The organism is Bacillus cereus group sp. Bce019 (genome assembly GCF_051781745.1).
GTDB classification, from domain to species: Bacteria; Bacillota; Bacilli; order Bacillales; family Bacillaceae_G; genus Bacillus_A; species Bacillus_A cereus.
In genome coordinates, this window is sequence record NZ_JBPWJX010000004.1 from 1 (window position 1) to 230,686 (window position 230,686).

Sequence of the window (230,686 nt, forward strand, 5' to 3'; positions counted from 1 at the left end):
CACCTTGAGCACCCGTAGCGCCAGTAGCACCCGCTGGTCCTTGAATACCTTGAGGCCCTTGAGGTCCAGTAGCACCTTGAACACCCGCTGGTCCTTGAGCACCTTGAGCACCCGTAGCGCCAGTAGCACCCGCTGGTCCTTGAATACCTTGAGGCCCTTGAGATCCAGTAGCACCTGCTGGTCCTTGAACACCTTGAGCACCCGTAGCACCTGCTGGTCCTTGAGCACCTTGCGCACCAGTAGCACCAGTAGCACCCGCTGGTCCTTGAGCACCTTGAGGTCCTTGAGGTCCAGTAGCACCTTGCGCACCCGCCGGTCCTTGAGGCCCGGTAGCACCAGTAGCACCCGCCGGTCCTTGAGGCCCAGTAGCGCCAGTAGCGCCTGTTGCTCCTGTTGCTCCTCCACCTCCAAGACAACCTGATCCGTATTGAACTAGGATAGTTTGGATCTCTGTTATGAGTCTAACTAGTTTGTCGATCGTACAACAATCTACTTTGAATAACTTAGCGATATACAATAAATAATTAAGCAAGCTTTGTAGCTCAACGTACAATGCTCCGCACGAGAAAGGTGTTGTTCTTAAAATAGTTAATAGATTAGCAATAATAGAATTTCCAATTTGTTTTTGTGCTGGAGATAAATCTAAGCAATTGAGGAATTTTTGTAAGTTATTTAGGGCAGCGATCAAGTTATCTATATTATTTTGAGAAGGGTTTTGAAAGACAGCTTGAATAGCTTGGCCAAGAGCTTGAAGAAGTCTAACGAATTCTGTAAGTTCGGACTTAGAGATGTTAATGTGACTGTAATTTCTGACTTCACAACAATCATTACCATAAAATACTTTTCCTTTATTTTTATTGTTCATCTTTTCATTCCTTTCTTTCATAGAATCAATAGTCATTACTATATATTAAAATGAAATTTCTACTAAATCCGTGCTGGACAAACTACCATTTCTAAAAAAATAAGAAATCGGCCCAGCTAGCAAAAAATAAGTAAAATATAGAGAAGGTTTTATATAATGTAAAGAAGAAAAGTTCAACATAAAAACTGCATGTCAATTGTTGAAGGGTGTAACAATTGACATGCAGTTCGTGGATTGGATTTTATTTGTATTGATTTAATCTTTCAAGGGCTGTTTTAGGTAAGATTGGAATTGAAATAGTAAAAGTAGTACCATTTTCATTACTAGTCATTTTTAATGTACCGTTATGATTTTGAATAATTTTTTTCGTTACTGACAAGCCCAAACCTGTGCCGGAATCTTTTGTTGAGAAGAATGGATCAAAGATATAGTCTTGAATCGCTGGTGGAATACCAGTCCCATTATCAGTGAAAGTAATACGAACAAAATTATCTAGGCGGTAACTAGTGATTTGGATAGAAAGTTTTTTTTCTCCTTGAGCATCGACAGCGTTCTGGAATAAGTTTAAAAAAACTTGCACAAGTTCATGACGATCAATATGAACTAATATATCATCTAATTCGGTAGAAAAATTATAATCAATTGAAATGTTATGTAAAAAGACTTCGCTAGCTAGTAACTGTTGAATATACTCACGTAAAAATGTATTAATGGGAAAGGGTTCTCTTTTAAATTCACGTGTTTTTGAAAGAGATAAAAATTTTGTAATGATACTATTTGCTCGATCTAATTCAGGAATAAGTAAATTTTTAAATAGTTCTTTATTAGATGGAGAAACACTTTCTTGTAAAAATTGTAAGTATCCTCGTACTGTTGTAAGAGGATTTCGTACTTCGTGTGCAATTCCAGCTGCGATTCGCCCTGCTAACGAAAACTTCTCTGCATCACGTTCTGTATTTAAATAATGAAAGACACTAATAACTCTAAAAATCTCCCCGTTATAATCACGAATAATTCGGTTATTTATAATGCCATAGTTTTTGTCTAAAACTTCTTCATTATATATTTCTGTTCCCGTTTTTAATGTTTCAATCGCTTTAATTTTTTCTTCCGGCAAGTTTAGTAATTGTTGAATCGGTTTTCCGATAATATCATTTCGTATTACACCGAAATCATCTGCAGCAACTTGATTACATAAAGTAATATTCCCTTTATTATCGACAAAGGTTACATGATGTGAAAAGGCATCAAAAATATGTACAAAGTGTTTTTCGAGTTGTTCAAATAAAAATAATGAATCACAAGTAAGTTGAAAATGAGCCTCTTTATTCTCTTTTGGTATTTCTTGAATGGAATGGGTTGTTCTAGTTTTCTTTATTCGTAAACCAATATGTGGATTTTTGTATGTGAAATGATGTGGTAATTGATTCACAAGTTCTTCATAAAAACGTACTTTATTTTCTAGTTCTTCAATTCGTTTTTCATGAGATACAGTAGCATCGTTTGGAAGCATAAATAAATAACCCCTCATTTTAAAAATTCTTCCATATAGTATATCATATTTTTATAAGGATACTCTTAAAGAAAAGGCTACATGATGCAAAGTGTTTGGAAAGTGAATAGAAGATGAAGTTAAAAAGGGAGGGGTATATGTGCTGTTTATTGGAGTGACAGGATGGGGAGATCATGATTCTTTATACATAAATCCCTATGAAAATAGAAATAAATTACGAACATACAGCGAGTATTTTCCTATAGTAGAAGTGGATAGCTCATTTTATGCGATGCAACCTGCACGAAACTATACAAAATGGGCAATGGAAACACCGAAAGATTTTTCTTTTATCGTAAAAGCATATCAAGGAATGACAGGACATATGAAAGGTGAAATTCCTTTTTCTACGTTCGATGAGATGTTTGATGTATATAAACAATCTATTCTTCCTTTAATTGAAGCTGGTAAATTAAAAACGATTTTATTTCAATATCCACCATGGTTTGATTGTAAAAAGAAAAATGTAGATTTTCTTCGATATACGAAAGAAAAAATGGAAGGTTTACCATGTGCAATAGAATTTCGAAATCAAACATGGTTTTATCCAGAAATGAGAGATAGGACGTTACAGTTTCTAGAACAAGAGAAATGGATTCATACAATTTGTGATGAACCACAGGCTGGGATAGGTTCTGTGCCAATCGTGTTAGAGGTTACGAATTCAGACATGGCATTAATACGTTTTCACGGTCGAAATGTTCATGGTTGGCTTGATAAAGGAGAAAACTGGAGAGCGGTTCGCTGTTTATATCGCTACAACAATAAAGAACTGGAAGAATGGGTTGAACGATTAGAGCAATTAAAAAAGAAAACAAAGGATATATACGTACTGTTTAACAACAATTCAGGTGGGGATGCAGCAGATAATGCGAAACAGCTTATGAAAATGATGAACATTACATATGGTGAGCCGAAGCCGGAGCAATTAAATTTTTTTGAATGATAATAAACAAGAAAGGCACTGTACAAACAGGGGGAATGTACAGTGCCTTTCTATATGAAAAAGAGGGGTAACAATGTTACTGAGCGTTTGGTTGATTCATCAATTGTTGGCTTCATAATAAATGATAATGGTTATCATTATCATTGTCAATGGTTTTTCTAAAAATATATAAAAAACTTTGTATATTTTAAATAGAGATAAAAAAAGAACAGCATTAATGCTGTTCTTTTCCGTTGACGAATTGTTGTAAATCAAAAGGAGTTATCGCCTGGATAAATTCTTTTGAGATAAGTGTTTGAACGAGAGTGCTCTCAGAGATAGAAGCACCTGTTTTCTTTTCATAAGCTTGTTTTAATAAATCAAGTTTTTCAGCCGTTTCTTTTGGTAATTCAATTGTAAGTGTGTTCATAATTTCTCCCCCTTATTATTAGAGTACCACTACAGTATAGGAGAGACAAGAAAAGAGAATATGAAATATAAAAAAGGTTACCAAATTTTCAAATGGTAACCTTTTTTATGTATAAGAGTTATTAAGCAATACCGATATACTTTAAAGTTTTTGATGGAGTACTGTGATCAAAGAAGTGTTGTAAAAATGCAATATCAACACCTGATTTGTATGCACAATAACCCCAAGTTTTTCGAAGTGTATGTGAGCTAATCCCTTCTAATCCAACTTCTTTTGCAGCTTTGTTTAAAATGTACCATGCATGTTGTCTCGTAATAGATTTTGTTCCTTTTTGAGATTTTAACAATGGTTCATTACGTTTCCAAGTTTTACGTTCTTTCATGTAGTCTTCGATTGCGTGCTGTAAGTCTTCATTTACAGCAAACCATTTATGTTTCTTCACTTTTTCATTGTAAAATAAAATGGAATGGCGAACATTTTCATTTTCATCGATTACATCACTAACTTTTAATTGTAAGATTTCACTTACTTTTAAGCCAGAATTTACAGCTAATACGAATAATAAGCCATCACGTTTCGAAGATTGTAAAAGCATATTTTTGATAGTTTCTAATTGTTTTTCATTTTGAATAGGTTGTCCTGCTTGTTTCATTTCACGCACTCTCCTCTTTTATATGTGTAAAGGAAAGGATTAACTTGTTTCTTACTATAAAGGGAGAGTGTGAATTTCATGTGAACTCCTAGTGAAATTAAGACAAATTATTTGACTTCTTTTACTTTTTGTAAATTGAAATAGAATACAACACTGTTAGTCGTATTATACACACCATATTCGGCATGATGGAGGTCTAAAATGTTTTTTACAATAGATAATCCGAGACCGGTACCTCCAGTGTGACGGCTACGTGATGCATCTAGACGATAGAAGCGATCCCAAATTTTTTCAAGACTTTCTTCAGGGATAGGGTTTCCTGTATTCTCGATTTCGACTTTTACGGTATCTTCTGCTTCTATAATGGAGACTTGTATTTTTTCTCCCTCTGGCGTATAACGGATTGCATTACTTAGTAAGTTCACAACTACTTGCTCAATGCGACTGCGATTTGCTTTAACAAGTATAGAAGGGTCTGCATCGATGTTCACTTGTAAATGTTTTTCTTCCATGCTAAATAATAATTTTGTGTAGACTTGTTGCGTTAATTCACCGATTGAGAACGTCGTCATATCTAGTTTGTAAGTACCAGATTCCAACTTTGCTAATTCTAACATTTCAACAATCAGCCTGTTCATATTTTCTGTTTCTTCTAAAATAACATCAGTATAATACGAAGTATCCTTACTAACACCATCCTTAATTCCTTCTGCAAAACTTCTAATTACACTTAGCGGTGTTTTTAATTCGTGTGATACGCCAGAAATGAATTCTTTTCTTGTTTTTTCTAATTGACGTTCACGTTCAATATCTTGTTGTAACTTTGTATTAGCAACATTTAATCGATCGATTCGATCTTTTAAATTTACAGATAATGTATTGATACTGCCAGAAAGCCCGCCAATTTCATCGTCAGCTGTAACAGGTAATTTCTCGCTGAAATCAAAATTAGCCATTTTTTTTGTAACACGATTTATTTTAATTAATGGCTTAACAATGATTTTTGAGTAGTAGAAGGATAACAAAATAATTACGAGAAACACGATGATTAAGGCATAGACATAATAATCTTTTAAAACGAGCATCGCTTCATTAACAGGCTGCAAAGATGCTATCGCAAAAGCGTATTCTGTAATCCTTCCATTTTCTATAATAGGTTTTACAAAGATACTATTTTTTATATTTTCTCCGCCATCTAATATGAAAGTACTTAATTGGTTCGAGTTAGAAGTGCCCTCTCTAATCATATCTGCAAAATATTGAACGGCTTGTAATGTTTCAATATCATTTGCAAGACGAACCTCCGCTTTGGATGGGAGCTGTAACTTAGTTATAACACCTGTAAAGACGATTCGAGTTGTAGATTTGTATCGGCTTGCAAGTCTGTTCTTAGAAGGGTTACCATTAATTGACTGAAAATCCGAATAGAAATGTTCGTTCTGCCATTGATTATAATTCGTTCCTAATTTTTGTGGTGTGATTATATTATTCTCTTGTACGACTCCATCAACATTGATTATTACATCTTTTTTTAAACCTAAATTTTCGAATTTATTATATTCTTCTGGTGTTAAAAGATTGTTGAGTGGAATGGAATACTGTTTATTATTGTTGGGATTAAATACATCGATATAGTAATTGTTATCACTTTTAATAATACCGTTAGAATCCAAAAACTGCATATCGGCATTTGTTTTATCATGAAATTCTTGTTTTAGTTTTCTAACCTGCTCATAACTTTTATCACTTTTATCATAATTATCTACGAATTTTTCAAAAGCAGTTTGGACTGTTTTTACTTTTTTATTAATATAAAATTTCTCTAAAAATAGAGATTGTCCTAGGAAAAAAAGTAGGAATATGATTGTAAATAAAGTGGATGTTAATAAAAATAGTTTAAAGACGATACTTCTGTTTTTCACTGCGTCACCTCTTATGAGAAATACTGTAAATGATTTCTTTATCCCGCTTTAACGGGCAATAAGACTCCCACTTCAAAATTCGGCGAATACAAGGGAGTCTTATTGCCCGTAAAATCCGATTGGTTCAACTAATAATCAGTGGGGGATGGAAAAAACCTCCACTGATTAAAGTTTCACTTCATTATAACAAACGTTACAAGAAAGTAGAGGGGAGAAATCTGTCTCTTTATAAAGTAGTTATTTATAAAAAGTCACATAAAAAGAACTCGCCAGACGTATGACAAGTTCTTTAGTGTATTATTGTTGAATTGCTGCATCTAAAGCGATTTCAATCATTTCGTTAAATGTAGTTTGACGCTCTTCAGATGTTGTTTCTTCGCCAGTGAAGATGTGATCGCTAACTGTTAATACAGATAATGCATTTACACCGTATTTCGCTGCTAATGTGTAAAGAGCAGTTGTTTCCATTTCTACTGCTAATACACCGTAATCTCCAAGTTTTTTAACCATGTCCATGCTTTCACGATAAAACACATCTGCTGTTAAAACGTTACCGACACGAACGTGTAATCCTTTTTCAGTTCCAGCATCATAAGCTTTCTTTAAAAGGTCAAAGTTTGCAGCTGGTGCAAAATCAAATCCTGGGAATGTTAAACGGTTCATATTAGAATCAGTACAAGCCGTCATTGCGATAATAACATCACGAACTTTTACATCTTTTTGAATTGCACCGCAAGTTCCAACGCGAATTAAATTTTTAACTCCGTAGCTTTGGATTAATTCGTTTACATAAATAGAAATAGAAGGAACACCCATACCTGTACCTTGAACAGATACACGTTTTCCTTTATAAGTTCCAGTGAAACCTAACATACCACGCACATTATTATAGCAAGTAACGTCCTCTAGAAATGTTTCAGCGATATATTTTGCACGTAATGGATCACCAGGTAATAGAATAGATTCAGCGATTTCGCCTTGTTTTGCTTCGATATGTACACTCATAAAAAAGTCCTCCTTATAATGTATTGATAGAAATCAATATCATTTGCATTATACACTACGAATCCTTTCAATTAAAATCTTTTTATTATTTGTAATATGTGCAAAATAGGAGGATTTCATAAATCATAATCTAGAATATATATCTTAAGAAGTTTTGTATGAATAGAGACAATAAAAATGGTAGGTGATGTTTTGAAAAATCTTGTCATTGGGCTTATTGCGTTAGTACTTATTGTGGCAGGAGGATTTTACATAAAAAAATATCAAGAAAACGAAGAGACTGTAGGAGATGTTCAGGAAGTAAAGTGGGATGTTTCAAATGGAAAGGGAAATGAGAAAGTAGATATTGTATTTCAGTTGTTAAACAACAAGAATAATGAAATTCGTGGTGTAAATGATCAAATGCGGGCAGTGATTGTAGATGGACAGTTAAAAAACATACAACAAATTAAACCCACATTTGCAGGGAACGGGTCATATAAGTTATCTTCCAAAATAGCGAAAGACGAAGAATATACAATATTTTTATACGAAGACAAAAATAAGTCCGTAGAGTCATTCGCTAGGAAGAATTTTGGTAGAACGAAAGAGGAGAACAATAAGAAAAAAGTGAAATTTCCAATCGACAGTGTACTTACAAAAAAAATAGGAGAGTATGAAGTTTCTCTTTTATTTGGCGCATTACATCCGAATGAACCAGTTACGTTAACATTTCAGTTTCAAGCGAAAAAGGGTGAAAAATTGAAATTGCATTCAGAGAGAGGAGAAGTAGAGTCACTCTATATAGTGGATGAAACGAAGGAGAATTTTTTATACGCTATGCCTGTAGATACGGATGAGCAATTACAATACCGAATTACATTTCCTGCCGAGGGCACGTATAAAATGTGGGGGAATTTCTATATAAATGGTAAGAAGTATGAAAAAGAATTTATTGTACAAGTTCAAAAAAGAAAAAACAGCTAAGAATTTAGCTGTTTTTTCTTTTTCCTATTAATTTTGTTACAGAGAGCATTGTAATTGGTAAAGAATGATTCTTCCTAAATGCTAAATATTTACCGCTCCATGCTGGTTTATATTTTTCTTTAAAATGTCGTAATCCGCTGAAACTATACGTATAACGAACGTTATTAAAGATTGCAGCAGCCACTCGTTCAGACCAGAAAGACTGTGTGGATAAACCAACATTTGAAAGTGGTGCCATACCGATATTAAAGGAGTGGTATTCATTTTCTTTTGCCCACTGGAATAAGTGGATGAAAATTGCGTCCATAATGCCGCTAGGCGCATCTGGATAATATCGCATTAAATCGACAGATAATGATCCGTTTTGATATACAGGCATGAATGTTGTGAATGCAATAATTTTTCCATCCGCATCAGATAATGTTGCGATAGGAGCACGACTAATATATTCACGATCGAAGTATCCGAGTGAAAAACCTTTCTCTTTTTTTCCACCAAGCCATGCATCTGAAACTTTTCTTAACTCTTCATATAATTCGTCGGAGAAAGGTGGCTCATGAATAGAGAATGTATAGCCTTCTCTTTCAAAACGGTTGAAAGTAGCTCGCATGCCAGCGCGTTTCTTTCCTGTTATTGTAAAGGTATTTAAATCAACAACAGCTTCTTCACCAAGCTTAAAGAAGTTATAACCAAAATCGTGGTATAAACTCATCCATTTACTTTCAATTTGATAGAATACACAAATGTATCCAAATCGATCAGCCTCAGCTAAAAACTCTTGCAATACAGTACGATAGGAGGAAGGGGCCCCAATTGGATCACCAAGTACAATAAGTCGTTTTCCAGTTATTGAGAAGAGAATGAGTGCTTTTCCATCACTACTGAAAAAGAACTGTTTATCTCCTAAAAAACCTAAATGACTAAGTACATTTCCACCATGTTCATCTAAGAAGTTTTGTAATCGTTTATCATTAGCTGGTTGCCCGGGAAATTCATTTCGATAACGATTTGCAATGAGTGAACCAATTAGTAAAAAAGTAGGAACAAAAAAGGCAGCTGCTAATGCACTTCGTTTTACTTGTGTAATATTACGAACGACAAAATCAGGTTTGAAAGCTTCTTTTGCACCTGCAAATAAAATACCTAAGTTTTTATATAAATATAACGTTACAAGTAGGAATATAAAAACTTTTACGATATCGGAAAGTGAGACTTCCATTTTCTCACGTACAAACCTTTTACGAAGCATATACAATACAGCGAGTACGATTAATAAAATAAAAGTTTCTTCAACATCAATTCCTTTTAGTGTGTTAAAAATAGCCGCTCCAATTAAAGAAACAATCGTCATATAATAAGAACGTTTTGTTCCGTAATATATCCCCCGCGAAAGAATGAGGAGGAGAATACCGAATGTTAGCGATAAGCTAAAAGAAAATTGAATAAGATGTTTTGGAGCTAGAATATGTAAGGCGTGTGCCCGATTTATACTTGTCGGTAGAATGGTTGATAAAATAACCATTAAGCCAGCAAATACTGTTAAAGCAGCAGATGCCCAAGAACCTAACTTTCCTAGAAAGTCACGCTGCAAAGTCCATATAACACCAGTTGTCTCTAATGCAGGCGCAATAAAAGGTTTATCTTCAAACTTTTTAATGGCTACTCCTGTCATTTCAAAAGCTGCAAAAATGAGACCAAGGCAGAAGGGCAAGATGTAATAGACGAGACGATATAATAACATAGCAGGGAGTAAAACACCTGTATCGATGCCGTATTGCCCAAGCCCGGTTAAGAAGACAAGATCAAATGATCCAAGGCCACCAGGAACAAGACTAACGACACCAGCTAAAGCAGCAATAACATATACGCCTAAAAACTTTTGGAATTCGATTTCAATGCCAAATAATAGTAATATGACGTACATAACAATACCAGCAGATACCCATTCGACTAATGAAACTAATGAGTATAAAACAGTTGGGTTTTTCTCCTCTTCTTCTTGTTCCTCTGTTTGCGTCGCTTTTCTATTTTTTAATTTAGAAAATCCGATATATATAGGGACGAAAAGAGCGAAGAAGATAAGAACAGGCCATAGCCATGGTTTTTCATGCAAAATAAATCTCGTGTCTAATATTCCGATAAGACCAAGAAATGAAAGAATGGCTAATCCATTAATAAAGGCAGTTGTCATCCAAGCGATACTTTTAATAAGTTTTCCATTTTCTTTTATATATGGACGATAAAGCATTGTGCGTACGCCGGCTCCAACAAGACCACCAAACCCGATAAATCCATTTAAAGTATTAGCAATCCACGAGATACGGAAAATCTTTTGGACAGGAATGTCAGCTTTTAAGTAACGAAGCATAACATAGTCATAAAAGAACATTGTTGATACAGCGAATGCACCAAGTGTAATTGCTAAAAAGACTCCTCCAGTTGGAATGTTTTTAATTGTATCAATCGCTTCTAAAAAAGAAATGCCAGCTAATTCTTTTTTTGCTTGAAAGAATACAATTGTTAATACAACAAATGGGAAGATAATTTTCCCGATTTGTAAGAAACGTTTCCATGAAAACGACATAAATACAACTCTCCTTGTATAAGAAAACTGAGACAATAATATTATTATGACAAACTTCAAGAAAAATAAAAAGGTAATTTCCTGTATAGGGGAGCTATTTTTTATATAGGTATATTTAAAAGAATATTTTGTTTATCAGAAAATTAAGTTAGAATAAGGTGAAAGAAGGGTGAGGGGGGAGTATATGATTATAAAAGGTTACGTAGGATATGAGTTAGAAAAAGAGAAACCTAATACATCAGAAGATTTTTTTAACAGATCTGAAGTGACATATATATTAAATGGTAAAGAGAAAACTTTTTCGGTTTTATACGTTCGATATTTTGAAGAAGTTTTACAAGAAATTACTCCTTTTGAAGGAAATCCAGTGTATAAAGTAGAAGAACAAAACATATATTTGCGCGATATTGTAGCGATATGTTGTTTAATGAAAGATAAGGAGCTTCGTGCGCAAAAACGTTTGTATTTAAATAATATGGAAGAATTTCAACAATATTTTGATGAGGGAACGGTGTCGAAAGTACAAGAAATATTGGCTGAATTACATAAAAATAAAAGAGTAGAAATAGCGTGAAATGGCAAAGGAGAGAGAAAAAATGTCTAATTTGATGGTTGAAAATCAAACAGAACAAGTTTCTATATTTTTAGAAGATGCTATTAATTTGATAACCAATTATGTAAATTATCATACGTTACCTTCTTTATTAGAGGAAACACCAGCAGGGAATGAGCGATATTATAAAGGGTTATTAGCATCAATGAGACGACTTCTCGTTTTTTGCGAAGAAGGACAGGATGCATGTTTTGTTTTGTTGAATAGCCAGCCATTTCGAAAAACAGCAGCTGAAAAAATTTTATATAAGATTTACCATCAAGTAATTGCAGAGTTTTTTTCACCGAAGAGTGATCATTGGTATGAAAATAGTCGGTCTGCATATACAGGGAAAAATTCTATCGTTTTTCAACAAACACCACCTGCATCTTTAGAGCAAGTGATGAAGAGTTTAGAAGGTAAATTTCAATTGATGCGTGAAGAACTAGAATATTATGAGACGGATTATCAGACAAAGATGTTACACAAATATTGATTGAGGAAAAGAAGCTAAGGTGACTTAGCTTCTTTTCCTTTTGTACAGTTATATAAGGGATTTTCATTGAATATAGTTAAGTGGATAGCATTAGGGAGGTGCAACATGAATCAGCAAGGTGTATTTACAGATTACTTTCATGAAGTAGAAAATTGGTGTGAAAGTGTTCTTCACGTATTAGATAGTCGTGCAATGGAAGTGTATGATGTCCATATGCTTGCTTATAAAATTCAGACGTTATTAGAGCGTATGAAAGAGCATGAGTATGAAACAGATGCAGAGTTTATGTATGAAATAAGCGATGATGTAGAACATATTCAGCATCACTTGCAGGAAGTATTTATGCAAGAAGAAGAGGAATATGAATTATATGAAAGAGGGGATAGTGAACGAGCTGTCCCAATTGGAGGACATACACTCCCGCCATTACCTTATCCATATAATGCGTTAGAACCGTATATTTCTAAAGAAATTATGATGTTACATCATGATAAACATCATCGGAGTTACGTGGAAGGATTAAATAAAGCAGAGAAGATGATGGAAGAAGCGAGAAAAACAAATAAATTTGATTTAATTAAGCATTGGGAAAGGGAAGCGGCTTTTCATGGGTCAGGTCATTACTTACACACGATATTTTGGAATAACATGAAAAAAGACGGTGGTGGAAGTCCAAGAGGAACTTTTTCACAACAAATTGAACAAGATTTTGGGAGCTTTTTACGTTTCCAAAAACATTTTACAGAAGCAGCCTCTAAAGTAGAAGGTTCAGGCTGGGCAATTCTCGTTTGGGTACCCCGGTCTGGAAGGTTAGAAATTTTGCAAAGTACACTTCATCAATTATTTACACAATGGGATACGATACCGCTCCTTGTACTAGATGTCTGGGAACATGCGTATTATTTACAATACCAAAATCGAAAAGATGAATATATTAAAAACTGGTGGAATGTTGTAAATTGGCCTGATGTAGAAAAAAGGTTTGAAACTGCGAAACAAATTGAATGGACACCATATTAGACGCAAATTCTCTGCGTCTTTTTTTATGGAAGTAGAAGGAAGATTTCGTTCATATTTTAAAAGGCCAAGCATACACTTGTACAAAAAGTGCCAAAAGGACGTGGGGGGAAATATGAGACGAATTTGTGTAATCATTACGCTTCTTATGATGTATGCAAGCGTTATGCCGATTCCTACATATGCAAAGATGAACAGCAATGTTAGTGCTCGAAATGCTGTATTAATGGAGCAACAGTCTGGTCGTGTATTATACGGAAAGGCAGAACATGAGCCTCAAAAAATTGCCAGTATAACAAAAATTATGACCGCCTTATTAGCTGCTGAATCAGGGAAGATGAAAAAAATGGTATCAGTTAGTAATGAAGCGGTGAGGGTGGAAGGATCGGCAATCTATTTAAAGCCTGGACAAAAAGTGAAGTTAGAAGATTTAGTATACGGACTCATGCTTAGATCTGGTAATGACGCAGCGCAAGTAATTGCTGAAAGTGTGGGCGGGAGTATAGATGGATTCGTATATTTAATGAATCAAAAAGCGAAAGAAATTGGAATGAAAGATACGCACTTCTCAAACCCTCATGGCTTAGATGGAGATGGATCACATTATTCGTCGGCTTACGATATGGCATTATTAACGAAATATGCAATGGGAAACGAGACATTTAAGAAAATCTTTGGAACCAAAACATATAAATCAGATTCTTGGGATTACCCGTGGAAAAATAAACATAAGCTGGTAACGTCTTATTATGAATTTGCAACAGGGGGAAAAACAGGCTTTACGAAGAAAGCTGGGCGAACGCTTGTTACAACGGCATCAAAAGGTGGACTAGATTTAATTGTCGTAACTTTGAGTGCCTCTAGTGATTGGGATGATCATATGAATTTGTTTGATAAAGGTTTTGACCGTTTCAAACAAACGAAAGTTTTAGGACAAGGAGCAATTGCTGAAATAAATGAAAAGAAGTATGCCAACCATGTTTATACGAAAAATAGTTTTTCCGTGCCGTTAACTGAAGAGGAAAGAAAGAACGTGTTATTAAAAGTTGAACTCGATAAAAGTATAAAGCTTGAGGATGGAGTAAAGGTTGGAAAGACAGATGTTTATGTTGGCAATGAGAAAGTTGGGGAACGGAATTTATTTTATAGTAAACGGAAGTTAGTAGCTACAACGGGACTTTACTGGAATAATGTGAAAGAAATTTTTTCTTACATGATAGGTGTTGGGAACGATGGTTAATCTCGTATGGGTAGCGATGGCTGTCATTGGGATTGTATACGCCATGATAAATGGAACGATGGAAGAAGTGAATAAAGCTGTATTTGACGGAGCGAAAGATGCGGTAACGATTTGTATAGGACTTATTAGTGTTTTAGTATTTTGGCTCGGTTTAATGAAAATTGCAGAGGAAGCCGGATTGTTAAAAAAATTAGTTACACTTTTTATGCCGATAGTAAAAAGGTTGTTTCCAGAAATACCAAAGGATCATCCGTCCATGGGATTTATTCTATCAAATATGATGGCAAACTTTTTTGGTCTAGGTAATGCAGCAACCCCTCTTGGCATTAAAGCGATGGAACAACTGAAAGAGTTAAATGGAGGAAAGGATTCGGCGAGCCGTTCTATGGTGACGTTTCTAGCATTAAATACATCAGCTATTACATTAATTCCTACGACAGTCATTTCGATTCGAATGACGTATGAATCAGCGAATCCTACTGAAATTGTTGGGGTAACATTTATTGCACAAGTACTTTCTATGATTGGAGCAATTTGGATTGACCGCTATTTTTACCGAAGAAGGAGTAGAAAGGGGCGGAAAAAATGAGCATTGTAAATACAATTTCCTTATGGGTAATCCCTTGTGTAATTGGTTTTATCCTTTTATATGGCACGATAAAGAAAGTGCCGACGTATGAATCGTTCGTTGAAGGAGGAAAAGAAGGGATTCAAATTGCAATTTCTATCTTACCGTTTATGGTTGGAATGCTTGTGTCTATTTCTATATTCCGGTCTTCAGGTGCGTTAGACGCAATGATATCGGTAATGAAGCCAATGTTAGATTTAATCCATGTTCCAGCAGAAATTGTACCCTTAGCACTTATACGCCCTATTTCAGGCTCTGCTGGTTTAAGTATTACGACCGATTTAATTGCAACATATGGGCCAGATTCGTTTATTGGGAGATTGGCTTCTACGATGCAAGGGAGCACAGATACGACTTTCTATATTTTAACTGTATATTTTGGAGCGGTTGGGATTAGAAAAATGGGGGATGCACTAAAAGTAGGACTTTTTGCAGATTTAATCGGGATTATATGCTCAATTGTGTTCGTTTCTTTATTGTTTCAGTAATACTATTCATTTTTTACGCTATTTCGCTTATAATACGTATACGACCACTATTAAGGTGTAGCTTAATAGTGGTTTTTTTATGTGGTATTTTTGACAAAATGATGAACTTTTATTGTGAGAAATATGAAAAATATGGACAATAATAAAGGGTAAAAACATGATTTGACCTTTATATGTTTATTATCATCGCTATGTTGTTTAAGTAAGATGAAGCGAATAGCCGTAAAGCGTATGCGGTTGCCAAGTCTTTCTAATGTAAGGTAAGATAAATTCGAGGTGAAAAAAAGAAATGGAACGATTACAAAAAGTGATTGCGCAAGCAGGTATTGCATCGAGAAGAAAGGCTGAGGAATTAATTCAGCAAGGAAAAGTGAAAGTTAATGGAAAAATAGTGAAAGAGTTAGGGACAAAAGTAACTCCTCAAGATAAAGTAGAAGTAAATAATATCCCTCTTGAAAAAGAAGAACCTGTTTATTTTTTACTATATAAACCAACTGGCGTAATTTCAAGTGTATCAGACGATAAAGGAAGAAGTGTTGTAACGGACTTTTTCCCGGAAATTACACAACGTTTATTCCCAATCGGACGCTTAGATTATGATACGTCTGGCGTATTATTAATGACAAACGATGGGGACTTCGCAAACGTATTAATGCATCCTAGATATAAAGTTGAAAAAACATATGTTGCAAAAATAAAAGGGCCATTAACAGGTGAGAAAATTCGCATGTTAGAACGCGGTGTTACGTTAGAAGACGGTAAAACAGCACCAGCACGTGTGAAAATTATTTCTTGGGACAAGCGTAAAGAGATGGCTATTGTACAATTAACAATTCATGAAGGACGTAATCGTCAAGTACGTCGTATGTTTGAAGCGTTAGACTGTAAAGTAGTGAAATTAAAACGTGAACGTTATGCTTTCTTAGAAGTAGGAAGCCTGCGACCTGGTGATGCGAGAGAATTGACACCACATGAGGTGAAACAATTACGCGCGCTTGCTTCTACAAAGCCAAGATAAGCTATAGAGTTAAAAATTCACCAGTGGAGTGCTCTGCTGGTGATTTATTCAATACAACATTTACAGAAGATAATACATAACATTTACCGAGGAGAGGAGAGGTAATATGAAGAAAAATCGCTTATTATTTCGCGTTATTATTCTACTCATTTTATGTGGTGCTGTAGGATTTACCCTTTATCAAGGATTCTTTGCTAATAAAGAGAAAATGCAAATCGGAAAAGAAGCACCTAACTTTATTGTGACGGATTTAGAAGGAAAGAAAATTGAACTAAAAGATTTAAAGGGAAAAGGTGTATTTTTAAACTTTTGGGGCACGTGGTGTAAACCTTGTGAAAAAGAAATGCCTTATATGAATGAATTATATCCAAAGTATAAAGAAAAAGGCGTTGAAATCATAGCGTTAGATGCAGATGAAACGGATATTGCAGTAAAGAACTTTGTGAACCAATATGGTTTGAAATTCCCAGTTGCCATTGATAAAGGACAAAAGATTATAGGAACATATGGAGTAGGTCCTTTACCGACAAGCTTTTTGATTGATAAAGATGGAAAAGTAGTGGAGCAAATTATAGGGGAACAAACGAAAGAACAGTTAGAAGGGTATTTAAAGAAAATTACTCCGTAATAAAGAAAGCCTTTACATAAGGGGTACGTGTTTATAGTGCCTCTGGTTTAAAAATTCTGAGTATTGCGGTAACTTGAGGTTAGAATATACAATAGTACATATAGATACAGGGGCGGTGAGAGTGTTGAAAGAAATTAAATGTGAATGTGGACATGTTAATCCGATAGGAACCGTTTTTTGTGAAGCTTGCGGGAAACCATTTGAAAGCAATGAAAATGCAAAACTATTGGATATGCGCTATGAGGGGAGTGCACGGAGATCTCTCACGCAGACAAAAACGATAGTCGATAAAATTTGGAGCTTTTTCTCTTCTGTAAAAGTAGGTGTATGGCTAATCGTAATAACTTTAGCTGCATCAGCGATAGGAACTATATTTCCGCAAGAAATGTACATAACTCCAGGTATTGCACCAGCTGAATATTATAAACAAGAATACGGATTTTTAGGACAATTATACTATCAATTAGGGTTTAATAATTTATACGGTTCATGGTGGTATATGATTTTGATTGCTTCTATCGGTATTTCACTTGTGATATGTAGTTTAGACCGCGTTATTCCACTTTATAAAGCTTTAAAAAAGCAAGGCGTAAAAAGACATCCTAGTTTTTTAAAGAGACAGAGATTATATGGGACTGGTACACCGCAAGAAGGTGACCTGGAAAGAGTGCAAGAGAATTTAAAGAAAAGAAACTATAACGTGAAAGTGGAAGACGGAAACGTTTTAGCAGAAAAGGGACGCTTCTCGCGTTGGGGTCCATATGTAAATCATATCGGTCTTATTATCTTTTTATTCGGTGCGATGCTTCGTTTTTTACCGAGTATGTACGTAGACGAAGCACTTTGGTTACGTGACGGTGAAACGAAAGAAATACCAGGGACGGATGGACAATACTACTTAAAAAACGAGAAATTTATAAAAGAAGTTTATGATAAAAGTAAGGACAAGGAAGTTTTTGATGAAGCGATTGATCGTGTAGGCGATAAAATGATTGCGAAAAACTTCCAAACGAATGCCGTATTATATAAAGCAGTAGGAGAAAATATAGCAGGACAAAAACCGAAATTAGAAAAAGTAAAAGAAGCGGAAATTCGAGTGAATGAACCACTGAAATTTAATCAATTTGCAGTGTATCAAGTGGATTATAAAGAAAGTGAATTTAAAAGTATGTCCTTTAACTTGCAAAATAAAGAAAATAATCAAAAGTGGGGACCAATTAAAGTAGATTTAACGAATCCTAAGGAAAAATATGATTTAGGAAATGGTTATTCTCTAGAACTATTAAGCTATTTTCCTGATTTTTATTTTGATGAGAATGGAAAACCAAATACAAAAACGAAATTACCAAACAATCCTGCATTTGTATTTAAAATGTTTACACCTGAAACACCAGATGGTGAAGTGAGTTTTGTTGGTATTCAGCAAAATATAGAACCAGATGGAAACAACAAATATAAAATGTCGTTTGCAGGTGTTGAAATGCAAAATGCAACAGCACTTACTGTAAGAAAAGATTTAACGCTTTGGATTCTCGGCATTGGAGGATTTATATTTATGGTTGGTGTCATTCAAGGTATGTATTGGAATCATCGCCGTATTTGGATACAACGTGTTAATGATGAATGGTGGATTGCAGGGCATACAAATAAAAATTGGTTCGGTTTAAAGAAAGATATTGAAAGAGTACTAGAAGGTACAGCAATTCCACAGCCAAATGATAAAGTAATTGATAAAAAAATTAGTTAAGGTGGGGAAACGATATGGTGCAAATAAGTAGTAACTTTCTCTTTACCGCATTTATTTTATATTTAATTGCCACTCTATTTTTCGGGGGAGCAATTAAAGAAAAGGGTCATAAATGGGCAAATGTAGGAATAACGATTACAATGTTAGGGTTTATTGCACAAACAGTATATTTTGTTACAAGGTGGATTGCATCAGGACATGCGCCAGTTAGTAACTTTTTTGAATTCGGTACATTTTTCGGCATGATGCTTGTAGGAGCATTTATTGTCATGTATTTTATGTACCGTGTAAGCATAATCGGACTATTTGCATTACCAGTTGCGCTTTTATTAATTGCCTATGCAAGTATGTTTCCGAGGGAAATATCTCCGCTTATTCCATCTTTAAAAAGTAATTGGTTACATATTCACGTGACGACGGCAGCAGCAGGACAAGCCATTTTAGCGATTAGTTTTATTACAGGTGTTATGTATTTATTGAAAAATGTAGATCAATCGACGAGAAGTAAACGTACATTTTGGCTAGAGACGGTAGTATTTACACTTGTTTGTACAGTTGGATTTATTGGAGTAACAACGGTATTTTCTAGTATGAAATATGAAGCGAAGTTTCAATGGATTGATAAAAATGAACAACAAGTGGAAATGAAATACAATCTTCCGGCTTTAGTTGGACCGCACGAAGGGAAGTTACTGACAGAAAATAAATTAGAACCGGCAGTTGAAGTTCCAGCGATTGTAAATGCGAAAAAATTAAATACTGTTATTTGGTCAGTGTTAGTTGGAACATTACTGTATATTGTATTAAGACTTGTTTTACGGAAGCGAGTATCGGCGGCACTTCAGCCGTTAGTAAAGAATACGAATAGTGATTTACTAGATGAAATCGGATATCGATCTATTGCAATTGGATTCCCAGTGTTCACATTAGGTGCATTAATTTTTGCGATGATTTGGGCACAAATAGCGTGGACACGTTTTTGGGGCTGGGATCCAAAAGAGGTTTGGGCACTTATCACTTGGCTCTTTTATGCGGCAGTATTACATTTACGCCTATCAAAAGGATGGCATGGAGAGAAGTCAGCTTGGCTTGCAGTAATTGGTTTTGCAATCATTATGTTTAACTTTATTGTAGTAAACTTAATTATTGCCGGTTTACATTCATATGCATAGAGAAATAAAATAGGGGAGTGCATGTCACTTTCCTATTTTATTTTTGTCAACTTTTCTTCTTTTTTGAGAAAAACATGACAAAGTAGCGGTTGATTTTGTAAAATGATGTCGAGGACATTATATGCTGTTCAAAAAAAATACATAGTTTTGGAAAAAAATTGAACAAAATTTATTATTCTTGTGAAGCATAATATGGGAAGTGAAACATTTAGAAGATTGCTTAAATAAACGAGAATAGCGCAACATAATAGTTAAAGAAGGGTAGGTGTGAACCGCTGAGGTGAGAGTGCGCAGCGGGTAGAGATGGAAAATGAATCAAGAATTTTAATTGTAGATGATGAGGATCGTATTCGTCGTTTATTGAAAATGTACTTAGAAAGAGAACAATATACGATTGAAGAAGCAGATAATGGTGATACAGCTTTAGAAATGGCGTTGCAAAATGATTACGATTTAATCTTATTAGATCTTATGATGCCTGGTAAAGATGGCATTGAAGTATGTAAAGGGGTTCGTGAGAAGAAAGCGACACCAATTATTATGCTGACAGCAAAAGGTGAAGAAGTAAATAGAGTACAAGGATTTGAAGTTGGAACAGATGATTATATTGTAAAGCCATTTAGTCCACGTGAGGTCGTACTACGTGTGAAAGCGGTATTACGTCGTGCTGTACCAACAACATTCTTTACACAAGATACAACGACAAAAGATGTTACTGTATTCCCGCACTTAACAATTGATAACGATGCACACCGTGTTACTGCAGATGGTAATGAAGTAAACTTAACGCCGAAAGAATATGAGTTACTATTATTTTTAGCGAAAGCTCCTGATAAAGTATTCGATCGTGAGCAACTGTTAAAAGAAGTATGGCAATATGAATTCTTCGGAGATTTACGTACAGTTGATACACATGTAAAGCGTTTACGTGAGAAGTTAAGCAAAAAATCACCAGATGCAGCGAAAATGATCGTTACTGTTTGGGGTGTAGGTTACAAATTTGAGGTTGTGAACGACTGATGCTTTGGAGAAGTGTAGTAGGGAAGTTATGGATGACCATATTACTTCTCGTTTCGTTTGTTCTTGGATTTGTTGCGATTTTACTTTCACAGTTTTTTAGAACGTATTATGTTGATATGAGTGAAGCTAGGCTTCAAAAAGTTGCAACAAGTGTTTCAGAGTTAATTGAAGAAGGTGCCGATGTAAAAACGATTGAGAATATCGCTTACAAATTCTCTGACCCACTTTCAAGGATTATTATTGTAGAAGATGGTAAAGAAATCTCTTCTTCACCGAAACAAGAAGGGTTAGTCACTCTTACAATGGATGACTTAAAAGAAGATAAAGAATTAGCGGCTGTGTTTACAGACAAAAAAGAAATTAAGAATAATATTAGAAAAGCGTCTAATAGTAGGAAGAATAAAAACACCGAAAATGATATTATGATCGTCGGAAAACCAGTGCAATCAAAAAATCAAAGTGCAGTGTTCGTATATGAATCTTTACAAGTACCGATACAAGGTATGGAAAGAACAACTGATTTTATTTTCTTATCGGCTGGAATTGCGATTATATTAACAACTTTCTTTGCGTTCTTCTTATCTACTCGGATTACAGCACCGCTTCGTAAAATGCGTGAGGTTGCTTTTGAAGTGTCACGTGGGAAGTTTGATGCAAAGGCTCCTATGGTATCTCAGGATGAGATTGGTGAGCTTGCAACGGCCTTAAATCAAATGGGAAAACAGTTGAAGTTTAATATGAACGCCTTGCAACAAGAAAAAGAGCAGTTAGCAAGTATTTTGAGTAGTATGGCAGATGGGGTTATTACGTTAAATCAAGAAGGTGAAGTCGTTGTAATCAATCCGCCGGCCGAACATTTCTTACAAGTTTGGCAAGAAGAAAAAGAGATAGAGCTCAGTAAAAAACTACCTTCTGAACTTGTGGAATTATTCCATCTCGTTGTAGAAAGCGAACAACAACAAGTTGTTGAAATTAATTTACAAAAAGGAAACTATGTAGTTCTTATGACGCCGCTTTACAATCAAACGAAAATTCGTGGAGCTGTAGCAGTACTGCGAGATATGACGGAAGAACGTCGTCTTGAAAAGATGCGTCAAGATTTTATTGCGAATGTATCACATGAACTTCGTACACCAATGGTCATGCTGCAAGGGTATAGTGAAGCGATTTTAGATGATATTGTGCAAACGAAAGAGGAAATAGATGAGTTTGTTCAAATTATTTATGATGAATCTGTTCGTTTAGGTAAACTTGTAAATGAATTGTTAGATTTAGCTCGTATGGAAAGCGGTCATGTAGAGTTACATATTGGTGAAGTGGATATACATCCGTTTGTTGAAAAAATTGGTCGTAAATTCCAAGGAATTGCAAAGGATAAAGAGGTCGCGTTAACGGTTGATTTCAAAGATCCAATTGAACAATACCCGTTTGATGCAGATCGTATGGAACAAGTATTGACGAATTTAATTGATAACGCAATACGTCATACGAATGCAGGCGGACATGTAACGCTTGTAATTGATACGAAAAATAACGGTCTTATTTTTGAAGTACAAGATTCGGGTGCAGGCATTCCAGAAGAAGATATTCCATTTTTATTTGATCGTTTCTATAAAGCTGATAAAGCAAGAACACGTGGGAAAAAGGGTGGAACAGGACTCGGGCTTGCGATTGCGAAAAATATTGTTCAAGGCCATGATGGTAAAATTTCTGTATCAAGTGTTGTTGGAGAAGGAACTACATTCTCTGTATATTTACCGAATCGTATAATTTAGATATGCGTTTTTAAAGTTGATAATGAATAAAGTTCTGCTGTTTTTTATTTTTTTGTAAACTCAATTAAATAAAGAATGGTAGAACTTTTTTCTATGTTGCTCGAATAAAGAATAACAAGAGAGGTGCTGTGAAGAAATGAAATTATATACAAAAACAGGAGATAAAGGAACGACAAGTGTAATAGGTGGCAGGGTTGATAAAGATGATATCCGTGTGGAAGCGTATGGAACAATAGACGAGGCAAATTCTCATATTGGATATGCAATGACTAAGCTTCAAGGCGGGGCTTTTATAGATATTTACAATGAGCTCGAAAATATTCAACATGAACTATTTGATTGCGGAGGAGACTTGGCAATAGTGGAACAAAAAATTCCTTATAAAGTGACAATTGTGATGGTTGAAAGTTTAGAAAGAAAGATTGATTTATATATAGAAGAAGCCCCGCCACTAGAACGCTTTATTTTGCCAGGTGGTAGCGAGGCAGCGGCTACTATTCATATTGCACGTACTGTTGTAAGGAGAGCAGAACGCTCTATAGTATCATTGCAAAAAGAAGTGAAAATAAATGAAGTTGTATTAAAGTATGTAAATAGATTATCTGATTATTTGTTTGCGATAGCTCGAGTAATAAATGCCCGATTACAAGTGAAAGATGTGGAGTATAACCGTAGTGCATTAGTTTTTCGTGATAAGAAAGAGAAGGAAGTGGAGTAATTCACTTTCTTTTTTTGTATACTTTTTTCTGTAATATACCAAAATAGAGAAGGTATGGTGGTAATTAGAAAACGGAGGATGTATATGAAAGTTTTAAAATGCGGTGTCATGTTATTGAGTATACTGTTTGTATCTCAATTACATGTTTATGCAGAAGAAAATCGATGGACATGGCCTGTTGAAGGTCAGATAAGTGATTATTTTGGGACAAGGCATGGAAAACATTATGGTATTGATGTAGCTGCGCCGATTGGAACGCCTGTGGCAGCTATCCAAGATGGTAAGGTAACGAGGTCTTATTATTCAAGTAGTTATGGAAATGTTGTATTTATTAAACACGGAGAATATGAGGCTGTATATGCACATTTAAATAAGAGATATGTGGATCAAGGAGATTATATTTCCAAAGGAGAAAAAATTGGAGAAGTAGGGAACACGGGAGAATCGCGAGGTGCGCACTTACATCTAGAACTTCATCAAGGAAGATGGACGATGGCGAAAAAGAATGCGATGAACCCATTGCTTGTTTTAAGTGAACAAAGAAATGAAGTCGTTTCTTCGTCATTATATGTCGTACAAAAAGGGGATACTTTAGTTAGTATTGCACGGAAATTTAGTATGACACTTAAGGAAATTAAAGAAAAAAATGGATTGCAGCAAGAGCTAATTTATCCTAATCAACAATTATATGTTAAGTAAAGGAAACGCTTCAAAAATTAAACTTTGAACAAATTTATGTTCTTCTTAAATAAGATTCAATGTAAATGAAATTATATGGGCGCTTTTGCTAGAACTATTGAGTGAATCAGAGCATCTATATCTAAAAGAAAACCGTCCCAAAATTTATTTTGGGACGGCTTCTTTTACCAAAAAATAAAGACACATATAAATCCAGAAATAGCTAAATAGCTATATAAGTAAAAAACTTTTGTTCTTGTTTTCTCTTTTGTTCGAAACAGTACGATAGTCGGTTCAATTAAACCGATTGTCAAACAAAGTAGGCCAAGAAGCATACAACCAATCGAGATAGAATACAGGGCGATTTGTGGTGCTTGAAATGGAATCATCCATTTTAATAAAAATGCAATAAGTGCAGTGTAACAAATACTACCGATGTATTTATTCAGTGGTGTATTAGAACGAAAACCAGGAAGTTTTTTTAAGAAAGAGCGGGAAACAACTTCTGTTTGTAAAGATGTATGCTCTTCAATAATTTTTTGAGCTTCTTTTCCTTTTTGAAAAAGAGATAAGATCCAATTTCGCTCACCCTGAAAAATAAATTGAGAAGTTGTCAAATAGTGATCAATCTTCACTTTATTCCAACTCTTCCACGGATGACGCTCACACAATTTTAATTTACTTTCTGTTTTTTTATCATACTGATAAATACTGATGCCATCTTCATCGAAAGTAGCATAGTATGTCTCGTTTGAGAATGTGCCTAAATCAATTGGGCAGTAGAAAAGTAATTCTTTTTTTAAGTAAAAGTATTCTTTTCTTAAGTTTTTTTTCATTGCTTCTCGAATAGAATGTCTCTTGTCTTTTTTCATGACATTTCCTCCATAACTCAGAAAATGTTCTTATCTTAACAATTCAATATCTTATCACTTTTAATTATATATGACTAGGTAATTCAAAAGAGAAATGCCGAATAATAAAAAATATGGATTGTATTGTAAAATATCTCGCAATTTATTTGTTGTTACGAAAAATAAATGACTAATTTTAAATAAGTTACAATTTTTTAGTTCACAATGTTATGAGGTTGTTGTATAATGAAGGGGAAAATAGAATATCGGTCTATCTTCGGGGCAGGGTGAAAATCCCGACCGGCGGTGATGAACTATTTATGATTTTGTTCTAAGCCCGCGAGCCGTTAAGGCAGGATTTGGTGTGATTCCAAAGCCGACAGTATAGTCTGGATGGGAGAAGATGGAGGTTCAAGCGTTCAAAAAAGATATGGATTTGAACGTCTGTTTGATGTGCCTTAAATTCTCCCTTTGTGTAAAACACAAAGGGTTTTTTCGTTCTATGAAAAAATAGGCATAGCAGAACCTTTCCACTTTCCATGAGATGATCGATGGAAAAGGAGAGAGAAAGATGAAACAAAAAAACAGTGTAGTGCAGATGGTGAGTGTAGCGATGCTAAGTAGTATTGCATATTTACTAATGATGTTGGATTTCCCGTTTCCAGGGCTTCCGCCATTTTTGAAAATTGATTTTAGTGATGTACCAGCTCTAATTGCGGCAATTATCTTTGGACCAGTAGCAGGAGTGATTGTAGAGGCGATAAAGAACATTTTACATTACGGGATTCAAGGAAGTTTAACGGGAGTACCAGTTGGAGAAATTGCAAACTTTATTGCAGGATGTTTATTTATTGGACCAGCAGCTTTCTTATTTAGAAAGTATCGTACTGTGAAGAGTTTAACTACAGGATTAATGCTAGGGACAATTACAATGGCACTTATTATGAGTGTATTAAACTACATCATCATATTCCCGGCTTACACTTGGTTTTTAAATTCACCAGCTATGTCTAGCGAAGCTATAAAAACAACGGTTGTAACGGCAATCTTACCATTTAATTTAATTAAAGGGATTGTTGTAACAATTGTATTTGTAGCATTATTCTCACGCCTGAAAGTATGGGTGTTTGCAAAAATGAAAAATGCATAATATATACTAAAACCATTAGTAGTGTGAAACTACTAATGGTTTTTTATTAAGGAAAATAAAATTTAGATACAAAAAACGCCCCTCATCAATAGGAGGGGCGTTTTTTGAAGTTAATAAAAGACTATTCGAATTTTAAAGCGTCTCCGTCGAATGATTCGTCAGCAACTTTAATTGAGTCAGTTGGACAGCCTTCGAATGCATCCATCATATCTTCAATTAATACATCTGGAATTTCAACGATACCTTGGTTATCGTCTAATGTTACAAATGCAATACCTTCATCATCATAGTCGTAAATGTCTGGTGCAGCAGCGCCACAAGCACCACATGCAATACAAGTATCTTTATCAACGATTGTATATTTTGCCATCTTTTTTCCCTCCTGATAATATGTATGTGAAAAGCTCGCCATAAAAATTATAACCTTATTGTAAAACGGTTTGTAAAACTTTTCAACATAAAATTATAATGATAATGCTTATCAATTAGAGTGTCAACTTATTTTTGAATTATGTCATAAGATTTTCAAAATACGTAAATATGATTTCGTTTGATACAATAGAATATATACAAGTATATAGTTCTTATATGATAAGTTTAATGAGCGACAGTAGATAGTGTAATTGTACTGAAAAGAATGAAGTTAAGATTGGAAGGTGGAAGCGGTCATGCAAATACAATATACTTTGTTGCATTGTTTAAAACAATTGAATGGTGAAAGAACCGTTTCTTCTATTTATTATTTACTAAAGGGCAAACGTTCTTCGCAAACTTTACAAGATGGAAATATGTTCCGAATTTCTTTTTTGTTCGGAATATATAAATCATTAAATAGAAATGACTATGATGGTGAAGTTGCAAAGTTGTTGCAAGCGGATTTTATTCAAGAAATACATGAAAATACATATGTGTTAACACCTACGGGTAAAATGCAGTTACATAAATGGGAGGAAGTTTATGCTTTTCCGGCGCATTTGCATGGTTTACATTATGGTGAATTAGGTGAAACATTTTGGAAAAGATTATCATTAATTATTCAAACCATATCAAATTTACAACAGAATAATACGAGGTTTATTCCAATTCAGCAAGATACAGAAATAATGATGTGGGTGAAACGTTTTCTAACAGGAAGGCCATATAAGAGAAGTGAGTTGGCGAGAAAACTATGGACGGAAGTACATAATCTTTTAGAAAAGAGTAATGCGATAGAAGCGACGATTGTAACATATCGATTAACGGGTTATGAACGCATTGGTTGTACATTGCAACAATTAGCAGAAATTACGAAACAAGATATATTCAGGGTGTATTTTTTATTTTGGGGTACAATACATTTCTTTATACAAGAAGTTCGTGATAAAGAAAATGAATTTCCACTATTAGCTGAAATTATATCTTATCCAAATGAGAGAGCTGAATTATTTAGTTTATCCACGAAAAAAACATATAATTTTTGGAGACAAGGACGTTCTTTAGAAGAAATAGCGACGATTCGGAATTTAAAGGTTGCAACGATAGAAGATCATTTTGTTGAAATTGCTTTGCGAGAAAAAGATTTTTCTATTGAAATGTTTATGGAAAAAGAAAAGATAGACAAAGTAATAAAAGTAATTGAAGCATTGCAAACGCGGAAGTTACGTGTTTTGAAACAAGCGGTTGGAGAAGATATCTCTTATTTTGAAGTTCGTCTTGTATTAGCGCGGATGGAGGGTGTAAATGAAACTTGAAGAATATTTATATAAGTGGTTTGGATATTCTGAATTTCGTCCAGGTCAAAAAGGAGTAATTACAGATTTATTAGAAGGAAAAGATGTGATAGCAATGCTTCCGACTGGAAGAGGGAAATCTATGTGCTATCAGTTTCCGGGGCTTATGCGAGAAGGAACAGTGCTTGTTGTATCACCGTTATTATCTTTAATGGAAGATCAAGTGACACAATTAAAGTATGTTGTGAAAAACCGAGTGATAGCATTTAATAGTTTTCGGACATTAAATGAAAAAAGAGAAGCGATGAAAAAATTATCTTCATATAAATTTATTTTTGTTTCACCAGAGATGTTGCAGTCGGAGTTATTAATTAGGGAATTGAAGAAAATTCATATTTCATTATTTGTTGTTGATGAGGCTCATTGTATTTCTCAATGGGGTTATGATTTTAGACCGGACTATAAAAAACTAAATGTAGTTATTGAAAATATTGGTTCTCCTACAGTATTAGCATTGACAGCCACAGCGACAAAAGGGGTACTGCAGGATATCGCAGATAGTTTAAATTTAAAGGGTGCCGCGGAACATGTATACTCTATTGATCGTCCTAATATTGCAATGGATGTGCAATTTGTAGAGACGATAGAAGAAAAGAAAGAGGCGCTTTTAGAGCAGGTGATGTATTTACAAGGGCCGGGGATTGTATATTGCTCAAGTAGAGCGTGGACAGAAAGGTTAACGGAATACTTGAGAGGGAAAGGTGTTACTGGTGTAGCTTTTTATCATGGTGGTATGGAACATGAAGAGCGTATGTTAATTCAACAGCAGTTTATGAACGATCAATTGCAACTTGTAATATGCACAAGTGCATTTGGTATGGGGGTAAATAAGGCGAATACGCGATATATTATTCATTTTCATTATCCAACTAATATAGCCTCTTACTTACAAGAAATCGGAAGAGCTGGAAGAGATGGCGAACCGAGTATAGCTATTTTATTATGTAGTCCGTTGGATCATGATTTACCAATTTCAATCATTGAGGATGAATTGCCAAGTAAGTCACAAATAAAATTTTTATTTTCTTTACTACAAGAAAGAATGTTTCAAACGAAGGAATTACCAATAGAAGATGTAGAAGAAATTTGTTATAATGCAGCAAGATTTAATGAGCAATATTGGCGTTTCGTTCGTTATCATCTCGAACAGGTTGGAATTATACAACAACGAAGATTATTATTAGAAGGTTTGTCAGATGAAATCATGAACCGATTAATAGCTGAAGTAGAAATAAGGTTGCGTAATAAATATAGTGAGCTAGAAAATATGAAGTCATGGATACAAGTTAAAGGGTGTAGACGTGAATATGTGCTGCAACAGTTCGGTTATAGGAAAGAGCAAGAGTTAATTAATTGCTGCGATTATTGCGGTATTACCAAAGAAGATTATAAAAAAAGACGAGCGCAACAATCGGATTTCGACTATAATTGGGAAACAGAGTTACAAAAGCTTTTCGGCCTAGAAAAGATGGAGGAATGATGAACATTCAAAGGCATAATGTTGAAGATATGAGTCCGCAGGAAATAAGGCTGAATCTATATATAACACAGTTAATTATTATCGGTATTGGCTGTTTACTGGCATATATATTATTTCAAGATGTAAAAGAAGTCTTTAATTTATGGAAATGGGAACCAGTATCTATACTTATTATAGGTGGTTTGTTAGCGATTGGTATTGTGTTATTAGATTATGTTGCAATGCGAGTGTTTCCGGAGTCATGGTTTGATGATGGTGGTATTAACGATAAGATGTTTCGAGGAATGTCCGTTCTACACTTACTCGTTATTACGTTCTTGATTGGTTTTGCAGAAGAATTTTTATTTAGAGGTGTAGTACAGACTCATTTTGGAATTGTAATTGCGAGCTTCGTATTTGCAGTGTTACATATTCGTTATATAACAAAGCCATTTTTATTTTGTTTCGTCTGTTTCATTAGTTTTGTCTTTGGTTATGTATTTGAATGGACAGGAAATTTGTTTATAACAATCTTTGCACACTTTCTTGTTGATTTTATAATGGGACTCCAATTAAGAAAATAAATGGAAGGTGGTGGTGAACAACATGAGGAAACGAATTCCTGATTTTGAAGAGGAATTAGAAGTTGAGCGAGTGGAAGAAAAAGAAAGTTTACCGCCGCGTAGTGAAATTCATAGAAATAAAGAGAAAAAACAAAAGTTTAAAATAAATCACATTTTCGTCCGGGTTTTAACATTTCTATTCATTCTTCTGCCGATTAGTATTTTGTGGTACACGGATAAATATATTCAGGTGAAGGGTGATAGTAATAATGCTGGAAAAAGTGCGTTTGAAGTAATCTTCTTTGATTCAGCTAAATCTGAGTCGCAGAAACATTCTGAAAAATTAATAACGCATACTGTGAAAGAGGGAGAAACTTTAGAAAGTATAGCGAAGCAATATTTTTCAGATGGAAATGGAATTGAAGTAATTAAAAAGTATAATAACTTGCAGGAAGATGAAGTGAGTGCAGGTCAAGAATTAAAAATTCCGATAAAAGATAAGTCCACAAAGCAAGAAAGCTAGCGAGTTAAGCGATCACAGTTTGTTATAAAAGCCTAGGATTATCTTTATGAGGAGGGAGTCAAAAATATGATATGGATTATATTATTCAGTACTCTCATAGGCATGGGGATTTTATTACTTTTTGTGATGTATAAAGAAGCGATGCGTAATACGGTGTTGGAACATACTTTAGTATTTAAAGAATTTCCGAAAAGTTTTCAAAAAGTAAATGTGTTTTTTATTTCTGATATTCATAGAAGGGTCATTTCGAATTTGTTAATTGAACAAGTAAAAGGAAAAGTAGATCTCGTAATTATCGGAGGAGATTTAGCAGAGAAAGGTGTCTCTTTATCAAAAATCTCTGCGAATATTCAAAAGTTAAGAGAGATAGGTCCTGTATATTTTGTGTGGGGAAACAATGATTATGAGATAGAATATCATGAATTAGATGCGTTATTATTAGAAAATAACGTAAAAGTTTTAGATAATACAAGAGTGGTATTTGAGTCTGAATTAGGAGAGAAAATTTGTTTGCTCGGTATAGATGATGTTGGATTGCACCGTGATCGTCTAGATTTGGCATTGGCGGATTGTAAAGAAGATGGTTTTCGTATCCTAGTTAGTCACAACCCTGATATAATAAAAAAAATGTCTGGAAATGAACAGATTTCACTTGTGTTAAGTGGACATACGCATGGAGGACAAATCCGATTATTCCCATCTAAAAAATATTTAAAAGGTGGCGTATATAACCATTTAAATACGATTCTCTTTGTTAGTAATGGGTATGGAACAACATTGATACCACTTCGTTTCCGAGCACCTGCTCAAACACATATCATTACATTGTGCGGAGGGAAATGATGCCAACTCTTAGTGGGAAATATAATATAAAAGCCGTTTCGAATATAATTGGAGTTCAGCCGAGTACGCTTCGTGCATGGGAAAGACGATATCAAATTATTGCCCCAAAGCGGAATCAAGCTGGGCATCGCTTATATACAGAAGAGCATATTCAAATTTTAAAATGGTTAATGGAAAAAGTTTCTTCCGGTATGATGATTGGACAAGCAGTTCAGTTATTAGAAGAGAATCGTTTGCAGAGTACAGTTCAAAAAGAGATACATTTCGATAAAGAAGTTGTTTTAGTGGACGATTTGCTACAAGCTTTGTTAAAATTTGATGAAATTACAATTGCTGCATTATTAAACGAAGCTTTTAGTATATATTCAACAGAAAAGGTTGTTGCCAGTATCGTTCTTCGAGTGACAGACAAATTATTAACGTCAAAAAATAATAATGAGATTTCAATGGTGCAATTTCAATATGCACTATCATTTTTACAAACGCGTCTAGGGATGGTGTATCACAATGCCTCAATGTTTTCCTCTTTACACAAAGTTATTGTGTTAGAAAAGGATGCATTGAAAGGATTTATTTTTTCAACTTATTTACGCTTAAAAGGATATGAGGCGATATATATTAGGACAAGCTTAGCTGAAGATGGTATGTTATCAGCGGTAGAGGAAATACAGCCGAAATATGTATTTATATCTTTTGCTGACGAACAAGAAATGAAAAAGACGATGAACTTTATAAATTTATTACAAGAAAAAAGGGAATCTCTTTCTGTTGGATTTATCGGAAAGCTAGGCGTTCTAAACCAGTTGGACATTGAAACAATCTTAATTGGTGATACGAAAGAAGAATGGGATGGATGGTTAAAAATGTCGGAATAGTTGTTCGAAAAGAACCATCTATTTTCTATTTCATATAATAAAAATTAGATGCATTGGTTACGTAGGGAGGGTATGAGATGAGGCTGGAACGATTAAATTACAATAAGATAAAAATTTTTCTAACATTTGATGATTTATCTGAACGAGGATTAACGAAAGAAGATTTATGGAGAAATGCACCGAAAGTACAGCAATTATTTCGTGATATGATGCAAGAAGCAAATAAGGAATTAGGGTTTGAAGCAGATGGTCCGATTGCAGTTGAAGTGTTTTCTCTACAAGCACAAGGGATGGTTGTAATTGTAACGAAAGAAAATCAAGAAATGGATACAGATGATGAGTTCCGTGACGAGTTTATTGAAATGCAAGTGACTCTAGATGAAAGTGAGCATATATTATATGAGTTTGCTACGCTAGATGACGTAATTAACCTGTCGAATCGCTTATATAACCTTGGTGTAACTGGCGGAAAGCTATATACGTGGGATGAGCGCTTCTATCTTTGGGTGGAAGAAGAGGAACAAATTCAATTGTTAAAGGCGGATTTTATAGCTATTTTAGCGGAATACGGTAATCCGTCTACAGCAACCATTTATCGCATCATGGAGTACGGTAAAGAATTAATGGATGTTAACGCGATAGAACAAATACACAATTACTTTGTGAAAAAACAAAACCTCAGCTAATACAACATAGCTGAGGTTTTGTTTTTATTTGGAGAAGGGAAGGGATGATTGTAAATACTCGAACATAATTTTTGAAAATAAAATATGCAGTTTTATGGGAGTGTGGTTGATGAAAATAAAAAATATTTAAATATTTAAGTATTTTACTTTTCTAAAAGTAATAAAAGGACTATAATAATAGTGAAAACGCTTGCAACAGAAAATAGTTTGTATATATTTGTTAGCGTTTTCTATTGCATTCCAAATTTAAGGGTGTATACTAGGCAATGAAGGTTTACTAAACAAGTGAAATTACAGGGGGTTTACTTACTATGGTAGCCGAAAAGGGAACTCAAACAAAAACACAACAACAAAGGGAACAACATTTTGAACTATTGAATTCAACACAAATTGTTATTAGTGAAGCGTTAGAAAAATTGGGTTATCCAAACGAAGTATATGAATTATTAAAAGAACCAATTCGTATGATGACAGTGAAAATACCAGTTCGTATGGATGACGGGACTGTTAAAATATTTACAGGATATCGTGCGCAACATAATGATGCTGTTGGTCCAACGAAAGGTGGAATTCGCTTCCATCCGAATGTAACAGAAAATGAAGTGAAAGCACTTTCAATCTGGATGAGTTTAAAATGTGGTATTGTTGATTTACCATATGGTGGAGGTAAGGGTGGAATTATCTGTGATCCACGTGAAATGTCATTCCGTGAGTTAGAAAGATTAAGCCGCGGTTATGTACGAGCAATTAGCCAAATCGTAGGTCCGACGAAAGATATTCCAGCTCCAGATGTATTCACAAACTCTCAAATTATGGCGTGGATGATGGATGAGTATAGCCGTATTGATGAATTTAATTCACCAGGATTTATTACAGGTAAACCGCTTGTATTAGGTGGATCACATGGACGTGAAACAGCAACAGCGAAAGGTGTAACAATTTGTATTCGCGAAGCTGCTAAAAAACGTGGCATTGATATTAAGGGTGCACGCGTTGTTGTTCAAGGATTCGGTAATGCTGGTAGCTTCTTAGCTAAATTTATGCATGATGCAGGTGCGAAAGTTATTGCAATCTCAGATGCTTACGGCGCGTTACATGATCCAAACGGATTAGATATTGATTATTTATTAGACCGTCGTGATAGCTTCGGTACAGTAACAAAGCTATTTAACAATACAATTTCAAACAAAGAATTGTTAGAACTTGATTGCGATATTTTAGTACCAGCTGCAATTGAGAACCAAATTACAGAAGAAAATGCTAATGATATTAAAGCAAAAATCGTTGTTGAAGCTGCAAATGGTCCAACAACATTAGAAGCGACTAAAATTTTAACAGATCGCGGAATTTTGCTTGTTCCAGACGTGTTAGCAAGTGCTGGTGGTGTAACAGTATCTTACTTTGAGTGGGTACAAAACAACCAAGGTTACTACTGGACTGAAGAAGAAGTAGAACAACGTTTAGAAAAAGTAATGGTAAGATCATTTGATTCTATTTATGAAACAGCACAAGTTCGTAAAGTGAACATGCGCTTAGCGGCGTACATGGTTGGTGTTCGTAAAATGGCTGAAGCAAGCCGCTTCAGAGGTTGGGTATAAAATATTATATCTTGAGAAAACGTGATTTCCTTTCGAGGGAATCACGTTTTTTTGTTGAAGTATTAAATGAGGTGTTGTATATGGAGAATGAAATGCTGGAACGAGTAGAACAATTAGAAGAGAAGGTTAAGAGGTTAGAGGGAGAACTTGCAAGAACGATGAAAGCTCGAAAAATAAGTACCGTTCGGATGTTCGGGGAAGGGCTACTGTTTTTGGTATTTGGCGTGGTTGTAGTAGGGCCGATTATTGCCGTTGTAATCTCGATTTTTACTTGGCTTGCTGAAAAATAAAATAAAAATAAAAAGAACGCTTGTTCTATACGAACAAACGTGCTATACTCTCCTTAGATAAACAAAACGGAAATGATTTTAAGGAGAGATAAATGATGAAAATGACAGTAGACCAAAGATTTATGATGCCAGCAGATGTTGTAGAGCGAGTGGAAGTATTACGAAACAAACAAAGCAAGCGTGGCACATTATTACAATCGGTAAATAAATTTTTCGGTTTAGATACGAAAGAAGATTGTGTTTGGTTTTACGGTTTTTATGGAGTGGCTGTAAGTATCTTGTTGTTTATGGTGTTCACTTCAAATATTTTCGATTTTCTCTTCGCGTAAGAAATATGCGATAAGGACATTGCTACCGAATACATATATAAGGAAGTAAGGTAATCTTCTAGAGCGGGAGTTGGTAGCAATGGCGATGTTTCCTATAGAGCGCAACTATATTGGATATGGAAGTTCACGACCGGGGATTCCTCTGACTAAAGTGAGATTTATTGTAAGCCATGATACGGGGAATCCTGGAAGCAATGCGATAGGGAATCGAGATTACTTTAATGAATTACAACCGAAAGCTTCGGCGCATACATTTATAGATGATAAAACAATATTGGAGATTATTCCTATAAATGAAGTTGCGTATCATGTTCGATATGGTGTGCCGACGGATAATGACTTATATGGCTATGACGCGAATAAGGCGGCCATTGGAGTGGAACTTTGTTATGGTGGTGATGTTAACTTTTGGGAAGCATATAATCGTTTTACATGGTATCATGCGTATTTATGCCAAAACTTTGGCTTAAATCCGAAAAAAGATATCGTGTCACATAAAACGCTTGATCCAGCTAGAAAGATTGATCCTGAGAATGTATTAGGGAAACAAGGTATTAAATTTCAGCAGTTTTTAGCAGATGTCTATCGGATGTACGTTTCGTTTAGATGACAAATATATGAAAAATGAATACAATAAAGATAGGTGCCTACTGCTGTAAGTAGGTTTTTTCTTGTTTTTATAAATAGTGTATTGGTAGAAGACTAGGAGTGGACGAGTATGCAGAAAGAAACAGTTATTATAATCGGAGGCGGTCCGTGCGGATTAGCGGCTGCAATTTCGTTGCAAAAGGTAGGGATAAATCCGTTAGTAATTGAAAAAGGAAACATTGTAAATGCCATTTATAATTATCCAACTCATCAAACATTTTTCTCTTCTAGTGAAAAATTAGAAATTGGTGATGTAGCTTTTATTACAGAAAATCGTAAGCCAGTTCGAAATCAAGCGCTTGCGTATTATCGTGAAGTAGTAAGACGTAAATCTGTACGTGTAAATGCTTTTGAGCGAGTGGAGAAAGTTCAAAAAGATGGAGAAGTTTTTCAGGTTGAGACGACAAAGCGTGACGGAAGTAAGGAAATATATATAGCGAAATATATTGTTGTAGCAACTGGATATTATGATAATCCAAATTATATGAATGTTCCAGGTGAGGAATTGAAGAAAGTAGCTCACTATTTTAAAGAGGGGCATCCTTATTTTGATCGAGATGTAGTAGTTATAGGTGGGAAAAACTCGAGTGTAGATGCCGCGTTAGAACTTGTTAAATCTGGTGCACGTGTAACGGTACTGTATCGTGGAAGTGAGTATTCACCAAGCATAAAGCCTTGGATTTTGCCGGAATTTGAGGCGTTAGTACGAAATGGTACAATTCAAATGCATTTTGGGGCTCATGTGAAAGAAATTACTGAGCATACATTAACGTTTACAGTTGATGGTGAAGCTCTTACAATCAAAAACGATTTTGTATTTGCGATGACTGGTTATCATCCTGATCATAGCTTCTTGACGAAGATGGGTGTTCAGATTGATGAAGAAACAGGACGTCCAATTTATACAGAGGATAGAATGGAAACGAATGCTGAAAATATTTTCATTGCAGGTGTCATTGCTGCTGGAAATAATGCAAATGAAATATTTATCGAGAACGGAAGATTTCATGGAGATGCGATTGCGCAAACCATTGCATCAAGAGAAAAATAAAAAGGAGCTGTCGGGAAAACCTCGACAGCTCCTTTTTATTCGTGCATAAACATATTTTGAATGGATTCATGAGAATTTGTATTCTCTAATGCAACAAGTAATTTAATGCGTGCTTTTTGTGCATTTAAGCCGTATGTGAATACAATGCCCATATCTTTTAAGTGTTTACCGCCACCTTCATACGAATATACGTCTTGAACGATACCGTTGAAACAGCGAGAAACTAATACGACAGGAATACCTCTATTTAATAATCTTTCTAGACTAGGTAGTGTTCTTGGAGGGAGATTACCTTGTCCAAGAGCTTCGATAACAATGCCGTCTACAGGAAGATTTTCGATTGCTGCTAATAATGTATCATCCATGCCAGCATATGCTTTTAGAACAACTACATTTTTAGACACTTTGTTTATCGTATATGTTTCGTGATGTACTAAAGCGTGATGGAAGACAACGCCGCGTTTTGTTACCATTCCAATTGGTCCGTATTGTGGGCTTTGGAATGTTGCAACATTACTTGTATGTGTTTTCGTTACATTTGTAGCGCAATGAATTTCATCGTTTAATACGACTAAAACACCTTTTTCTGCAGCTTCATCACAACTAGCAACTTTTACAGCTGATAAGAAGTTATATAGACCATCAGCACCTAACTCATTGCTAGAGCGCATTGCACCTGTCACTACGATCGGAATAGTTGCTTGTACTGTTAAATCTAAGAAATAAGCTGTTTCTTCTAATGTATCCGTGCCATGCGTAATGACTACGCCATGAATGTGGTCTTGTTTTACTCTTTCATCAATGATGACTTGTAATTGTAACATTTCGCTCGGTGTCATATGAGGAGATGGTAGGTGGAACACATCTTCAACGATTAAATCAACATCGCCTTCTAAATCAGGAATGAATTTTAAAAGAGGATTTTTTTCACCTGGTTGTACGACCCCAGTTTCTTTATCTTCCTCCATTGCAATTGTTCCACCTGTGTGTAAAACTAGGATTCTTTTCAATGCTTATACCCCTTTCAAGTAAAAAAATACATTTAGAACATAACATGTTTTGAGTAAATTCGACAATGGAAATGTATAAAAGTATGCCTCGAAAATGACAATAAAATTAACTGCTATATGTACGATGTATAAAATCATGAAACAAAATGTGCAAATATAGTATAGGAGGGAAGAATTCCGGTGAAAAAGATGGAGAGAATTTTTATTCGTATATTAATAATACAATTCATTTGTCTTTCTGTTGTGCAATTGTTATTTATACATAAGTCATCAGTGAAATATTTATCTAAAATTGTTTATTATGAGGGTGTCATGGTAAAAAACAAAGTGGAAATCTTGCAGGTGAATAGGTAGTTTTCATTTTCTTCTATGAAGGATTATGCTACAATAATTGAGGATTTAATGACGTGAAGCAAATGAGAAGAAGCAGGGTGAACACCTGCTTTTCGTTTTGTTTTATAAGTGAAAAAATGAGGTGTTACAATGGATAAACGAATTTCAATTGCTATAGATGGTCCAGCAGCTGCTGGGAAAAGTACAGTGGCAAAAGTTGTTGCGAAGGAACTTTCTTACGTTTATATTGATACAGGCGCAATGTACCGTACGCTTACATATGCAGCCCTTGAACAAAAAGTAGACATTGAAAATGAAGAGCAGTTAATGGAAGTTGTAAAGAATGTAAATATTGAGTTTCAGCAAGGAGAAAATACACAGCTTGTATTTTTAAATGGACAAGATGTTTCTGAAGTAATTCGTACACCTGATGTGACGAATCGAGTATCTATTGTAGCGAAACATCGCCTTGTTCGTGAAGAAATGGTACGTCGTCAGCAAGAGTTAGCGAAAAAAGGCGGCGTTGTAATGGACGGCCGTGATATTGGTACACATGTATTACCGGATGCTGAAGTGAAAATCTTTATGCTTGCTTCTGTTGAAGAAAGAGCGGAAAGAAGACATTTAGAAAATTTAAATAAAGGTTTCGAATCTAATTTAGAGCAGCTAAAAGAAGAAATTGCTCAGCGTGATAAATTAGATTCAGAACGCGAAGTTTCTCCACTAAAAAAGGCTGATGATGCATTGGAATTAGATACGACTTCTTTATCAATTGAAGAAGTTGTCCAAAAAATTATGAGCATTGTTTCTGGAGTGTTTGCGAAATAAAGAAAGGGGATAGTCCTCTTTCTTTTTTTGTTTAAATAGAAATGTAAAGGATACGTGAATTGTGAGTCTCTTTCCTTGACAAATGAGCTGATTTGTAAGAAGTTAGTTAAAGAGGAATAAAACTGTCAGAATATATTCGCTATTATATTTCAAAACATACTTTTTTCAAGCTGGTTTTGCTGTATACTATTTATATAGGTTTAATATATTTTCTTGTGAATGTTATTGAAAAAGAGTATGTGATGAGAAATTCTTAAACATGCAAATGAAAACTTTGTTTTCATTTCGTATATACATAAAAAATGCTTTGTCAATTCTGTAGGGAGGTATTTCCATGGTAGAGAAAATGAATGAAGAAGTTATGGATTCAAAAGAATTACAAGTTGGTGACGTTGTTACAGGTTCTGTAACGAAGGTTGAAGAGAAACAAGTGCTTGTAAATGTTGGATACAAAACAGATGGCGTAATTCCAATTAGTGAATTAGCTAACGTTCATATTGAAAAAGCAAGCGATGTTGTAGAATTAGATCAAACACTAGAGTTGAAAATTATTAAATTAGAAGAAGATGATCTTGTCTTATCTAAACGTGCTGTTGATGCAGAAAAAGCATGGGTAGAACTACAAGAGAAATTTACTTCTGGTCATGTATTTGATGTTACTGTAAAAGATATTGTGAATGGCGGATTAGTTGTGGACCTTGGTGTTCGCGGTTTTATTCCAGCTTCACTTGTAGAAGTACATTATGTAGAAGACTTTACTGACTATAAAGGTAAAACATTAGCGGTGAAAATTGTTGAATTAGACCGTGAAAAAAATCGTGTAATCCTTTCGCATAAAGCGGTAGTAGAATTAGAACTAGATTCTAAGAAAAAAGAAGCAATTTCTTCATTAAAAGAAGGGGACGTTGTTGAAGGAACAGTACAACGATTAACTGACTTTGGCGCATTCGTTAACGTTGGTGGAGTGGACGGTTTAGTTCACATTTCACAAATTTCACACGAACGTGTAGAGCAACCTTCTGAAGTGTTAGAGCAAGGTCAAAAGGTTAAGGTAAAGGTGTTATCTGTTGATGCTGATACACAACGTATTTCTTTATCAATTAAAGCAGCTCAACCAGGACCTTGGGAAAACGTTGCTGGCGAAATAAAAGCTGGAGATATTCGTGAGGGAGTAGTAAAACGCCTTGTTACATTTGGTGCATTCGTTGAGATTTTACCGGGCGTTGAAGGGCTTGTACACGTATCTCAAATTGCAAATCGTCACGTGAAAAATCCGAATGAAGTATTGGAAATGGGACAAGAAGTAAAAGTGAAAGTACTTGAAGTTCACGTAGCAGAGAAACGTATTTCTTTAAGTATAAAAGAAGCGCTTGAGGAAAATAATGTAACTGAAGATTATAGTCAGTATGAGCCAAATGCTGATTCTGCTACTTTCCAATTAAGTGATATTATTGGTGAACAACTGAAAAAATTAAAGAAATAATGAGGGGTACAAGTGGTAAGGGCAAAACGTAAATTAGATCATATTGAATACGCTCTTTCTACTGGTCAGTCTCGTACGCATGGCTTTCATGATATTGATTTTGTGCATCAAAGCTTGCCAAATTCAAATTATGACACAATAACATGTGAAACAAAAATCGGCGAACTTTCACTAAGTTCGCCGATTTTTATCAATGCGATGACTGGTGGTGGAGGAGAGAAAACGTTACATATTAATGAGCAATTAGCATATGTAGCGAAACATCATAACCTTGCTATGGCTGTAGGTTCGCAAATGGCGGCGTTAAAAGATGAAAGTGAAGCTGCTTCTTATAAGGTGATTAGAAAGGTAAACCCAAATGGTATTTTCTTTGCTAATTTAGGTAGTGAGGCAACTATCGAGCAGGCAGAGCGCGCCGTTGATATGATTGAAGCGAATGCATTACAAATTCATTTAAATGTCATACAAGAGTTAACGATGCCAGAAGGAGACCGTGATTTTACTGGAGTACTTCAGCGCATTGAGAAAATTGTTTTAAATAGTAAAGTTCCTATCATTGTAAAAGAAGTTGGATTTGGGATGAGTAAGGAAACAATGCAACAGTTAGTGAACGTAGGTGTAACAGCAATTGATATTGGTGGGCAAGGTGGTACGAATTTTGCTGCTGTTGAAAACGAAAGAAGACAGCGAATGCTTTCTTATTTTAATAACTGGGGCATACAAACAGCAACCTCGATTATTGAAGCAACCTCTACAAATAATAACCTCTCTTTTATTGCATCTGGGGGTATACAAACAGCGCTTGACGTAGCGAAAGCAATCGCATTAGGGGCGAATACAACTGCGTTTGCTGGTTATTTTTTACGTATTTTAATGCAAGATGGTATCGAGAAGTTAGTAGATGAAATTGAGCTTCTACATACAGATTTGAAATTTATAATGACAGCTCTTGGTGCGAAGACGATAGAAGAGTTGCAATCTGTACCTCTTGTTGTAAAGGGTGAAACATATCATTGGTTAATGCAGCGTGGTATTGATACTGCGCATTATAGTAGGAGATAAAAAATCAACCATTCGGTTGATTTTTTTTTGTTCTATTCTTTTTCGTAATATAAAGTGGAGAATGGAATTAGCATTATATAAAAATATCATTTCGTAAAAATTGTAATTGAAAAAGGGTTGAAAAATGTAGATGGTGTGTTGTCGAATTACTGGAGAGAACTTAATTTTTAATGGGAATAGGTGAAGGTAAAAAGAAGTAATGGGAGGATATAGTGCGCGAAATATTATTTCAATATAAATAGAAATCATTAAACTGATTATGTAAAAGACGGTTTCGTACAATATAGAAACCGTCTTTTTGTATTAATTAGTGCTGGTTTTGTTTTCGAGCCTGTTCTGGTGTATCAAGTCCAGTTGCACCTGGATATTGTAGTGATTGATCACGATTGGATTCAACGCGGCGTGATTCTCGTAGTTTTCGTTCTTGGCGATCTTTACCCATAATGAATAACACCTCCTTGTTAAAAGTGTTGCTGTTATAAGAAAAAACTATGCGTAAATAAAGTGGATTAACTTTCATAAAAAGTTCCCATAATGGAAAACATAGGAGGTGAAGTTGATGGATGGAAGTACTTTTTATTTTGTAGCTTGGATAGGGTGGATTATTGTAACCTTTTTTATGAAAAAGGACCCTATCCGGTGGAAGTTAGGCGCTTGTATACTGATTTTTATAATTTGCTCTCCGTTACATGTAACGATTGCCTCATTCGTGGTATCAGTAAATGCTCTTTTACTTTGTATTATTTCTTTTATAGGGATCACGCTATATTCCGTCTGGAAAAAATTGTATAGCTTACTTTCGGCACTTATTATTGCAATGTTATATACAAGTTTTCATCTGTTAGAAATATATGATCCGATTTGGATTGTGGTGGATAGAGTGTTTCTGCTAAGTAGTGCTCTTGTGTATGCATCGGTATTATTGCATGGGGATCGCATATTACGATTATGTTCTCTATATGTAGGGATGTTACAAGGAGAGCTGCTAGTGACATTTATTTTTAGGAAATTGAATTTTCCATATGATTACGGTAGTTTAGCATTTTTTGATATCGTCGCCATTTCTACATTATTCATGGCAATATTGTTTTGGATTGCAAAAGCATCAGTATACATGGAACGGTTTAAGAGAAAAACACGTAAAAGAAAGGCGAGGGTAATACATGACTGAATATACACCAGCCATTTTATGCGGCGTAATAGCGGGGACAGTTACAAGGGTGCTAATGCTTCGGACGGATACGCGGCAATATCCGACGAGGCTACATGGGAAAATTATTCATATTGCAATGGGGTTAATTGCAGCTGCTTTAGGAGCGATTGCAATCCCGTCTATTTTGAAAAAAGATTTTTCTGCCATTACATTTCTTACATTAGCAGCGACACAATTTCGTGATGTACGTAATATGGAAAGAAATACGCTTCAACAATTAGATGGGTATGAGCTCGTACCGCGTGGAAATACATACATTGAAGGAATTGCATTGGTTTTTGAAAGTCGCAACTATTTGGCAATGTTAACGTCGTTTGCAACGACGTTTGCGTATATAGGATTCCGTTCATGGATTGCAGGAGTAATTATGGCTATAATCGCATTTTTTATCGCGAAAAAATTAATGTCTGGTAAAAGGCTACATGATCTTGTTGAAATTGAGCACGTTCCGCTTCGTTTTGAAGGAGCAGGGCTTTATATTGATAATATTTACATTATGAATATTGGATTGCCAGCAAGACAAGAAGAAATTATGAAATATGGTATGGGTTTTATTTTAAAGCCGAAATCAATTGATGCGATGGTTACAATCTCAAATTTAGGGCAACGACAAGCTATTTTACACGATGTTTCAGTAGCGTTAGGGATTTATAGAGATTCTGGTACACCAGCGCTTGTACCGTTAGCAAAGCGTGATTTAGAGGATGGCAGGGTTGGGATTTTTGTCCTGCCGCAAGATCAAGATGCAGAGAAAGCGATAGGTGTCATAGGAAATGTACCAACGTTAGAAAGTGCTGTCCATATGTCATCGGAAGCCCCAAAAGGAAGGGGAGATAAGAGATGATGTTAGAAAGTGTTATTCTGGCAGTTATAACAACGACTCCAGAAAAATTTGCAGGTGGTGCTCCTTTATTCGTTTGCGAATCGACGGAGGAACTAGAATTTGTTGCAAATAATTTAGAAGCAATTTTAGATGGTATTGCACATCGCTTACAAGAGAATGTATATATTATTGTGAAACATTAGCAACGTGTGTTATAATGTGAGGTGTTTTGATACGTTGAGAAATATTCTGGAATGCAAATCCCTTCTTGCACAAAGAAGGGTTTTTTACATAATAAACAGAAGCAAGTTGAAAGGATGAAAGTATATGCCGAAACCAGTAATAGCGATAGTAGGTCGCCCGAACGTAGGGAAATCTACTATTTTCAATAGAATTGTTGGAGAAAGAGTTTCAATCGTAGAAGATATTCCAGGTGTAACGCGCGATCGTATTTATAGCGCTGGAGAATGGTTAAATCATGAATTTAACATTATTGATACGGGCGGAATTGATATTGGAGACGAGCCATTTTTGACACAAATTCGTCAACAAGCTGAAGTAGCAATTGATGAAGCGGATGTTATCATTTTTATGACAAACGGTCGTGACGGTGTAACAGCAGCTGATGAAGAAGTTGCAAAAATTTTATATCGTTCAAATAAACCGGTTGTACTTGCAGTAAATAAAGTGGACAATCCGGAAATGCGCAGTGACATTTATGACTTTTATGCATTAGGATTTGGCGAACCATTCCCAATTTCAGGTACACACGGATTAGGGTTAGGTGACTTACTAGACGAAGCTGCACAACATTTTCCAAAGATTGAAGAAGACGGATATGATGAAGACACAATTCGTTTCTCTTTAATTGGACGTCCAAACGTAGGGAAATCATCACTTGTAAATGCTCTTCTTGGTCAAGAGCGTGTAATTGTTAGTAATGTAGCAGGAACAACTCGTGATGCTGTTGATACACCATATAGTAAAGATGGAAAAGATTATGTAATTATTGATACAGCTGGTATGCGTAAAAAAGGAAAAGTGTATGAAAGTACAGAAAAATATAGTGTACTTCGTGCGCTAAGAGCGATTGAACGTTCTGACGTTGTTTTAGTCGTTTTAGATGGTGAAGAAGGAATTATTGAGCAAGATAAAAAAATCGCTGGATATGCTCATGATTCAGGGCGAGCTGTTGTTATCGTTGTAAATAAATGGGATGCAGTGAAAAAAGACGAAAAAACAATGAAAGCATTTGAAGAAAATATCCGTGCTCATTTCCAATTCTTAGAATACGCACCAATTGTTTTCTTATCTGCAAAAACGAGAAAACGTACACAAACATTAATACCGGTTATCGATGAGGTAAATGAAAGTCATAGTATCCGTATTCAAACGAACGTATTAAACGATGTAATTATGGATGCGGTAGCGATGAATCCGACGCCAACTCATAATGGTAGCCGTCTGAAAATTTTCTATGCAACACAAGTTGCGGTAAAACCACCGACATTTGTTGTGTTTGTAAACGATCCAGAATTATTGCACTTCTCATATGAGCGTTTCTTAAAGAATCGCTTACGTGAATCATTTGGCTTCGTAGGAACGCCGATTCACATTATCGCTAGAGCAAGAGACTAATGGAGAGGATGTGATTTTATGACAAAAATCACAGTAGTAGGAGCAGGTAGCTGGGGAACAGCGTTAGCGATGGTATTAGCTGACAATGGACATGATGTACGTATTTGGGGAAATCGCCCAGAACTTATGGATGAAATTAATACGAAACATGAGAATAGTCGATATCTCCCAGGCATTACATTGCCAAGCACAATCGTAGCCTACTCTTCTTTAGAAGAAGCATTAGTAGATGTAAATACAGTACTGCTAGTAGTACCAACGAAAGCGTACAGAGATGTATTACAAGAGATGAAAGAAATTGTTACTGAACCAATTACTTGGATTCATGCGAGCAAAGGAATTGAACCTGGTACGTCAAAACGTATTTCGGAAGTGATTGAGGAAGAAATTCCAGAGCACTTAATTAAAGATGTTGTTGTACTGTCTGGACCGAGTCATGCTGAAGAAGTCGGTTTACGACAAGCGACAACAGTTACGTCTGCAGCAAAGCGTATGGAAGCGGCTGAGGAAGTACAAGATTTATTTATGAATAGTTATTTCCGTGTATACACAAATCCAGATATCGTTGGAGTTGAACTTGGTGGTGCGTTAAAAAATATTATTGCATTAGCTGCTGGTATAACTGATGGTCTTGGATTAGGTGATAATGCAAAGGCGGCATTGATGACACGTGGTTTAACAGAGATTGCTCGTTTAGGAAGAAAAATGGGCGGGAATCCGTTAACGTTTGCTGGTCTAACTGGTATGGGAGACTTAATTGTAACTTGTACAAGTGTTCATAGCCGAAATTGGCGCGCTGGAAATATGCTTGGAAAAGGACACTCTTTAGAAGAAGTGTTAGAAAGCATGGGTATGGTTGTGGAAGGTGTAAGAACAACGAAAGCTGCTCATGAATTGGCAGAGAAAATGGAAGTTGAAATGCCGATTACAGCTGCTTTATATGACGTGCTGTTCAATGGGAATAACGTAAAAGATGCAGTAGGCTCATTGATGGGACGTGTTCGAAAACATGAAGTGGAAGCTATACCTGATTTACTGTAAAGAAAAGCGACAGAAGTACATTTGTACTTCTGTCGCTTTTTTATTTTTTGGGTCTTTTCACCATTTTTTCATTTTTGCATAGGATGAAGAGTAACTTGAGGAGAGGGTGAAAAGAATGGATAATAATATTTTTAATAATATTGAGAAGGAAGCGAAAGTAAATAAAGAGGATATTTTTAAATTAGCATCATCCGTGCAAAATGCGAATTTACGTGATGAAACTGTACTTCGTCAATTAATTCATCAAGTGGCTCTTATGGCGGGACGTGAAGTGCCGAAAGAGCAAGAGGATCAAATTGTAAAAGCGATTATTAATAATAATATGCCAACAGATTTTGGCTCGTTAAGCAAAATGTTTAAAAAATAAATTATGAGAAACAAAGAGTTTGGAGATTGCATATGATAGCCATGAAAGAATGGGAATAGAGCTGTTTTTGGGCATATTTGGTCAACCGAAGCGAGAGATACAATCGCTTCGGTTTTATTTTTGCCTAGATTGGTGAGAAATGCTGGAAAACCTATTGATTAAAGTTATATACTTGCGATTTGTAGTAAAATGTTCTTTTTGTATTTGTTTAAAGATTTTAATTTGTTAAAATAGTATAAAAATAGATTAATAAAAAGGGGTGTGTATATGTCGGAAGGGCTTATGAAAATGTGGTTGGCTTTAGGGGCAATTGGATTTATGTTTTTTGCAGTAAGTTTTATTTTATTAAGTAGACATAGAATAAAGAATAAATTTTTGAAAGGGATTACAGCGTTAGTAGCGTACACCCTTATGATTGTGTCAGGAATTGTTATTTTTCTTGTTGTATTTAGTGGACCTGTACAGCAGTAAATGGAATGGTCTCGAAAATACTACATACGGAGCAAATTAGATTAGTATGAAAAGGTGATGCTAGTGAAAAAATTCCATATTATTTTAATATTTTGTTGTATGAGCCTTTTAACGGGGTGTCTGTATCCGAAAGAAAATATGAAGCAAAATGCGGTTCCTTATGAAGATCAGCTACAGGTTGTTCAAAAGGCTGTTGTGACATTTAAGGAGCAAAATGATGGGATATTGCCAATTAAGACGAGGGATATGAGTACACCTATTTATCAAAAGTATCCAATCGATTTTCAACAGATTGCCCCGCGTTACATACAAGAAGCGCCAGGGAATGCGTATGAAAGTGGAGGAGTATATCAATACGTATTAATAGACGTTGAAACAAATCCGACAGTAAAGTTAATTGATGTTAGGATGGCTGAACAAATTCAGGAACTATCTTTAAAGCTTAGGATGTATCGTGATGAACATCAATATCCACCTTTTAAAAAAGTAATTTCAGATGGTGTATATGAATTGGATTTCAAAAAACTAGGATATAAAGATGTGCCACAAGTGACAAGTCCATATTCTGGTAAAGGACTTCCTTTTGTAATTAATGAAAAAGGAGAAGTTTTTGTTGATTATAGAATCGACTTATATGACGCTTTGAAAAAAAATGAAGGGCAGTTTACAGAGGGAGAAGATATTCGAAATATACTTTCGAAAGGTTCCCCGTTTGTACCAGCTTATTCTTTACCGTACACAGTAAAGGACGGAGAACCAATTTTTTTAAAATGATAAGTCATGAACCTTTCTTTTAGTGAATAAGTTCTAGAAGAAAGGTTTTTTATGTTATACAACTTACGATGCAAACAAAAGATATTTTTTAATAGTCATATGAAATTGGACAAAATTATATGATATATTGTCCGAACTTCTAGAATACCATTATATTATATCAGATATTATAGGCAACGTTAGAGAAGGTATTAGTTGACTATAAACGCGGAATTATTCCCAAAAATTTTGAGGGAGGGAATCACTTGGAAAAGGTAGATATTTTTAAAGATATTGCAGAACGAACAGGCGGTGATATTTATTTTGGAGTTGTAGGAGCTGTTCGAACAGGGAAATCAACATTCATTAAAAAATTTATGGAACTTGTAGTTATTCCAAATATTGAGAATGAGTCTGACCGTCAAAGAGCGCAGGATGAATTGCCTCAAAGTGCTGCTGGTCGTACAATTATGACGACGGAACCGAAGTTTGTTCCAAACCAAGCGGTTTCTATCGAAGTAGATGAAGGACTTGAAGTGAATATTCGATTAGTAGATTGTGTTGGATATACGGTTCCTGGAGCGAAGGGCTATGAAGATGAGAATGGCCCGCGTATGATTAATACCCCTTGGTATGAAGAACCTATTCCATTCCATGAAGCTGCAGAAATTGGCACGCGTAAAGTAATTCAAGAACATTCAACAATTGGTGTTGTAATTACAACAGATGGAACAATTGGTGAAATTCCAAGAAGAGATTATATAGAGGCAGAAGAACGCGTTGTAAATGAGTTGAAAGAAGTAGGAAAACCTTTCATTATGATAATTAATACGGTACAGCCGTATCATCCAGATACAGAGCAATTACGCCAAAGTTTATCAGAAGAATATGATATCCCGGTTATTGCAATGAGTGTGGAGAGTTTAAGAGAAACAGATGTATATAATGTACTTCGTGAAGCGCTATTTGAATTCCCTGTATTAGAAGTGAATGTGAACCTTCCGAGTTGGGTAATGGTGCTAAATGAAGGGCATTGGTTGCGTCAAAGTTATCAAGAAGCAGTTCAAGAAACTGTGAAGGATATAAAACGTCTTCGTGATGTGGATCGCGTTGTTTGGCAGTTTAGTCAATATGAATTTATTGATCGAGCGAGCCTAGCTGGCATTGATATGGGGCAAGGTGTGGCGGAGATTGATTTATATGCGCCAGATGAATTATATGATCAGATTTTAAAAGAAGTAGTAGGAGTAGAAATTCGAGGGAAAGATCATTTGTTAAAGCTTATGCTCGATTTATCTCATGCGAAAATAGAGTACGATCAAGTGGCGGATGCACTGCGTATGGTTAAGCAAACAGGATATGGTGTAGCAGCACCTGCATTAGCGGATATGAGCTTAGATGAGCCAGAAATTATTCGTCACGGTTCAAGGTTTGGTGTGAAGTTAAAAGCGGTAGCGCCATCTATTCATATGATTAAAGTAGATGTAGAGTCAACGTTTGAGCCGATTATTGGTACTGAAAAGCAAAGTGAAGAATTAGTTCGTTATTTAATGCAAGATTTTGAAGATGACCCGTTATCAATTTGGAATTCTGATATATTTGGACGTTCACTTAGCTCGATTGTTCGAGAAGGAATTCAGGCGAAATTATCTTTAATGCCAGAAAATGCTAGATATAAATTAAAAGAAACGCTAGAAAGAATTATTAATGAAGGATCTGGCGGATTAATTGCGATTATACTATAAGAAAAAATCCCTCTCATTGTAGAGGGATTTTTTGTTTTTTTTGATTATAAAATAGAAAAATAAACAGTCATTATCTAATACATTGTTGTAAATTGTCAAGTTTCATCAGATTTTCACATTTTAAGAGTAACAATTTCCTTAAAAATATTGAATTATAAAGGAGAATCGTATAATATAGGCGTTGATAATGATTTATCTACATCTTTGTAGTATAGAATTTGCAAAAATTGCCTACAAATGAAAGTAAGACTCATTTTATGATCATTATACAGTCTTATCTTTGGGAGGAGGTGAATGGCATGAACAAGACAGATTTAATCAATGCTGTTGCAGAAGCAAGTTCCCTTTCTAAAAAGGACGCAACAAAAGCAGTAGACGCTGTTTTTGATTCTATCTTAGAAGCTTTAAAACAAGGTGATAAAGTACAACTGATCGGATTCGGTAACTTCGAAGTTCGTGAGCGTGCGGCTCGTAAAGGTCGTAACCCACAAACAGGTGAGGAGATTGAAATCGCTGCAAGTAAAGTACCTGCATTCAAACCTGGTAAAGCGTTAAAAGATGCGGTTAAATAATCCTTACATATTAACAGGGAAGAAGAGTTTCCTTTTTGGGAACTCTTCTTTTTGCTTTTAAAAACATAAATATGCTAGAATGTGTTCGTATCACTTTTAGGTTTTCGGGAGGGCTAGCGGATGGCAAAAGTTAATTTAGAACAAATTGAACATGCAGTACGCCTTATTTTAGAGGCGATTGGGGATGACCCAAATCGTGAGGGAGTACTTGATACACCAAAGCGTGTTGCAAAAATGTACGCAGAAGTGTTCTCAGGTATGCATGAAGATCCGAAAGAGCATTTGCATAAAGTATTCGGAGAAGATCACGAAGAGCTTGTACTAGTAAAAGATATACCATTTTATTCGATGTGTGAGCATCATTTAGTACCATTCTATGGAGTTGCTCACGTTGCATATATTCCGCAAGGTGGAAAGGTAACAGGGTTAAGTAAATTAGCTCGTACCGTAGATACAATTGCACGTCGCCCACAACTGCAAGAACGTATTACATCAACAGTAGCGAACTCTATTATGGAAGTACTAGAGCCTCATGGTGTAATGGTAGTAGTAGAAGCAGAACATATGTGTATGACGATGCGTGGTGTGAAAAAACCAGGTGCGAAAACAGTAACGACAGCAGTGCGTGGTGTGCTTGAAAATGATGCTGCAGCGCGCAGTGAAATTTTATCGTTTATTAAAACGAAGTAAAGAAAAGCGGGAAACTGCTTTTCTTTTTTTTTTTAGTAAATAAATGATATAGTTTTAACTAGACAGAGTGAGATTAGAAAGATTGCTTACATGAATGGTAGGTGTAGCCAAGTTTTGGTTATAGAAAATAGAGTGTATGTGTTATAATAAGTTTTATGAATTAGAAAACAAGGGTGATTTTTTGTGTGTGACATCTACGGAGGGTATGCGGGTATAAAAGAAAAATTGATGGAGAAATTACGCCATCCTTATTTTATAAACTATATTGAAGAACCATTTATTGATGAAGAAAAGATAGCATTGTTATATGGTGCTTTAAAGAGTGCAAACTTACATATAGAACAAATTGAGCATTACGTAGTAACAATTATGCTTGTACAAATTGCGCTTGATACGCATGAAAGGGTATCAAATAAAGCAGGCGAGGAAGAGATTGAATTCCATAAATGTCGTCAATTAACAGTACTTGCAGGCGATTACTATAGTGGACTATATTATTATTTATTGTCTATGAATCGTGATATTGTTTTAATTCGTGCACTTGCTGAAGGAATTAAAGAGATAAATGAACACAAAATTATGTTATACCAAAAAGCGCATGAAACGACGGATGACATAATGAAAAGCATAGTAACGATTGAGTCTGCGCTCCTTCAAAAAACATGTGATCATTTTCAGTTATCACATTGGAAGCCATTTATCACATACGTATTAGGTGGAAATCGCCTTCAAAAAGAAATTCAATTGTATGCTGATAAGCAACATTCACCTGTTTTTCAAGCTATGCAAGATGCTTTAGGGGATAAAGCAGAAGTAGTGATTAATGGTTGGATGAAGGAATTGAGAAAGAAAGAAAAACAATTTTTAGAAAATCACACAGACATAAATGAAATAAATTCTGTGTTAAGGAATAAATAGAAGACATAAGCAATTTTACATTGGAAGAAGGTACGAGCATGCAACAATCAAAAGAAGAAAGAGTACATGACGTATTTGAAAAGATTTCTGATAAATACGATGTGATGAATTCTGTAATTAGTTTTCAAAGACATAAAGCGTGGCGGAAAGAAACGATGCGAATTATGGATGTACAACCAGGCAGTCAAGCGCTTGATGTATGCTGTGGAACCGCAGATTGGACAATTGCGCTAGCTGGAGCCGTAGGTGAGCAAGGAAAGGTTGTTGGCTTAGACTTCAGTGAAAATATGTTATCTGTCGGTAAGCAAAAGGTAGAGGCGTTACAATTAAAACAAGTAGAACTTCTACATGGGAATGCAATGGAACTTCCGTTTGAAGATAATACGTTTGATTATGTGACGATTGGGTTTGGTTTACGTAACGTACCGGATTATATGCACGTATTAAAAGAAATGACGCGTGTAGTAAAACCAGGTGGAAAAGTAATCTGTTTAGAAACATCTCAACCAACAATGATTGGTTTTCGACAAGGGTATATTTTATACTTTAAATATATCATGCCGTTATTTGGAAAGATGTTTGCGAAAAGTTATAAAGAATATTCATGGCTTCAAGAATCTGCTAGTACGTTCCCAGGGATGAAAGAATTGGCTCAAATGTTTGAGCAAGCTGGACTTGAACGTGTGCAAGTGAAACCATTTACTTTTGGGGTAGCAGCAATGCATTTAGGAATTAAACCAGAATCAAAATAGAAAAAAGAAGTTTTAGGTTAAGGTGAACAATATGAAGTTACAACTTATGTACTCTTTTTTACGATCGGATATTAATGTGATAGAAAAAGAATTAAAAAAGACAGTCGCTTCTGAACAGCCATTAGTAGAAGAGGCAGCATTACAGCTTATTGAAGCTGGTGGGAAACGAATTCGTCCTGTATTTGTGTTGCTTGCAGGGAAATTTGGAGATTATAAGTTAGATGCGATTAAGCATGTTGCTGTTGCGTTAGAACTTATTCATATGGCTTCTCTTGTTCACGATGATGTTATTGATGCTGCATTTTTACGACGCGGCAGTGCGACTGTGAATGCGAAATGGGGAGATCGTATTGCGATGTATACAGGGGACTATCTGTTCGCTAAGTCTCTTGAATGTATAACCAATATCGAAATTCCAGAGGCACATCAAGCGTTATCACATACTATTTTAGAAGTCTGTAAAGGTGAAATTGAACAAATTAAAGATAAATACAATTATGACCAAAATTTAAGAACGTATTTAAGAAGAATAAAGCGAAAAACAGCATTATTAATTGCCGCGAGTTGTCAATTGGGAGCGATTGCTGCTGGTGCTAATCGTGATACGGTAAATCGTCTATTTTGGTATGGGTATTTTGTAGGAATGTCTTATCAAATTATTGATGACATTTTAGACTTCGTTTCTACAGAAGAGAAACTTGGAAAACCTGCTGGTGGAGATTTACTACAAGGGAATATTACACTTCCTGCTTTATATGCGATGGAAGATCCCGTACTTCGTCAGAAAATCACATCTGTACATGAAAATTCAACAGCAAGTGAAATGCAAGAAATTATTGATGCTGTAAAAAATAGTACAGCAATTGATCAAGCATTTGCGTTTAGTGAACGTTATTTACATAAAGCTTTAGAAATAATAAAACCACTCCCACGTGGAAAAGCAAAGTACGCATTACAAAATGTTGCAAAGTATATTGGAAAACGAAAATTTTAAGGTTTATTCTAAAAAATAAAATAATCTCTCTATTTCAAAACTATTGCACAATTGTGATAAGGGTGATAATATGTGTGTGGGGATATACAATTACATACATAATTCAGAAGTGGAGAGATTTTTTATGGAAAAAACATTTCTAATGGTAAAACCAGACGGTGTACAACGTGCCTTCATTGGGGAAATTGTAGCTCGTTTTGAGAAAAAAGGCTTTCAATTAGTTGGTGCAAAATTAATGCAAGTCACTCCAGAAATTGCTGGACAACACTACGCTGAGCATAAGGAAAAACCTTTCTTTGGTGAGTTAGTAGACTTTATTACATCTGGACCTGTATTCGCAATGGTATGGCAAGGTGAAGGTGTAGTAGATACAGCTCGTAACATGATGGGGAAAACAAGACCACATGAAGCAGCTCCTGGAACAATTCGTGGAGATTTCGGTGTAACTGTTGCGAAAAACATTATCCATGGTTCTGATTCTTTAGAAAGCGCAGAGCGCGAGATTGCTATTTTCTTTAAAGAAGAAGAATTAGTTGACTACTCAAAATTAATGAATGAATGGATTTACAAATTATTTTGAAATAATTTGTAAACGCTTTAATCACTGTGATAATAGTAAAAAGTGCAAGGAGAATAGGGGTATTCTTCTTGCACTTTTTTTATTTTCAGTTAGTTACGAAGTTTGAACTGTTATGATATCTTGATATTTAAATTAGGACTATCGGAAATATAGAATAAGAAAATGGTCGATTTATGATATAATTTCTTTAATATTTTTAGAATGATAAAAGTTAATATAGTGAGATAAATACATATACGAAAAGAGGAATAACGTATGCGATATATTACAGCTGGTGAATCTCATGGTCCACAACTTACAACGATTATAGAAGGTGTTCCGGCAGGATTGTCTTTAGTAGCAGATGATATAAACGAAGAGTTAGCTAGAAGGCAAAAGGGATATGGGCGCGGTAGACGCATGCAAATTGAAACGGATCAAGTGCAAATTTTAAGTGGTGTTAGACATGGAGAAACATTAGGTTCCCCTATTGCACTTGTTGTTGAAAATCGTGATTTTGCACACTGGACAAAAATTATGGGGGCGGAGCCTTTAACTGAGCAAGAAGAAAAAGAGATGAAAAGGAAAGTGACAAAACCAAGGCCTGGGCATGCTGATTTAAATGGTGCGATTAAATATGGTCATAGAGATATGAGGAATGTACTGGAACGTTCGTCAGCGCGCGAAACGACGGTGCGTGTTGCTGCTGGTGCGGTTGCTAAAAAGGTGTTAGCAGAACTTGGTATTAAAGTAGCGGGCCATGTAATTGAAATTGGCGGTGTACAAGCTAAGGAGATTACGTATAGTTCAATTGAAGAATTAAAGAGTATTACCGAAGCATCTCCTGTACGTTGCTTAGATGACGAAGCTGGTAACCAAATGATGAAAGCGATTGATGATGCGAAAGCAAATGGTGATTCAATTGGTGGAATCGTTGAAGTAATTGTGGAAGGGATGCCAATTGGAGTAGGTAGCTACGTGCATTATGATCGAAAACTGGATGCGAAATTAGCAGCTGCAATTATGAGTATTAATGCTTTTAAAGGTGTCGAGATTGGAATTGGTTTTGAAGCAGCGCATAGACCAGGAAGTGAAGTTCATGATGAAATTCTGTGGAATGAGGAGCATGGATATACACGAAGAACAAATAATGCAGGTGGATTAGAAGGCGGTATGACGACTGGAATGCCAATTGTTGTGCGCGGTGTGATGAAACCGATACCTACACTTTATAAACCTCTTCAAAGTGTAGATATTGATACGAAAGAGCCTTTTACAGCGAGCATTGAACGTTCAGATAGTTGTGCAGTGCCAGCAGCTAGTGTCGTTGCAGAAGCGGTTGTGGCTTGGGAATTAGCGACAGCTTTAATAGAACAATTCGGATTAGATCGTATGGAACTAATTCGTGAAAATATTGAGAAACATAATGAATATGCGAGGGGATTTTAATGGGAAACATACATATTCAAACGAAATCAAAAGAATATGATGTACATGTTGGTAAAGAAGTGTTGTCAAACTTAACAACGATCGTTCAAAATATGCAGCCAGCGGTATCTAACGTAATGATTATTTCAGATGAAGCTGTTGCATCACTACATTTACAGACAGTTATCGATGCATTACAAGTAGAGCAGCACGTGTTTTCGTTTGTTGTACCAAGTGGCGAAAAAGAGAAGTCTTTCGAAAATTTCTATGCGGCTCATACGTCAGCTCTTGAAAATAAATTAGATAGAAATTCTTTAATTCTTGCACTTGGAGGCGGAATGATTGGAGATTTAGCTGGTTTTGTTGCTGCATCGTTTATGCGTGGTATTCGCTTTGTGCAGGTTCCGACAACTTTATTAGCGCACGATAGCGCAGTGGGTGGGAAAGTAGCGATTAACCATCCGTTAGGTAAAAATATGATTGGTGCATTCCATCAGCCAGAAGCAGTTGTATATCATACACCGTTTTTACAGTCTCTTCCTGAAAAAGAGTGGCGTTCAGGTTATGCAGAGGTGATAAAGCATGCTCTTATCGGTGATGTGGAGCTATACCATTGGTTAAAAGAAGAAGTGCAAACATTAGCGGATCTTCATGATGAGAAGTTAATCCATATATTAACGAAGGCGATTCCTGTAAAGGCAAATGTTGTGTCACAAGATGAAACAGAGAAGGGTGTACGTGCTCATTTGAATTTTGGACATACGTTAGGACATGCTCTTGAAAAAGAGCTAGGGTATGGAAATATTACTCACGGTGACGGTGTAGCGGTTGGAATGTTATTCGCCATATTTTTAAGTGAGCAAGTGTACAAGGTTGATCTTGCTTATGAAGATATGAAGCAGTGGTTCTTGAAATACGGCTATCCAAAAATGCCAGGAGATTTGAATGTAGAGCGCCTCGTTCAATTGATGAAACAAGATAAGAAAGCAAATGCAGGAGCAATTCATATGGTGCTTATGCAGGAATATGGGGTAGTGAATGTCGTATCTATTTCAGATGAGACTGTTCATATTGCGTTAGAGGCATTTCAAAAAGATATGGTTTAAAATGATAGCGAAGTGCTGTGAAGTGCTCATTTAGAGGTATTCTCGTAATAGTGACGGTTATGACAAAAGATTACAGTAAGGGGCTATAACCGTATTGTAATCAAATTGAATGAAATGACTGGGGGAAGAAAAATGAGAGTGAAAGAGCAATTGTTAACTTTGAGAGCGTATGTGCCTGGGAAAAACATTGAAGAAGTAAAAAGAGAATATGGTTTATCAAAAATTGTGAAATTAGCATCCAACGAAAATCCATTCGGTTGCTCAGCACGTGTGACAGAAGCATTAACTTCTTTAGCGAGCCAATATGCCCTTTATCCAGATGGATATGCCTTTGAACTTCGGACAAAAGTAGCGGAACATTTAGGTGTAAAAGCAGAACAACTACTATTTGGTAGTGGATTAGATGAAGTCATTCAAATGATTAGCCGAGCGTTACTACATGAAGGAACAAACGTTGTAATGGCGAATCCTACGTTTTCACAATATCATCACCATGCTGTTATTGAAGGAGCAGAAGTTCGTGAAGTATCACTTAAAGATGGTATTCACGATTTAGATGCAATGCTAGAGCAAGTAGATGAGAAAACGAAAATTGTATGGATTTGTAATCCGAATAATCCAACAGGTACATATGTTGAGAAACAAAAATTACTTTCATTTTTAGAATCAGTTCCTAAGTCGGCTCTCGTTATTATGGACGAAGCATATTATGAATACGCGGAAGCAGAAGACTATCCGCAAACATTACCACTTCTTGAAAAGTATGAAAATCTTATGGTTTTACGCACGTTTTCAAAAGCATATGGTTTAGCTGCTTTTCGTATCGGATATGCGATTGGGGATGCGAAGTTAATCGGACAGCTAGAAGTAGCTAGGTTACCATTCAATACATCAACTGTAGCCCAATCTGTAGCACTCGCTGCATTAGAAGATCAAGCTTTTTTACAAGATTGTGTGCAAAAGAATGCTGAAGGTTTAAATCAGTATTATGCATTTTGTAAAGAATATAACGTATTCTATTATCCATCTCAAACAAATTTCATTTTCTTAAAACTCGGTATACCAGGTAATGAAGCTTTCGAACGATTAATGAAAAAAGGATATATCGTTCGTTCTGGTGCTGCATTTGGTATCGATGATGGTATTCGTATTACTGTCGGTTTGAAGGAAGAAAATGATGAAATTATAGAGTTACTGAAAGAGCTTGTAAATGAGCAAGTACAGAAAGAAGAAACATATTCTTAAGAGATTGTGAAGGCTCCTATTATAGGAGCCTTTTTTATCGCATTCAAAATAAAGGTTGAAGACTGCTAATTAAGTTATTCTGTAAACCACGGTTTGTATGGCTTGATAATTAGTGAGAGAAGTTATTTGCACGGTCATAAAAGAAAGCGGTACAATAGAAGATGATGATAAGGTATCGGTGTCATATCCGAACCTTTTGAACAATTAACTACTCTGTAGGAAGAAGTATAAGAAGAAGCATGCTCATTCTAAAGGTTGCGTTCTAACAGTGAGTTGCTTATGATAAATGAACAGAAGAGAATATTTTTTAGAATTAAAGGAGACGTTTATGCAAAAGTTTGAACAAGCTGTTTCATATATTGAAAATGGTGAAGCAGAAAAAGGATTACAATTATTAAAAGAACAATTAAAAATTGCGAATGATGAAGAGAAGTATGATATCGCTCGTTACTATCATACACTTGGATTTACAGATGAGGCATTAGCAATTACTGAAGACTTACGTTTACTGTATCCAGAAGAAAGTGAATTCACTGTATTTTTAGCAGAATTATATATTGATCTAGATAAAGAAGATGAAGCGATTGAAGTGCTTCATGATATTCCAGAAAATGACGATTTATATGTTCAATCGTTATTACTTGTTGCAGATTTATTCCAAATGCAAGGTTTTGATGATGTAGCAGAGCAAAAACTATTAAAGGCGAAAGAAATGATGCCTGATGAACCTGTTATTACGTTTGGGTTAGCAGAATTATATAGTAGTAAAGGTGAAGAACAAAAGGCAATTACTTATTATGAATCGCTATTAGCGGAACATAAAGTAATGGGTGGTGTTGTGATCGCACTTCGCCTCGCAGAAACGTTAAGCGCGATCGGAAACTGGGAAGAAGCGATTTCTTATTATGAAGCAGGCCTAGAGGAACAAAAAGATATTCACTCATTATTTGGATATGCCTTCACATTATACCAAGGTGAAGAATATCAGAGAGCAATTGGTGCTTGGCAAGAACTAAAAGAATTAGACCCTGAGTACGCATCACTGTACATGTATTTAGCGAAAAGCTATGAAAAAGAAGGAATGCTTCAAGAAAGCTATGAAACGCTTCATGAAGGAATTAAAGTAGATGAGCTTTCAGTTCCATTTTATGTAGAGTTAGCGAACATTGCGGCGAAATTAGGAAAAATAGTAGAAGCAGAGGAAGTTCTTCAAAAAGCGCTTGAGTTAGATCCAGGGCATTTAGGTGCAACATTAAAATATGCATATATCTTAAAAGAACAAGAAAAGTACGAAGAGTTAATTGCAATTGTAGAGCGTGCTATTGATAGTGGAGAACCAGATACACAACTACTTTGGGATCTTGCGTATGCAAAAAAACAATTAGAAATGTATTCGGATGCATTAAAACACTATGAAAGTGCATATACTTCTTTTAAGAATCATCCAGACTTCTTAGAAGAGTACGGTTATTTCTTATTGGAAGAAGGAAAACGAAAAGAGGCGAAAGAAGTATTTACCCAGTTATTACAACTAGACCCGACACAAATTCATATTGAAGAGTTGTTATATAATTTAGAGGATTTTTCATAAGTTGGAAGGAAACTGAATGCCGCTTCTTGAATCTAAAAAGAAAAGAGAAAGACAGAGGAGGGACTTAATTGCTATGAATACCCCTGTTTCTGTAAACGAGAAGAAGGATTTTGTAAAATGGTTTTTGAATAATTACCAACTGAAACAGCGTGAATGTGTATGGATTCTGAATTATTTAATGAGTCACGACCAATTGATGCATAAAGTCCACTTCGTAGAGCATGCAAAATATTGTCCGCGTGGCTTAGTGATGTCAGCGAATTGTGTGAAAGACACACCGTTTCACTTTTTTAAACAAAATGTTATGACAACAGATGCTGAAAAATCGTTTCATGATATTCGTTTAAATCGAGATGAGGATATTTATATTCAACTCAACTTTAAATCATCGTTTCAAAATGCGAATTATGTAGCTGTATTAGAAGAAAACCCATATCTACCAAAGCATATTGAAGTAAATGAAAAAGATCGTTTACTTGCAGAAAGGTTTTTGGAAGAAAGTGTATTTTCGTTTAGGAGAGAACGCCTTTTGAAACAAATTGATGAAGCGTTAGATAAGCAAGATAAGGAAGCGTTTCATAGATTAACGGCAGAGTTAAAAACTTTATAGAATTTATTTGGATTAATAAATTTTTACAAATTTCAGACTTTCATCAAGAAAAACTACCTATATTGGGTAGTTTTTCTTTTTTTACCTCTTTTAGTATGGTTTAATATATATAAAGTGAAAGTTCTGTCATTTGTAAGTGAAGGAGGGAAGGAATTTGAAGTGGATTGTAAAAGATGTGGAACAGTTTGAGCAAGCAAGAGAGTATGTTGATACAGGAGTAATACCGCTGTTATCAATTTCGGCAGCAAAAGAAATGAAAATGGTTGTAGAACAAGGTGAATTTATCGAATTGTTGAGCACGGAATTGGAAAGAGAGTATAAGGGAAGAGTGCTTTTACTGCCTGCGTTTACGTATTTGGTAGAAAGTCAAAAGAATGAAAAAGGTCGTTTGCAAGAATGGACAAATCATTTACGAAGTGAAGGTTTTAAGCATATTGCTTATGTTACAAGTGATTTTTCATGGAAAGAGGATATGCAAGAGTTACAGGGAGATTTGTTTTGGTTTCCTTCATTAGCATTAGAACAATTTAGTGATCAAGCAAAAAGAGAAGTTATTCATGCACATATAAAAAATATAATGGTGATGTTGGAAGAGAAATGGGGAAACTCATAATAAACAGAAAGTTCTTATTATTATGAGTAGTATGATATTGACCTGTGCATGAGCGTATTATATCATGATAGTGTCCTAGTTTTTATTTTTTATATAATTTATCACGAGGGGACAATTTCTGATAGAGGGGGGAAATTTTCGTGAGCGAGAAAGAACATCGCGTGTCAAGAAGACAATTTTTAAATTACACACTCACAGGGGTAGGAGGCTTTATGGCTGCCGGTATTTTAATGCCGATGACGCGATTTGCGCTTGATCCGGTGTTAAGAAAAGAAGCGGGAACGGATATGGTTGCTGTTGCGCAAGTAAAGGATATTACAACAGAGCCGAAGCGTTTCGATTTTAAAGTGAAGCAGGTTGATGGTTGGTACAAGTCTGAAGAACCAAAATCAGCTTGGGTTCATAAAGATGAAAGCGGAGACATTGTTGCGTTCTCTCCAGTATGTAAACATTTAGGATGTACAGTTAACTGGAATTCGGACAAAGCACATCCGAATCAATTCTTTTGCCCATGTCACGGGGGTCGTTATACAAAAGATGGGATTAACATTAAAGGTACGCCACCCCTTGCTCCGCTTGATGTGTACGAGTCTAAAGTGAAAGATGGAACGCTGTATCTAGGAAAAGCGAAGCCAAGAGGGGGTGCAAAGTAGATGTTAAATAAAATTTATGATTGGGTGGATGAAAGATTAGATATTACACCAATATGGCGTGATATCGCTGATCATGAAGTACCTGAACATGTAAACCCGGCACATCACTTTTCTGCATTCGTCTATTGCTTTGGAGGACTTACCTTTTTCGTTACTGTAATTCAAATTTTATCTGGAATGTTTTTGACGATGTATTATGTGCCTGATATTAAAAATGCTTGGGAATCAGTTTACTATTTACAAAATGAAGTTGCTTATGGGCAAATTGTTCGTGGTATGCACCACTGGGGTGCTAGTCTCGTAATTGTAATGATGTTTTTACATACACTCAGAGTTTTCTTCCAAGGTGCGTATAAAAAGCCCCGTGAGTTAAACTGGATTGTTGGTGTTCTTATTTTCTTTGTTATGTTAGGTCTTGGTTTTACCGGATATTTATTACCGTGGGATATGAAAGCTTTATTTGCTACAAAAGTAGGGATTCAAATTGCAGAGCAAACACCGCTCATTGGTCCTTATATTAAAACATTACTCGCTGGTCATTCCGAAATTGTTGGCGCTCAAACATTAACTCGCTTCTTTGCTATTCACGTCTTCTTCTTACCAGCAGCACTTCTAGGTTTAATGGCCTTCCACTTCATCATGATTCGCAAACAAGGTATTTCCGGTCCACTATAAGAGATTGCTAAATTAAAGGGGAAAGAACTAAAGGAGGGAGATTATGCACCGCGGCAAAGGGATGAAGTTTGTAGGAGATTCTCGGGTACCAGTAGCTCGGAAACCAAATATTCCAAAAGACTATTCTGAATACCCAGGGAAAACAGAAGCATTTTGGCCGAACTTCTTGTTAAAAGAATGGATGGTTGGTGCAGTTTTTTTAATCGGTTATTTATGTTTAACAGTGGCGCATCCGTCGCCGCTTGAGAGAATGGCGGACCCAACAGATGCTGGATATATACCACTTCCAGATTGGTATTTCTTATTCTTGTATCAGTTATTAAAGTATTCGTATGCTTCCGGTTCATTTACTGTAATTGGAGCATTTATTATGCCAGGGATTGCGTTTGGAGCATTACTGTTAGCTCCATTTCTTGATCGAGGTCCAGAAAGACGTCCATTGAAGCGTCCTGTGGCAACTGGATTTATGCTTTTAGCAATTGCATCGATTATCTTTTTAACTTGGGAATCTGTAGCACACCACGACTGGGAAGCTGCAAAAAAACAAGGAGCAATTGTAAAAACAGCGCCAGTTGATAAAAATGATGATGGCTATAAATTAATGCAAAAAAATACTTGTTTAACATGTCATGGTGACAATTTACAAGGCGGGGCAGCAGCACCGGCACTGCAAAACTTAACTTTAAAGCCAGAAGAAATTGCTAAAATTGCGAAAGAGGGAAAAGGTTCAATGCCTAAAGGTGTATTTAAAGGTACGGATGAGGAACTGAAGAAGCTTTCGGAATTCGTTGCAAAGTATAATAAAAAATAATAAAAAAGCTGACTACAAAATTTGTAGTCAGCTTTTCTATTTAGTTGGATGAAGTTTGTTATAATAGAGTAGGATTTAGTGAATGAATTACTTTGCTTGAAAGGTGTTGGACATACGGATTGGTGTACTTGTATGCAATGTTAAGACAACGCTCGGTATTATTATTTTTATTAATTGTTAACTTATTAGGTACAATTTATGGATTTATATGGTACGGAAATCAATTGAAAGAAACGTCACCTATATTTTGGCCGTTTGTACCAGATAGTCCTATGGCGACTCTCTTTTTTGTCTTTGTTTTAATTGCTTTTTTGGCAAAGAGAAACTGGGGATTAATAGAAGCGTTAGCGATTGTAACTTTAATAAAATATGGTATTTGGGCTGTTGTTGTAAACGCGATTATGATTTACGTAAAAGGGCCTATAGGCCTTATGGGCTACATGTTAATGCTTTCGCACTTCGCGATGGCAATACAAGGATTTTTATATGCTCCATTCTATCGTATAAAAAAATGGCATTTTATAGTAGCAGCTGTGTGGACGTTGCATAACGATGCAATTGATTATTTATTTTGGCAAATGCCGCGATATGGAATTATGCATTTGTTTGTAGAGGGAATTGGTTATTTTACGTTTTGGTTAAGTATTGCTGTACTATGTATTACATATTATTGTTGCTTACGTGAGCAAAGAAAACAATTTTCTTTATGATGGTTAGAACATTTAGGGGGAGAACATGGAGAAAAATAAGAGTGGTACAAAAATATTGGATCGATTGATTACTTTAGTTGTTTCATATAGCATAGCATTTTCTATTTTTGCACTCGCAACAACGGCAGTTGTATATGGAAAATGGTTGTATTATTTTGAAATTGATTTTTTAAATATTCCTGATTTAGCGGATATGACGAAGGATGAAATTAAAAGAAATTACGATGTGCTTATTACATATTTATCCCCGTTTTATGACGGAGCATTACATTTGCCCACATTAGATATGTCCACAAATGGCCGTATTCATTTTGTAGATGTTAAAAATATTTTAGTAAAGATTCAATATGTGATGTATGCGACAATTATGATTGCAGTGATAGGCGGAATTTATTTATTAAAAAAGAAAAATGAAAAGTTTTTACTGCACGGATCGATTTTAACAATCATTTTTCCGATAGCGCTTATGTTACCAATTGCTATTAATTTTGAAAAGAGTTTTGTATTATTCCATAAACTTTTATTTAGTAATGATTATTGGGTTTTTGATCCTGAAAAGGATCCAATTATATTAATGTTACCAGAAGAGTTCTTTATGCATGCTGCGTGTGCTATTTTATTATTCATTTTAGGTGGGAGTATACTTTGTTACAGCTTATATAGATATCTCGTAAAAAAGAAAAGGATGTCACAGAAAAAATTCTCTGCTTAAAGAGAATTTTTTTCTTTGTAAAACGATAATATATTTTTCGGTCTAGTTCTGTTCTATTCTTGTCCAAATTAACATATTTTGTACTAGTAGTTAAGGGGGGACCGGGATGAAGAGAACATTAATTGGATTGATAGCATTTCTAATTATAATGTTTCCGTTACGTATATATGCTGAAGAGTGGAATGAGCTAACAGGGTTGTTAGACGACTCGTTACAGTTAGTGAAGCGTAATGAAGATGAAAAAGCGGTACAAGTATTACAACATTTCTCGGAGCAGTTTTTAATAAAGGGGAATGAAAAGAAGCAGGAAGTAACACCAGATCAAGTTAGAGTTATTTCTTTAGCTTACGATAAGGCGCAACAATCGCTCTCTGAAGAAGGTTTAGGTAAGCAAGCTAAAATTGATAATGTGCTGGCATTACAACTTGCTGTTGATGCACAAGTATCGAAATATCAACCACTTTGGATGGAAAGAGAAAGGAAAGTAATGGATGCCTTTTCTCAAATGGAAAAAGCGATGGAAAAAGAAGATGCTGGGCAGTTTCAACAAACGTTAAATACGTTTTTAAATGAATTCAATATTATTTATCCAAGCTTAATGATTGCTTTGCCAGAAAACGAGGTCCAGCGTGTAAATGTTCATTTATCTTATTTAGATGAATTTCGTAACGTTATGTTAAAAACGAAAGGCGGCCAAATGCAATTAGGGATTATTAAAGGGGATTTGCAAAAGATATTTCACACAGTAAAAAAAGATGAAATTGCACCCTCTCTCATTTGGTTTATGACAATTACTGGGGGACTTATTTTATTCACATTAACTTATGTTGGATGGAGAAAGTATAAAGGAGAGAGAGAAAAAAGAAAAAGTAATGTACATTCTAAAAATAGATAATGCAATAAATAAAGATATGGATTGTAAGGTTTATTCATTGACAATAGTGGCAGAAGAAAATAGAATGAGAAGTACTATAATTAAAACTTCAATGGAGGTTCATGATGTTTTATTTAATTTACTTCGCGATCATAATGATCATACCGTTGTATGCACAGTCAAGAGTACGTAGTGCCTATAGCAAGTATTCACAAGTTTATTCAACATCAGGTATGACAGGAGCGGAAGTGGCTCGAAAAATTTTAGATGAAAATGGATTATACAACGTAGCTGTAGAAGAAACACCAGGTCATTTATCAGACCATTATGATCCAACCGCTAAGACGGTTCGATTATCAACAGATAACTATTATGGACATTCAGTTGCTGGTACAGCAGTTGCAGCACACGAAGTAGGACACGCAATTCAAGATGCACAAGATTATAACTTTATGCGTATTCGTCATTCGTTAGTTCCTGTGGCTAATTTTGGATCGAATATATCATGGGTATTTATTATGATTGGTATATTTGCGACAATGTCAAAACTATTGTTATTAGGTATCATTTTAATGGCAGCAGGTGTTGTGTTCCAGCTCGTTACATTGCCAGTTGAGTTTGATGCGTCAAAGCGCGCAATGCAACAAATTGAAGCGTTAGGTATTGTATCAACAGATGAATATGGGCAAGCTCGTAAAGTATTAAATGCGGCAGCATTAACATATGTAGCAGCTGCAGCTGTAGCGGTATTTGAATTATTACGTCTCGTATTAATGTATACTGGTATGCAGCGTAGCGACGACTAAAGACTATCAATTTTGATAGTCTTTTTTTGTTGTGTGGATTGAATTATATAATGTATTGCAAATAGAAATAATAGAAGTAATGCGGAAAGGTGGTGGGGGAAATGAAATATCCAGACCATTTAGTAAAACAAGTACAAGAGCGTAGTGCTCCTTATCAACTAGAAGGTTTTTTAAGTGGACAAGGTCCTGAAAATCCCAAATTTATGTTGTTAGGAGAAGCACCTGGTGAAACAGAAATTCATAATGGGATTCCGTTTAGCGGGAGGGCGGGAAAACAATTAATGGTTTTTTTAGAGCGTATCCACGTTACAAGGGAAGAAGTATATATTACGAGCGCTGTTCGGAGTAGACCTTATAAATGGCGAGAGAAAAAAGAACGAAATGGTGAAATCATACAAAAAAAGTATAATAGAACGCCAAATCAGGGAGAAATAGTTGCCCATGCGCCTTTGTTAGATTATGAATTAGAGAAAATACATCCGAAGCTTATCGTCACGCTTGGAAATATCGGTCTTCAACGTTTAACAGGAAAAAATAAAAAAATCACAGATGTACACGGGCAATTATTAAAACAGCCCATTCAAAAATTAAAGGATATGCAAAGTGCAGAGTTTACATGGTCAGAGAAAGAATATCATGTTTTTCCGACTTTTCATCCAGCTTCCATTTTTTATAATCGGAGTTTATTGGAGCTTATTCATGAGGATTTTGAGAAGCTTAAAAGACTTGTAATAAAAAACTAGAAAAGCTAAGGCGCTTTTCTAGTTATATTTAATTATGTAAAGGGTTTTTATTTTCATCTAACGTAAACCCTTCACCAACTACATCATGTACATCACTTACAGCGACAAAAGCATGAGGATCTACAGAAGTAATGATATTCTTTAATTTCACGATTTCATTTTTAGCAACAACGCAATACAATACATTACGTTCCACTTTTGTATACGATCCAACAGCTTTTAAAAAGGTTGCTCCGCGCTCCATTTCAGATAAAATTTTGGCAGCAATTTCATCGTTTTTCTCTGAGATAATAGTCGCTCCTTTGGCAGCATAAGCTCCTTCTTGCATAAAATCAATGACTTTAGCACCGATAAAAACAGCAACTAGCGTATACATGCCCTCACGGTATGATAAATAGGTAAGAATAGAGACGACGATAACGACAGCATCAAACATAAACATTGTTTTCCCCATACTCCAGCCAACATATTTGTGCGCTAGTCGTGCGATAATATCTACACCGCCAGTAGTCCCGCCATATTTAAATATTATTCCAAGGCCGATACCGATAAATGCCCCGGCGAATAAAGCTGCGAGTGTCATATCATTTTGCAAGTTTAAATGTAAGTTGAGTACTTCGTAACGCTGGAAAATCCATAGAAATAAAGATACGCTAAAGGTTCCAATTAATGTATATAAAAATGTCGTTCTGCCAAGTAACCTCCAGCCAATAAAAAATATAGGAATATTTAAAATTAAGTTTGAGTAGGAAGGATCAAACTTAAATAAAAAATACAATAATAGTGTAATACCAGTAAACCCACCCTCTGCAAGGTGGTTTTCAATATTGATATTGACAATACCGAAAGAAAATATAGCGGAACCAATTAAAATAAAAATAATATTTCGCATCTTCAATTTTGATGTCATATAGAAATCCCCCTAATTATGTAATGATTGCATTGCTCCGCTGAAACGGTAAAACATAATAATAAGTAATTTCTAGTTGCTAGTAAAAATAGTAAGAACCTGATTGATGTGGGCTGATTTTTTGTGAAAAGTGCAAAAGAAAGTTTCACTTTATCCCGCTCTAAAGGCTGATAGGAGATGAAGCAAAGAAGAGGGGCAAACCAGCCGTAGGAACCCGATTGGTGTGGGCTGATCTTTTGCAAAAATCGCAAAAGAAGTTTCACTTTACCCCGTACCAACGGCTGGTAGGAGATAAACCTCTGAAGAAAGGCAAACCAGCCGTAGGAACCCGATTAGTTCAACTAATCTTTTGCAAAAAAATCACAAAAGAAGTTTCACTTTATTATAGTCTATCCAAAAATGGGTCGCAAATAGGTGTTTGGCGGGGAATAATATTTGTCAAATCGCGATGAATTGGCTAACATGAAAGAGGAAGGATTAGAGGTGAATAGTATGGAAGCAAAAACGATGAAAGATATGCAGAAAGAAGTAGATGCATATATTGGTCAGTTTAAAGAAGGTTATTTCAGTCCGCTTGCAATGATGGCTCGTTTAACGGAAGAAATGGGAGAGCTTGCAAGAGAGGTAAATCATTATTATGGTGAGAAACCGAAGAAAACAACTGAAAAAGAAAGAAGTATTGAAGAAGAGCTTGGAGATGTATTATTTGTTATGATTTGTATGGCAAATAGTTTAAATATTGATTTAGAGACAGCACATAACATTGTAATGAATAAATTTAATACACGTGATAAAGATCGCTGGACACGTATTGATGAGGGAGAGAAAGAATAATGAAAGAAATTAAAGTAATTATCGCCGGACCAAGAGGACGTATGGGACATGAAGCAGTCCTTCTTATGGAAAGAACGGAACATTTTAATTTAGTAGCAGCAGTGGATTATAAGCATGGTGGTGAGAAGATTTCTAATTTACCTGGCATGCCAGCATTACATGCGCCGATTTACGCTGATTTACATACTTGTTTAGATGAAGTAGAAGCAGATGTGTTGTTAGATTTAACAACACCAGAAGTGGGGAAACAACACGTTACACTTGCAGTTGAGCGTGGACTTCGTTCGGTTATTGGTACAACTGGATTTACAGAAGAAGAATTGACACGTTTAACAGAGAATGCAAAAGAAAAAGCAGTAGGAACAATTATTGCTCCAAACTTTGCAATTGGTGCAGTTCTTATGATGAAATTCTCACAAATGGCAGCGAAATATTTCCAAGATGTTGAGGTAATTGAATTACATCATGATCAAAAATTAGACGCACCATCTGGTACAGCTGTAAAAACGGTAGAGTTAATTCGCCAAAATCGTGAATCAAAGCAGCAAGGTCATCCAAATGAAGTAGAGCAACTAGCAGGTGCACGAGGTGCAAATGTAGACGGTATTCACATTCATAGTGTACGTTTGCCAGGGCTTATTGCACACCAAGAAGTAATGTTTGGTGGAGATGGACAAATGTTAACAGTTCGTCATGATTCATTCAATCGTGCATCATTTATGTCAGGTGTAAAACTATCAATTGAGACAGTAATGAACCTTGATCATCTTGTGTACGGTTTAGAAAATATTATCGACTAAAGGGGAGACAACGGATGAAAATTGCCTTAATCGCACATGACAAAAAGAAAAATGATATGGTTTCGTTTGCATACGCATATAAACCAATTTTTGAACAACATGAATTATTTGCAACAGGAACGACAGGGCTTCGCATTATGGAAGCGACTGGATTAGTTGTAACAAGATATCAATCTGGCCCTCTTGGTGGAGATCAAGAAATTGGTGCAATGATTGCAAAGAACGATTTAGATATGGTGATTTTCTTCCGCGATCCATTAACAGCACAGCCGCATGAACCGGATGTGAATGCATTACTTCGTTTATGTGATGTATATGCGATTCCACTTGCAACGAATATGGCAAGTGCTGAAATGTTAATGCACGCATTAGAGCGAGGAGATTTAGATTATCGTAAGTTAAGAAAATGAGGGGAACAATTATGAGTGGATTACATATATTAGCGTTTGGTGCTCATGCCGATGATGTTGAAATCGGCATGGCTGGTACCATCGCTAAATATACAAAGCAAGGGTATGAAGTAGGTATTTGTGATTTAACAGAAGCTGATCTTTCTTCAAATGGAACGATAGAGTTGAGAAAAGAAGAAGCGAAGGTCGCAGCTCGTATAATGGGAGTAAAAACGAGGCTGAATTTAGCGATGCCAGACCGAGGTTTGTATATGAAAGAAGAGTATATACGTGAAATTGTCAAGGTGATCCGTACATATAAACCAAAACTAGTTTTTGCGCCGTACTATGAAGATCGCCATCCAGATCATGCAAATTGTGCAAAGCTTGTGGAAGAGGCTATTTTTTCAGCAGGAATCCGTAAATATATGCCGGAACTTTCACCACATCGTGTGGAGTCTTTTTATAATTATATGATTAATGGTTTTCACAAACCGAATTTTTGTATAGATATAAGTGAGTACCTCTCTATAAAGGTGGAAGCATTAGAAGCGTATGAAAGTCAGTTTTCAACAGGGAGTGATGGTGTTAAGACACCGTTAACAGAAGGTTACGTTGAAACTGTGATTGCTCGTGAGAAGATGTTTGGAAAAGAAGTTGGAGTCTTGTATGCCGAGGGATTTATGAGTAAGAAACCGGTTTTATTACATGCTGATTTATTAGGGGGATGTAAATGAAATTAAAAATAGGTATTACATGTTATCCTTCTGTAGGTGGTTCTGGAGTTGTTGGAACAGAATTAGGAAAGCAATTGGCGGAACGTGGGCATGAAATTCACTTTATTACATCGGGTTTACCATTCCGGTTAAATAAAGTATATCCAAACATTTATTTTCATGAAGTGACGGTAAATCAATACTCTGTATTTCAATATCCACCATACGATTTAGCGTTAGCAAGTAAAATGGCCGAGGTTGCACAAAGAGAAAACTTAGACATTTTACATGTGCATTACGCAATACCACATGCAATTTGTGCATATTTAGCAAAACAAATGATCGGAGAGCGTATTAAAATTGTTACAACCTTACATGGAACAGATATTACTGTGTTAGGTTCCGACCCTTCGTTAAATAATTTAATTCGTTTTGGTATTGAGCAATCGGATGTTGTTACTGCTGTCTCGCATTCATTAATTAACGAAACACATGAGCTTGTAAAACCAAGTAAAGAAATTCAAACGGTATATAACTTTATAGACGAACGTGTATATTTCAAGCGTAATATGTCTCAATTAAAGAAAGAATATGGTATAAGTGAGAGTGAAAAAGTACTTATTCATATTTCGAATTTCCGTAAAGTGAAACGTGTGCAGGATGTTGTTCAGGCATTTGCTAAAATTGTTAAAGAAGTAGATGCGAAGTTGCTTCTTGTTGGAGACGGACCAGAATTCTGTACGATTTTACAGATAGTGAAGAATTTACATATTGAAGATCGCGTTTTATTCCTAGGGAAGCAAGATAATGTTGCAGAACTACTTGCGATGAGTGATTTAATGTTGCTTCTATCAGAGAAGGAAAGTTTTGGTCTTGTTTTATTAGAAGCAATGGCGTGTGGTGTACCTTGTATCGGAACGCGGGTTGGAGGTATTCCAGAGGTTATTCAACACGGGGAAACAGGATATTTATGTGAAGTTGGCGATACAACAGGAGTGGCAAATCAAGCTATTCAGCTATTAAAGGACGAGGAACTTCACCGTAATATGGGAGAACGAGCAAGAGAAAGTGTTTATGAGCAATTTCGCTCAGAAAAAATTGTTTCACAATATGAAACGATTTACTATGACGTACTAAGGGATGACAAAAATGGAAAGATTTAAAAAAGCTAGTTCTATTATTGAGACATTAAAGCAACAAGGACATGAGGCTTACTTTGTTGGTGGGAGCGTACGAGATCTTATTATCGATAGGCCGATTGGAGATATTGATATTGCGACATCTGCTCTACCAGAAGAAGTGATGGCTATATTCCCAAGAAATGTTCCTGTTGGTCTTGAGCATGGAACTGTAATTGTTGTAGAAAATGGTGAGCCCTATGAGGTAACTACTTTTCGAACAGAAAGCGAATATGAAGATTTTCGAAGACCTAGTAGTGTTCAATTTGTTCGTTCATTAGAAGAGGATTTAAAACGTCGTGATTTCACGATGAATGCAATTGCTATGACAGAAGAAGGCAAAATGGTCGATTTATTTGCTGGACAGGAAGCCATTCAACAGAGAGAAATTGTGACAGTTGGAAATGCTGCGGATCGTTTTCAAGAAGATGCCCTGCGAATGATGCGTGGTATTCGGTTTGTAAGCACGTTAGGTTTTTCATTAGAAATGAAAACGAAGCAAGCGATTGAAACGTATGGGCATTTGCTAGAACATATAGCAATTGAGCGTATTACAGTAGAGTTTGAGAAACTGTTAACTGGTACATATTGTGTGAAAGGTCTCAAAGAATTAGTAGAGACGAAGCTATTTTCTCATTTGCCATATTTACAAATGTCAGAAGAGAGACTGTTAAAAGCTACGCAGTATAAATGGGATTCTTTCGAAACGGATATTGAGGCGTGGGCATTTTTCTTATATTGTATCGGAGAAGAACATCCATCTGTCTTTTTACGTCAATGGAAGTTTTCGAATAAAAAAATAAAAGATATTGTTGCAGTTTTATTGACAATCCGTACTAGAAAGGAGAAGGATTGGGATACAGTCCTTCTTTATAAAACGGGAATTCATATCGCTGAAATGGCAGAGAGAGTATATGAAGCGATGATTGAACGCTATGGCCCTACATCTGTTGAACGAGTACAATCAATGTTTCATGCATTGCCAATCCAGGAGCGTCAAGAAATGAATGTGACTGGTAATGATTTATTAAACTGGGCAAACAAAAAGCCTGGTCCGTGGGTTGCTGAGATGCTTCAGAAAATCGAAGAAGCAATCGTACAAGGAAACGTAGTTAATGAGAAAGAGCGTATAAGGGAGTGGCTACAAGGATGCAATCTACTATAAGAAAGCAGTTATTGCAAGTTTTTTCTGAAGCGGATGGCGAGTTTGTATCCGGCCAAACAATTAGTGATAAACTTGGTTGTTCAAGAACTGCTGTGTGGAAACATATGGAGGATCTGCGGAGTGAGGGATATGAACTTGAAGCTGTGCGTCGATTAGGTTACCGAATTGCAAGTAAGCCAAACAAAGTGACCGCTAATGAAATTCAGTTAGGGCTACAAACGAAGCGGATTGGTAGAACAGTGTATTTTGAAGAAACTGTTGAATCAACGCAGCACATTGCAGCAAAACTTGCTTATGAAGGTGCAGAAGAAGGAACTGTCGTTGTAGCAGAAGAACAAACAGCGGGAAGAGGTCGTTTAAGCAGAAAATGGCATTCACCAAAAGGAACAGGGATTTGGATGAGTATTATTTTACGCCCATCAATCCCAGTTCATCATGCACCGCAACTTACTTTGTTAGCGGCCGTTAGTGTTGCACAGGCAATTGAAAAATGCACGGGTGTAAACGTAGGAATAAAATGGCCAAATGATATTTTAATTCAAGGTAAAAAGGCTGTAGGTATATTAACAGAAATGCAAGCGGATCCTGATAAAATTAATGCTGTCATTATGGGCATCGGTATTAATGCGAATCAAAAGCAAGAACATTTTGATGAAGAAATTCAGCACATTGCTACTTCATTAGCGATTGAATCAGGTAAGCCGATTGTTCGTGCAGAACTTATGCAACAAATCTATTTACAACTAGAAAAATTATATGAAGAGTATTTACAAAATGGTTTCTCTGTCATTAAAATTCTTTGGGAAAGTTACGCTGTGAGCATCGGGAAAGAAATTACCGCTCGAACGATGAGAGAGACAATTACGGGGTTAGCAAAAGGAATCACAGAGGATGGTGTATTACTTCTGGAGGATCATGAGGGGAAAGTACATCATATTCATTCTGCAGATATTGAAATTAAGTAAAAGAAGTTCCTCTTTTGGAACTTCTTTTTATTTCAATAGTTTTGAGTTGAATTTGTAACATGATAATAAATTTTTTTCATATGCAATTCTCCTTTGTTAAGTACTTTCCTCAATTAATCTGCATCATTAGTTTAAGAGTTATACTATACAGTTAAATGGATTACAGAAAAAATTAACTTGGACTTTTTTAGCATGCGTTGAAAAAACATGTATCTTTTCAGGATAGAATTCTCCATAAAAACTGTATAGCATATATACTCTCGTGTTAAATTTCATATACCGTAATAAGAATAAAAAATTATTTTTTCAAAAAAATGTAGTAATTCCTTTTTGTAGTTTGCTATAATTAGTTCGAATGTGGGCAGTATCAGAGCGAACTGCACCATGATTCGAAGTCATACGAAAAATAATAACTTGGATTCTGCCTTGATCCAATAACGGACTGGGACAGAGGGATGAATAATGCCGACTAACACACAACCCTTCTGCCCTTTTATGGTCAGAGGGGTTTTTTATATGATTTCGGCCATCTCCTCTCTCCTGCATAAAGGAGGAGTAGTTTTTGAAAACAAAAACAGATTTTTTGAAGATGAAAGAGCAAGGTGAGCCGATTACAATGCTAACGGCGTATGATTATCCATCTGCTAAATTAGCAGAAGAAGCTGAAGTTGATATGATTCTAGTTGGAGATTCTCTTGGAATGGTTGTACTCGGATACGATTCAACAGTACCTGTAACAGTAGAGGATATGATTCATCATACGAAAGCTGTACGCCGTGGAGCGAAAGAGACGTTTATTGTAACTGATATGCCATTTATGTCGTATCACGTATCATTACAAGAAACGATGGTGAATGCACGTCGCATCGTTCAAGAGAGCGGGGCACACGCACTGAAGGTAGAAGGTGCTGGAGAAGTTATATCGACGATTCAATATTTGACGAACGCAGGAATTCCTGTTGTAGCGCATTTAGGTTTAACCCCTCAATCGGTAGGAGTGTTGGGTGGATATAAAGTGCAAGGAAAAGATGCGGAGAGTGCAAAAAAATTAATAGAAGATGCAAAGAAATGTGAAGAAGCTGGTGCAATAGCGCTTGTGTTAGAATGTGTACCAATGCAGTTAGCAGAACTTATTTCAGAGCAACTAACAATACCAACAATTGGGATTGGTGCAGGACAAAAAGTAGATGGACAAGTGCTTGTTTATCATGATCTTATCTCATACGGCGTAAATCGTGTTCCGAAATTTGTGAAGCAATATACGTCTGTTCAAGAGGAGATTGTGCGTGGGATTTCACAATATGTTACTGAAGTAAAGACAAGGCAATTTCCTGAAGAAAAACATTCGTTCACAATGAAAGAGGAAGAATGCTTAGCGTTATACGGAGGAAAACAATAATGAAAATCGTAACTACAGTGCAAGAGATGCAGCAAATTACAAGCGAACTTCGTGCAAGTGGAAAGAGTATTGGTTTTGTTCCAACAATGGGTTATTTACATGAAGGCCATGCTACTTTATTACGTAAGGCAAGAGAAGAAAATAAAATTGTAGTTTTAAGTGTATTTGTAAACCCGCTACAATTCGGCCCAAATGAAGATTTAGATCGATACCCTCGTGATATTGATAGAGATGAAAATGTAGCAAAAGAAAACGGTGTAGATTATTTATTTTATCCGAGTGTAGAAGAAATGTATCCAGCAGAACAAACAACAACAGTAGAAGTTGTGAAGCGCACGGACGTATTATGCGGTCAACAAAGACCTGGTCATTTCGCTGGTGTTGCAACTGTACTGATGAAACTATTTAATATTACGGTGCCAACGCGTGCTTATTTCGGTATGAAAGATGCTCAACAAGTTGCAGTAATTGAAGGATTTGTAACTGATTTCAATATTCCAGTTACAATCGTACCAGTTGATATTGTAAGGGAAGAAGATGGTTTAGCGAAAAGTTCTCGTAACGTGTACCTATCACAAGATGAACGTGAAGAAGCTCTTCATTTATACCGCAGCCTATGTATAGCGAAAGAAAGAATTGAGGCAGGTGAACGTAATCCGGAAATCATTACAAATCTTGTGAAAGATTATATTGAGACGCATACGAAAGGCACTGTAGATTATGCGGATTTATATGCATATCCGTCATTAACAATGGTAGAGAAAGTCGAAGGAAGAATCATTTTAGCTATTGCAGTTAAGTTTGAAAATGTAAGATTAATTGACAATATAACATTAACGGTTAAATAAGGGGGAGCATCTATGTTTCGCACAATGATGAGAGCAAAGTTACATCGTGCAACTGTAACGGAGGCAAATTTAAATTATGTAGGTAGTATTACAATTGATGAAGACTTAATGGATGCAGTAAATATTGTAGAAAACGAAAAAGTCCAAATTGTAAATAATAATAATGGTGCTCGCTTAGAGACATACGTTATTAAAGGGGAACGCGGTAGTGGTGTTGTTTGTTTAAACGGTGCTGCGGCAAGACTTGTACAACCAGGGGACAAAGTAATTATTATTTGTTATGGGCTAGTTACGGAAGAAGAGATTCATACACAAGAACCAAAAATTGCAGTACTAGACGATAATAATCAAATTATTGAAATGTTAGGTGCTGAAAAAGCGGGTACGATATTATAAGTAGAAAGGCTATCTCCATTGCGGAGATAGCTTTTTTGTGCATCTTTTCATTAAGATGAGATAAAACGTGGTATAGTAACATTATATAAATTATTGTTGTTTGAAAGGTAAGAAATTGAGGTGTTACATATATGAGTAAGCGTTATGTCGTTGTTGATTTAGAGACGACAGGGAACTCCTGGAAAGATGGGAAGGATAAAATTACCCAAATTGCAGCTGTTGTAGTAGAAGATGGAGAGATATTGGAGATTTTTTCGTCTTTTGTTAATCCAAAGAGAGAGATCCCACCATTTATTACAGAATTAACAGGGATTGATGAAAGTCTTGTAAAACAAGCCCCGTTATTTCAAGATGTAGCCCCGATGATTGTTGAGCTATTACAAGGTGCGGCTTTCGTTGCGCATAATGTTCACTTTGATTGGAATTTTTTAAATGAAGAATTAAGGCAAGCTGGATATACAGAAATACATTGTCCGAAAATCGACACGGTTGAATTGGCTCAAATTCTTTTGCCGACAGCCGATAGTTATAAATTACGTGATTTAGCTAAGAAGCATGAACTAGAGCACGATCAACCACATCGTGCGGATAGTGATGCTCTTGCAACAGCGGAATTATTTTTACAATTTTTAAATGAAATTGAAAAGTTACCACTTGTCACGTTGCAATCGCTTTATGAATTAAGTGATGTGTTCCAAAGCGATATAGCTGATGTGCTTTCTGAAAATATTTTAAAGAAAGTAATGCACGGTAAAGAAGATATAGCGGAGTATGAAATACATCGAAATATTGCGCTGAAAAAGCGGAACTATTCCTTAAACCTTGGAGAAACGTGTTCATCAAAGTTTGATGCTTTCTTGAATAAAACGATGGATAAATTGGAATCACATATGCCAAAGTTTGAAAGAAGAGAAAGTCAACAACTGATGATGAAAGAGATATATACGGCGTTAAGAGATTCTCGTTTTTCACTAATTGAAGCCGGTACAGGAACAGGAAAGACTCTCGCTTATTTGCTTCCTAGTCTTTATTTTGCAAAGAGAAAAGAAGAACCTGTCATTATAAGTACACAAACGGTACAACTCCAACAACAAATATTAGAAAAAGAAATTCCGTTATTACAAAAAATAATGCCATTTTCATTTGAGGTAGCTCTTCTAAAAGGAAGAAAGCATTATTTATGCTTACATAAATTTGAGTATGCTTTGCAAGAGGAAGAAAAAAATTATGATATGGCACTTACAAAGGCGAAGATTTTAGTTTGGCTATTGCAAACTGAAACAGGTGATCGAGACGAATTAAATATTCCTGAGGGCGGAAAGTTACTTTGGAATCGTATTTGTAGCGATGCGTATAGTCCAGGCGGTATGCAAAGTAATTGGTTTAGTCGTTGTTTTTACCAGCGAGCGAAGAATAAAGCTTTATTTGCAGATATCGTTATTACAAATCATGCGTTATTATTTCAAGATTTTTCAAGTGAAGAACCGTTGTTTGCTTCATGCGAACATATTATTTTTGATGAAGCTCACCATATTGAAGAAGCCGCGAGTAGAACATTGGGTGAACAGTTCTCTTGTATGTATTTTCAATTGGTTATATCTCGTCTTGGGACACTAGAAACAGAAGATGTACTCTCCAAAGTATATAAAATGATGAAAAAATCAGAGCAAGCATCTCGTTCAACTTTCCGTATGATAAGTTATAGTTTGAAGGAACTTAAGTTTGATGCGGATGAACTCTTCCAAATGTTACGTACTTTTATATTTAAACAAACAAAGCAAGAGCAAGGAACGAATAATATGCCGCTCATCTATAGGTATAACGCAGAACTAGAAAAAGGTAAGTTGTGGGATAGTATCGTCGAATTAACAAATCGTTTTATATATGAATTAAGAAGGGTAGTAACTGCTCTTGAGAAGCAAGTGGATATATTGCAAAGTAAGTTAGAATGGGAGATGCATGTTGTAACAGGTGAATTTATGCATTTAATTGAGTTGCTGAGAAAGATGGCAGAATCATTACAGTTACTCGTATTAGAAAAGAATTCGTATGTAACTTGGATGGAGACTGAAACGAAAGGGACGATTCATTCAACAGTTCTATATGCACAGCCTGTTCATATTGGTGAAAGATTTGCTGATGAATTTTTAACAGAAAAAAAGAGTGTTATTTTTACATCCGCAACACTAACAGTTAACGATACGTTTGATTATATAAAAGAGGAACTTGGTTTACATGATTTCGCTCCAAATACTTTAAAGGTTCCGTCGCCATTTCGTTATGATGAACAGATGAAATTAATGGTGTCAACGGATGTACCTTTTATTAAGCAAGTAAGTAATGAGCGATATATTGAATCTATATCGGAACATATTGCAAAGATAGCGAAAGCCACAAAAGGCAGAATGCTCGTTTTATTCACTTCGTATGAAATGTTAAAAGAAGCGTATGCGAATTTAAAAAATAATGATGAATTAGAGGGTTATTTATTACTCACCCAAAGTGTGAATAATAGAAGTCGAAGCCGCTTAATTCGAAAGTTTCAAGAGTTCGACAAATCAATTTTATTAGGGACGAGCAGTTTCTGGGAAGGAATAGATATTCCTGGAGATGCCTTAAGTTGTCTTGTTATAGTCCGTCTACCATTTACACCTCCTCATCAGCCGATGATGGAAGCGAAAGGTGAGTGGCTAAAAAATCAAGGTGAAGATGTATTCGGTAAATTAGCGCTCCCACAAGCAATATTACGTTTCAAACAAGGATTCGGCCGCTTAATTCGAACGAATACAGATACAGGAACGGTAGTAGTGTTAGATCGTCGTTTGACGAGTTCTTCCTATGGAAAACGATTTCTACAATCGATTCCTAACGTACCTCTTTATGAAGGACCATTAGAAGAATTGTTAGTACAATTAGAAGAACCATCAAATGAATAAAAATGGAAGAAAAATACGCCTGAAGTACTTATAAACTTCAGGCGTAAAAAATGTGGGTAGGAGGAATTTTATTTTTCTTACTTCTTGTATACAAAATGTGTTGGTTTTCGACTTGAAACCTTTTTTTGCTGTACATGTCCTGCTATAATAGATGGGTGATGAAGCAGGGGTTGTAAAGAATGTACTCTTATTGTAACCGCATTGCGTTCTTCTATAATTAGAAATTTTTGTGTAACGGAGGAGTTTTTTCATGGATAAGAAAATCGAAGTACTATCAACGACGCGTATTAAATATTCGTCGGATTTGTATAAAATTGTTGATAGTTTAAATCGTACGTTAAAAGAGCAGGACCTCATGTTCGGACTAGCATTAGACGAAAAAGATAAAGAAACAGCTGTATTTACGATTTACAGAACGTAGTGATACAATGAAAAAGTGGATCTTTGCAATCATTATTGTTATCGTTGCTAGCGGAATATATGGGGCGTATGTTTATAATAAAGCGATGGGAAAGAAAATTCCAAAAGAGTCGAAATTTGTAGAAATTGCTAAAGAAAAAGCAAAGCTTACAAAGGTGAAATCTGTTGATTATTACAACGGAAAATCTGCATATATAGTCGTGCAAGGTACAGATGAAAAGGGAGAACAACTTATCGTTTGGGTGCCTGAGAAAAAAGGGGATACTGTAGTAAGGAAAAAGAGCGAAGGTATTTCTGAAAAAGAGGCTATACAAAGAACAATAGAGCAAGTCGGCAATGAAAGTAAGGAATCAAAAAGTAAGCCGAAAGAGATTATGAAAGTGAAATTAGGCTTTGAAAATGATGTACCACTATGGGAAGTTACATATATTGATGATGACAATCGTTATAGTTATTACTATCTTGAATTTAAAGATGGAAAATTTTTAAGACGATATAGCATTGAAAAATAGATGTAGGGGGAACTACAAATGAAATTAGCAAAGCGAGTAGCTGCTTTAACACCGTCTTCAACTTTAGAAATTACAGCAAAGGCACAAGCATTAAAAGCAGAGGGTCATGATGTAATTGGATTAGGGGCAGGGGAACCTGACTTTAATACACCAGAGCATATTATGGATGCTGCACATAAAGCGATGTTAGAAGGGCATACGAAGTATACACCAACAGGTGGATTACAATCGTTAAAACAAGAAATTGTGAAGAAATTTACTCGCGATCAAGGTATTGCGTATGATCCATCTGAAATTATTGTATGTAATGGTGCAAAGCATGCATTATATACATTATTCCAAGTATTACTTGATGAGGGAGATGAAGTTATCATCCCAACTCCTTACTGGGTAAGCTATCCAGAGCAAGTAAAGCTTGCTGGCGGTAAGCCGGTTTATGTAGAAGGTTTAGAAGACAATGAGTACAAAATTACAGCAAAGCAGCTGCGTGAGGCAATTACAGAGAAAACGAAAGCAGTTATTATTAATTCACCGAGCAATCCAACAGGAATGATTTATAGCAAAGAAGAATTACAACAGCTTGGAGAAGTATGTTTAGAACATGATATTTTAATCGTTTCTGATGAAATTTATGAAAAATTAATTTATGGTGGCGTAGAATATACTTCAATTGCCCAGCTTTCTAATGCATTAAAAGAACAAACACTTATTATTAATGGTGTATCTAAATCTCATTCTATGACAGGATGGCGTATTGGATATGCTGCAGGAAATAAGCAGCTTATTAAAGCAATGACGAATTTAGCGAGTCATAGTACGTCAAACCCTACTTCAATCGCTCAATACGGCGCAATTGCGGCATATGCAGGCTCACAAGAACCTGTGGAAACAATGCGTCAAGCCTTTGAAGAGAGATTAAACATCATTTATGATAAATTAATTCAAATCCCTGGCTTTACTTGTATTAAACCGCAAGGGGCATTTTACTTATTCCCTAACGTAAAAGAAGCTGTAGCTTTATCAGGATATGCAACAGTTGATGATTGGGCAAAAGCTCTATTAGAAGAGGAAAAAGTGGCTCTTGTACCAGGTACAGGATTTGGTGCTCCAAATAATGTTCGTTTATCATATGCGACATCTCTTGAACAAGTAGAGAAAGCATTAGAGCGCATCCATACATTTATGAAAAGTAAAGTGCAAGCTTAATTTTATATTTCATTCATGTAATATAAAAAACCTCCCTATTAATGGGGAGGTTTTTTTGACGGATTGTGGCAAAAAGAAATAGCTAAAGGTGTGTTATACTAGAGAGCGAGGTGTTTGGTGATGAAAAAGAAAATGATGTTACAGTGGTTTGAGCAGGGAAGCATTGCAATTCCAAAATTACTTATGATGCATTATAAAAAATTAGGTTTAAATGAGACGGAATTTATGGTTGTACTTCATGTACACACATTTTTAGAATCAGGTAATTCGTTTCCGACTCCTTCAGAGATTTCTGAACGGATGACGATAACGGAAATGAAATGTATGGAAGTAATTCAGACGTTGATTCAAAAAGGTTTTTTATCACTAGAAGGTGGACAAAGATCAGAAGCGATGATGTGCGAAAGTTATTCTTTACAACCGTTATGGGAAAAAATATTACATTTCTTAATGGATGAATCAATAGAGGAAGAGCAAAAAGAAAAAAAACAGCTACAAGTAAATTTATATACAGTATTTGAAAAAGAATTTGGAAGACCACTTTCGCCGTTCGAATGTGAAACGTTAGGGATGTGGGAGGACCAAGATCAACATCATCCAAATTTAATTCAAGCGGCTCTTAGAGAAGCTGTAATGAGTGGAAAACTAAATTTCCGATATATTGATCGTATTTTATTTGAGTGGAAAAAGAATGGAATTAAAACGGTAGATCAGGCTCAAAATCAAGGTCAAAAATTTAGAGCGAATCAACAAAGGGCACAACAAATGACAAAACAAGAGACGAAATTTACTGGAAAAGTGCCTTTTTATAATTGGTTGGAGCAGTAATATAGGAGGAAAAATATGCTTAACAAAACGCAAATCCGTTATTGTTTAGACACAATGGCGGATATGTATCCAGAAGCACATTGTGAATTGGTTCATGATAATCCATTTGAACTTGTAATCGCGGTGGCGTTATCTGCACAATGTACGGATGTACTTGTAAATAAAGTGACAAGAAATTTATTTCAAAAATATAAAACACCAGAAGATTATTTAAGTGTTTCTCTAGAAGAATTACAACAAGATATACGCTCTATCGGATTGTATAGAAATAAAGCAAAAAACATTCAAAAATTATGCCGAATGTTATTAGATGACTATAATGGAGAAGTACCGAACGATCGAGATGAACTTACGAAATTACCAGGTGTAGGAAGGAAAACAGCGAATGTTGTAGTTTCCGTAGCGTTTGGAATTCCGGCAATTGCTGTTGATACACATGTGGAGCGAGTGAGTAAACGATTAGCTATGTGTAGATGGAAAGACTCTGTGTTAGAAGTAGAAAAAACATTAATGAAGAAAGTACCAATGGATGAGTGGGGAGTTACACATCATCGTATGATTTTCTTTGGACGTTATCATTGTAAAGCACAACGACCGCAATGTGAGGAATGCAGACTGTTAGAAGTATGTCGTGAAGGAAAGAAGCGAATGAAGGTGAAATAAAGGATGGAACGAGTTATAGAAATACCGAAAGAATTTCACTGTTTACCATTTTTTAAAGAAAGTGTAAATTTAATTAAGTATCATACAGACAATTCTTTTGAAGAGATAATACAAAATACTTACTTTATATTTGATATTGAAAGACAGTATGAGCCATGGAAGGAAATTGAAAACAGCATTCCAGTGATGTTGAATGTATGGAAAAATAAGCATGAAGACATTGCTATACTGTTTCGAAATAGAAATAAGCAAGAGGCTGAGGGGCCAATGATTCTTTTTGCAGCTCACTTGTTATCGGTTGTCTATTGGCTAAATGAACAACCTGTTCATAGTTTGAATGAAATGCAAATAAATACGAATAAATTAAAAGTGCAACCTGTTAATTTTATGGAAAGATATTCATTCATTATAAAGAAACCGAGTAATTATCATTCTTATATTCAATTAGCGCAGTTGTATATCGAAATAGAAAAGCTGTATGTAAAGAAAATGATAACAAAAAAGAAGTCCGCTTCTCGTTAAGAGAAACGGACTTCTTTTTTTGTATATTAGGACTCTGTTGTAACAACAGCACCGTCTGCGTGAGGTGTATCTCCTCCGGGATTTTGGTGTTGCTGTTCTTGTTGTTTCTTAGCCTCTTCTTCAGCTTTTTTCTTGGCCTCTTCTTCAGCTTTCTTCTTAGCTTCTTCTTCAGCTTTTTTCTTAGCTTCTTCTTCAGCTTTCCTTCTAGCTTCCTCATCAGCTTTCTTTTGAGCTTCTTCTTGCTGTTTACGTTGTTGTTCTTGCTGTTGTTCTTGTTGTTTCTTAGCCTCTTCTTCAGCCTTTTTCTTAGCTTCGTCTTGTTTTACTTTATCTTCATTAGCCTTTTTCTGGGCTTCCTCATCAGCTTTTTTCTTAGCTTCTTCATCGGCCTTTTTCTTAGCCTCTTCTTCAGCTTTTTTTGCATCTGGAGTTCCGCCAGGCGCAGTGAAGGATGCACCAACTGCTGGGCTTGTGCCAGTACCTTTTTTCGCTACTACAGAGAAGCTGTAAGTAACACCTGGTTTAATACCACCAAGAGTAGCTGTCGTACCACTTATTGATAGGCTACCACTTGAACCGTCAGTTGCTTTATAGCTGGCTGCATATGCATCAACTTCTGCTGGTCCAGACCAGTTTAGTGTAACTGTGCTAGCGCCATCAAAAGTGACATTCAGACCACTAGGGGCATCTACTTTAATTTGTTTAATTGCATCTTTTTTCGCACCTTTTACGTATAATTCTCCGTTTATTTCTTGTACAGAAGAAGGACGTTCAAAGCGTGATTTATCTGTAGCGAATTTGCTCATCATTACTTGGAACATTTGCTGTGCAATTTTAGTATAACGATCACTAATGTAGTTTTCTGGACCATTCTTTACGTAACCAGTCCATACAGCCATCGTATATTGTGGTGTATATCCAGCGAACCAGCTATCCCTGTTTGCATCAGCTGGAATGCCGTATTTCTTTAAATCTTTTGCATCAAAGTTTTGCGTTCCAGTTTTACCCGCTACGTCAACACCTGAAACATATGCTGTTGGTCCTGTACCACCAGAACCAGGTTTTACTACGTCACGAAGAACGTCAGTTACCATGTAAGCTGTATAGTCTTGCATAGCGCGTTGTTCTTTCGGTTTAAAGCTTTTCTTTTTCCCGTCCGGGAAGGTTACTTCTTTTACGAAGTGTGGTTTATTATAGTTACCACTATTACCGAAGGTTGCATATGCACCTGCTACTGCTAATGGAGAACTATCGTTACTACCAATTGCAGTAGATTCATGTACTCCATTTTCAAATGTCATGCCTAAACCTTCAGCAAACTCTTTTGATTTATTAAGTCCAACTGTTTGAGCTGTCTTTAAAGCCGGGATGTTTAATGACTTCTTCAATGCTTCACGAAGTGAAACGTCACCTTTAAAACTCCCTGTAGCATTTTTAATCTTTGTGCCATCCGAATAAGTATATTCAGAGTCATTTAATTGATGGTAAGTAGACCATTGAAGATTCTCAATCGCTGGACCGTAGTCGAAAATTGGTTTCATTGTTGAACCAACTTGGCGTTTTAAATCAGTTGCCATATTATGACCTTTGAAAGTGGACTTATTTTCTTTACGTCCAGCACCAATTGCTCGAACTTCTCCAGATTGTGTATCCATAAATACGAATGATCCTTGGAATTGATCGTTTGGATACTTAATAAGATTACCATCCATAATTTTTTCAGCGTAATCTTGAGCATCTTGATCAAGTGTTGTATGAATCGTTAAACCATCTGAACCGATATTTACATCAGGATATTCTTTTTCAACTTCTTTTACAACCGCATCTAAAAATGCTTGATACTTCATCTCAGTTACTTCTGAAGACGGTTGAAGGCCCTCAGTTACTGGGATCTTAACGGCGTTATTCATTTCTTCTTTTGTTATATAACCATGTCGATTCATTAATGATAATACGACATTACGACGATTTGTTGCTCGTTCAACATTTTCCTTTTTTGTTGGATCATAAATGTTTGGACCTTGGGGTAAACCAGCGAGCATAGCAGCTTCATGTAATTGCAAGTCTTTTAAATCTTTACCATAATATTTTTGCGCTGCTGTCGCAATACCGTATGAACGGTTACCTAAATTAATCTTATTTAAGTACATTTCTAAAATCTCATGTTTAGAGTATTGTTGCTCTAATTTGTAAGATAAGTACCATTCTTGTACTTTTCTTTTAGCAGTTTTGTCCATCGTTAGAAAGTAGTTTTTAACGACTTGCTGTGTAATCGTACTACCACCTTGGGAACCGAAACCACCAGTGACATTTTCCATAACTGCTTTTGTAGTTCGTTTAAAATCAATTCCATTATGATCATAGAAACGCGAATCCTCAGTTGCAAGGAATGCATTTTCAACTACTTTTGGAATTTGATCATAAGTAACGTGTGTTCGTTTTTCAGCACCGTATTCATAGAAGAAATTCCCGTTTTTATCAAGAAACTTTGTTGATAAAGGATTAACAAGTTTGGCTTTGTCTAATTTTGGAGCATCCTTTACCATAACAAAGAAAGCGGAAACGCCGGCTACAAGACCAACGATACCAAGAAGTAGACAACCTATAAGAAATTTCTTGAAAAAGGAGCCTTTTTTCTTTGGTTTTTCTTCTTTATGTGTTTTTTTCTCTTGATTTTTCACATGATTTCGTTCTGTACGAGAACGATAATTATCTGACATTATACTTTCTCCTACCTTTCATTCTCTCCCCCAAAAGTCGAAAAAAGAGCCTTAGTGATGACTCTATCACGAAAAATAAACCATGTCTAGTACACGGATATAGTCAATCCGAGGGTGATAACCGCATGATAATAAGGATCCATGCTCTTCTATTTCTTCTTTCGTAATTGACTTGCGTCCACCAGTATTTTGACGATTCCAAAATGCAATAATATGTTTTGCATCTAGTAAATAAAATTCATCAAAAAGTGTAAATTTAATAATAACAAATGCAATTCCATTATGAGCAACCACTTGCTTCATATGTTCAATTTGATGAAGGTGGAAGTTTTGAAGTGGGAAACTAGTTTTATTTTTTGTTTCCTTTGCTTCAAAATCGATGTATTTCCCTTTGTATACACCGTTGTAATCTGTTGTAGAAGGTTGTTTAAAATACGCTTCTTTTACCACTGCAGCACTTCGAGCGGGGTAATCTACTTTTACAATTTGAAGAGGTGTAGGCTTTTTATGTACACATGCAATATTATGGGTTAAGTAATATTGATTTGTTTCATTCAATTCCTCTTCAAGGGACATACCTCTATTACTATAAGTATGTGTTTTTATAGGTGTTTTTTGAGGTTGTGAAGCTTGATTATACCTTTTTCCATTTGGGTAACGAATGGTCATAGTGTGTCCACCCCCAACTTGCTAAGAATTACTTACAAAGGTGATTATATCAAAAAATGAAAAAAGATGTGACCTTTTTGATGAAAGGTATGATGACTTATTTATGTTTACATGGAATGATTATATGAAAATGAAACAAAATCGAGAAAAAAATTTTTGTACAGAGGAAGAAAAAGCAATCATTCACAATATTAAAAAGAAAACAGAAATAGCTAATGTGGACAATATTTCTCGGACACAATCTTATCAAGAATATTATTTAAGAAATAGTGAAATCAGGTGGGCCTTTTTAGCGAGTATGGTTTCGAGAAATGCGGGCTGGAATATGACTGATTTAGAAGGGAGATATTATGCTACTGTTTTACCTAGAACGGTAAAAAAACATTTATTTATTCTGTACGAACAGGCTAATTGGATTATTTTTTTAGATGCATTTCCTCAGCTATTATTGTATGAGGAAAGTAAGAAGAGACGTGCACCTCTCTTTCATTTGTTACAATATTTCAACGTATCAATTTTTATGGAAAAAGAATGGTTACTTTTCTGGGAAAGAAGAGATATGAATAGGCTTATGACAGCGCTTATTATAAATGAACAAAATAAAATTCAAAAACCAGTCATTGAGAACACATATTTTAAAAAACATGTATTCCATACTGCACTTTTTAAAGTACAAGAAAGACTTCATATTAGTGCAGTTATCTTCCCAACAATTGAAGGGAGAATGTATGGATTTTCGGTTTATCAATTTGAAACGTTACAACAGCGTATAGAACTAGGAAAAAAATTAGCATGGTTATTGTTTCATCCAATTTATAATGGTTCGTTTTATAAGTTTGCATTGCAAACTACACATACTGGGTCTAGAGAAGATTATGAAGTTTACGCAAAGGAAACTCGAAAGTCTTATACGCCAACACTTAGAGATATTTATCCTGTTATTTTACATGAAGAAATAAAAATGAGAGATTGGTTTTGTGCAAATATGAAAATGAATGTGCTATTTGTACCTGAAGAACCTAAAGGGGAAGTTAATATAACAGAATGGTATAGAAGAAAGAGAGAACAAATCTATAGGCTATCTATCGCAAATCGTTTTGCTAAAAGGATGGATGAGTTCATGATATAATAAAAAAGAAGTCCCGTCTTCCATTTTGAAGACGGGACTTCTTAATTTGAAACAATCCTGCTATGTGTGCTACAACTTTAATCTCAAAACGTAATGCTAGTAGGAGATTAAGGGTGACTTGAAATTTAACTGTTCGTAATAAAGTCTCGCTTTATGTAGCAGGGAAGTTTGGACCATCTAGCTTTGGATTGCCAGTCTCGGGTTTATTTTGTTGTTTGTTTTGGTTTTTCTTTTTTTCATTTTTGTTCTTTGCCATTGTAATACACCTCCTTTTTGTATTGTTACCATTTCTATAAATGACATACGAAATGATTTCTTTGACGAATAACAACTAGTTTTGTCATGTGGGCAGGAGTGGTGAATCATTCGGCGAAATTACATGACAAAGGAAAAGCAAAGAAGGAGGCGTTTTGTATATGGCGATGGTTCAGAAGGAAGATGTAATGAAAAAAATGGATCAAATGTTAAGTTCTCTCGATTTGCTGGAAATGAATATAGGGATTAGAATGAATCATGCATTAAAGGATGCGAGTGAAAAAATATGCAATAAGATAGAAATAACAGAAATGCATATTGAACATATGGAAAATAAATTAGTGCATCACGAAGAGAAAGGGAATTGGGTAAAGACATTTCAAAACGTCGTAGTGAGTGCATAATAAGGTGGGAAAGAAATGAAGAATGAAGCATTAATACAGTCTTCAGAAAAACTCATGCAGTATAATAATGAAGCGAATGTAAAAAAGAGAGAACTAACCGAATACGACTTTTATAAGGATATGAAACCGTTTGTAGATAGGGTAGATGAGGAATTAAAGAAGTGGAAAGAATTAGCTTATAAGTGGATTAAAGAAGAAAAGCCAAAATATATACATGTACAGCAAATTGATCAAGTATATGATAATTTACAAACGAATGTGTTGCAATGCTTTGTAAATAAAGGTAAAGGTAAACGATTCTTTGAAACACACCAAGCCATTTCGTATACTTTGCAAAATATAGTTGAGCAATGTAAATAACAAGAGGGAGAGCCCTCTTGTTATTTTTATGCTTCTGTCATTGTTGTAGGTTTTGTTGCGCCGTTTATTTCTAATTCTTTTATTAATGTTCGATAATCTGAAATGCATATTTTTCCTTCGAGATACCAATGTCTCGCAAAGTCTAATAATTCATTTGCATTCTCTGTGCAATACCCCTTTTTTTGAGAAAACGCTTGTTTTAAATCCCCTAATACCATGTTGATTCCTCCCCCATGAGAATCTTCTTCTTCATTATCATAGCATGGAAGGGTTTTCTTTTTTAATTTTTTAAAAATTTAAACTTCCGACAAAAATAGACAGATACTCCATCACACATATTATTTTATAGGTACATATTATATATGTAGAAACTTATGTGAAGGAGGAGAGAATGCATGTTTCAACAACCTAACTTATATCAGCAAACGAATCCATATGCACAGCAAAATATGTACCAATATAATACGGATACATATTTACGGTATAATATGTATCCTTTCGAGCCTTATTATGGAAATCAAAATTATTATCAACCGTTTGAAGTGTCCTTTATGAATCAAGCTCAACAACCACAACAGCAGCAACCTTATGTGAATCAAGCTCAACAACCACAACAGCAGCAGCAACCTTATGTGAATCAAGCTCAACAATCACAAGCTCAGCAACCATACATGAATCAACCACAGCAGCAGCCTTATATGAATTCGCAATATTATATGCCACCACCATCGCCGTATGCTAATCAACAAGCGATGTTTTATCCACCAAAACAACCGTACCCGACGCAGGGTAAGCAAAAGCAACAACAGCCAAGTCAGTTTTCTAGTTTTGTTTCTCAATTTAAAACATCAGATGGTAACTATGATGTAAATAAAATGATGAATACAGCTGGACAAATGATGAATGCGATGAATCAAGTGACAGGTATTGTAAAGCAAGTTGGAGGCTTTTTTGGTAAGTGATGTTGAAGGATTGTCTATAAAAACAATGTAAATGAAATAAAGGACTAGACAAATTTCCTTGTAATAAATGGGTATATATAACAAACGGCTTTCTCTTTTTTCTCATACTGTAAAGTGTAATCAGATTTTTTTAACGAGAGAGGAGAGAAAAAACTATGCATCATTGTCATCCTTGCTTTGGAGGGCATAAGCCTACAGGACCTATTTGTACGACTGCTCCTGTCATTCATCCGACGAAACAATGCGTAACACACTCTTTTTCAACAACGGTGGTGCCACACATTTTCCCAACACATACAACACATGTACATCATCAACAAATTAAAAACCAAAACTTCTTCCCGCAAACAAATTCAAATGTAAATGTTGTGGACCCAATCGACCCAGGATTCGGTGGCGGATGTGGACCGTGTGGCCATGGTCATCATCATCATCACCACGGTCATCAAATATCTCCATTTGGGCCAGGACCGAATGTATCACCGTTTGGACCAGGACCAAATGTATCACCAGTAGGTCCAAATATCGGACCAAACGTTGGTGGAATATTTAAAAAGTAAATGATATGTTAGAACTAGCGAAATGCTAGTTCTTTTTTTGTAATTGGAGTGTTGATATGAAAGTTATTGCAGTAACAGGATATAAGCCATTTGAACTTGGAATATTTAAAAATGATCATCCAGGAGTGGAGTGTATAAAGAAAGCATTACACCGTAAATTAATCACTTTTGTAGAAGATGGTTTAGAATGGGTTATAATAAGCGGCCAATTAGGTGTAGAATTATGGGCTGCTGAAGTTGTTTTTGAAATGCAAGTAGAATATCCTGATTTAAAATTAGCGGTATTCACTCCGTTTTTAGAACAAGAAGAAAATTGGAAAGAAGATAATCGTGAATATTACGAATTTATTCTTTCTCAAGCAGACCATGTTGATAGTATCACGAAACGGAAGTATGAAAGCCCAGAGCAATTTAAATTAAAAAATCAATTTTTTATTGAAAAAAGTGATGCGCTTTTAGCGGTATACGATGAAGAAAAACCAGGAAGTCCCAAATATATTGTAGAATCAGCAAAGAAAAAAGGGGAAATAGAAAATTATCACAGTTATTTCATTCTTTTTTCTGATTTACAAGATATAATAGAAGAGGAACAGTGGAATAATGCAGAGTAATATGTAATATAGTACTCGTATATATGATTGACAAAAAGCATTGTTTCTGAAAAAATTTAGTTAATGAAAGTTTTGGTAAAAATTTGAGGTGAAGAAAATGATTTCGGATAAAATTAAATTAACAGCGAAAGATATTTTAGAAAAAGAATTTAAAACAGGTATGAGAGGTTATCAGCAAGAAGAAGTAGACAAGTTTCTTGATATGATCATTAAAGACTATGAAGCTTTCCACAAAGAGTTTGAGCAATTAAAGCAACAAAATGCTCGTTTAAAGCGTGAATTAGAGGAACAAAAACTAGCAGTAACGCAAGTTCCACAACAACCTGTACAAACACCAGTTGCACAATCGGTTTATAACAACACGAATACGGATATTTTAAAACGCTTATCTAACTTAGAAAAAGCTGTATTTGGAAGTAAGTTATACGAATGATGTAAGGTGGGAAAAGGTTTAAGCATTTTACATAGAAAAAAACGTTGCAAAATCTTTTTGTTTCCACTATACTAATGGATGTCATAACGTTTGGGTAATCGCTGCAACGCCAACGTTGTAGAGGAAAGTCCATGCTCGCACGGCCTGAGATGGCTGTAGTGTTCGTGCCTAGCCAATTCATAAGCTAGGGTATTCTGGCTGTAAGGCTGGTTTAACGGCAGGGAAAAAACCTAAGTCCTTTCGGATATGGTTTGACTACCTTTAAAGTGCCACAGTGACGAAGTCCTTGAAGAAATGATAGGAGTGGAACGAGGTAAACCCCACGAGCGAGAAACCCAAATAATGGTAGGGGAATCTTTTCCAAGGAAATGAACGACGGGAAAGGACAGGTTTTATAACCTGTAGATAGATGATTGCCACCGGAGTACGAGGCGTGGGCCGTTTGTAGTACAAAGGAACAGAACATGGCTTACAGAACGTTATGAACCAACTATGAAATAACTCAGCTCTCCTTTGTTAGAGGAGGGCTTTTTATTTGTATGAAGTTATAAAGTATGAGTTAAAATGGTTAATGAGAAAATTTTTAGTAAAATGTAATAATTAATAGGACCAATTGCTATTAATTATTGTTTGAATATACATAAGAGGTGAATGCAAATGGGAAAAGTTACTTTAATTGCAACAGCGGCAATGGGTATTGAAGCGTTAGTTGCCCGAGAAGTTCGCGATCTTGGTTATGAATGTCAAGTAGAAAACAGCAAAGTAACATTTGAAGCAGATGAAAAGGCGATTTGTCGTACGAACTTATGGTTACGTACTGCGGACCGTGTAAAAATTAAAGTTGGCGAATTTAAAGCAACGACATTTGATGAGCTATTTGAAAAAACAAAAGCATTAAACTGGGGAGATTATATTCCAGAGAATGGTGAATTCCCTGTTATCGGTAAATCTTTAAAATCTGAATTATTCAGTGTTTCGGATTGCCAACGTATCGTTAAAAAAGCTGTCGTTGAAAAATTAAAAACAACATATAAACGTACAACTTGGTTTGAAGAAGATGGTCCGTTATTCCGTATCGAGATTGCAATGCTCAAGGATATTGCAACATTAACAATTGATGCGAGCGGTGTTGGGCTTCATAAACGTGGATACCGTATGGATCAAGGGGAAGCTCCGTTAAAAGAAACATTAGCTGCGTCTTTAATTAAATTAACAAACTGGAAGCCAGATCGTCCATTTGTTGATCCATTCTGTGGATCAGGTACAATTCCGATTGAAGCAGCATTAATTGGACAAAACATTGCACCAGGATTTAACCGTGGTTTCGCATCTGACGAGTGGGGCTGGGTAGGTAAACAAAACTGGCGTGAAGCTCGTCAAGAAGCTGAAGATTTAGCGAACTATGATCAACGATTACAAATCATTGGATCAGATATTGATCATCGTATGATTCGAGTTGCTCAAGATAACGCAGAAGAAGTAGGTTTAGGCGATTTAATTACATTTAAACAAATGCAAGTAAAAGATTTCACAACAAAAGAGGATTATGGCTACGTTGTAACGAATCCTCCATACGGAGAACGTTTAAGTGAAAAAGCACTCGTTGAACAACTGTATAAAGAAATGGGACAAGTATTCCGCCCATTAGATACATGGTCAGCGTATGTATTAACAAGCTACGAAGCATTTGAGAAGTGTTACGGAAAAGATGCGTCGAAGAAGCGTAAGCTGTTTAACGGATTTATCCGTACAGATTACTACCAATACTTCGGAAAACGTCCACCGCGTAATTCATAGTATAAAACTCCTCTAGCGCGCATATACTGGCTATTATGTAATGCGTAAAGGAGGAAGTCATATGGATAATTTTCAATTATCAATGATTCAAAAAGCTATTCACCGTACGTATGATGAGCTCGGAAAAGAAGTGGATAGTCAAGGTGCGATTGTAGATGAAATACAAAAAGCACAAGAAGAATATTTGTCAGCTCTTTCACATGAAACAGCGATTGATAAACGGTATTTAAAGTCATTAATATAGAAGAAAATTTTCCTTTTTCGAAAGGAAAATTTTTTTTCGTGAATTTCTATGTATTGCAACAGGGGAAAGTGGCTGCACACATATGCGTAGCAGTTGCTATTATCTTTTTATAGAAAAACTTTTTGGTTGGAGGCTAAGGATGTTTACTGAGAAGAGATTACCATTTGAAGTAGGAAAACAAGATAATTTTTATGATAAGTTGAATGAGTGGATTGGAGATGTGTTTTACGACATCCTTCCGGAAAAAGGCTTTGAAGAGCGTGATGAACAAATTTTTATGGCGTTTCAGTTAGAACGCGCTTTCCAAGAAAAGAAAGTTATGTTCGCAGAAGCTGGTGTAGGAACAGGGAAAACAATTGTATATCTTCTATATGCAATTTGTTACGCGCGTTATACTGGGAAACCAGCTATTATTGCTTGTGCAGATGAAACGTTAATTGAGCAGCTTGTGAAAGAAGAAGGGGACATCGCTAAGTTATCTGAAGCATTAGGGCTATCTGTTGATGTAAGGCTTGCAAAATCAATGGATAATTATTTATGCTTACGTAAACTTGAAGATGTTATGAGTGGACGAGCTCCAGAAGTAATTGAAGACGTATATTACGAGTTACCACAGTTTGTATTCGATCATGGTACGATGCAAAACTTTACTCACTATGGTGACAGAAAAGAATTTCCACTTTTAAATGACGAAGAATGGTCAAAAGTAAATTGGGATTACTTCCAAGATTGCTTTACTTGTGATTCTCGTCATCGTTGTGGACAAACTCTTTCTCGTGAACATTATCGTAAAGCAGCAGATTTAATTATTTGTTCTCAAGATTTCTATATGGATCATATTTGGACGTACGATGCTCGTAAGCGTGAAGGGCAAATTCCATTATTACCAGAAAGTAGCTGCGTTGTATTCGATGAAGGACATCTTGTAGAATATGCAGCTCAAAAAGCTTTAACATACCGTTTAAAGCAAACGATGATGGAGCAACTATTAACGAGATTGCTACAAAACGATATTCGTGAGGAGTTTGCACATTTAGTAGAAGAAACAATTTGGCAAACTGAACGATTCTTTGATGTGTTACAAGAGAATAAAAAGGAAATTGCCGGTTCTGATCGTCTAGAAATTACTGTGACAGAAAAAGTAACAGCTGAAGCGAAACGACTTTATGCAAAAATCGGTGAAGTTGGAGATGCATTAGTATTCGAAAGTGAAATGCATACAGTAAACACGTATGATTTAAATATTGTTGATGAGCATTTAGATGTATTAGAACATTCACTTCGTCTGTTCATGCACGAGAAAAATGTAATTACTTGGGGTGAAGAAGGTGATGGTGCCTTCACGTTAGTTATTATGCCGCGTGCAGTTGAAGAAGTGTTACAAGAGAAAGTATTCTCGAAGAAAATACCGTATATTTTCTCTTCTGCGACATTATCGAACAACGATTCATTCGCTTTCACAGCTAATAGCCTAGGGGTAAAAGATTACTTGTCATTCTCAGTTGCTTCACCGTTTGATTACGAAGAGCAAATGACAGTAAACTTACTATCACATACGAAAGAAAATGAATGGGAAAGAAAGTGTCAATATACACTTGAAAATATACAAAAAACAAATGGACGTACGCTTGTATTATTCCGTACAACGCAAGAGCTTGCAGCGTTCAAAGAGTATGTAAGTAAAGAGCAAATGTCGGTTCCGTTCTTATATGAAGGAGATCAGGAAATTAGCCAGCTCGTTTCTCGTTTCCAAAATGAAGAAGAGACTGTACTTTGTGCGGTTCATTTATGGGAAGGTTTAGATATTCCTGGTTCATCATTATCGCACGTTATTATTTGGTCTTTACCATTCCCTCCAAACGATCCTGTGTTTGAAGCGAAACGTAAGCACGTAAATGATCCATTCTGGGATGTAGATGTACCATATATGATTTTACGACTTCGTCAAGGAATTGGGCGTTTAATTCGTACAAGTGAAGATAAAGGTGCTATATCAATTTTCTTATCTGATTCAGAAGATGAGAAAGTAGTTGCAGCTGTGAAAAATGTACTGCCAGTAGAAGGTAAAGAATTATAAGGAGAAAGCTTGGCGCTTGCCAAGCTTTTTTTCTATTATAAAAGGAATTTATGTTTCTGTGTCGAATTAAATTTGAGGTAGAAAAAGGAGGCTTTTATACGATGACAGTTGCTACATATGAAGTAGAAAAACAATTTTTAACATACGTGAAGAAGATACAAAATTACGGAGAAGCATTAAGTTTAATGTTTTGGGATTTAAGAACAGGTGCACCCAAAAAAGGTGTAGATCAGCGTTCAGAAGTAATTGGTATGCTTTCGTCAGAAGTGTTTGCTATGTCGACTTCAGATGAGATGGGAAACTATTTAACAGAGCTTGAAGCTTTAATACGTGAAGATAAACTTTCTGAAACAACGAAGAAAATGGTTGAAGAGTGTCGGAAAGAATATGATAGAAATAAAAAAATTCCACAAGCTGAATATGAGGCTTATGTGAAATTAGAAGCGAAAGCAGAGAGTGTGTGGGAAGAAGCTCGTGAAAAATCTGATTTCGAAATGTTCCGCCCATACTTAGAAAAAATTGTTGAATTTAAAAAGAAATTTATTACATATTGGGGTTATGAAACATATAAATATAATACATTATTAGACATGTATGAGCCAGGTATTACAGTAGAAGTTTTAGATCACGTATTTGGTCAACTTCGTGAGCGCATCGTGCCGCTTGTAAAAGAAATCTCTGAGTCTAAAAAAGGATTAAAAACAAGTGCTTTATCGGAACAATTTTCAAAAGAAAAACAAAAGAACTTTACATTAGAACTATTAAAGCAATTGAATTATGACTTTGAAGCAGGTCGTCTTGATGAAACAGTGCATCCTTTCGAAATTACATTAAATAGAGGGGATGTTCGTATTACGACACGCTATGATGAAAAAGATTTTCGTATGGCTGTTTTTGGAACGATTCATGAATGTGGTCATGCAGTATATGAACAAAATATTGCAGAACAATTTGAAGGTACACCACTTTGCAGTGGTACATCTATGGGTATTCACGAATCACAATCATTATTCTTTGAGAACTTTATCGGCCGTAATAAATCATTCTGGAAGAAAAATTATGATTTATTAAAAGAGTATAGCAATGGTCAATTTGATGATATGTCAGTCGATGAATTTTATGATGCAATTAACGAATCGAAGCCGTCATTCATTCGTATAGAAGCAGATGAGCTTACATACCCGCTTCATGTTATGGTGCGTTATGAATTAGAGAAAGAATTATTTGATGGTACATTACAAGTGAAGGACTTACCAGCAGCTTGGAATGATAAGATGGAAGCATATTTAGGAATTCGTCCGGAAAATGATGCGCAAGGTGTATTGCAAGATGTTCACTGGGCTGGTGGCTCATTTGGATACTTCCCATCTTATGCACTTGGTTACATGTATGCAGCGCAATTTAAGCAAAGAATGTTAAAAGACATTCCGAACTTTGATGCATTATTAGAAGAAGGAAACGTAACACCAATTCGTGAATGGTTAACAGAAAACATTCACCAATACGGTAAAACGAAAAAGCCACTTGAAATTTTAGAAGATGTAACAGGTGAAGGCTTAAATGCAAACTACTTAGCCGATTATTTAGAAGCGAAATATAAAGAGATTTATGAGTTGTAAAAAAAGAGCTGCTTAATTGCAGCTCTTTTTTAAAGGGGGATGGGAGAATGGACTATACATATACAGTAATGACGCAAGAAGAGGCAGAAGAAATTGCATACAACTGGCATTATGAAGGGAAATATTCCTTTTACGATATAGAGGCAGATGAAGAAGATTTAGCTGAATTTTTACATGATGAAAGTAGAGGGAATCATACATTTTCTGTGAAGGAAAATGGCACTCTCATTGGTTATTTTACTGTTTGTAAAATAAATGACGGAACGGTTGATATTGGTCTTGGAATGAGACCTAATATAACTGGGAACGGATTTGGTTTACAGTTCTTAAACGCTATACTAGCTTTTAGTAAAGAAAAATATGGATGCAAGTATATAACACTATCAGTAGCTATATTTAATGAGAGAGCGATTAAAATGTATAAAAGGGCAGGGTTTGAAGTAGTTGGAACGTTTATACAGAAAACAAATGGTAGTTGTTTTGAGTTTTTGAAAATGAATTATATATGTAAAAATGATTAAAAAACAGAAGAATCTCCTTCTGTTTTTTTATGCAGAAATAAATCATACTTTTTGTAATTGGAAGTTTTGAAATTTTGGAAGAGGATGTGTATGATTGAAGTTTAATAGTAAATAGCAAGTTTAGTAAGGAGAGACAGCATGAGTATAATTAAAACGAAAAATGAAATAGAGTTAATGCATGAATCTGGAAAATTACTTGCTTCATGTCATAGAGAAATTGCGAAGATGATGAAACCAGGTATTACTACAAAAGAAATTAATACGTTTGTTGAAGCATATTTAGAACAGCATGGTGCAACGTCTGAGCAGAAAGGGTACAACGGATATCCATATGCGATATGTGCATCTGTAAACGATGAAATGTGTCATGCGTTTCCGGCCGATGTTCCTTTAACTGAGGGTGATATTGTAACAATTGACACGGTAGTAAACTTAAATGGGGGTCTTTCAGATTCTGCTTGGACGTATAGAGTTGGAAAAGTTTCTGATGAAGCAGAAAAGTTGTTGTTAGTAGCTGAGAATGCTTTGTATAAAGGAATTGACCAGGCGATAATCGATAACCATGTAGGAGATATTGGCTATGCAATTGAAAGTTATGTAACAAATGAAGGTTTTTCTGTTGCAAGAGACTTTACGGGACATGGAATCGGTAAAGAGATTCATGAAGAACCAGCAATTTTTCATTTTGGGAAACAAGGACAAGGACCTCAGTTACAAGAAGGAATGGTAATTACAATTGAACCGATTGTAAATATAGGTATGCGATATTCTAAAGTAGATTTAAATGGGTGGACTGCACGAACGATGGACGGGAAATTATCAGCTCAATATGAGCATACAATTGCGATTACAAAAGATGGGCCAATCATTTTAACGAAGTTGTAATTGGAAATGAAAGAGTTTGCAAAACTCGAACAAAAATAGTGGTTTTTAAAAATTTGTACGTGTTTTTTCGATAAATGCTTTTCAAAGCATAAAAAGTACGTTATAATCCTTCTATAAAATAAATAGTTAGCTACACTCATATAATCGCGGGGATATGGCCTGCAAGTTTCTACCGAAGTACCGTAAATACTTTGACTATGAGTGAGGACGAATATAATTGCTTGTTTAGCATTCTTTTTTTGCGAAACTCCAAAAGCGCGTCTCTCACTTGTAACGAGTGGTGGCGGCTTTTGGAGTTTTTTTATTGCATAAGAGGGGGAACAAACATGAAAGTATTACAAGAAAAGATTTTGAACGAAGGAAAGGTTTTATCTGGTGACGTATTAAAGGTAGATGCTTTTTTAAATCATCAAATTGATCCAGTACTTATGCAAGAAATCGGAAAAGAATTTGCTAAACGTTTTAAAGAAGAGAACATTACAAAAATCGTGACGATTGAATCTTCAGGCATTGCACCAGCAGTTATGGCTGCATTAGAGCTTGGTGTAAAAGTAATTTTTGCACGAAAACGTAAATCGTTAACGTTACAAGATAATATGTACGTTGCAAACGTATATTCATTTACAAAACAAGAAACAAATGAAATTTCATTATCTCGAAATCATATCGATGAAAATGATCGTGTATTAATCATCGATGACTTTTTAGCAAACGGTCAGGCTGCTTTAGGTTTAATGAGTTTAGTAGAGCAAGCTGGAGCGAGTATTGCAGGAATTGGAATTGTTATTGAAAAAGCATTTCAAGATGGAGGAAAGAAGCTTCGTGAACAAGGCGTTCGTGTTGAATCACTAGCAGAAATTGCATCACTTGATAACGGCACAGTTACATTTGTACAGCAAGAAACTGCGGAGGTGAAATAAACGATGAAGCAGCATCCATTTAAAATTGCATCGCTTGGTATGCAGCATATGCTTGCAATGTATGCTGGAGCAATTATCGTTCCGCTTATTGTGGGCGGTGGACTTGGTTTAAATCAAAAAGAGTTAACATATTTAGTCTCAATTGATTTATTAATGTGCGGCGTTGCGACAATTTTACAAGCATTATCAAATCGCTTTTTCGGTATAGGACTTCCCGTTGTACTTGGTTGTACATTTACAGCCGTTGGACCGATGATTGCGATTGGAAAACAATATGGTGTGTCTTCAATTTATGGAGCAATTATTGCTGCTGGGTTATTCGTTGTTATTTTTGCGAAATTATTTGGAAAACTTGTAAAACTGTTTCCACCTGTTGTAACAGGATCTGTTGTTACTGTAATTGGAGTTACACTTGTTCCAGCAGCAATTAATGATATGGCTGGAGGAGTAGGAAGTAAGGATTTCGGTAGTCTTGAAAATTTAGCATTAGCCTTTGGTGTGTTATTATTTATCATCATTATGTATCGTTTCTTTGATGGATTTATTCGTTCAATCTCTATTTTACTAGGTCTATTGTTCGGTACTATCGTTGCAGCGTTTATGGGGAAAGTAAGTTTGCAAGCGGTTGGAGAGGCGGATTGGTTCCACGGTATTCAACCATTTTACTTTGGTACACCAACATTTGAATTAACACCAATTATTACGATGATTCTCGTTGCTTGTGTAGGGATTGTAGAAGCAACGGGTGTATACTTTGCATTATCTGATATTTGCAATAAAAAAATCGGTGAAAAAGAATTAACAAAAGGCTATCGCGCAGAAGGATTAGCGATGGTGTTAGGTGGCATTTTCAACGCGTTCCCATATACAACATACTCTCAAAACGTAGGACTTGTTCAATTAACTGGAGTAAGAAATCGCGTTATTATTTATACTTGCGGTGGTATGTTAATCGCACTTGGTTTCATTCCTAAAATCGCAGCTATTACAACAATTATTCCGAAATCAGTACTGGGCGGTGCGATGTTAGCGATGTTCGGTATGGTTATGGCATATGGTATTAAAATGTTAAGTAGCGTTGACTTCGGAAGACAGGAAAACTTATTAATCGTTGCATGTTCTGTCGGAATTGGGCTTGGCGTAACAGTCGTTCCTACATTATTTTCACAACTCCCAGAAAGCATTCGTATTTTAACAGATAACGGAATTGTACTTGGAAGTGCGTCAGCAGTACTTTTAAATATCGTATTTAATATGGTGCCGCAGCGCAAAGTGAAAGTAGAAGAAGAGCCAGTATCTATGCAAAGTGCAGTAAGAGAAGCGTAAAAAAGCAAGGTCTCGTTATGAGACCTTGCTTTTCTTTTTAAGTGGCATCATTTTCCCGTAAGTACCAAGACGCCAAATGTACTCAAGTGGTCCGTATTGGTAATGTGAAAGCCACCAGCGGCTAATAAAGATTTGTAACGTGTAGAAACTAATGCAGAATAGTGGTCCAACCCATAGTGGAGCCAGATAATCATTTTTAAACAATAGCCCGAATACAAGTAATGTAACAATTGTATGCGAGATGTAATTTGTTAATGCCATTCGTCCAACGTATTGGAATGGACGTAATAACGTTTGCCATTTTTCTTTTTGTAATAAACGCATTAGTGTGAAAATGTAGAATATGAATAATGTTTTTCCGCTAAACATTGTAAAGACCTGCATATAAATTGGTTCATAAAATGGTTTTGATAAGAAGTAACGAACCATGAAGAACCACATTGGTAATGTAAAAAGGAACATAATAATTTGCCATTTTTTAAGCTTTGGATCTAACTCTTTCGCGCGGCGGAAAATATCCTTTTTGCCGGCGTATAAACCAAGTAAAAACAGCCCAACTGTTTCTGGGAGCATAAGTAAATTTAATCCAATTCCATCAGCGTAAAATGCATGGAAACGATTTTGTATTTGTGACAGCCAGTCTTCTAATGGCATGATAGGTAAGGAAAAACCTAGCTCTTCCTTTGGTACCAATGCAACCGTAATACCAGCCATTAGCATAATGAATTGAAAAATACTCAATAAAACGATAGCCCATATTAAAATAGTACGAGGTTCTCTCTTATAAAATAAAAATAAGAAAAATCCAGCAATCGCATAAGTATGTAAAATGTCTCCGTCCCATAAAAGAACGTAATGTAAGAAACCGAATAGTAATAAAATAAGTAAGCGGCGAACAAATAAAATTTTCGGATGATCTATTTTCGCTTCAGCACGACTCATAAAAATATAAAAACCTAATCCGAATAAAAACGAAAAAATTGTATAAAATTTCGTTTGAATAAACATATCGTAAAATAGGCGAATGTAGCTGTCTATCCCTTCGTAAATTCCTGAAAGATCACGTGAGTCAACCCCGGCGATAACAGGCCAATTTACAAGAAAAATACCTAGTACAGCTATTCCTCTAATAATATCAATGGAGTGTATCCTCTCGCCTTGTGTGAGATTTTGTGTCATTTTTTTCCTCCTTGTTAAGTAATTCCCTTTTATTATACAAAATGTAAGGTGGAGGGGGATAGGGGATATTTCCATTTTTTTAAACTGTTAAGTTATGTAGGATGAGATATAATAAGAGTGCACAACAAGTTTTAACCTTTTTCAAAACAGGCAGTAAAGCTCCTTCTTATAAGGAGCTTTCTTTATGAAAAGTGTTGATAATGATTCTCTTTAATGATAAACTGTATTCAAAAGTGATAATCATTATCAAAAAAAGGTTGGTGCGTAAGTATGGTATATGCATTAGTAGCAGGTACAGTCGCTGTATATGCAGTTATTGCGAAGTATGTTTTAAATGGAGTAGGAACAGCAAAATGAGTGATATGACATAAAATCCCTTTCATTTGTAAAAAGAATGAAAGGGATTTTTTATTTTTAATGAGAATATGCTGAAAATTTAGTATGATAGTAAAGTGAAACTGTAATCAATGGGTAGGTGTAACTCTCACTGGTTATGAGCTCGCAAATAGCGGGGAAAAGTATATACATCTTGGATAAAGGGGAACAAGGGGATGACAAACATAGTACAGACAAACGGTATGAAAAAACTTGTTTGTTTTTATGAAGAGTGGCAAAAACACGGCGATGCAGAGAATAGTTTAAAGTTGTTTGAGGTAATTCAAAAATATAAACAAGAACAGCTTATGATAGCGTTCTGCGGTCACTTCTCTGCAGGGAAATCAACGATGATGAATCATCTATATAAAGCGCAGTTGTTACCGACAAGTCCAATTCCGACAAGCGCTAACGTTGTCAAAATTGAAAAAGGAATGGATCGTGTTGTTGTAACGGTTAAATCTGGAGAGCAGTACGAATATGACGGTGCATATTCAGCAGAAGAATTAAAACAAATTTGTAAAGACGGCGATGAAGTAATTGGTGTTCATATTTATCGAAACGACGCGCCGATTCCTGAAGGGGTTATGTTAGTTGATACACCAGGGATCGATTCAACAGATGATGCCCATCAATTAGCGACAGAGTCGACACTTCATCTGGCAGATGTCATTTTTTATATGATGGATTATAATCACGTCCAATCGGAAGTGAATTTACAATTTGTTAAAGAATTGAAACAACGTAATAAAACGGTTTATCTCGTTGTAAATCAAATAGATAAACATAAAGAAAATGAATTATCGTTTGAGAATTATAAAGATAGTGTAAAACAATCATTCTCTAACTGGGATATTGAAGTAGATGGTGTTTATTATACGTCATTACGAATGATGAACCATCCACATAATGAAATTAGAAGCTTAGAAGCGTTAATTACTTCTATTATGAAAGAAAAAGAGCAGTATGTAAGGACTGGAATGGAGCGAGAAACAGAATATTTAATGGGGGAACATTTCTCGTTTATTGTTTCTGAAAATGAAAAAGCTCTCTTGAAATATGAGGAAGAGTTAGCATCACCACTTTCTATTTCAGAGGTAGTTGAAAAGAAGGAAGAGTTAACGGAAGCGAAAAATCGTGAGGCAAGTAAAGAATCTTATGTGAGAAACGAATTTATAAAAGGTTTACAAGCTATATTAGATAACGCATATTTAATGCCGTTTGAAATGAGAGAATTGGCAAATGCATATTTAGAAACGAAATTAACAAAATTTAAGGTCGGTTTGCTATTTTCGAAAGGAAAGACGGAGCAAGAAAAACAAAGACGTGTAGAGGCGTTTTATTCTGCCCTTCAAAAGACTGTTGAAACGCAGCTTGATTTTCATGTGAAGGAATTTATTGTAGCCTTCTTAAAAGAAGAAGGATTGTTCACGGAGGAAATTGGGAAAGACATATATGGGTTAGAAATTGCTTTCGGACCAGAAATGTTGGCCGAAGTAATTAAACAAGGTGCAGGTTTCACAGGTGATTACTTACTTCTTTATACAGCGGATGTAGCGAATGAACTGAAGAAACGTTATTTTATAAAAGCACAGCAAATTTTTGATAAAAGTGCGGTCGTTTTAAAGCAAAAGGTGAGGGAAGCAGTTGCTCGTATTGAAGAAGAGATTGAAACATATACGATGTTGCAAACGGCGAAAGAAACACAATTACAATACAGTAACAATTTGGAGGCATATGAAGACTATTTACGAAATGTTTGGCACGATCATGTTGCTACGCCTGAAGGGTTGCAAATAGATGAGATATTGCAAAGGGAGGCACAAATTGTTAGTGAGAAATTTACACTACAAGAGCAGGAAATCGTAAACAATAACGTAGCGGTTCATGAAGAAGAGCTGAAAGGAACGGTGGCTTTAAATATTCAGCGGATATTAGAGAAAGTGAAAAAAGCTGAAACGATATTAGAGCCATTGCCTGCGCTGAAACATGTACAGCAAGAGGTAATAGAGAAAAGAAGACGTGTGGAAACAAAACAATTTACAGTAGCGTTATTCGGGGCATTTAGTGCTGGAAAATCATCATTTGCCAATGCCTTACTCGGTGAGAAAGTACTTCCTGTATCACCAAACCCGACGACGGCAACGATTAATCAAATTTTGCCGGTTACAGAGGAAAAACCACACGGAACAGTAATTGTTCAGTTTAAATCAAAGCAAGCGTTATTAGAAGATATGAAAGCTGTTTATAAGCTGTTTCATTATGAGATTGCTACGTTAGATGAAGCGTTAGCACAAATTGATAAAGTTATGAAATATCCTTCACCAACTGGGAAGCAAAAAACAACATTTAGCTTTTTACGAGCGGTACAAAAAGGGTATGATGCAGTTTCTACTTATTTAGGAGAACAAGTACAAGTTACATTAGAAGAGTTCTCTGATTATGTAGCGAATGAAGAGAAATCATGCTTCGTTGAGTATATGGAACTTTATTATGATTGTGCTTTAACAAGGCAGGGAGTAGCGCTTGTAGACACACCTGGAGCGGATTCTATTAATGCTCGCCATACGGATGTTGCATTCCAGTATATTAAAAACGCAGATGCTATTTTATTTGTAACATATTATAATCATGTATTCTCTCGTGCTGACCGTGAATTTTTAATTCAGCTTGGTCGTGTAAAGGATACTTTTGCCCTTGATAAAATGTTCTTCTTAATTAATGCGGCGGATTTAGCAGAGTCTGAAGAAGAACTTGAAATGGTAAAAGGTTATATCGCAGATCAGCTGCTGCAATACGGTATTAGAAATCCGCGTTTATTTGCAATTTCAAGTTTATGTGCGCTTGAAGAGAAACAAGGAAAGAATGTTGAAAAAGAGAAGTATGGTATTTTACAAAACTCTGGGATTACGAAGTTTGAGGAATCATTTACGTCCTTTATGATGAGAGATTTAATGCTTGTTTCTGTGCATGCTCTATATGGTGCTTTGCAAGGGGCAGATCAGCTTTTAGTAAACATGATAAAGGGTGCAAAACAGGGGAATGAAGAGAAAGAGAAGCAAACGAAAAAATATGAAGCAGAGCGTGATCAACTACTTCATATCATTTCATCATATAGTGTACTTGCTGAAGAACAGGCGATGCAAAATGAAGTGAAAGAGTTGCTTTATTACGTGCAACAGCGTCTATTCCTACGCTATAACGATGTGTTTACTGAATTTATTAATCCGGCGTCACTTCGAACGGATGGAAATGTGAAAACACAATTGCAACAGTGTGTTATGGAATTAGTAGCATTTATTCAGCATGATTTATTGCAAGAAATGCGTGCGACATCATTACGCCTTGAAAAATGGATAGACGAAGCGATGAAGCGTGCAAAGGACGAAATTATAGTGAACTGTAAAGTAGAAAATGAATCAATTTCTATGAATGGAACAGTGGAGTATGAATATAAAGATATTACACATAAAGAACCGTTCCCTTCAGTTGAAATAAAAGATTTCAAAAAAGCACTGGCACATTTTAAAAATGAGAAAAGCTTTTTTGAAAAGAATGACAAAGCTTTTATGCAAGAAGACGCTAAATCTGTATTAGAACCGTTCGTATCAAACTATGTAGCTGATGAAAAAGATTTATTTGTTCATCATTATAAGCAAGAGTGGGATATGAAGTGGAACTTATTCCAAAAAGTGATGCAGCAAGATGTGATGAACTATTATGAAAGTATATTGTTTGCATTGGCTGAAACGATCGATGTATCTCTATATGAACAAAGTCAAGAACAATTGCAAAAGCAGTTAGTAGAGATTGAAAAAGAAATTTATGTTATATAGTCGTTATGAGAAAAAGATTCGTTCAATTTTCTTTTGCAGTACAGTATCTAAAGATTTTACAAATCCAGCAAATTCATCGGTAGAAATCATATGAGTAAGAACGAGTCGTCTGCCATCTGGTGTTTCACCGCATAAGACGAATGAAGAAAATTCATATGTTTTGTTTTCAACTACTAATTTTGGATAGGAATACGTGTCGCTTTTCTTCTTCTTTCCATCAATAGAGATGACGTTGCATTTTTTCTCATTGTTGTCCATGGTGAATCCCTCCTTTCTATTACTTATGGTAGACAAGGAGGGTTTAGAACAATAGAGAAGGGGGAATTTTTTATGTCTGTTGTAATAGAACGTATTCCAAAAGAGGCTATACCGAAGTCTTTATTGCTACTTGCTGATCCAAGTGAACGGCAAATAGCTACATATGTACAAAGAGGATTAACATACGTAGCTAAGCAGGGGGGGAGCGTTATCGGTGTATATGTTCTTTTGGAAACAAGGCCAAAGACGATGGAAATCATGAATATTGCGGTTGCAGAGCATTTACAAGGAAAAGGGATTGGGAAGAAGCTATTAAGGCATGCTGTAGAAACTGCTAAAAGATACGGTATGTCAAAACTTGAAGTTGGTACAGGCAATTCTAGTGTTTCACAACTTGCTTTATATCAAAAATGTGGATTTCGTATTTTTTCTATTGATTTTGATTACTTTTCGAAGCATTATGAAGAAGAGATTATTGAAAATGGGATTGTATGTCGTGATATGATCCGGCTTGCAATGGAATTGAATAAAAACGTATAACTATTTAGGGGGAAGAGAAGATGGAAGTACATAAAGCAATTACAGCACATTCTCGTAAACAAAATGAAAGTGTAAAAGCATGTTTACAATTAGATGCACAGCGTGAAGCAGCTATTGAAGCTGCCGTATCTCTTGCGTCAAATGGGAAAGAATTTTCGGTTGATGTCATTAATGTTGTAACGAAGCAAATTAATGATCTTGCAAAAAATGGTGTTACCTTGCAGCGTAAATATGTTACAGAAGAAATGGTTATGGAGTATGTAAGTCGTTTGAAAGAGAAAGAAGGTCTTTAAAGATGATAGTTACAGTCGAATGGTTACGTGAGCATATAGAAGATGAGAATGTCCGTATAATCGATTGTCGTTTTGATTTAGCGAATCCTAATTGGGGTAGAGAAAAGTATGAAGAAGGACATATTCCTCATGCGTTATATTTTGATTTGAATTTAGATTTATCAAGTCCTATAGCAGAACATGGTGGCCGCCATCCTTTACCAAATATTGAGGAGTTTGCAGACAAGCTTTCGGAGGCTGGTATTGATGAGCATACGACAGTAATTGCGTATGACAGTCAAGCCGGTGCAAATGCTGCTCGTTTATGGTGGTTATGTAACTATGTAGGACATGAGAAAGTATATATATTAGATGGTGGTTTCCCGGCTTGGAAAGAGAATGGACTACCGACAACAACGGAAATTCCTGTTGTTATACGAAAAACATTCAAAACAAACATACAAGATCATATGCTTGTAACGATGGAAACGGTCAGAGAGAATATCCGTGCAGGTGCGGATGTTACATTAATTGATTCTAGAGAGCCAAAGCGTTATGCTGGTGTCGAGGAACTTGTCGATCATAAAGCAGGACATATTCCAACAGCGGTAAACCATTTCTGGAAGGATGGAATGTTGCAATCAGGACAATTTAAGAATGAAGCTGGGCAACAAGAACGATTCGAAAATCTGTCGAAAGATAAGGAAACAATTGTATATTGTGGTTCTGGTGTTACGGCATGTCCAAATATCGTTGCATTAAAATTGGCTGGATTCCAAAATGTAAAATTGTATGCAGGTAGCTGGAGTGATTGGATTTCTTATCCAGAAAATCAAATTGCAAAAGAAGAAGATTAATCACTTGCATGCAAAAATAATTTGTATTAAAATAAGGTCACAAGCAAGAGATTGCTCGAAAAACTTTGTATTTTACACATTGGAAACAATGTGATAATATAACGACAAGTAAATAATACATCCTGCGGTGTGCGTAACTTATTTATGTCTAAAACCGATGTTAGTTATACGGAAGCTCAATATTTAGCGACCATCATCAAGCCTTCCTTGTGGAGGAAGATGTACGGTAACTGTGAGGGCATCCACCTGCGAGTAGCGGGTTTTTGGACATTTACGAGGAGCGGCACGTGCGGGGGTCTTATTTCAACTAACCTTATATAAAATTCCTACGGTGTACGTAGCTTATGCATGTCTTAAACCAATAAGTTTAATATGGAAGTTCAATATTTAAATGTAGCTAACATGCCATCTTTTTAAGAAGGAAGTTACAAACATTTGTGAGAGCATCCACCTGTGAGAGCAGGTTTATGGACATCTAGAGAGAACGGCATATGTGGGGCTATATAAAAACCTTACGTTTTATACGTAAGGTTTTTTTGTTGCATAGATATATCAATATTATCTTGATTCACCTGTGAAGTTTCCGTAATAAATGTAGCACTTTCTGTCTTCATCAATCTCTCTTGAATCTAAGGAGAATTCCATAGACATGCCGTCTCGCTGAATATATATAATATCTGAATGAAGAGATGGTAAAATTTCTTCATAGTTCCATACATCTTGACTATCTACTATGCTTGAACTCGTTTCACTTAGTTCTCTAATTTCAAAACCGATGTAGGAGTATGTAGGGTCTGAAGGGTCATTTGCGAAAACTTCTTTTTGAATATAAATAACTGCTGTTCCGTCTGGATCAACCGAAGTTGCAGTAACAACATAAGTATTTTTCTCTTTAATAAAATATTCACAAGTCATGCGTGCGATAATTTCAGAATTAGAAATATTGGCGTAGTTCCATAAAGCAGGATACCCTTTCGTTTCATCATTAAGTCGATATTCTAAGCGCATTTAATCCCTCTTCTTCCTTTTTCTTCTACTTTATCATGCTATCCTATATAATAGGAATAGAATTTAAAAAGGGGAGTGCGAAGGTGACAAAAACGAAATGGCTAGTAGGTGGTGTCGTAACGTCTTTAATGACTGGCACTTTATTTGGTTGCGCACAAGATCTTCCCCCAAAACCGAATGATAATAGTTGTTCTGATTGGGATTGGGATGATGAACTTGGGGTATGGCAGTGTGATGATAGTAGTTCAGGTTATCGTGGGCATTATTTCTATGGTGGGCGATACTATCAAAATAAATCCACTTTTAAAAATTCATCGGCGTTTAAATCGTATCAATCGTCTGCTGAATTTAAAGGTGGAATTGGAAGCGGTTCAAAGGGAGGATTTGGGGGCTAAAATATGTCGCAATACATAAGGGATCGAAAAGAATTTTATTTAAAATATCCGGATTTTTGGTCGGATTTATATGAATGTGAGTATAGTTTGTTTCATGTTTTTTCTATAACAAATCAGACTTTGGATCAATTACACTTAGCGACTGAACGAATGGGGAAAATATTTTTTAAGACTGCTAGACTGCTGCGTAATTTAAGTGACGAACAGCTTCTAGATCTTGGCTTTCCATCCGCGAGTTTATCTTTCATTAGAATGAAAGGGCTCTATCCTGAATCTGTAATTTCGCGATTTGATTTTGCTGTAACAGAGGATAACAAAATCAAAATGCTTGAGTTTAATAGTGATACACCAACTTTTATTGTGGAATGTTTTCAAATGAATGGGAAAGTATGTGGAAATCTAGGCTATGATGATCCAAACTCGGATCAAGAACGATTGCTATCTTCTGGTGTAACGAAAGCAGTAATGGAAGCGACAAAGGGATTAGATAATCCAAATGTTGTTTTTACAGCACATCATGAACATATCGAGGATTGGAATACCACTATGTATTTAAGTCAGCTATGCCATGTTGAAAATAAAGTAGTGCCAATGTCAGAACTTAGAATTACAAAGGATGCTCTAGTCGATAAAGATGGGGCGAAGATTGATGTTTTATATCGCCAAACATATCCGATAGAAGATTTAATTGAGGATCAAGATCCTGAAACAGGAGATTTGGTAGGTGTGGAACTGTTACAACTTGTAAAAGCCGGAAAGCTTTTTATAATAAATCCTTTGTCAGCATTTTTACTTCAGCCAAAATCAATTCAGTGTCTTATTTGGGGGTTAGCAGAAGAAGAGGCCTTTTATACAAATGAGGAACAACAGTGGATTAAAGAATATATGTTACCTACATATTTAGAACCAGATTTATTTTTAGGAAAAGGTTCTTTCGTTCAAAAACCTTCATTTGGGAGAGAAGGAGATACAATTACGATTTGCGATAAAGACGAAAATATTATGCTTCAAAATGCACACCAAACGTATAAAGCGTCACTGCCGATATTTCAAAAGTATATCGAACTGCCAGTCGTATCCTTGGAAACAGAAAAAGGGATCGAGAAACTGTCATATGTGTTTGGTTCGTTTTTAATTGCTGGAAAAGCGAGTAGTATCGGTATTCGTGCGGGAGAAAAGATTACAGGAAATGAATCGTACTATTTACCGGTAGGTATAAAAAGGAGGGGGAAAAATGATTAATTTTTTATTATATTTAGTAGTAACACTCGGCCTTTTATGTATAGGTCTGTTCTTGATGGAAGTGACAACGAAAGTAAAGGAATTTAAGTTAATGGCTCAAGGAAATAAGGCGGTAAGCTATGTGCTTGGAGGACGATTACTTGGGTTAGCTGTTGTTTTATATTCGACAGCAGCTAATTCAATTTCACTTCTTGATATGATTTCGTGGGGAGCAGTTGGGATTTTGGCTCAAATTATCGTCTTTTATTTAGCTGAGTGGCTTACACCACGCTTTAATATAAACAAAAGTCTCGAAGAAGATAATCAAGCAGTCGGTCTTTTTCTTATGTTTTTATCGCTTTCAATTGGGATTGTAATTGCTGGTTGTATAACTTATTAAAAACTTTACGTTTAAACGTAAAGTTTTTTATTTTATTCCGTAAAAGCCCGATTGGTGAGGGCTAATAATCAGTGGGGGATGAACAAAACCCCCACTGATTAAAGTTACACTTTATATACGTTAGTTTGCCATACCTTTTGAAAAAATTGTAGGCTACGGTTGACATCTATTTTAAATAAGAGTAACATTTTCAATGTAATGAAAATAAGTCTCTGTTAGGTGAGGCTCCTGTATAGAGAAATGCTACTGCCCAAAAATGTCGAGAGACGCCAATGGGTCAACAGGAATGATCGAATTAAGGTTTTTCTTAACGTAGCTGGTAATGTACCTATGCTATACAGTGCTAAAACTCGGTGAGGGAGAGGTCCGTAGATTTCTAATTATATTAGAAATCGTTTATTTGTGTATGTAATGGCCGCTACTCTCTTAAGGGTAGGGGTCTTTTTTGTTACCAAGCTATGAGTAATTTCATAGTATAAACTATAAAATTAAACGAGGAGGTGAGGAGCATGTCAAATTCTGACTCGGTTCCGTTACCCATATACTTCAAATCAAAAATATATGATGTAGGCAGGAAACGATTTGTTCCTCCCTCTATATTTATCACAATATAGCGTTTATAAAGCGCGAGACACTTTCACAGTAAAGTGGATAAATTGAGAAACAAAGCGTTTCTTCCTATGTTGTAAAGGAGGAGACGATAATATGTTATATGCAAACAAAACTGTGGGTAACACGTCATATAAACTAAGTAAAAAATCAATAAAAGAACAAACAATGCTCCAAAAAAATAAAGATTTATTAATTGAAATTGCAACAAGAGATGTAAAATCTGTATTTGCATATTTTAAAACAACAAGAGACGGACTATCAATGAAAGAGGCACAAAAACGTATTCAAGTATATGGCCGAAATGAACTAACTTCAAAAAGAGCACTTCTTGCAGAAGTAATGATGAAGCTAGGTGGCATGATTCCAGGTTTTTCAAAACAACGTGTGTGTGATGAATTACAACGTGAAACGATTACTGTATCTAGAGTAGAATGTTCTAGTAGTACAGGGCTAAATAGTGAACTGAAAATGATGGAGATACCAGTGCAAGAACTTGTACCTGGAGATATGATTTTTCTTTCGGCTGGAGATGCTGTGCCAGCTGATGTACGTATTATTTATGCAGATGATTTATTAGTGAATGAGTCTGTGTTAACGGGAAACGAAGCGAATATAGAGAAGTTTGAGAGCTGCTATCACCTTGAACGTAAACGATTTATTCCATTAAAACGGATGAAAGATTATAATCCACTTGAGCTTGAAAATGTATGTTTTAAAGGTTCGCATATCGTTAGTGGAAATGCAAAAGCTATCGTTGTTTCTACTGGAAAAAATACGTATTCAGGCATATTGCATACTTGTTGTAGTAGAACGTCTTAATGTGTTAATGGTGCTAAATATACAAAAACAATGTATAATAGACAAAGTTGAGCAAAAACGTAGAATGGTAATCTATTTATATAACCTTACGTGATAACGTGAGGTTATTATTTTTTTAATAGGAGAGGAATTATGAAAAAAGTATTATTAGTTGATGGTATGGCACTATTATTTCGTGCTTTTTACGCAACAAGTGTCTACGGACAATTTATGAAACGACAAGATGGAACCCCTACGAACGGGATTCATGGTTATATGAAACACTTGTTAACAGCTACGCAAGCGATCGAACCAACACATATCGTTACATGCTGGGATATGGGAAGTACGACATTTAGAACAGAATCGTTCTCGAATTATAAAGCAAATCGTGCAGCGCCACCAGAAGAATTAATTCCTCAATTTGATTTAGTGCAAGAAATGACTGCGAAATTATCCATTCCAGTTATCGGTATGAAAGGCTACGAAGCGGACGATTGTATCGGTACGCTTGCAAAACAATACTGCAATGAAGCTGAAGTTTATATTTTAACTGGTGATACAGATTTACTTCAACTTGTTGATAAGAACGTTACAGTTATGCTTCTGCGTAAAGGAATTGGAAATTACGAATATTACACACCGGAGAGAATCATGGAAGAAAAAGGTGTAGAGCCGTGGCAAATCGTCCATGCAAAAGCTTTCATGGGAGATACAAGTGATAATTATCCAGGTGTAAAAGGTATAGGTGAAAAAACAGCGTATAAGCTTATTCAAGAGCACGGAACAGTATCCGCTGTACTAGAAAATGTAGAATCATTAACAAAAGCGCAGCGTACGAAGATTGAAAGTGATTTAGAGAACTTAAATATTTCGTTGCAATTAGCACAAATTCACTGTGAAGTTCCGATTTCATGTTTACTAGAAGAGGGATTACACACAATGGATGAAGAAAAACTTAGATTTGTTTGTGAAGAAATGAATTGGGGAAGACCTGAAATATTAATAAATATGCTATAAATAGTTTGGAAAGAGGGATGTTGCATAAGTCGAACTTTGACTTGGTGACACCTTCTTTTTGTTTTTGTAAACAGTATGATAGTAAATAAAATTATGTCGAACTCAATTTTAAATATATAAATGTTTCGACAAGATATAATGATAAAAGTTGATGAAAATAGTAATTTTTATAATGAAGTGAATTAATTTCAACATAGTTTTAGAGAGTCTTTTTTTTCGTGTTCACAAAGTTGTCAGAAAATAAACGGAATTTTCATATGAAGTTCAAATAGAATTCACAACAATCAATTATTATAAGGACACACAGATAATTCTTTATCTTTTATATAAACCATCCCCCAAGGAGGACAATGAAAATGAGAAAAAAAGTGAGAAAATCTTTTAAACAATTATTAATTGAAAATAAACAATCACTATTAAATAATAAAGAAAATATGAAAGAAATTGAAGAGAGAATTGAGAAACGACATGTAGCATATAGTGGTGCTAGTAATTAAATAAAATAAAAAAGATAGCCTATGCAGGCTATCTTTTTTATTTTATATTGAAAAAACGCTATGCATCTCTTTAATTTATGTAAATTTGCAAGATATTTTTATAGCGTTTTTCTATCAATATTACTCATTTTTCGAGGTTGAAATTGGTATATACCAATTTTTGAGATTCGCTATTCATAATATTACAAAAAATGTTACAATACACTCAAATTTATACTATAAAATCATTTTAATATGAAAAATTGGAATGAAAAGAAAGGAGAGGAATATGAATAAAGATGTCGCTTTGAAATGATTATTATCATTTCATTAGGAGTTGATGTAAAAAGATGAAGAGATACGAGGAATTGGATTCTATAAGAGGGATTTCTTCATTAATAGTAATGATCGGTCATCATTTAATGATTTTTTCAGCATTTCAAAATTACAGTTATGAAGATAATAAACCATTTGTTGTGTATCTATTAAAAGAAACGCCTGCTCGTCTAATTTTTAGTAGTGGTAATGAATCTGTTATTATCTTTTTTGTTTTGAGCGGATTTGTTTTGTATGAATCTATTCAAAAAACCTATAGTAGTTATGGATCATACCTTTTAAAACGTATATGCAGAATATACATTCCCTATATTGTAGCACTAATTATAGCTATTATATGCCAGACTACAATTAGTGGATATGGTATTTCTTATTTAAGTGAATGGTTTAATCGCTCGTGGACGATTGAAAGTTCTTCAAGTTTAATAGCGCAACATATTTTATTGGTTGGGAAATATAATACAGATGCATATAACGGTGTGATTTGGTCACTTGTCCATGAAATGCGAATATCAATAATTTTTCCGCTAATTTTGATGATTTGCTTACGAAAAACGTTGAGGTGTTCATTACTATTATTGTTTAGTTTTAGTATATGTTCTGTCGTAATATTATTTTTGTTTCGCTCGGGCTTAACATTAACAAGCTATGCATTAACATTGCATTATACGGTGCTGTTTTTACTAGGGGCACTAATTGCGAAGTATAAAAATAAATTAATAGTTTTTTATAGTAATTGTACTAAAAACACGAAAATTGCATGGTTTTTATTTGCGATTTTACTTTTTATGTACGAAGGACTTATTGGAGAAATGAAAGTGCTCAATAATTTCATATTTCGAGACTACGTAGTGGCGATAAGTGCAAGTCTATTTGTCATATTAAGCTTGTCAATATCAACTTTGTCATCCTTGCTACGCAATAAATACTTGTTATATTTAGGGAAGATTTCTTACAGTCTTTATTTATACCATATTATATCGTTGTTTTCCCTTATATACATGCTCCATGAAATATTACCGTTGCCTATTATTTTAATTTTTTCCCTTATTTTTTCGTTTATACTTGCAATACTTTCGTATATATATGTAGAAAAATTTGCATTCAGAGTCGGAAACTATGTAACAAAACAAGTGGATAGAAAGAAGAGAGGGTTATCTGTAAAGGGTGACTTGCAGGATGTTATTCAGAAAAGGGCGGTGAAATAATTGAAGCAAGAAATGAGTATAAAAGATTTTCAACAATTATTGAAAAGAAGATTCGTAACGATTATTTTAACGATGTGTTGTTTAACCGCTTCTTTAGTTCTTATCTCTATGTATGTTTTAAAGCCGTCATATCAATATTCAACGCAAATTCTTGTTGGGAATTTAGATGAGTTTAATAAGGAAAATTCAACAAATAAAACACAAGAAAATAAGCAACTAGTAACATCGTATGTTGATATTTTAAAAAGCCCATTAATTATATCAACAGTCAAAAAAACTTTGAAATTAGAGCAATCAAGTTATGAATTAGCACAAAAAATCTCGGTGGTGAATACAGACAACTCGCAAATTGTAACTGTTATAGTAAAAGATTCCAATCCGAAAGTCGTGAAAGACATTGTAAAGACATTGGCAGAGCAATCACAACAAAGTTTTCAACAGTACACAAATGTACAAGGTGTGAAAGTGTTGACGGATCCTGAGTTACAGGAACAGGCTGAAAAGTTGTTTCCAAAATTTCAACTGATCATTCCTATTTCCTTAATTGTTAGTTTTTTTGTTGGGATAGGTTTAGCTGTATTTCGAGATTATTTTGATGAACGTATATACACGGAACAAGATTTAGAGAAAATAACAACAGTCTCTGTTATTGGTCACATAAATATGAAATCGAATAGAAAAAAGAAACCTACAGAGGTTGATAAACAATCATCTATATATCGAGGTGAACATGTCGATGTTTAGGACAAAGAAACAGCTGCCATTCGATCTGCATGATGATCTGATGAAAGAGCAGTTTTATACGGTGTATCACGATCTGAAAAAAACTGGAAAACAACTGTTCACAGTTAGTTCAACGAAGGACAGAGGGGTTGTTGCCTCGCTTATAGTAAATATGGGTCTAGTGTTTGCGGAAATGAAGAAAAAGGTGTTACTTATTGATGTGAATTTTTCTGACCCTCAATTACATGTATTATTACAAAGTGATCACATGATAATAGTAAACGATATAATAAGCTCTTCCCCCTACAATTATGAATCTTTTTCTAGTAATTTGTCTAAATACTTATATTGTATTCCTGCAAAAAAAACAGTACACACAGGGACGCCCTTAGTTGCTATGGATGAATTTGATAATGCGATTGCTAAGTGGAAAGAAGATTTTGATTACATTTTCTTTTATTCTTCTGAAGTATTTGATCTTCCTGCTACGCACATTATTGCAGAGAAATGCGATGGAGTGGTCTTAGCAGTTAAAAAGCGAAAAGATTCACTACGTACAGTGCAAAAAGTAATAGCGGATATAAATAGGAAAGAATGTGAATTAATAGGTATAATTTTATATTCTTGAATGTGGGGGTAACGATCCATGATTCGTGAAACAAATCAAGCCAAGTTGTATACGATTCCGGCTCAAGAAAAGCCTAGCATATTGAATCGAAGTGTAAAACGCTTGTTTGATATTATATTTTCACTCATATTGTTACTATTAACGATACCAATTATGTTGTTCTTTTGTATTATGATTACTTTAGAAACATCAGGGGCTCCAATTTACTTTCAAGAACGTTTAGGTATAAACGGGAAGAAGTTTAATGTATTTAAATTAAGATCAATGGTAAAGGATGCTGAAATAAATGGCCCACAATGGGCAAAAGAACATGATTCAAGAATTACAAAAGTTGGATTGTTTATAAGAAAAACGAGAATTGATGAATTACCACAACTTTTAAATATTTTAAGAGGAGATATGTCTTTTGTAGGTCCTAGACCAGAGAGAGAGTTTTTTTATAATGAATTTGATGCGTATATTCCAGAATTTAAGGAACGTTTAATAGTAAAACCAGGACTAACAGGATGGGCACAAATAAATGGAGGATATAATCTTGATCCAAAGGAAAAGTTGAGGCTGGACATGGAGTATATTGAAATGAAAACATTTCGGATGGACATCCGTATTTTATGTAAAACCGTTTTAATTGTATTGAACGGTAATGGTGCAAGATAAATATATATGTAAACAAACAACATATGTAAGTAGGTTACTTGCAAAGGAGAACTTGTATGGGTAGATCTATTCTAAACAATATTATCCATCTATTTTATAGTACGATTTTAGCTAACCTTCTTCAGGCCGTCAGTTTAATTGTTTTAGCAAACTTTTTTAACGCACAACATTATGGGATGTTTAGTGTTGCCATAGCAGTGACGTTTGTTATGTTATTTTTTACAGACTTAGGACTTAGTAATACGTTTCTTCGAGAAGGGGCAAAGGATGGAGCAGATTTAGAGAAGATTTTATCATCGTATATAAAAATAAGGATGATTCTACTTATTCTTATTTCTATAATCGGTTATATTGCTATTCATTATATGTATGCGGATAAAAATTTAATTTATATGATGATAAACGTAATGTTTTTCATGTTAATAGGATTAACTTGGCAAAACATAGGGATTGCCTATTTTCAACTGACGGAACGTATGAAGTATATAGCACTCATAAAAGTTGTATCAGCATCAGTTGTCATTATAATTACATGTTTTTGTATTTTCGGAGAGTTACCGGTGTATGTAACGGCTCGTTTATATGGTTTTGGGTATATGATCGGTGGTTTATTCAGTATATATATCATGAGAAAAAAGACGAAAATGAATATGAAAGTCGTAATTCATAAAGCGTTATTTTGGCAATTAACTCCCTTTATTATTAGCGGTTTTTTAATAATGAGTACGCCACAATTAGCACCTATCTTGCTTAACTATACATTGCCATTAAGTATGGTAGGTATTTTTGCAGTGGCGTACCGGATGCCGGCAGCTTTATATCAAGTACCAGGGGTAATTGCAGGTGCATTTTTTCCAGTGCTCTTTAAGCATTATAACCAGAATAATATAGAAGAGCATACGAAATTAAATTTACTTCAAATTAAATCAATGGCGATTGTAGGAATATGTATGACGATCGGTTTATATCATTTAGCACCATACTTTATTTCTATATTTTTTCATGAAGAATGGAGCAATGCAGTAGAGCCACTCCAAATATTATCATTTCTTATTGTGCTACAAAGTTTAAATATTGCCATCGCTGACGGTTTAACGACGAGTGGATGTCAAAATAAGAGAACTGTTGTGCAGTGTGTAGCATTGGTGATAGGTGGGGTTATGCTTTATAGCTTTAGTAGTCTTGGTGAAGTGATAGGAGCAGCATACGCTATGGTTTTATTTGAAATAGTCGCTTTAGTGGGATATATAGCAGTGAGTGTAGTGAAGAAAAAAATTGTATTCCAAATTGTAATACCGTATACAATTTATTTTGGTGTAACCTTTATTGGAGTGCAATATATATTGCATACATATCATTTAATTGCGCTTGTTCTTAATATACTAATTGTACTAGCTGCCATATTCCTATATGATTATGAGCTAAAAAAACTTCTTCTTTCTTTTATAAGAAAAATACGCAAAAAGGATTATATTACGAAACAGGGGATATAGCCTATGGAAAATAATATGAAAGTATCGATGGGATGGATTATTCTTCTAATATTATTTGTTATGTTAAGTAAATACAATTTATATATTGGATTTTCATTGAAGATATATATGATTTTTTTAGTCATATATTTTTGTTTAACAATTAAAGACTTTCATATTCAAAAATTATATTTTTATGAAGTTATATTTTTACTGTTTTATTTCATTTATTGTTTAAGTGGAATTCTTTCTATGTATTTAAATGCTAGTATTCGTATGATTTTTGGCGTGCTACTCGTTTTAGGATGCTATTTTATAATGAGAAATTTATTGGGGAATACTGAAATAGTGGTACTTGAATCATCTATTGCTTATGTAGGAGTAGTATTTAATGTTGTAAGTCTAATACTCTATATAATCGGTTTACAATACTTTAGTTTATACGGTGGAGAAGAGAGAGAAATTTTTGCTGGTTTATTAGTGGATAGAGGATATCCACGGTTAATTGGATTGCTAGATGATCCTAACATCTTTATTTTCTATAATACAATATTTTTTATGTACTATATGACGAATTTACAAAATATCACTAACATTCTAGGGTTAATTTTATGTGTTACGACGAGTTTATTAACTTTTTCAAGGGGTGGTATACTAGCGCTTGTGCTTGTCGTTTTTGTATATATATGTATGTCTAGTTTCGCTAAAAAAATAAAAATAATTATAAGTTTAGTATTGTTTAGTGTAGTTATTTTTAGTTTATCGAATAGTGTAATGGGGGGGCAATTAGATGACATATTAAATAAACGAATTTCTGATTTTTCCCATGATAATGGAAGTGGTAGATTTACATTATGGGAAGCTGCTTTTAAATATTATTTATCCAATCCATATATCGGAATCGGTGCTTTTAACTTTTCGAATTATTATGAGTATCAATTTAATGAAAAATTATATGTACACAATACATTTTTAGAAATCTTGTCTGAATCGGGTACAATTGGTTTTCTTCTATATAGCGCGTTTTTATTCATATTAATGTTCAAGCTAGCGCAGCATACTTTGTTTCGTGAAAAACCATATCTTCTATTGACTATGATTGCATTTATATTTCAGATGATGTCATTGTCACTCATTATTAACGAAGCATTCTTTTTATTTTTAGCAGTTGTTGTGAAGTATATTTCAATATATGAAGGAAGGGGAAAGATAGATGGTAAAATGTCTATCAGCACATAACGAGCCGCCTTATGTTTCTGTAATAACACCTTCTTATAATAGTATGCGATTTATAGGTGAGACAATTTTATCTGTACAGAATCAATCGTATGAAAACTGGGAAATGCTTATCGTTGATGACGGTTCAACCGACCAATCTGCCACAAAAATTAAAGATATAATAGAAGGAGACTCACGTATTAGGTTATTATCATTAAAACAAAATGTTGGTGCTGCTAAAGCTCGGAATTTAGCGATCCAAGAGGCGAGAGGAAGGTACATTGCCTTTTTAGATAGCGATGATATATGGTTGCCGCATAAATTGAAGACACAATTGTTATTTATGGAAGAAATGAATATTGCTTTTTCATATGCGTCGTATAGTTTAATTGATGAAAACGGTAATGAATTAAATCGTGAAGTGAGTGCACCAAAATCTGTTGACTATCATTATTTAGTAGGAAATACAATTATCGGTTGTTTAACAGTGATGATTGATCGTGAAAAAATTCCATATGTCGAAATGCCTAGTATACAGCCGGAAGATACAGCGTTATGGCTGAACTTATTACATGAAGGGTATGAAGCAAAAGGGATACAGCAAGTGTTAGCAAAATATAGAATTGTTACAAATTCTGTTTCTAGAAATAAAATTAGAGCAGCTTTCCGGTATTGGAAATTGTTAAGGGAACAAGAACGACTGAATTCGGTGCAAATTTTTTACTATTTTAGTAAGTATGCTTATCATGCTTATAAAAAAAATAAAATCAATGTAGTTGGGAAGACGCAATTATGAATATACTGTTGATGACAGATAAATTGATAACTGGCGGAGCCGAGAGCTATTTTTGTAAATTGGAAAGTAATTTGCGTTATGATGATTTTAAGATTTATACAGCTGCAGGTGATGGAGAACTATATGAATCTCTTACTAGAAAAGAAAATTTTATATTACTTAGTCGATGGAATCATTTGAGAAATATTTATTATTTACGAAACGAAATTTGTAAACGAAAGATAGAACTTATTCATGCAAATAGTTTGCGAATGGTATTATATGCTTTTCTAATTCAAAAGTTTATTAAAAAAAAGATGAAAATTGTTTATACGAAACATAATGTAACGATATTAGAAAAGAAAATGCCAACGCTTTTTCGTTATTTCATGAATAAATATGTGAACAATATTATTACAGTAAGTGAGTTTGAGAAGAATAATTTAATTTCAATTCATGTAGCAGAAGAAAAAATAAATACAATTTATAACGGTGTCGATATTGAAAAGTTTTTATTCCAGCAGAAAAAGAAAGAATCTACATATAAAATAGGGATATTAGCTAGATTATCCAAAGAGAAAAACCATCAACTATTTGTCAAAATTGCAAATGTGTTGAAAAAGAGAAATGATTTTATGTTTTATATTGCTGGTGATGGACCAGAGAAAGAATCGATTATGAAAGAAATAGAAAAATATGGATTACAGCAAAGGGTGAAGATGCTAGGGAATATTTCAGAGCCGCATGAGTTTATAGGGAATATGGATGCTTTACTTTTATTATCTTTTCGTGAAGTGTTTCCAATGGTAGTAATTGAAGCGATGGCTACAGGGACACCAATTGTTTCAATAGATGTTGGTGGAATACATGAAGCGGTAATAGATGGAGAATCAGGTGTTTTAATATCTGAATATTGCGAATCTGAATTCGCAAGTGCACTTGAAGAACTACAAGGGGATGAACAAAGGGTAAATGATATTAGATTGAAAGCACGAGAGAAAGCAGTGAGGTATTTCTCGTTAGCTAAAATGATAGAAGAAACGAAAAATATATATGAGTTAAACAAATGACCGGGTAGGTCGTTTGTTTTTTTAATTATAGAAACTTTTAAGAGAGAACTCACATATTATATGAAAAAAGGTAATATGAGGAGTGAATTTATTTTGTCAGAATATATTTCTTCCCAAGAAGATTGTGCGCCAGAAAGTAGCGTTCACATTGATTGTTTTGGCGCAGTTCCAAACTCGGGAAATGATAGCTCATTAGCAATTCAGCAAGCTATTGATTATTGTGTAGCGAATCGAATTTCGACGGTTAGAATTACAGGGGTAAATACGTACAAAATTGGAAAGCCGATTGTTATTAAATCAAACGTAAGATTAGAGTTAGATCCTACCGTAACGCTGCAAATTGATGGGGATTTTAATGCATTTGAGCTACAAAGTAACGCTTCGATAGTTGGTGGTACTATTCAAGTTATAAATCCGTTGTTTCAATCGGCTGTCATTTATGTTTCTGGTTCACAACAAATCGAAGTACCTAATCAATCTGTTATATCAAATATAAATATAATAAATACAACTCCATCGTATAAAGGAAAAGCTATACATTTTTATTGTCAAAAGGCATGGGATTATATTAGTTTCTTTCAAGTCAAATTTATTCAAATTAAAAACTTTCAAACTGCAATATATTTGAAAACAGAGTATATAGATGATATCAATACACCTTGCTGGATTAATGCCAATGTATTTCAATCAATATTTATTGATGGATGTGTGTATGGGATTGAAGTAGATGGAAATAGTGATTTGCCAAATGAAAGTTCAGGAAATACGTTTCATGATATTCAAGTGCAATGTAGACAACAAACGAAAAAAGCAATTCGTTGCTCAGGTGCGTATAATACATTTGATTGTATGATTTGGGATACGTACCGGATGAGTAGTGAACAAATTGTTATTGAATTTTCTTCCAATTCGCATCGTAACTACCTTTTTTCAAATCTGCTTTCGACAACTATTGTAGATAAAGGACAATACAATGTTTGTAAGTCTACTTATGAAGAATCTCTTCGAATTCAGTTACCGATTACGTTAAATAAACCACATTTAATAGGAAATCAAGATGATATTTTAGTAAATGCTCAGCAGAAATATAATGTTAAGCAAGTAAGTGGGAAAGTACCGTACGGGGGAAATCTAGCAAATTGCTTTAATTTAATAGATGAGCAAAGTGTAAACTATAATGACGTTCCAGATAGTAGTCCAGTTGTCATTGAACTTGATTTTACGAAAAAACCAATACAAATGTTAAATTGTTTTGGAATGTATTTTGGGTGGGGAGAGAGTCCAAAGAAAATTAAAATTGAATATGCATTAAGCGCAACTGGAAGTTGGGTTATCGCATTGGATGTTCCATTAAATGTTGGTGATACAATTATATCGAATATGAAGGCGAGTCAGTTATATAAAGTTAGAATTACATTAAGTGGTTATTCCCAAGATCATAAACGTTTTCGAATTAATCGTATCTTTGCAAGATCTTCTATGGAAAATGGGAGTGCTTGGTTAGCGACAACTGGCGGAAGAATGTTTGGAGATATTGAAATAGAGGCAAGTAAAGGTATAATCATGAAGACTGCTAGTGGAGTGAAATGGAAAGTTACTATTAATGAAGCTGGTCAACTTATTACGACTAAAATAACTTGAGATGGTGTTTAATCGTATATCCTTGGACGAGTTACAACGTAGTGGGATATAGGTAATGAAAAAGAGATTGTAATTTGGTTTCAACCAAACTACAATCTCTTTTTTGTTTCAATTACTTCCACCAAATCCAAGTCCAAAGGTAATTTCGTACATTTCGAGGAGTAATGCGAATGAATCGTTCACCGTCAAAGAAGCAATTTAAATTTGGAAGTGCTTCATCTGGATTTTCTGGAACAAAGGTGACGATGTTTTCGTTACTTGTAACGGTTACTATAATTGGTGGGTCGGTAGGCGAGACTTGAAGTTGTAACGAAATATTGGCCGTATTTTTAAACTCATTATTAACAGGTGGACTTATTACTTGTACTGTGAATAACACGATAATTGTTTCGTTTGGTTCCAAATTAGTAGCGACTAGGAAACCGATATTCGGATTCGCTAGTGGAGAGCATTCACCGTTAATAAAGACAGTGCCATTTATAAAGTGTAAACCTGCTGGAATAGTATCTTGTAAAGAAATATTTGAGAGTGGAATTTTGGAAGTATTTGTAATGCGCACCGTGTAATCAAAATATTGATTTAAATAAGCTGAGCTGACGGAAGCATTTTTCGTGACTGTTGCAGTTATAAATTGAATTGGTATACGAACAATATTTGAATTAACAATGAAAGTAATAATTGGATCCTGTGGTGTCAATTGAAAGGCAGCGGTAACTGTTGCAGAATTTATAATTGTACTGTTTGAAGGAATAGAAGTTACGAGAACTTGAAATGTTATAGTTGCTACTGAATCTGCAGGTAAAGAGCCGATATTAATACCAGTGTCTGGACGAACATTTGTAACGGGAGTACCGTTAATTGTTACGCTGTTTTCTATAAATGTTGTACCAGCTGGAATGCTGTCTATAACAGAAGTACTGATTGTCGGAATTGGGGAGTGATTAAATACCGCTAATGTGAATGTAATGATATCTCCTATAACGACAATAGATTTGTCAGCTGTTTTTTCAATGTCAACCATCGGATCAACGACTGTCGTTGTAACGGTATTTGTTTGCTTTGTAACTGTATTTATTTGCTTTGTAATCGTAATAGGTGGTTGGATTGGACCGACAATAGGCGTATAGGAAATAGTAGCATCGTTATTGATTGTAGATTGAAGAGTAGAAGAAGAAATTGTCACTTGGAATGTAATAATAACAGATTTATTTGGAGCAAGATTTCCTAACGTAATACCATTTTCCGGATTCGCATTAGGTTGATTGATTCCGTTAATCGTAACACTACCAATAACAAATGTCGTATCTGCTGGTGCTGTGTCTACTAAAAGAAGGTCTTCGATAATGATATTACCATTATTAGTAATCGTGATGGTATACGTTAAAGTTTGACCGGGTAAGGCACTTGTGAAATCAACAGCTTTTATCGCAATGACATTATCATTTTGGACAGTAGTTGTGACGGTGTTTGTTGTAGTCGTATTTGTAACAGGTACGTTATTTGGGTTGACTATATAGTTAAAAGTAGTAATTGCGTTGTTGTTTAGTTCATTTGGTGTTGGAATAGAAGTCACAGTTACTTGGAATGAAACGATAGCATCTTCACCAATAGTTATAGTACCAATTGGTATGCCGCTTACTGGATTCACTCCTGGAAGAGTTTCTCCGTTTACAATGACGCTATTTTCTATAAACGTAGTACCTTGAGGAATAATATCTTGAATGATTACATCATTTACTGCAACATTACCGGTTTGATTTAGTGTAATCGTATACGTTAACGTATCACCAACCGTTGCAAATGCAAGGTCAACAGCTTTATTACTATTCAAATTTGCGTGATTAATTTCTGTTGCGGCAGCTGATGAAATAATAGTTTCGGTAATAGGTGGTCGATCTGGTAACGTGTATTCATATTCAATTGTACTCGTGTTAGAGATTGGATTTGTTTGTGGAATCGAAGTAACCCTTACTTGGAATAGAATAGTTGCTGTCGTATTAGGTGGAATGGTATCAATTTGTATACCGTTAAGAGGATTGTCATTTGGCCGAGCGTTGCCGTTCACGATAACACTATTCTCTATAAAGCTCGTATTTGCTGGGATAATATCTGTAACAATAATGTTTTCGACTTGTATATTTCCGTTATTTATGATGGAAATTGTATAAGGGATGATAGTTTGTAAGTCAGCATATTGGATAGGTGTTGTTTTTGTCGCAATTACATTAGCGGAAATAACTTCAGTGAAGGTAATATTGCTAGTCGATATTTGTTCTTCCACGTTTATTGTATAACGAGAAGTTGATTGATTTTGAACATGACCGCTAGCAGGAAGAGCTACGACGGTAACAGAAAATGTGACTGGGATAGAAATGTTAGGAGCAATCGTTCCCACAAGTATACCTACACTTGGGTTGGCGTTAAGCTGAGGAATGTTATTTACTAAAACGCTACCGCCAATAAAGGTTGTTCCATCAGGTATATTGTCTGTAAATACAACAGCAGTGGCATCCGTATTCCCTGTATTCGTTAAAGTTGTTGTATAAGTTAAAATGTCACCAATCGTTACAGAGGTTAAATCAACAGTTTTAAGTGAAACGATATCAGCATCATTAATTTGAACGAAAGTAGTATTGGAAGTAGTAGATTTTTGAATTGGTGCAAAGTCAGGATTGAAAATAAAGTCGTAGGCGATGTTTGCAGTATTAGGTGTTGGATTTACAGTAGGTAAATTCGTAACGGAAACTTGGAATGTTATTGTAGCCATTTGACCTGCTGCGACATTAGGAATGGAAAAGCCGATATTGGGATCTGCTGCAGGAAGTACAGTATTATTAACTATTACACTTCCTGGAATAAATACTGTTCCATCTGCTATAGTATCTGTAAAAAAGATGGAGTTAGTTGTAGCCGATCCATTATTTTGAATGAATACTGTATATTCAATGGTTTCATCAATAGTAGCTAATACAGTATTAGCAGATTTTGTAGCAATAAGAATAGCATCAATAAATTGTATGTTTGTAGCATTGGAAGAGGTCGTTTCTGAAATTGGTGGTGTGCTTGGGTCTGGTCGATACTCATAGTGAATGACGGCGATATTATTAATGTTATTTTGTGGCGGTATAGAAACTACGCTTACTTGGAACGTAACAATAATCGTATTATTTGGAAGAATTATATCAAGATTGATACCGGTAATTGGATTTTCGTTAGGTCTTGGTACGCCATCTACAAGAATGCTATTTGGAACGAATGTGGTGCCAGAAGCAATTGCGTCAAGTAGGAGAGTATTTGTAATAGGTATTGTACCGGCGTTTGTAACTGCGACTGTATATGTGATGATTTGACCGATACGTGTAATGGATCTGTTAGCGGATTTAATTGCACTAACATTTGCCGTTCGCACTTCAGTATTTACTGCATTTGATAACGATCTATGCTGAATAATTGGAGAACTAGGGTCAATTTGGTATTCGTACGAAGTGTCTGAAATATTAATGACTGTATTGCCCTCTGGTATATTTGTAAGTTGTACTTGGAATGAAATAGTGACTGTTTCATTTGGTTGTATCGTGCCGAGAGTTACTCCGTTTTCAGGATTCACGCCAGGCTGAATTACATTATTTATTGCTAAGCTATCTTCAATGAATATAGTACCTTCTGGAATGTTATCAATGAACACGATATTGTTAGCCGGAACGGTTCCTATATTTTGAAGTGTATTTGTGTAGGTAATCATTTGCCCGATTGATACGAAATTTACATCCGCGCTTTTAACAGAAATAATATTTGCATTTTGAAGTGATGTTGTAACAATGTTAGAATTTGCAGAGCGATTTACTGGTGGGGCTGTAGGAATACTTACATATTGGTAAGTTGCTGAAGATTGATTTACAATTTCAGTTTCATTCGGTGGATTATTTGTTTGCACTTGAAATAGTATCGTTTTGGAACTGTTTGCTGGAATTGTTCCAATTGGTATTCCGTTTTCAGGATTTACACCTGGCTGAAGGACACCGTTAATTGTGACACTATCGGGAACGAATGTAGTCCCAGTTGGAATAGAATCTGTGAAATTAATATTTATTGCGTCAACATTACCGATATTTTTCACTTCAGAAATATAAAGTATAGTTCCACCGATATCTACAGTTGTTGGATTGGATGTTTTTGTAATTGTCAATTGTGCTTGCACGAAATTTGTAATAACGATATTACTAGTAGATGTTTCACTAATAGGCGGTTGCCCTGGGTCTGGTTGGATTGTATATGTTGTATTGGATTGATTTGTAATCGATTCTTGCGAGAATGAATCGTTAATAAGAATTTGGAACGAAATAAGATGAGTAGCGTTTGCTACTAGGGTAGGCAAAGTAACACCTACATTTGGATTGGCACCAAGTATAGTTGTTCCATTAAGTGTAAAACTATTTTCTACGAATGTAGTATTTTGGGGAATAGTATCTGAAAATATGAGATTCGTAGCTGGAATATTTCCGGTATTTTCTAGTGTTATCGTATAAGTCAAAATATCACCTGTTGTTGCTTGTTGTGCATTGACTCCTTTTAAAGAAAGGATAGTCGCATCTGAAATTTGTGTGAAAGCGGGATTAGACGTAATTGTTCGAGAGATGATAGGAGCAGTTGGATCGGCGATAAAAGTGTAGTCAATACGGGCTGTATTAGAAATTGGGTTCACGCTTGGAATAGATTGAACGATAACCTGGAATGTTACAGTGACGATTTCTGACGGTGTGATGGAGTTTAATGGTATTCCTACGTTAGGATCAGCATCTGGAACGGAAACGCTATTAATAGTTACGCTATTCGGAATAAATGCAGTTCCTTCTGGGACCAAATCTGTTAAAGTAACTGTATTTGCAGTAGTATTTCCGTTATTTTGAACGACTACTGTGTAAGTGATTGTACCGTCAGTAGATTGTACGAGAGAATCTGTACTTTTAATTATGGATAATGATGCATCAACAACAGCTGTATTAACCGTATTAGACGAGGATGTTGCTGTAACAGGAGGTTGACTTGGATCGACAATATACGTGTAACTTGTAAGTGCTTGATTTATAATTGCTCCTTGTGGTGGAATAGAACTTGCAAGAAATTGGAACGTAATAGTAGCGGAATCACCTGGTGCGATAATACCAACGGGAATACCGAGAGTTGGACTTGCATCTGGAAGTGAAATCCCGTTGAGCGTAACACTATTTGGAACAAATAATGCTCCTTCAGGAACTCCGTTAATGAGTAATACAGAGTTTGCAGGGAAGTTTCCAGTATTCGTTAATGTTGCTGTATACGTAATTACATCCCCGATAGACACAATTGAACGATTTGCTTGTAAAACAGTTGTAACAGTCGCGTTATTAATTTGTGTTGAAGCGCTATTAGAATTTATCGTGCCTGTAACAGGAGGAGAGGCCGGATCAACGATGAATGTGTATTGAATAGATGCTACGTTTGTAATCGGATTTGAAGGTGGAGTTGATGTAACTATGACTTGGAAAGTAACGGTTAAGGAACTATCCGAGCTAATTGTTCCGATATTCACTCCGTTATTTGGATTTGCACCTGGAATGGTACTTCCATTTACAGCAAAACTATTTTCAACAAAGGTTGTTCCTACTGGAATTGGGTCTGAGAAATTTATATTCGTAGCGTTTGTATTGCCGCTATTTTGAATCAAAACTGTATAAGTGATCGTATCTCCAATATTTGCAAAGGCTGTATTAGCAGTTTTTACAGCTGAAAGTATTGCTGTATTAATAGAAGTAACGAAGACATTCGTTTCCACATTGCCAGGTTGAGCCAGTAATGCATTGCCTACGTTATATTGGAAGTTAACAAATCCTAAGTTTTGGAGTTCAGGTGTGAACGTTGTTGGATTACTTACGATTTGTACTTGGAATATGATTGTAACAGTTTGATTTGGATTGATTGTATTTATGCCAACACCGTTAATAATCGAAGCGGATGGTAATGGAGTGCCATCAACAATAACTGATCCTGCAACAAATTGTGTCCACGATGGTAAAGGGTCTGAGAATATAGCGTTGTTAGCAGGAATATTGCCTGTGTTCGTAATAGTCGTTGTATACGTAATCATATCACCAATCGTTGCAAAAGTTTTATCTCCTATTTTAATAGTATTTAAAATAGCACTTTCAATTTTTGTTGTAACGTTGTTAGAAATAATATTTTTTGAAACTGGGGGATTAGCTGGATTAACGATATGTTGAAAGCTAACGCTAGCTTGATTAGTAATTGGATTTATAGGCGGAATTTCATTGGCGATAATGTTAAATGCTACGATGACAGATTCGTTTGGCGCGATATCACCGATTGGAACGCCTGTAATGATATCTGCATTTGGGATGCTAGTTCCGTTCAGTGTAAAGCTATTCGGTTCAAAGGAAGTTCCGTCTGGAATAAGGTCGGTAAAAATAACATTCGTTGCACTTACATTTCCGCTATTTGTAATTGTAACGGTGTAGGTAATATCCTGCCCGATATCTACCGTAGATACATTTGAATTTTTTTGTGCAGTAAGGATAGCGCTATTAATTTGTGTTGTCGTTGTATTAGATTGATTGGAAGTTGTAATAAGTGGCTGGCTAGGATCAACGACATAATGATATGTGGTAGAAGCAGAGTTAGAAATGGGATTAAGTGTTGGAAGTGTAATAACAGTTGCTTGGAATGTAACGATTGCCGTATTACCACCATTAATGGAACCAATATTTACACCAGTTGATAAATCGGCGTTTGGAATGGTTTGCCCATTAGCTGTGAAACTATTTGGAACGAAACTTAAATTGCTATCAAGAATATCGATAATAGTTACATCAGTTGCGGTCACATTTCCGGTATTAGGAAGGTTAAGTGTAAATGTTATTGTATTACCAACATCCGCAAAAGTAAGATCTGCTGTTTTGGTGCTAATAATAGTTGCGTTGTTTATTTGAAGGAGTGTAGTGTTGGAAGTAGCTGCACTTGAAACGGGAGGATTAACAGGATCAACAGTAAATTCATACGTCGTTGATGCTGTATTTGGTGCTGGGTTACTAAGGGGAATATTGTTTACTGTAACTTGAAAGACGATACTATATATTTCATTTGGTGGAAGTGTTGCAAGTAATACACCTGTATTTGGATTCGCGTCAGGTTGTAGAACACCATCAACAGTTAATGTGTTAGGAACAAATGTGAGTCCACTCGGTAATGCATCTGTGAATACAATATTAGTTGCATCGGTATTGCCTACATTGGTAATAGAAGTAGTATAAAAAGCAGTTTGCCCGATATCTGCAAAGGATACACTTTCATTTTTCGTCATAGACAATATTGCTTCGTTAATTTGGGTTGAAACAGGATTACTAATTGAAGTTTCTGCATCAGGCGGTGAGACTAATTGATACGATGTTGATGAGAAATTTACAATTGGGTTTTGGGTTGGTAATGATGTTACAGTAACTTGGAACGAAACTGTTACTGTAGTCCCGGCTGTTATTGTCCCAATATTCACACCGTTTGATGGGTCCGCCCCACTTTGAGGAACTCCATTAATAGAAAATGTGTTTACAATAAATGTAGTTCCACTTGGCACGGTATCTGTGAATATAACATTTTGTGCGGATGAGTTTCCATTGTTTGTTAAAGCGACAGTATAAGTGAGTGTGTCTCCGATACGACTAAAAGACTTATCGACTTGTTTTAATGAAAGAATGGTAGCTGTATTAATCGTAGTGAACACTGTGTTTGAAGTAACGGTCCTTGAAACAATCGGTGCATTTGGGTCAGCGATAAATGTGTAAGAAGCAGTAGCGGAATTGGCAATAGGATTTTGGGCTGGTGTAGAAGTAACGGTAACTTGAAATGCTATAGATATTGAGCTGTTAGGAGCAATTGATCCAATCGTTATACCGGTATTAGGATTGAGTCCAATTTGTGTGATGTCATCTATTGTAACGCTATCAGTAATAAACGTTGTTCCATCTGGTATAAGGTCAATGAAAGCAATATCTGTAGCGTTTGTATTACCACTATTCGTTAAAATGGTCGTATAGGTAATGGTATCACCTAGCGTTACAAGTGTTTGATCGACGGATTTCACCATCGTAATGATAGCATCTAATACAGGGGTTGTAACGATATTCGTTGAAGTAGAAGTTGTAACAGGAGTTCCGTTTGGATCGACAGTATAAGAATATAAAATGGTATCATTCCCCATAATTGAACTTGAAGGGGGAACAGAAAGAACATTTACTTGGAAAGTAACGGTTACTGTTTCACCAGGAGCGATATTTGGTATGTTTACTCCAAGTGCTGGTTGCACACTAGGCTGCTGAATTCCATTTATTGTGACTGAATTTGGTATAAATGTAGTACTAGCTGGAATGGTGCTCGTAAAAGTTACATTTGTAGCTGGTGTATTTCCTGTATTCGTAATAGTCGTTGTATACGTAATGGTATCACCGATAGAAATAATAGATTTATCAACAGTTTTTGTTGTAGTTAATATTACACTATTAATGGTCGTTGAAACTGTATTTGATATCGTTGTTTGTAACGCAGAAGGTTGACTAGGATCAACTACATGTTCAAATTGTGTGGAACTAAAATTAGAAATAGGATTTATACTTGGAATGTTTGTTACAAGCGCATTTATCGTAATATTAGCCGTACTACCGGGATTTATATTTCCAATTTGAATCCCAGTAGCTGGATTTCCAATTTGCTGTGTACCAGAATCGTTTGTAAGTGATCCGGAAATAAAAGTTGTTCCTTCAGGTAAAACATCCGTGAAAATTATATTTTGTGAAGTAACATTTCCAGGATTACTTAATGTAATTGTATAAGAAAGTGTATCCCCAATCGTAGCGAAAGCTTTGTCTACAGATTTAACAAGTGCGATTTCCCCAGAATTTATTTGTGTCGAAACAGGATTGGATGTCGTACTTCTTGAAACGAGTGGTAAATTAGGTCCTGTCATAAATTGATAATCAATGGAAGCTCCATTTACAACCGGTGAGTTTGGCCCCCCAGGTCCAATTGTGAAAATTGGATTTGGAATGCTAACTACTTGCACGCGGAAGGTAACGTTTATAAAATCTCCTGCAATAATATCCCCAATTGGTATTCCATTTGCTGGATTTACTCCAGATAATAAAACCCCGCCTACTCGAACGCTATCTTCTATAAATACTGTATTATTTGGAATCGAATCTGTAAAAAGGATATTCGTAGCAGTTACATTCCCTATATTTTCCAATAAAACAGTATACGTTAAAAATGAATTTCCAGGTGCGATGTCAGAGAATAGTCGATCCACACTTTTCGTTGCTTGAATAATTGCTTCGTTAATTTGAACTAAAGTTGGATTGCTTGTAGCTGTTTCTGTCACCGGCGGCTGGGTAGGATTAACGATGATAGAGTATGTTGTGCTAGATTGGTTCAATGTTGGATTTGTAGCTGGTATTGAACCAACGATAGCTTGAAAGCTAATTGTTGTCGTTCTTCCAACTGGAATTGAATCTAAAGGAACACCATTATCAGGCCTAAATCCAAGTTGTGGGATGGTATTAATTTGTACGCTATCAGGAACGAATGAGAGTTCAGCTGGTAATATATCGATAAAAACAGGTGTGTTTGCAGTAGTATTTCCGCTATTAGTGAGAGTAGTTGTATACGTAATTGTATCTCCAACAGCAGCAAATGCATTGCTAGCAGTTTTTGTGGCGATAACGGAAGCAGAGTTTACTTGTGTAAAAGTTTTATTGGATTGAACGGTTCGTGAAACAGGCGGTTCATTTATATCAACAATAAAGCTATATTGAAGCGATGATTGGTTCGGAATTGGATTAGGGTTTGGAAGAGTTGTAATGTTTACTTGAAAACTAAGTGTAACCGATGCATTTGCATTTAAGTTACCAATATGGATACTGTTTTGTGGATTTGTATTCGGGACCGTTACACCGTTTATTTTAAAACTATTTGGAACAAAGGTAGTACCACTTGGAATTGAATCTGTAAAAATAATGTTGTTCGCAGTAGTATTTCCTGTGTTTGTAACAACTGAGGTGAATGTAATCGTATCTCCTATTGTAGCGAAAGTTGTACTAGCATTTTTATTTATTACTAAAGTAGCGTCAACAATTGGTGTAACTGTCGTGTTTGTAACAGTACTGCCAACAGCTGGTATTTCAGTTGGATTCACCGCATATTCGTAGTTTACAAGAGCATTATTTGTTAAAGTTCCACTCGGTGGAATGGCGAGGATTTTCACTTGGAATGTAATGAAAGTAATGCCGCCGGGTGAAATATCTTCTAAATGAATACCTAATGAAGGATCTAATCCAGGCTGGGATACGTTATTTATCGTAATGGAATTTGGAATAAAGGATGCACCTGGTCCAAGTCCATCTGTTAAAAGAGTTGCACTAGCAGGGATGTTACCTGTATTTGTCAACGTAATTGTATAGGTGACAATGTCTCCGATTGCAGCTGTTGGCGTATTTACTGATTTTGTAGCGACAATCGTAGCGTTATTAATTTGAGTTGTTATTACGTTACTTAATGCATTGGCGGATGCTGGAGGTAAGTTAGGATCTACGACATACTGGTACGTTGTATTGTTTTGGTTCGGGATTGGATTTGGATTCGGGATAGTATTTACTTGTACTTGGAACGAGATGATCGTATTTGCATTCGGATGTATCGGATCAATGGCAATTCCGTTTGCTGGATTTACATTAGGGAGTGTATTCCCGTTTACAGTAACACTATTAGAAATAAACGATGTCCCGTTTGGAATTACATCTGTAAATATTACATTTGATGCAAGTGTGTTCCCCTTATTCGTTAAAGTAGTCGTGTACGTAATAATATCATTTACGTTAGCAAACTGTTTATCTGCCGATTTAGTAGCAGCAATTGAGGCGTTATTAATAGTTGTCTGTACAGTGTTAGAAGCAACCATCTGCATCACAGCAGGTTTGGATGGATCATACGTATATTGGAATGTTGTGTCTGATTGATTTGTAATTGGGTTTACAGCAGGGATAGTTGGTACAAAAACTTGGAATGCAACGGTGCGTGATGAATTCGCTCCTATCGTACCAATCGAAATGCCGTTAGCAGGATTTGCATTGGCTACAGGGACATTATTAATCGTTACAGTATTAGGAATGAAGAGGGTACCCGCTGGAATGATATCTGTAAACGTTACATTAGCAGCAGGGGTATTCCCGTTATTTGTTAAAATGGTTGCATATAGTATGACATCACCGACATCAGCGAAGTTTGTACTCGTTAGTTTTGTAGCAACGATATTAGCAGTATTAATTTGTGTAGTTACTATATTGCTAGCAGCGTTTCTAACAAGAGCAGGTAAATTTGGATCAGCGATAAAGCTATATTGCAGTGAAGCGCTGTTTTGAATTGGGTTTGGTGAAGGTAGCCCATTTGCACTTATTTGAAAAACAATCGTTGTAAAACCACCTGAAGGAATGGAGCCTACTTGAAGACCGGTACTAGGGTCTGCACCTAGTTGTAAAGCACCACCTATAAAAATACTATTTGGTACGATAGTGGTGCCATTTGGGATTATATCAGTAACAATAACATTATTTGCTGTAGTATTGCCAAGATTAGCTAAAGAAATTGTATATGTGATTGGTTGCCGGACATCGGCGATAGTCAAATCTACTTCTTTGACAATAACTACATTTGCTAAATTAATTTGTGTACTTACGGTATTACTTACAGATGTTTCTATAGTTGGTGGATCGTCCGGATTTAAAGTAAAGCTATATTGTGTACTAGATGAATTTATTGTTGGATTTTGAGCTGGTAAAGAGGTGATAGTTACTTGGTAAGAAACAGTAATTTCACCGTTAGCAGGAATGGAAGGCAATGGAACACCAATGTTCGGATCTGCGTTATTTTGGAGTACACCATTAATAAGGAAAGTGTTTGGGATAAAGGTAGTGCCATCTGGATTTGTATCTACGAAAGTTGGGTTATCAGCAGTAACGCTTCCTGCATTTGTTAAAAGAATGGTATAAGTTAATACATCCCCAACAGTAGCGAACGCTCGATCCACTGTTTTTGCTGAAATGACATTTGCGTCATTTACTTGAGTAAATGTAGTGGTTGAAGTTGTGTTCTTACTTATAGGGGGAACGTTTGGATCAACGATAAAGTTATAAGAAATAGAAGCGCTATTTGAAATAGGATTTGGGTTTGGAATGCTAGTTATTACTACTTGGAATGAAGCTGTAATCGTAGTATTAGCATTAATGCTACCAATATTAATGCTAGCTGGTGTTGCGCCCGGCTGAGTAACGCCGTTAACTATAACACTGTTCGATACAAAGGAAGTACCGTTTGCTATTGAATCGAATAGTAATACATTGTTCGCCGTAACATTTCCATTGTTTGTAAGAGCGAAGGTATAAGTTAATACATCGCCAACTTCTGCGAACGTTTTATCTACAGATTTAGTAGCTTGAAGGTTTGCTAGTCTAATTGTTGATGTAACAGAATTAGAATTTGCTGTTTTTGAAGTTGGTGGCAAATTTGGATTTACAGTATATAGATAAGAGGCGAAAGCATTATTAATGATAGGATTTTGGGTCGTAATATTGATGACTGTTACTTGGAAAGAAAGGGTAACAGTAGCCCCACCAGGAATTGTGCCGATAGGTAAAGCGACGAGAGAATCTACATTTTGTAAAACTCCGTTTAGTGTTACAGAACCAGGAGTCAATATCGTTCCGTTTGGAAGTGGATCTGTTAGTTGCACGTTAGTAGCAGCTGTATTTCCACTGTTTGTAATAAGAATTGTATAACTGATTGTTTCGCCAATTGTAGCAAATTGTTTATTTGTTGATTTTGTTAATGTTACATTCGCATTGTTAATTTGAGTGGAAACGAGATTAGAAGAAATGTTTTTGGTAACGGGTGATTGACTAGGATTGACGGTATATTGATAAGAAGCGCTTGAACTATTAGATACGACATTTGACGCGGGTATTGTATTTACAACTACTTGAAATGCAACATTTTTTGTTGTACCAGTTGGAATAGATCCTATATTCACACCAGTAGCGGGATTTGCTCCAACTTGTGTCGTGCCATCTATTGTTAAACTGTTGAGAACAAAAGTTGTACCAGTAGGAATGACATCTGTAAAAATAACGTTATTTGCATTCGTATTACCTATACCTGTAAAGGAAACGGTGTACGTTAGTGTATCACCAATATCTGCAAAATTTTTATCTACTGCTTTCGTCATTGTTACAGTAGCATTATTCACTTGAGTGGAGACGATATTCGTCGTATCAGTCCCGCTTACTGCAGGTTGATTAGGTACAGGAATGTATTGATATGTTGTTGTTCCACTATTTAATATTGGGTTTGTTTGAGGGATAGAAGGAACGAGCACTTGGAATGAAATAGTAGTAGTGGAATTTGCGGCAATTGAACCAATTGGTATACCATTAGCGGGATTTGCGCCAGTTTGAGTAACTCCGTTCACAGTTACACTTCCTGGAATGAAAGTAGTCCCGCTAGGAATCGGATCCGTATATATCACATTCGTTGCAACGATATTTCCTATATTAGCTAAGGCAATACTGTATGTTAACGTTTCACCAATATCTGTAAAAAGTTTGTTAACTGATTTTGTGCCATTAATATCTGCAAGGTTAACTTGTGTTCCAGCAGAGTTGCTTGTTGCAAGACCGTTAAAGGTTGTTCCTCCGGCAATTGGTGTATATTGAAATGTAATATTAGCAGTGTTAGAGATAGGATTTTGACTTGGAAGAGAAACGACGGTAGCTTGGAAAGTTACTGTACGAGAAGCACCATTATTAATGGTTCCGAGAGATATACCAGCGGCCGGATTTGCGTTCGTTTGTGGGACATTATCTATTGTTAAAGTGCCAGGTATAAAGGAAGTACCGTTAGGGAGAATGTCTGTAAAAATAACGTTATTGGCAGGAAGAAGTCCGGTGTTAGGGATAGTAACTGTATAAGTGAGAACGTCTCCAATTGCCGCAACACTTTTATTTACGCTTTTCGTTGCTTGAATATTAGGTGAATTTATGTTGATTTGTAAACCGACTGTATTCAACATATAAGCGTCTCCGTTAGTCGTTAAACGGATTGCGGCGGACACTTGAGAATTTGTTAAATAAGGAGAAATATCAATGGAAGTAATGTCCCAGCCCTGTCTTCCAGCGGAGATGTTTGTGCCTGTAGAAGCACTTTGATTTCGCGTTCCAAATGTTCCAGTTGTATCTAAATTTCCAGCAGCATTGTTAACTTGAGAACCGAAGAAATTATTTACAGCATTATTTGGCCCAGATAAAGCATTTAATGAACTGAAATTTGGTCCAAATAATGCTTGATCCCCTGTTATATCTGCATCTCCTTCAATAGAACTTAAAAATAATCGTCCACTTACAGGTCCTCCTGAAGGTGTTAAAAATCCAGAAACAGCTACATCTGCACTACCAGTATCAGCAGAAACACGGTTACCAGCTACATAAATGGTTAAGTTTCTTGCTGGCAATGTCCCGTTTTGATAAGCGACGATAAGCGTCCATCCAGCCGAATTAATTGTTCCATTAGAAGCATCTATAGGATCTACAAGTCCAGGAACCGCTCCTGTAGTATAGGAACCAGCACCTCCAGATTGAATAAGAGTTGTTACGTCTGCTGAACGAGTGTAAAAGCCAAATGTAATAGAGTTTGAAACGAATGTTTGATTTGAAGCTGTAACAGCTGAAGGAGTAATCGAGTATGTTGAAACAGGTGTTGTAAAAGAAACTGGATTTCCTAATACACTCGTAATTTTTTGATCACGAGATAAATAGTTTCCACCCCAAACGAGTTCTGCGTAAAGAATCGTACTACCAGCAGGGATATTTAAAATAGCGGTAGAACTATTTTGTGTATAGTTTAACGTTGTACCAGCAGGAAAAGTGGGAACTTGTAAAGCGGTATTCGTAGTTGCGAATGCACCAATTGCCCCGATTGTACCAGCACGGTTTTGATTACTGATTTTACTTAACCCTAAAGTATTACCTGTAATAGCCAGTGCGCCGTTAGTGGTGGTAGAAAATCGATTCGTAATGGGCATGTTGTCACCTCATTTACAATATAGTCTTGGTCAAAATAACATATGTGTGTGATAAATAAAGGGAAACATGTACAAGTTGATTTAGTAATAATGATTTAAATGTCTAGATAAGGGGATGGAGTATGATTGAATTGGAAATTAGAGTGGAGCGTCTTAGGGAAGAACAAATAGGCGACATTGTAGCATTATCATCTTATATTGGCTGGGATTATAACAGAGAAGAAGTTGAAACAATTTTTAACTCAGGTATTGTATACGGCGTATGGAATGAGAGAAAGGAACTTATTGCTAGCGCAGCAATAATATTATATGGGGAGGCGTTGGCATCTATCGGAATGGTAATTGTACATCCAGATTATAAGGGAAGAGGAATTGGAAAGAGGATTACAAATTCATGCATGAATAGCGTATCAGTTCAAACTCCATTTATGCTTATTGCTACGGATGAAGGGAAGCCCTTATATGAAAAATTAGGATTTAGGGCTGTTAGTTATGTTTCTAAATACATATGTAACTCGTACAATACGAAGGATCATTGTATAGAAAATGAAGGTTATATGATGAATTATGAAGAGTGTGATTTAGAAAAAATAATAAAAATAGATAGAGATGCATTTGGGACAAGTCGAAACGATTTTTTAAAACAAAGAATTATGCAAAGTGAGCAGTGTGTCGTTGTAAAGGATACGAAAGAAAATGTAGTAGGATACGGTATAAGTATACAAACGCCAGAAAATAAAATAATAGGACCAGTCGTTGCTAAAAATAATGCGATGGCAATGAGAATAGTACATAATTTAGCAAGAGGGCATAATGGGAGATTAAGAATGGATGTACCAGAAGGAAAGAACGATTTCATGAAAGAATTAGAGATTGCTGGTTTTAAAAAGGTGAATACACCACCAATTATGATGAAAAATAGCGGTCAATTATTAAAAAGGAATAATGAGTTATATAGCATTGCAGCACAAATTTTTGGGTGAAAAAGAATCCTTCTGAATGAAGGATTCTTTTTCGCTAATCACGATATTGATCATGAGTCGGCTGAAAGAGGTCTTCCTCGATATCTCTCACCATAGAAAAATGATCAACGTTATAATGACCGTGTAAAGTTTTATTGTGATGACCAATAATTTGTTCTGCAGACAATACGTTAGAATCAGTTGTTGAATGACCGTTTTTAATTAATGTAACGTCAAATCCTTGTACAGTTGCTGCTCTAACTGCAGTGTCAATGCAATGTTCTGTTTTACATCCGCCTATAACAATATGATTAATGTTTTCTTCTTTTAAAAGTTCAAGTAAAGAAGTGCCGTAGAATGAATTGGTTGCTGCTTTATTAATAAAGATTGCAGACTGGGGTACTTGAATTTGATTATGTACTTCAAATCCTTCGCCACTACCAGAAGCAACATCGATATCTCTTACGAAAACAATAAGAGCATTTGAATCTATTGCTTTCTGCAGGGCTATATTTAGTGTAGATAATAGCTCGGTTTTACGAAAAACTTCATTTTCTTGCTCATTTCCATCAATTAATTCTTGCTGAGCGTCAATAATTAATAGTGCTTGTTTCATCGTGTCTCCCCTTTAATATGAAATAAGTTCCACTGTACATATTCCTTCAGATTGTTAGAAAATCCTCCATTGTAAGAGAAGTAGAAGATTGATTTACAAAGTTGTCAAAGAAATTTCATTCTCATAGCGTGTAAAAACATGTATGATAGGAGATGGAGAATTTTTGAGTAGGTGGGAATAACATGCAAACAGTAGAAGATTATCTTTCATTCTTACATACGAAAGGATTTAAATTATCAGAGGAAGCACAAGGGTTTATTATGTTTGGACAAGGATATACTGGTGCGTCTGATGGGATTGTGAACGCAGCAATAGAAGCGACAATTAAACATCAATTGCAGTTTGATGGTAGTTATTTCGTTGCGTTATTAGAACGATTGAAAGAGGAAGAAATTACAGATAAAAAAAGCGCTAAGGCTTTTATGCGGAAGTTACAAGCGTAACTTCACGCAGCCTGCGCTTCTTTTTTTGTTTTGGAAGGTAATTCAACAAAAATCATGCCTAGAAAAATACATAGACATCCGATAATAGCAGAAATAGAAAGTTGTTCATTTGCAACGAGAACGCCTGTTAATGCAGCAAAAACGGGCTCCATTGCGAAAATAATTGCTACTCTCGTTGGAGAAGTGTGTTTTTGTGCCGATGTTTGAATGAAAAAAGCAATAGATGTTGCAAACAGGGCAGTTAGAAAGAGTGCGAATAAAAAGGATTGATTCGTCCATAGTGATACTGAAAATAACTTTTTCCAATCTTCAAACAAGAAAGCGCAAATAGAAGAAAATATACCAACAGCTAATACTTGAGATGTGCTTAATAATAAAGGTGATATTTTTTTAGAAAAGAAGCCGTTAATAAGAATATGGGCAGCGAAAGCGACTGCACAACCAAGAACAAGTATATCTCCTATATTTAATTGGAAAGAATCAGCAGCTGTTAATAAGTACAAACCTGTTGTAGCTACAGCAATACCAAGTATGATGAAAATGGTGGCTTTTTGTTTTAAAAAGATAAATGATAAGATTGGGACCATAACAATGCTTAGCCCAGTTAAGAAACCTGCTTTTGAAGAAGTTGTATAGAGTAAGCCAAATGTTTGTAATAAATAGCCGACAAATAAGAAGAACCCAACCATTAATCCAGCTAAACTACTATGTTTTAATTCTTGTTTTGAAGTTTTCTGTGAGAAAATAATTTGAACGAATAATAAAATAATTCCAGCGAATAAAAAGCGAATACCATTAAACGTAAATGGACCAACGAAAGACATAGCGTTTTGAACGACAACAAACGTAGCTCCCCAAATAAAAGAGACAAATAATAAAGCAAGAGGAGCAATCCACTCTTTTTTCACACTCATACCCCCGTTAATTTTGTAAGATAGCTTTTCTAGCTAATTCATCAGCTACTTTATTTTGACTACTTGGAATCCACTTAATAAAAAAGAGATCGAAGTTTTTTATGTACTGCAGTGCTTCATCTAAAAGAGGTGCAAATATTTTATTTTTTGCGTATTCCTTTTCAACAGCCCGCTCAACAAGCTGCGAATCTGTACGAAAAGAGACAGTGCTATAATTATGCTCGATGCAATATTTTAATGCTAGAAGTAAAGCGCGGTATTCTGCTTCATGATTGGACATTGTTCCAAGTGGTACTGATAGTTGTATAGGTGGCTGAACGCCTTTAATAAACACTCCTGCACCAGAAGGACCAGGATTTCCTTTTGATGCACCATCAATATATACTTCAATCAAAATGAGAAACCTCCAAATTATAAGATGATCCCCTACTTAAATATTTTTTTGAAGTAGGGGATAGAGTAGTTATCCGATTGTGATGCTGTAACGACATGTAAATGTTTCATTCGCTTGTAAAGATTGAATTCCCTTTTTGTCCTTGAAATCTTTTGCTGGATTTACTTCATCAGCGATTCCATACCAAGGTTCAATACATAAGAAAGGTGCGTTATCCCCTGGTGTCCATACGCCAACAAATGGGAATCCATCAAATTCCACTTTTACAAATTTATTATGTTTATGAGAACGAATTGAAATTTCATTCGTATTCATATGTTCAAAAATAAGTGCATCATTTTTGAATAAATCATATGTAAGTGGCAATTCAGTCGTATTTTCAGCGATTAATTGCTTTTTGTTTGAAAGGTAAGGTCCTTCTAATACGCTTGTTTCTAAGCGTTCCGAACCATTAAACGATAAGTAATAATCTGTAAATGATTCACCGTCCAATAAAGGGAAGTTGAATCCAGGATGTGCTCCGATTGAGAAGAACATTTCTTTAGAAGTAGGATTGTTTACTTCATATGTTACATGAACACTTTGTCCATCTAGCTCATAAGAAACGAGTAATTCGAATTCGTATGGGTATTTTTTTAATGTTTCTTCATTACTAGTAACGATATAAGTGATCTTTGTTTCGCTTTGTTCTTTCACGGAGAAAGTAAGATCACGAGCGAAACCGTGTTGTGTTAATGAATATGGTTTACCGTCTACGTAGTATGTATTATCTACTAATCGACCGACAATTGGGAACAAAATTGGTGCACGGCGTCCCCAATAAGTAGAATCACCTTGCCATAAATATTCTATGTTGTCTTCTTTTAAGCGAACGCTCTGTAATTCTGCACCTTTGTCAGAAATGGAAACGATCACTTTTTTATTTTGAATTGTTGCTGTCATGAAGTGAAACCTCCTAAATCTTTCATATGCTTTATTATACGTTGTCTAAAAGAAAAAAGGTAGTTCACGATAGGAATCTATTGACGAAAGAGGGGCTACCACGTAAAATATAATCTTGTTGCTTAAAAAACGAATAACGTGGTTCGAAACCATCCCACGTAAAAAAACTAAGGAGATTTTGTCATGAATATTAGAACATTAGTCGGTAATGGTATTTTAGCGGCATTATATATTGCTGTTTCTATGCTTATTCAGCCATTTGGCTTTACGAATGTACAGTTTCGTATTTCAGAGATGTTTAATCATCTCGTTGTATTTAACAAGAAAGCAATTTACGGAATTGTATTAGGTGTATTTTTAACGAATCTCTTTTTCTCACCTATGATCGCTTATGATTTAGTATTTGGAGTAGGTCAATCTATTCTTGCATTAGTTGCAACGATTATTTCTATGCGGTTTATTAAAGGTGTTTGGGCTCGTATGATTTTTAATACAGTTATCTTTACGATTACAATGTTTATGATTGCAATTGAACTTCATCTTGCATTGGGTTTACCATTTATGTTGTCTTGGTTAACTTGTGCAATTGGTGAATTTGTTGTCATGGCGATCGGTATGCCTGTAATGTACTGGATTAATAAGCGAGTACAATTTGAAAGATTTATGTAATAGATGAAAGAGCTATTCCTATAGGGATAGCTCTTTTTGTATGTAATCATATTGAATATAATACTGTGACTCTTGATAAAATATAATAAAATAAAGTGAGGCTTCAATTAGCCGGATAAATAAGAAGTCTTACATAAGGGGAATGTAGTATGAAATATAAAATTCATTGGTTGTATAAAACGAAGCGCGGATTGCAGACGGAATTAACGACAGGGTATATGAACATAGAAGAAGTACTTCAATTTGCAGAGGATTTTGAGAAAACAGGAAGAGTAAAAGAATTTTCATTTTATGATGAAATGGACGCAGAATGGTCATTAAAAGAGATGAAAAAGTTAAGTAAGCAAGTAGAGGAAGAGCCCCAAGAAATACTCGTTTATTTTGATGGTGGGTATGATGTGCAAACGAAAGAAGCTGGCATTGGTATATGTGTGTATTATAAAAAAGCAAATACAAACTACCGCATTCGCCGCAATGCATATATAGAAGGTATATATGATAATAATGAAGCGGAATATGCATCATTATTATACGGTATGAATATACTCGAGGAACTAGGGATTAAGTATGAAGCAGTTACACTTCGCGGAGACTCACAAGTGGTACTGCAGCAATTAGCCGGAGAATGGCCTTGTTATGATGAACATTTAAATCATTATTTAGATCAAATTGAACAAAAGGCGAAGCAAATGAAATTAAAACTTATATGTGAGCCGATATCTAGAAAACAAAATAAAGAAGCACATCAATTAGCTACGCAAGCATTGGAAGGAACAGTTATTGATAGTCATAAAGAAATAACTGAATAGAGAGGTGCAAAGGTGGATAAAAAGCAACTCATTACAGAGGTAAATGACTTATTAGAAACGTATTGTGAAGGCTGTTTTTTGCGAGAACATAATCGAAAGACAAATAGTAAATATTATGCCCATTCATTTTGTATAAGGCAATGTACAGTTGGAGAAACATTGAAAAAGTATGGGGACCAGTTGTCATGAAAAACATCCAGAGAAAATTCTCTGGATGTTTTTTAGTGTCTTGCTTCGTTTAGTTGATGCTCACATTTATTTAATTTCTTTTCCTCATTCATTAAAAATGGTTCATCTAAATCAGTTGCAACAGATTTCATAATTTCAAGCTGAGAGCGAGCTGCTTCTACAGCAGTAGTAGCATGCTCTAATGTATCTGGATCCATTGAAATTGTTGCTGATCCTACCATTTTTTGTGCTGTTTCTACACGGAATTTCACTTCTTCAAAATCATTTACTTCTGATCCCATTAATAATTCCTCCTTTGTATAGTGCGCATTTCACATAGTTTTTGCTCTGTAAAACGGAAATATACAAAGGAATAACAAAGGAGGTTACCAAGTAAGGTAACCTCCTGTTATATGTTGGATTAAAGTTTTACTACGTTAGCAGCTTGAGGTCCGCGGTTACCTTCAGTAATGTCGAAAGATACTTCTTGACCTTCTTCTAAAGCTTTGTAGCCGTCTCCTTGAATAGCAGAGAAATGTACGAATACATCGTCAGCGCCTTCCATTTCGATAAATCCAAAACCTTTTTCGTTGTTAAACCATTTTACTTTTCCTTGCATGTTACAATTCCTCCTAAAAGCGTTTACTATTTTCATTTAGTGAAATTCATTTTAAAAAAATAATATAAACTAAAAATGCTATATTCTTGAATATTCTGCTAAATGATTAATTTAAATATACACGAATTGGGAGAATTTAGTCAAGTAAGCGATTTTATTTTTTTGTATTTTTAAATAATTTTTTCAGTCAAATTTTTAAGTAGGTATAGGACAGGCCGAGTATGTAATATTCTTAATTGAATGCTATACATAATGAGGTGAAAGAATGAATAAGTCTTACTTATTAGATAATGAAGGAATGAGAACGAGAACCGACATACCGGATTGGGTTGCAAAAGAATTTGAGATTTTTTCAAGTGTCGTGTTAGAACCAACTTTTCCATGCTATTTCGGTTTAACAGCTTTGAAAAAGAATGAACTTCGTTATTCATTTCTTTCTCATAATGATTGGAGTCATTTGCCGCATACAATGTTATCTTTTTTAGAGTTAATGAAAGAGAGACCGATTGTAAGAAGAGGCTTTTTCCTTTTTGTAGAACCGGAATGTGAAGAACAATCACTCGAATATTACCGTGATTCCTTTTGGAAAGTGTTACAGTATTTACATGAAAACGATAATCAAGCATGGCCAAAGCAAATTCCTGAAGATCCAGACCATTATTTATGGGAATTTTCATTTGGTGGTGAGCCAATATTCGCATTTGGAAATGCGCCAGCTTATAAAAAACGAAAAACTAGACATTTAGGGAATTCACTCGTTATTGGGTTTCAGCCACGCACTATTTTTGATGGATTAGAGGGAGATCGTCCTAAAGGAGCATATTCAAGACAAATGGTCCGTGAGCGAGTTGAAAAGTGGGATCAATTGCCGAAACATCCTAACATTAGTCATTATGGTGACCCAGAGCATCGCGAATGGAAACAATATTTCATAGGAGACGATGTAGAGCTAATAAAAGGGAAATGTCCTTTTCTTCATAAGATAGAAAAGTAAGAGCCATCACCTAGATGGCTCTTTTGTATATTTTGGATAAAAAAGGGTATTTTATTATGAAAGCTAGTCTATTTTTTTAATTACATCATTAACTAGTAGTAAAGAGAGTAGAAAGGATAGAGCGATGTTTGGAGCAATTATACAGCAAATCGTATTAGGTATATCATTGGCTGCGCCAGTAGGTCCAATTAATATTGAAATGTTAAAACGAGGAATTGAACGTGGGTTTTGGCACGCTTGGGTTGTTGGAATTGGCGGAATGACTGCAGATGTTTTATTTATGCTTCTCATTTATTTCGGTTTATCTTCTGTGTTTATGTATACATATGTACAAGCCTTCATGTATTGCACGGGTTTTTTCTTGTTATTTTATTTAGGATTTCAAAGTGTAAAACAAGGAATTTTCCACTCGAATATGGAATATAAAAAAGAAGAGGTAGGTGGCCTTAAGCAATCGTTTATGGCAGGATTTTTAATTGCGATATCCAATCCATTAAATCTTGTTTTTTGGTTTGGTATATACGGAAGTACACTTAGCTCATTACTTACGAAGGTAACGAAACAAGAAGCTTTTTTATACAGTCTTTGCATTATTGCTGGTATTATTTTATGGAATTTAAATATTGCTTTTTCTGTACATTTTGGAAGAACTTTATTAAAACCAAAAGCGCTTAGCTACATAACAGCCGGAGCAGGTATTATTTTAGTATGTTATTCTATACATTTTGCATACAAAGCTTTACAGTTGTTCACATAAGATTGAAGGGGAGATTTTTATGTATCGAACCACTATTGAAGGAAAAGAAATTATAATTACGTTAGCGCCAAAAATCCGAAAAGAAATTACTGATAGAAATCCACTATATGAAACGGTATTTCATAATGCAGCAAGATTGTTACAAACAAAGCAACCGACGTTTGCAGTAAATCATGAAATATTTGGGCTCATTATTGGAGAAGTGCAAAGAGGAGAAGTAACAGTGTTTGCAGTGGAACATATTATTCCGAAGCAAAATATATTTGGACCAAACAATTTTTTCTCGACAATAGAACAGCAGGCAAATTTGTAAAGTGAATAGAATAAGAATAGAAAAGAAATAGTCGTAACGATATGTTGCGGCTGTTTTTTTTGAAAAGGGGGAAACAAGATGAAGAAAGTGGGGAAAGAGTTCTTTTTACAACATGATATCGTTATTATGTATAGTATTTTATTTGTTTTTATCATTATTTTAAAAATGCAATTTTTCACATGGATCGGTTTGTTATCATGTTTGTTTGGGATTATTTTTTATACGCTAAACGAATATATGACACACCGGTTTTTATTTCACTTAAAACCACCTAAAAACATATTTTTATTAAAGATGTTAAGAAGATTACATTATGACCATCACGTATATCCAGATGATTTAAAACTTTTATTTTTGCCTGTATGGTTTAGTATACCGAGCTTTACTATATATTTACTTATATCATATGCTATAACAAAAAGTGTTACTATTACACTTTCATTCGGAATTGGAATGATTAGTATGCTTCTCGTTTATGAATGGAAACATTATATTGCACATAAGCCAATTCGTCCCGTCACTAAGTTTGGAAGATGGCTAAAAAAACAGCACATATTACACCATTATAAAAATGAAAAGTTTTGGTTTGGTGTTTCAAATCCAGTATTCGATTTCATATTTGGAACGCTTAAAGATGGAAAAGACGTTGAGTTAAGCGAAACGGCTCGTAATTTAGAAAAGGAGAAAAAGACAAAAGTAGTGCGTTAAGCACTGCTTTTGTTTTAATGAGGAAAAAATAAGTAAGGTGTCACTTTATTTTGAAAAATTATATTAAAAACTTAGGGGAAAATGCCGAAAAATGTCTATCAAAAAATCTTTGCAGAAATGTATGGATTGTCTAAAATGAAAATAAGTTTCTGAATATTTATAAAATTTAGTCTTTAGGTATACAAGGGGGAAGTGTATTTCAAGTAAGAGAGGGGACCGGTTAATGAAACGAGACGATACGTCAGCACGTAAGTTGCAAAATGAGGTGAATTATACAGAGGTCGTTCAGTCGGAAGAATTTCAATTGTTATTAAATACGAAAAAGAAGTTTATCATTCCAATGAGTATTTTCTTTTTTAGTTTTTTTATCGCATTACCTATTCTAACATCGTATTCAAAGGTGCTTAATACACCTGCATTTGGAGACGTTACATGGGCGTGGGTATTTGCTTTTTCCCAATTTATCATGACATGGGCCCTATGTATGATTTATAGCAAAAAAGCAGAATCATTTGATGAAATCTCCCGAAAAATTCTGCAAGATATGCAAAAAGGGAGGGGCTGAACTTGAATACTACTGCGTTTGCACTATTTTTAATTATTGTTCTTGGTACGCTCGTCATAACCTATTTTGCATCGAAAAAAACGAAAAATGCGAGTGAATTTTATACGGCTGGAGGGGGATTAACTGGTTGGCAAAATGGTCTGGCCATTGCTGGAGATTACATGTCTGCTGCTTCATTTCTCGGTATAGCCGGAGCAATCGCATTAACTGGGTTTGATGGATTCTTTTATAGTATCGGTTTTTTAGTTGCTTATTTAGTTGTACTATATCTTGTTGCAGAACCACTTAGAAATTTAGGAAAGTACACTTTGGCGGATATGATTGCAGCACGCTTTGACGCGAAAAAAGTTCGCGGAGTTGCAGCTCTTAATACGATGACGATTTCTATCTTTTATATGATTGCACAATTAGTTGGCGCGGGTGCACTTATTAAGTTATTATTAGGGATTGAATATACGACATCTGTATTAATCGTTGGAACACTTATGACGGTGTATGTTATTTTTGGTGGTATGACAGCAACGAGCTGGGTACAAATTGTAAAGGCTGTATTACTTATGGCTGGTACGTTTATTATTTCTGTTATCGTTTTCGCAAAATTCAACTTCAGCGTGACTGAAATGTTCGCTCAAATGAAAACAGCTACCCCTTTAAAAGATTCATTTTTAAATCCAGGTGTAAAGTATAAGGATGGTCTTGATACACTGTCTTTAAATTTAGGACTAGTACTTGGTACAGCTGGATTACCACATATACTTGTCCGCTTTTTTACAGTACGTGATGCAAAAACTGCACGTCAATCTGTCGTATATGCGACGTGGTTAATTGGTGCATTTTATATTATGACGATTTTCTTAGGATTTGGTGCGGCAGCGTTTGTAGGAAATGAAGCGATTATTAAAGCGAACCCAGCTGGTAATATGGCGGCACCTTTATTAGCCAAAGCGTTAGGTGGAGACTTCTTATTTGCTTTCGTATCAGCAATTGCTTTTGCAACGATTTTGGCTGTAGTGGCAGGTCTTGTATTAACAGCAGCATCAGCATTCGCTCATGATTTTTATAATGAAATCATTCGCAGAGGGAAATCAACGGAAAAAGAGCAAGTATCTATGGCTCGTTATGCATCTATTGGAGTAGCGATACTATCTATCATACTTGCATTATTTGCCCAAACATTAAACGTAGCATTTTTAGTATCATTAGCATTTGCAGTTGCAGCGAGTGCAAATCTACCAGTGATTTTATTTACAATATATTGGAAGCGTTTTAATACAACGGGTGCTATTTCTGGTATGATTGTGGGTCTCGTATCAGCTATTGTTCTCGTAGCGTTGAGTCCGAATGTTTGGAATCCTGTAGCTGGAAAAGCTATTTTTGTTGGGGAAGCGATATTTCCATATACGACACCAGGAATTATTTCAATTCCGCTCGGATTTCTTGCAGCATATTTAGGAACTGTTTTATCTAGTAAGAAAGAAGATGCAGCGAAATTTGATGAAATTCTCGTAAAATCTAATACTGGTCACGGTATTAGTGATGTGTCTTCACATTAAATAAAAGAGGAGCTTTTCGATAGATAAGAAAAGCTCTTTTTTCTTTTGTCATTTTCTTGTAAATATTACTGATTTGTAAGTAGGATTTGTCTTAATTTTGTGGAATGAAAATAGCAGGGAGAAATTTAAGTCATCATGGCACCAGCGCAGCTTTTGTGAAAAATAAGTTGTTATGGAAGGTGGAAGTAATGATGAAAACGAAGCAAACTGATGAATTATTAGCAAAAGATGAGCAATATGTTTGGCACGGTATGCGTCCCTTTAGTCCAAATAGTACAATGGTAGGGGCAAAAGCTGAAGGGTGCTGGGTTGAAGATATACAAGGAAAAAGATATTTAGATGGTATGAGTGGCCTTTGGTGTGTCAATAGTGGATATGGAAGAAAGGAGCTCGCAGAAGCGGCTTATAAGCAATTACAAACATTATCATACTTTCCAATGTCACAATCCCATGAGCCAGCTATAAAGCTTGCTGAAAAGTTAAATGAGTGGCTTGGGGGAGAGTATGTTATTTTCTTCTCAAATAGTGGTTCAGAAGCGAACGAAACAGCTTTTAAAATAGCAAGGCAATACTATGCTCAAAAAGGTGAACCACATCGTTATAAATTTATGTCACGTTATCGTGGGTATCATGGGAATACAATGGCGACAATGGCAGCGACGGGACAAGCGCAGCGTAGATATCAATATGAACCGTTTGCTTCAGGTTTTTTACACGTAACACCACCGGATTGTTACCGTATGCCTGGGATTGAAGGGCAGCATATTTATGATGTAGAATGTGTGAAAGAAGTCGATCGTGTTATGACGTGGGAATTAAGTGAAACAATTGCCGCTTTTATTATGGAACCAATTATTACAGGCGGGGGCATATTAATGCCACCACAAGACTATATGAAAGCTGTTCATGAGACGTGTCAAAAACACGGTGCCTTGCTTATTAGTGATGAAGTAATTTGCGGTTTCGGGCGTACAGGAAAAGCATTTGGGTTTATGAATTATGATTTGAAGCCAGATATTATTACAATGGCAAAGGGCATTACGAGCGCATATTTACCATTATCTGCAACAGCTGTGAAAAAAGAAATATATGAGGCTTTTAAAGGTAAAGGAGAATATGAATTCTTCCGCCATATTAATACATTTGGTGGAAATCCAGCAGCTTGTGCATTAGCACTTAAAAACTTAGAGATTATGGAAAATGAAAATTTAATCGAGCGATCTGCGCAAATGGGTTCCCTTTTATTAGAGCAACTAAAAGATGAAATTGGGGAACATCCGCTTGTTGGGAATATTAGAGGAAAAGGTCTATTAGTTGGAATTGAATTAGTAAATGATAAAGAGACGAAAGAGCCAATTGATAACGACAAAATTGCAAGTGTTGTAAATGCTTGTAAAGAAAAGGGATTAATTATAGGACGCAATGGTATGACAACAGCAGGGTATAATAACGTCTTAACATTAGCACCGCCGCTTATTATTTCAAGTGAAGAAATTGCCTTTGTTGTTGGAACGTTGAAGACGGCGATGGAACGTATTTAATAAATAGAGAGAGGAGCGAGCTTTAATATAAGGCTCGCTTTTGTTTAGTAGGAGGGGACTTTTAATGGATAAATATGTTCCGAACAAACATTATCACATCGGATATTATGAAGACGGATATGATTTAGAAGTGACGGCGTACAAAAGAATAAATGAACCAGTTTGGGATGCTTATCTTCCGCACTATGAGGCAGACGATTTTTATAAGAAAGTGGAGGAAATGAAACTGGGTGAATATATAGATGATTATGGTATTAAGGTGTATTCATTTAGTAATGATATCAATGATGAAGAAGCACGAACTATTTTTGAAAAATGGTTAAAAAAGAACGAGATTGTTTAAAGATAAAACAAAAAGGAGATTGCTATCTTATAAAATAGCAATCTCCTTTTATTATAGTAAACTTATTTACTTGCTTTCATTGCTTTATCTTTTGCACCAAAAGTGTATTTTAACATTGGTGGTGTAATCATTGTAGTTAAAATAACGACAATAACAATTGCTGTAAAGTAATCTTGTGCCAATAGACCTGAAGAAAGTCCTGTTCCTGCGATGATAAGTGCAACTTCACCACGAGAAACCATTCCAGCACCGATAATTGCAGAAGACTTAGCGTCAAATCCAGTCATTCGTGCACCGAATCCACAGCCGATTAATTTCGTTAATACAGCGATAACAGTTAATGCTAAGATGAACCAAATTTGATTACCGATACCGTCAAATGTAATATTCATACCGATACTAACGAAGAATACTGGAACGAACATAGCGTAAGCAATTGGTTCTACTTTCTTTTCTACTTCATGTTTGTAGTTTGTTTGAGAAATTGCAATACCAGCAGCGAAAGCACCGATAATACCAGCAATTCCTAATAATTCGCCGAAATATGCGAATGAGAAACAGATGATAAGAGCCGCGCTCACGATAGACTCAGATACGCGTAGTGGTGATAACCAGCGCATAATCGCAGGAACACCTTTCCATCCGATTAAAATAATAGAAGCGAAGAATACAACTTTCTTCAAGATAACCATTGTTAAGTTAACATCATCTGTGCCTAAGAAGCTCATTGCAAATGCTAATAAAATAACAACAAGAATGTCATCAAATACAGCGGCTCCAAGCATCGTCGTACTTTCACGTGTTTTCATTTTACCTAAATCACGAAGTGTTTGTACGGAAATACTAACACTTGTCGCACATAGAAGTAATCCTAAGAATACAGCGTTTCCTTGTTCCATTCCCATCACAAGACCGGAAACGTAACCACCTACGAATGGAAGAATGATACCTCCGAGTGCAACTGCTAAAGAAGAATTACGATTTGCGTTTAATTCTTCTAAGTCTGTTTCAAGTCCAGCCATAAACATTAAAAGAATAACCCCGACATTACTTAATTGAGTTAGAAGCTCTGAATTTTCAATCCAACCTAATACAGCTGGACCGATAACGATACCGACAATTAATTTACCTAGTACAGAAGGTTGACCTAATCTAACACTAAGATCACCAGCAAGCTTTGTACTTAATAAAATAAGTGCAATTTGAAAGAAAAATTCGAATTCCATCTGATCCTCTCCTCGTCATTTTTAATTTTATCATACGATTTCTCGGAATTTGCCTAATGAAAATATGTAAAACCCATTAAACAAAAGGGTCTGATTACAAGTTCTTTTGAACTCGTAATTTGAACCTGTAATTAATATATAATAGATTTTATAAAAAATCAATGAAAAAATGGGAGCTTTTTGAGGAAGAAGCTGTCTTATTGGGATATAGGTGTAAGAGTAGTGTGTGAATTTTATATGTATAAAATAGTATGAAGTCCTTTTCTATTACAAATAATAAAGTCTACATACTATTTTACGAACTATAACTGTGAAAGGGAGGATTTATAATTTGAAGGCATTAAAAAATAACTTGTCTATTGTTGCTTTAGGTGGAGTAAATGAAATAGGAAAAAATATGTATGCTATCCAATATGAAAATGATATTGTCGTCATTGATTGTGGATCTAAATTTCCAGATGAAAGTTTATTAGGGATTGATTTAATAATTCCAGACGTCACATATTTGCAAGAAAATAAAGAAAAAATTCGCGGTTTAATAGTAACACACGGGCATGAGGACCATATTGGTGGAATACCATATTTTTTAAAACAACTAAATGTACCAATCTATGCAACAAAGTTAACGTTAGGTTTAATTGAAATTAAATTAAAGGAACACAATCTTCAAAATGATACGGAATTAATCGTTATTCATTCAGAATCAGAAATTGATTGTGGTTCTATTAAGGCAACTTTTTTTAAAACGAACCACAGTATTCCGGATTGTCTCGGTATTGTTTTTCATACACCAGAAGGTACTGTAGTACATACAGGTGATTTTAAATTTGATTTAACACCAGTAAATAATCAACATCCTGATATTCATAAAATGGCTAAAATAGGAAGTGAAGGTGTACTAGCTTTATTATCTGAAAGCACAAATGCAGAACGCCCAGGTTTTACTCCATCAGAAAGGTCAGTAGGAGAACGGATAGAGGAAATATTTATGAAAGCAAATAGAAAAGTAATTATTTCTACGTTTGCTTCTAATGTGAATCGTGTTCAGCAAATAGTTGAAGCATGTATAAAAACAAATCGAAAACTAGCTTTGCTAGGGAGAAGTATGGTAAATGTAGTAGAGGTTGCTCTAGAGAAAGGTTATTTACATATTCCAGAAGGTATGTTGATTGAAGCAAATGAGGTAAATCGTTTAGATCCAAAGCAGGTTGCAATACTTTGTACAGGAAGTCAAGGAGAACCAATGGCAGCTTTAGCGCGTTTAGCTAGTGGAAACTATAGACAAGTGGATATTTTACCAGAAGATACGGTTATTATAGCCGCGACCCCTATCCCAGGAAATGAACGTAACGTTTCTCGAATTATCGATAATTTATTTGCATTAGGAGCAAAGGTGATTTACGGATCAGGTAGTTCTACTGGAGTGCATGTATCCGGTCATGCATATCAAGAAGAGTTGAAGTTAATGCTTACATTAATGAAGCCAAAATATTTTATTCCAATTCATGGAGAGTTTAGAATGCTACACCACCATAGTTTGTTAGCAGAATCAATTGGTATTGAAAAGGAAAATATCTTTATTGTACGTAATGGAGATGTTGTAGATATAAGTAATGAAGTGGCAATTCAATCTAGAAGAATACAGGCAGGAAATATATATGTAGATGGATTAGGAATTGGAGATGTTGGAAATGCATTATTACGTGATCGTAAACAACTTTCAGAAGATGGAATGCTCGTTATAGTTATTACTTTTAATAAAGTGGATGGAGAAATAATTTCAGGTCCAGATATTATTTCTCGTGGATTTGTCTATGTCCGTGATTCAGAAGAATTTCTAAGAGAATTAAATAAATTAGCTGTTATTACGATTAATAATTTAAAGAAAGAGAATGTGAATAGCTGGGGTATTTTGAAAAGGGAGGTAAGAGAAGCATTAGGGAAGTATATATATACAAATACAAAACGAAAGCCGATGATTCTTCCTATAATAATAGAGGTTTAATAGTAAAAAAGAATTCTCGTATGGGAATTCTTTTTTGTTTTGAAGAGAAAATGAACATATAATGAAATAAATAGAAATGGAAGGAAATAAAAGATGTTATTAAATAAACGTTTTACAATTGGAGAAATGGCGAAAATGCATAATATCGCAGAATCTACATTAAGGTATTATGATGAAAAAGGAATTTTTCATCCGTCCATTGTGGATCCTCAAACGAATTATCGTTATTATACAATCGATCAATTTTCACTTTTAGATACGATTAAATTTTTACGCCAGTTAAATATTCCGTTAAAGGAAATTAAGAAATATATTGATGAAAGAAATCCAGCATACGCACTCAATTTACTGGAAAAACAACAAGAGATGATGCTGAAGAAACAAAGAGAAATTGAGTATGCTTTGGCGAAAATGGAGCATAGAATTCATTTAATTAAGAAAGCAACAAAAGCAAAAGCTGAACAAATGGTAATTAAAGAGATTCCGCCGCGAAAAATTACAGCAATTGCGGTTGCTCCAAATACGACGGATGATATGTTTGAGTACTACATCCATTCGTTACAAAAAAATATGAGGCAAATGGATGATAGTTTATTTTCTGGAGATATTGGTGTAACTGTTGCGAAAAAAGGATTAATGCAAAATGAGTTTCAAGCATATAGCAGTGTATTTATTCTTTTGGATTATATGCCGTATGAAGTGCATACTTCAGATGAAATTAAAGAAGGTTTATATGCTTGCTCTTATCATCATGGACCGTATGAAGAAACAGATGCAACGTACAAGGAGTTACTTACATACATTGATAAAGCAGGTTACGAAGTACATGGAGATTCGATTGAGATTGGATTGATTGATTGGTCTGTAACAGAAAATCCAGAGGAGCAAGTAACAGAAATTCAAATTCCTGTAGTGAAAAAATAAGATGAAAACCTTTGAATTGATTACAAATTTACATTCATTAGTATAAGTCAGTTACCTGTTTTTTAATTCTCTCTTGACCTTCAAGTTACTTGAAGGTTTAAACTAAGAAAAGAGAGTTGAAAAAAAGGAGCATATTAGAGTATGGAAGCAACAGAAAAATTAAGAGAAAAACCGATAAAAAGCTTATTTATTTCTTATTTAATACCAGCCGTTCTTGGAATGGTATTAATGTCAGTGAATATTGTAATTGATGCGGTCATGATTAGTAGAGGAGTTGGGGCGAACGGTTTAGCAGGAGTGAACGTGGCTATTCCAGCATTTTCGATTTTCTTCTCTATTTCATTATGGATCGGAATGGGTGGGGCAACATTATACTCCATTGCATTAGGTGAAAATAAACGAGAGAGAGCAAGGTCTATTTTTACTCAATCCATGACGGTAGCAGTTGTTATCGTAGGTGTTTTAGCGGCTATTTGCTTATGGAGAATAGAAGATTTAGCATACTTATTTGGTGCAAATGAAGTAATTCTACCATATGCGTTAGACTATTTACACGTATTATTAACATTTGGAATGATATACGTTTTAGAAAATATTTTAAGTACATTCATACGAAATGATGGAAATCCTAATTTAGCAATGGCTGGTCTTGTTGTAACAGCTGTATTAAATATAGTGTTTGACTATATCTTTATTTTTATCTTTGGATGGGGCGTAACAGGTGCTGCTTCAGCGACTATTCTTTCGGCAGCGATTGGTTTCCTTGTATTATTAACTCATTTCTTTAGAAAAAGTAGTATTTTAAAGTGGACGAAATTCCATTTTGAATGGGATACTGTCAAACAAATTATGGTGATTGGTTTCCCAAGTTTTACAGCAGAAAGTACGGTTGCAATCGTAACGATTGGTTTTAATATCGCATTCGTTCAATATGCAGGAGAAGTAGGAGTAGCTTCCTATGCGATGGTGAATAGTATTCATGCAATGACATTACTATTATTCTTTGGTGTTGGAGCAGCATTACAGCCAATTGCTAGTTTCCATTATGGGGCAAATTTATCAGAGAGACTTCGTGAAGGATTGAAGTTTGCTGTGAAAATTGCAGTTGTCCTCGGAGGCATTGCGATAATTGTCGGATTATTCTTCGGGAAATATATCATTGGTTTATTTGATGTCCAATCTCCAGAATTATTGGAGTTAACCTTAACAGGTATTAGCTTATTCTTTATCCAATACGTATTTTTAGGTTATAACATTGTGTATGGAGAGTACTTCCAATCAGTGCGACAAACGAAGAAATCAGTACTTATTATAATGAGCAGAGGATTACTATTTATTATTCCATTGTTATGGATTATGCCGAAATTATTTGGGATAAACGGAATTTGGCTCGTTATGCCAGTTGCAGAAGTAATGACAGCGATTATCGTATTTACGATGAATCGTATGAAACATCCTGTTCCATTAAATATGGCAGGAGAGAAAGAAGCGATATGATGAAGAAAATCCCCTTAAGCAATTAAGGGGATTTTTTTATTCCTTTAAACTAATCGCAAAAGATCCATCCGTTTCTTGAACAGAAGCAAAGGCAACGTTTTTAATATTTGTAATTCCTTTTTCCTTTAATTCTTTATATAACCATTTTTCATCTTTATGTATTAACTTTAAGTTATCATATTGAATTTGTGAATCGACGATAAGTGCAATTGGTAATCCAGCATACTTAACTTCTATGTTTAAATCTTTTGGAGTTAATGGTACAAGTTCTCTTTTTGGTAAAATACTAATAGCGCCGTTCGCTTCTAAAATAGCGTATTCAATTTCATGAACACTTGGATATCCTGCAACGCGAAGATTAGAAAGCAGTTCTGCAATGGGGTATCTACTTTTTTGTAAGTTCTCAAAAATAATATCACCATGTTTAATTAAAATGATAGGGTGTCCGAGAATAAAACGATTTAGTTTGTTGAATAGGCTTAATTTTGTAAGGAGTAAATGTAAACATGTGATAATAACCATACCGAGAAATGCTTGTAAAGCACCAGAGACGGGTATGGCTTGGAAAGCTAAATAAGATAAAAAGATTATAGCCCCAAAATCATGAGGAGTTAGTTGTGCTAACGCGGATTTACCGAGTAACTTAAGCGATAGTAAAAATAAGATAAAAAAGAACGACACGTTACATAAAAAGAGAAGCAATAGAGACACTCCTTCGTGTAAAGTTGTACTTACTATTCCCGAAAGTAATATAAATATTACTTTCTAGAGGATAAATTAGGTTGAATTGGAATTTGTCTGTATACAAACAAATAAATGGATATTATCATGAAAGAAGCAAAGAACATAGGAGTATATGGATATGAAAAAGAAAAAAATAATTAAGTATATGATAGGAATTATAATGGTTTGCGCCGTTTATGTGGGATTTTTACAATATAACATTTATAAGCATGGGCAAATGAATGCGACCTATGAAGCTGATTATATAATTGTATTGGGCTCGAAAGTAAACGGAACGAAACCATCGTACTCATTGCAATATCGTATTGATAAAGCAGCTGAGTATTTGAAATCACATGAGAAAGCAATCGCTATTGTATCTGGAGGGAAAGGAAAAGGGGAAGATATTTCAGAAGCATTAGCAATGAAAAATGAATTAATGAAATTAAAAATTGCAGAAGACCGCATTATAATGGAAGATAAGTCAACGAGTACTGATGAAAATATTAAATTCTCAAAACCTTTAATTCCGGACAATATGAAAAAAGGAATGATCGTAACAAACGATTTCCACATGTTTAGAGCGAAAAAAATAGCAGCTAAGCAAGGGTTACAATTAGAAGGTCTTCCGGCCGAAACACCAAAGCGAATTGTCATTCCATCGAATATACGTGAGTATTTAGCCATTACGCAATATTGGTTTATGAATCGAATATAGAGAAAAAAATCCCGTCTGAAAGTCCAGGTGGGATTTTTTGAGGAAAATCTTACAAACATGTCATCTTAATGAAAGGTAAAGCGATAGTTTCTAGAATGGATTCCTGACATAATGAAGATAACAAAAACTATTTAGAGGTGAGTCGGATGAAAGGAAATAATATACTATCTTCACTATGTTACTTTAGTATCTTTTTTGCACCATTTTTACTACCAATTATCGTGTACTTCGTTGCGGAAGATGAAGTGAAATACCACGCGAAAAAAGCATTTTGGTCACATGTTTTCCCGTACGCAATTTTATTCGGAGGATTAGCGATATCAGGAATATTCGGTTTAGGATTCAATCAATCTGACGGTGCTGGAATTGGAATGATGATCACATATGCAGTGTTCATTCTTGTAGGAATTTACTACTTCATTTGGAATATCGTAAAAGGTATTAAAGTTTTGAAAACGGCGTAATAAGATAAGTATAATTTCATTTACCGTATCGATAAACGTTTTAAAAAAGAGCAGTTCAAAAAGAATTGCTCTTTTTGTGCTTATAAGTTGTGAAAATTGAAAAAGATATGTTAATTTTTCATTATGAAGAGAAAAAAGGAGTGATTTTCATGAATGAGATCATACATAAGATGGAGCAACATGTTTCAGTTCGTAAATATAAAGAAGAATCAATTCCGAAAGATGTAGTAGAAAAGATGGTGCACGCTGCGCAACATGCAGCTTCATCACATTTTGTACAGGCGTATTCTGTTATATATGTAACAGATCAGGAATTAAAGGCTAAACTAGCAGAGCTATCCGGAAATCGTCATGTGAAGGACTGTGCAGCATTTTTTGTTTGTTGTGCAGATTTAAAACGACTTGAAATTGCATGTGAAAAACATAGTACAGAGATAAAGCATGAGGGAGTAGAAGACTTTATCGTTGCGACGGTAGATGCTTCGCTTTTTGCGCAAAACTTAGCACTAGCAGCAGAATCGTTAGGATACGGTATTTGTTATATTGGTGGTATTCGTAATAATCCGAGAGAAGTGAGTGAACTGCTTCATTTACCTGATAAAGTATATCCTGTATTCGGAATGACAGTCGGCGTACCAGATGAAGATCATGGAGTGAAACCACGTTTACCAGTAGCAGCAATCCTTCATGAAAATGGATATGATGAAAAGAAATATGATGAATTATTAAATGAATATGATGAAACGATGAGCGCGTATTATAAAGAAAGATCATCAAACAAGAAAAACGTAACATGGACGGAATCAATGAGTTCGTTTATGTCTAAAGAAAAAAGAATGCATATGAAAGAGTTCTTAAGTGAAAAAGGATTAAATAAGAAGTGAGTAAAGAGGCAAACCTGTGATGCGGGTTTGCCTTTTTGGGAAGGAGAAATACCTAAGGCCAGAAAGTTGTTTATTCTTTCTGAACTTAGGTATTTTGTTTGTTATCATATACATAGAAATAAAAATTAATAATTTTTTACAAAAGTGATAGAAAATGAGAATGAAATGCCGATAGTAAGTAAAAGCAGCTGCTAAAGGGGAACTGAGGAAGGAAGAGGCTTATGATTTTCAATTCTGAAGAGGATTTAATTATAGCTATGAAAAAACATGATCAAGATGCTTTGAAAGAAGTGATTGATCAATATGGAAAATTAATTTTGTACATTATTCATAAATCATTAAGTACCCCTATTGAAAAACAATATGTGGATGATTGTTATAACGATGTATTTACTGTCATTTGGTTTAATATCGACCAATTTGATACAGAAAAGGGAAACTTAAAATCTTGGATGATTGGTATTACTAAATTGAAGGCATTGGAATATAAAAAGAAAGTATATAAAGAGAATACAATCGATAAAGACGTAGAAATAGATACAGGTGTACATGATAGGTATGAAATAGAACAAGAAGAAGAGATTATGGAAATAGTTCAAGATTTAAATAAGAAAGATCGATATATTTTTTTAAAGAGGTATATTGATGGATATTCCATTGACGATATTGCGAAAGAATTAAAAGTAACGGCGGATTATATATACAATCGAATTTCTCGTGGGAAGAGGAAACTTCAAAAACTGTGGAAAGGGAGTGTGTAATATGGATAAAAGATTATTATCGATGTTAAATGAGCTCCAATATTCAGAGGAAGAAATTACACGTTTAGAGAAAGAAGCAAATGAGTCCATCAATATAGATAAGTATTATGTGAAAAACGGGGAGTTATTGAAGAAATTAACGATGCAAATGTTGGAAGAATTAGTTCGTAAAGAGTTACAAGAAGGAGAAAAAATCGAATGTGAAATATTAGTAGAAGAGGGGAGTCTTGTAAATTCTAAAGTTATACCGAATATATTCACGACAGGTGCTACTTTTTATTATTACATTGTTTTAACGAATACAAGATTACGAATTAAATCGTTAGATTGTTATTTCAAAAAAATAAATGAGTACAATGTGCTAATTAGCTCAATTCAAGCAGTTTCGAGACATAAAAAAATGAAGAATGTATATGGAATTACTATAGATAATAACTATATACAATTAGGAAGTACCGAGCATGAACAAGAATTAAAAAACGTAATTGAGAAGCTAAAACAACGTGGAGTGAAAGAAGAGAGATATAAAGATATTGAAAAAAGTTGGCTGATTTTTTTCAATATGTTTGTAATAGCGATAGGTGGGCTTCTAGTTTTAAAATATTTAATTTGAAAATAAAAAGCGGCATAATAGCCGCTTTTTATCGTTATCATGTTTAAAAATATAACGATACTTCATTTGAAACCTATCTGTTATGGCACAAACTAAAGCACCTTTTATAACAAATGCAAACTTTCAATAAGAAGATATATACCTGTGCAGCTCAAAAGAATATACGTAAATATTTTAAAAATTCGTTGATTAAGCCATTTGAAAATAATTTGACCTATAAACAAACCTAAAAATACAATTGGAATGGCATAAAGACTTGATTCCCAAATGGTTTTGTTTGTGCCAGTAAAGAGTATTTGGGTTACTAGACTAATGAAATATATAAACAAATAAAAAGCTAATGTAGTTGCTCTTAACTTCTCTTTTTCAGTATCAGTTCCTGTAAAATAAAGTAACAGGGGTGGGCCGGGCATACCGATACTTGTCGTTAAAAGACCAGATAATCCACCAACTATGAAATCTCTAGATTGTGTTGATCTAATCTTAACGTTGCATATTAGCAATAATGTTAATAGTAAGAGTAGGATGCTAACTGCTAATTTAAAAGTGTTTATGTTAACGGAAATGAAAATTAAAATGCCAAAAGGAACACCAACTATACTTCCAAAAATAAACCTTTTCAGTAGAACAAAATCAACGTCCATTCTTATTTTCCAAATGAGTGAAATGGAAATAATTAAAGATAAAATAATGTTTATTTGTATAGCTTCTTGTGGTAGAAATAACATAAGTAAGAAAGGGGTTGCCATTATGGAAAAGCCAAAACCTGTACTTGCTTGCAGAATAGAAGCCACTAATATAATACATACGAAAATGAATGTGATACCCAAAACAGCCCTCCTATTTAATCAAGTTTAACTAGTTAAAGTCTATTATTTAAGTGCAATATTTCACAAACTCATTTGTATTTTAACATAAATATCTAGTTTTTTCTCAAATAGTATTGCCATATAAGGCTCTTTAACTAAAAAATCCGACTTACATTTTGAAACAATTTTATTATGGGGAAACAAATAATGAATGGGATCAAAATGTATTGATTATCATTAAATTATTCACTGAGATCCCCGCGATAAAATAAGAACATCCATATAAAACTTACAAAAATACAGCATGTAGCTAATAAACTGCCAATCATTTGAGGAGAAAGAATTTCTAACAGCCCTCCTGTAAAAAACATCGATAACTGAATAAGAGATCCGTAAATAGAATAATGGAATGAAAAAACTTTACCTATCATATTTTCGTGTGTGTAAGTTTGAAGTAATGTCGTATCAAGTGGAACGATGATTCCTCCTGCTATACGCATACAGAATAAAGTAATGATACCGATAATAAGTTGATCGGATAGAATGAATCCGAGAAAGAAAATTCCTTGTAATAAGTAGGCCCAACCGAATACTTTTTTCATTTTTTCTTTATTATGGGATATATAAAGATTAACGAGAAGGCTTCCTATCATAAGCCCAGCCCCTTGAACCGTATATAAAATCCCAATGTTCGTATGGAAAATTTTTTCGGCATAGATCGTTAGAAGTAGTTGATAAGCGCCTCCAATAATGCCCCATGAAATGCCGACAAGAATTAATGTTAAAATGATTTTTGTTTGTAATATGTATGTATAACCACCTTTTATATCAGTGAAAAATGCTTTGTTCTTGTTACAAGTATCATGAGCAGGAATACTCATGTTATAAATAAAATAGGCTGAAATAAAGTATGATAGGCTATTTACTAAAAAAGCGAACTCAATATGTAAAGATTGTGCAATTACTCCGCCCAAAGAAGCCCCCATAATAGACATAAAACCATTAATTGTACTAGAAAGAGAGTTAGCAGTTACGAAATGATTTTGGTGTACGATATTTTTTAAGGTTGCTTGTTTAGCTGGTTCAAATAAACAAGCAAGTACAGATAAACATATATTAGCAATGAAAATAATCTCAATTTTATAGCCTGCGAGTAAGTATGTAAGGACTAGAATTCCCCGTGTAATATCGGTGAAAATCATAATATTCTTTTTAGAGAAACGATCTATAATTCCGCCTATGAATGGACTAAGAAGAAGCTGTGGTAAACTTTTACTTATAAAAGTAAGTGCGATCATAAACGGCGATTCCGTTATGCTGTAGACAAATGTTAATAAAGCTACCGTATGGAACCAATCCCCAAGTACACTTAATGTTTGCCCATAAAATAGTTTATTGAAGTTTTTATTTGTTTTAAGAAGTGTGGAATAAGAAACTGACATAAATAGATTATTCCTTATGTAATGACGATGTTTGAATTTGTTCTTTCCACTCACTTAAATACACTTTTTCCGCTGTAGGAAGTCCAACAGGTAATTGTGCAATCAATTCTAAACTATTTCCATCAGGGTCGTTAAAGTATACGGCTGCATGTGCTAATTCCGGAAAAACAATCGGTTCAATTGGTTCCATTCCAAAGTCTTTTCGTGCTGAAATTCCTTTTTGATTTAGCCAATGAATCGCATTTTCTAAATCATGTAAACTTACTTGAAAGGCGATATGTCGTAAAGAGGGGTGATAATTCACTTTGTATTCTGTGCCTTCCCAAAGGCCGAGCCAACTCTCATTTTCTTTAATCCAAAAGAAAGCAATATTATCTCCTCTTTTATATAATTTTAGCCCTAGTGATTCATAAAAAGGTATTGATACTTTTAAGTTGCGGACAGGTAAATGTGCTTCGTAAAGACCTCTAATCATTGTAATCCCCCTTAGTAAAAATGTTTCTTATTCCATAGTAAACAATATGTTGCTAGTTGAAATCGCAAATAAGAGGGATATAAATTCATACGAAAGTATGAAAAAAAACAGCTCATATTTGAGCTGTTTTTCTATAGTTTTTAGTTCATTTTTCAAGGATAGGATATATTAATATCCGTATCCGCCGCCACCCCAACAGCTACATCCGATGATGATTAGAAGGATGAATAGTACGATAAGCAAAGCAAATCCACCGCCGAAACCAGCGCAACTTCCACCATAACTCATATGTTTTCCTCCTTTTTAGTAAGTTAATCTATATGGTTCATGGACTACTATATACAGTATGTTTTTTGTATAGAAAACGAGCCAGTCTCATTTATAATTAGACAAATGCCCGTAGATTCATTAGGATTGCATGTTAGTGATTTGTAAATAAACCTTTACGTAATTCATAATTTAGGCATAAAAAATAAAAAATTGTAAAAAAAACCATTTTCTTATTTTTTTATGAGAGAATATGTACTATAATTTTACAAGTAATATTATGGGAAAAGGGAGTTTTAGTATAGAGATGGAGATGGGACAATTAAAAAATAAAATAGAAAACAAAAAGAAAGAGTTAATTCAACTTGTTGCGAGACACGGATTGGATCATGATAAAGTTTTGTTATTTAGTCGTGATTTAGATATACTTATTAATAAGTTTATGAACATAAAAGACAAAGTGCATAAATAAAAAATTTATAGTTTTTTATATTAAGATGTTTCACAGAAAGGAGAGGACAGTAATTGGAACATTTACAGGAAGAATTGTATAAACAAATAAAAGAAGAAAAAGGTACAGTTACCATTTTCTTAAAGAGTGGCGTTAGAATAGTAGGAGAAGTTGTTGGAGTAGATAAATTTACAGTTTTAATCTTAGTGGATGGAAAACAACAGCTTATTTATAAGCAGGCTATATCAACAATAATGAAATAAGACACTCTTGTTGAGTGTCTTATTTCATTATTGCTTGCATGCCTCAACATCAATGCCGGCAGCAATTAACTTCTTTTCTCCATCTTGTTCAATAATTTTTTGTAATTTAGATAAGAAAGAATCAAAGTTTGTATGCTTTGCTACTTGGAATGTCATTTTATGTTCAATTGGTAGCCACGTATCAATATCAGCTTCGTTATGCTGGATTTTCACCTCAAGTTTATCGAGTGCATTAGCAACTTTTGCTTCGTACGTTTCTTTCGCTTCAAACTCCATCCATAAGTCATATAATTCCTCGCCGAGAGAACCTGTTAACGTTTGTTTAATATTTAAAATAGCCTCCAGTTCATTTTTTTGTTTTTGTAGCTGTAATTCGTGACTATTCATTGTATCAAAAGCAGGAATATCACCAGCTTCGGCTTCGACTAGGTCGTGAATAATAACCATTTTAAGTAATTTCTCAATACTTACTTTTTGATCCAAATAAGGTTCAACTAAAATGGCCATTAGAGACATCCGCCATGTATGTTCGGCAACACTTTCTTGACGTCCGTTGGAAAGCCAGCTATGTCGCATTTCATATTTTAGTTTTTCTGCTAATGCAATGACTTGTAAAATGTTGTGTTCCATCGTGATCCTCCTCATTTATTCATACCATAATTCTAATATAGAAATGAAATGTGTCAATTTTATGAGTATATTGCGATAAACAGATGATAAGCGTATAATACATGTTATATGTGAAAACGTATTATTAAAATAAAAAAATGTTATATAAAAATGGAAAGGAAAGGGCAGAAATATGGGAGAGAAAAATCAAGTATTAGCTAGACCACAAAGAAGAAAAAGGAAGTTTGATATTTCTAGCCCAGTGGGCATTATAGTAGGTTTCATTATAGTGATAGCGGCAATTATGCTTGGTGGCGGTGGAATAAAAGCTTTCAAAAACTTTTTAGATATTTCATCTATTTTAATTGTCATAGGGGGAACAACAGCGACAATTGTTGTGGCATATCGATTTGGAGAAATAAAAAAATATACGAAAAGCATTTTTACTGTTTTACATAGAAGAGAAGAAGATTTAGAACAGTTAACAGATTTGTTTGTCGATTTTTCGAAAAAGTCTAAAAAGAACGGCTTGCTTTCTTTAGAGGTAGATGGAGAGCAAGTGGATAATCCTTTTATTCAAAAAGGAATTCGATTAATGTTAAGCGGTTACGATGAAGATGAATTAAAAGAAGTGTTATTGAAAGATATTGAAACGGAAGTGTATGAGTTAAGAAAAGGAGCAGCATTATTAGATAAAATTGGTGATTTTGCTCCAGCTTGGGGAATGATTGGTACGTTAATCGGTCTTATCATTATGCTCCAAAACTTACAAGATACATCGCAAATTGGTACAGGAATGGCAGTTGCGATGCTAACGACATTATATGGGTCTGTACTTGCGAATATGATTGCAATCCCTCTTGCGGAAAAAGTATATCGTGGTATTGAAGATTTATATACAGAGAAGAAGTTTGTAATAGAAGCAATTTCAGAATTGTATCGTGGACAAATCCCTTCTAAATTAAAGTTGAAACTGGATACATACGTATACGAAACAAAGGTAAAAAAGGTAAAAGGAGCAGCCTAATATTTCAAGGAGTGGTATGATGAGTAAAGGACCGCAAAAGGGATCGCCTCGTTGGATGACGACTTTTACAGATTTAACGATGTTATTATTAACTTTCTTTGTATTACTAGTTGCTACATCAAAGCAAGATGCAGTAAAATTGTCAAAGATGCTTGAAAAGTTTAGTGATACGGGGCAAGTAGATGCAAAAGTAATGGAAAATACAATACCGGATATTTCACATGAAAAAAATGATGAAAAAATGATTTCAAAAAAGAGAATGGATGAATTATATAAGAAGTTAAAAGCATATGTAGATAATAATGGTATTAGTCAAGTGAATGTATATCGAGAGGATACAGGGGTAAGCGTCGTTATAGTAGATAATTTAATATTTGATACAGGCGATGCGAACGTTAAGCCCGAAGCGAAAGGGATAATAAGTCAATTAGTTGGATTTTTTCAATCCGTACCTAACCCAATTGTTGTAGAGGGACATACAGATAGTAGACCTATTCATAACGAGAAATTCCCTTCTAATTGGGAGTTATCTTCAGCACGAGCGGCAAATATGATTCACCATTTAATTGAAGTGTATAATGTAGACGATAAAAGGCTAGCTGCGGTAGGATATGCAGACACAAAGCCAATTGTACCAAATGATTCACCGCAAAACTGGGAAAAAAACCGTCGCGTTGTTATTTATATAAAAGAGTAGTATATTATTATTTTAATAATAAAATAATAAAAACACGAAAATTCTTTTAAAAAAATATTAAATTTTATCATTTTATTTTGTATAATGAGTGAGAATGATAAGGTGAAATATTAAGATATATTTATACATAGAAGGAGAGAATTAAAAAGAATGGCACATAAAATTTTAGTAGTAGACGATGCGATGTTTATGCGAACGATGATTAAAAACTTATTAAAAAGTAATGCTGAATTTGAAGTTATTGGCGAAGCAGAGAATGGGGTAGAAGCAATTCAAAAGTATAAAGAACTTCAACCTGATATTGTAACATTAGATATTACTATGCCAGAAATGGACGGGCTTGAAGCATTAAAAGAAATTATTAAAATTGATTCAAGTGCAAAGGTTGTTATTTGTTCTGCAATGGGACAACAAGGTATGGTATTAGATGCAATTAAGGGCGGGGCAAAAGACTTTATTGTAAAGCCATTCCAAGCGGATCGTGTAATTGAAGCTTTAACAAAAGTAGCAAATAGTTAATATAGAAGGGGTGCCACAAGGAATCAAAACAGTGATAGCGGATCGACGTGTGGCCCCCTTTTTTCTCATTGTAAAACACTAAATTGTTATACATAAATGAAATGTTTGTTAGACAGGTAGGGGATAAAAATGCAAACAGATCTATTAAATATATTTTTCGAAGAGTCAGAAGAACATTTACAGTCGCTAAATGAAAATGTGCTAGTGTTAGAACAAAATCCTGCTGATATGGATGTTGTAGGAGAAATATTCCGATCCGCTCATACATTCAAAGGTATGTCTGCGAGCATGGAATTTACGGAAATGGCTGATTTAACGCATAAGATGGAAAATGTGTTAGATGAAATTCGTCATGGAAATATAGTTGTAAATGCGGATATTATTGATGTGATTTTTGAGTGCATTGATAATTTGGAGAAGATGGTTACAGATGTGCAACAAGGTGGAATGGGCAATATTGATGTAGCCTCAACTAAACAGAAATTAGAAGCATTATTGAACGGCAATGTAGAAACTCCTACGGAACATATAGAGCAAAATCATATAGACACCGATGATGCAGTTTCGCATGAAGTGCATATAACAGTTGAACAGCAAGCAATTTTAAAAGCAGTACGTGCCATTATGTGTATTGAAGCATTGCAAAATGTAGGGAATATACAAAAAACAGCTCCGAGTATTGAAGAAATTGAAGCAGATGCTTTCGGATTTGAATTTACAGTATTTATGGATACTGATTGTAGTATAGAAGAATTGAAACAAGTAGTACTTCATGTTTCTGAAATTGAGAAAGTGGAAGTAAAGCAAGGAGAACCTATATCGAAGGAAGTAGCTTCTAAAAAGGTCGTTACACAAGAAGTTGTGCAAGTAGAAGAAAAGCTACAACCTGCTGTGGTTACGCAAGTAAAATCACCGATAGAGGCAACGAATCAACCTTCAAGTGCTATGCCGGCTAAAAGTACTACAAAAACGAAAAATGCAAAAGTGGAGAATCGTTCAATTCGTGTTCAATTAGAGAAAATCGAAAGATTAATGAATATGTTTGAAGAAAGTGTAATTGAACGTGGGCGCATTGATGAATTGGCTCAAACGATTCAAAACAAGGAGCTAATTGAACATTTAAATCGATTAGGCGATATTTCAAAAGATATTCAAAATGTACTATTAAATATGCGTATGGTGCCGATTGAAACTGTATTCAATCGTTTCCCGCGTATGGTACGTATGTTAGCGAAAGATTTAGGGAAAAAAATCGATTTACAAATTACAGGTGAAGATACTGAAGTAGATAAAATTGTTATTGATGAAATCGGTGATCCGCTCGTTCATTTAATTCGAAATGCAATCGATCACGGTGTTGAAACTGTTGAAAAACGACGTGATGCAGGTAAAAATGAGACAGGTACGATTAAATTAGAAGCCTTTCATAGTGGAAATCATGTCGTTATTCAAATTACGGATGATGGAAACGGTATTAATAAAGGGAAAGTATTAGAAAAAGCGATTAAAAATGGCGTTGTAACTGAAGCGGATGCGAATAGATTAACAGATCGTGAAGTGTTTGATCTTATTTTCCAACCAGGATTTAGTACAGCTGAAGTTGTATCAGATCTTTCTGGACGCGGTGTCGGATTAGATGTTGTAAAACATACGATTCATAGTTTAGGTGGACATTTAATTATTGATTCTGAGGAAGGAAAGGGAAGTACATTTAGAATTGAACTTCCATTAACGTTGTCTATTATTCAATCTATGCTTGTTCAAACGAATGATAAGCGTTATGCTTTACCTCTTGGAAATATCGTTGAAGCAATTCGAATTAAGAGAGAAGACATCCAATCCTTACAAGGAAAAGATGTGTTAAATTATCGTAATCAAATTATTGAAGTGAAACATTTAAGTACTGTATTTGGTGAAAAAACAGTAGATGAGGCGTTTGCGTCATATGATGGTCAAATGGTTCCTGTGTTAATTGTTCGTAATACACATCGCAGCTATGGACTTATTGTAAACACAATTATCGGTCAAAGAGAAATAGTCTTAAAGTCATTAGGTGACTTCTTTGCAGAGAGTTCTAACTATTTCTCTGGTGCGACGATTCTCGGTGATGGACGAGTGGTCCTCATTTTAAACCCAGAAGGTTTATAATAGGAATGAAGGAAAGCTCCCCACTTGTATACAATTGGGGAGCTTTTTGGCTAATTGCGACGAATCTAATAATGGGATACATAGTAACGTTTTATACTAATGAGTTTGCTAAAATAAAATAAGAGTTTATATTATTTGATAGAAAAACAGAAATGAGGAGGCAGGGAAAATGCCTGAGCAACACACAAAAGGGGATACGAGCACGATTGTGCTAGAAAAAGAAAATGAGCATTTAACGCCTCAAGAATGCGATATTCTTGGCGAAATTGCAAATATATCATTTGGTTCAGCTTCGACTGTATTATCAACAATTTTAAATAGGCAAGTAAGCATTACTGCTCCTCGCATAGAGTTGGTAGATTTATATGATTCAAGAGATGTCGAAGTTCCACATGTTGTATTAAACATTCATTTTACAAAAGGATTAGATATGGAAAACCTTCTTGTCCTTAAGCAAGATGTTGCATTATCCATTGCTGATTTAATGATGATGGGAACAGGTGAAGTGGAGGACGGAAAAGAACTTGGCGAATTAGAGCTAAGTGCTGTACAAGAAGCGATGAATCAAATGATGGGATTCGCAGCTACATCTATGTCGGAATTCTTCCAAGATACAGTAGATATGTCTCCGCCGACGATTAAAGTTGTAAAGTTATCAGAAGAAATGGAGAAAATTTCTGAAATCGATGGGAATCATACGATTGTTAAAGTGTCGTTTGATTTAAAGATAGATAATCTTGTAAACTCTAAACTTGTACAAATTGTTTCAGTTGATCATGCGAAACAAATGGTAAATAAATTAATGCAATTATCTGGTGAAGTAGAAGAAACAGTCGAACCAGCAGAAGTAGTGGAAACTGAGATTGTAGAAGAACAAGTTGAAAAAGAGCATTTAACACAAGAAGAGAAAGATGTACTTGGTGAAATTGCAAATATTTCAATTGGTTCCGCTTCAACAGTATTGTCAACGCTTTTAAATCAGCCAGTTACAATTAGTACACCAAATGTGGAAGCAATCAATGTTCGTCATTATGATGGAGTACCAGTGCCATTTGTTATTTTAAATGTTGACTTTGTTGAAGGGCTAAAGAATGAGAATGTATTCGTATTTACGAAAGATGTCGCCTTAACAATGGTAGATTTAATGATGATGGGAACAGGGGAAGTTGATCCGGAAAAAGAGCTTACTGAATTAGAACTGAGCGGTATTAAAGAAATTATGAACCAAATGATGGGTCATGCTGCTACGGCGATGTCAGAAATGTTCCAAGAAAAAATGGACATGACGCCGCCAAATGTTAAATTTGTAACGTTAAAAGAAGAAATGGAGTATTTGGGAGAGTCAATGGAAGTGGACGAACTCGTTCAAATTACGTTCAATCTTGAAATTGGTGATCTGCTTCAATCGAAAATGTATCAAATTTTGCCAATTTCTGAAGCGAAAGAAATGGTAAGGCGACTTCTGTATCCAATGGTGGAAGAAGAAGAGATTGCCACAGAAGAAATTGAAGAAGAAAAAATTGTAGAACCAGTTGTGCAACCTATTGAATTTAAAGAAGTAAAACAAATGGAACCAGTATATATGGACACGTCCATTCTAAAAAATGTAGAAATGAACGTGAAATTTGTATTTGGAAGTACAGTGAAAACGATTCAAGATATATTAAGTTTACAAGAAAATGAAGCAGTTGTGCTAGATGAGGATATTGATGAACCAATTCGTATTTATGTAAATGATGTATTAGTGGCGTATGGTGAACTTGTAAATGTAGATGGATTTTTCGGAGTAAAAGTGACGAAATCACTATAAGGCATTGAAATAGGAGTTTGAACTAGTAGATGAAAAACGTAAAGTTTTTTCTAATGAGTTGGCTATGCATACATGTATGCTTGTTCTTCCCCTTGCAAAGTCAGGCTGAGGAACAAATTGAGTCAGATCAAAAAATAAATGAAGTGAATGTACAAGAAGAAAATAAGGAATCTCAAGAATCGTCAGAGCAAGTGGAAACGAAGCAAGATGAAGAGAAACAAAAAGAAGCAGAACAACAAGAAGTAGTAAATAAACAATTGAGTGAAAGAAAGATAGAAACAGAACAGGGAATTATTACAGTAAATAAGCCGGAGCTTAAAGTTGGCGAAGAGGTGCGAATTGCTGTAGAACCAAATGGGAAAAACATTCAAAGTATGAAAGGGATATTGCAGTTACAAAAAAATGGGGAGCAATATGCGCAAGAAAGAATGTTATCTTTTGAGTATGATGAAGAAACGAAGAGCTGGGTTGCTAACTATAAAGCAGGGGATTTTGATTTGCAAGGTGATTGGAATCTTCAGCTCGTTCAAAGTTACAAAGAGAATGAGAAAGAAGAGCTCATAAAAAATGAAGTGAAAGTCCCGCTCATTCGTATTAAAAATGAAACGCCAACTATAGATAAAGAATTGCCAAAGTTACAGAAAGTTACTATTGATGAAGTAAAAGAGAACTTAGTTGAACGAAAACAGGGAGATTCTATACATATACGAGTAAAAGCATCAGATATAGAATCGGTTGTAAAAGAAGTGCGCGTTACATTAAAAGGGAAAGAAAATAAAGAGCTTTCGTTTTTATTAGACTACAACAAGCATGATATGGATTGGCAAAAAGTATTTGAACTAACAGAAGCATTGCCGGCTGGGCCATACGAATTACTTGTAGAGATAATAGATGCAGCAGGTAATAAACTTGTTGAGGAAAGTGAATATACCATTTCTGTTTTGGTGCCAAAAAATGAAGATGATAAAAAGATAGAAGAGAAAGAAGATAAATTAGATAATAAACTAGAAAATGAATTAGAAGATAAGAAAGAAAATGAGAAGCAAGAAGATTCCAAAGTCAAAAACCCGGTTCCAGAAGAAAATTTGCCAGTTGTTCAAATTCCGAAGCGAGATGAGAAAGTAAATAAGTTTATAAAAGAACCGTTGGAAGAGAAAGAGGAATTTACTTACGTTATAAAAGAGCCGTTCGAAGACAACAAGGAAGTACATAAGGCGAAGGACCAAAAAGAGAAAAATAACAAACAAGTTGCCTCTAAAAAGAAAGAACAAAAAGAAGAACCGAAAGACAAGAAAGAAGAAAAAGGTGAACAGGGAGTACAAGCTTCGGATGTATTTACTATCATGTCAGGTTTGTTCGTACTGTTTTTAGTTTTAAAGAGTAATAAAGAATGGGGCTAATTATTTCATAGTAGTGGAGGCGCTTAAATGGAGATTAAACGTACGACAATTGAAGATAAGACGCTACAACCATTAAAACAGCCTGCAGCTATTTCGGAACATGAAATCCAGAAAGAACGAAAGCGTAGCAATTTAGTGTTTACTGGACAGTCTAAAATTATTTCGAAAAATAATGAAATAGGTATTTTACTTGCAAGTTTAAGTGATGGAAAGATTATGAAGGAAATGCTTTCTAAAGAGATGGATACAGTGTTACAACTTTTTAAAAAGTTACATACGTTATCTGGAGAAGGTAAGCAAACAGAAAAAATATTTGAACAAGTAATTAGAAGCCTACAAGGGCTTGTTAAGCAGGCGCATATAAAAGAACTTCCTTTGTTAGATGGAACATATGATTTCGCTGAAGTACAACTATCATTTGGTAGAAAAGTACATATTCCGTTACTCGATGTGAGTGCACTTATCTCTAGAGTGGAAAGTGATTCTTCAGAAGGAAATATAAATTTGATGGTAACGGTTATTACTGCTTATATAACGAAATTGTCTAACGAAACAATTTTAATTAGCGTTACAGACCGCATTGCTAAAGATCGGGATGTAAGTGTATGGAGAGCGCTTGCGGAAATGAACATGACACAATTATCACAGGCATTGAAACAAACGATGCAAGAACATAAATGGTCTATGACGTTTCTTTTTCTCTTCATATGGATTGTCGGTATTATTTTAATTCGAGTTATGTAAAAAGGTCGTCACTCCATTGTGACGACCTCTTTTATATTTTTTCGTAGAAGAATGTATCAAATCGCTGAAGATTGTAACGTTCGGGTGTTAAAATTTGTTCCGTACTACCAACAAATAGTACACCGCCTTTTCGTAAAGAACGACTAAATTTTTCGTAAAGTTTTACTCTTGCTTCTTCTGTGAAATATATCATTACATTGCGACAAATAATCAAATCATAATTTGTATCGAATGACTGCATTAAAAGGTCATGTTGTTTAAACGAGACGTTTTGTTTAATGTTTTGATGCAATGAATATAGATCATTCTCTTTTGTGAAATGACGTTCTTTCAAATCATTAGGTAATTCCTTTAACGAACGTTCTGTATATTGACCGCGTTTTGCGGTTTCTAAAATATGAAAATCAAGATCTGTTGCTTGAATTTCAAAACGAAATGGAGCAAGATGCTTCGATAAAATTAAAGAGAGTGTATACGGTTCTTCACCAGCAGCGCAAGCGGCACTCCATACCTTTAATTTTCCGCTATTTTGTTCGAGTAATTTTGGTAGTGCTTTCGACTCTAAAGTTTGCCATCGTTCTTTATTTCTAAAAAACTCTGAAACGTTAATTGTAATATAGTCAATAAAATTTAAAAATAAATTTTGATCAGCGCGTAATTTGTTTAAAAAATTAGTGTAGTTTTCGAAGCCTTTTCTCGAAATGAAAGCATCGATTCTACGGCGCATTCTATCTTGTTTATATGAAGCGATGTCCATATTGAATTGTTGTTTAAAACTCGCGATAAAATGATCATAATCTTGTTCAATTATCATATTTACAATGGGCACAATAATGATATTGTGCCTCCCCCTTTACATCATACGAATTTTTTGTTCAAAGCTTTTTTTCATTTGCTTTTCATGTAATCCTGGTAAATCATAAATGACAGCATCAATACCTGCTTCTTTTGCAACATCGACAGGGATGACAGATGTATGTTTGTCCCCATTATAAAAACAGAGAACTAAATCAGTGTCTTCAATAATTTGTTTAACAAAAAACATATAATCTGATCGGTAAATGGAGTCAGAAGGATGATCAAAAGCAACATATTCGGCTCCGTGTTTTTTTAAGTAATCAACGACTTCTTGAAATTCATCTGTAATTGCTTGCAATGGTTGCAGCGTGTAAAGGCATAAATTTTGAGCGAGTCTTTCATTCTCAACGAAAAAACGAAGAACCTCATTTTCAATAGATTTATAACATAATATGTAAATTTTATGTTTGTGAGCATAGTCAGTTAAAAATTTTTTAATTTCTTCTTGATCTAATGCTGTTAATTGATTTGAACCACAAAGGAAAATATTCATAGAATTGTGCCACCTCATGCTAAATTGTAACATATCTTTTATAAAAAATAACTGCAAAATATTACTGTTCAGAGTATAATTATAAATAACTGGATTTTACGATTAAGTTTAGGAAGAAATAAAAAAATAAATAGGTGATATATATGCTACGTTCTATCTCGCATAATCCAATTTTATCGCATATACCGCCTGCTACTCAAATGCCGAAAGAAGCAAATGTCAGAACAGGACTTGCATTTTCGGATAATTTGCATGCAGATCCGAAAAAAGATAAATTACTAGAACAAATGGAAGCGTTTGTCGATAATATTGGAGAAATTAAAGAGAAAATTGAAATGGAATTAACGCTTGATAATGTAATGGAATACAAAAATACAGTAAAATCATTTTTGAATTTTTACGTGGATAATGTATTGCAGTATAAAGATGTCATGTCTCGTCACCCGCGTTACGGATATTCACAGAAAATGACGATTGTGAAACAGGCAGAAATGGGATTGAATGAATTAGAAGATGTTATGAATTTAATTAATACGAAAACAGGACATTTAGAAATGTTAAATCAAATTGGAGAAATCCATGGTTTAATTGTGAATTTAGTCTTGTAAAAGGAAGGAAGCTATATGTACATACAATTATATGAAAAACTCGTTATTATTCAAAAAGCGTATGAAAATATTCAAGCGCTTGGAGAGCAAATATATGAGAATTTAAAAAATAAAAATGTAAATGCAGTTCAAAAATTGCAAGTAGAGCAATTGCAGTACATTGATGGTTTAAAAGGGTTATCAAGCTCATTAGAAGAAATGGTTGTTCAGTTCTGTAAAGAACAAGGGGTTGAATCGTTTCGTGTAAGTGCGTTATTTTCGTATTTTTCTCAAGAAGAAATTAAAAAAATGGAAGAATTACAAAAAAACGTAACTGAATTAGAAGAGAATGTAAAAATGCTTCTTTTGAAAAATCAATATTACTTAAACGTACTATTAAAAACTACAGAAAGTATTGTGGATTCTGTTTCTGAATATAACTTAGAGCGAAACAATAATTCGCAAATCTTTATGAACGAACTATTGTAAAGGAGAAGTGAAGTTTTATGAGATTATCTGATTATAATACACCGCTATCGGGCATGTTAGCGGCTCAAATGGGGTTACAAACAACGAAACAAAACTTGTCTAACATTCATACACCGGGTTATGTTCGTCAAATGGTGAATTACGGATCTGTTGGAGCAAGCAATGGTCATACGCCAGAACAGAGAATTGGTTACGGTGTACAAACGCTAGGTGTTGACCGTATTACTGATGAGGTAAAAACGAAGCAGTTTAATGATCAATTATCTCAGCTCTCTTACTATAACTACATGAATTCAACTTTATCACGTGTAGAGTCTATGGTTGGAACGACAGGGAAGAATTCATTATCTAGTTTAATGGACGGTTTCTTTAATGCCTTTCGTGAAGTAGCAAAAAATCCAGAGCAACCAAACTACTATGATACATTAATTTCTGAAACTGGGAAGTTCACAAGTCAAGTGAATCGTCTTGCGAAAAACTTAGATACAGTGGAAGCACAGACAGCAGAAGATATTGAAGCGCATGTTAATGAATTTAATCGTCTTGCTGCTAGTTTAGCAGAAGCGAATCATAAAATTGGACAAGCGGGTACACAAGTGCCGAATCAACTTTTAGACGAACGAGATCGCATCGTTACAGAGATGTCTAAGTATGCAAACATCGAAGTATCTTATGAATCTATGAATCCTAATATCGCGAGTGTTAGAATGAATGGTATTTTAACAGTAAATGGACAAGATACATATCCACTTCAATTAAATAAAGAAAAAGACCCAATGTCAGTTGAGATTTACGGTTCAGAAATCTCTGTAACTAGCGGAGCGATAAAGTCAGCGATTGATACGAAAGCAAAGATTGTTGATTATAAAAAAAATCTCGAAGACTTAATGAGTTCAGTGAAAAATCAAGTGAATACAGTGATGGGAAAAGATTTCTTCGTTGGAGATTATGCGAAGGATATGAAGTTAAATCCAGAATTCCAAAAAGATGTTTCGAAAATGAAAATATCTGCTGAAACAGCAAATAAACTAGCAGCAATTACAGATGGAGATTATAAAGAAGGTCTTTCTTATAAACAAGCATTAGACCAATTTATAGTTCGTGTAGCCTCTGATAAAAGTGCAGTGAATGCTTATCAAAAAATTCATGGAGACTTACTAGAAGGTATTCAGCAAGAAAAAATGAGCGTCGAAGGGGTAAATATGGAAGAGGAAATGGTAAATTTAATGGCCTTCCAAAAATACTTCGTCGCAAATTCTAAAGCTATTACTACGATGAATGAAGTGTTTGATAGTCTATTTTCGATTATTCGATAAGTGATAGTAATTGATTGGAAATATATAAGGAGGAGATAGAAATGAGAGTATCTACATTTCAAAATGCAAACTGGGCAAAGAATCAGTTAATGGATTTGAATGTGCAACAACAATACCATAGAAACCAAGTAACTTCAGGGAAGAAAAATCTTCTTATGAGTGAAGACCCACTTGCAGCGAGTAAATCATTTGCGATTCAACATTCATTGGCAAATATGGAGCAAATGCAAAAAGATATAGCGGATTCGAAAAATGTATTAACACAAACTGAAAATACTTTACAAGGTGTTTTGAAATCTTTAACGAGAGCAGATCAATTAACAGTACAAGCATTAAGTGAGCAAAATGGTGAAAAAGAATTGAAAGCAATCGGTGCAGAGATTGATCAAATTTTAAAACAAGTTGTATATTTAGCGAATACGAAAGAGCAAGGCCGTTATATTTTCGGTGGTGATAGTGCAGAGAAGCCACCATTTACAGAAGATGGTACATACCAGGGCGGAAAAAATGATGTGAACTGGCAACTAAATGACGGTTATGAATTCAAAGCGTTCCGTAACGGAGAAGCATTATTATCCCCAGTTATAAAAACGTTAAAACAGATGAGCGAAGCGATGCAAAAAGGTGACCAAAAAGCGTTACAACCGTTATTAGGAGAAAATAAGAAAAACTTAGATGGCATCATTAACCGTACAACTGAAGTTGGTTCAACAATGAACACAATGGAGACGTTTAAAACAATTTTAAGTGAACAAAATTTAGCGCTTCAAGAAAATCGTAAAGAAATTGAGGATGTCGATTTAGCGGTCGCAATTTCTGACTTAGCATATATAAATGCAACGTATGAAGCGACGCTTAAAGCAGTTAGTACGATGAGTAAAACGAGCATTTTAGATTATATGTAAACGAATAAGGAGTGATACAACATGGCAGGAACATTAACAGGTATTGGCGGTAGACAACAAATTTGGAACCTCGGAAATAATATGATCGATACTTCTAATCTTGTAGAATTAGAACTACAAGCATTAAATATGAAAAAAACACCCTATACAACGGAAAAACAACAACTTACACAAGATAAACAATTATACACAAGTTTAAAAACAGAATTTAGTTCTTTTACACAAACATTTAAAAACTTAGCATCATTTAAAGGAAATGAAAAAAAAGTTACAACAACACAGGATGGCTATATTAATGTAATAGCTGATGGCGGAGCAATCTCGGGAACATTCAATATGACAATTAAGCAACTTGCGCAACGCCATCAAATTGCTTCAAATGATATTAAAATTGATGAAAAATTACCTGCAGAAGAAACATTAGAAATTAATGGGAAACCACTTAAAGTAACAACGGATATGACTTATAAGGACTTAATTAATAAAATTAATGATGGTGACTATGGTGTTTCTGCATATACGCTTGGTGGCAAAGTATTTATGTCTGCTAAAAATGAGGGAATGGGAGGCGAAATTAAGTTTACAAGTGAAAAATCTGATTTGTTCCAAAAAATGGGTTTATCTACAGTGGATGGTAAAGCAGTGAACGTCATTAATGAAGCACAGGATGCAATATACAGTATTAATGGCATTGAAGGGAAAAGTGCTAGTAATACAATTGAAACACTCCCTGGTGTAAAAGTGGAGTTATTAAAAGTAACTGAATCGAAGGTAACGGACGGTGGAACTGGTACAGACACAAAAGGAATAGATTTAAAATTTACAGTAAGTGATTCAAATGTAACCGACGCATCCAACCTTATTAAAAAAATGGTGGCAGATTATAATAAAGCGGTTTCTACAGTAGATCTTTTTGCTGGAAAAGGTGGAGCCTTCCAGGGACAAGTAATTATGCAAAGCATACGTCAAGTAATGAATAGCGTTGTAACATTTTCTCAAGATGATAATTATTTATTTAATTTTGGTATCCAAATAAAGCAGGATGGGACATTAGAAGTCGATGATGAAGCTCTAACAAAGGCATTAAAAGAAAAGCCAGATACAGCTAAACAGTTTTTCTTTAGCTCAAATGGTTTAGGGAAAATGATGGAGGCCCCGCTTGAAAAGCTTTTCGGTGATAAAGGTGTCGTTGGGGAACGAGTAAAGAGTATAGATTCGCGTGTAAGTGATTTAGATAGAAAAATTAGCGATATTGATATGCAAAATAAGCAAAAGCAAGATGAAATTGTGAAGAAGTATCAAAAGCTAGAAAGTACATTGGCGGCGCTTGATAGCCAACTAAAAACAATTAAAGCAATGACAAAACAAAAAAGTGATGATTAATGAAAGTTGAGGAAGTGATCGTATGCAAGCATGGCAACGTTATATGCAAAATGATATTATGACGAGTAACCCAATTAAAAATACAATTTTTATTTATGAAAGATGTATTGTAGAGTTTCGTAATTTAGAAGAACTTTTACATACTTTTAAACTACAAGAAGGGGACGCACTTCTTGAAAAATTAGAACGTATTTTTGAAGAACTAAAGCTTCAATTAAATCCTGAGATTACGAAAGATTTATATGATAGTCTCTATGGTTTATATGATTGGATTAGCATTCAAATTCAAACGATGAAAGTAACGCGTGAAGCGAAAGATATTGATGCAATTGTGAAAGTGTTACAAGATTTAATAGACGGCTACCGCGGAGCACTTGAAAATGAACAATGATATTTATCGGACGTTTGTCGACTGTTTTAATGAAATCGGTGAATTGCAAGTGTCAGATAGAGAGTTTGCTGAGAAGAGTGAGATGTTAAATCGCTGGATGATGACATTGGATGAAGAAACGCGTGCGCAAGTTGCAATAGAAGTAAGCCCGCTAATTATTAAGGCAGCTCAGCATATTCGGGATAAGCAAAGGATTTTAGAAGAAATGATTATGGAAAACAATGGGCGAATGAAGGCTAATTCATTTTACGGTAAATATTAATAATAACGTCTGGAAACAGATTCCCCTTTTAAAAGGGGGTCTATTCCTTCGTTTACATAAAGAACTCCACTGATTGAGGTTTCATTTTATGACTGTGATGAAAAAATAATAGTAATCTAAATAATAGAAAAATGGACTTTAGTTTGTAGTTTATATATTGAAATGTTCTATAGATTACTATGTGTATACAGTTTTTTGCATTCTTTTTTATATTTTTGTATTTTTCTAAAGACAACAATGAAAAAATGGAATAAAATATGTAAGGGTACATAATAGTAAATATTTTAATAAACGCATATAAGAAAATAAATAATGAAGTGAAACTTCTATCAGTGGATCATTACGTTAGAAAAGAAAGGGTGTGGAATATGCCAGATTTAGTGAGTGATGTAAGCCATTATATGAATTATTTAGTGACGAAACGAAATACTGTTTCTAGTAATATTGCAAATGCAAATACACCTGGCTATAAAGCACAGGATGTAACATTTGCTGAGCAGATGAATAAAAGTAGTGCATTATATAAAAACAATGCGGCTGATTTAAAGAGTAATCCAGATTTATATCAAACGAATGAAATGCACTTGCCGACAGTAAATACGAAAAATACATATGCAAAGATTCAAACAAAATCAATGCAAACGAATAAAGACGGAAATAGTGTGGATGTAACGACAGAAATGCTAGATTTAATGAAAGCAAATCAGTTATACGGTATTTCAGTTAATGCAATTAATACACAATATGCAATTAACCAAGCGGCACGCGGACGTTAAAAGTAGAAGGAGAGACAACGGATGTTTCAGGCAATTAATGCAAGTGGCTCAGGACTAACGACAGCGAGAAAGTGGATGGAAGTTACTTCTAACAATATTGTAAATGCAAATACGACGGCGGCTCCGGGGGCAGATTTATATGAGCGTCGTAGTGTGGTGCTAGAATCAAACAATAGTTTTGCAAGTATGCTAGATGGGGCTCCTACTAACGGAGTAAAAATAAAAAGTATTGAAGCAGACAAAACGGAAAATTTAGTGTATGATCCGACGCATCCGCACGCAAATAAAGAAGGATATGTACGTTATCCCAATATTGATGTAACTGCTGAAATGACGAATGTAATGGTTGCTCAAAAAATGTATGAAGCGAATACGAGTGTATTAAATGCGAATAAAAAAATGCTTGATAAAGATTTAGAAATCGGCCGAGGATAAGGGGGAAGATAGTAATATGAAAATTCAACCAATGTTACATACACAACCATTTGGAGCAATTCAGTCAATTGGTGCACCGAAAACTTCTCAAACATCTGTAGCTCCGGAGAAAAAGTTTATTGATTTATTGGAAGATATGAATCAAACGCAAAACAATGCGCAAACAGCAGTATATGATTTACTAACTAAAGGGGTAGGAGAAACACATGACGTTTTAATTCAGCAAAAGAAAGCTGAGTCTCAAATGAAAACAGCTGCTCTCGTACGTGATAATCTTATTGAAAATTATAAGTCACTAATTAATATGCAAATTTAGGAAAGTGGACGGGTGTGTTTAAATGGAAAAGATGAAAAATGTTATCCAATCGTTAAAAACGTGGCATAAGTTAGTAATTGGTGCTGCGCTTTTAGCGATTGTAACAGGAGCACTTTTATACTTCACCTTGCCAGATAAATATGTTGTTGTATATCAAAATTTAAATGATACAGATAAACAAGAGATTACAGCAGAATTATCGAAGTTAGGTGTCGATTATCAATTAGCGGCCGATGGTTCGATTCGTGTGCAAAAGAATGATGCTCCATGGGTTCGAAAAGAAATGAATGGGATGGGCTTACCGTTTAATTCGAAAAGCGGTGAGGAAATTTTATTAGAAAGCTCGCTCGGTTCAAGTGAGCAAGATAAAAAAATGAAGCAAATTGTCGGTACGAAGAAGCAATTGGAGCAAGATATTGTAAGAAATTTTGCGACAGTTGAAACGGCAAATGTTCAAATTACATTGCCTGAAAAAGAGACAATTTTTGATGAAGAAAAAGCAAAAGGAACAGCGGCGATTACGGTTGGAGTGAAGCGTGGACAATTGTTAACAGCTGATCAAGTTGCGGGTATACAGCAAATGATTAGTGCAGCGGTTCCTGGTGTGAAAGCAGAAGAAGTAAGTGTTATTGATAGTAAAAAAGGTGTTATCTCAAAAGGAGCAGATGAAGCACATTCTAGTAGTTCCTCCTCTTATGAGAAAGAAGTAGAGATGCAGCACCAACTTGAAGGTAAATTAAAGCAAGACATTGATGCAACGTTAATGACGATGTTTAAACCGAATGAATATAAAGTGAATACGAAAGTATCTGTAAACTACGATGAAGTTACACGTCAGTCAGAGAAGTATGGTGATAAAGGTGTACTTCGTAGTAAACAAGAGCAGGAGGAAAGCTCTACTGCGCAAGAAGGGGCAGATACGAAGCAAGGTGCTGGTATTACAGCTAACGGTGAAGTGCCAAACTACGGTACGAACAATAATCAAAATGGTAAAGTTGTCTACGATAATAAAAATGGCAACAAAATTGAAAATTATGAAATAGATAAAACAGTTGAAACAATTAAGAAACACCCAGAATTAACGAAAACGAATGTTGTTGTATGGGTAGATAATGATACGTTAGTAAAACGTAGAATTGATATGACAACTTTTAAAGAAGCAATCGGAACAGCGGCAGGACTTCAAGCTGATCCGAACGGTAACTTTATAAATGGTCAAGTTAACGTTGTAACTGTTCAGTTCGATCAGCCGAAAGCCGAAAAAGAGAAAGAGCCAGAAAAAAGTGGTATAAACTGGTGGTTATTCGGTGGAATTACAGCTGGCTTATTAGCAATCGGTGGTCTAGTATGGTTCTTATTAGCAAGACGTAAGAGAAAGAAAGAAGAAGAGGAATATGAAGAATACTTAGCAGAAGAGGAAATTGCTGCAAGTAATGAAAGTATCTTGGAAATTCCTGAAGAAAAAATAGTGCCAGAGCCAAAACCTGAACCAGAAGAACCGAAAGAACCAACGTTAGATGAACAAGTGCAGGATGCTACGAAAGAACATGTAGAAGGTACTGCAAAAGTAATTAAAAAATGGTTAAACGGACAGTAAGGGAGGAACAATGATGTTAGATGAAATCTCCTCCAAAGAAAAAGCTGCCATCCTTATTCGTACATTAGAAGAAGGGGTGGCAGCAAAAGTCATTGAATATATGACAGCTGAGGAAAAAGAAGTATTACTTCGTGAAATCGCAAAGTTTCGTGTATACAAACCAGAAACGTTAGAAAATGTACTAGGAGAGTTCTTATATGAACTAAATGTAAAAGAATTGAACTTAGTCACTCCAGATAAAGAATACATTCGTCGCATATTTAAAAACATGCCAGAAGACGAACTGGAAAAATTATTGGAAGATCTTTGGTATAACAAAGATAATCCGTTTGAGTTCTTAAATTCACTTACAGATTTAGAGCCACTTCTTACAGTGCTTAATGATGAGTCACCACAAACAATTGCAATTATCGCTTCTTATATTAAACCGCAACTTGCGTCTCAATTAATTGAGAGATTGCCAGATCATAAGCGCGTTGAAACGGTAATGGGTATAGCGAAACTAGAACAAGTTGATGGTGAGTTAATTAATCAAATTGGTGAGTTGTTAAAATCGAAATTAAATAATATGGCATTTAGTGCAATTAATAAAACTGATGGCTTGAAAACAATCGTAAATATTTTAAATAATGTTTCACGAGGTGTTGAAAAAACAGTCTTTCAAAAGCTGGATGAAGTCGATTATGAGTTATCTGAGAAAATTAAAGAAAATATGTTTGTCTTTGAAGACTTACTTGGTCTTGAAGATCTTGCGCTTCGCCGTGTATTAGAAGAAATTACAGATAACGGTGTTCTTGCGAAAGCACTTAAAATTGCAAAAGAAGAAATTAAAGAGAAATTATTTACATGTATGTCTTCAAACCGTAAAGAGATGATTCTAGAAGAATTAGATGGCTTAGGACCGCTTAAGATGACGGATGCTGAAAAAGCGCAGCAAACGATCACTGGTACAGTGAAAAAGCTAGAGAAAGAAGGAAGAATTATCGTTCAAAGAGGTGAAGAGGATGTCCTTATTTAAAAACAGAATTCCGAAGAATTCTGTTTCTTTTTCTGAAGAAACGTATGAATTACAATTTCCAAAACCAGCTTCAGTTCAAATAGAAGAGGAAGAATTACAAGCTGATCATGCAGAACTTCGCGCCCAGCAAGAATCGTTACATATGGAAATGAATCAGCTAAGGCAAGAGAAGCAAATGCTAGAACGAGAGCGGCAGCAGTTATTACAAGATAAAGAACAATTTCAAATGCATATTCATGAGCAAATGGAACAGATGGAAGCAGCGCGTGTGCAATTTCAAAAAGAACAACAAGAAACAGCATATGAATGGACAGAGTTATTATGGGATCAATCATTTCATTTAGCAGAAAAAATCGTGAATCAAGCGGTAGATTCACGATTGCTTGATGTGTTACCTATTTTAACCGGCATAGTGCAAACATTGCCAACTTCGTTTGAAAAATTAATCATTACAGTACATCCAGAAACGTTTGAACGTATTCAAGAAGAGAAGGAAAATACGAAAGAATATTGGTTACTACAATTAGTAGAATGGAAATATGATTTCTCCCTGCAGTTTGGTGAATTTGTTCTGGAAGAAGAGAAAGAATTCTTTGAATTTAAATTTGCACCTATATTTGCGAAACTTCGTCAGAAATGGGAAGAAGAGAAGTTATTTGAGGAGCAAAATGTATGAGCCGCCTGTTAATGAATGAGAACGAAAAATGGAATAAGTTCATTGAAACACCGCTGTATACGAAAGTAGGCAAAGTTCATAGTGTACAAGAACAGTTTTTCGTAGCAAAAGGGCCGAAAGCGAAGATTGGTGATGTTTGCTTCGTTGGAGAACATAACGTCTTATGTGAAGTGATTGCCATTGAAAAGGAAAATAATATGCTACTTCCATTTGAACAGACAGAAAAAGTATGTTATGGAGATTCAGTGACATTAGTTTCAGAAGATGTTGTTGTACCACGTGGTAATCACTTGCTCGGAAAAGTGTTAAGTGCAAATGGTGAAGTGTTAAATGAGGAAGCTGAAAACATTCCATTACAGAAAATAAAACTAGATGCACCACCTATACATGCATTTGAACGTGAAGAGATTACCGATGTATTTGAAACAGGAATAAAATCAATTGATTCTATGCTAACAATTGGTATCGGTCAAAAGATTGGTATTTTTGCTGGGTCAGGTGTTGGTAAATCAACTTTACTTGGAATGATAGCAAAAAATGCAAAAGCTGATATAAATGTTATTAGTTTAGTAGGAGAACGTGGCCGGGAAGTAAAAGACTTTATTCGAAAAGAGTTAGGCGAGGAAGGTATGCGAAAAAGCGTCGTTGTTGTAGCGACGTCAGATGAAAGTCACCTTATGCAACTTCGTGCAGCGAAACTCGCAACGTCTATTGCTGAATACTTCCGTGATCAAGGTAATAACGTATTACTTATGATGGACTCTGTTACTCGTTTTGCCGATGCACGAAGAAGTGTTGATATTGCTGTTAAAGAGTTACCGATTGGTGGTAAAACACTGTTAATGGAAAGTTATATGAAGAAGTTGTTAGAGCGGTCCGGAAAAACACAAAAGGGATCTATAACAGGTATTTATACGGTGCTTGTTGATGGGGATGATTTAAATGGTCCTGTACCAGATTTAGCACGTGGTATTTTAGATGGACATATCGTATTAAAGCGTGAGCTTGCAACGCTTAGTCATTACCCTGCGATTTCAGTATTAGATTCAGTAAGTAGGATTATGGAAGAAATTGTTTCGCCACATCATTGGCAACTTGCAAATGAAATGAGAAAGATTTTATCAATTTATAAAGAAAATGAATTGTATTTTAAGCTAGGAACGATTCAAGAAAATGAAGAAAATGCTTATATTTTTGAATGTAAAAATAAAGTAGAAGGCATAAATACATTTTTAAAGCAAGGTCGATCGGATAGTTTCCAATTTGATGATATCGTTGAAGCGATACAGCATATAGTATAAGGCCTCTGCCCAAGAGGTCTTATTTTTTTGTTTTTTAATATTTCACAGATTTTTTTGGAAAAAAACTATATAATAGAAAAAGAGAACGTTATAATAGAAAGGGGCTATGAAAACAGGTGGATAAACAGCAGTACGACACAATAAAATTGCAAATAAACCAAGAAAAAGAACATATTTTAAAAGAAGTGTATGAATTAACAGCTGAAAAAAGAAAAATAGAACAAAAAAAAGAATATGATTTATATGTTGTGAAATCGCGTAGTAAAGTCGTACAAACTGGGCAACGTATTATGGCTGGCATGCTTTCTTCACATACGTTTTCACCTGAAAGAATAGAAGAATGGAATCGAAAAATTAAAAAAACGGAAGGTTTTATTCAAAAAAATGAAAGCCTTTTAGAGCAAGTAAAAGAAAAAGAACGTGTCATTGATGAGATGTATCAAGAAGATTGCAAAAAGCTTGCGAAAGCACAAGAAAAGCTGGAAGAAAAAATGCTTCTGGATTTGAAAATGTGTATGAATGGATGAGGTGAATGTAGTGATACAGTCTGTATTACCGGTGCAACAAAGTTTACCTCCGCAAAAAGAAAAAGGGCTAGAAGTACAATCAAAAAATGAAGATTCTTCATTCGATCGTACGATGAGAATGGAAAATAAAAAACAGCCGCAAACGGAGAAAACGAAACGAGAAGAAGCACCAAAAGAAGAGAGAAAAGATTATATTCTTTCTAAAAAATCGGTAACGGAAGAAGAACCTATTGTAAAGAAAGAAGAAAAAAAAGAGACAGAACAGTTGTTATTAGCTGTATCTGAGCAAATGGTTGCAATTGAGCAATTACATGTGCAGCCGGAATTGTTATATCAATACATACAAAAAATACAAGAGCTATATAAAGAATATGGCAATATTAAACTTAATGAATTACCTGCAGCTGAATTACAACAATTACAAGAACTTCTTTCAAATATGAATATCAAAAATGCTATATGTTTAGAAGATACAATGCAAATGGTATTAGACAAAATGAAGATGCCAGAGCAAGCGATGCAAGCATTGAAGGCTGTAGAAACAGAAACTTGTAATATTGCAAAGGAACAAGAAGAGTTTAAAGAGGTAGATCTTCCGAAACTTGAGAGCGATGATGCAAAGATAGAGTTGCCAGAAGTTGATGCATTAAACGATTCGAGCTCTGCAGGTGCAGAATTATTAAATAAAACGACGAGTATCGAACAAATAGGGAAATCAAATAGTGGTGCTGAGAAAGTTTCATTACCTGACTTAGGAAAGAAAATGGAAGCGCAAGTAGAAGCGCTGCAAAAATTTGTAGTGAAACAAGAACGTGTTTTATTTCAGTTAAATCCAGAAAAACTTGGTACATTAACAGTGTTTATGAAAAAACACGGAGATCAAATTGACGTTCACGTAGAAATGGAAAAACACGATGCGAAAAAACGTGTTGAAATCATTTTTGATGAATTGAGATTAAAGTTAAAAGAAAAAGAAATCAATATTCAAATTAGCTATTCAGATAAAGATGAAAATCGTAAAGAACAGCGAGAACAAGAGCAAAGGCAAAAACAGAAATTAGCAAATACAAATCATGAAAAACAACAATCAACAGAATTTGCGGGATTATTGGAGGAATAAAGCGTGCCAACAGTTGGATTAAATACAACGAGTACAAATCATATTCCGTTACAAGCAGGAGCGCAAAAAAGTAATGTACCTGTTAATGGTGTACAATCGCCAGTGCAACAAAGTAATGGAGTTTCAGCAGGAGCGCAAAAGACTCCTGGGGTAATGGGGAAAGATGATTTCTTAAAATTGTTTTTATCAAGTTTCCAACATCAAGATCCATTTAATGCGATGGATATGAATCAAATGATGAATCAGACAGCGCAGTTATCTCTTATGGAACAAGTACAGAATATGACGAAAGCAGTAGATAAGCTGCAATCAACGATGTATTCAACAGCACTTGATGGTGGAATGAAGTTTTTAGGGAAATACGTAAGAGGTGTTGACGGTGACGGAAACAAAGTAACCGGTCAAGTAGAAACGGTTCGTCTTGCGGAAAATAACGATGTACAGCTCGTTATTAATAATAAAGTTGTCTCTCTTCGTTTCGTTGAGAGAGTGTCTGATAAACCGATTGGAGAAACAAATCCAGAAGACGCAAAGAAAGACGATCAAAAAGTAACTGAAGAAGTAAAAACTACAAATTCATAAGGAGTGTCCATACGTTATGATTAAAGCGTTATATACAAGTATTACAGGGATGAATGCAACACAAAATGCATTAAGTGTAACTTCAAATAATATTGCCAATGCACAAACAGTAGGTTATAAAAAACAAAAAGCAATGTTTGATGATTTACTATATAACAATTCGATTGGTGCAAAAGGTGACGGTAAATACGCAGGAACGAATCCGAAAAGTATTGGTAACGGTGTGAAAATGAGTGGTACGGTTACGGATTATAGTGATGGTACAATTACGTTAACAGGTGGAAAAACACAAGCAGCAATGGAAGGTAATGGTTTCTTCGTTGTAGGTGATTCAAAAGGCGGAAATATGGAATTTACTCGTAAAGGTACGTTTGGGATATCTTCAGATTACTATATTACGAATACTGAAGGTCAATACGTGTTTGCATACCCTGCAAATGAGGCAACTGGTGAAGTTGATTTATCTGGAATTCCAGGACCGTTGCAAATTCCAATGGGAACAGCAATTGGTGGTATTCGAACATCGAAAGGGACAATTAAAGGAAACATTCCAACTGGTGAAAAACAAATTACACAAGATTTACCTGTATATGATAATGCGGGGAATACATGGACAATGCGTGTAGAGTTTAAACAAACGAGTGAACATAACTATACATATAAAGTACAAATGCGCAATGACTCGAAAAAAGAAACAGAGTTTAAAGATGTTCCAGGTGCAGGTGGTAATATGACATTTGATGCTGTTGGAAATCCAAATCCGAAAGAGCAAGGAGCCAATATTCCATTTGATGGCGGTTCTATAAAATTAGACTTAAGCCATTTAACAAATCATCCAACAGATAAAACATTATCAGTAACAGACGTAGATGGTAGAGCAGCAGCGACGGTTAAAGATTGCTTCATTGCTGACGGTGGATACGTAATGGTAAAATATTCTGATGGAAGTATGAAATCTGCAGGTCAATTAGCTGTTGCAATGTTCCCGAACGAAGGCGGACTAATGAAAACAGGTAATGGTAACTATACAGCAACGAATACAACAGGTATTTTAGCTCTTGGTGCATCTGGTCAAAACGGTGCAGGTAAAGTACGTGGTGGTGCACAAGAAGGTGCAAACGTAGATTTATCTGTAGAATTCGTTGACTTAATGTTATACCAACGCGGATTCCAAGGAAATGCGAAAGTAATTAAAGTTTCAGATGAAGTATTAAATGAAGTTGTAAACTTAATTCGATAATATATCGTAAGGAAAAAATGTAATGGAGTAGAAAGGGTTTTTTATTCGTATGACAAGACAAGAGCGAATTTTACAATTGCCTTTTTTCGAAAATAAACGTGAACTTGCCGAGCAAGTATTAAAAATAGAACGAGAAGAGCATGTATATTTACCAGATCAATTTGAAATTAAGCAAGTGCCTCCGTATTCATTTGGCGAAAAACAAGCAATCATTGGCCGTATCCATGAGTTTTATTTCATAAGTGTTGGTAGCGATACTGTTTGGAAGTATCAACTGTTTAAGGATGAGATGAAGTGTCGTGAGTTTTTTGTTATGTTGCCAAATATTACGGATCAGCAGATAGCGTTTTGGTTTAATAACATAGAGTTATTGAAAGGTTCTTAAAAGCACTTTTTAGGTTTTGAGAGAGGACCTGGCGATGTTTTGGAGCGGTTAGTGCCTAATAGGTCCCGACCGATGTGTAAGACCAGAGATATGTAGAGTTACTAGAGTAGTATGGTAGTGTAAGAAGTGGTAATATAAAAGAGTTTTAAGTTAATTTAAGGTAGTTGTAGTATACAATTAGACTGAATATCTATAAAAGGAGAGGTGAGGAGGATGGCGCAAAATAAGTATCGCGTTACATTCATTTCGCCGAGTGAGGTTGAGCAGCGGACTGTAATGGCGGCGAATAGTTTGCCAGATTTAATTCGTAAAGTAGAAAGTATTATCGCAGATCCAAACGGTTATTTTGTGAATGATAAAAAAAATAATTGTTATTTTAAAGTGATTAAAGAAAATGTTACGTTTATTCAATATGAGTTACTATTTTCGGATAAGGAAATTCATATTGAAAAATTAAAACATATAGCACCGGTAGTATTAAAGCGATTATTCGAAAAAATAAATGACCCGGAATTATATGCACTCGCGCTACTTGATGTTGATATAGCAACGAAAGAATATGTGCTAGCAGAAATGAATTCTGAACTGAGAATAAGAGTAGAGACAGAGCTTTCGAAAAAATGGGAAGCAATGCCGACGGAAATTGTAGGTGCACAAGAAGTTTTATTAGAGGCACTTGCTTCGTTTATACAAGATTAATTGTTTTTTAATAAAATGAATCGTTCGACTATCTATATTTTTTATATAGGTAGTTGACTTTTTCTCTTTTATAAAGCTTAATAATTAGATATACGGAATTAATGGAAGGGGAGCGACACCTTTATGTCACAAGCACAAAGTATTTTATTAGAAAGCGGAACAAATGAATTAGAGATTGTTACGTACACTGTTGGTGAAAACCTATTTAGTATTAATGTAATGAAAGTACGTGAAATCATTAATCCATTCCCTGTTACAACTGTGCCAGAATCTCATCATGCAGTTGAAGGTGTTGTTCAAGTACGTGGTGAAATTTTACCTGTTATTAACTTGGCAATGGCTCTTAATTTAAAGTCAACAAAGCCACTTGATCAAACGAAATTTATCATCTCAGAATTAAACCAAATGAAAGTTATTTTCCGCGTTGATGAAGTGCATCGTATTCAACGTATTTCGTGGGAACAAATTGATGAACCAGCTTCATTATCTATGGGATTAGAAGAAACGACATCTGGTATTGTAAAACTAGATGGAAAAATCATCTTACTATTAGATTATGAAAAAATTGTATGTGAAATTAGCGGCACTGGTTATGACAATAAATCAATTGCAGGATTAGAACAAAAAACAGATCGAGCTGAAAAAGTAATTTACATTGCAGAAGATTCAGCGATGCTTCGCCAAATATTAGAAGAAACATTATCATCAGCTGGATATACAAAAATGAACTTCTTCAGCAATGGTGCAGAAGCGTTAGCGCAAATTGAAAAATTAGCGAAAGAGCAAGGCGAAAAAATGTTTGAGCATATTCACTTGCTAATTACGGATATTGAAATGCCAAAAATGGATGGACATCATTTAACGAAAGTGGTTAAGGATAGTGAAGTAATGAATCGTTTACCAGTCATTATTTTCTCTTCATTAATTACAAATGAATTATTCCATAAAGGTGAAGCTGTAGGAGCAAATGCTCAAGTAAGTAAGCCAGATATTCAAGAGCTAATTGGTTTAGTTGATAAGTTAGTACTTTAAAAGTTTCTATTTAGCCGGAATAGAAGCTCTAGCCAAGTGTTGAGCGGTCAGTGCTTAATAGAGCCCTATGCGATGTTGAGATATAGGTAACTAGAAGAGCTGGTGTATAACATTTTTCTATTTAGTAGGAATAGAGGAACTACTTATGTAAGGAAGTTTTCAGTGCTTAATAGAGTCTCATGCGATGTGAGTTCAGAGGTATGAAGTAGTTTTAGGTAAGAAGAAGTGAGACTTTGATTGAGGATTTGAAGACTGGGTTTATAACTCTATTCTGTTAGAGAGAGGAAGGAATTAGCCAATGCTACATATGGCTAATTCCTTTTTAGTATTCTATACTTTAAGCTGGTAGAAAAATGAAAGGTTTCTTGGGTGTTTGTCGCTGTATGTGTGAATAATCTTTATTTAGAGATTTTTGATTTAAAAATATAAGAGAACGTATTTTCGATTGTTATTTTAGTAATATTTCGTGGTAACGCAAATTTTTTCGGTGAAAAAACATTCAAAATACCATATAATATAATTAAATGTAATTAATATGCAATTTTGCATATTAATAAAAAAACATTTTCCAAATTTTTATACTTTCTATACATTTTTGTATGTTTATTATTTGACAGATAATTTCGAACTGTTATAATATGGATATGTAAAAAATGCTATTTTCTTAAAAGACATGGGAGTCAGATGAGAATTGTGAAAGGATGAGGGGGAGTGGCACAGATTATGTATCATCACACAGCAATTAATGTATTAGGTCTTTTACAAAACATGTCAAATAATAAAATGAACGATATGCAACTAGAGGTGGAATTTAAAAAAATAGAAAAAGAATTCCAAGTAAAGTATGAAGAGTTAGTTGATTTACATAATAGAATGGTATTATTTCAAATAGATATAGAAAAAAATGGCGGGATGCGAGCATATGAAAAATCAGCAATTACATGGCTGAAGTCTGAACTAGAGCTACTGTATGAAGTGTATCAATTTTGTCAACGTCACGGGTTAAACATTTTAAATATTTCAAAATACGTAAGTAAAAATGAACTAAATCTTTTTCCAAAAACAGAAAGTCAATTGCAAAATACGTATTATAAATTAAAAAAACGTGAAATAACGTTTGAAAATATTGAAAAACAAAAACCAGGACGAAAGCGGAAATATATACCAGTAAAAGAGACAATCGTTGCAAGAAAACAAGAAAACGAGTACGAATTAAAAGAAGAAATCCAGCATAAAGAGGATGAAAAAAATCTTGTAACAGTTATATCTGGTATCGTTGATAACTTTGAAACAATTAATCAATGTAGTGAAAGGAAAGAAGACGAACTACATCAGTTTATGGAAGGTATTTATAAGCTTTCTAGCATGGCAGCAGGGCGTTCTAGAGAAGCAAAGAATACACGTAGTCTAGAAGGTGAATTGCAGTCGTTACAACTAGAAAATGAAAGGCTAAAACGAGAGAAAGAAGAGCTTGTACAAGATATTAAAGGTATGACGCAGCTTTTAATCCATTTCATTACAAGTTCTGATATCGATCAAATTCGTAAATTACCAACTTTCGTACAAGATTGTAAAATGGAATTACATAAACTAGGGCTATATAATGCACAAGACGGTAAAATGAAAATTATGGTTGATCGTAGCGGACAAGTTATGACTGTAACACAGTAATAAAATTTGGGTACAAAATAAAAGGGAGATACATAGTTTATATGTATTTCCCTTTTATTTTGTATGGAATCGTTCCAAAGATGGAAGATGAACTTTTACGATTGTAGTAGTTTAGAGACTATTTGCGGAATTTGGTTCGCTTGTGAAACCATACTAATTGCAACTTCAGTTAATAATTTGAACTTTAAAAAATCACTCATCTCCTGCGCCATGTCTGCATCTTCGATTCGAGATGCAGCATCTGTTAACGCCATGCTTTGGCTATTTAAATTTTCAATATTGAACTGTAAACGATTTATAATAGAGCCAAGGTCGGCACGGTGAAGTGATACATTTTGCAAAGCCTCTTCAATTTTAAGGAGCGCCGCTCTGGCTTCTTGTTCTGTTGAAATCCTGATGTCGTGTTGTGTAGGGGAAGGGGGAATATGTTTCGGCATATTTATCGTATGATCGATATCGTCTAATGTAATAGGGCGGTTTTGAACGTCAAATACAGATAAATCATTAAACTCATTCGTCTCGCCAATATAGCCAATTTGTTCTGTTAAAGACTGAAACTCTTTATTCAGTGAATGACGGTTTTTATTTGAATTTGTAACGTTCGCAGATTGAACGGCTAAATCACGCATACGCTGTAAAATATTTGTCACAGTTTGAAGGGCAGCTTCCGCCGTGCGAAGCATCGATATCGCATCCTCATTATTACGAATCGCCACACGCATGCCACTCGCTCTCGCATGCATACGAGTCACAATTGCAATATTAGCGGGATTATCAGAAGTGTTGTTCAACTTCTTACCAGTCGCCAAATGCTCCATCGCAACATTCATACGCTTCTCATTCTCATACAACGACTGCCTAGCATTCATACTCAAAACATTCGTACCAATACGCATAATAGACACTCCTTATAGATTGATATAGTCAGTGTTCTAAAGCTAATAAAAGGTCATGAAAAGATAAAAAGGCTTATGCTTATTTGCTATTTGTGTTTTAGCATAAGAGGGGATCAAGATAAGCACTAACCGCTTCTATGCACTGCAGATGCTCTCTTCCATCAAAAAAAGAAGTTTTTATAAAAAATAAACCTCTCCGCAAGCAGAGAGGTTTATTCAGGAAACTAACTCAAATGGCTTATTGTAATAATTTAGAAACCATTTGTGGAGTTTGGTTTGCTTGAGAAAGCATGCTGATTCCAGCTTCGTTCAAGATTTTGAACTTAGTCATTTCAGACATTTCTTTCGCCATGTCAGCGTCTTCGATTTGAGAAGCAGAAGCTGCCATAGAGTTTTCTTGGCTTTTAAGGTTTGTTACGTTAAAGTCAAGGCGGTTTAATGTAGCACCTAAAGTAGCACGGCTAGAAGCAATTGTTTCTATTGCTTTATCGATTTTTTCAACAGAAGAAGATGGATCGAATGCTGTTGCCGTAGGTGCTGTTAGTGTTTTAAATTCTGTATTAATCTTTTCTGCAGCAGCTTTAAGAAGAGCATCAGTTTTAGCTGGATCAGCTACTACTTTATCATAAGCTTTGAAAGCATCTTCCATTTTCTCTACTTCTGCTGGTGTATAACCTGATTTGACTTTATTAAAAGCATTTTTTGCATCTGTAACGTCTTGAGCTTGTACAGCTGCATCTGCAGCAGCAGTTTCTAGTCGTTTCATAGAATTATTAAGTGTATCAAGATCATTTTTGTTAACTGTGTTTGAGCCAATGGCTAAATCTGTAATATCTAAGTTTTTAAGTGATGCAGAATCAAGTGAAATTGTAATTTGTTTATTTTTATCATGTGAGTCAAGAGTTTGGATATTAATAGTACTATTAGATCCGTCTAATAATTTTTTGTCGTTAAACTCAGTGTTGTCCGCAATGTATTGAATTTGTTCTTTTAATTGATCAAATTCTTTTTGCATTGCAGCTTGGTTTTTACTAGTATTAGTCTCACTTGCAGATTGGTTTGCAAGGTCACGCATACGAAGTAAGATGTTTGATACAGAGTTTAAAGCTGAGTCAGCTGTACGAATTAAAGACATGCCGTCTTCTGTATTACGAGCTGCAACGTTTAAGCCACCTTCACGTGAACGCATACGAGTTGCAATTGCAAGACCTGCTGCATCGTCAGAAGCGTTGTTAATACGTTTACCACTTGATAAACGGTCCATAGCATTGCTCATTTTTGTTTGGTTTTGGCGCATGTACTCTTGTGTACGCATGCTGTTAATGTTTGTATTAATTCTCATGTTAAGAAACCCCCATTTTTTTATATTGACTTTTCTGCAAATTGAAAAACGGTAATATGCGAAAAAATCAATTTCGAGATTTATTGTAATCCTTGCCACAACGGGTGTCAACTAAAAATTCGAATTAATAAATATAAAAAAATAACAGTTTAACAATATATTCATTTTTTTATTACATAATTATTAAAAGGATTATTGCAAACTTTAAAAAAAAACTCTAATATTAGATTATCTTTGTTTACCGAAAAGGTGATATTATGATAGTTGGAAATATAGTAAAAGAAGTGCTTGCATATAAGAAAGGGCAAATTCAGCAAAAGCTAAGTAGTCCACAAGCATTCGTTAGTAGTCGTTTTCAAGAGAAGTTGCAGAGTGAACCTGCGAAGGAGACCAAGGCTACTACGCAGCCGGCAAAAGTAGAAGATATGAGTCAGCCGGTACAATCTACGAAAATAGAAGCGGTTGTTAATAAAACGGCAGAAACTATTAATAAAGTAGAGGAAGCGAGTAAGCCTGAAGAAAAGGCTGAAACGAAGAAAGCAGATGAAGTGCAAGTTGCGCAAAAAGAGTTTGAACGACGTTTCCCAGAAACGAAAAATGAGGCTGTTGATACGTGGGGATTAACGAAGAAGTATAATATTCAAAAAATACGTTCTTCCAATGAAGGGAAGTATGAGGATATTATTGATCGTGTAAGTCGTACATACGGAATTCCGAAAACGTTAATTCAAAAAATGATTGAAGTAGAGTCTAATTTTAATCCGAAAACGGTGTCACATGCAGGTGCGATGGGTCTTATGCAGCTTATGCCAGCGAATGTGAAGGAGATGGGTGTGAAGAATCCATTTTCACCAGCTGAAAGTATTGAAGGTGGCGTAAAAGAGTTAAGCGGTTATTTAAAGAAAAATAACGGCGACTTAGTATTGGCGCTTGCTTCTTATAATGCTGGTCCTGGGAATGTGAGGAAGTATGGAGGCGTACCGCCATTTAAAGAAACGCAAGGATATATTAAAAAAATATTAAATATCGACGTTTCAAAATAAGAAGTTTCATATATAGAGAGAACATGAAATTTTCGTGAACATGATATGGGAGTTGGCTAGATTTGAAATTACAAGATGATATTCCGTTAACAATTTATTTTGAAATCGGAAATACGAAAAAGAAAATTGAAGATCTGCTTCATATTACGAAAGGTACATTGTATCGTCTTGAAAATTCAACGAAAAATACGGTGCGTCTTATGCTTGAGAATGAAGAGATTGGAACCGGAAAGATTTTGACGAAGAATGGAAAGATGTACGTTGAAATCGTTGAATTGAAAAGGTAGGGAAGGGGATTGTCATGAGTGGCGAAAAATTAAGCCAAGAGCAAATTGATGCCCTGCTGAAGGCGGTAAATGAAGGCGAGGAAATGCCAGCTTTCGCACAAGAAGCAGGAAAGCAAGAGAAATTTCAAGAGTATGATTTTAATAGACCAGAGAAGTTCGGTGTTGAGCATTTACGTAGTTTGCAAGCGATTGCTTCTACGTTTGGGAAACAGACGTCACAGACGTTATCAGCGCGTATGCGTATTCCAATTGAACTAGAGCCTTCAACGGTTGAGCAAGTTCCATTTACGAGTGAGTATGTGGAGAAAATGCCGAAAGATTATTATTTATATTGTGTAATTGATCTCGGTTTACCAGAGCTTGGAGAAATTGTTATTGAGATTGATTTAGCATTCGTTATTTATATTCATGAATGTTGGCTTGGCGGAGATAGTAAGCGTAACTTTACGATGCGTAGACCGTTAACAGCATTTGAGTTTTTAACGCTTGATAATATATTCTTGCTTCTTTGTAAAAATTTAGAGCAATCATTTGAAAGTGTTGTTGCGATTGAACCGAAATTTGTAACGACGGAAACAGATCCGAATGCATTAAAGATTACGACAGCGAGCGATATCATTTCATTACTTAATGTAAATATGAAAACAGATTTTTGGAATACGACGGTGCGTATCGGGATTCCGTTCTTATCTGTTGAAGAAATTATGGATAAGTTAACGTCTGAAAATATTGTCGAACATTCTTCGGATAAACGTAGGAAGTATACGTCTGAAGTGGAAGTGAAAGTAAATCAAGTGTACAAACCTGTTCACGTTGCAATTGGTGAGCAGAAAATGACAATGAGTGAGATTGAACAAATTGAAGAAGGCGATATTATTCCGCTTCATACGAAAGTTTCGGATGAATTACTTGGTTATGTAGATGGAAAGCATAAATTTAATTGTTTTATTGGAAAAGACGGAACGCGTAAGGCGCTCCTATTTAAAAGTTTTGTAGAGTAGGAGGATCCATATGAAGCATGAAGTATCTCCTGTGTCATTAATGGGATTAGAAGATTTTGCAGGAAAGCGAAATGAAGCAGGCAAAGCACATATTGATACTGTTTCAGATATTTCGATTGAACTTGGTGTAAAGCTTGGAAAGTCATCTATTACGCTTGGTGATGTAAAGCAGTTAAAAGTTGGCGATGTTCTTGAAGTAGAGAAAAACTTAGGACATAAAGTAGATGTGTATTTAAGTAATATGAAAGTCGGCATCGGTGAAGCAATCGTAATGGACGAGAAATTCGGTATTATCATTTCTGAAATTGAAGCTGATAAGAAACAAGCGGCGCTTATGAAAGCGCAAAGTCAAATGCAAGATAAAGAGTAGAGGAGGAGTCATATGTCGTATATGACGACCTTATTTCAAGTCGTTTTACTGTTTGGTGCGCTCGGTTACGGTGCATATTATATGACGAAAAAGACGCGCAAACAGCAGTTTTTTAAGCAGGGTGAAAATGGCCATATTCAAGTAAAAGACGGCGTGTATTTAAATCATCAAACGAGTGCCTTTTTATTTGAAGTGGACGGAAAGCAAGTGTTCACTGTTATTAGTAATAACGGTGTACAGTCTGTGCAATTAACCGGAACAGGAAATCAGTTTCAACAAGCACTAGAAGACGCGGTGAAGACTGAAACGAAAAAAGTAGAGGATCCATCATGAGAATAAAGAAACAGTTATCATTATTAGCCGTTATTTTCGTATTTTCTATCGTTTTTTCAATTATTTTTGTAAATCCAGCGTATGCGGCCCCGAACGGTTTTATTAATTTCGAAAATGGAAAAGAGTTTACGAGTAATTCAAGTGTACAACTATTTGCGCTCGTTACCCTTTTATCATTATCTTCTTCTATCGTTCTATTATTTACACATTTTACTTATTTTATGATCGTTCTTGGGATTACACGTCAAGGACTTGGGGTAATGAATTTACCACCAAACCAAGTGCTTGTTGGACTTGCATTATTTTTATCACTCTTTACGATGCAGCCTGTACTCGGGCAACTGAAGAGCGATGTGTGGGATCCGATGACGAAAGAGAAAATAACAGTAAGTCAAGCTGCGGAAACGACAGCTCCTATTATGAAAGAATATATGTCAAAGCATACGTATAAGCATGATTTGAAAATGATGCTGAAAGTACGCGGAGAAGAGTTGCCGAAAGATTTGAAAGATCTTTCCTTATTTACACTCGTACCATCCTTTACGTTAACGCAAATTCAAAAAGGTTTACTAACAGGGATGTTCATTTATTTAGCGTTTGTATTTATAGATTTGATTATTAGTACACTTTTAATGTACCTCGGGATGATGATGGTACCGCCGATGATTTTAAGTTTACCGTTTAAAATACTCGTTTTCGTATATTTAGGTGGATATACAAAAATCGTCGATATTATGTTTAAGACGGTCGCCTGAAGCGCTTGATGCTATGTGATAGGAGTCATATAAATGAATACGTCACCAATTATAGATATTTTCCAAACCTTTTTTTATAAAGGGGTTATGATTTTAATGCCGATTGCCGTTGTAAGTCTGATTGTCGTTATTATTATCGCGGTTATTATGGCAATGATGCAAATTCAAGAGCAAACGCTGACGTTTTTACCGAAAATGGCGAGTATTGTGCTCGTTATTATCATTTTAGGTCCGTGGATGTTCCAAGAGTTAACGATGCTTATTTTAGATTTATTTGATAAAATCCCATCGCTATTGCGTTCGTACTAAGATAGGTGAACTGAAATGAATATGGAATTATGGGCGGCGACGTTTTTTGCGTTTTGTCGCATTACTTCATTTTTATATTTTTTACCGTTTTTCTCAGGTCGATCAATTCCGGCGATGGCAAAGGTTACATTTGGACTTGCCCTTTCAATTACAGTGGCCGATCAAGTGGATGTCTCTCACATCAAGACAGTTTGGGACGTTGCAGCTTATGCAGGAACGCAAATTGTAATTGGATTATCACTTTCAAAAATCGTAGAAATGCTGTGGAACATTCCGAAAATGGCTGGGCATATTTTAGACTTTGATATCGGTTTATCACAAGCAAGTTTGTTTGATGTAAATGCGGGCTCACAGTCTACTTTACTATCAACCATTTTTGATATATTTTTTCTCATTATTTTTATTTCACTTGGCGGCATTAATTATTTCGTTGCCACGATTTTAAAGTCGTTTCAATATACAGAGGCGATTTCAAAATTGTTGACGACTAGTTTCTTAGATAGTCTACTCGCAACGCTATTATTTGCGATCACATCAGCGGTTGAAATTGCTCTGCCGCTTATGGGAAGTTTATTCATCATTAACTTTGTTCTAATTTTAATTGCAAAAAACGCTCCGCAATTAAACGTTTTTATGAATGCATACGTAATTAAAATTACATGTGGTATTTTGTTTATTGCGATGAGTGTACCGATGCTCGGTTATGTGTTTAAAAATATGACGGATGTATTACTTGAAGAATATACGAAACTATTTAACTTTTTCTTAACGAAGTAGGGGGACGCGCATGGCAAAGGATAATAAAACAGAAAAGGCCACCCCGCAGAAGCGTAAAAAATCGCGTGAAGAAGGGAATATTGCCCGGAGTAAAGATTTAAATAATTTATTTTCCATTCTCGTATTAGCAGTTGTCGTTTATTTCTTCGGAGATTGGCTAGGGTATGAGATTGCAAATTCCGTAGCGGTGCTGTTTGATCAAATTGGAAAAAATACAGATTCAACCGAGTATTTTTATTTAATGGGGATTTTATTACTGAAAGTATCGGCTCCGATATTAATACTCGTATACGCTTTTCATTTATTCAATTATATGATTCAAGTCGGCTTCCTATTTTCTTCTAAAGTCATTAAACCGAAAGCGTCACGTATTAATCCGAAAAACTATTTTACGAGACTGTTTAGTCGTAAAAGTTTAGTAGATATTTTGAAATCACTATTTTATATGGGATTAATCGGTTACGTCGCTTACGTTCTCTTTAAAAAGAATTTAGAGAAAATTGTCAGTATGATTGGATTTAACTGGACTGCATCACTTACTGAAATTATTAGGGAAATTAAATTTATTTTCTTAGCAATTTTAATTATTTTAATCGTTCTTTCTATTATTGATTTTATTTATCAAAAATGGGAGTACGAACAAGATATTAAGATGAAAAAAGAAGAAGTGAAACAAGAGCATAAAGATAATGAAGGTGACCCGCAAGTAAAAGGGAAACGAAAAAACTTTATGCATGCAATCTTGCAAGGAACAATTGCGAAGAAGATGGATGGCGCAACGTTTATTGTAAACAACCCGACTCATATTTCGGTCGTACTTCGTTACAATAAACACGTTGATGCAGCACCAATTGTCGTTGCAAAAGGGGAAGATGAGCTCGCGTTATATATACGAACGCTTGCCCGTGAACAAGAAATACCAATGGTGGAAAATCGTCCGCTTGCTCGTTCTTTATATTATCAAGTCGAGGAAGATGAGACGATTCCAGAAGATTTATATGTAGCTGTAATTGAAGTTATGCGCTATTTAATTCAGACGAATGAACTTGAAGTATAATAGCGCGTTTGGAGGAGATCTCTTTGTTTAAGATAGATTCTGCAAGAACCTATTTTTCTATCTTTTTAGCAGCGTCATTCGTAGTGGCGCTCTTAATTCCACTTCCACCATTTATACTTGATATTATTATCGTTTTTCTACTAAGTATGTCAGTGCTTATTTATATGCGAGCGACAAGTATTAACGAGTGGGATGAATTAAAGTCATTTCCAACGATGTTGTTATTAATCGGGATTTTCCGCGTATCGATTAACGTTTCGACGACGCGAGCGATTTTGACAGATGGAAATGCAGGACATGTTATTGAAGAGTTCGGTCAGTTCGTAATTGGCGGAAACTTATTAATTGGTATCGTTATTTTTACAGTATTAATCATATTTCAGTTTATCGTTGCAAACGGTGCATCGCGTACAGCTGAAGTAGCAGCTCGTTTTACACTTGATTCTTTACCAGGGAAACAAATGTCTATCGATGCTGATTTAAACCAGCGTATTATTTCAGAAAAAGATGCACAAGCAAAACGAAAAAAATTAAATATGGAAACAGAGTTTTACGGAGCGATGGATGGTGCCGGGAAGTTCATTAAAGGGGATGTTATTTTCGGGATTGTCATTTTATTCGTAAACATTATTTTCGGTTTAATTGTCGGAATGATGCAGCAAGGGATGAGCTTTGCGGATGCGGCTCTTCATTATACACAGTTAACTGTCGGTGACGGAATCGTAAACCAAATCGGTTCGTTAATGCTTGCGATTTCAACAGGTATTATCGTAACGCGTGTATTTGATGGTTCACCGGATACGGTAACGGAAGGAATCTTTAAAGAGTTATTAGCACATGAAGTTGTTGTATATGCGCTCGGTGGTTTGTTTATCGCAATGGGTATTTTTACTCCGCTACCGTTTCTACCATTCGCACTCGTTGGCGGAACGATTATCTTCTTGGGCATTCGTAATAAAAATCGAATAAAGAAAGAAAAAGAAGACGAGCTTCAAAAAGAATTAGAAATGATTCAAGGCGAAGATGAGCAACTGCAACAAGTGGAAGATTCATTTGGAGTATTTACGGATAAATATCCAATTATAGTAGAACTCGGTTTAGATTTAGCAGCACTTGTAAAGCAGAAAATTAACGGGGAAACAGCTCGTGATAAAGTTGTTCTTATGAGGAAGTCGATTATTACTGACCTCGGTATTAACGTTCCTGGAATTAACTTTAAAGATAATACGAGCTTTAGACCACGAGGACGTTACATTATTCGAATTAAAGGTGCGAAGGCGGCTGAAGGTGTTTTAAAATCAGGTTATTTATTAGCACTGAAAACACCGAATGTAATGGCTGATTTAGATGCAGAGCCAGCGAAAGATCCAATTTTCGGTGAAGATGGATATTGGATTTTAGAGCATATGGTGCAAGATGCACAAATGAAAGGCTATCAAGTGTTAGAGCCACTTAGCATATTAATTACACATTTAGATGTTGTCGTTAGACGTAATCTTCACGAATTAATTCAGCGCCAACATGTAAAAGACTTAATTAACTCGCTTGAAAATGATAATGGCGTTCTATTAGAAGAGATTAAGAAGAAAGAAATTGATTTATCACTCGTTCAAAATGTTATTAAACAACTTCTAAAAGAAGGTATTTCTATTCGTGATTTACCAACAATTATTGAAGGTATTATTGACGGCAAAGAAATTTATCAAAACCACGTTGACGGTGTGACATCATTTGTTCGTGAATGTATTTCAAAAGTTATTTGTGAAAATGCGAAAAATCCAGACGGAAAAATATATGCAGCGCTCTTCTCTGATTCAATTGAGTTAGATGCGGATGTTGTGAATAATTCATATCAAGGTTACTTATTAAACTGGGATTTAGATTTAGAAACACGTGTCGTTGAGCAAGTGCAGCGCGTCTTTAAACAAGCACGTTTAATGGGAAGAGAACCAGTGTTATTAACACGTAGAAAAGATTTTAGATTTGCGATTGTAAGACTGCTAGAACGTTATCAAGTGGAAGCACAAGTACTTTGTATTAGCGAATTAGCACCAGAAATTGTTGTGGATCAAATTGCCTATATTGAATAGTAGGGGGTGAAGTAATGGAAAGTACAGAAAAGAAAGAAGCGTTAATGCGAATAAAAGCAGCTTCGAAAAATGAATTGTATCGAAAATTATTTGACCAATATGGTACAGATTATTATTACGTTGTCGATGAAAGTGTAAAACGAAATATACCGTTTTTTTGGAAAAAGGATTATGAAATGTTAGTTGCTTTTCCAGAAGAAAAACAGGAAGAAGTGAATGAAGGTACAGCTCAATTTCATGAACAGTTAATGGATGTTGTGAATGATCCTTCAGAACAAATTGTGAAGGCGAATGGAATTCAATCAGTACTGCACAATTTAGAAAATGTAACGACTCCTATGTCATACGCGGCGATGCAAACAGGAAATAGTGAAGAATGGGCAAGAAAAAAAGAGAAACTATTAAAGCTGTTTGAAAAAGGAATTGTCGTGGTGAAACAGACGAAAGAAACGGAAGTAACGAAAAAGAAAAAAGTTGTGAAACAAGTCGTTCCACTAAAGAAAGAAGAAGTGGTTACAAAGAAAGAAAACCAAGAATCTGTACCGTTTATTATTCAAAAAGTAATTCGGATGCTAGAACAAAACGATGTGGAACAATATTTCATTCATGCATATGCTGAAAAGTTAAAAATAAAGTTTGAAAATGCAACGATGATTACGGAAGAAGAAGTTATCAGGTACATATTGGAAGATATGAAATCTCATTTCAATACGGAAAACGTCTTTGAAAAAGAAGTACAAACAATTGCATTAATCGGTCCAACTGGCGTTGGTAAAACGACGACACTGGCGAAAATGGCATGGCAATTTCACGGTAAGAACAAAACAGTTGGTTTTATAACGACAGATCATTCGCGCATAGGGACAGTGCAGCAATTGCAAGATAACGTAAAGACAATTGGATCGGAAGTAATTGCTGTACGTGATGAAGCTGCAATGACAAGAGCGCTTACGTATTTTAAAGAAGAAGCACGCGTCGATTATATTTTAATTGATACAGCAGGGAAAAATTATCGTACGTCAGAAACAGTGGAAGAAATGATTGAAACGATGGGACAAGTAGAACCAGATTATATTTGTTTAACGTTATCAGCTTCAATGAAAAGTAAAGATATGATTGAAATTATTACAAACTTTAAAGATATTCATATAGATGGTATTGTGTTTACGAAATTTGATGAAACAGCAAGTAGTGGCGAATTGTTGAAAATTCCAGCAGTATCATCAGCTCCTATTGTATTAATGACAGATGGCCAAGACATAAAGAAAAATATACATATCGCTACAGCTGAACATTTAGCAAAACAAATGTTACAAACATCGTAGAAAAGAGGTGAAGAATAAGGCGCTTGCCTTATTCAAACGAATATGAACGGTCTTTATATAGGTTCTATGGGCATGATGAATTACATGCAGCGCATTAATGTTCATTCGAATAACGTTGCAAATGCTCAAACGACAGGATTTAAAGCAGAAAATATGACGTCTAAAGTATTTGATGTACAAGACACATATCGCCGCGGAGATGGGGCGGTAACAAATATCGGTTCGGTCGATTACGCTGTAGTACCAGCTGCAACGCATGTAAATTTAGTACAAGGAAATATACAAATGACAAATAGCGCTACAGATTTCTTTTTAGATGACGGCGCGGCCGGCACAACATCATTTTTTGTTACTTCTAAAAATGATGAAACGTTTTTAACGAGAGATGGTAGTTTCACATTAAATAGTGATCGATATTTACAAACATCTTCAGGTGCTTATGTTATGGATGTCAATAATGAGCGGATTCGTATTCCTGAAAATGTTGAATTCTTCGTATCTAATAATGGAGAAATTTATAGAGAAGTTAACGATGGAACTTTGCAAAAACCAGATATTAAGAGAATAGTAATTGCACAGTTACAAACAAAAACAGTAGATGCAGAAACGAATGCACGTCTCGTACAACGTGAAAATAAAAGCTTTACATTAGCAGAAGGAAACATTGCTAATTTACCGAACGGAACAGGAATAGTAAAAAATCATATGCTAGAAAATTCAAATGTAGATATGACGAAAGAGATGGCAGATCTTATGACAGATCAAAAGATGATTCAAGCATCACAGCGCGTTATGACTTCATTTGATAAAATTTATGAAAAAGAAGCGAATGAAATATTGAGATAGTGGACTCCTAATAAAGGAGTCTTTTATTAATTTTAAATTTCAGAATTATCATTTGACTTTAAGGAGCTTCTTTTTTATATTAGTAGGTATAACTATAACTACTAAAGAGGTGAGAGTATGACAACGGCATTATATTTAGAAGATGCATACAAAACGAGTTGCGAAACAGAAGTGATAAAAGTAGAAGGGAATAAAGTATTTGTAAAGGAAACAGTTTTTTATCCAACTGGTGGAGGGCAAGAATGTGATACGGGTGTCATTGTACAAGATGGGTCTGTATTTGAAGTTGAAAAAGTAAAGAAGGAGCAAGGAGAAATAGTTCACTATATAAAAGATGAAGCTCAAGTAAAATTAGGTCCAGTTAAATTAGAGATAAATTGGGAAAGACGTCATAATTTAATGCGTCATCACTCTTTACTGCATCTTATCGGAGCTGTTGTTTATGAAAAGTATGGAGCTCTATGCACCGGAAATCAAATTTATCCTGATAAAGCACGTATCGATTTTAATGAGTTACAAGAGTTATCGAGCGTGGAAGTAGAAGAAATTGTTGAGGAAGTGAATAAACTTATTAAGCAAAATAAAGAAATTTCCACTCGTTATATGAGCCGCGAAGAAGCAGAAAATGCTGTAGGAATGATTAAAACAGCAATAAATCTCCTGCCAACTACCATCCAAGAAATCCGCATTGTTACAATTGAAAATTTAGACGAACAAGCTTGTGGAGGCACACATGTGAAAAATACGAGTGAAATAGGAACACTTGTTATTGATAAAGTAAAAAGTAAAGGGAAGCAAAATCGTCGTTTTGAAGTAAGGGCGATTTAGATTGTGAGGGGTTACCGATGGATGAAATTATAAAGGAGTTACAAAAGTTAGGATTTTCCCAGTATGAATGTAAAGCGTATATTGGACTACTAAAACATTCCCCAGTAACAGGCTATGAAGTGAGTAAACAAACAGGAGTACCTCGTTCTATGATTTACGAGGTACTCGGTAAGTTAATGGATAAAGGAGCGGTGCACATTGTACCTTCTGAACCAGTGAAATATGTACCAGTACCAGCTACGGAATTAATGAATCGAATGCGAAAAGACTTTGAAAAGTCCTTTGAGTTTTTAGACCAGAAATTAAATCATTTAGAACAAGAAAGACAGATTGATGTAATTTCGCATATTCGCTCAAATGAGCGTGTTTTAAAAGAGATATGCAATATAATTAGTAGAGCTAAGGAAGAGTTATGGATTTCTGTATGGGAAGATCAAGTGCATGAAATTGAGCCATACATTCATCAAAAGGAAGAGGAAGGCGTACATATATTTTCAATCTTATTTGGAGCTCCAGAAACAAAAATAGGAGCGACGTTTCACCATAATTATATGACGCCTCACGTTGTTGAAAAGAGAATGGGTGGTCATTTAACTGTTATTGCTCGTGATGGAGAGGAAGTATTAATTGCGAACTTTTCAAATGATAGCACTTCATGGGCCGTTACAACGTATGACCCAGCGCTAGTTCTCGTTGCTACAGAGTATGTGCGGCACGATATTATGGTTGAAGAAATCACGAAGGAATTTGGAGCTGATAAGTTAGATACGTTATGGCGTGAAAATATAGATTTAGTCCATGTCGTAACAGGAAAACGAACTTTAGAAGGAATGGAGGATGATAGAGATGAGTAAAGCTCAGGCACATGTAGCTTTGCAGAGCGATGATACATTTCAGCAAGGAGTAAAAGATTGTTTACCAACTGTATTTGGTTATTTGAGCATCGGTATAGCAGCTGGTGTAATTGCAAAAACAGCAGGTTTTTCTATCATTGAAATTGCATTTATGTCCACTTTAATTTATGCAGGTTCTGCCCAATTTATATTAGCTGGTATGTATGCAGCCGGTGCTCCTGCTTCCGCAATTATTTTCACTGTATTTTTTGTTAATTTACGCCATTTATTAATGAGCGCAGCGCTTGCACCGTACTTTACGAAAATTCCTCTATTTAAAAACTTAATCATCGGTTCGCAAATTACAGATGAAACTTTCGGCGTTGCAGTGCAGCACGCAGCGCAAAAAGGATATTTAGGTGAAAGATGGATGATTGGGCTTAACGTAACAGCGTATTTAAATTGGATACTTGCTACCATTATTGGTGGGCTATTTGGTGAGTGGATACCAGATCCACATACATACGGGATGGATTATGCATTACCAGCGATGTTTATCGGATTATTTGTACTTCAGCTCATAAGTAGTAAACCAAAGCTAGCAATTCATTTAAGTGTTGCAATTGTAGCGATTATACTTGCATACGTTTCACACTTAATTATGCCAGATAGTATAGCGGTTATTATCGCAACCTTACTAGCTGCGACGATTGGAGTGGTGATTGAAAAATGGAAATGAGATTAGACGTATTATTACTTTTACTAGCAGCAGGAGCTGTCACACTCGTGCCACGTATTTTACCTCTACTCGTATTTAGTAAACTACAAATTCCAGACTGGGGTTTAAAATGGTTAAATTACATACCAATTGCGATATTAGCAGCGCTTTTAGCACAAGTTTTATTTATGCATGAGACGATACAGTGGGATTATCTTATTGCAGCAATTCCAACATTTCTTGTAGCGATATATACTCGTAGTTTATTAGGTACAGTATTAACAGGAGTGATTGTGATTATTTTGTTACGTTTCTTTTTCTAAAAAGGATTACGCTCATATCATAGCGAAAAGTGTAATAACATAAAAAATATAGGGGTGGTGTTATGATACTTTTAACGATAGGAGCAATTTTGTTAACGTTGTTTATTTTCTTTATTATCGGTTTCGTTACGTTTATGATGTTTGTTGATAAGGCGACACCTCAAATATATTATACACCTTGTGAATCAGTGACAGTGAAAACTAAAGGTAAACATAGAAGGAAGAAAAGTTGAAAGTTGGCTTTTCTTCCTTCTTCTATTACATCCCCGAAAGAACTAACAACAACAGCCCAAATAGAAAACTAATAAAGGAAAGAAAAACAATACATATTGAGAACACACGATTATTTCTCCATTCGTGCCAAAAAGCGATAAATCCTAAAATACAAAGGAAAAACCAAATGGGCAGGAATATGAACTCGCTAACTTTCTCGGGGAGTAACGAATAAAAAGTTGTTACATATAAAATCCAATTTGTAAAAAATAAAATGCAAATGATAATAGATTGTAAGTAGGGGCGGTTGGAAAACTCCCCTTTTTTTACGGTTACGAAAATAATAGTTAGCACTGAGAAAAAGGCAATGAATATGAAAATAAGTAAGAGTAATGTAAGTGTCATTTACATCTCCTTTATAAGAGTGTTTTTTACAAGAAATGAATCTATTACATTATATGCTTGTTTTGTAGAGTGCCCGTTATATTTTTCAGTGTACGGATTTAGAAATCCATGTTCACCGTGTAGTTGTTTTATTTCTAATAAAGGATTCTTTTGTTGCTGCAATGTGTGAATGAAAGAGGATACTGAAAAACTAGCTTCTTTTTCAGGGAATATAAGTAGTGTAGCGCATGTAGGCTTTATGTGAACATAGTCGCGTATACGAGAACCGTAACATCCGATAATAAAATTTATTTTCGGATCGTTACTACATAGCCATGAGATGGTAGCTCCAACACTAAAGCCGATAAGTCCAATATGTGTATAACTACTAGAAAGATGAGAAATGAATTCTTCAATTTGCTTTTTTCCATAATCAAATCCAATATGATTTACAAAATGTTCATATGCTTTTTCTTCATCATGATAATGAAATGCATGTTTCGATTGTAGAAGGTTAGGACAGAATACATCTATATGAGATGAAGTAAAGTGCTGGATAACGTGATGCATATGGTCGTTCACACCATATATTTCATGAACAATAACGAGAGCTAATTTTTCTTTCATAGTTATATTGTGCCTCTTTGAAACTTAAATTCTTTCTCAACAAGGCAAATACGCAGGTGGAAGTTTTCATACCATTGCTCACGACCTCTTTTTTTCGCTTCTTTATGTAAGGTGTTCTTTTTCCAATTTTCAATCGCATCAAGTGATTCCCAATAAGAAATTGTTATTCCGAGTCCAGAATTACCTCTTGCATTTTCTACACCTAAAAATCCAGGTTGTTGCTTTGCAAGTTTCTCCATTTCTTCGGCAACGGTATTATAGTCTGTTGTATCATTTGATAAATTAGAAGTGAATATAACTGCATAATAAGGCTTGTTTTTTTCTAAAGTAGATGCCATTATTTTTCCTCCTTAATGTATAGTACGAATAATTAATCCATAGTTTGTATTTTAGCAGGTCACAAAAAGAAAAGAAGTAGAAAATTCTTATTTTTTCAGCTCATGTAAAATAAAGAGTTGAAGAAATTTATAATAAGTAATCTGAAAGAAGAAAAATGCCACTTCAAAAGAGAAGTGGCATTTCTTATATTTCCTCTAAGCTATTAACTGGAACAGTTAATTCGCGTCCTGGGTTTTTTACTTCATATATGCGGGCGGTTTCATTGCTTTCATCGACGTGTTGAATCATAACAGGCATGCCTTGAAAATTGACATTGGCTTGTTCTGCTGACATAGCAAGCTCTATTGCACGTTGTATATTCATTTATATTCCTCCCATCATTATTATCTTTGCTAAAAAAGAGGAATAATATACCATTTAGAGACATCCTTAAAGTTTTTGTATTATTTGTAATGTTTCTTTAATAAATGAAGAAAAGATGGAATCAGGATAACCATCTATCGTTTGAACTGCTTCTTTTGCTTCTTTCAGAGCAGCTGTTTTATCTTGAAGTTTTATATGACACAGGGCACGATAAGACCCAGCTGTTAATACCCACGATTGATCAAGTGGATGACTCATATAATCTGGTATGGTAGCGTGTTTTAATATTGCCAAAGCTTCCTTATAACGTTTTAAGCCATACAAAGATTTTCCTTTTTCAAGATAATATAATCCATCGTCTTGAAAGATTGGTTCATCTTTTAGTTTTTCTCGGAATTGTTCTAGATGTTCTAATGCGATTGTATATTCATTAGTAATTGTGTTGTAGTAGTAAGCTTTTAAAATATCAATAATCGCAATGGATAGAATATCTTCTGTAAAAATGGCAAATTGCTCTGATTTTTTTATGTAATATAAATACTGTTCTTTATCAGCTGTAATGACTTTTTGGTAAGATAAAATGCGATAAAATTCATCTGTTTTATAATACACTTGATGTTTTTTTGAAAATGCAAGTGCATCTAAAATGACTTTTTCACATTTTTTATAATTGCCGTATGCGAGTAAAATAATGGCTTCTTTTAAGTATAGTTGTATATGTGTAATGAGATCCATTTCTAAATTCTTCGCTTTATATTCATCACGAATTGTAGCAATCATCTGTAAACATTCTTTATATTTTTTACGTTTGAAGAGCATATAGTAAAACAGTAGTTTCGTTTCAGTACTTTCACGATACAAAGTATATTTTTCAAATATAGAAACAGCTGTTTCAACGTAATATTCAATATTGTAATCGTTCATAATGGCCGCTCCAGTTATGAACTGTTTATATAAACGTGCTGTGTTTAAAGTAAGGGGTAGTTCTTTTTGAACGATAGGTAGTAAAGTCTTGTATACTTCATCGCATTTATTTGATTTTATTAATGGCTCCATTTTTTGAATGAGTTCCACAATTTCTTCTTCATCTTCTTCTAATAAAAAGCTCGTTTCACATTCAAGTTTTTCCGCAATATATTGTAATGTTTTCATAGAAGGTGTAGCTTTTCCATTTTCAATTTGACTAAGCATACTTTTTGTCAGTTCCGAACCTGCCAGTGCTGTTTGCGTAAGCTTTTTTTCTTTTCGTAATGCTTTAATTTTTTCACCGAGAGTTGCCATATTATTGCTCCTTTATATTTAAAAAGTTTAATTGTATTTAACTTTTTGTTGTGAAAATTGGAAAGTTGATTATATAATAAGTTTAACACAATTTAACTTTTAAGGGGAGAGAGTCAAAAATGGGAGATATAAGTATAGGAAAACATGATTCAAGAATGAAGATTGCAACTAGAAATATCATTTTAATGATGATTGGAAAAATGACGTCTTTATTAGGCGCAGGTATTTATACGTTCGCAATGGGATTATATGTATTAAAGACTACTGGTTCAGGGATGGGTTTTGCAATTACGCTCGTTTGCGGATCACTTCCAAGGATGATCTGTGGCCCAATTGCTGGTGCTGTAGCAGACCGTGTGAATCGAAAATGGCTTGTCATTGGTACTGATTTATTAAGTAGTTTAACGATGCTTAGTATGTTTATTCTTGCTACTATATTTGGGCCATCACTTCTTTTTATTTATATTTCAGCAGCATTATTATCAATTTGTGCAAGTTTTTATTCTGTTGCATTAACTTCGTCTATTCCGAGTTTAGTAGATGAAGGACGTATTCAAAAAGCGAGTGCTTTAAATCAAACGGCGGCTTCTTTATCAAATATTTTAGGCCCGATTATTGGCGGAGTTGTATATGGTTTCTTTTCAATTAAATCGTTTTTCCTATTAAATAGTATTACGTTCTTTTTAGCGGTTATTTTGCAATTATTTATCGTATTTGATTTATATAAAAAAGAAGTGGCTGAAAGTACAGAGCATTTCTTGACGAGTATAAAAGAAGGTTTTTTATATGTAAAAAGACAACGTGAAATATATGGTCTAATGAAAATAGCATTGTGGGTAAACTTTTTTGCGTGTGGTCTAACAGTTGCACTTCCGTACATTATCGTCCATACATTGCATTTATCTTCAAAGCAACTCGGTACTGTAGAGGGAATGTTAGCAGTCGGGATGCTAATGGGAGCGATTGCTTTATCAGTGCGTAAAGAAGTGAATAATCCGTTTCGTTCTATTTATACTGGACTGTTTTTGTTTGCAGGTTTAAGTTTATGTACAGCCTTTCCGTTGTTAGTTATCATTCCAAAAGTAGCAAGTTTTATTTACTATATTGCTTTTATGATGTTAACTGGTATAGCAATTATGATTGTAAACATTCCAATGCAAGTACATATGCAAAAAACGACAGATCCGAGCTACCTAGGGCGTGTGTTTGGCCTACTTGAAACAATTGCGACTGCAATCGCACCGCTTGGTATGATTGTATATGGACTACTATTAGATATGTTGCCAACTAGCATTGTTATGATGACAATAGGTGGAGGGTTATTGTTAGTTGTATTAGTTGGAGTAAAGCAACATATGGCGAAAAAACAAGTAGATGTGTCCGCTTAAAAATAAGAAAATAATAAAAATTTGACTTATCATTATAAAAATGACTAAATTAGTATTTTAGTTTTTGAAACTCTTTTTCATGTATGTTAAAGTAAAGTGAGCTTGCAAAGAAAAGGAGACAACAGCATGAAAAAATTAAGTTTTGTTATGCTTTTTCTATTAGTCGTAATGGCTGGATGTAGCAATTATGACACATATATTGAAACAGGTATGCAATCATTGAAAGATGAAAAGTATAGTGATGCAACAATGTGGTTCGAAAAAGCAGAAAAAGAGAAATCAGGAAATGAAGCGAAATCATATAAAGAAGTTGCTGAGAGAATGGATCACGGAGCAACAGCATTAAAAGACGGTAAGTATTTAGAAGCGAAAGACATTGCAAATGAAGTGTTACAAAAGAAAAAAGATGATGAACTTGAAAAAGCTGTAACATCAAATGCAGAGAATATGCTTCAAAAAGCAAAAGATGTGGAAGAGAAAGTAAATGAAAGAGTGGCAAAGCGTAGAAAGGTAGAAGAAGAAGGAATCGATAAACTTATTAAAGCTGTCGATAGTATAGATGAAGTGAAAGAAAAAGAGAAGAAAGTATCAGAAGCATTAGATAAGGCTGAAGAGGCGCAAGCAAAAATTGAGGCAAAGAAAAATAAATAGATTTATAGTTTAAAAGGCTGTCGTGCATAACGACAGCCTTTTAATTTTTTGTTGCAAATGAAGTGATGCTCTGTAGTAAAAAAGAAATGATTTTAGAATTCCATCTGTCCTCATGATGAATCGTATAAATATTACGCTGAAATTCAAATTCAGGGATTGGTATATAGCATAGCTCATTTCGTTGTATTTCTTGCTCGATAGCAAGTTTAGAAATAAAGGCAATTCCATTACCATATTTTAAAATTTGTTTCATCGTTTCTAATGAGTCTAATTCAATTTCAGATTGGAATGTAATGTTGTGCGCCAACGTCCATTGTGTAAGTAAATCTCTCGTTGTAGATGGATTACGATGCAATAGTATGCGTTCCTTTTCGATATTTTGTAACGATACATTGTCTTTCTTTGAAAAATGATGTTCTTTGGAAAAGGCAAGAACAAGTGTATCGGGCATTATATTCGTTTGTTTTAAAAGTGGTTCATCAAATGGAGCAGCGGAAATTATCCCAAGATCGATTTCGTGATTTTGTAGCATCATTCGAATTTCAGGGGCTGTTTTCACTAGTAGCGTTATTTTTATATTGGGAAATTCACATTGAAATTGATGAACGACTGCTGGCAAAAGATAAGTCGCTGGTACATAACTAGCGCCGATTGTTATAGCACCTTTATGAAAATCTTTAAACTCTTGCGTGACACGTCTAGCTTCTTTCATAAGTGCATCTATTTTACAAGCATAATGGTGCAAAGCCTCACCAGCCTCTGTTAAGAAATACCTTCCAGAACGTAATTCGAATAGAGATACACCGAGTTCTTCTTCTAAGCTTTTTATATGAAATGTAATAGTTGGTTGTTTAACGCCAAGTTTTTCTGCAACGATTGTAAGTTTTTTGTATTTCTTAATAAGTACTACAATTTCTAATTTTAAGAGATTCATTATGAATTGCCACCTTTTTTATTTTAACTATAGAAAAAATCTATAGAAATAAATAGTTTATTAGAAGTTTTTTAATTTAATCTTTACAGTACATTAACATTCAGTATAAATCTTCCATATAGAATGAAAGCAGGTTAAGAATGAGGGGAGAGAGGTGAAGCAATGGATATTACAATTAGTGGATTAGAAAAGACATTTGGAAAAATACAGGCGTTAAAGCCGTTGCAGATTGTAATGAAACAAGGGGAATTTACTACACTTTTAGGACCTTCGGGGTGTGGGAAAACGACTTTACTTAGAATGATAGCAGGACTTGAAGAACCGGATAAGGGAGAAATATATTTTGGAGACCAGTGCATGTATTCTGCTACAAAAAAGATAAAGACATCTCCTCATGAACGGAATATCGGTATGGTATTTCAAGATTTTGCTTTATGGCCGCACATGACTGTTTTTGAAAATGTTGCATTTGGTTTAAGAGCTACAAAGCAAACGAATCATTTAAGAGAAAAAGTAGAAGATGCGATAAAGCGAGTTCGCCTGCAAGGTATGGAGAAACGGTATCCACACGAACTTTCTGGTGGACAGCAACAACGTGTCGCATTCGCTAGAGCAATTGTAACAAAACCTCATTTTATTTTGTTTGATGAACCGCTAAGTGCACTCGATGCAATTTTGCGAGAAGAAATGAGAATAGAGCTTATGGATATCGTTCATTCCATTGGTTTAACTGCACTGTATGTCACTCACGATCAAATAGAAGCAATGTCAATGTCAGACCAAATTATTGTCATGAAACAAGGAGAAGTATTACAAAAAGGAACACCGGAAGATATTTATGTGAAACCGTCTCATGAATTTGTTGCCAAATTTGTTGGTAAGGCGAATTGGCTTGTAGAGGGTGAAAAAATGATTCGTCCAGAGCATGTGAGTTGGACAAAAAATGATGTGTGCGAAATGTATACAGGTGAAATTCAGCACGTTACATATGTAGGAGAACGTTATGAAGTGAAAGTAAATATGGGGACTTTAGGCATCTGGACAGCCTATCACAATAGTAAGCTAAGCATCGGTAAACCAGTATCGTTATATGTGCCAAAAAAATGTATTCATCATATAGGGGGAGAATCGTATGAAGAAATTCAGTTCGCTTAAGTCTTTATTTTTATGTACTTTATTATTTTCGGCTGTAGTAACAGGGTGTAGTTCAAAGACAGGCAATGCAGATGCGAAAAGTAAAAATACAACTGAAAAGAAAATTGTTGTATATAGTGCAGGGCCAAAAGGGTTAGCAGAAAAAATTCAAAAAGACTTTGAAAAGAAAACTGGTATAAAGGTGGAAATGTTTCAAGGGACAACTGGTAAAATTTTAGCGAGAATGGAAGCTGAAAAGAAAAATCCAGTCGTTGATGTAGTCGTACTTGCATCATTACCAGCGATGGAAGGATTAAAGAAAGAGGGTCAAACGTTAGCTTATAAAGAAGCGAAACAAGCTGATAAGCTGCGTTCTGAATGGTCAGATGATAAAGGACATTATTTCGGGTATAGTGCTTCAGCATTAGGGATTGTGTACAATACAAAAAATGTGAAGACAGCGCCTGAAGATTGGAGCGATATAACGAAAGGAGAATGGAAAGGGAAAGTGAATCTTCCAGATCCAGCACTTTCAGGTTCAGCTTTAGACTTTGTAACAGGATACGTGAAAAAGAATGGACAAGATGGATGGAATTTATTTGAGCAGCTTAAGAAAAATGAAGTTACAGTAGCAGGAGCAAATCAGGAAGCGTTAGACCCAGTTGTAACAGGTGCGAAAGATATGGTCATTGCGGGTGTTGATTATATGACGTATAGCGCAAAAGCAAAGGGTGAACCTGTTGATATTGTATATCCAAAAAGCGGAACAGTTATTAGCCCACGTGCAGCTGGGATTATGAAGGATAGTAAAAATGTTGAAGGTGCAAAAGAGTTTATTGATTATTTATTATCCGATGATGTACAAAAACAAGTTTCTAAAGCGTATTTATTGCCTGGTAGAACAGATATAAAAGCTGAAAATAGACCAAATGTAGAAGAGATTCCAGTATTAAATATTGATTGGAAAACAGTTGAGAAAGAGCAAGATGAAATAGGAAAACAATTTAAGAAAGTATTTCAATAAGATGGTGATTCCATGGTAAATCGATTCGTATCAGTAAGACAAGTTGGAATGACGGTAGCGTTATTACTTGTGGCGATGTTAATCGTCATTCCACTTTTTCTTATTTTATTTTCTAGTGTATATGAAAATAGCAGTTGGAATTTTTTTAAGCCTTTTGAAGTGATGCAGAGTGGTGGATTAGCGGGGATTTTTCTAAATTCGATGCTTCTAGGTGTACTCGTTGTAATAGGAGCTACAATATTTGCATTTCCATTGGCGTTTATTATGAGCAAAACAGATGTAGGAAAGTATAGTAAGTTAGATATTGTTTTTATGATTCCATTTATGACACCGCCGTATATTGGATCGATGGGCTGGATTTTGTTCATGCAACCTAACGGCTATTTTGAACAATTTTTCCCGATGCTAAAGACAGTTTCATCATCGTTTTTTAGTTTAGGAGGTATGGTATTAATTATGAGTCTGCATTTATTCCCATTCCTTTATTTCATGCTGAAAAACACGTTACTTCAGATTGGGAGTAGTAAAGAAGAAGCTGCAGCAGTTCATGGCGGAAGTTTTTTCTATCGTTTAAGAAAAATAATATTGCCGTTATTAGTATCAAGCTATGTAATGGGGGCTTTACTCATTTTCGTAAAGACGATTGCTGAATTTGGAACACCGGCTACATTCGGACGTAGAATAGGATTCCACGTGTTAACATCAGAAATCCATAAATTTATTTCGAGTTGGCCAATTGATTTTAGTAGTGCAACAGCATTATCTTCTTTATTACTTAGTGCTTGTATGCTTATTTGGTATATGCAAAATGTATTGAATCGAAAGTATTCATATGCAATGGTTAGTGGAAAAGGTGTGAAATCTAAAAGATATACTTTGTCTATATTTACGCGCGTTGTAGCATGGATGTATGTAATTGGTTTATTAATCGTATCAATTGGAATTCCATACTTTTCTATACTTATTGCTTCTTTGTCAAAATTAAGAGGCGGCGGTTTACATGTAAATAACTTTACAACAAGCCATTATGAGGCATTGTTTACAATAGGATCTCCGGGATTAGAGGCTTTATGGAATAGTTTTCTTTTTTCACTCGTAACAGCGATTATCGCGGTAATGATTGGAGTCTTTTTGGCACTTATGATTCGAAAAGGGAAAAAAACCTCTGAAAAATGGCTTGATATGTGCGGTATGTTACCGAATATGGTACCAGGAATCGTTATGGTTGTAGGTCTTATTCTATTTTGGAATTCACCATATATGCCTATATCAATTTACAATACACCAGTCATGGTTATCGTAACGTATGTTGTGCTGTTTTTACCTTACACGGTGCAATATGTAAAATCATCACTCGGACAAATTGATGATTCTCTCATGCAGGCAGGAAGTGTTTTTTCTGGAAATTATATTTATATTTTTAGAAAAATAATATTGCCTCTTATTATCCCAGGCATTCTTGCTGGATGGGCGATGACATTTACAATTTCGATAAGAGAGTTAGTAGCATCACTTCTCGTATTACCTCCATCAGTAGAAACGTCAGCAACGTTTATTTTTGCTCAATTTGAACAGGGTGAAGTATCTATAGGCATGGCGATGGCCGTTGTTTCTGTTGGACTTACAACAATATGCTTATTACTGCTACAACATATGGAGCAAAAACGAAAAGGGGTAGCATGATGAGAGTGGAAGTATGGGGAGGAGCAGGAGAATACGGTCGCTCCTGCTATTTTGTAAAAAATAAAGAGACGAAAATATTATTTGATTGTGGTATTAATCGATCTTATGAGGATAGTTATCCAAAAATAGAGAGAGAAGCTGTTCCATTTTTAGATGCGGTATTTTTATCACATATTCATGAAGATCATACGATGGGTTTACCTTTATTAGCGAAGTATGGATATAAGAAAAAAATTTGGACGACTCGTTATACGAAGGAGCAACTGCCGTTATATTATGAAAAATGGAGAAACTATAATGTGATGCAAGGGTGGAATTTACCTTATAGCGACCAACATATAAAAGATTTAAATTATGTATGTATTGATGAGATTAGTAATCCAAATGAATGGATACAAATTACTCCTACATTGCGGTTTCAATGGGGATATAGTGGGCATGTATTAGGAGCTGTTTGGTTTTTAGTTGATATGTGTAATACATACGTATTTTATTCAGGCGACTATTCAGCAGATTCTAATATACTACGAGCTAATTTACCTGAGAAATTGGGCTACAATATAAAAATCGCAATTGTGGATGCTGCTTATCACACAGATGATGTTTCGCAAAATGAACGTGTAAACGAACTATGTGCAGAAATTGAACGAGTTATGCAAAATAAAGGAATAGCATTATTACCGCTTCCACAACTTGGTAGGGCGCAAGATATAGTATTGTATTTATATGAACGATATAAAGAATTTCCGCTTATAGTAGATAAAGAAATTTTGGCTGGATTTGAAGAGATGTTCGTATATAAAGATTGGATAAAAAATAATGAAGAATTTAAATGGATTATGGAGAGTTTAAAAAGAAACATAATAGTGATGGATAATGACATTAGTATGCAAAATAGTTACGGAATAGTTGTAATGAGTGATGCGAATATGCAAACGAAACGAGCGCAGTTATATTATGAACAACTTCGGAATGAAAAGCGAAATGCCGTTATTTTTACTGGGCATATTGCGAAAGGGAGTTTTGCAGAAAAAGTTATGAAAGAACATGTAAGGAGTACATGTAGGGTGAAGCGAGTTGTGTATAAAGTTCACCAAAGTATAAGAGACGTTAAAGAGATGCTAAATACATTATTACCAGAACATACGGTGTTAGTGCACGCTTTGAAAGAGGATACGGATCGATTACAACAAAAGCTAAGTACAGCAGGATATGAAAATGTATATTCACTTGCAATGGAACGTATAGAAGTCATTTAAAATGCAAAGGGGATAGGTATATGAAAAAAGTATTTGTATTCGTAAGCATTTTCTTTTGTTGTTTCCTTTATAACGTTAAGGAAGGGTTTGCTGCTAGTCCAATGAAACCTAGTTTTGAAGTAAAGTTATTATTGAAGCCAGAACAAGTATTAGGTGATAACAAAGAGATGAAGCAAGAGGTGTTAGAACATTTCCAGGCTGGTACAAAATATGAAAGAATACAAGTGCAATTTTTAGATACTGCGAATAAAAGTTTAAGCGAGGAAGGTTGGTTTGCTAGAATTCGAAAGAAAGAATTTAGTAAAGATTTTGAACTAACATATAAAAAAAGATATCCTATTCCAAATGGTGTAATTCAAGATGCACTAGAAGTAGCTAAAAAAGAAGGATTCGATAGTAATACGGATAGTTATGAGGCGGAAATAGATTGGGGATTTGAGAAGAAAACATTAAGCATTTCAAATAAGAAAAGTTACAGTGCTAAAGGATATGGAATACTTGATTTACCAAATAAACAAGCTGCTCAAAACATGTTAATAGAAAAATTACCAGGGAAAATGAACAAATGGTTGTATACAAATTGGGGAGAAGAGATGTTAAAGAATTCCCGTATTTACGGTCCTGTATTAATGAAACGATATACAGGAGATTTTGAAAACATAAAAGCAAATATTGAAATTTGGCCATTAAGTAATACAGGAAAATTAGAAGATGACTTCGTAATAGAAGTGTCATTTAAAACAAATGAAGAAAGTATTGCGACAAAACAAAGGGAATTATTAATGGCGAGTTTAGAGAAAAAAGGCTGGTTGTTACCGAAAGATAGTTTGAAGACAGAGCTTATTTTTCAGTAAATAGTAAAAAGGAATCCATATGCCATGGATTCCTTTTTATATATGAGTATTAAGCTAAATCAGCTGACACGAACATATCACTATTTTGAAGATTTTTAGAGCGTAAACTATAAGCAACTACCTTCTTTTTATATTGTTTTACAACATCAACATGCTCTTCATGACTGTAAATATAAAATGTGAAATCTTTTTTACCACGTTTTGCATGGATAATTAAAGGAGTGCCTTCATTATGGGGTGGTGCATAATAGCGATCTAAAAATAAACCTTCGTTAAAATCATGAATAATTTTTGATTTCTGTTCGCCTTCTACGTTATTTCCGTGAATTGTAATAGTCACATTCTCTTCTTCAAGTTTTGGATGTGTTTCATACTTGCTAATAATGGATTCAATAACAGTGTTAGGAAGGCTAGAAACGATAATTTTAAATGCTCCAAATACAACTAACATTACAATAAACCAAGTCGTCATAGTATATCATCCCCTTTATTCTATTTAATAATATAACTCATATGGTAATAGTACATATGGTGAAGTTTTGTATAATTTGTGAAAAATATGCCATTTTCACGAACGAAATGTTAGAAAAATCAATTTTGTTACAAAAAGTTGAAATCGAAGTATTTTAAAAGAAAAAGGTTTATAATAAAAATATAACTAATAACCACATTACTAATTATAAGGAAGTGTAACTATGAGTACTGTAGCAATCGTATATGGTATTATTCTTTCCACAATTATTGTTTTGTTTTTTGTTGGGGTTTCACGTTATATTCATAAATGGAAAGAAGGCGTTGCGAAATTAAATCACATTGAAGAAGAACTTAGTGATTTAATGTTACATCATGGTAAGTAAACATTTATTTTTTAACTAAAAAATGTGAAGGATATCACAAAGCATGCTTTCCTAATGAAGGCATGTTTTTTTGTTGTTTAAGAAAAGAAGTGTTTTTGTATAAATAATCTAATTATTACTTAAAAAGGGAAATTTATTTAGTATAATATATAATATGTTTATTTTAGGGGGAGTATCATGAGGGGATTAAAAGTTGTTGGAATTATAGCTGGAATTACTATAGTAGGCTGTATAGCTTTCTTTTCAGTGAAGGAATATGTCAATTCCAAAGAAGACTCTAATTATGTGCTAAATTACATAAAAGAACATAAGGATGATAAAACAACTTCTTTAATTGTTAAAAGAAATGGTGAAACATTGACATCAATAAATGAAAAAGAAAAACTACCGCTAGCAAGTATGTCGAAAATCATTATAGCAATTGAATATGCTAAGCAAGTAGATGAAGGGAAAATAAGAAAAGACGAGCAAATTTCATTGAAAGAATTAGAAAAATACTATGTGAAAAATACTGATGGTGGTGCACACCCTGCATGGCTAGATGATGTAAAAGTTAAAGAGTTAGTGAAGGGTGGTCAAACTTCTTTAGAAGAAGTAGTGAAAGGAATGATCCATTATAGTTCGAATGCGAATGCATCATATTTATTAGACAAGCTTGGAGCAGCGCGGATAAATGAAAGTTTGAAAGAGTTAGGCTTAAATAGTCACGATGAATTTTATCCAACGTATACAGGGGCATTATATATGAGGGGCTATGTTGAAAAAGAACTGCATATTCCTCAAAATAAAGCATTGGACAAGCTACGTAATATGTCTAATGATGAATATGTTAAGCATGTATGGCAAATACATGAATGGATGAAAGACGAGAAAGAATGGACAAAACGCGAGATATCTTTAAAAGCCGATATGGACTTTCAGCGTATTTGGTCAGATCGGTTTATAGGTGCAAATGCGAAGGATTACATGAGTTTACTGGAAAAGATAAATAGCAGAAATTATTTTACACCACAAATGCAAGGTGAGATTGAGAATATATTTAAAGGAACCGTAGGAGAGGGTATGTTCGAATTTGCTGGACAGAAAGGTGGTTCTACTGCATTTGTATTAACAAATAGTTTCTATGGTACTGATAAAAAAGGGAATAAGATTGAGATTGTCTTTATGATGAACAATTTGAGTGAAAAAGCATTTGAAAAGCTTCTAAGTAATATGGATTACTTTATTCGAGATATTGTCATAAGTGAGGAATTCAGAAATAAATTATAATGAAATAATTTTATTATGTAAACAAAGGGGCACTTATGAAAAGTGCTTTTTTGTAATACAGGATTTTCCAATCTTATTATTGAATATAAATTGAAAATAAGAAAGGAGGTTGAAAAATGACAACAATATATTTCGTTCGCCATGCCCATTCTACATATACAAAAGAAGAACGGGAACGACCTTTATCTGAAAAAGGGCACTGTGATGCAGAGAATGTAACACATTTATTAAAAGATAAACATATTGATGTTGTTATTTCTAGTCCGTACAAAAGAGCAATCCAAACTGTACAAGGAATTGCGAATACATATAAATTATCAATACAAACAGAAGAAGATTTGCGTGAAAGATTATTGAGCACAGAGCCAGTATCAAATTTTAATGATGCTATGCAGAATGTGTGGGAAGATTGGAGTTTTGCATACGAAGGCGGAGAATCGAATGATATCGCACAAAGGCGCGCTGTAATATGTATGCAAAATATATTAAAACAATATGAAGGTAAGAATATTGTAATAGGTACGCATGGAAATATTATGGTATTACTCATGAATTATTTTAATTCGAAATATGATTTTGAGTTTTGGAAAACACTTCATATGCCTGATGTGTATAAATTAAATTTTGATAAAAATCGTTTCATTTCTGCTGAAAGAATAGAGAAAACAGGTCATCGGTTAAATATTTTGTAAAAGTTTATCAAAAAAAGAGGAAAGAGAGAAGTTATTGTAGAAGTATGACTTTGTAACATAAAAAATATATGTTAAAGGAGGCTGTTTACATGTTTGAGAAAGAGAAAGAAGGGCTTATTGAAGTTCAAAACGTATATGAAATTGCACCAGAAGATGGAACAATCATTGGTATGGCAACGGAAGAAGAAATGGAAATTGCTGCTGAACTAGAGTTACAGTACTATGCCCATTCTCGTTTGTTAGAAGCAAATATTCAGTTAGACGGTTCCTCCTACAAAGAGTTACTTCAGGAGTTCCAGGAGTACGAAAGAAAATCAATGAGCTTTTGGCGAGCGATACATAAACGTTTAGCTGTGCCATGGGCGTGGGTACTACGTATTGATGTTGCGAATGGCCCTATATATGTAAGTAATGGAAGTTCATATTACGAAGAAATCGATGATGAAGAAGATTATGAATAGATAAGTAAGGAAGCAGCTTTAGTTGCTTCCTTTTTTTATTTGTAAGAAATGAATCGCCTCAATAATAATATCTGGTCGATCATTTTCTATACCGTGACTAGCATGTTCGGCAAGAATATATTGGCTGTTAGTTGAGAGGTGTAATTGTTCGTGAATTAGTTCTTGCCACATTGCTTCAAGTTGTGTTGCTTCCTCTTTTGGCATGCCACCATTAGTCAATTGAGTAATAGAATATTGAGGATTTCTACCGATAACGATTAATGGTATTTCTAATGTTTTACATAGCTCTTTTAGTGAGAGAGCACAGTTTTTCCACGCCGATAGTTCAGAAGCTGTCGCTTTATATAATGAAGGCGAGGTAGAGAATTCAATTTGCTGTTTTGATTGATCGGTGAGAATAGGTTTTAGTTCGGTATAAAGTGTGTCTACATCCATTTTTGAATATATATTATATTTTTGAAACCAAACATCATCAGAATCAGTTTGATCAGAAATTGGTAAATGAAGTTCATCTAAACGGTGTAAGTTCATCGAAGTAGAATCAACTAAAATAAGTGCTTGCAGCTTATCTTCATGTAACATCGCAAAATGTTGTGCACATAATCCTCCATAGGAATGACCGATTAGAATAAATGGTTCTTGAATAGCTAGTTTGTTTAGTAACATATGTAGCTCTTTTGTAACTTGCCTTATTGTACGCGGCTGATTGCCTAAATCACTTTTTCCGTAACCTGGGCGATGGTATGAAACAACTGTAAAGTGCTCTGAAAGCTTTTCTATAATAGGAAACCAATCATAAAATGAGCAAGTCATTCCGGTTTGAATGACTACAGTTTGTTTACCATCTCCTTTTATATGTACTTCTATATTTTGCCCCATTATTTCTACAAATTTATGAATGTTAATTCCTCCTAAGCTTGAAATAATTTTTGACAAGCAAAAACGATACACCAAACACCTATACCAAGTAGGACAGATGTACTAAGTGTAAATGAATTTTTTAAACCAATATAGACAATAAATAATAGTAGTGCTGATGCGGGGAATCCATATAATACCCCTAAAGCAAATTGACTCAATTCTTGTTTATTTCCGCCTTCGAATGAAATCCAAAATAAACTAAGTAAACTCACGAGAGGAAGGGCAGCAATAAAGCCACCTATCGTACTGTAATGTTTAGCGACTTCAGTGATAACGCCGATAATAAGTGCCGAAACGATTATTTTAACGAGGAAATGCATATTTTGCCTCCTTCGCTAATAAGGAAAATGCTTTTTCAATTAATTGTTGTTCTTCTGTTGATAACTGTGATTCTAATATTTTTATCTTTTCTTTATCTAGTAAAGTATGTTTTTCTAATACTTCAATTCCTTCAATTGTTAATGTAAGGTTTACCACTCTTTCATCTTTTTTATTTCTCTCTTTAACGATGAAACCCTTTTGAATAAGGCGTTTTATATGTTCAGATGCTGTGTTATGAGAAAGACTAAGCTCAGTAGCGACTTTTCCAATTGTTATATCTTTCTCACGAGAAACGATTTGTAAAATACGAATTGCTTGGTGGGAAAGGTTGTCCTCGTATTCGTATCGTAAGTGATAATAAATGCTCTCCCAATGTTGATTAATGTTGTACATAATAATAAATCTCCTTTTTATATCGTATAGTAAGATATATTCGTGATTTCAGAAATAAAACCCTTTTATTTGGATAAAAAATGTTGAAAAAGTTTATTTTTATTGAAATATAAGGTAATCTATGTGTAAAGGTATACATTTAGCAAGAGAGAGGATGATAGCTGTGAATACATTCAAATGGATTAGTCATGAACAGATGTATGTAGATGAAATACATGTTGAAAAATGTGGTCCTCTTTCAGTCGGCGTATATGGGGGAAATCAAGAAAGTGATGCATATGAACGAGGAGATGCGGTGCTGGCTTGGTGGGATCCTGAATTACAATTTGAATTTGTTATGATTTTTGATACACATCACAAAACAAAAAATATAGATTATATAATAGAAGCGATTTCGGAAAGAAAAGAAAAACTAAAAGAGTTATTCTCATATCCAATACATTTAGCTTTCCATCATACACATATGTACTTATTAGCGTTATTTACAGATGAGTTATTTATTAAAAAGTGTGATCAAGATGATGAGGAACTCGCTTGCTTAATTTGTTTACGAAAAGGCGAATTTTTATATTGGTTATCAGTTGGTGATTGTTTCGCGTATTTATTCCATTCTGAGAAAACGAAAAATGGAAAAGGACGATTAAATAAACGGAAGAATTACGAATATATTGGCAGGAAAAATATTTTTGCAGCAAATACACCTTGCTTTACGTCAGGTGTAAGAGGATTAGAAAAAGGAATGAATCACATTGTAATGGCAACGGACGGTATTTTAGAGTGTGACAAACGAAGGTTTGATGATGATCAATCTTTAGTAGAAATATTACACGACGGAAATAGCTTGCAGATTGAGCCCGTATTAACAAATGTACTGCAGTGGAAAGGTAGAGACTGTGCCACGATTATTGGATGGTCTATTGATACTGATAATAAACAATGTGCTAATTAATATAAAAGGAGTTCAAGGTTTTTATCCTTGAACTCCTTTTTGTTAAGCAATATGGATGTGATATGTTTTTAACCATTCATTTACTTGTAGCATATACTCCATGGCACTTCTTGCTTCAAAATTGTTAATCTCTTTATTACTTTGATCAGCAATTGAAAGTAAGATGGAATGGTTAATAAGTGAGAAAATAGGATTGTTTTTATTGCTACACATATCAAGTGTTAAATTACGGATTGTTTGTAAGTAGTGTGGATCTTGTGAAGTTGGATAAGCGCTTTTTCTTCTATTACGTACATCGTCAGGTAAAGCTGGTTGTAGTGCTCTACGTAAAATGCCTTTTTCAATATTATCAATACTTTTTATGTTGAAAGGAACATTCCATAAATATTCAACTAATCTATAATCGCAAAACGGTACACGAACTTCAAATCCAACAGCCATACTCATACGATCTTTACGGTCAAGTAAGAAAGGAAGGAATCGTGTTAAAAATAAATAAAACATTTGGCGTTGTTTCGCGGATTTTTTACTTTCCCCTTCAAGAGTAGGTACTTCAAGTATCGCTTCTTGGAATCGTGTATCAATATAGTTTTCTAGATTACATTGGTTACTTACTTCATTTAGTAGAAGAGGAGATGTATTTTTCCAATTTGTTAGCCAAGGAAACTTATCTACATATAGTAATTCTTCTTGATGAAACCAAGGGTATCCACCGAATACTTCATCAGCCGATTCACCGGATAAAGCTACGGTCGCATCTTTTTTCATTTCGCAAAATAGTAAATATAGTGAAGTTTCCATTTCACCAGCACTCGGTAAATCTTTCGCATGAAGGGGAACGAATAAGTGATTTGCTAATTCTTCAGCATTCACAATAATATCATGATGCGCTGTCCCTACATGTTCAGAAACGCGTTTTACCCAAGGAGCGTCTAAACCAGTGCGAGCAAATGTCAGCTCGAAATCTTTTGCACTATTTACAAAGTCAATGGAATACGTATGAAGTGTTTTATTTTCCGCAGCAAATTCTTTACCCGCAAGTGCAGTAATACCGCTAGAGTCTAATCCGCCTGATAACATACAAACGAGAGGAACATCGGCAATTAATTGTCTTTTTACTGTATCTTGTAAAATAGATAAAATATGCGAAGATGTATCTTCTATAGAGTCTGTATGGAACTTACTTTCTAAATTCCAATACTTCGTAACTACTTTTTTATGACGTGTAAATGTTATAGAATGTCCAGCACGTACTTCTTGAATATGTTTAAAGACGCCACATCCTGGAGTGCGAAATAAGCCTAATCCAAATATTTCATTTATTCCACCCGCATCAAGTTCAGCAGGGACAGATGGATGCGCTAATAATGCTTTAATTTCAGAGCCGAAAATAATACTGTCATTTCTTTCTGTGTAAAAGAGTGGTTTTACACCTAAATGATCTCGTGCTAAAAACAATTGTTGCTTCTGATCATCCCATAAGGCAAAAGCGAAAATTCCGTTTAAATATCGCACGCAGTCTTCTTTCCATTCTAAATAAGCATGTAGTAATACTTCTGTATCTGAATGGGTTTCAAATGCATGCCCACATTTTTGAAGCTGCTCTTTAAGTTCACGGAAATTATAAATTTCTCCATTATAGGTAAGAGCATACGTATAATCACCAGCACGGAATGTCTTCGGCTGTGTCCCGCCTTCTGGATCAATTACAATTAAACGCCGGTGTGCAAAGGCCGCATGAGGTGAAAACCAAAATCCTTCAGCATCTGGACCACGATGCTCAATACTATTTGCCATCTTTTTTAAAATAACATGTTGATTTGAAAGGTCTTCCTTCCAATCTACCCAACCTGTAATTCCACACATACACATCTCATCTCCTAAATTAAAATAGTAGATTAACGAAATAAAATGTACACTAAGTTAAAAAGTGACTATATAAATAGTGTACTACATGAATTAAATTACAGACTTGAGAAAATTTTCTTTGAACGCATAGTTATGTGAGACAATGGCTAAGGGAAAGTATTCCAAAAAATAAAAAAGATGAGAGAAAAAAATTTCTCAGACGTTATATAGGGTGTAAAAGCTTTTACAAAACAATAAGGGGAATCGCTACATGAAATCAAATGAGAAAAATTTTATAAAAAGATTACAGCGGCAAAAAGAAGACGCGTTAGAATTTGTTGTCGATACATACTTACCACTCATAAAGGGGATCACGCATAAAGTTCTACTTCCCATTCAAAATGATGGACTCATAGAGGAATGTATAAACGATATATTTCTTTCCATTTGGAATAACGCAAATAAATTTCATGGAGAGCCGAGTGATTTTAAAAAGTGGATTGCAGCGATTGCAAAGTTTAAAGCAATTGATTATTACCGGAAAGCGACTAAAAAAGTAGAAATTATTTCGGATGAGTTTCATATTAGTACAGAAAAGTCGGCAGAAGACGAATTAATTGTTATGGAAGATAGAGAAGAATTATTAATGCTTATTAATCAATTAGAACCGCTAGATCAAAAAGTGTTCATTATGAAATATTTACTTGGTATGAAGACAGAAGAAATAGGTGACAAGTTAGGATTAACCCGGGCAGCAATCGATAATCGAGTGTACCGGGGGAAAAAGAAACTACAACAAAATGCTACGAATATTAGTTTTGGAGGTAGTGCAATATGAAAGACATTTATGAACTATTAAATGATATTGATATAGACGAAAAAGAACTAGAAGAAATTGAGGCTTCTGAAATTGAAAAGGAAAAAGTAAAACGAAATGTAAAACAATCGATACGTACGAAGA

Annotated in this window: 245 protein-coding genes, 3 other RNA genes and 4 riboswitches (1 of these 252 cut by a window edge); of the genes, 200 read left to right on the plus strand and 48 right to left on the minus strand. The window is 34.9% G+C overall.

Features of this window, described 5'->3' with window-relative positions; translation table 11 throughout:
- The coding region (locus ACS2QP_RS08275) for a collagen-like repeat preface domain-containing protein (protein ID WP_438882390.1) at positions 1 to 865 on the minus strand (865 nt) is incomplete at its 3' end.
- 241 nt (positions 866 to 1,106) lie between these two features.
- A complete protein-coding gene (locus ACS2QP_RS08280; RefSeq protein WP_153580897.1) occupies positions 1,107 to 2,378 on the minus strand; it encodes an ATP-binding protein in 1,272 nt (423 codons plus the stop codon).
- Between the two features lie 139 nt (positions 2,379 to 2,517).
- Between ACS2QP_RS08280 and ACS2QP_RS08285 the strand changes: the two genes are divergently transcribed.
- A complete protein-coding gene (locus ACS2QP_RS08285) occupies positions 2,518 to 3,363 on the plus strand; it encodes a DUF72 domain-containing protein (protein WP_438882330.1) in 846 nt (281 codons plus the stop codon).
- Positions 3,364 to 3,577: 214 nt separating this feature from the next.
- Here ACS2QP_RS08285 and ACS2QP_RS08290 read toward each other — a convergent pair whose 3' ends face one another.
- From ACS2QP_RS08290 to deoD, 4 genes are all read right to left on the minus strand, one after another.
- Positions 3,578 to 3,772 carry a DUF3924 domain-containing protein gene (locus tag ACS2QP_RS08290; protein WP_001094860.1) on the minus strand — a complete coding sequence of 65 codons (195 nt, stop codon included), beginning with the start codon at positions 3,770 to 3,772 and terminating at the stop codon, positions 3,578 to 3,580.
- 121 nt (positions 3,773 to 3,893) lie between these two features.
- A complete protein-coding gene (locus ACS2QP_RS08295; RefSeq protein WP_438882331.1) occupies positions 3,894 to 4,424 on the minus strand; it encodes a tyrosine-type recombinase/integrase in 531 nt (176 codons plus the stop codon).
- 107 nt (positions 4,425 to 4,531) lie between these two features.
- Positions 4,532 to 6,346 carry a sensor histidine kinase gene (locus ACS2QP_RS08300; RefSeq protein ID WP_000797516.1) on the minus strand — a complete coding sequence of 605 codons (1,815 nt, stop codon included), beginning with the start codon at positions 6,344 to 6,346 and terminating at the stop codon, positions 4,532 to 4,534.
- Between the two features lie 297 nt (positions 6,347 to 6,643).
- Positions 6,644 to 7,351, minus strand: a complete 708-nt coding sequence (deoD, locus tag ACS2QP_RS08305; protein WP_000110707.1) for a purine-nucleoside phosphorylase — start codon at positions 7,349 to 7,351, stop codon at positions 6,644 to 6,646.
- Positions 7,352 to 7,528: 177 nt separating this feature from the next.
- Between deoD and ACS2QP_RS08310 the strand changes: the two genes are divergently transcribed.
- A complete protein-coding gene (locus ACS2QP_RS08310) occupies positions 7,529 to 8,317 on the plus strand; it encodes a hypothetical protein (RefSeq protein ID WP_000232610.1) in 789 nt (262 codons plus the stop codon).
- 4 nt (positions 8,318 to 8,321) lie between these two features.
- Here the strand turns inward: ACS2QP_RS08310 and mprF are convergent, their stop codons facing one another.
- A complete protein-coding gene (gene mprF / locus ACS2QP_RS08315; protein WP_000010845.1) occupies positions 8,322 to 10,901 on the minus strand; it encodes a bifunctional lysylphosphatidylglycerol flippase/synthetase MprF in 2,580 nt (859 codons plus the stop codon).
- A 184-nt stretch (positions 10,902 to 11,085) separates the two neighbouring features.
- Between mprF and ACS2QP_RS08320 the strand changes: the two genes are divergently transcribed.
- The 14 genes from ACS2QP_RS08320 (at position 11,086) to ACS2QP_RS08385 (ending at position 24,139) form a co-directional block, all read left to right on the plus strand.
- Positions 11,086 to 11,475, plus strand: coding sequence for a hypothetical protein (locus ACS2QP_RS08320; RefSeq protein WP_000584367.1), 390 nt, complete (start codon positions 11,086 to 11,088; stop codon positions 11,473 to 11,475).
- Positions 11,476 to 11,497: 22 nt separating this feature from the next.
- A complete protein-coding gene (locus ACS2QP_RS08325) occupies positions 11,498 to 11,989 on the plus strand; it encodes a YpuI family protein (protein WP_000067557.1) in 492 nt (163 codons plus the stop codon).
- A gap of 105 nt (positions 11,990 to 12,094) precedes the next feature.
- Positions 12,095 to 13,009 carry a superoxide dismutase gene (locus ACS2QP_RS08330; RefSeq protein ID WP_001075741.1) on the plus strand — a complete coding sequence of 305 codons (915 nt, stop codon included), beginning with the start codon at positions 12,095 to 12,097 and terminating at the stop codon, positions 13,007 to 13,009.
- Positions 13,010 to 13,121: 112 nt separating this feature from the next.
- On the plus strand, positions 13,122 to 14,246 hold the full coding sequence (locus ACS2QP_RS08335; protein WP_078420946.1) for a D-alanyl-D-alanine carboxypeptidase family protein: 1,125 nt from the start codon (positions 13,122 to 13,124) through the stop codon (positions 14,244 to 14,246).
- On the plus strand, positions 14,239 to 14,835 hold the full coding sequence (gene spmA, locus ACS2QP_RS08340) for a spore maturation protein SpmA (RefSeq protein WP_000247811.1): 597 nt from the start codon (positions 14,239 to 14,241) through the stop codon (positions 14,833 to 14,835). Before ACS2QP_RS08335 ends, spmA begins: the two co-directional genes overlap by 8 nt.
- Positions 14,832 to 15,362 (plus strand): spore maturation protein SpmB, encoded by a 531-nt coding sequence (spmB, locus tag ACS2QP_RS08345; protein ID WP_000029514.1) that lies wholly within the window; start codon positions 14,832 to 14,834, stop codon positions 15,360 to 15,362. Before spmA ends, spmB begins: the two co-directional genes overlap by 4 nt.
- 289 nt (positions 15,363 to 15,651) lie before the next feature.
- Complete coding sequence (rluB, locus tag ACS2QP_RS08350; RefSeq protein ID WP_000440556.1) at positions 15,652 to 16,380, plus strand: 23S rRNA pseudouridine(2605) synthase RluB; 729 nt, start codon at positions 15,652 to 15,654, stop codon at positions 16,378 to 16,380.
- Positions 16,381 to 16,486: 106 nt separating this feature from the next.
- A complete protein-coding gene (resA, locus tag ACS2QP_RS08355) occupies positions 16,487 to 17,008 on the plus strand; it encodes a thiol-disulfide oxidoreductase ResA (protein WP_000742192.1) in 522 nt (173 codons plus the stop codon).
- 121 nt (positions 17,009 to 17,129) lie between these two features.
- On the plus strand, positions 17,130 to 18,755 hold the full coding sequence (gene resB / locus ACS2QP_RS08360) for a cytochrome c biogenesis protein ResB (protein WP_078420947.1): 1,626 nt from the start codon (positions 17,130 to 17,132) through the stop codon (positions 18,753 to 18,755).
- Positions 18,756 to 18,769: 14 nt separating this feature from the next.
- On the plus strand, positions 18,770 to 19,927 hold the full coding sequence (resC, locus tag ACS2QP_RS08365; protein WP_000250100.1) for a cytochrome c biogenesis protein ResC: 1,158 nt from the start codon (positions 18,770 to 18,772) through the stop codon (positions 19,925 to 19,927).
- Between the two features lie 303 nt (positions 19,928 to 20,230).
- Entirely contained in the window at positions 20,231 to 20,947 is a 717-nt protein-coding gene (gene resD / locus ACS2QP_RS08370) for a DNA-binding response regulator ResD (protein WP_000426861.1), read from the plus strand.
- A complete protein-coding gene (gene resE, locus ACS2QP_RS08375) occupies positions 20,947 to 22,722 on the plus strand; it encodes a sensor histidine kinase ResE (protein ID WP_000964673.1) in 1,776 nt (591 codons plus the stop codon). The genes resD and resE overlap by 1 nt, the downstream gene beginning before the upstream one ends.
- Positions 22,723 to 22,858: 136 nt before the next feature.
- Positions 22,859 to 23,440, plus strand: a complete 582-nt coding sequence (locus tag ACS2QP_RS08380; protein WP_000781268.1) for a cob(I)yrinic acid a,c-diamide adenosyltransferase — start codon at positions 22,859 to 22,861, stop codon at positions 23,438 to 23,440.
- 84 nt (positions 23,441 to 23,524) lie between these two features.
- Complete coding sequence (locus ACS2QP_RS08385; protein WP_000866117.1) at positions 23,525 to 24,139, plus strand: peptidoglycan DD-metalloendopeptidase family protein; 615 nt, start codon at positions 23,525 to 23,527, stop codon at positions 24,137 to 24,139.
- Between the two features lie 164 nt (positions 24,140 to 24,303).
- Here ACS2QP_RS08385 and ACS2QP_RS08390 read toward each other — a convergent pair whose 3' ends face one another.
- Complete coding sequence (locus ACS2QP_RS08390; RefSeq protein WP_000710837.1) at positions 24,304 to 24,990, minus strand: hypothetical protein; 687 nt, start codon at positions 24,988 to 24,990, stop codon at positions 24,304 to 24,306.
- Positions 24,991 to 25,238: 248 nt separating this feature from the next.
- Positions 25,239 to 25,378, plus strand: a riboswitch (FMN riboswitch).
- A gap of 162 nt (positions 25,379 to 25,540) precedes the next feature.
- On the opposite strand from ACS2QP_RS08390, the gene ACS2QP_RS08395 reads away from it, so the two are divergent.
- Complete coding sequence (locus tag ACS2QP_RS08395; RefSeq protein ID WP_000810855.1) at positions 25,541 to 26,119, plus strand: ECF transporter S component; 579 nt, start codon at positions 25,541 to 25,543, stop codon at positions 26,117 to 26,119.
- 121 nt (positions 26,120 to 26,240) lie between these two features.
- On the opposite strand, the gene ACS2QP_RS08400 is transcribed toward ACS2QP_RS08395, so the two are convergent.
- Complete coding sequence (locus tag ACS2QP_RS08400; RefSeq protein WP_001151993.1) at positions 26,241 to 26,489, minus strand: ferredoxin; 249 nt, start codon at positions 26,487 to 26,489, stop codon at positions 26,241 to 26,243.
- A gap of 298 nt (positions 26,490 to 26,787) precedes the next feature.
- On the opposite strand from ACS2QP_RS08400, the gene ACS2QP_RS08405 reads away from it, so the two are divergent.
- The 12 genes from ACS2QP_RS08405 to ACS2QP_RS08460 all read left to right on the plus strand — a co-directional run bounded on the left by ACS2QP_RS08405 (position 26,788) and on the right by ACS2QP_RS08460 (position 36,753).
- Positions 26,788 to 27,849 carry a helix-turn-helix domain-containing protein gene (locus ACS2QP_RS08405; protein ID WP_001167004.1) on the plus strand — a complete coding sequence of 354 codons (1,062 nt, stop codon included), beginning with the start codon at positions 26,788 to 26,790 and terminating at the stop codon, positions 27,847 to 27,849.
- Entirely contained in the window at positions 27,839 to 29,368 is a 1,530-nt protein-coding gene (recQ, locus tag ACS2QP_RS08410) for an ATP-dependent DNA helicase RecQ (RefSeq protein ID WP_048655803.1), read from the plus strand. Before ACS2QP_RS08405 ends, recQ begins: the two co-directional genes overlap by 11 nt.
- Positions 29,368 to 29,931 carry a CPBP family intramembrane glutamic endopeptidase gene (locus ACS2QP_RS08415; protein WP_001025780.1) on the plus strand — a complete coding sequence of 188 codons (564 nt, stop codon included), beginning with the start codon at positions 29,368 to 29,370 and terminating at the stop codon, positions 29,929 to 29,931. The genes recQ and ACS2QP_RS08415 overlap by 1 nt, the downstream gene beginning before the upstream one ends.
- Before the next feature lie 22 nt (positions 29,932 to 29,953).
- Positions 29,954 to 30,433, plus strand: coding sequence for a LysM peptidoglycan-binding domain-containing protein (locus ACS2QP_RS08420; protein ID WP_071740349.1), 480 nt, complete (start codon positions 29,954 to 29,956; stop codon positions 30,431 to 30,433).
- 66 nt (positions 30,434 to 30,499) lie between these two features.
- The gene (locus tag ACS2QP_RS08425; RefSeq protein WP_000637791.1) at positions 30,500 to 31,276 is read left to right on the plus strand and encodes a metallophosphoesterase; all 777 of its coding nucleotides are present in this window, start codon (positions 30,500 to 30,502) and stop codon (positions 31,274 to 31,276) included.
- Positions 31,276 to 32,151: a MerR family transcriptional regulator gene (locus ACS2QP_RS08430; protein WP_001142718.1), complete on the plus strand. Its 876-nt coding sequence runs from the start codon at positions 31,276 to 31,278 to the stop codon at positions 32,149 to 32,151. Before ACS2QP_RS08425 ends, ACS2QP_RS08430 begins: the two co-directional genes overlap by 1 nt.
- A 77-nt stretch (positions 32,152 to 32,228) precedes the next feature.
- A complete protein-coding gene (locus ACS2QP_RS08435) occupies positions 32,229 to 32,837 on the plus strand; it encodes a genetic competence negative regulator (protein ID WP_001235402.1) in 609 nt (202 codons plus the stop codon).
- Between the two features lie 311 nt (positions 32,838 to 33,148).
- Positions 33,149 to 34,435 (plus strand): NAD-specific glutamate dehydrogenase, encoded by a 1,287-nt coding sequence (gudB, locus tag ACS2QP_RS08440; protein ID WP_000225173.1) that lies wholly within the window; start codon positions 33,149 to 33,151, stop codon positions 34,433 to 34,435.
- An 80-nt stretch (positions 34,436 to 34,515) separates the two neighbouring features.
- Positions 34,516 to 34,725 carry a hypothetical protein gene (locus ACS2QP_RS08445; protein ID WP_000426763.1) on the plus strand — a complete coding sequence of 70 codons (210 nt, stop codon included), beginning with the start codon at positions 34,516 to 34,518 and terminating at the stop codon, positions 34,723 to 34,725.
- A 92-nt stretch (positions 34,726 to 34,817) separates the two neighbouring features.
- The gene (locus tag ACS2QP_RS08450; protein WP_001983018.1) at positions 34,818 to 35,054 is read left to right on the plus strand and encodes a DUF3961 domain-containing protein; all 237 of its coding nucleotides are present in this window, start codon (positions 34,818 to 34,820) and stop codon (positions 35,052 to 35,054) included.
- 79 nt (positions 35,055 to 35,133) lie between these two features.
- Positions 35,134 to 35,664 carry a peptidoglycan recognition protein family protein gene (locus tag ACS2QP_RS08455; protein ID WP_001240655.1) on the plus strand — a complete coding sequence of 177 codons (531 nt, stop codon included), beginning with the start codon at positions 35,134 to 35,136 and terminating at the stop codon, positions 35,662 to 35,664.
- 108 nt (positions 35,665 to 35,772) lie between these two features.
- A complete protein-coding gene (locus tag ACS2QP_RS08460; RefSeq protein WP_001168524.1) occupies positions 35,773 to 36,753 on the plus strand; it encodes a YpdA family putative bacillithiol disulfide reductase in 981 nt (326 codons plus the stop codon).
- A 35-nt stretch (positions 36,754 to 36,788) separates the two neighbouring features.
- Here the strand turns inward: ACS2QP_RS08460 and ansA are convergent, their stop codons facing one another.
- A complete protein-coding gene (gene ansA, locus ACS2QP_RS08465; protein WP_438882332.1) occupies positions 36,789 to 37,763 on the minus strand; it encodes an asparaginase in 975 nt (324 codons plus the stop codon).
- 180 nt (positions 37,764 to 37,943) lie between these two features.
- On the opposite strand from ansA, the gene ACS2QP_RS08470 reads away from it, so the two are divergent.
- From ACS2QP_RS08470 to ACS2QP_RS08485, 4 genes are all read left to right on the plus strand, one after another.
- Positions 37,944 to 38,117 carry a YpfB family protein gene (locus ACS2QP_RS08470; protein WP_000738057.1) on the plus strand — a complete coding sequence of 58 codons (174 nt, stop codon included), beginning with the start codon at positions 37,944 to 37,946 and terminating at the stop codon, positions 38,115 to 38,117.
- Positions 38,118 to 38,246: 129 nt separating this feature from the next.
- A complete protein-coding gene (gene cmk, locus ACS2QP_RS08475) occupies positions 38,247 to 38,924 on the plus strand; it encodes a (d)CMP kinase (RefSeq protein ID WP_061456975.1) in 678 nt (225 codons plus the stop codon).
- A gap of 334 nt (positions 38,925 to 39,258) precedes the next feature.
- On the plus strand, positions 39,259 to 40,407 hold the full coding sequence (gene rpsA / locus ACS2QP_RS08480; protein ID WP_000229559.1) for a 30S ribosomal protein S1: 1,149 nt from the start codon (positions 39,259 to 39,261) through the stop codon (positions 40,405 to 40,407).
- A gap of 12 nt (positions 40,408 to 40,419) precedes the next feature.
- A complete protein-coding gene (locus tag ACS2QP_RS08485; RefSeq protein ID WP_000251036.1) occupies positions 40,420 to 41,469 on the plus strand; it encodes a type 2 isopentenyl-diphosphate Delta-isomerase in 1,050 nt (349 codons plus the stop codon).
- A 307-nt stretch (positions 41,470 to 41,776) separates the two neighbouring features.
- On the opposite strand, the gene ACS2QP_RS08490 is transcribed toward ACS2QP_RS08485, so the two are convergent.
- Entirely contained in the window at positions 41,777 to 41,911 is a 135-nt protein-coding gene (locus ACS2QP_RS08490) for a YpzI family protein (RefSeq protein WP_438882333.1), read from the minus strand.
- A 117-nt stretch (positions 41,912 to 42,028) separates the two neighbouring features.
- Here ACS2QP_RS08490 and ACS2QP_RS08495 point away from each other — a divergent pair, with 117 nt between their 5' ends.
- The 29 genes from ACS2QP_RS08495 to ACS2QP_RS08635 all read left to right on the plus strand — a co-directional run bounded on the left by ACS2QP_RS08495 (position 42,029) and on the right by ACS2QP_RS08635 (position 66,582).
- A complete protein-coding gene (locus tag ACS2QP_RS08495) occupies positions 42,029 to 42,640 on the plus strand; it encodes a YphA family membrane protein (RefSeq protein WP_000349103.1) in 612 nt (203 codons plus the stop codon).
- A complete protein-coding gene (locus ACS2QP_RS08500) occupies positions 42,633 to 43,526 on the plus strand; it encodes a YIEGIA family protein (RefSeq protein ID WP_000141596.1) in 894 nt (297 codons plus the stop codon). The genes ACS2QP_RS08495 and ACS2QP_RS08500 overlap by 8 nt, the downstream gene beginning before the upstream one ends.
- Positions 43,523 to 43,708, plus strand: coding sequence for a capping complex subunit for YIEGIA (locus ACS2QP_RS08505; RefSeq protein ID WP_000979059.1), 186 nt, complete (start codon positions 43,523 to 43,525; stop codon positions 43,706 to 43,708). The genes ACS2QP_RS08500 and ACS2QP_RS08505 overlap by 4 nt, the downstream gene beginning before the upstream one ends.
- Before the next feature lie 124 nt (positions 43,709 to 43,832).
- Positions 43,833 to 45,143 (plus strand): ribosome biogenesis GTPase Der, encoded by a 1,311-nt coding sequence (der, locus tag ACS2QP_RS08510; protein ID WP_001125893.1) that lies wholly within the window; start codon positions 43,833 to 43,835, stop codon positions 45,141 to 45,143.
- 18 nt (positions 45,144 to 45,161) lie between these two features.
- A complete protein-coding gene (locus ACS2QP_RS08515) occupies positions 45,162 to 46,184 on the plus strand; it encodes an NAD(P)H-dependent glycerol-3-phosphate dehydrogenase (RefSeq protein ID WP_000161763.1) in 1,023 nt (340 codons plus the stop codon).
- 115 nt (positions 46,185 to 46,299) lie between these two features.
- Positions 46,300 to 46,551 carry a stage VI sporulation protein F gene (locus ACS2QP_RS08520; RefSeq protein WP_000369754.1) on the plus strand — a complete coding sequence of 84 codons (252 nt, stop codon included), beginning with the start codon at positions 46,300 to 46,302 and terminating at the stop codon, positions 46,549 to 46,551.
- A 267-nt stretch (positions 46,552 to 46,818) separates the two neighbouring features.
- A complete protein-coding gene (locus ACS2QP_RS08525) occupies positions 46,819 to 47,022 on the plus strand; it encodes a DUF2768 domain-containing protein (protein ID WP_001289008.1) in 204 nt (67 codons plus the stop codon).
- A 63-nt stretch (positions 47,023 to 47,085) separates the two neighbouring features.
- On the plus strand, positions 47,086 to 47,796 hold the full coding sequence (locus tag ACS2QP_RS08530) for a hypothetical protein (RefSeq protein WP_000713407.1): 711 nt from the start codon (positions 47,086 to 47,088) through the stop codon (positions 47,794 to 47,796).
- A 245-nt stretch (positions 47,797 to 48,041) separates the two neighbouring features.
- The gene (gene spoIVA / locus ACS2QP_RS08535) at positions 48,042 to 49,520 is read left to right on the plus strand and encodes a stage IV sporulation protein A (RefSeq protein ID WP_000416519.1); all 1,479 of its coding nucleotides are present in this window, start codon (positions 48,042 to 48,044) and stop codon (positions 49,518 to 49,520) included.
- A gap of 299 nt (positions 49,521 to 49,819) precedes the next feature.
- Positions 49,820 to 50,092, plus strand: coding sequence for an HU family DNA-binding protein (locus tag ACS2QP_RS08540; protein WP_001043860.1), 273 nt, complete (start codon positions 49,820 to 49,822; stop codon positions 50,090 to 50,092).
- A gap of 120 nt (positions 50,093 to 50,212) precedes the next feature.
- Positions 50,213 to 50,782 (plus strand): GTP cyclohydrolase I FolE, encoded by a 570-nt coding sequence (gene folE, locus ACS2QP_RS08545; RefSeq protein ID WP_001151482.1) that lies wholly within the window; start codon positions 50,213 to 50,215, stop codon positions 50,780 to 50,782.
- A 183-nt stretch (positions 50,783 to 50,965) separates the two neighbouring features.
- Positions 50,966 to 51,700, plus strand: coding sequence for a heptaprenyl diphosphate synthase component 1 (locus ACS2QP_RS08550; RefSeq protein ID WP_000332847.1), 735 nt, complete (start codon positions 50,966 to 50,968; stop codon positions 51,698 to 51,700).
- 38 nt (positions 51,701 to 51,738) lie between these two features.
- The gene (gene menG, locus ACS2QP_RS08555; protein ID WP_001187674.1) at positions 51,739 to 52,452 is read left to right on the plus strand and encodes a 2-heptaprenyl-1,4-naphthoquinone methyltransferase; all 714 of its coding nucleotides are present in this window, start codon (positions 51,739 to 51,741) and stop codon (positions 52,450 to 52,452) included.
- A 31-nt stretch (positions 52,453 to 52,483) separates the two neighbouring features.
- Positions 52,484 to 53,446: a heptaprenyl diphosphate synthase component II gene (gene hepT / locus ACS2QP_RS08560; RefSeq protein WP_000776077.1), complete on the plus strand. Its 963-nt coding sequence runs from the start codon at positions 52,484 to 52,486 to the stop codon at positions 53,444 to 53,446.
- Positions 53,447 to 53,570: 124 nt separating this feature from the next.
- Positions 53,571 to 54,026, plus strand: coding sequence for a nucleoside-diphosphate kinase (gene ndk / locus ACS2QP_RS08565; RefSeq protein ID WP_259809841.1), 456 nt, complete (start codon positions 53,571 to 53,573; stop codon positions 54,024 to 54,026).
- 255 nt (positions 54,027 to 54,281) lie between these two features.
- Positions 54,282 to 55,454: a chorismate synthase gene (gene aroC, locus ACS2QP_RS08570; protein ID WP_001269384.1), complete on the plus strand. Its 1,173-nt coding sequence runs from the start codon at positions 54,282 to 54,284 to the stop codon at positions 55,452 to 55,454.
- A complete protein-coding gene (aroB, locus tag ACS2QP_RS08575) occupies positions 55,454 to 56,539 on the plus strand; it encodes a 3-dehydroquinate synthase (protein WP_000526819.1) in 1,086 nt (361 codons plus the stop codon). The genes aroC and aroB overlap by 1 nt, the downstream gene beginning before the upstream one ends.
- Before the next feature lie 132 nt (positions 56,540 to 56,671).
- Positions 56,672 to 57,784, plus strand: a complete 1,113-nt coding sequence (gene hisC, locus ACS2QP_RS08580) for a histidinol-phosphate transaminase (protein ID WP_001264023.1) — start codon at positions 56,672 to 56,674, stop codon at positions 57,782 to 57,784.
- 328 nt (positions 57,785 to 58,112) lie between these two features.
- Positions 58,113 to 59,375: a tetratricopeptide repeat protein gene (locus tag ACS2QP_RS08585; RefSeq protein ID WP_001168671.1), complete on the plus strand. Its 1,263-nt coding sequence runs from the start codon at positions 58,113 to 58,115 to the stop codon at positions 59,373 to 59,375.
- A 73-nt stretch (positions 59,376 to 59,448) separates the two neighbouring features.
- Positions 59,449 to 59,985: a ReoY family proteolytic degradation factor gene (locus tag ACS2QP_RS08590; RefSeq protein WP_001095925.1), complete on the plus strand. Its 537-nt coding sequence runs from the start codon at positions 59,449 to 59,451 to the stop codon at positions 59,983 to 59,985.
- A 154-nt stretch (positions 59,986 to 60,139) separates the two neighbouring features.
- The gene (locus ACS2QP_RS08595) at positions 60,140 to 60,598 is read left to right on the plus strand and encodes a YpiF family protein (RefSeq protein WP_000871313.1); all 459 of its coding nucleotides are present in this window, start codon (positions 60,140 to 60,142) and stop codon (positions 60,596 to 60,598) included.
- Between the two features lie 140 nt (positions 60,599 to 60,738).
- Positions 60,739 to 61,251, plus strand: coding sequence for a menaquinol-cytochrome c reductase iron-sulfur subunit (qcrA, locus tag ACS2QP_RS08600; RefSeq protein ID WP_001290418.1), 513 nt, complete (start codon positions 60,739 to 60,741; stop codon positions 61,249 to 61,251).
- Positions 61,252 to 61,926 (plus strand): menaquinol-cytochrome c reductase cytochrome b subunit, encoded by a 675-nt coding sequence (qcrB, locus tag ACS2QP_RS08605; RefSeq protein ID WP_000932700.1) that lies wholly within the window; start codon positions 61,252 to 61,254, stop codon positions 61,924 to 61,926.
- Positions 61,927 to 61,969: 43 nt separating this feature from the next.
- Positions 61,970 to 62,737, plus strand: coding sequence for a menaquinol-cytochrome c reductase cytochrome b/c subunit (gene qcrC / locus ACS2QP_RS08610; protein ID WP_000554603.1), 768 nt, complete (start codon positions 61,970 to 61,972; stop codon positions 62,735 to 62,737).
- A gap of 119 nt (positions 62,738 to 62,856) precedes the next feature.
- Entirely contained in the window at positions 62,857 to 63,447 is a 591-nt protein-coding gene (locus tag ACS2QP_RS08615) for a DUF1405 domain-containing protein (protein WP_326234710.1), read from the plus strand.
- Positions 63,448 to 63,472: 25 nt separating this feature from the next.
- Positions 63,473 to 64,159 (plus strand): lipoprotein intramolecular transacylase Lit, encoded by a 687-nt coding sequence (gene lit / locus ACS2QP_RS08620; RefSeq protein ID WP_000414378.1) that lies wholly within the window; start codon positions 63,473 to 63,475, stop codon positions 64,157 to 64,159.
- A 106-nt stretch (positions 64,160 to 64,265) separates the two neighbouring features.
- Positions 64,266 to 65,054 (plus strand): sporulation protein YpjB, encoded by a 789-nt coding sequence (ypjB, locus tag ACS2QP_RS08625; protein WP_000831584.1) that lies wholly within the window; start codon positions 64,266 to 64,268, stop codon positions 65,052 to 65,054.
- Between the two features lie 101 nt (positions 65,055 to 65,155).
- A complete protein-coding gene (locus tag ACS2QP_RS08630; RefSeq protein ID WP_011109966.1) occupies positions 65,156 to 65,839 on the plus strand; it encodes a zinc metallopeptidase in 684 nt (227 codons plus the stop codon).
- Positions 65,840 to 65,940: 101 nt separating this feature from the next.
- A complete protein-coding gene (locus ACS2QP_RS08635) occupies positions 65,941 to 66,582 on the plus strand; it encodes a uracil-DNA glycosylase (RefSeq protein WP_000876873.1) in 642 nt (213 codons plus the stop codon).
- Between the two features lie 28 nt (positions 66,583 to 66,610).
- Here the strand turns inward: ACS2QP_RS08635 and ACS2QP_RS08640 are convergent, their stop codons facing one another.
- Positions 66,611 to 67,492, minus strand: coding sequence for a YitT family protein (locus tag ACS2QP_RS08640; protein WP_000202121.1), 882 nt, complete (start codon positions 67,490 to 67,492; stop codon positions 66,611 to 66,613).
- 492 nt (positions 67,493 to 67,984) lie between these two features.
- Between ACS2QP_RS08640 and ACS2QP_RS08645 the strand changes: the two genes are divergently transcribed.
- From ACS2QP_RS08645 to ACS2QP_RS08725, 17 genes are all read left to right on the plus strand, one after another.
- Positions 67,985 to 68,326, plus strand: coding sequence for a nucleotide pyrophosphohydrolase (locus tag ACS2QP_RS08645; protein ID WP_002108639.1), 342 nt, complete (start codon positions 67,985 to 67,987; stop codon positions 68,324 to 68,326).
- Positions 68,326 to 69,126 carry a dihydrodipicolinate reductase gene (dapB, locus tag ACS2QP_RS08650; RefSeq protein WP_438882334.1) on the plus strand — a complete coding sequence of 267 codons (801 nt, stop codon included), beginning with the start codon at positions 68,326 to 68,328 and terminating at the stop codon, positions 69,124 to 69,126. Before ACS2QP_RS08645 ends, dapB begins: the two co-directional genes overlap by 1 nt.
- A 14-nt stretch (positions 69,127 to 69,140) precedes the next feature.
- The gene (mgsA, locus tag ACS2QP_RS08655) at positions 69,141 to 69,536 is read left to right on the plus strand and encodes a methylglyoxal synthase (protein WP_000684765.1); all 396 of its coding nucleotides are present in this window, start codon (positions 69,141 to 69,143) and stop codon (positions 69,534 to 69,536) included.
- 11 nt (positions 69,537 to 69,547) lie between these two features.
- Positions 69,548 to 70,252, plus strand: a complete 705-nt coding sequence (gene bshB1, locus ACS2QP_RS08660) for a bacillithiol biosynthesis deacetylase BshB1 (protein ID WP_000015673.1) — start codon at positions 69,548 to 69,550, stop codon at positions 70,250 to 70,252.
- On the plus strand, positions 70,249 to 71,394 hold the full coding sequence (bshA, locus tag ACS2QP_RS08665; protein ID WP_000768305.1) for an N-acetyl-alpha-D-glucosaminyl L-malate synthase BshA: 1,146 nt from the start codon (positions 70,249 to 70,251) through the stop codon (positions 71,392 to 71,394). The genes bshB1 and bshA overlap by 4 nt, the downstream gene beginning before the upstream one ends.
- On the plus strand, positions 71,381 to 72,574 hold the full coding sequence (locus ACS2QP_RS08670; RefSeq protein WP_438882335.1) for a CCA tRNA nucleotidyltransferase: 1,194 nt from the start codon (positions 71,381 to 71,383) through the stop codon (positions 72,572 to 72,574). Before bshA ends, ACS2QP_RS08670 begins: the two co-directional genes overlap by 14 nt.
- Positions 72,559 to 73,539 carry a biotin--[acetyl-CoA-carboxylase] ligase gene (locus ACS2QP_RS08675; protein ID WP_438882336.1) on the plus strand — a complete coding sequence of 327 codons (981 nt, stop codon included), beginning with the start codon at positions 72,559 to 72,561 and terminating at the stop codon, positions 73,537 to 73,539. Before ACS2QP_RS08670 ends, ACS2QP_RS08675 begins: the two co-directional genes overlap by 16 nt.
- A gap of 562 nt (positions 73,540 to 74,101) precedes the next feature.
- A complete protein-coding gene (panB, locus tag ACS2QP_RS08680) occupies positions 74,102 to 74,938 on the plus strand; it encodes a 3-methyl-2-oxobutanoate hydroxymethyltransferase (protein ID WP_000851108.1) in 837 nt (278 codons plus the stop codon).
- The gene (gene panC, locus ACS2QP_RS08685) at positions 74,938 to 75,786 is read left to right on the plus strand and encodes a pantoate--beta-alanine ligase (protein WP_000707029.1); all 849 of its coding nucleotides are present in this window, start codon (positions 74,938 to 74,940) and stop codon (positions 75,784 to 75,786) included. The genes panB and panC overlap by 1 nt, the downstream gene beginning before the upstream one ends.
- A gap of 12 nt (positions 75,787 to 75,798) precedes the next feature.
- Positions 75,799 to 76,182, plus strand: coding sequence for an aspartate 1-decarboxylase (gene panD / locus ACS2QP_RS08690; protein ID WP_000490184.1), 384 nt, complete (start codon positions 75,799 to 75,801; stop codon positions 76,180 to 76,182).
- A gap of 131 nt (positions 76,183 to 76,313) precedes the next feature.
- Positions 76,314 to 79,118 (plus strand): ATP-dependent DNA helicase DinG, encoded by a 2,805-nt coding sequence (gene dinG / locus ACS2QP_RS08695; protein WP_000044961.1) that lies wholly within the window; start codon positions 76,314 to 76,316, stop codon positions 79,116 to 79,118.
- 250 nt (positions 79,119 to 79,368) lie between these two features.
- Positions 79,369 to 79,539 carry a YpmA family protein gene (locus ACS2QP_RS08700; protein ID WP_000358352.1) on the plus strand — a complete coding sequence of 57 codons (171 nt, stop codon included), beginning with the start codon at positions 79,369 to 79,371 and terminating at the stop codon, positions 79,537 to 79,539.
- Positions 79,540 to 79,546: 7 nt separating this feature from the next.
- Positions 79,547 to 80,050, plus strand: coding sequence for a cell wall elongation regulator TseB-like domain-containing protein (locus tag ACS2QP_RS08705; RefSeq protein ID WP_000758739.1), 504 nt, complete (start codon positions 79,547 to 79,549; stop codon positions 80,048 to 80,050).
- 18 nt (positions 80,051 to 80,068) lie between these two features.
- Positions 80,069 to 81,256, plus strand: coding sequence for an aspartate transaminase AspB (gene aspB, locus ACS2QP_RS08710; protein WP_000761571.1), 1,188 nt, complete (start codon positions 80,069 to 80,071; stop codon positions 81,254 to 81,256).
- A gap of 120 nt (positions 81,257 to 81,376) precedes the next feature.
- Entirely contained in the window at positions 81,377 to 82,084 is a 708-nt protein-coding gene (dnaD, locus tag ACS2QP_RS08715) for a DNA replication protein DnaD (RefSeq protein WP_000728552.1), read from the plus strand.
- Between the two features lie 15 nt (positions 82,085 to 82,099).
- Complete coding sequence (gene nth / locus ACS2QP_RS08720) at positions 82,100 to 82,747, plus strand: endonuclease III (protein WP_000933034.1); 648 nt, start codon at positions 82,100 to 82,102, stop codon at positions 82,745 to 82,747.
- A 3-nt stretch (positions 82,748 to 82,750) separates the two neighbouring features.
- Positions 82,751 to 83,269 (plus strand): YpoC family protein, encoded by a 519-nt coding sequence (locus ACS2QP_RS08725; RefSeq protein ID WP_000442652.1) that lies wholly within the window; start codon positions 82,751 to 82,753, stop codon positions 83,267 to 83,269.
- A 26-nt stretch (positions 83,270 to 83,295) separates the two neighbouring features.
- On the opposite strand, the gene ACS2QP_RS08730 is transcribed toward ACS2QP_RS08725, so the two are convergent.
- Both ACS2QP_RS08730 and recU read right to left on the minus strand, forming a co-directional pair.
- On the minus strand, positions 83,296 to 85,989 hold the full coding sequence (locus tag ACS2QP_RS08730) for a PBP1A family penicillin-binding protein (RefSeq protein WP_001283091.1): 2,694 nt from the start codon (positions 85,987 to 85,989) through the stop codon (positions 83,296 to 83,298).
- A 66-nt stretch (positions 85,990 to 86,055) separates the two neighbouring features.
- Positions 86,056 to 86,658, minus strand: a complete 603-nt coding sequence (recU, locus tag ACS2QP_RS08735) for a Holliday junction resolvase RecU (RefSeq protein ID WP_000155598.1) — start codon at positions 86,656 to 86,658, stop codon at positions 86,056 to 86,058.
- A 103-nt stretch (positions 86,659 to 86,761) separates the two neighbouring features.
- Between recU and ACS2QP_RS08740 the strand changes: the two genes are divergently transcribed.
- The gene (locus ACS2QP_RS08740; protein WP_000495658.1) at positions 86,762 to 87,787 is read left to right on the plus strand and encodes a DUF2515 domain-containing protein; all 1,026 of its coding nucleotides are present in this window, start codon (positions 86,762 to 86,764) and stop codon (positions 87,785 to 87,787) included.
- A 151-nt stretch (positions 87,788 to 87,938) separates the two neighbouring features.
- Here ACS2QP_RS08740 and ACS2QP_RS08745 read toward each other — a convergent pair whose 3' ends face one another.
- Positions 87,939 to 88,118 (minus strand): hypothetical protein, encoded by a 180-nt coding sequence (locus tag ACS2QP_RS08745; protein ID WP_001987054.1) that lies wholly within the window; start codon positions 88,116 to 88,118, stop codon positions 87,939 to 87,941.
- 85 nt (positions 88,119 to 88,203) lie between these two features.
- Between ACS2QP_RS08745 and ACS2QP_RS08750 the strand changes: the two genes are divergently transcribed.
- Both ACS2QP_RS08750 and ACS2QP_RS08755 read left to right on the plus strand, forming a co-directional pair.
- Positions 88,204 to 88,446, plus strand: a complete 243-nt coding sequence (locus ACS2QP_RS08750) for a hypothetical protein (RefSeq protein WP_001252036.1) — start codon at positions 88,204 to 88,206, stop codon at positions 88,444 to 88,446.
- A gap of 15 nt (positions 88,447 to 88,461) precedes the next feature.
- On the plus strand, positions 88,462 to 88,806 hold the full coding sequence (locus ACS2QP_RS08755; protein WP_017673007.1) for a YppE family protein: 345 nt from the start codon (positions 88,462 to 88,464) through the stop codon (positions 88,804 to 88,806).
- A 26-nt stretch (positions 88,807 to 88,832) separates the two neighbouring features.
- Here the strand turns inward: ACS2QP_RS08755 and ACS2QP_RS08760 are convergent, their stop codons facing one another.
- Positions 88,833 to 89,024, minus strand: a complete 192-nt coding sequence (locus ACS2QP_RS08760; RefSeq protein WP_000242652.1) for a YppF family protein — start codon at positions 89,022 to 89,024, stop codon at positions 88,833 to 88,835.
- A 177-nt stretch (positions 89,025 to 89,201) separates the two neighbouring features.
- Here ACS2QP_RS08760 and ACS2QP_RS08765 point away from each other — a divergent pair, with 177 nt between their 5' ends.
- The 13 genes from ACS2QP_RS08765 to pbuX all read left to right on the plus strand — a co-directional run bounded on the left by ACS2QP_RS08765 (position 89,202) and on the right by pbuX (position 100,761).
- Complete coding sequence (locus ACS2QP_RS08765; RefSeq protein WP_000487608.1) at positions 89,202 to 89,768, plus strand: YppG family protein; 567 nt, start codon at positions 89,202 to 89,204, stop codon at positions 89,766 to 89,768.
- A gap of 155 nt (positions 89,769 to 89,923) precedes the next feature.
- The gene (locus ACS2QP_RS08770; RefSeq protein WP_000546271.1) at positions 89,924 to 90,328 is read left to right on the plus strand and encodes a CotD family spore coat protein; all 405 of its coding nucleotides are present in this window, start codon (positions 89,924 to 89,926) and stop codon (positions 90,326 to 90,328) included.
- 56 nt (positions 90,329 to 90,384) lie between these two features.
- Positions 90,385 to 90,939: a DUF1273 domain-containing protein gene (locus ACS2QP_RS08775; protein ID WP_000862908.1), complete on the plus strand. Its 555-nt coding sequence runs from the start codon at positions 90,385 to 90,387 to the stop codon at positions 90,937 to 90,939.
- Positions 90,940 to 91,036: 97 nt separating this feature from the next.
- The gene (gene gpsB, locus ACS2QP_RS08780; RefSeq protein ID WP_438882337.1) at positions 91,037 to 91,372 is read left to right on the plus strand and encodes a cell division regulator GpsB; all 336 of its coding nucleotides are present in this window, start codon (positions 91,037 to 91,039) and stop codon (positions 91,370 to 91,372) included.
- An 86-nt stretch (positions 91,373 to 91,458) separates the two neighbouring features.
- Positions 91,459 to 91,849: RNase P RNA component class B (rnpB, locus tag ACS2QP_RS08785), an RNA gene on the plus strand.
- 180 nt (positions 91,850 to 92,029) lie between these two features.
- Complete coding sequence (locus ACS2QP_RS08790; protein WP_000521224.1) at positions 92,030 to 93,169, plus strand: THUMP domain-containing class I SAM-dependent RNA methyltransferase; 1,140 nt, start codon at positions 92,030 to 92,032, stop codon at positions 93,167 to 93,169.
- Between the two features lie 61 nt (positions 93,170 to 93,230).
- On the plus strand, positions 93,231 to 93,413 hold the full coding sequence (locus tag ACS2QP_RS08795) for a DUF3921 domain-containing protein (RefSeq protein ID WP_000368570.1): 183 nt from the start codon (positions 93,231 to 93,233) through the stop codon (positions 93,411 to 93,413).
- A 139-nt stretch (positions 93,414 to 93,552) separates the two neighbouring features.
- Positions 93,553 to 95,490: an ATP-dependent DNA helicase gene (locus tag ACS2QP_RS08800; RefSeq protein ID WP_000493709.1), complete on the plus strand. Its 1,938-nt coding sequence runs from the start codon at positions 93,553 to 93,555 to the stop codon at positions 95,488 to 95,490.
- Between the two features lie 101 nt (positions 95,491 to 95,591).
- On the plus strand, positions 95,592 to 97,109 hold the full coding sequence (ypwA, locus tag ACS2QP_RS08805; RefSeq protein WP_000215078.1) for a carboxypeptidase: 1,518 nt from the start codon (positions 95,592 to 95,594) through the stop codon (positions 97,107 to 97,109).
- Between the two features lie 47 nt (positions 97,110 to 97,156).
- Positions 97,157 to 97,630, plus strand: coding sequence for a GNAT family N-acetyltransferase (locus tag ACS2QP_RS08810; protein ID WP_332283735.1), 474 nt, complete (start codon positions 97,157 to 97,159; stop codon positions 97,628 to 97,630).
- Between the two features lie 138 nt (positions 97,631 to 97,768).
- Positions 97,769 to 98,515 (plus strand): type I methionyl aminopeptidase, encoded by a 747-nt coding sequence (locus tag ACS2QP_RS08815; RefSeq protein WP_000022484.1) that lies wholly within the window; start codon positions 97,769 to 97,771, stop codon positions 98,513 to 98,515.
- 116 nt (positions 98,516 to 98,631) lie between these two features.
- Positions 98,632 to 98,733: riboswitch (purine riboswitch) on the plus strand.
- 108 nt (positions 98,734 to 98,841) lie between these two features.
- Positions 98,842 to 99,435 carry a xanthine phosphoribosyltransferase gene (locus ACS2QP_RS08820; protein ID WP_000866483.1) on the plus strand — a complete coding sequence of 198 codons (594 nt, stop codon included), beginning with the start codon at positions 98,842 to 98,844 and terminating at the stop codon, positions 99,433 to 99,435.
- Between the two features lie 3 nt (positions 99,436 to 99,438).
- On the plus strand, positions 99,439 to 100,761 hold the full coding sequence (pbuX, locus tag ACS2QP_RS08825; protein ID WP_000809213.1) for a xanthine permease PbuX: 1,323 nt from the start codon (positions 99,439 to 99,441) through the stop codon (positions 100,759 to 100,761).
- Between the two features lie 15 nt (positions 100,762 to 100,776).
- Here pbuX and ACS2QP_RS08830 read toward each other — a convergent pair whose 3' ends face one another.
- On the minus strand, positions 100,777 to 101,940 hold the full coding sequence (locus ACS2QP_RS08830; RefSeq protein WP_332283736.1) for a DUF418 domain-containing protein: 1,164 nt from the start codon (positions 101,938 to 101,940) through the stop codon (positions 100,777 to 100,779).
- A gap of 551 nt (positions 101,941 to 102,491) precedes the next feature.
- Here ACS2QP_RS08830 and ACS2QP_RS08835 point away from each other — a divergent pair.
- A complete protein-coding gene (locus ACS2QP_RS08835; protein ID WP_438882338.1) occupies positions 102,492 to 106,151 on the plus strand; it encodes a dynamin family protein in 3,660 nt (1,219 codons plus the stop codon).
- 3 nt (positions 106,152 to 106,154) lie between these two features.
- On the opposite strand, the gene ACS2QP_RS08840 is transcribed toward ACS2QP_RS08835, so the two are convergent.
- Positions 106,155 to 106,409, minus strand: a complete 255-nt coding sequence (locus tag ACS2QP_RS08840; RefSeq protein WP_000369740.1) for a DUF3931 domain-containing protein — start codon at positions 106,407 to 106,409, stop codon at positions 106,155 to 106,157.
- Positions 106,410 to 106,481: 72 nt separating this feature from the next.
- Here ACS2QP_RS08840 and ACS2QP_RS08845 point away from each other — a divergent pair, with 72 nt between their 5' ends.
- The 5 genes from ACS2QP_RS08845 to ssrS (ACS2QP_RS08865) all read left to right on the plus strand — a co-directional run bounded on the left by ACS2QP_RS08845 (position 106,482) and on the right by ssrS (ACS2QP_RS08865) (position 108,582).
- Entirely contained in the window at positions 106,482 to 106,949 is a 468-nt protein-coding gene (locus ACS2QP_RS08845) for a GNAT family N-acetyltransferase (protein WP_438882339.1), read from the plus strand.
- A 20-nt stretch (positions 106,950 to 106,969) separates the two neighbouring features.
- The gene (locus ACS2QP_RS08850) at positions 106,970 to 107,242 is read left to right on the plus strand and encodes a YpbS family protein (RefSeq protein WP_000451817.1); all 273 of its coding nucleotides are present in this window, start codon (positions 106,970 to 106,972) and stop codon (positions 107,240 to 107,242) included.
- Positions 107,243 to 107,244: 2 nt separating this feature from the next.
- Entirely contained in the window at positions 107,245 to 108,078 is an 834-nt protein-coding gene (locus tag ACS2QP_RS08855) for a sulfurtransferase (protein ID WP_332283738.1), read from the plus strand.
- 116 nt (positions 108,079 to 108,194) lie between these two features.
- A non-coding RNA gene (gene ssrS, locus ACS2QP_RS08860) (6S RNA) lies at positions 108,195 to 108,377 on the plus strand.
- Positions 108,378 to 108,398: 21 nt separating this feature from the next.
- Positions 108,399 to 108,582: non-coding RNA, 6S RNA (ssrS, locus tag ACS2QP_RS08865), on the plus strand.
- A 54-nt stretch (positions 108,583 to 108,636) separates the two neighbouring features.
- Here ssrS (ACS2QP_RS08865) and ACS2QP_RS08870 read toward each other — a convergent pair.
- Positions 108,637 to 109,086, minus strand: coding sequence for a hypothetical protein (locus ACS2QP_RS08870; protein ID WP_001235524.1), 450 nt, complete (start codon positions 109,084 to 109,086; stop codon positions 108,637 to 108,639).
- Between the two features lie 83 nt (positions 109,087 to 109,169).
- Here ACS2QP_RS08870 and ACS2QP_RS08875 point away from each other — a divergent pair, with 83 nt between their 5' ends.
- From ACS2QP_RS08875 to ACS2QP_RS08945, 15 genes are all read left to right on the plus strand, one after another.
- The gene (locus ACS2QP_RS08875; protein WP_000169030.1) at positions 109,170 to 109,481 is read left to right on the plus strand and encodes a hypothetical protein; all 312 of its coding nucleotides are present in this window, start codon (positions 109,170 to 109,172) and stop codon (positions 109,479 to 109,481) included.
- 3 nt (positions 109,482 to 109,484) lie between these two features.
- Entirely contained in the window at positions 109,485 to 110,723 is a 1,239-nt protein-coding gene (locus ACS2QP_RS08880) for a glutathionylspermidine synthase family protein (RefSeq protein WP_332283739.1), read from the plus strand.
- The gene (locus tag ACS2QP_RS08885) at positions 110,716 to 111,102 is read left to right on the plus strand and encodes a DUF350 domain-containing protein (RefSeq protein ID WP_000606869.1); all 387 of its coding nucleotides are present in this window, start codon (positions 110,716 to 110,718) and stop codon (positions 111,100 to 111,102) included. The genes ACS2QP_RS08880 and ACS2QP_RS08885 overlap by 8 nt, the downstream gene beginning before the upstream one ends.
- 204 nt (positions 111,103 to 111,306) lie before the next feature.
- Positions 111,307 to 111,472: riboswitch (M-box (ykoK) riboswitch) on the plus strand.
- A gap of 335 nt (positions 111,473 to 111,807) precedes the next feature.
- Positions 111,808 to 112,533 (plus strand): P-type ATPase, encoded by a 726-nt coding sequence (locus tag ACS2QP_RS08890; RefSeq protein ID WP_000964949.1) that lies wholly within the window; start codon positions 111,808 to 111,810, stop codon positions 112,531 to 112,533.
- 132 nt (positions 112,534 to 112,665) lie between these two features.
- Entirely contained in the window at positions 112,666 to 113,532 is an 867-nt protein-coding gene (locus tag ACS2QP_RS08895; RefSeq protein ID WP_000757073.1) for a 5'-3' exonuclease, read from the plus strand.
- Between the two features lie 356 nt (positions 113,533 to 113,888).
- Entirely contained in the window at positions 113,889 to 114,029 is a 141-nt protein-coding gene (locus tag ACS2QP_RS08900) for an FbpB family small basic protein (protein ID WP_001228048.1), read from the plus strand.
- Positions 114,030 to 114,358: 329 nt separating this feature from the next.
- The gene (locus ACS2QP_RS08905) at positions 114,359 to 115,552 is read left to right on the plus strand and encodes an acyltransferase family protein (RefSeq protein ID WP_332283740.1); all 1,194 of its coding nucleotides are present in this window, start codon (positions 114,359 to 114,361) and stop codon (positions 115,550 to 115,552) included.
- Positions 115,553 to 116,296 carry a YveK family protein gene (locus ACS2QP_RS08910; protein WP_332283741.1) on the plus strand — a complete coding sequence of 248 codons (744 nt, stop codon included), beginning with the start codon at positions 115,553 to 115,555 and terminating at the stop codon, positions 116,294 to 116,296.
- Positions 116,283 to 116,903 (plus strand): CpsD/CapB family tyrosine-protein kinase, encoded by a 621-nt coding sequence (locus ACS2QP_RS08915; protein WP_438882340.1) that lies wholly within the window; start codon positions 116,283 to 116,285, stop codon positions 116,901 to 116,903. The genes ACS2QP_RS08910 and ACS2QP_RS08915 overlap by 14 nt, the downstream gene beginning before the upstream one ends.
- Before the next feature lie 18 nt (positions 116,904 to 116,921).
- Positions 116,922 to 117,560: a sugar transferase gene (locus ACS2QP_RS08920; RefSeq protein WP_000617653.1), complete on the plus strand. Its 639-nt coding sequence runs from the start codon at positions 116,922 to 116,924 to the stop codon at positions 117,558 to 117,560.
- 56 nt (positions 117,561 to 117,616) lie between these two features.
- On the plus strand, positions 117,617 to 119,053 hold the full coding sequence (locus tag ACS2QP_RS08925; RefSeq protein ID WP_332283742.1) for an oligosaccharide flippase family protein: 1,437 nt from the start codon (positions 117,617 to 117,619) through the stop codon (positions 119,051 to 119,053).
- Between the two features lie 3 nt (positions 119,054 to 119,056).
- Entirely contained in the window at positions 119,057 to 120,271 is a 1,215-nt protein-coding gene (locus ACS2QP_RS08930) for an O-antigen ligase family protein (protein WP_224201296.1), read from the plus strand.
- A complete protein-coding gene (locus ACS2QP_RS08935; protein WP_000237687.1) occupies positions 120,246 to 121,046 on the plus strand; it encodes a glycosyltransferase family 2 protein in 801 nt (266 codons plus the stop codon). The genes ACS2QP_RS08930 and ACS2QP_RS08935 overlap by 26 nt, the downstream gene beginning before the upstream one ends.
- Complete coding sequence (locus tag ACS2QP_RS08940) at positions 121,043 to 122,095, plus strand: glycosyltransferase family 4 protein (RefSeq protein ID WP_001023704.1); 1,053 nt, start codon at positions 121,043 to 121,045, stop codon at positions 122,093 to 122,095. The genes ACS2QP_RS08935 and ACS2QP_RS08940 overlap by 4 nt, the downstream gene beginning before the upstream one ends.
- 93 nt (positions 122,096 to 122,188) lie before the next feature.
- Positions 122,189 to 123,736 (plus strand): hypothetical protein, encoded by a 1,548-nt coding sequence (locus ACS2QP_RS08945; protein WP_438882341.1) that lies wholly within the window; start codon positions 122,189 to 122,191, stop codon positions 123,734 to 123,736.
- 112 nt (positions 123,737 to 123,848) lie between these two features.
- Here ACS2QP_RS08945 and ACS2QP_RS08950 read toward each other — a convergent pair whose 3' ends face one another.
- Positions 123,849 to 138,902, minus strand: a complete 15,054-nt coding sequence (locus ACS2QP_RS08950; protein WP_438882342.1) for a DUF7507 domain-containing protein — start codon at positions 138,900 to 138,902, stop codon at positions 123,849 to 123,851.
- 122 nt (positions 138,903 to 139,024) lie between these two features.
- Between ACS2QP_RS08950 and ACS2QP_RS08955 the strand changes: the two genes are divergently transcribed.
- Positions 139,025 to 139,885 (plus strand): GNAT family N-acetyltransferase, encoded by an 861-nt coding sequence (locus ACS2QP_RS08955; RefSeq protein ID WP_000571016.1) that lies wholly within the window; start codon positions 139,025 to 139,027, stop codon positions 139,883 to 139,885.
- Between the two features lie 34 nt (positions 139,886 to 139,919).
- On the opposite strand, the gene ACS2QP_RS08960 is transcribed toward ACS2QP_RS08955, so the two are convergent.
- The gene (locus tag ACS2QP_RS08960) at positions 139,920 to 140,480 is read right to left on the minus strand and encodes a cysteine hydrolase family protein (protein WP_000806319.1); all 561 of its coding nucleotides are present in this window, start codon (positions 140,478 to 140,480) and stop codon (positions 139,920 to 139,922) included.
- A gap of 182 nt (positions 140,481 to 140,662) precedes the next feature.
- Here ACS2QP_RS08960 and ACS2QP_RS08965 point away from each other — a divergent pair, with 182 nt between their 5' ends.
- Positions 140,663 to 140,923, plus strand: coding sequence for a DUF6123 family protein (locus ACS2QP_RS08965; RefSeq protein WP_001195212.1), 261 nt, complete (start codon positions 140,663 to 140,665; stop codon positions 140,921 to 140,923).
- 2 nt (positions 140,924 to 140,925) lie between these two features.
- On the opposite strand, the gene ACS2QP_RS08970 is transcribed toward ACS2QP_RS08965, so the two are convergent.
- The 3 genes from ACS2QP_RS08970 to ACS2QP_RS08980 form a co-directional block, all read right to left on the minus strand.
- A complete protein-coding gene (locus ACS2QP_RS08970; protein ID WP_000712607.1) occupies positions 140,926 to 141,831 on the minus strand; it encodes a DMT family transporter in 906 nt (301 codons plus the stop codon).
- 13 nt (positions 141,832 to 141,844) lie between these two features.
- Positions 141,845 to 142,231 (minus strand): reverse transcriptase-like protein, encoded by a 387-nt coding sequence (locus tag ACS2QP_RS08975; RefSeq protein WP_017672989.1) that lies wholly within the window; start codon positions 142,229 to 142,231, stop codon positions 141,845 to 141,847.
- 69 nt (positions 142,232 to 142,300) lie between these two features.
- Entirely contained in the window at positions 142,301 to 143,173 is an 873-nt protein-coding gene (locus tag ACS2QP_RS08980; RefSeq protein WP_000127435.1) for an aldose 1-epimerase family protein, read from the minus strand.
- 132 nt (positions 143,174 to 143,305) lie between these two features.
- Positions 143,306 to 143,350: riboswitch (PreQ1 riboswitch) on the plus strand.
- 6 nt (positions 143,351 to 143,356) lie between these two features.
- Here ACS2QP_RS08980 and ACS2QP_RS08985 point away from each other — a divergent pair.
- The 3 genes from ACS2QP_RS08985 to ACS2QP_RS08995 all read left to right on the plus strand — a co-directional run bounded on the left by ACS2QP_RS08985 (position 143,357) and on the right by ACS2QP_RS08995 (position 144,840).
- Entirely contained in the window at positions 143,357 to 143,842 is a 486-nt protein-coding gene (locus ACS2QP_RS08985) for a QueT transporter family protein (RefSeq protein ID WP_001026474.1), read from the plus strand.
- 149 nt (positions 143,843 to 143,991) lie between these two features.
- The gene (locus ACS2QP_RS08990; protein ID WP_000875558.1) at positions 143,992 to 144,651 is read left to right on the plus strand and encodes a ribonuclease H family protein; all 660 of its coding nucleotides are present in this window, start codon (positions 143,992 to 143,994) and stop codon (positions 144,649 to 144,651) included.
- Between the two features lie 12 nt (positions 144,652 to 144,663).
- Positions 144,664 to 144,840: a zinc-finger domain-containing protein gene (locus tag ACS2QP_RS08995; RefSeq protein WP_002023738.1), complete on the plus strand. Its 177-nt coding sequence runs from the start codon at positions 144,664 to 144,666 to the stop codon at positions 144,838 to 144,840.
- 32 nt (positions 144,841 to 144,872) lie between these two features.
- Here the strand turns inward: ACS2QP_RS08995 and ACS2QP_RS09000 are convergent, their stop codons facing one another.
- Positions 144,873 to 145,121 carry a DUF2564 family protein gene (locus ACS2QP_RS09000; RefSeq protein ID WP_000534392.1) on the minus strand — a complete coding sequence of 83 codons (249 nt, stop codon included), beginning with the start codon at positions 145,119 to 145,121 and terminating at the stop codon, positions 144,873 to 144,875.
- A 119-nt stretch (positions 145,122 to 145,240) separates the two neighbouring features.
- Positions 145,241 to 145,438 carry a cold shock-like protein CspB gene (cspB, locus tag ACS2QP_RS09005; RefSeq protein ID WP_001161731.1) on the minus strand — a complete coding sequence of 66 codons (198 nt, stop codon included), beginning with the start codon at positions 145,436 to 145,438 and terminating at the stop codon, positions 145,241 to 145,243.
- A 265-nt stretch (positions 145,439 to 145,703) separates the two neighbouring features.
- On the opposite strand from cspB, the gene ACS2QP_RS09010 reads away from it, so the two are divergent.
- From ACS2QP_RS09010 to ACS2QP_RS09045, 8 genes are all read left to right on the plus strand, one after another.
- Positions 145,704 to 146,432, plus strand: a complete 729-nt coding sequence (locus ACS2QP_RS09010; RefSeq protein ID WP_001043771.1) for a YqcI/YcgG family protein — start codon at positions 145,704 to 145,706, stop codon at positions 146,430 to 146,432.
- Positions 146,433 to 146,556: 124 nt separating this feature from the next.
- Positions 146,557 to 147,189 (plus strand): LysE family transporter, encoded by a 633-nt coding sequence (locus ACS2QP_RS09015; RefSeq protein WP_017672988.1) that lies wholly within the window; start codon positions 146,557 to 146,559, stop codon positions 147,187 to 147,189.
- Between the two features lie 19 nt (positions 147,190 to 147,208).
- Positions 147,209 to 147,502 (plus strand): hypothetical protein, encoded by a 294-nt coding sequence (locus ACS2QP_RS09020; protein ID WP_000286383.1) that lies wholly within the window; start codon positions 147,209 to 147,211, stop codon positions 147,500 to 147,502.
- Between the two features lie 78 nt (positions 147,503 to 147,580).
- Positions 147,581 to 148,210 (plus strand): sterol desaturase family protein, encoded by a 630-nt coding sequence (locus ACS2QP_RS09025; protein WP_017672987.1) that lies wholly within the window; start codon positions 147,581 to 147,583, stop codon positions 148,208 to 148,210.
- 223 nt (positions 148,211 to 148,433) lie between these two features.
- The gene (locus tag ACS2QP_RS09030; RefSeq protein WP_000817366.1) at positions 148,434 to 148,775 is read left to right on the plus strand and encodes a DUF485 domain-containing protein; all 342 of its coding nucleotides are present in this window, start codon (positions 148,434 to 148,436) and stop codon (positions 148,773 to 148,775) included.
- A 2-nt stretch (positions 148,776 to 148,777) separates the two neighbouring features.
- Positions 148,778 to 150,328, plus strand: coding sequence for a solute symporter family protein (locus tag ACS2QP_RS09035; protein ID WP_001098243.1), 1,551 nt, complete (start codon positions 148,778 to 148,780; stop codon positions 150,326 to 150,328).
- A gap of 191 nt (positions 150,329 to 150,519) precedes the next feature.
- The gene (locus ACS2QP_RS09040; RefSeq protein ID WP_410988314.1) at positions 150,520 to 151,869 is read left to right on the plus strand and encodes an aspartate aminotransferase family protein; all 1,350 of its coding nucleotides are present in this window, start codon (positions 150,520 to 150,522) and stop codon (positions 151,867 to 151,869) included.
- Between the two features lie 64 nt (positions 151,870 to 151,933).
- Entirely contained in the window at positions 151,934 to 152,212 is a 279-nt protein-coding gene (locus ACS2QP_RS09045) for a DUF3986 family protein (RefSeq protein WP_438882343.1), read from the plus strand.
- A gap of 62 nt (positions 152,213 to 152,274) precedes the next feature.
- On the opposite strand, the gene ACS2QP_RS09050 is transcribed toward ACS2QP_RS09045, so the two are convergent.
- Positions 152,275 to 153,438, minus strand: coding sequence for a cation:proton antiporter (locus ACS2QP_RS09050; protein ID WP_000393901.1), 1,164 nt, complete (start codon positions 153,436 to 153,438; stop codon positions 152,275 to 152,277).
- Positions 153,439 to 153,769: 331 nt separating this feature from the next.
- On the opposite strand from ACS2QP_RS09050, the gene ACS2QP_RS09055 reads away from it, so the two are divergent.
- The 3 genes from ACS2QP_RS09055 to ACS2QP_RS09065 all read left to right on the plus strand — a co-directional run bounded on the left by ACS2QP_RS09055 (position 153,770) and on the right by ACS2QP_RS09065 (position 157,864).
- Positions 153,770 to 155,443 (plus strand): ribonuclease J, encoded by a 1,674-nt coding sequence (locus ACS2QP_RS09055; RefSeq protein ID WP_000645618.1) that lies wholly within the window; start codon positions 153,770 to 153,772, stop codon positions 155,441 to 155,443.
- Between the two features lie 93 nt (positions 155,444 to 155,536).
- Positions 155,537 to 156,367: a MerR family transcriptional regulator gene (locus ACS2QP_RS09060; RefSeq protein ID WP_000925931.1), complete on the plus strand. Its 831-nt coding sequence runs from the start codon at positions 155,537 to 155,539 to the stop codon at positions 156,365 to 156,367.
- Between the two features lie 141 nt (positions 156,368 to 156,508).
- On the plus strand, positions 156,509 to 157,864 hold the full coding sequence (locus ACS2QP_RS09065; protein WP_000388399.1) for an MATE family efflux transporter: 1,356 nt from the start codon (positions 156,509 to 156,511) through the stop codon (positions 157,862 to 157,864).
- A gap of 36 nt (positions 157,865 to 157,900) precedes the next feature.
- Here ACS2QP_RS09065 and ACS2QP_RS09070 read toward each other — a convergent pair whose 3' ends face one another.
- Complete coding sequence (locus ACS2QP_RS09070) at positions 157,901 to 158,566, minus strand: DUF421 domain-containing protein (RefSeq protein WP_025709222.1); 666 nt, start codon at positions 158,564 to 158,566, stop codon at positions 157,901 to 157,903.
- 160 nt (positions 158,567 to 158,726) lie between these two features.
- On the opposite strand from ACS2QP_RS09070, the gene ACS2QP_RS09075 reads away from it, so the two are divergent.
- From ACS2QP_RS09075 to ACS2QP_RS09095, 5 genes are all read left to right on the plus strand, one after another.
- Positions 158,727 to 159,305: a YdcF family protein gene (locus tag ACS2QP_RS09075; protein ID WP_000727396.1), complete on the plus strand. Its 579-nt coding sequence runs from the start codon at positions 158,727 to 158,729 to the stop codon at positions 159,303 to 159,305.
- 146 nt (positions 159,306 to 159,451) lie between these two features.
- On the plus strand, positions 159,452 to 159,769 hold the full coding sequence (locus ACS2QP_RS09080) for a DUF4870 domain-containing protein (protein WP_438882344.1): 318 nt from the start codon (positions 159,452 to 159,454) through the stop codon (positions 159,767 to 159,769).
- A gap of 149 nt (positions 159,770 to 159,918) precedes the next feature.
- A complete protein-coding gene (gene nfsA, locus ACS2QP_RS09085) occupies positions 159,919 to 160,653 on the plus strand; it encodes an oxygen-insensitive NADPH nitroreductase (protein WP_061456995.1) in 735 nt (244 codons plus the stop codon).
- Between the two features lie 221 nt (positions 160,654 to 160,874).
- Complete coding sequence (locus ACS2QP_RS09090; RefSeq protein WP_017672982.1) at positions 160,875 to 161,414, plus strand: sigma-70 family RNA polymerase sigma factor; 540 nt, start codon at positions 160,875 to 160,877, stop codon at positions 161,412 to 161,414.
- Between the two features lies 1 nt (position 161,415).
- On the plus strand, positions 161,416 to 162,027 hold the full coding sequence (locus tag ACS2QP_RS09095; protein WP_103622780.1) for a flagellar motor switch protein FliG: 612 nt from the start codon (positions 161,416 to 161,418) through the stop codon (positions 162,025 to 162,027).
- A 104-nt stretch (positions 162,028 to 162,131) separates the two neighbouring features.
- Here ACS2QP_RS09095 and ACS2QP_RS09100 read toward each other — a convergent pair whose 3' ends face one another.
- From ACS2QP_RS09100 to ACS2QP_RS09115, 4 genes are all read right to left on the minus strand, one after another.
- Entirely contained in the window at positions 162,132 to 162,857 is a 726-nt protein-coding gene (locus tag ACS2QP_RS09100) for a sulfite exporter TauE/SafE family protein (RefSeq protein WP_017672981.1), read from the minus strand.
- A 221-nt stretch (positions 162,858 to 163,078) separates the two neighbouring features.
- A complete protein-coding gene (locus ACS2QP_RS09105) occupies positions 163,079 to 164,278 on the minus strand; it encodes an MFS transporter (RefSeq protein WP_438882345.1) in 1,200 nt (399 codons plus the stop codon).
- 7 nt (positions 164,279 to 164,285) lie between these two features.
- Positions 164,286 to 164,753: a VOC family protein gene (locus ACS2QP_RS09110; RefSeq protein WP_033696135.1), complete on the minus strand. Its 468-nt coding sequence runs from the start codon at positions 164,751 to 164,753 to the stop codon at positions 164,286 to 164,288.
- A 168-nt stretch (positions 164,754 to 164,921) separates the two neighbouring features.
- Positions 164,922 to 165,041 carry a YjcZ family sporulation protein gene (locus ACS2QP_RS09115; protein ID WP_000120179.1) on the minus strand — a complete coding sequence of 40 codons (120 nt, stop codon included), beginning with the start codon at positions 165,039 to 165,041 and terminating at the stop codon, positions 164,922 to 164,924.
- A 232-nt stretch (positions 165,042 to 165,273) separates the two neighbouring features.
- Here ACS2QP_RS09115 and ACS2QP_RS09120 point away from each other — a divergent pair, with 232 nt between their 5' ends.
- Positions 165,274 to 165,492, plus strand: coding sequence for an aspartyl-phosphate phosphatase Spo0E family protein (locus ACS2QP_RS09120; RefSeq protein WP_000291688.1), 219 nt, complete (start codon positions 165,274 to 165,276; stop codon positions 165,490 to 165,492).
- 53 nt (positions 165,493 to 165,545) lie between these two features.
- Complete coding sequence (gene hfq, locus ACS2QP_RS09125; RefSeq protein WP_000400665.1) at positions 165,546 to 165,734, plus strand: RNA chaperone Hfq; 189 nt, start codon at positions 165,546 to 165,548, stop codon at positions 165,732 to 165,734.
- A gap of 27 nt (positions 165,735 to 165,761) precedes the next feature.
- Here the strand turns inward: hfq and ACS2QP_RS09130 are convergent, their stop codons facing one another.
- On the minus strand, positions 165,762 to 166,364 hold the full coding sequence (locus tag ACS2QP_RS09130) for an HD domain-containing protein (protein ID WP_000400780.1): 603 nt from the start codon (positions 166,362 to 166,364) through the stop codon (positions 165,762 to 165,764).
- 172 nt (positions 166,365 to 166,536) lie between these two features.
- On the opposite strand from ACS2QP_RS09130, the gene ACS2QP_RS09135 reads away from it, so the two are divergent.
- The 7 genes from ACS2QP_RS09135 to ACS2QP_RS09165 all read left to right on the plus strand — a co-directional run bounded on the left by ACS2QP_RS09135 (position 166,537) and on the right by ACS2QP_RS09165 (position 174,688).
- Positions 166,537 to 167,370, plus strand: a complete 834-nt coding sequence (locus ACS2QP_RS09135) for a flagellar motor protein MotP (RefSeq protein ID WP_000504185.1) — start codon at positions 166,537 to 166,539, stop codon at positions 167,368 to 167,370.
- A gap of 19 nt (positions 167,371 to 167,389) precedes the next feature.
- Entirely contained in the window at positions 167,390 to 168,067 is a 678-nt protein-coding gene (locus ACS2QP_RS09140) for an OmpA family protein (RefSeq protein WP_000033627.1), read from the plus strand.
- Positions 168,068 to 168,217: 150 nt separating this feature from the next.
- Positions 168,218 to 168,586, plus strand: a complete 369-nt coding sequence (locus tag ACS2QP_RS09145) for a response regulator (RefSeq protein ID WP_000940568.1) — start codon at positions 168,218 to 168,220, stop codon at positions 168,584 to 168,586.
- Between the two features lie 129 nt (positions 168,587 to 168,715).
- Entirely contained in the window at positions 168,716 to 170,734 is a 2,019-nt protein-coding gene (locus tag ACS2QP_RS09150) for a chemotaxis protein CheW (protein ID WP_438882346.1), read from the plus strand.
- Positions 170,735 to 170,903: 169 nt separating this feature from the next.
- Entirely contained in the window at positions 170,904 to 172,544 is a 1,641-nt protein-coding gene (locus ACS2QP_RS09155) for a flagellar motor switch protein (RefSeq protein ID WP_078420966.1), read from the plus strand.
- A gap of 29 nt (positions 172,545 to 172,573) precedes the next feature.
- Complete coding sequence (locus tag ACS2QP_RS09160) at positions 172,574 to 173,944, plus strand: transglycosylase (protein WP_438882347.1); 1,371 nt, start codon at positions 172,574 to 172,576, stop codon at positions 173,942 to 173,944.
- Positions 173,945 to 173,971: 27 nt separating this feature from the next.
- Positions 173,972 to 174,688, plus strand: a complete 717-nt coding sequence (locus ACS2QP_RS09165; RefSeq protein WP_069604187.1) for a hypothetical protein — start codon at positions 173,972 to 173,974, stop codon at positions 174,686 to 174,688.
- Between the two features lie 31 nt (positions 174,689 to 174,719).
- Here the strand turns inward: ACS2QP_RS09165 and cheR are convergent, their stop codons facing one another.
- Together cheR and ACS2QP_RS09175 are read right to left on the minus strand one after the other, a co-directional pair.
- Positions 174,720 to 175,502, minus strand: coding sequence for a protein-glutamate O-methyltransferase CheR (gene cheR / locus ACS2QP_RS09170; RefSeq protein WP_000582876.1), 783 nt, complete (start codon positions 175,500 to 175,502; stop codon positions 174,720 to 174,722).
- Between the two features lie 39 nt (positions 175,503 to 175,541).
- A complete protein-coding gene (locus ACS2QP_RS09175) occupies positions 175,542 to 176,039 on the minus strand; it encodes a flagellar motor switch protein FliG (protein ID WP_001020110.1) in 498 nt (165 codons plus the stop codon).
- A gap of 143 nt (positions 176,040 to 176,182) precedes the next feature.
- Between ACS2QP_RS09175 and ACS2QP_RS09180 the strand changes: the two genes are divergently transcribed.
- From ACS2QP_RS09180 to ACS2QP_RS09285, 22 genes are all read left to right on the plus strand, one after another.
- Positions 176,183 to 176,647, plus strand: coding sequence for a YaaR family protein (locus ACS2QP_RS09180; RefSeq protein WP_000946323.1), 465 nt, complete (start codon positions 176,183 to 176,185; stop codon positions 176,645 to 176,647).
- A 15-nt stretch (positions 176,648 to 176,662) separates the two neighbouring features.
- Positions 176,663 to 177,115: a hypothetical protein gene (locus ACS2QP_RS09185; protein ID WP_438882348.1), complete on the plus strand. Its 453-nt coding sequence runs from the start codon at positions 176,663 to 176,665 to the stop codon at positions 177,113 to 177,115.
- Between the two features lie 17 nt (positions 177,116 to 177,132).
- The gene (gene flgK, locus ACS2QP_RS09190) at positions 177,133 to 178,431 is read left to right on the plus strand and encodes a flagellar hook-associated protein FlgK (RefSeq protein ID WP_001239713.1); all 1,299 of its coding nucleotides are present in this window, start codon (positions 177,133 to 177,135) and stop codon (positions 178,429 to 178,431) included.
- A gap of 41 nt (positions 178,432 to 178,472) precedes the next feature.
- Positions 178,473 to 179,336: a flagellar hook-associated protein 3 gene (locus ACS2QP_RS09195; protein ID WP_001266413.1), complete on the plus strand. Its 864-nt coding sequence runs from the start codon at positions 178,473 to 178,475 to the stop codon at positions 179,334 to 179,336.
- Between the two features lie 21 nt (positions 179,337 to 179,357).
- Complete coding sequence (locus tag ACS2QP_RS09200; protein ID WP_006922666.1) at positions 179,358 to 180,719, plus strand: flagellar hook-associated protein 2; 1,362 nt, start codon at positions 179,358 to 179,360, stop codon at positions 180,717 to 180,719.
- 22 nt (positions 180,720 to 180,741) lie between these two features.
- Entirely contained in the window at positions 180,742 to 181,110 is a 369-nt protein-coding gene (gene fliS, locus ACS2QP_RS09205) for a flagellar export chaperone FliS (protein ID WP_001149516.1), read from the plus strand.
- Positions 181,100 to 181,372 (plus strand): hypothetical protein, encoded by a 273-nt coding sequence (locus tag ACS2QP_RS09210; RefSeq protein WP_006922667.1) that lies wholly within the window; start codon positions 181,100 to 181,102, stop codon positions 181,370 to 181,372. The genes fliS and ACS2QP_RS09210 overlap by 11 nt, the downstream gene beginning before the upstream one ends.
- Positions 181,373 to 181,689: 317 nt before the next feature.
- Positions 181,690 to 182,148 (plus strand): flagellar basal body rod protein FlgB, encoded by a 459-nt coding sequence (gene flgB, locus ACS2QP_RS09215; RefSeq protein WP_394852789.1) that lies wholly within the window; start codon positions 181,690 to 181,692, stop codon positions 182,146 to 182,148.
- Positions 182,149 to 182,169: 21 nt separating this feature from the next.
- Positions 182,170 to 182,583, plus strand: coding sequence for a flagellar basal body rod protein FlgC (gene flgC, locus ACS2QP_RS09220; RefSeq protein WP_000484683.1), 414 nt, complete (start codon positions 182,170 to 182,172; stop codon positions 182,581 to 182,583).
- A gap of 16 nt (positions 182,584 to 182,599) precedes the next feature.
- Positions 182,600 to 182,899 (plus strand): flagellar hook-basal body complex protein FliE, encoded by a 300-nt coding sequence (fliE, locus tag ACS2QP_RS09225; RefSeq protein WP_000701670.1) that lies wholly within the window; start codon positions 182,600 to 182,602, stop codon positions 182,897 to 182,899.
- Between the two features lie 22 nt (positions 182,900 to 182,921).
- On the plus strand, positions 182,922 to 184,496 hold the full coding sequence (locus ACS2QP_RS09230; RefSeq protein ID WP_000413951.1) for a flagellar M-ring protein FliF C-terminal domain-containing protein: 1,575 nt from the start codon (positions 182,922 to 182,924) through the stop codon (positions 184,494 to 184,496).
- 13 nt (positions 184,497 to 184,509) lie between these two features.
- Entirely contained in the window at positions 184,510 to 185,514 is a 1,005-nt protein-coding gene (gene fliG, locus ACS2QP_RS09235; RefSeq protein ID WP_000883364.1) for a flagellar motor switch protein FliG, read from the plus strand.
- Entirely contained in the window at positions 185,501 to 186,190 is a 690-nt protein-coding gene (locus ACS2QP_RS09240) for a FliH/SctL family protein (RefSeq protein WP_000051691.1), read from the plus strand. Before fliG ends, ACS2QP_RS09240 begins: the two co-directional genes overlap by 14 nt.
- On the plus strand, positions 186,187 to 187,491 hold the full coding sequence (fliI, locus tag ACS2QP_RS09245; RefSeq protein ID WP_000088693.1) for a flagellar protein export ATPase FliI: 1,305 nt from the start codon (positions 186,187 to 186,189) through the stop codon (positions 187,489 to 187,491). The genes ACS2QP_RS09240 and fliI overlap by 4 nt, the downstream gene beginning before the upstream one ends.
- Before the next feature lie 116 nt (positions 187,492 to 187,607).
- Positions 187,608 to 188,018, plus strand: coding sequence for a hypothetical protein (locus tag ACS2QP_RS09250; RefSeq protein WP_000360855.1), 411 nt, complete (start codon positions 187,608 to 187,610; stop codon positions 188,016 to 188,018).
- A gap of 10 nt (positions 188,019 to 188,028) precedes the next feature.
- A complete protein-coding gene (locus tag ACS2QP_RS09255) occupies positions 188,029 to 189,138 on the plus strand; it encodes a flagellar hook-length control protein FliK (protein ID WP_438882391.1) in 1,110 nt (369 codons plus the stop codon).
- A gap of 3 nt (positions 189,139 to 189,141) precedes the next feature.
- On the plus strand, positions 189,142 to 189,720 hold the full coding sequence (locus ACS2QP_RS09260) for a flagellar hook assembly protein FlgD (protein ID WP_001143462.1): 579 nt from the start codon (positions 189,142 to 189,144) through the stop codon (positions 189,718 to 189,720).
- 16 nt (positions 189,721 to 189,736) lie between these two features.
- A complete protein-coding gene (locus tag ACS2QP_RS09265) occupies positions 189,737 to 190,960 on the plus strand; it encodes a flagellar hook protein FlgE (protein ID WP_000588320.1) in 1,224 nt (407 codons plus the stop codon).
- A gap of 49 nt (positions 190,961 to 191,009) precedes the next feature.
- Positions 191,010 to 191,345 (plus strand): DUF3964 family protein, encoded by a 336-nt coding sequence (locus ACS2QP_RS09270; protein ID WP_000198169.1) that lies wholly within the window; start codon positions 191,010 to 191,012, stop codon positions 191,343 to 191,345.
- A 213-nt stretch (positions 191,346 to 191,558) separates the two neighbouring features.
- A complete protein-coding gene (locus ACS2QP_RS09275; protein ID WP_000068301.1) occupies positions 191,559 to 192,044 on the plus strand; it encodes a hypothetical protein in 486 nt (161 codons plus the stop codon).
- A gap of 123 nt (positions 192,045 to 192,167) precedes the next feature.
- On the plus strand, positions 192,168 to 193,076 hold the full coding sequence (locus tag ACS2QP_RS09280; protein ID WP_000075943.1) for a chemotaxis protein: 909 nt from the start codon (positions 192,168 to 192,170) through the stop codon (positions 193,074 to 193,076).
- A 723-nt stretch (positions 193,077 to 193,799) separates the two neighbouring features.
- Positions 193,800 to 194,747, plus strand: a complete 948-nt coding sequence (locus ACS2QP_RS09285; RefSeq protein WP_438882392.1) for a DNA-binding domain-containing protein — start codon at positions 193,800 to 193,802, stop codon at positions 194,745 to 194,747.
- A gap of 95 nt (positions 194,748 to 194,842) precedes the next feature.
- Here the strand turns inward: ACS2QP_RS09285 and ACS2QP_RS09290 are convergent, their stop codons facing one another.
- Together ACS2QP_RS09290 and ACS2QP_RS09295 are read right to left on the minus strand one after the other, a co-directional pair.
- Positions 194,843 to 195,643 (minus strand): flagellin N-terminal helical domain-containing protein, encoded by an 801-nt coding sequence (locus tag ACS2QP_RS09290; protein ID WP_438882349.1) that lies wholly within the window; start codon positions 195,641 to 195,643, stop codon positions 194,843 to 194,845.
- 238 nt (positions 195,644 to 195,881) lie between these two features.
- The gene (locus tag ACS2QP_RS09295) at positions 195,882 to 196,985 is read right to left on the minus strand and encodes a flagellin N-terminal helical domain-containing protein (RefSeq protein ID WP_001222396.1); all 1,104 of its coding nucleotides are present in this window, start codon (positions 196,983 to 196,985) and stop codon (positions 195,882 to 195,884) included.
- Between the two features lie 257 nt (positions 196,986 to 197,242).
- Here ACS2QP_RS09295 and ACS2QP_RS09300 point away from each other — a divergent pair, with 257 nt between their 5' ends.
- The 17 genes from ACS2QP_RS09300 to ACS2QP_RS09380 all read left to right on the plus strand — a co-directional run bounded on the left by ACS2QP_RS09300 (position 197,243) and on the right by ACS2QP_RS09380 (position 210,113).
- On the plus strand, positions 197,243 to 198,028 hold the full coding sequence (locus ACS2QP_RS09300; protein ID WP_438882350.1) for a lytic transglycosylase domain-containing protein: 786 nt from the start codon (positions 197,243 to 197,245) through the stop codon (positions 198,026 to 198,028).
- Positions 198,029 to 198,090: 62 nt separating this feature from the next.
- Entirely contained in the window at positions 198,091 to 198,315 is a 225-nt protein-coding gene (locus ACS2QP_RS09305; RefSeq protein ID WP_000775712.1) for a flagellar motor switch protein FliN, read from the plus strand.
- 14 nt (positions 198,316 to 198,329) lie between these two features.
- Positions 198,330 to 199,316: a flagellar motor switch protein FliM gene (fliM, locus tag ACS2QP_RS09310; RefSeq protein WP_000012361.1), complete on the plus strand. Its 987-nt coding sequence runs from the start codon at positions 198,330 to 198,332 to the stop codon at positions 199,314 to 199,316.
- A 10-nt stretch (positions 199,317 to 199,326) separates the two neighbouring features.
- Complete coding sequence (fliN, locus tag ACS2QP_RS09315) at positions 199,327 to 199,686, plus strand: flagellar motor switch protein FliN (protein ID WP_000680010.1); 360 nt, start codon at positions 199,327 to 199,329, stop codon at positions 199,684 to 199,686.
- 12 nt (positions 199,687 to 199,698) lie between these two features.
- Positions 199,699 to 200,019, plus strand: coding sequence for a hypothetical protein (locus ACS2QP_RS09320; RefSeq protein ID WP_000121178.1), 321 nt, complete (start codon positions 199,699 to 199,701; stop codon positions 200,017 to 200,019).
- The gene (locus ACS2QP_RS09325; protein ID WP_001220582.1) at positions 200,016 to 200,774 is read left to right on the plus strand and encodes a flagellar type III secretion system pore protein FliP; all 759 of its coding nucleotides are present in this window, start codon (positions 200,016 to 200,018) and stop codon (positions 200,772 to 200,774) included. Before ACS2QP_RS09320 ends, ACS2QP_RS09325 begins: the two co-directional genes overlap by 4 nt.
- 33 nt (positions 200,775 to 200,807) lie before the next feature.
- Entirely contained in the window at positions 200,808 to 201,083 is a 276-nt protein-coding gene (locus ACS2QP_RS09330) for a flagellar biosynthetic protein FliQ (protein ID WP_001098080.1), read from the plus strand.
- A 15-nt stretch (positions 201,084 to 201,098) separates the two neighbouring features.
- Complete coding sequence (locus ACS2QP_RS09335) at positions 201,099 to 201,860, plus strand: flagellar biosynthetic protein FliR (protein ID WP_001055697.1); 762 nt, start codon at positions 201,099 to 201,101, stop codon at positions 201,858 to 201,860.
- A gap of 10 nt (positions 201,861 to 201,870) precedes the next feature.
- Complete coding sequence (gene flhB / locus ACS2QP_RS09340) at positions 201,871 to 202,917, plus strand: flagellar type III secretion system protein FlhB (RefSeq protein ID WP_001030111.1); 1,047 nt, start codon at positions 201,871 to 201,873, stop codon at positions 202,915 to 202,917.
- A 23-nt stretch (positions 202,918 to 202,940) separates the two neighbouring features.
- Positions 202,941 to 205,007 (plus strand): flagellar biosynthesis protein FlhA, encoded by a 2,067-nt coding sequence (gene flhA / locus ACS2QP_RS09345; protein WP_074594612.1) that lies wholly within the window; start codon positions 202,941 to 202,943, stop codon positions 205,005 to 205,007.
- Positions 205,008 to 205,021: 14 nt separating this feature from the next.
- Positions 205,022 to 206,332, plus strand: a complete 1,311-nt coding sequence (flhF, locus tag ACS2QP_RS09350; RefSeq protein WP_000446167.1) for a flagellar biosynthesis protein FlhF — start codon at positions 205,022 to 205,024, stop codon at positions 206,330 to 206,332.
- A 42-nt stretch (positions 206,333 to 206,374) separates the two neighbouring features.
- A complete protein-coding gene (locus ACS2QP_RS09355) occupies positions 206,375 to 207,178 on the plus strand; it encodes a flagellar basal-body rod protein FlgG (RefSeq protein WP_001013939.1) in 804 nt (267 codons plus the stop codon).
- 117 nt (positions 207,179 to 207,295) lie between these two features.
- Positions 207,296 to 208,006 (plus strand): alanyl-tRNA editing protein, encoded by a 711-nt coding sequence (locus tag ACS2QP_RS09360; protein WP_000205380.1) that lies wholly within the window; start codon positions 207,296 to 207,298, stop codon positions 208,004 to 208,006.
- Between the two features lie 17 nt (positions 208,007 to 208,023).
- Entirely contained in the window at positions 208,024 to 208,860 is an 837-nt protein-coding gene (locus ACS2QP_RS09365; protein WP_438882351.1) for a TrmB family transcriptional regulator, read from the plus strand.
- Complete coding sequence (locus ACS2QP_RS09370) at positions 208,853 to 209,578, plus strand: AzlC family ABC transporter permease (RefSeq protein WP_071739722.1); 726 nt, start codon at positions 208,853 to 208,855, stop codon at positions 209,576 to 209,578. Before ACS2QP_RS09365 ends, ACS2QP_RS09370 begins: the two co-directional genes overlap by 8 nt.
- A complete protein-coding gene (locus ACS2QP_RS09375; protein WP_017672964.1) occupies positions 209,569 to 209,880 on the plus strand; it encodes an AzlD domain-containing protein in 312 nt (103 codons plus the stop codon). The genes ACS2QP_RS09370 and ACS2QP_RS09375 overlap by 10 nt, the downstream gene beginning before the upstream one ends.
- Before the next feature lie 62 nt (positions 209,881 to 209,942).
- A complete protein-coding gene (locus ACS2QP_RS09380; protein ID WP_000602244.1) occupies positions 209,943 to 210,113 on the plus strand; it encodes a DUF3951 domain-containing protein in 171 nt (56 codons plus the stop codon).
- 25 nt (positions 210,114 to 210,138) lie between these two features.
- On the opposite strand, the gene ACS2QP_RS09385 is transcribed toward ACS2QP_RS09380, so the two are convergent.
- The 5 genes from ACS2QP_RS09385 to ACS2QP_RS09405 all read right to left on the minus strand — a co-directional run bounded on the left by ACS2QP_RS09385 (position 210,139) and on the right by ACS2QP_RS09405 (position 213,087).
- Positions 210,139 to 210,498, minus strand: a complete 360-nt coding sequence (locus tag ACS2QP_RS09385; RefSeq protein WP_438882352.1) for a hypothetical protein — start codon at positions 210,496 to 210,498, stop codon at positions 210,139 to 210,141.
- Positions 210,499 to 211,104: a dienelactone hydrolase family protein gene (locus ACS2QP_RS09390; RefSeq protein ID WP_410990337.1), complete on the minus strand. Its 606-nt coding sequence runs from the start codon at positions 211,102 to 211,104 to the stop codon at positions 210,499 to 210,501.
- A gap of 2 nt (positions 211,105 to 211,106) precedes the next feature.
- Positions 211,107 to 211,442, minus strand: coding sequence for an antibiotic biosynthesis monooxygenase family protein (locus tag ACS2QP_RS09395; RefSeq protein WP_410990336.1), 336 nt, complete (start codon positions 211,440 to 211,442; stop codon positions 211,107 to 211,109).
- 184 nt (positions 211,443 to 211,626) lie between these two features.
- The gene (locus ACS2QP_RS09400; RefSeq protein WP_410990334.1) at positions 211,627 to 211,806 is read right to left on the minus strand and encodes an H-type small acid-soluble spore protein; all 180 of its coding nucleotides are present in this window, start codon (positions 211,804 to 211,806) and stop codon (positions 211,627 to 211,629) included.
- 66 nt (positions 211,807 to 211,872) lie between these two features.
- Positions 211,873 to 213,087 carry a helix-turn-helix domain-containing protein gene (locus tag ACS2QP_RS09405; RefSeq protein WP_098529101.1) on the minus strand — a complete coding sequence of 405 codons (1,215 nt, stop codon included), beginning with the start codon at positions 213,085 to 213,087 and terminating at the stop codon, positions 211,873 to 211,875.
- A 119-nt stretch (positions 213,088 to 213,206) separates the two neighbouring features.
- Between ACS2QP_RS09405 and ACS2QP_RS09410 the strand changes: the two genes are divergently transcribed.
- Positions 213,207 to 214,475: an MFS transporter gene (locus ACS2QP_RS09410; RefSeq protein WP_000502468.1), complete on the plus strand. Its 1,269-nt coding sequence runs from the start codon at positions 213,207 to 213,209 to the stop codon at positions 214,473 to 214,475.
- Between the two features lie 126 nt (positions 214,476 to 214,601).
- Complete coding sequence (locus ACS2QP_RS09415; RefSeq protein WP_000736443.1) at positions 214,602 to 215,126, plus strand: DUF4398 domain-containing protein; 525 nt, start codon at positions 214,602 to 214,604, stop codon at positions 215,124 to 215,126.
- A gap of 40 nt (positions 215,127 to 215,166) precedes the next feature.
- Here ACS2QP_RS09415 and ACS2QP_RS09420 read toward each other — a convergent pair whose 3' ends face one another.
- Positions 215,167 to 216,060 (minus strand): LysR family transcriptional regulator, encoded by an 894-nt coding sequence (locus ACS2QP_RS09420; RefSeq protein WP_063536052.1) that lies wholly within the window; start codon positions 216,058 to 216,060, stop codon positions 215,167 to 215,169.
- A 162-nt stretch (positions 216,061 to 216,222) separates the two neighbouring features.
- On the opposite strand from ACS2QP_RS09420, the gene ACS2QP_RS09425 reads away from it, so the two are divergent.
- The 5 genes from ACS2QP_RS09425 to ACS2QP_RS09445 are packed head-to-tail and all read left to right on the plus strand — an operon-like array spanning position 216,223 to position 222,014.
- A complete protein-coding gene (locus ACS2QP_RS09425) occupies positions 216,223 to 217,215 on the plus strand; it encodes an ABC transporter ATP-binding protein (RefSeq protein ID WP_000355540.1) in 993 nt (330 codons plus the stop codon).
- Positions 217,193 to 218,218 carry an extracellular solute-binding protein gene (locus ACS2QP_RS09430; RefSeq protein ID WP_438882353.1) on the plus strand — a complete coding sequence of 342 codons (1,026 nt, stop codon included), beginning with the start codon at positions 217,193 to 217,195 and terminating at the stop codon, positions 218,216 to 218,218. Before ACS2QP_RS09425 ends, ACS2QP_RS09430 begins: the two co-directional genes overlap by 23 nt.
- Before the next feature lie 12 nt (positions 218,219 to 218,230).
- Positions 218,231 to 219,901 (plus strand): ABC transporter permease, encoded by a 1,671-nt coding sequence (locus ACS2QP_RS09435; RefSeq protein ID WP_153580848.1) that lies wholly within the window; start codon positions 218,231 to 218,233, stop codon positions 219,899 to 219,901.
- The gene (locus tag ACS2QP_RS09440) at positions 219,898 to 221,160 is read left to right on the plus strand and encodes an MBL fold metallo-hydrolase (RefSeq protein WP_438882393.1); all 1,263 of its coding nucleotides are present in this window, start codon (positions 219,898 to 219,900) and stop codon (positions 221,158 to 221,160) included. Before ACS2QP_RS09435 ends, ACS2QP_RS09440 begins: the two co-directional genes overlap by 4 nt.
- Before the next feature lie 20 nt (positions 221,161 to 221,180).
- The gene (locus tag ACS2QP_RS09445) at positions 221,181 to 222,014 is read left to right on the plus strand and encodes a hypothetical protein (protein ID WP_438882354.1); all 834 of its coding nucleotides are present in this window, start codon (positions 221,181 to 221,183) and stop codon (positions 222,012 to 222,014) included.
- A gap of 49 nt (positions 222,015 to 222,063) precedes the next feature.
- Here ACS2QP_RS09445 and ACS2QP_RS09450 read toward each other — a convergent pair whose 3' ends face one another.
- On the minus strand, positions 222,064 to 222,486 hold the full coding sequence (locus ACS2QP_RS09450) for a YfmQ family protein (RefSeq protein WP_000214586.1): 423 nt from the start codon (positions 222,484 to 222,486) through the stop codon (positions 222,064 to 222,066).
- Between the two features lie 41 nt (positions 222,487 to 222,527).
- Between ACS2QP_RS09450 and ACS2QP_RS09455 the strand changes: the two genes are divergently transcribed.
- From ACS2QP_RS09455 to ACS2QP_RS09475, 5 genes are all read left to right on the plus strand, one after another.
- Positions 222,528 to 222,644 carry a hypothetical protein gene (locus ACS2QP_RS09455; protein ID WP_001987133.1) on the plus strand — a complete coding sequence of 39 codons (117 nt, stop codon included), beginning with the start codon at positions 222,528 to 222,530 and terminating at the stop codon, positions 222,642 to 222,644.
- A gap of 65 nt (positions 222,645 to 222,709) precedes the next feature.
- Complete coding sequence (locus tag ACS2QP_RS09460; protein ID WP_000108701.1) at positions 222,710 to 222,871, plus strand: hypothetical protein; 162 nt, start codon at positions 222,710 to 222,712, stop codon at positions 222,869 to 222,871.
- 177 nt (positions 222,872 to 223,048) lie between these two features.
- Positions 223,049 to 224,140 (plus strand): serine hydrolase, encoded by a 1,092-nt coding sequence (locus tag ACS2QP_RS09465; RefSeq protein WP_001214667.1) that lies wholly within the window; start codon positions 223,049 to 223,051, stop codon positions 224,138 to 224,140.
- Between the two features lie 116 nt (positions 224,141 to 224,256).
- Complete coding sequence (locus tag ACS2QP_RS09470; protein WP_000208265.1) at positions 224,257 to 224,832, plus strand: histidine phosphatase family protein; 576 nt, start codon at positions 224,257 to 224,259, stop codon at positions 224,830 to 224,832.
- 89 nt (positions 224,833 to 224,921) lie between these two features.
- Positions 224,922 to 225,293, plus strand: coding sequence for a hypothetical protein (locus tag ACS2QP_RS09475; protein ID WP_000461779.1), 372 nt, complete (start codon positions 224,922 to 224,924; stop codon positions 225,291 to 225,293).
- Positions 225,294 to 225,311: 18 nt separating this feature from the next.
- Here the strand turns inward: ACS2QP_RS09475 and ACS2QP_RS09480 are convergent, their stop codons facing one another.
- From ACS2QP_RS09480 to ACS2QP_RS09490, 3 genes are read right to left on the minus strand one after another with little or no spacing between them, the layout of a single operon-like run.
- The gene (locus ACS2QP_RS09480) at positions 225,312 to 226,244 is read right to left on the minus strand and encodes an alpha/beta fold hydrolase (protein ID WP_438882394.1); all 933 of its coding nucleotides are present in this window, start codon (positions 226,242 to 226,244) and stop codon (positions 225,312 to 225,314) included.
- Positions 226,205 to 226,534 (minus strand): DUF3147 family protein, encoded by a 330-nt coding sequence (locus ACS2QP_RS09485; RefSeq protein ID WP_000545608.1) that lies wholly within the window; start codon positions 226,532 to 226,534, stop codon positions 226,205 to 226,207. The genes ACS2QP_RS09480 and ACS2QP_RS09485 overlap by 40 nt, the downstream gene beginning before the upstream one ends.
- The gene (locus ACS2QP_RS09490) at positions 226,518 to 226,928 is read right to left on the minus strand and encodes a MarR family winged helix-turn-helix transcriptional regulator (protein ID WP_000282376.1); all 411 of its coding nucleotides are present in this window, start codon (positions 226,926 to 226,928) and stop codon (positions 226,518 to 226,520) included. The genes ACS2QP_RS09485 and ACS2QP_RS09490 overlap by 17 nt, the downstream gene beginning before the upstream one ends.
- 121 nt (positions 226,929 to 227,049) lie before the next feature.
- Here ACS2QP_RS09490 and ACS2QP_RS09495 point away from each other — a divergent pair, with 121 nt between their 5' ends.
- Entirely contained in the window at positions 227,050 to 227,877 is an 828-nt protein-coding gene (locus ACS2QP_RS09495) for a protein phosphatase 2C domain-containing protein (protein ID WP_002040904.1), read from the plus strand.
- A gap of 42 nt (positions 227,878 to 227,919) precedes the next feature.
- Here the strand turns inward: ACS2QP_RS09495 and asnB are convergent, their stop codons facing one another.
- Positions 227,920 to 229,743, minus strand: coding sequence for an asparagine synthase (glutamine-hydrolyzing) (gene asnB / locus ACS2QP_RS09500; protein ID WP_438882355.1), 1,824 nt, complete (start codon positions 229,741 to 229,743; stop codon positions 227,920 to 227,922).
- Positions 229,744 to 229,996: 253 nt separating this feature from the next.
- Here asnB and ACS2QP_RS09505 point away from each other — a divergent pair, with 253 nt between their 5' ends.
- Together ACS2QP_RS09505 and ACS2QP_RS09510 are read left to right on the plus strand one after the other, a co-directional pair.
- Positions 229,997 to 230,563, plus strand: a complete 567-nt coding sequence (locus tag ACS2QP_RS09505; protein ID WP_000840004.1) for a sigma-70 family RNA polymerase sigma factor — start codon at positions 229,997 to 229,999, stop codon at positions 230,561 to 230,563.
- A protein-coding gene (locus tag ACS2QP_RS09510) for a DUF4179 domain-containing protein (protein WP_000653121.1) crosses the window boundary here: on the plus strand, positions 230,560 to 230,686 show its 5' portion. 1,019 nt of this gene lie beyond the right edge of the window; 127 of the gene's 1,146 nt are visible here — the first part of the coding sequence; the start codon lies at positions 230,560 to 230,562; its stop codon lies off the right edge, out of view. The genes ACS2QP_RS09505 and ACS2QP_RS09510 overlap by 4 nt, the downstream gene beginning before the upstream one ends.

What these genes read in the sequence shown, in the direction of transcription:
- ACS2QP_RS09175 (WP_001020110.1), bottom strand. Translation starts at nt 176,039, where the DNA reads ATGAATATTTTCCTTTGTGGTTCAAATCAATTAACAGCATTAGATCAA.
- ACS2QP_RS08445 (WP_000426763.1), top strand. Translation starts at nt 34,516, where the DNA reads ATGGAGAATGAAATGCTGGAACGAGTAGAACAATTAGAAGAGAAGGTT.
- ACS2QP_RS08815 (WP_000022484.1), top strand. Translation starts at nt 97,769, where the DNA reads ATGAGTATAATTAAAACGAAAAATGAAATAGAGTTAATGCATGAATCT.
- ACS2QP_RS09120 (WP_000291688.1), top strand. Translation starts at nt 165,274, where the DNA reads ATGTACTATAATTTTACAAGTAATATTATGGGAAAAGGGAGTTTTAGT.
- ACS2QP_RS09150 (WP_438882346.1), top strand. Translation starts at nt 168,716, where the DNA reads ATGCAAACAGATCTATTAAATATATTTTTCGAAGAGTCAGAAGAACAT.
- spmB (WP_000029514.1), top strand. Translation starts at nt 14,832, where the DNA reads ATGAGCATTGTAAATACAATTTCCTTATGGGTAATCCCTTGTGTAATT.
- ACS2QP_RS08980 (WP_000127435.1), bottom strand. Translation starts at nt 143,173, where the DNA reads ATGACAGCAACAATTCAAAATAAAAAAGTGATCGTTTCCATTTCTGAC.
- ACS2QP_RS08900 (WP_001228048.1), top strand. Translation starts at nt 113,889, where the DNA reads ATGAGAAAAAAAGTGAGAAAATCTTTTAAACAATTATTAATTGAAAAT.
- ACS2QP_RS08330 (WP_001075741.1), top strand. Translation starts at nt 12,095, where the DNA reads ATGAATCAGCAAGGTGTATTTACAGATTACTTTCATGAAGTAGAAAAT.
- ACS2QP_RS09325 (WP_001220582.1), top strand. Translation starts at nt 200,016, where the DNA reads ATGAGAATAAAGAAACAGTTATCATTATTAGCCGTTATTTTCGTATTT.
- recU (WP_000155598.1), bottom strand. Translation starts at nt 86,658, where the DNA reads ATGACCATTCGTTACCCAAATGGAAAAAGGTATAATCAAGCTTCACAA.
- ACS2QP_RS08925 (WP_332283742.1), top strand. Translation starts at nt 117,617, where the DNA reads ATGGGTAGATCTATTCTAAACAATATTATCCATCTATTTTATAGTACG.
- qcrB (WP_000932700.1), top strand. Translation starts at nt 61,252, where the DNA reads ATGTTAAATAAAATTTATGATTGGGTGGATGAAAGATTAGATATTACA.
- ACS2QP_RS08935 (WP_000237687.1), top strand. Translation starts at nt 120,246, where the DNA reads ATGGTAAAATGTCTATCAGCACATAACGAGCCGCCTTATGTTTCTGTA.
- hepT (WP_000776077.1), top strand. Translation starts at nt 52,484, where the DNA reads ATGAAGTTACAACTTATGTACTCTTTTTTACGATCGGATATTAATGTG.
- lit (WP_000414378.1), top strand. Translation starts at nt 63,473, where the DNA reads ATGGAGAAAAATAAGAGTGGTACAAAAATATTGGATCGATTGATTACT.
- panD (WP_000490184.1), top strand. Translation starts at nt 75,799, where the DNA reads ATGTTTCGCACAATGATGAGAGCAAAGTTACATCGTGCAACTGTAACG.
- ACS2QP_RS09395 (WP_410990336.1), bottom strand. Translation starts at nt 211,442, where the DNA reads ATGGCATCTACTTTAGAAAAAAACAAGCCTTATTATGCAGTTATATTC.
- ACS2QP_RS08820 (WP_000866483.1), top strand. Translation starts at nt 98,842, where the DNA reads ATGAAAGTATTACAAGAAAAGATTTTGAACGAAGGAAAGGTTTTATCT.
- ACS2QP_RS08400 (WP_001151993.1), bottom strand. Translation starts at nt 26,489, where the DNA reads ATGGCAAAATATACAATCGTTGATAAAGATACTTGTATTGCATGTGGT.
- asnB (WP_438882355.1), bottom strand. Translation starts at nt 229,743, where the DNA reads ATGTGTGGAATTACAGGTTGGGTAGATTGGAAGGAAGACCTTTCAAAT.
- aroC (WP_001269384.1), top strand. Translation starts at nt 54,282, where the DNA reads ATGCGATATATTACAGCTGGTGAATCTCATGGTCCACAACTTACAACG.
- ACS2QP_RS08495 (WP_000349103.1), top strand. Translation starts at nt 42,029, where the DNA reads ATGGATGGAAGTACTTTTTATTTTGTAGCTTGGATAGGGTGGATTATT.
- ACS2QP_RS08380 (WP_000781268.1), top strand. Translation starts at nt 22,859, where the DNA reads ATGAAATTATATACAAAAACAGGAGATAAAGGAACGACAAGTGTAATA.
- ACS2QP_RS08325 (WP_000067557.1), top strand. Translation starts at nt 11,498, where the DNA reads ATGTCTAATTTGATGGTTGAAAATCAAACAGAACAAGTTTCTATATTT.
- ACS2QP_RS09000 (WP_000534392.1), bottom strand. Translation starts at nt 145,121, where the DNA reads ATGGGATCAGAAGTAAATGATTTTGAAGAAGTGAAATTCCGTGTAGAA.
- ACS2QP_RS09505 (WP_000840004.1), top strand. Translation starts at nt 229,997, where the DNA reads ATGAAATCAAATGAGAAAAATTTTATAAAAAGATTACAGCGGCAAAAA.
- ACS2QP_RS08870 (WP_001235524.1), bottom strand. Translation starts at nt 109,086, where the DNA reads ATGCGCTTAGAATATCGACTTAATGATGAAACGAAAGGGTATCCTGCT.
- ACS2QP_RS09415 (WP_000736443.1), top strand. Translation starts at nt 214,602, where the DNA reads ATGAAAAAATTAAGTTTTGTTATGCTTTTTCTATTAGTCGTAATGGCT.
- ACS2QP_RS09290 (WP_438882349.1), bottom strand. Translation starts at nt 195,643, where the DNA reads ATGCGTATTGGTACGAATGTTTTGAGTATGAATGCTAGGCAGTCGTTG.
- ACS2QP_RS09200 (WP_006922666.1), top strand. Translation starts at nt 179,358, where the DNA reads ATGGCAGGAACATTAACAGGTATTGGCGGTAGACAACAAATTTGGAAC.
- ACS2QP_RS09145 (WP_000940568.1), top strand. Translation starts at nt 168,218, where the DNA reads ATGGCACATAAAATTTTAGTAGTAGACGATGCGATGTTTATGCGAACG.
- ACS2QP_RS09115 (WP_000120179.1), bottom strand. Translation starts at nt 165,041, where the DNA reads ATGAGTTATGGTGGAAGTTGCGCTGGTTTCGGCGGTGGATTTGCTTTG.
- ACS2QP_RS08435 (WP_001235402.1), top strand. Translation starts at nt 32,229, where the DNA reads ATGAGGCTGGAACGATTAAATTACAATAAGATAAAAATTTTTCTAACA.
- ACS2QP_RS09360 (WP_000205380.1), top strand. Translation starts at nt 207,296, where the DNA reads ATGACAACGGCATTATATTTAGAAGATGCATACAAAACGAGTTGCGAA.
- ACS2QP_RS08845 (WP_438882339.1), top strand. Translation starts at nt 106,482, where the DNA reads ATGTCTGTTGTAATAGAACGTATTCCAAAAGAGGCTATACCGAAGTCT.
- cspB (WP_001161731.1), bottom strand. Translation starts at nt 145,438, where the DNA reads ATGCAAGGAAAAGTAAAATGGTTTAACAACGAAAAAGGTTTTGGATTT.
- ACS2QP_RS09135 (WP_000504185.1), top strand. Translation starts at nt 166,537, where the DNA reads ATGGGAGAGAAAAATCAAGTATTAGCTAGACCACAAAGAAGAAAAAGG.
- ACS2QP_RS09445 (WP_438882354.1), top strand. Translation starts at nt 221,181, where the DNA reads ATGAAAAAAGTATTTGTATTCGTAAGCATTTTCTTTTGTTGTTTCCTT.
- ACS2QP_RS09195 (WP_001266413.1), top strand. Translation starts at nt 178,473, where the DNA reads ATGAGAGTATCTACATTTCAAAATGCAAACTGGGCAAAGAATCAGTTA.
- ACS2QP_RS09320 (WP_000121178.1), top strand. Translation starts at nt 199,699, where the DNA reads ATGTCGTATATGACGACCTTATTTCAAGTCGTTTTACTGTTTGGTGCG.
- ACS2QP_RS09375 (WP_017672964.1), top strand. Translation starts at nt 209,569, where the DNA reads ATGGAAATGAGATTAGACGTATTATTACTTTTACTAGCAGCAGGAGCT.
- ACS2QP_RS09240 (WP_000051691.1), top strand. Translation starts at nt 185,501, where the DNA reads ATGTCCTTATTTAAAAACAGAATTCCGAAGAATTCTGTTTCTTTTTCT.
- ACS2QP_RS08760 (WP_000242652.1), bottom strand. Translation starts at nt 89,024, where the DNA reads ATGGTATTAGGGGATTTAAAACAAGCGTTTTCTCAAAAAAAGGGGTAT.
- spmA (WP_000247811.1), top strand. Translation starts at nt 14,239, where the DNA reads ATGGTTAATCTCGTATGGGTAGCGATGGCTGTCATTGGGATTGTATAC.
- ACS2QP_RS08320 (WP_000584367.1), top strand. Translation starts at nt 11,086, where the DNA reads ATGATTATAAAAGGTTACGTAGGATATGAGTTAGAAAAAGAGAAACCT.
- rpsA (WP_000229559.1), top strand. Translation starts at nt 39,259, where the DNA reads ATGGTAGAGAAAATGAATGAAGAAGTTATGGATTCAAAAGAATTACAA.
- rluB (WP_000440556.1), top strand. Translation starts at nt 15,652, where the DNA reads ATGGAACGATTACAAAAAGTGATTGCGCAAGCAGGTATTGCATCGAGA.
- ACS2QP_RS08290 (WP_001094860.1), bottom strand. Translation starts at nt 3,772, where the DNA reads ATGAACACACTTACAATTGAATTACCAAAAGAAACGGCTGAAAAACTT.
- ACS2QP_RS08280 (WP_153580897.1), bottom strand. Translation starts at nt 2,378, where the DNA reads ATGCTTCCAAACGATGCTACTGTATCTCATGAAAAACGAATTGAAGAA.
- ACS2QP_RS08415 (WP_001025780.1), top strand. Translation starts at nt 29,368, where the DNA reads ATGAACATTCAAAGGCATAATGTTGAAGATATGAGTCCGCAGGAAATA.
- mprF (WP_000010845.1), bottom strand. Translation starts at nt 10,901, where the DNA reads ATGTCGTTTTCATGGAAACGTTTCTTACAAATCGGGAAAATTATCTTC.
- resE (WP_000964673.1), top strand. Translation starts at nt 20,947, where the DNA reads ATGCTTTGGAGAAGTGTAGTAGGGAAGTTATGGATGACCATATTACTT.
- resD (WP_000426861.1), top strand. Translation starts at nt 20,231, where the DNA reads ATGGAAAATGAATCAAGAATTTTAATTGTAGATGATGAGGATCGTATT.
- ACS2QP_RS08405 (WP_001167004.1), top strand. Translation starts at nt 26,788, where the DNA reads ATGCAAATACAATATACTTTGTTGCATTGTTTAAAACAATTGAATGGT.
- dapB (WP_438882334.1), top strand. Translation starts at nt 68,326, where the DNA reads ATGAAAGAAATTAAAGTAATTATCGCCGGACCAAGAGGACGTATGGGA.
- ACS2QP_RS09410 (WP_000502468.1), top strand. Translation starts at nt 213,207, where the DNA reads ATGGGAGATATAAGTATAGGAAAACATGATTCAAGAATGAAGATTGCA.
- ACS2QP_RS09140 (WP_000033627.1), top strand. Translation starts at nt 167,390, where the DNA reads ATGAGTAAAGGACCGCAAAAGGGATCGCCTCGTTGGATGACGACTTTT.
- ypwA (WP_000215078.1), top strand. Translation starts at nt 95,592, where the DNA reads ATGACAGTTGCTACATATGAAGTAGAAAAACAATTTTTAACATACGTG.
- ACS2QP_RS08645 (WP_002108639.1), top strand. Translation starts at nt 67,985, where the DNA reads ATGGAAGCAAAAACGATGAAAGATATGCAGAAAGAAGTAGATGCATAT.
- ACS2QP_RS09210 (WP_006922667.1), top strand. Translation starts at nt 181,100, where the DNA reads ATGAACAATGATATTTATCGGACGTTTGTCGACTGTTTTAATGAAATC.
- ACS2QP_RS08395 (WP_000810855.1), top strand. Translation starts at nt 25,541, where the DNA reads ATGAAACAAAAAAACAGTGTAGTGCAGATGGTGAGTGTAGCGATGCTA.
- mgsA (WP_000684765.1), top strand. Translation starts at nt 69,141, where the DNA reads ATGAAAATTGCCTTAATCGCACATGACAAAAAGAAAAATGATATGGTT.
- ACS2QP_RS08915 (WP_438882340.1), top strand. Translation starts at nt 116,283, where the DNA reads ATGTCGATGTTTAGGACAAAGAAACAGCTGCCATTCGATCTGCATGAT.
- ACS2QP_RS08675 (WP_438882336.1), top strand. Translation starts at nt 72,559, where the DNA reads ATGCAATCTACTATAAGAAAGCAGTTATTGCAAGTTTTTTCTGAAGCG.
- ACS2QP_RS09475 (WP_000461779.1), top strand. Translation starts at nt 224,922, where the DNA reads ATGTTTGAGAAAGAGAAAGAAGGGCTTATTGAAGTTCAAAACGTATAT.
- ACS2QP_RS09470 (WP_000208265.1), top strand. Translation starts at nt 224,257, where the DNA reads ATGACAACAATATATTTCGTTCGCCATGCCCATTCTACATATACAAAA.
- ACS2QP_RS08505 (WP_000979059.1), top strand. Translation starts at nt 43,523, where the DNA reads ATGATGTTAGAAAGTGTTATTCTGGCAGTTATAACAACGACTCCAGAA.
- ACS2QP_RS08920 (WP_000617653.1), top strand. Translation starts at nt 116,922, where the DNA reads ATGATTCGTGAAACAAATCAAGCCAAGTTGTATACGATTCCGGCTCAA.
- cmk (WP_061456975.1), top strand. Translation starts at nt 38,247, where the DNA reads ATGGATAAACGAATTTCAATTGCTATAGATGGTCCAGCAGCTGCTGGG.
- ACS2QP_RS08385 (WP_000866117.1), top strand. Translation starts at nt 23,525, where the DNA reads ATGAAAGTTTTAAAATGCGGTGTCATGTTATTGAGTATACTGTTTGTA.
- fliS (WP_001149516.1), top strand. Translation starts at nt 180,742, where the DNA reads ATGCAAGCATGGCAACGTTATATGCAAAATGATATTATGACGAGTAAC.
- ACS2QP_RS09460 (WP_000108701.1), top strand. Translation starts at nt 222,710, where the DNA reads ATGAGTACTGTAGCAATCGTATATGGTATTATTCTTTCCACAATTATT.
- ACS2QP_RS09330 (WP_001098080.1), top strand. Translation starts at nt 200,808, where the DNA reads ATGAATACGTCACCAATTATAGATATTTTCCAAACCTTTTTTTATAAA.
- recQ (WP_048655803.1), top strand. Translation starts at nt 27,839, where the DNA reads ATGAAACTTGAAGAATATTTATATAAGTGGTTTGGATATTCTGAATTT.
- aroB (WP_000526819.1), top strand. Translation starts at nt 55,454, where the DNA reads ATGGGAAACATACATATTCAAACGAAATCAAAAGAATATGATGTACAT.
- ACS2QP_RS08590 (WP_001095925.1), top strand. Translation starts at nt 59,449, where the DNA reads ATGAATACCCCTGTTTCTGTAAACGAGAAGAAGGATTTTGTAAAATGG.
- ACS2QP_RS08295 (WP_438882331.1), bottom strand. Translation starts at nt 4,424, where the DNA reads ATGAAACAAGCAGGACAACCTATTCAAAATGAAAAACAATTAGAAACT.
- ACS2QP_RS08770 (WP_000546271.1), top strand. Translation starts at nt 89,924, where the DNA reads ATGCATCATTGTCATCCTTGCTTTGGAGGGCATAAGCCTACAGGACCT.
- ACS2QP_RS09405 (WP_098529101.1), bottom strand. Translation starts at nt 213,087, where the DNA reads ATGGCAACTCTCGGTGAAAAAATTAAAGCATTACGAAAAGAAAAAAAG.
- ACS2QP_RS08950 (WP_438882342.1), bottom strand. Translation starts at nt 138,902, where the DNA reads ATGCCCATTACGAATCGATTTTCTACCACCACTAACGGCGCACTGGCT.
- ACS2QP_RS08930 (WP_224201296.1), top strand. Translation starts at nt 119,057, where the DNA reads ATGGAAAATAATATGAAAGTATCGATGGGATGGATTATTCTTCTAATA.
- ACS2QP_RS09265 (WP_000588320.1), top strand. Translation starts at nt 189,737, where the DNA reads ATGATTAAAGCGTTATATACAAGTATTACAGGGATGAATGCAACACAA.
- bshB1 (WP_000015673.1), top strand. Translation starts at nt 69,548, where the DNA reads ATGAGTGGATTACATATATTAGCGTTTGGTGCTCATGCCGATGATGTT.
- panC (WP_000707029.1), top strand. Translation starts at nt 74,938, where the DNA reads ATGAAAATCGTAACTACAGTGCAAGAGATGCAGCAAATTACAAGCGAA.
- ACS2QP_RS08905 (WP_332283740.1), top strand. Translation starts at nt 114,359, where the DNA reads ATGAAGAGATACGAGGAATTGGATTCTATAAGAGGGATTTCTTCATTA.
- ACS2QP_RS09370 (WP_071739722.1), top strand. Translation starts at nt 208,853, where the DNA reads ATGAGTAAAGCTCAGGCACATGTAGCTTTGCAGAGCGATGATACATTT.
- folE (WP_001151482.1), top strand. Translation starts at nt 50,213, where the DNA reads ATGGCAAAAGTTAATTTAGAACAAATTGAACATGCAGTACGCCTTATT.
- ACS2QP_RS09050 (WP_000393901.1), bottom strand. Translation starts at nt 153,438, where the DNA reads ATGGAATTCGAATTTTTCTTTCAAATTGCACTTATTTTATTAAGTACA.
- ACS2QP_RS09285 (WP_438882392.1), top strand. Translation starts at nt 193,800, where the DNA reads ATGTATCATCACACAGCAATTAATGTATTAGGTCTTTTACAAAACATG.
- ACS2QP_RS08985 (WP_001026474.1), top strand. Translation starts at nt 143,357, where the DNA reads ATGAATATTAGAACATTAGTCGGTAATGGTATTTTAGCGGCATTATAT.
- ACS2QP_RS09270 (WP_000198169.1), top strand. Translation starts at nt 191,010, where the DNA reads ATGACAAGACAAGAGCGAATTTTACAATTGCCTTTTTTCGAAAATAAA.
- ACS2QP_RS09185 (WP_438882348.1), top strand. Translation starts at nt 176,663, where the DNA reads ATGTACATACAATTATATGAAAAACTCGTTATTATTCAAAAAGCGTAT.
- hisC (WP_001264023.1), top strand. Translation starts at nt 56,672, where the DNA reads ATGAGAGTGAAAGAGCAATTGTTAACTTTGAGAGCGTATGTGCCTGGG.
- flhB (WP_001030111.1), top strand. Translation starts at nt 201,871, where the DNA reads ATGGCAAAGGATAATAAAACAGAAAAGGCCACCCCGCAGAAGCGTAAA.
- ACS2QP_RS09355 (WP_001013939.1), top strand. Translation starts at nt 206,375, where the DNA reads ATGAACGGTCTTTATATAGGTTCTATGGGCATGATGAATTACATGCAG.
- ACS2QP_RS08810 (WP_332283735.1), top strand. Translation starts at nt 97,157, where the DNA reads ATGGACTATACATATACAGTAATGACGCAAGAAGAGGCAGAAGAAATT.
- ACS2QP_RS09435 (WP_153580848.1), top strand. Translation starts at nt 218,231, where the DNA reads ATGGTAAATCGATTCGTATCAGTAAGACAAGTTGGAATGACGGTAGCG.
- ACS2QP_RS09105 (WP_438882345.1), bottom strand. Translation starts at nt 164,278, where the DNA reads ATGTCAGTTTCTTATTCCACACTTCTTAAAACAAATAAAAACTTCAAT.
- ACS2QP_RS08965 (WP_001195212.1), top strand. Translation starts at nt 140,663, where the DNA reads ATGCAAACAGTAGAAGATTATCTTTCATTCTTACATACGAAAGGATTT.
- dinG (WP_000044961.1), top strand. Translation starts at nt 76,314, where the DNA reads ATGAGTAAGCGTTATGTCGTTGTTGATTTAGAGACGACAGGGAACTCC.
- ACS2QP_RS08840 (WP_000369740.1), bottom strand. Translation starts at nt 106,409, where the DNA reads ATGGACAACAATGAGAAAAAATGCAACGTCATCTCTATTGATGGAAAG.
- ACS2QP_RS09160 (WP_438882347.1), top strand. Translation starts at nt 172,574, where the DNA reads ATGAAAAACGTAAAGTTTTTTCTAATGAGTTGGCTATGCATACATGTA.
- ACS2QP_RS09025 (WP_017672987.1), top strand. Translation starts at nt 147,581, where the DNA reads ATGAAGAAAGTGGGGAAAGAGTTCTTTTTACAACATGATATCGTTATT.
- ACS2QP_RS08755 (WP_017673007.1), top strand. Translation starts at nt 88,462, where the DNA reads ATGAAGAATGAAGCATTAATACAGTCTTCAGAAAAACTCATGCAGTAT.
- ACS2QP_RS09440 (WP_438882393.1), top strand. Translation starts at nt 219,898, where the DNA reads ATGATGAGAGTGGAAGTATGGGGAGGAGCAGGAGAATACGGTCGCTCC.
- nth (WP_000933034.1), top strand. Translation starts at nt 82,100, where the DNA reads ATGCTTAACAAAACGCAAATCCGTTATTGTTTAGACACAATGGCGGAT.
- pbuX (WP_000809213.1), top strand. Translation starts at nt 99,439, where the DNA reads ATGAAGCAGCATCCATTTAAAATTGCATCGCTTGGTATGCAGCATATG.
- der (WP_001125893.1), top strand. Translation starts at nt 43,833, where the DNA reads ATGCCGAAACCAGTAATAGCGATAGTAGGTCGCCCGAACGTAGGGAAA.
- ACS2QP_RS09165 (WP_069604187.1), top strand. Translation starts at nt 173,972, where the DNA reads ATGGAGATTAAACGTACGACAATTGAAGATAAGACGCTACAACCATTA.
- ACS2QP_RS09465 (WP_001214667.1), top strand. Translation starts at nt 223,049, where the DNA reads ATGAGGGGATTAAAAGTTGTTGGAATTATAGCTGGAATTACTATAGTA.
- ACS2QP_RS09450 (WP_000214586.1), bottom strand. Translation starts at nt 222,486, where the DNA reads ATGACGACTTGGTTTATTGTAATGTTAGTTGTATTTGGAGCATTTAAA.
- cheR (WP_000582876.1), bottom strand. Translation starts at nt 175,502, where the DNA reads ATGATAATTGAACAAGATTATGATCATTTTATCGCGAGTTTTAAACAA.
- ACS2QP_RS08335 (WP_078420946.1), top strand. Translation starts at nt 13,122, where the DNA reads ATGAGACGAATTTGTGTAATCATTACGCTTCTTATGATGTATGCAAGC.
- dnaD (WP_000728552.1), top strand. Translation starts at nt 81,377, where the DNA reads ATGAAAAAGAAAATGATGTTACAGTGGTTTGAGCAGGGAAGCATTGCA.
- ACS2QP_RS09010 (WP_001043771.1), top strand. Translation starts at nt 145,704, where the DNA reads ATGAATAAGTCTTACTTATTAGATAATGAAGGAATGAGAACGAGAACC.
- aspB (WP_000761571.1), top strand. Translation starts at nt 80,069, where the DNA reads ATGAAATTAGCAAAGCGAGTAGCTGCTTTAACACCGTCTTCAACTTTA.
- ACS2QP_RS08830 (WP_332283736.1), bottom strand. Translation starts at nt 101,940, where the DNA reads ATGACACAAAATCTCACACAAGGCGAGAGGATACACTCCATTGATATT.
- fliG (WP_000883364.1), top strand. Translation starts at nt 184,510, where the DNA reads ATGTTAGATGAAATCTCCTCCAAAGAAAAAGCTGCCATCCTTATTCGT.
- ACS2QP_RS08455 (WP_001240655.1), top strand. Translation starts at nt 35,134, where the DNA reads ATGGCGATGTTTCCTATAGAGCGCAACTATATTGGATATGGAAGTTCA.
- ACS2QP_RS09230 (WP_000413951.1), top strand. Translation starts at nt 182,922, where the DNA reads ATGGAAAAGATGAAAAATGTTATCCAATCGTTAAAAACGTGGCATAAG.
- ACS2QP_RS08430 (WP_001142718.1), top strand. Translation starts at nt 31,276, where the DNA reads ATGCCAACTCTTAGTGGGAAATATAATATAAAAGCCGTTTCGAATATA.
- ACS2QP_RS09275 (WP_000068301.1), top strand. Translation starts at nt 191,559, where the DNA reads ATGGCGCAAAATAAGTATCGCGTTACATTCATTTCGCCGAGTGAGGTT.
- ACS2QP_RS09365 (WP_438882351.1), top strand. Translation starts at nt 208,024, where the DNA reads ATGGATGAAATTATAAAGGAGTTACAAAAGTTAGGATTTTCCCAGTAT.
- ACS2QP_RS09490 (WP_000282376.1), bottom strand. Translation starts at nt 226,928, where the DNA reads ATGTACAACATTAATCAACATTGGGAGAGCATTTATTATCACTTACGA.
- ACS2QP_RS09300 (WP_438882350.1), top strand. Translation starts at nt 197,243, where the DNA reads ATGATAGTTGGAAATATAGTAAAAGAAGTGCTTGCATATAAGAAAGGG.
- deoD (WP_000110707.1), bottom strand. Translation starts at nt 7,351, where the DNA reads ATGAGTGTACATATCGAAGCAAAACAAGGCGAAATCGCTGAATCTATT.
- resC (WP_000250100.1), top strand. Translation starts at nt 18,770, where the DNA reads ATGGTGCAAATAAGTAGTAACTTTCTCTTTACCGCATTTATTTTATAT.
- fliE (WP_000701670.1), top strand. Translation starts at nt 182,600, where the DNA reads ATGAAAATTCAACCAATGTTACATACACAACCATTTGGAGCAATTCAG.
- ACS2QP_RS08490 (WP_438882333.1), bottom strand. Translation starts at nt 41,911, where the DNA reads ATGGGTAAAGATCGCCAAGAACGAAAACTACGAGAATCACGCCGCGTT.
- flgC (WP_000484683.1), top strand. Translation starts at nt 182,170, where the DNA reads ATGTTTCAGGCAATTAATGCAAGTGGCTCAGGACTAACGACAGCGAGA.
- ACS2QP_RS09130 (WP_000400780.1), bottom strand. Translation starts at nt 166,364, where the DNA reads ATGGAACACAACATTTTACAAGTCATTGCATTAGCAGAAAAACTAAAA.
- ACS2QP_RS09400 (WP_410990334.1), bottom strand. Translation starts at nt 211,806, where the DNA reads ATGAATATACAACGTGCAATAGAGCTTGCTATGTCAGCAGAACAAGCC.
- ACS2QP_RS09060 (WP_000925931.1), top strand. Translation starts at nt 155,537, where the DNA reads ATGTTATTAAATAAACGTTTTACAATTGGAGAAATGGCGAAAATGCAT.
- ACS2QP_RS09485 (WP_000545608.1), bottom strand. Translation starts at nt 226,534, where the DNA reads ATGCATTTCCTCGTTAAAATAATCGTTTCGGCACTTATTATCGGCGTT.
- fliM (WP_000012361.1), top strand. Translation starts at nt 198,330, where the DNA reads ATGAGTGGCGAAAAATTAAGCCAAGAGCAAATTGATGCCCTGCTGAAG.
- ACS2QP_RS09280 (WP_000075943.1), top strand. Translation starts at nt 192,168, where the DNA reads ATGTCACAAGCACAAAGTATTTTATTAGAAAGCGGAACAAATGAATTA.
- fliN (WP_000680010.1), top strand. Translation starts at nt 199,327, where the DNA reads ATGAAGCATGAAGTATCTCCTGTGTCATTAATGGGATTAGAAGATTTT.
- resA (WP_000742192.1), top strand. Translation starts at nt 16,487, where the DNA reads ATGAAGAAAAATCGCTTATTATTTCGCGTTATTATTCTACTCATTTTA.
- ACS2QP_RS09295 (WP_001222396.1), bottom strand. Translation starts at nt 196,985, where the DNA reads ATGAGAATTAATACAAACATTAACAGCATGCGTACACAAGAGTACATG.
- ndk (WP_259809841.1), top strand. Translation starts at nt 53,571, where the DNA reads ATGGAAAAAACATTTCTAATGGTAAAACCAGACGGTGTACAACGTGCC.
- ACS2QP_RS08525 (WP_001289008.1), top strand. Translation starts at nt 46,819, where the DNA reads ATGTCGGAAGGGCTTATGAAAATGTGGTTGGCTTTAGGGGCAATTGGA.
- ACS2QP_RS08630 (WP_011109966.1), top strand. Translation starts at nt 65,156, where the DNA reads ATGATGTTTTATTTAATTTACTTCGCGATCATAATGATCATACCGTTG.
- ACS2QP_RS08725 (WP_000442652.1), top strand. Translation starts at nt 82,751, where the DNA reads ATGGAACGAGTTATAGAAATACCGAAAGAATTTCACTGTTTACCATTT.
- ACS2QP_RS08895 (WP_000757073.1), top strand. Translation starts at nt 112,666, where the DNA reads ATGAAAAAAGTATTATTAGTTGATGGTATGGCACTATTATTTCGTGCT.
- ypjB (WP_000831584.1), top strand. Translation starts at nt 64,266, where the DNA reads ATGAAGAGAACATTAATTGGATTGATAGCATTTCTAATTATAATGTTT.
- ACS2QP_RS09430 (WP_438882353.1), top strand. Translation starts at nt 217,193, where the DNA reads ATGAAGAAATTCAGTTCGCTTAAGTCTTTATTTTTATGTACTTTATTA.
- ACS2QP_RS08885 (WP_000606869.1), top strand. Translation starts at nt 110,716, where the DNA reads ATGATTAATTTTTTATTATATTTAGTAGTAACACTCGGCCTTTTATGT.
- ACS2QP_RS09495 (WP_002040904.1), top strand. Translation starts at nt 227,050, where the DNA reads ATGTGTAAAGGTATACATTTAGCAAGAGAGAGGATGATAGCTGTGAAT.
- ACS2QP_RS08800 (WP_000493709.1), top strand. Translation starts at nt 93,553, where the DNA reads ATGTTTACTGAGAAGAGATTACCATTTGAAGTAGGAAAACAAGATAAT.
- ACS2QP_RS09155 (WP_078420966.1), top strand. Translation starts at nt 170,904, where the DNA reads ATGCCTGAGCAACACACAAAAGGGGATACGAGCACGATTGTGCTAGAA.
- ACS2QP_RS08855 (WP_332283738.1), top strand. Translation starts at nt 107,245, where the DNA reads ATGATAGTTACAGTCGAATGGTTACGTGAGCATATAGAAGATGAGAAT.
- ACS2QP_RS08585 (WP_001168671.1), top strand. Translation starts at nt 58,113, where the DNA reads ATGCAAAAGTTTGAACAAGCTGTTTCATATATTGAAAATGGTGAAGCA.
- ACS2QP_RS08960 (WP_000806319.1), bottom strand. Translation starts at nt 140,480, where the DNA reads ATGAAACAAGCACTATTAATTATTGACGCTCAGCAAGAATTAATTGAT.
- ACS2QP_RS08450 (WP_001983018.1), top strand. Translation starts at nt 34,818, where the DNA reads ATGATGAAAATGACAGTAGACCAAAGATTTATGATGCCAGCAGATGTT.
- ACS2QP_RS08940 (WP_001023704.1), top strand. Translation starts at nt 121,043, where the DNA reads ATGAATATACTGTTGATGACAGATAAATTGATAACTGGCGGAGCCGAG.
- ACS2QP_RS08740 (WP_000495658.1), top strand. Translation starts at nt 86,762, where the DNA reads ATGTTTACATGGAATGATTATATGAAAATGAAACAAAATCGAGAAAAA.
- ACS2QP_RS08520 (WP_000369754.1), top strand. Translation starts at nt 46,300, where the DNA reads ATGGATAATAATATTTTTAATAATATTGAGAAGGAAGCGAAAGTAAAT.
- ACS2QP_RS08670 (WP_438882335.1), top strand. Translation starts at nt 71,381, where the DNA reads ATGGAAAGATTTAAAAAAGCTAGTTCTATTATTGAGACATTAAAGCAA.
- ACS2QP_RS08750 (WP_001252036.1), top strand. Translation starts at nt 88,204, where the DNA reads ATGGCGATGGTTCAGAAGGAAGATGTAATGAAAAAAATGGATCAAATG.
- fliI (WP_000088693.1), top strand. Translation starts at nt 186,187, where the DNA reads ATGAGCCGCCTGTTAATGAATGAGAACGAAAAATGGAATAAGTTCATT.
- ACS2QP_RS09065 (WP_000388399.1), top strand. Translation starts at nt 156,509, where the DNA reads ATGGAAGCAACAGAAAAATTAAGAGAAAAACCGATAAAAAGCTTATTT.
- ACS2QP_RS08635 (WP_000876873.1), top strand. Translation starts at nt 65,941, where the DNA reads ATGAAATATCCAGACCATTTAGTAAAACAAGTACAAGAGCGTAGTGCT.
- ACS2QP_RS09030 (WP_000817366.1), top strand. Translation starts at nt 148,434, where the DNA reads ATGAAACGAGACGATACGTCAGCACGTAAGTTGCAAAATGAGGTGAAT.
- ACS2QP_RS08880 (WP_332283739.1), top strand. Translation starts at nt 109,485, where the DNA reads ATGTCGCAATACATAAGGGATCGAAAAGAATTTTATTTAAAATATCCG.
- ACS2QP_RS08515 (WP_000161763.1), top strand. Translation starts at nt 45,162, where the DNA reads ATGACAAAAATCACAGTAGTAGGAGCAGGTAGCTGGGGAACAGCGTTA.
- ACS2QP_RS08790 (WP_000521224.1), top strand. Translation starts at nt 92,030, where the DNA reads ATGGGAAAAGTTACTTTAATTGCAACAGCGGCAATGGGTATTGAAGCG.
- ACS2QP_RS09015 (WP_017672988.1), top strand. Translation starts at nt 146,557, where the DNA reads ATGTTTGGAGCAATTATACAGCAAATCGTATTAGGTATATCATTGGCT.
- ACS2QP_RS09080 (WP_438882344.1), top strand. Translation starts at nt 159,452, where the DNA reads ATGAAAGGAAATAATATACTATCTTCACTATGTTACTTTAGTATCTTT.
- ACS2QP_RS08310 (WP_000232610.1), top strand. Translation starts at nt 7,529, where the DNA reads ATGGTAGGTGATGTTTTGAAAAATCTTGTCATTGGGCTTATTGCGTTA.
- ACS2QP_RS08640 (WP_000202121.1), bottom strand. Translation starts at nt 67,492, where the DNA reads ATGACATCAAAATTGAAGATGCGAAATATTATTTTTATTTTAATTGGT.
- ACS2QP_RS08835 (WP_438882338.1), top strand. Translation starts at nt 102,492, where the DNA reads ATGACAAACATAGTACAGACAAACGGTATGAAAAAACTTGTTTGTTTT.
- ACS2QP_RS08540 (WP_001043860.1), top strand. Translation starts at nt 49,820, where the DNA reads ATGAACAAGACAGATTTAATCAATGCTGTTGCAGAAGCAAGTTCCCTT.
- ACS2QP_RS09090 (WP_017672982.1), top strand. Translation starts at nt 160,875, where the DNA reads ATGATTTTCAATTCTGAAGAGGATTTAATTATAGCTATGAAAAAACAT.
- ACS2QP_RS09180 (WP_000946323.1), top strand. Translation starts at nt 176,183, where the DNA reads ATGCTACGTTCTATCTCGCATAATCCAATTTTATCGCATATACCGCCT.
- ACS2QP_RS08500 (WP_000141596.1), top strand. Translation starts at nt 42,633, where the DNA reads ATGACTGAATATACACCAGCCATTTTATGCGGCGTAATAGCGGGGACA.
- ACS2QP_RS08390 (WP_000710837.1), bottom strand. Translation starts at nt 24,990, where the DNA reads ATGAAAAAAGACAAGAGACATTCTATTCGAGAAGCAATGAAAAAAAAC.
- ACS2QP_RS08700 (WP_000358352.1), top strand. Translation starts at nt 79,369, where the DNA reads ATGGATAAGAAAATCGAAGTACTATCAACGACGCGTATTAAATATTCG.
- ACS2QP_RS08425 (WP_000637791.1), top strand. Translation starts at nt 30,500, where the DNA reads ATGATATGGATTATATTATTCAGTACTCTCATAGGCATGGGGATTTTA.
- gudB (WP_000225173.1), top strand. Translation starts at nt 33,149, where the DNA reads ATGGTAGCCGAAAAGGGAACTCAAACAAAAACACAACAACAAAGGGAA.
- ACS2QP_RS09075 (WP_000727396.1), top strand. Translation starts at nt 158,727, where the DNA reads ATGAAAAAGAAAAAAATAATTAAGTATATGATAGGAATTATAATGGTT.
- ACS2QP_RS08705 (WP_000758739.1), top strand. Translation starts at nt 79,547, where the DNA reads ATGAAAAAGTGGATCTTTGCAATCATTATTGTTATCGTTGCTAGCGGA.
- bshA (WP_000768305.1), top strand. Translation starts at nt 70,249, where the DNA reads ATGAAATTAAAAATAGGTATTACATGTTATCCTTCTGTAGGTGGTTCT.
- ACS2QP_RS08460 (WP_001168524.1), top strand. Translation starts at nt 35,773, where the DNA reads ATGCAGAAAGAAACAGTTATTATAATCGGAGGCGGTCCGTGCGGATTA.
- qcrC (WP_000554603.1), top strand. Translation starts at nt 61,970, where the DNA reads ATGCACCGCGGCAAAGGGATGAAGTTTGTAGGAGATTCTCGGGTACCA.
- ACS2QP_RS08775 (WP_000862908.1), top strand. Translation starts at nt 90,385, where the DNA reads ATGAAAGTTATTGCAGTAACAGGATATAAGCCATTTGAACTTGGAATA.
- ACS2QP_RS09020 (WP_000286383.1), top strand. Translation starts at nt 147,209, where the DNA reads ATGTATCGAACCACTATTGAAGGAAAAGAAATTATAATTACGTTAGCG.
- ACS2QP_RS08955 (WP_000571016.1), top strand. Translation starts at nt 139,025, where the DNA reads ATGATTGAATTGGAAATTAGAGTGGAGCGTCTTAGGGAAGAACAAATA.
- ACS2QP_RS08420 (WP_071740349.1), top strand. Translation starts at nt 29,954, where the DNA reads ATGAGGAAACGAATTCCTGATTTTGAAGAGGAATTAGAAGTTGAGCGA.
- ACS2QP_RS08765 (WP_000487608.1), top strand. Translation starts at nt 89,202, where the DNA reads ATGTTTCAACAACCTAACTTATATCAGCAAACGAATCCATATGCACAG.
- ACS2QP_RS09045 (WP_438882343.1), top strand. Translation starts at nt 151,934, where the DNA reads ATGGATAAATATGTTCCGAACAAACATTATCACATCGGATATTATGAA.
- gpsB (WP_438882337.1), top strand. Translation starts at nt 91,037, where the DNA reads ATGATTTCGGATAAAATTAAATTAACAGCGAAAGATATTTTAGAAAAA.
- ACS2QP_RS08890 (WP_000964949.1), top strand. Translation starts at nt 111,808, where the DNA reads ATGTTATATGCAAACAAAACTGTGGGTAACACGTCATATAAACTAAGT.
- flgK (WP_001239713.1), top strand. Translation starts at nt 177,133, where the DNA reads ATGAGATTATCTGATTATAATACACCGCTATCGGGCATGTTAGCGGCT.
- ACS2QP_RS09110 (WP_033696135.1), bottom strand. Translation starts at nt 164,753, where the DNA reads ATGATTAGAGGTCTTTACGAAGCACATTTACCTGTCCGCAACTTAAAA.
- nfsA (WP_061456995.1), top strand. Translation starts at nt 159,919, where the DNA reads ATGAATGAGATCATACATAAGATGGAGCAACATGTTTCAGTTCGTAAA.
- ACS2QP_RS08990 (WP_000875558.1), top strand. Translation starts at nt 143,992, where the DNA reads ATGAAATATAAAATTCATTGGTTGTATAAAACGAAGCGCGGATTGCAG.
- ACS2QP_RS09095 (WP_103622780.1), top strand. Translation starts at nt 161,416, where the DNA reads ATGGATAAAAGATTATTATCGATGTTAAATGAGCTCCAATATTCAGAG.
- ACS2QP_RS09455 (WP_001987133.1), top strand. Translation starts at nt 222,528, where the DNA reads ATGGTAATAGTACATATGGTGAAGTTTTGTATAATTTGTGAAAAATAT.
- ACS2QP_RS09385 (WP_438882352.1), bottom strand. Translation starts at nt 210,498, where the DNA reads ATGACACTTACATTACTCTTACTTATTTTCATATTCATTGCCTTTTTC.
- ACS2QP_RS09040 (WP_410988314.1), top strand. Translation starts at nt 150,520, where the DNA reads ATGAAAACGAAGCAAACTGATGAATTATTAGCAAAAGATGAGCAATAT.
- ACS2QP_RS09425 (WP_000355540.1), top strand. Translation starts at nt 216,223, where the DNA reads ATGGATATTACAATTAGTGGATTAGAAAAGACATTTGGAAAAATACAG.
- ACS2QP_RS09420 (WP_063536052.1), bottom strand. Translation starts at nt 216,060, where the DNA reads ATGAATCTCTTAAAATTAGAAATTGTAGTACTTATTAAGAAATACAAA.
- ACS2QP_RS09335 (WP_001055697.1), top strand. Translation starts at nt 201,099, where the DNA reads ATGAATATGGAATTATGGGCGGCGACGTTTTTTGCGTTTTGTCGCATT.
- menG (WP_001187674.1), top strand. Translation starts at nt 51,739, where the DNA reads ATGCAACAATCAAAAGAAGAAAGAGTACATGACGTATTTGAAAAGATT.
- ACS2QP_RS08730 (WP_001283091.1), bottom strand. Translation starts at nt 85,989, where the DNA reads ATGTCAGATAATTATCGTTCTCGTACAGAACGAAATCATGTGAAAAAT.
- flhF (WP_000446167.1), top strand. Translation starts at nt 205,022, where the DNA reads ATGGAAAGTACAGAAAAGAAAGAAGCGTTAATGCGAATAAAAGCAGCT.
- ACS2QP_RS08850 (WP_000451817.1), top strand. Translation starts at nt 106,970, where the DNA reads ATGGAAGTACATAAAGCAATTACAGCACATTCTCGTAAACAAAATGAA.
- ACS2QP_RS09380 (WP_000602244.1), top strand. Translation starts at nt 209,943, where the DNA reads ATGATACTTTTAACGATAGGAGCAATTTTGTTAACGTTGTTTATTTTC.
- ACS2QP_RS09390 (WP_410990337.1), bottom strand. Translation starts at nt 211,104, where the DNA reads ATGAAAGAAAAATTAGCTCTCGTTATTGTTCATGAAATATATGGTGTG.
- ACS2QP_RS08795 (WP_000368570.1), top strand. Translation starts at nt 93,231, where the DNA reads ATGGATAATTTTCAATTATCAATGATTCAAAAAGCTATTCACCGTACG.